Origin of the sequence: Microbacterium oleivorans (assembly GCF_023715745.1) — a bacterium.
Lineage (GTDB): Bacteria > Actinomycetota > Actinomycetes > Actinomycetales > Microbacteriaceae > Microbacterium > Microbacterium oleivorans_D.
This window is the reverse complement of record NZ_JAMBOV010000003.1, coordinates 114,120-340,780: the sequence shown is the minus strand read 5'-3', so window position 1 is coordinate 340,780 and position 226,661 is coordinate 114,120. Positions and strand designations below refer to the sequence as shown.

General features: G+C 69.5%; 221 protein-coding genes, 11 tRNA genes, 1 other RNA gene and 1 pseudogene (2 of these 234 cut by a window edge). 92 read left to right on the top strand and 142 right to left on the bottom strand.

Annotated features, from left to right (window positions below):
• Positions 1–292, bottom strand: the start of a protein-coding gene (gene pdxT, locus M3190_RS09600; RefSeq protein WP_251580735.1) for a pyridoxal 5'-phosphate synthase glutaminase subunit PdxT. 299 nt of this gene lie to the left of the window's left edge; the window shows 292 of its 591 coding nt (coding positions 1–292); it begins with the start codon at positions 290–292; its stop codon lies off the left edge, out of view.
• The gene (gene pdxS, locus M3190_RS09595) at positions 289–1,179 is read right to left on the bottom strand and encodes a pyridoxal 5'-phosphate synthase lyase subunit PdxS (protein ID WP_251580734.1); all 891 of its coding nucleotides are present in this window, start codon (positions 1,177–1,179) and stop codon (positions 289–291) included. The genes pdxT and pdxS overlap by 4 nt, the downstream gene beginning before the upstream one ends.
• Before the next feature lie 40 nt (positions 1,180–1,219).
• On the opposite strand from pdxS, the gene M3190_RS09590 reads away from it, so the two are divergent.
• Together M3190_RS09590 and pdxY are read left to right on the top strand one after the other, a co-directional pair.
• The gene (locus M3190_RS09590) at positions 1,220–2,569 is read left to right on the top strand and encodes an aminotransferase class I/II-fold pyridoxal phosphate-dependent enzyme (RefSeq protein ID WP_251580733.1); all 1,350 of its coding nucleotides are present in this window, start codon (positions 1,220–1,222) and stop codon (positions 2,567–2,569) included.
• Positions 2,566–3,417: a pyridoxal kinase PdxY gene (pdxY, locus tag M3190_RS09585; protein WP_251580732.1), complete on the top strand. Its 852-nt coding sequence runs from the start codon at positions 2,566–2,568 to the stop codon at positions 3,415–3,417. Before M3190_RS09590 ends, pdxY begins: the two co-directional genes overlap by 4 nt.
• Positions 3,418–3,438: 21 nt before the next feature.
• Here the strand turns inward: pdxY and M3190_RS09580 are convergent, their stop codons facing one another.
• Entirely contained in the window at positions 3,439–3,987 is a 549-nt protein-coding gene (locus M3190_RS09580; RefSeq protein ID WP_251580731.1) for an HIT family protein, read from the bottom strand.
• Positions 3,984–5,993, bottom strand: coding sequence for a threonine--tRNA ligase (gene thrS, locus M3190_RS09575; protein ID WP_251580730.1), 2,010 nt, complete (start codon positions 5,991–5,993; stop codon positions 3,984–3,986). Before thrS ends, M3190_RS09580 begins: the two co-directional genes overlap by 4 nt.
• Before the next feature lie 154 nt (positions 5,994–6,147).
• Here thrS and M3190_RS09570 point away from each other — a divergent pair, with 154 nt between their 5' ends.
• Positions 6,148–7,314 (top strand): SLC13 family permease, encoded by a 1,167-nt coding sequence (locus M3190_RS09570; RefSeq protein ID WP_251580729.1) that lies wholly within the window; start codon positions 6,148–6,150, stop codon positions 7,312–7,314.
• Here M3190_RS09570 and M3190_RS09565 read toward each other — a convergent pair whose 3' ends face one another.
• Positions 7,315–7,971: a DNA alkylation repair protein gene (locus M3190_RS09565; RefSeq protein ID WP_251580728.1), complete on the bottom strand. Its 657-nt coding sequence runs from the start codon at positions 7,969–7,971 to the stop codon at positions 7,315–7,317.
• A 1-nt stretch (position 7,972) separates the two neighbouring features.
• Positions 7,973–8,485, bottom strand: a complete 513-nt coding sequence (locus tag M3190_RS09560; RefSeq protein WP_251580727.1) for a glycine cleavage system protein R — start codon at positions 8,483–8,485, stop codon at positions 7,973–7,975.
• A gap of 76 nt (positions 8,486–8,561) precedes the next feature.
• On the opposite strand from M3190_RS09560, the gene M3190_RS09555 reads away from it, so the two are divergent.
• Complete coding sequence (locus M3190_RS09555) at positions 8,562–9,605, top strand: NAD(P)-dependent alcohol dehydrogenase (protein ID WP_251580726.1); 1,044 nt, start codon at positions 8,562–8,564, stop codon at positions 9,603–9,605.
• Positions 9,606–9,623: 18 nt separating this feature from the next.
• Here the strand turns inward: M3190_RS09555 and M3190_RS09550 are convergent, their stop codons facing one another.
• Positions 9,624–9,974, bottom strand: coding sequence for a YnfA family protein (locus tag M3190_RS09550; RefSeq protein WP_251580725.1), 351 nt, complete (start codon positions 9,972–9,974; stop codon positions 9,624–9,626).
• Positions 9,975–10,110: 136 nt separating this feature from the next.
• On the opposite strand from M3190_RS09550, the gene M3190_RS09545 reads away from it, so the two are divergent.
• Positions 10,111–10,425 carry a DUF7882 family protein gene (locus tag M3190_RS09545; protein WP_251580724.1) on the top strand — a complete coding sequence of 105 codons (315 nt, stop codon included), beginning with the start codon at positions 10,111–10,113 and terminating at the stop codon, positions 10,423–10,425.
• A 545-nt stretch (positions 10,426–10,970) separates the two neighbouring features.
• Positions 10,971–11,216 (top strand): hypothetical protein, encoded by a 246-nt coding sequence (locus tag M3190_RS09540; protein ID WP_251580723.1) that lies wholly within the window; start codon positions 10,971–10,973, stop codon positions 11,214–11,216.
• Between the two features lie 309 nt (positions 11,217–11,525).
• On the opposite strand, the gene M3190_RS09535 is transcribed toward M3190_RS09540, so the two are convergent.
• From M3190_RS09535 to M3190_RS09525, 3 genes are all read right to left on the bottom strand, one after another.
• A tRNA-Val gene (locus M3190_RS09535) sits at positions 11,526–11,597 on the bottom strand.
• Positions 11,598–11,622: 25 nt separating this feature from the next.
• Positions 11,623–11,696, bottom strand: a tRNA-Cys gene (locus M3190_RS09530).
• A gap of 55 nt (positions 11,697–11,751) precedes the next feature.
• Positions 11,752–11,823: transfer RNA gene (locus M3190_RS09525), tRNA-Gly, on the bottom strand.
• Between the two features lie 159 nt (positions 11,824–11,982).
• Here M3190_RS09525 and M3190_RS09520 point away from each other — a divergent pair.
• Positions 11,983–12,055, top strand: a tRNA-Val gene (locus M3190_RS09520).
• Between the two features lie 52 nt (positions 12,056–12,107).
• Here M3190_RS09520 and M3190_RS09515 read toward each other — a convergent pair.
• The 5 genes from M3190_RS09515 to zapE all read right to left on the bottom strand — a co-directional run bounded on the left by M3190_RS09515 (position 12,108) and on the right by zapE (position 17,322).
• Positions 12,108–12,860 (bottom strand): MBL fold metallo-hydrolase, encoded by a 753-nt coding sequence (locus tag M3190_RS09515; RefSeq protein ID WP_251580722.1) that lies wholly within the window; start codon positions 12,858–12,860, stop codon positions 12,108–12,110.
• Complete coding sequence (locus tag M3190_RS09510) at positions 12,857–13,303, bottom strand: DUF6098 family protein (RefSeq protein WP_251580721.1); 447 nt, start codon at positions 13,301–13,303, stop codon at positions 12,857–12,859. Before M3190_RS09510 ends, M3190_RS09515 begins: the two co-directional genes overlap by 4 nt.
• A 100-nt stretch (positions 13,304–13,403) precedes the next feature.
• On the bottom strand, positions 13,404–14,687 hold the full coding sequence (locus M3190_RS09505) for an ABC transporter substrate-binding protein (RefSeq protein ID WP_251580720.1): 1,284 nt from the start codon (positions 14,685–14,687) through the stop codon (positions 13,404–13,406).
• Between the two features lie 168 nt (positions 14,688–14,855).
• Positions 14,856–16,124 carry an ammonium transporter gene (locus M3190_RS09500; RefSeq protein WP_251580719.1) on the bottom strand — a complete coding sequence of 423 codons (1,269 nt, stop codon included), beginning with the start codon at positions 16,122–16,124 and terminating at the stop codon, positions 14,856–14,858.
• 166 nt (positions 16,125–16,290) lie between these two features.
• Positions 16,291–17,322: a cell division protein ZapE gene (gene zapE / locus M3190_RS09495; RefSeq protein WP_251580718.1), complete on the bottom strand. Its 1,032-nt coding sequence runs from the start codon at positions 17,320–17,322 to the stop codon at positions 16,291–16,293.
• 63 nt (positions 17,323–17,385) lie between these two features.
• On the opposite strand from zapE, the gene M3190_RS09490 reads away from it, so the two are divergent.
• Positions 17,386–18,090 carry a dihydrofolate reductase family protein gene (locus tag M3190_RS09490; protein WP_251580717.1) on the top strand — a complete coding sequence of 235 codons (705 nt, stop codon included), beginning with the start codon at positions 17,386–17,388 and terminating at the stop codon, positions 18,088–18,090.
• Here the strand turns inward: M3190_RS09490 and M3190_RS09485 are convergent.
• Entirely contained in the window at positions 18,062–19,282 is a 1,221-nt protein-coding gene (locus M3190_RS09485) for an alpha/beta hydrolase family protein (RefSeq protein ID WP_251580716.1), read from the bottom strand. The two genes, M3190_RS09490 and M3190_RS09485, sit on opposite strands and share 29 nt — an antisense overlap.
• Positions 19,283–19,307: 25 nt before the next feature.
• Between M3190_RS09485 and M3190_RS09480 the strand changes: the two genes are divergently transcribed.
• The 4 genes from M3190_RS09480 (at position 19,308) to M3190_RS09465 (ending at position 24,509) form a co-directional block, all read left to right on the top strand.
• Positions 19,308–19,889 (top strand): DUF3000 domain-containing protein, encoded by a 582-nt coding sequence (locus M3190_RS09480; protein ID WP_251580715.1) that lies wholly within the window; start codon positions 19,308–19,310, stop codon positions 19,887–19,889.
• Positions 19,882–21,078 carry a ribonuclease D gene (locus M3190_RS09475; protein ID WP_251580714.1) on the top strand — a complete coding sequence of 399 codons (1,197 nt, stop codon included), beginning with the start codon at positions 19,882–19,884 and terminating at the stop codon, positions 21,076–21,078. The genes M3190_RS09480 and M3190_RS09475 overlap by 8 nt, the downstream gene beginning before the upstream one ends.
• A 72-nt stretch (positions 21,079–21,150) precedes the next feature.
• Positions 21,151–22,356 (top strand): thiolase family protein, encoded by a 1,206-nt coding sequence (locus M3190_RS09470; protein WP_251580713.1) that lies wholly within the window; start codon positions 21,151–21,153, stop codon positions 22,354–22,356.
• 11 nt (positions 22,357–22,367) lie between these two features.
• Positions 22,368–24,509, top strand: coding sequence for a 3-hydroxyacyl-CoA dehydrogenase NAD-binding domain-containing protein (locus tag M3190_RS09465; protein ID WP_251580712.1), 2,142 nt, complete (start codon positions 22,368–22,370; stop codon positions 24,507–24,509).
• Positions 24,510–24,563: 54 nt separating this feature from the next.
• On the opposite strand, the gene pepN is transcribed toward M3190_RS09465, so the two are convergent.
• The 7 genes from pepN to dut all read right to left on the bottom strand — a co-directional run bounded on the left by pepN (position 24,564) and on the right by dut (position 34,663).
• Positions 24,564–27,086 carry an aminopeptidase N gene (gene pepN, locus M3190_RS09460; protein WP_251580711.1) on the bottom strand — a complete coding sequence of 841 codons (2,523 nt, stop codon included), beginning with the start codon at positions 27,084–27,086 and terminating at the stop codon, positions 24,564–24,566.
• Positions 27,087–27,114: 28 nt separating this feature from the next.
• Positions 27,115–29,082: a 1-deoxy-D-xylulose-5-phosphate synthase gene (dxs, locus tag M3190_RS09455; protein WP_251580710.1), complete on the bottom strand. Its 1,968-nt coding sequence runs from the start codon at positions 29,080–29,082 to the stop codon at positions 27,115–27,117.
• 74 nt (positions 29,083–29,156) lie between these two features.
• Positions 29,157–32,021: an aconitate hydratase gene (locus M3190_RS09450; protein WP_251580709.1), complete on the bottom strand. Its 2,865-nt coding sequence runs from the start codon at positions 32,019–32,021 to the stop codon at positions 29,157–29,159.
• Positions 32,022–32,172: 151 nt separating this feature from the next.
• Positions 32,173–32,814 carry an LON peptidase substrate-binding domain-containing protein gene (locus M3190_RS09445; RefSeq protein WP_251580708.1) on the bottom strand — a complete coding sequence of 214 codons (642 nt, stop codon included), beginning with the start codon at positions 32,812–32,814 and terminating at the stop codon, positions 32,173–32,175.
• 42 nt (positions 32,815–32,856) lie between these two features.
• Positions 32,857–33,636: a DUF3159 domain-containing protein gene (locus M3190_RS09440; protein ID WP_251580707.1), complete on the bottom strand. Its 780-nt coding sequence runs from the start codon at positions 33,634–33,636 to the stop codon at positions 32,857–32,859.
• Entirely contained in the window at positions 33,633–34,217 is a 585-nt protein-coding gene (locus tag M3190_RS09435) for a DUF3710 domain-containing protein (protein ID WP_064002126.1), read from the bottom strand. Before M3190_RS09435 ends, M3190_RS09440 begins: the two co-directional genes overlap by 4 nt.
• Positions 34,214–34,663 carry a dUTP diphosphatase gene (gene dut / locus M3190_RS09430; protein WP_251580706.1) on the bottom strand — a complete coding sequence of 150 codons (450 nt, stop codon included), beginning with the start codon at positions 34,661–34,663 and terminating at the stop codon, positions 34,214–34,216. The genes M3190_RS09435 and dut overlap by 4 nt, the downstream gene beginning before the upstream one ends.
• 12 nt (positions 34,664–34,675) lie before the next feature.
• Between dut and M3190_RS09425 the strand changes: the two genes are divergently transcribed.
• Positions 34,676–35,146, top strand: a complete 471-nt coding sequence (locus M3190_RS09425) for a DUF3093 domain-containing protein (protein ID WP_251580705.1) — start codon at positions 34,676–34,678, stop codon at positions 35,144–35,146.
• 11 nt (positions 35,147–35,157) lie between these two features.
• Here the strand turns inward: M3190_RS09425 and M3190_RS09420 are convergent, their stop codons facing one another.
• Entirely contained in the window at positions 35,158–35,451 is a 294-nt protein-coding gene (locus M3190_RS09420; RefSeq protein ID WP_018186686.1) for a DUF4193 domain-containing protein, read from the bottom strand.
• A gap of 218 nt (positions 35,452–35,669) precedes the next feature.
• Between M3190_RS09420 and sepH the strand changes: the two genes are divergently transcribed.
• Positions 35,670–36,695, top strand: a complete 1,026-nt coding sequence (gene sepH / locus M3190_RS09415; RefSeq protein ID WP_251580704.1) for a septation protein SepH — start codon at positions 35,670–35,672, stop codon at positions 36,693–36,695.
• Between the two features lie 3 nt (positions 36,696–36,698).
• On the opposite strand, the gene M3190_RS09410 is transcribed toward sepH, so the two are convergent.
• The gene (locus tag M3190_RS09410; protein WP_251580703.1) at positions 36,699–37,829 is read right to left on the bottom strand and encodes an alkaline phosphatase family protein; all 1,131 of its coding nucleotides are present in this window, start codon (positions 37,827–37,829) and stop codon (positions 36,699–36,701) included.
• Between the two features lie 86 nt (positions 37,830–37,915).
• On the opposite strand from M3190_RS09410, the gene M3190_RS09405 reads away from it, so the two are divergent.
• The 3 genes from M3190_RS09405 to M3190_RS09395 are packed head-to-tail and all read left to right on the top strand — an operon-like array spanning position 37,916 to position 41,652.
• The gene (locus M3190_RS09405) at positions 37,916–40,369 is read left to right on the top strand and encodes a DNA gyrase/topoisomerase IV subunit A (RefSeq protein ID WP_251580702.1); all 2,454 of its coding nucleotides are present in this window, start codon (positions 37,916–37,918) and stop codon (positions 40,367–40,369) included.
• A gap of 30 nt (positions 40,370–40,399) precedes the next feature.
• Positions 40,400–40,987: an SRPBCC family protein gene (locus tag M3190_RS09400; protein WP_251580701.1), complete on the top strand. Its 588-nt coding sequence runs from the start codon at positions 40,400–40,402 to the stop codon at positions 40,985–40,987.
• The gene (locus M3190_RS09395; RefSeq protein WP_251580700.1) at positions 40,984–41,652 is read left to right on the top strand and encodes a DUF4166 domain-containing protein; all 669 of its coding nucleotides are present in this window, start codon (positions 40,984–40,986) and stop codon (positions 41,650–41,652) included. The genes M3190_RS09400 and M3190_RS09395 overlap by 4 nt, the downstream gene beginning before the upstream one ends.
• A 1-nt stretch (position 41,653) precedes the next feature.
• On the opposite strand, the gene M3190_RS09390 is transcribed toward M3190_RS09395, so the two are convergent.
• Both M3190_RS09390 and M3190_RS09385 read right to left on the bottom strand, forming a co-directional pair.
• Positions 41,654–41,902, bottom strand: coding sequence for a DUF4287 domain-containing protein (locus M3190_RS09390; protein WP_251580699.1), 249 nt, complete (start codon positions 41,900–41,902; stop codon positions 41,654–41,656).
• Between the two features lie 31 nt (positions 41,903–41,933).
• Positions 41,934–44,006 carry a DNA gyrase/topoisomerase IV subunit B gene (locus tag M3190_RS09385; RefSeq protein ID WP_439958021.1) on the bottom strand — a complete coding sequence of 691 codons (2,073 nt, stop codon included), beginning with the start codon at positions 44,004–44,006 and terminating at the stop codon, positions 41,934–41,936.
• A gap of 194 nt (positions 44,007–44,200) precedes the next feature.
• Here M3190_RS09385 and M3190_RS09380 point away from each other — a divergent pair, with 194 nt between their 5' ends.
• The gene (locus M3190_RS09380) at positions 44,201–44,422 is read left to right on the top strand and encodes a DUF7455 domain-containing protein (RefSeq protein WP_018186680.1); all 222 of its coding nucleotides are present in this window, start codon (positions 44,201–44,203) and stop codon (positions 44,420–44,422) included.
• Between the two features lie 65 nt (positions 44,423–44,487).
• On the opposite strand, the gene M3190_RS09375 is transcribed toward M3190_RS09380, so the two are convergent.
• From M3190_RS09375 to M3190_RS09355, 5 genes are all read right to left on the bottom strand, one after another.
• Complete coding sequence (locus M3190_RS09375) at positions 44,488–45,501, bottom strand: sugar-transfer associated ATP-grasp domain-containing protein (RefSeq protein WP_251580698.1); 1,014 nt, start codon at positions 45,499–45,501, stop codon at positions 44,488–44,490.
• 24 nt (positions 45,502–45,525) lie between these two features.
• Positions 45,526–46,548: a sugar-transfer associated ATP-grasp domain-containing protein gene (locus M3190_RS09370; protein ID WP_251580697.1), complete on the bottom strand. Its 1,023-nt coding sequence runs from the start codon at positions 46,546–46,548 to the stop codon at positions 45,526–45,528.
• Between the two features lie 2 nt (positions 46,549–46,550).
• Entirely contained in the window at positions 46,551–47,255 is a 705-nt protein-coding gene (locus tag M3190_RS09365; RefSeq protein WP_251580696.1) for a coenzyme F420-0:L-glutamate ligase, read from the bottom strand.
• On the bottom strand, positions 47,252–48,565 hold the full coding sequence (locus M3190_RS09360; protein ID WP_251580695.1) for an RNA polymerase sigma factor: 1,314 nt from the start codon (positions 48,563–48,565) through the stop codon (positions 47,252–47,254). Before M3190_RS09360 ends, M3190_RS09365 begins: the two co-directional genes overlap by 4 nt.
• A 223-nt stretch (positions 48,566–48,788) precedes the next feature.
• Positions 48,789–49,718, bottom strand: coding sequence for a proteasome assembly chaperone family protein (locus M3190_RS09355; RefSeq protein ID WP_251580694.1), 930 nt, complete (start codon positions 49,716–49,718; stop codon positions 48,789–48,791).
• 86 nt (positions 49,719–49,804) lie between these two features.
• Between M3190_RS09355 and M3190_RS09350 the strand changes: the two genes are divergently transcribed.
• The 3 genes from M3190_RS09350 (at position 49,805) to sucB (ending at position 54,441) form a co-directional block, all read left to right on the top strand.
• Complete coding sequence (locus M3190_RS09350) at positions 49,805–51,277, top strand: leucyl aminopeptidase (RefSeq protein WP_251580693.1); 1,473 nt, start codon at positions 49,805–49,807, stop codon at positions 51,275–51,277.
• Positions 51,274–52,644, top strand: a complete 1,371-nt coding sequence (gene lpdA, locus M3190_RS09345; protein WP_251580692.1) for a dihydrolipoyl dehydrogenase — start codon at positions 51,274–51,276, stop codon at positions 52,642–52,644. Before M3190_RS09350 ends, lpdA begins: the two co-directional genes overlap by 4 nt.
• Before the next feature lie 63 nt (positions 52,645–52,707).
• Positions 52,708–54,441, top strand: a complete 1,734-nt coding sequence (sucB, locus tag M3190_RS09340; protein ID WP_251580691.1) for a 2-oxoglutarate dehydrogenase, E2 component, dihydrolipoamide succinyltransferase — start codon at positions 52,708–52,710, stop codon at positions 54,439–54,441.
• Between the two features lie 16 nt (positions 54,442–54,457).
• Here sucB and M3190_RS09335 read toward each other — a convergent pair whose 3' ends face one another.
• Positions 54,458–55,732 (bottom strand): hypothetical protein, encoded by a 1,275-nt coding sequence (locus M3190_RS09335; RefSeq protein WP_251580690.1) that lies wholly within the window; start codon positions 55,730–55,732, stop codon positions 54,458–54,460.
• A 117-nt stretch (positions 55,733–55,849) separates the two neighbouring features.
• Here M3190_RS09335 and M3190_RS09330 point away from each other — a divergent pair, with 117 nt between their 5' ends.
• A complete protein-coding gene (locus M3190_RS09330; protein ID WP_251580689.1) occupies positions 55,850–56,560 on the top strand; it encodes a DUF4191 domain-containing protein in 711 nt (236 codons plus the stop codon).
• 8 nt (positions 56,561–56,568) lie between these two features.
• Here the strand turns inward: M3190_RS09330 and M3190_RS09325 are convergent, their stop codons facing one another.
• Positions 56,569–57,027, bottom strand: coding sequence for an RDD family protein (locus M3190_RS09325; protein WP_251580688.1), 459 nt, complete (start codon positions 57,025–57,027; stop codon positions 56,569–56,571).
• Positions 57,028–57,128: 101 nt separating this feature from the next.
• Between M3190_RS09325 and glnA (M3190_RS09320) the strand changes: the two genes are divergently transcribed.
• Complete coding sequence (gene glnA, locus M3190_RS09320) at positions 57,129–58,553, top strand: type I glutamate--ammonia ligase (RefSeq protein ID WP_251580687.1); 1,425 nt, start codon at positions 57,129–57,131, stop codon at positions 58,551–58,553.
• 239 nt (positions 58,554–58,792) lie between these two features.
• Here glnA (M3190_RS09320) and M3190_RS09315 read toward each other — a convergent pair whose 3' ends face one another.
• Entirely contained in the window at positions 58,793–59,134 is a 342-nt protein-coding gene (locus M3190_RS09315) for a hypothetical protein (RefSeq protein ID WP_251580686.1), read from the bottom strand.
• 170 nt (positions 59,135–59,304) lie between these two features.
• Here M3190_RS09315 and M3190_RS09310 point away from each other — a divergent pair, with 170 nt between their 5' ends.
• The 3 genes from M3190_RS09310 to M3190_RS09300 all read left to right on the top strand — a co-directional run bounded on the left by M3190_RS09310 (position 59,305) and on the right by M3190_RS09300 (position 60,524).
• Positions 59,305–59,637, top strand: a complete 333-nt coding sequence (locus tag M3190_RS09310; protein ID WP_251580685.1) for a DUF7882 family protein — start codon at positions 59,305–59,307, stop codon at positions 59,635–59,637.
• A gap of 75 nt (positions 59,638–59,712) precedes the next feature.
• Positions 59,713–60,012, top strand: coding sequence for a hypothetical protein (locus M3190_RS09305; protein ID WP_251580684.1), 300 nt, complete (start codon positions 59,713–59,715; stop codon positions 60,010–60,012).
• Between the two features lie 227 nt (positions 60,013–60,239).
• Complete coding sequence (locus M3190_RS09300) at positions 60,240–60,524, top strand: hypothetical protein (RefSeq protein WP_251580683.1); 285 nt, start codon at positions 60,240–60,242, stop codon at positions 60,522–60,524.
• Positions 60,525–60,593: 69 nt separating this feature from the next.
• Here M3190_RS09300 and M3190_RS09295 read toward each other — a convergent pair whose 3' ends face one another.
• The 5 genes from M3190_RS09295 to M3190_RS09275 form a co-directional block, all read right to left on the bottom strand.
• A complete protein-coding gene (locus tag M3190_RS09295) occupies positions 60,594–60,857 on the bottom strand; it encodes a hypothetical protein (protein ID WP_251580682.1) in 264 nt (87 codons plus the stop codon).
• Between the two features lie 52 nt (positions 60,858–60,909).
• Entirely contained in the window at positions 60,910–61,818 is a 909-nt protein-coding gene (locus M3190_RS09290) for a DUF808 domain-containing protein (protein ID WP_251580681.1), read from the bottom strand.
• Positions 61,819–61,846: 28 nt separating this feature from the next.
• The gene (locus M3190_RS09285; RefSeq protein ID WP_251580680.1) at positions 61,847–64,828 is read right to left on the bottom strand and encodes a bifunctional [glutamine synthetase] adenylyltransferase/[glutamine synthetase]-adenylyl-L-tyrosine phosphorylase; all 2,982 of its coding nucleotides are present in this window, start codon (positions 64,826–64,828) and stop codon (positions 61,847–61,849) included.
• 4 nt (positions 64,829–64,832) lie between these two features.
• On the bottom strand, positions 64,833–66,170 hold the full coding sequence (gene glnA / locus M3190_RS09280; RefSeq protein ID WP_064002148.1) for a type I glutamate--ammonia ligase: 1,338 nt from the start codon (positions 66,168–66,170) through the stop codon (positions 64,833–64,835).
• A 77-nt stretch (positions 66,171–66,247) separates the two neighbouring features.
• Positions 66,248–66,430, bottom strand: coding sequence for an SPOR domain-containing protein (locus M3190_RS09275; protein ID WP_251580679.1), 183 nt, complete (start codon positions 66,428–66,430; stop codon positions 66,248–66,250).
• 91 nt (positions 66,431–66,521) lie between these two features.
• Between M3190_RS09275 and ppgK the strand changes: the two genes are divergently transcribed.
• A complete protein-coding gene (gene ppgK, locus M3190_RS09270) occupies positions 66,522–67,343 on the top strand; it encodes a polyphosphate--glucose phosphotransferase (RefSeq protein ID WP_251580678.1) in 822 nt (273 codons plus the stop codon).
• 18 nt (positions 67,344–67,361) lie between these two features.
• Here the strand turns inward: ppgK and rnpB are convergent.
• From rnpB to M3190_RS09255, 3 genes are all read right to left on the bottom strand, one after another.
• Positions 67,362–67,726: RNase P RNA component class A (gene rnpB, locus M3190_RS09265), an RNA gene on the bottom strand.
• A 31-nt stretch (positions 67,727–67,757) separates the two neighbouring features.
• The gene (locus tag M3190_RS09260) at positions 67,758–69,521 is read right to left on the bottom strand and encodes a bifunctional 3'-5' exonuclease/DNA polymerase (RefSeq protein WP_251580677.1); all 1,764 of its coding nucleotides are present in this window, start codon (positions 69,519–69,521) and stop codon (positions 67,758–67,760) included.
• Positions 69,479–70,210, bottom strand: coding sequence for a zinc ribbon domain-containing protein (locus tag M3190_RS09255; protein WP_251580676.1), 732 nt, complete (start codon positions 70,208–70,210; stop codon positions 69,479–69,481). The genes M3190_RS09260 and M3190_RS09255 overlap by 43 nt, the downstream gene beginning before the upstream one ends.
• Before the next feature lie 106 nt (positions 70,211–70,316).
• Between M3190_RS09255 and M3190_RS09250 the strand changes: the two genes are divergently transcribed.
• The 8 genes from M3190_RS09250 (at position 70,317) to M3190_RS09215 (ending at position 79,627) form a co-directional block, all read left to right on the top strand.
• Entirely contained in the window at positions 70,317–71,798 is a 1,482-nt protein-coding gene (locus M3190_RS09250; RefSeq protein ID WP_251580675.1) for an amino acid permease, read from the top strand.
• A gap of 45 nt (positions 71,799–71,843) precedes the next feature.
• Positions 71,844–71,916 (top strand) — tRNA-Val (locus M3190_RS09245).
• Positions 71,917–72,081: 165 nt separating this feature from the next.
• Entirely contained in the window at positions 72,082–74,808 is a 2,727-nt protein-coding gene (gene aceE, locus M3190_RS09240) for a pyruvate dehydrogenase (acetyl-transferring), homodimeric type (protein WP_251580674.1), read from the top strand.
• 8 nt (positions 74,809–74,816) lie between these two features.
• A complete protein-coding gene (locus M3190_RS09235) occupies positions 74,817–76,019 on the top strand; it encodes a PucR family transcriptional regulator (RefSeq protein ID WP_251580673.1) in 1,203 nt (400 codons plus the stop codon).
• 84 nt (positions 76,020–76,103) lie between these two features.
• Entirely contained in the window at positions 76,104–77,021 is a 918-nt protein-coding gene (locus tag M3190_RS09230; protein WP_251580672.1) for an ACP S-malonyltransferase, read from the top strand.
• Entirely contained in the window at positions 77,018–78,019 is a 1,002-nt protein-coding gene (locus M3190_RS09225) for a beta-ketoacyl-ACP synthase III (RefSeq protein WP_251580671.1), read from the top strand. The genes M3190_RS09230 and M3190_RS09225 overlap by 4 nt, the downstream gene beginning before the upstream one ends.
• A 70-nt stretch (positions 78,020–78,089) precedes the next feature.
• Positions 78,090–78,338: an acyl carrier protein gene (locus M3190_RS09220; protein ID WP_065570643.1), complete on the top strand. Its 249-nt coding sequence runs from the start codon at positions 78,090–78,092 to the stop codon at positions 78,336–78,338.
• A 50-nt stretch (positions 78,339–78,388) separates the two neighbouring features.
• Complete coding sequence (locus tag M3190_RS09215) at positions 78,389–79,627, top strand: beta-ketoacyl-[acyl-carrier-protein] synthase family protein (protein ID WP_251580670.1); 1,239 nt, start codon at positions 78,389–78,391, stop codon at positions 79,625–79,627.
• A 170-nt stretch (positions 79,628–79,797) separates the two neighbouring features.
• On the opposite strand, the gene M3190_RS09210 is transcribed toward M3190_RS09215, so the two are convergent.
• Complete coding sequence (locus M3190_RS09210; protein WP_251580669.1) at positions 79,798–80,301, bottom strand: DUF3145 domain-containing protein; 504 nt, start codon at positions 80,299–80,301, stop codon at positions 79,798–79,800.
• Between the two features lie 201 nt (positions 80,302–80,502).
• Here M3190_RS09210 and M3190_RS09205 point away from each other — a divergent pair, with 201 nt between their 5' ends.
• The 3 genes from M3190_RS09205 (at position 80,503) to M3190_RS09195 (ending at position 81,799) form a co-directional block, all read left to right on the top strand.
• The gene (locus tag M3190_RS09205) at positions 80,503–80,661 is read left to right on the top strand and encodes a hypothetical protein (RefSeq protein WP_251580668.1); all 159 of its coding nucleotides are present in this window, start codon (positions 80,503–80,505) and stop codon (positions 80,659–80,661) included.
• A gap of 173 nt (positions 80,662–80,834) precedes the next feature.
• On the top strand, positions 80,835–81,356 hold the full coding sequence (locus tag M3190_RS09200; protein WP_251580667.1) for a hypothetical protein: 522 nt from the start codon (positions 80,835–80,837) through the stop codon (positions 81,354–81,356).
• A 53-nt stretch (positions 81,357–81,409) separates the two neighbouring features.
• Positions 81,410–81,799 (top strand): hypothetical protein, encoded by a 390-nt coding sequence (locus M3190_RS09195; protein ID WP_251580666.1) that lies wholly within the window; start codon positions 81,410–81,412, stop codon positions 81,797–81,799.
• Here the strand turns inward: M3190_RS09195 and M3190_RS09190 are convergent.
• Positions 81,797–81,870, bottom strand: a tRNA-Ile gene (locus M3190_RS09190). The two genes, M3190_RS09195 and M3190_RS09190, sit on opposite strands and share 3 nt — an antisense overlap.
• 14 nt (positions 81,871–81,884) lie before the next feature.
• The gene (locus M3190_RS09185; RefSeq protein ID WP_251580665.1) at positions 81,885–82,964 is read right to left on the bottom strand and encodes a DMT family transporter; all 1,080 of its coding nucleotides are present in this window, start codon (positions 82,962–82,964) and stop codon (positions 81,885–81,887) included.
• Positions 82,965–83,005: 41 nt separating this feature from the next.
• Here M3190_RS09185 and def point away from each other — a divergent pair, with 41 nt between their 5' ends.
• The 3 genes from def to M3190_RS09170 are packed head-to-tail and all read left to right on the top strand — an operon-like array spanning position 83,006 to position 84,344.
• Complete coding sequence (def, locus tag M3190_RS09180; protein WP_251580664.1) at positions 83,006–83,572, top strand: peptide deformylase; 567 nt, start codon at positions 83,006–83,008, stop codon at positions 83,570–83,572.
• A gap of 16 nt (positions 83,573–83,588) precedes the next feature.
• Entirely contained in the window at positions 83,589–83,978 is a 390-nt protein-coding gene (locus tag M3190_RS09175) for an ester cyclase (RefSeq protein WP_251580663.1), read from the top strand.
• 57 nt (positions 83,979–84,035) lie between these two features.
• The gene (locus M3190_RS09170) at positions 84,036–84,344 is read left to right on the top strand and encodes a hypothetical protein (protein ID WP_251580662.1); all 309 of its coding nucleotides are present in this window, start codon (positions 84,036–84,038) and stop codon (positions 84,342–84,344) included.
• Positions 84,345–84,352: 8 nt separating this feature from the next.
• Here the strand turns inward: M3190_RS09170 and M3190_RS09165 are convergent, their stop codons facing one another.
• Positions 84,353–85,555, bottom strand: a complete 1,203-nt coding sequence (locus tag M3190_RS09165) for a Coenzyme F420 hydrogenase/dehydrogenase, beta subunit C-terminal domain (RefSeq protein ID WP_251580661.1) — start codon at positions 85,553–85,555, stop codon at positions 84,353–84,355.
• Positions 85,556–85,661: 106 nt separating this feature from the next.
• A complete protein-coding gene (locus tag M3190_RS09160; protein WP_251580660.1) occupies positions 85,662–86,054 on the bottom strand; it encodes a DUF4406 domain-containing protein in 393 nt (130 codons plus the stop codon).
• 45 nt (positions 86,055–86,099) lie between these two features.
• Between M3190_RS09160 and M3190_RS09155 the strand changes: the two genes are divergently transcribed.
• Positions 86,100–86,855, top strand: a complete 756-nt coding sequence (locus M3190_RS09155) for a DeoR/GlpR family DNA-binding transcription regulator (protein ID WP_251580659.1) — start codon at positions 86,100–86,102, stop codon at positions 86,853–86,855.
• A gap of 18 nt (positions 86,856–86,873) precedes the next feature.
• Here the strand turns inward: M3190_RS09155 and M3190_RS09150 are convergent, their stop codons facing one another.
• The 3 genes from M3190_RS09150 to M3190_RS09140 form a co-directional block, all read right to left on the bottom strand.
• Entirely contained in the window at positions 86,874–87,107 is a 234-nt protein-coding gene (locus tag M3190_RS09150) for a hypothetical protein (RefSeq protein WP_251580658.1), read from the bottom strand.
• Between the two features lie 123 nt (positions 87,108–87,230).
• Positions 87,231–87,306 (bottom strand) — tRNA-Asn (locus M3190_RS09145).
• Between the two features lie 61 nt (positions 87,307–87,367).
• A complete protein-coding gene (locus tag M3190_RS09140) occupies positions 87,368–88,135 on the bottom strand; it encodes an ATP-binding cassette domain-containing protein (protein WP_251580657.1) in 768 nt (255 codons plus the stop codon).
• Between the two features lie 172 nt (positions 88,136–88,307).
• On the opposite strand from M3190_RS09140, the gene M3190_RS09135 reads away from it, so the two are divergent.
• Complete coding sequence (locus tag M3190_RS09135) at positions 88,308–89,657, top strand: HNH endonuclease signature motif containing protein (RefSeq protein ID WP_251580656.1); 1,350 nt, start codon at positions 88,308–88,310, stop codon at positions 89,655–89,657.
• Between the two features lie 51 nt (positions 89,658–89,708).
• Here the strand turns inward: M3190_RS09135 and dnaG are convergent, their stop codons facing one another.
• From dnaG to dusB, 3 genes are read right to left on the bottom strand one after another with little or no spacing between them, the layout of a single operon-like run.
• Positions 89,709–91,559 carry a DNA primase gene (gene dnaG / locus M3190_RS09130; protein ID WP_251580655.1) on the bottom strand — a complete coding sequence of 617 codons (1,851 nt, stop codon included), beginning with the start codon at positions 91,557–91,559 and terminating at the stop codon, positions 89,709–89,711.
• The gene (locus M3190_RS09125; protein ID WP_251580654.1) at positions 91,559–92,956 is read right to left on the bottom strand and encodes a deoxyguanosinetriphosphate triphosphohydrolase; all 1,398 of its coding nucleotides are present in this window, start codon (positions 92,954–92,956) and stop codon (positions 91,559–91,561) included. Before M3190_RS09125 ends, dnaG begins: the two co-directional genes overlap by 1 nt.
• Positions 92,928–94,088, bottom strand: a complete 1,161-nt coding sequence (gene dusB, locus M3190_RS09120; protein ID WP_251580653.1) for a tRNA dihydrouridine synthase DusB — start codon at positions 94,086–94,088, stop codon at positions 92,928–92,930. Before dusB ends, M3190_RS09125 begins: the two co-directional genes overlap by 29 nt.
• A 63-nt stretch (positions 94,089–94,151) precedes the next feature.
• Between dusB and M3190_RS09115 the strand changes: the two genes are divergently transcribed.
• Positions 94,152–94,646, top strand: a complete 495-nt coding sequence (locus tag M3190_RS09115) for a glutathione peroxidase (protein WP_251580652.1) — start codon at positions 94,152–94,154, stop codon at positions 94,644–94,646.
• Here M3190_RS09115 and M3190_RS09110 read toward each other — a convergent pair whose 3' ends face one another.
• A complete protein-coding gene (locus tag M3190_RS09110) occupies positions 94,647–95,324 on the bottom strand; it encodes a DsbA family oxidoreductase (RefSeq protein WP_251580651.1) in 678 nt (225 codons plus the stop codon). It lies immediately after the preceding gene.
• A gap of 59 nt (positions 95,325–95,383) precedes the next feature.
• Between M3190_RS09110 and M3190_RS09105 the strand changes: the two genes are divergently transcribed.
• A complete protein-coding gene (locus tag M3190_RS09105) occupies positions 95,384–95,950 on the top strand; it encodes an AAA family ATPase (protein WP_251580650.1) in 567 nt (188 codons plus the stop codon).
• Positions 95,951–95,952: 2 nt separating this feature from the next.
• Here M3190_RS09105 and M3190_RS09100 read toward each other — a convergent pair whose 3' ends face one another.
• Positions 95,953–96,759, bottom strand: a complete 807-nt coding sequence (locus M3190_RS09100; RefSeq protein WP_251580649.1) for an isoprenyl transferase — start codon at positions 96,757–96,759, stop codon at positions 95,953–95,955.
• A complete protein-coding gene (gene recO / locus M3190_RS09095) occupies positions 96,756–97,484 on the bottom strand; it encodes a DNA repair protein RecO (RefSeq protein ID WP_251580648.1) in 729 nt (242 codons plus the stop codon). The genes M3190_RS09100 and recO overlap by 4 nt, the downstream gene beginning before the upstream one ends.
• A gap of 35 nt (positions 97,485–97,519) precedes the next feature.
• Here recO and M3190_RS09090 point away from each other — a divergent pair, with 35 nt between their 5' ends.
• Positions 97,520–98,206, top strand: a complete 687-nt coding sequence (locus tag M3190_RS09090) for a trimeric intracellular cation channel family protein (RefSeq protein WP_251580647.1) — start codon at positions 97,520–97,522, stop codon at positions 98,204–98,206.
• A 27-nt stretch (positions 98,207–98,233) separates the two neighbouring features.
• On the opposite strand, the gene leuA is transcribed toward M3190_RS09090, so the two are convergent.
• Entirely contained in the window at positions 98,234–99,994 is a 1,761-nt protein-coding gene (leuA, locus tag M3190_RS09085) for a 2-isopropylmalate synthase (protein ID WP_251580646.1), read from the bottom strand.
• A gap of 186 nt (positions 99,995–100,180) precedes the next feature.
• Between leuA and M3190_RS09080 the strand changes: the two genes are divergently transcribed.
• Positions 100,181–100,828 carry a hypothetical protein gene (locus tag M3190_RS09080; RefSeq protein WP_251580645.1) on the top strand — a complete coding sequence of 216 codons (648 nt, stop codon included), beginning with the start codon at positions 100,181–100,183 and terminating at the stop codon, positions 100,826–100,828.
• A gap of 9 nt (positions 100,829–100,837) precedes the next feature.
• Here M3190_RS09080 and M3190_RS09075 read toward each other — a convergent pair whose 3' ends face one another.
• From M3190_RS09075 to lepA, 12 genes are all read right to left on the bottom strand, one after another.
• On the bottom strand, positions 100,838–101,770 hold the full coding sequence (locus M3190_RS09075; protein ID WP_251580644.1) for a quinone oxidoreductase family protein: 933 nt from the start codon (positions 101,768–101,770) through the stop codon (positions 100,838–100,840).
• A 36-nt stretch (positions 101,771–101,806) separates the two neighbouring features.
• On the bottom strand, positions 101,807–102,697 hold the full coding sequence (gene era, locus M3190_RS09070; RefSeq protein WP_251580643.1) for a GTPase Era: 891 nt from the start codon (positions 102,695–102,697) through the stop codon (positions 101,807–101,809).
• Between the two features lie 2 nt (positions 102,698–102,699).
• Positions 102,700–104,022, bottom strand: coding sequence for a hemolysin family protein (locus M3190_RS09065; RefSeq protein ID WP_251580642.1), 1,323 nt, complete (start codon positions 104,020–104,022; stop codon positions 102,700–102,702).
• Positions 104,019–104,486, bottom strand: coding sequence for an rRNA maturation RNase YbeY (ybeY, locus tag M3190_RS09060; RefSeq protein WP_064002183.1), 468 nt, complete (start codon positions 104,484–104,486; stop codon positions 104,019–104,021). The genes M3190_RS09065 and ybeY overlap by 4 nt, the downstream gene beginning before the upstream one ends.
• Positions 104,483–105,511 carry a PhoH family protein gene (locus tag M3190_RS09055; RefSeq protein ID WP_251581253.1) on the bottom strand — a complete coding sequence of 343 codons (1,029 nt, stop codon included), beginning with the start codon at positions 105,509–105,511 and terminating at the stop codon, positions 104,483–104,485. Before M3190_RS09055 ends, ybeY begins: the two co-directional genes overlap by 4 nt.
• A 46-nt stretch (positions 105,512–105,557) precedes the next feature.
• Positions 105,558–105,905 (bottom strand): HIT domain-containing protein, encoded by a 348-nt coding sequence (locus M3190_RS09050; RefSeq protein WP_251580641.1) that lies wholly within the window; start codon positions 105,903–105,905, stop codon positions 105,558–105,560.
• Positions 105,906–105,949: 44 nt separating this feature from the next.
• A complete protein-coding gene (locus M3190_RS09045; RefSeq protein WP_251580640.1) occupies positions 105,950–106,687 on the bottom strand; it encodes a 16S rRNA (uracil(1498)-N(3))-methyltransferase in 738 nt (245 codons plus the stop codon).
• Between the two features lie 2 nt (positions 106,688–106,689).
• Positions 106,690–107,805: a molecular chaperone DnaJ gene (gene dnaJ, locus M3190_RS09040; protein WP_308222249.1), complete on the bottom strand. Its 1,116-nt coding sequence runs from the start codon at positions 107,803–107,805 to the stop codon at positions 106,690–106,692.
• A gap of 31 nt (positions 107,806–107,836) precedes the next feature.
• Positions 107,837–108,871: a heat-inducible transcriptional repressor HrcA gene (gene hrcA / locus M3190_RS09035; RefSeq protein ID WP_251580638.1), complete on the bottom strand. Its 1,035-nt coding sequence runs from the start codon at positions 108,869–108,871 to the stop codon at positions 107,837–107,839.
• Between the two features lie 70 nt (positions 108,872–108,941).
• Positions 108,942–110,159: a radical SAM family heme chaperone HemW gene (hemW, locus tag M3190_RS09030; protein WP_251580637.1), complete on the bottom strand. Its 1,218-nt coding sequence runs from the start codon at positions 110,157–110,159 to the stop codon at positions 108,942–108,944.
• Positions 110,159–110,809 (bottom strand): DUF1990 family protein, encoded by a 651-nt coding sequence (locus M3190_RS09025; protein ID WP_251580636.1) that lies wholly within the window; start codon positions 110,807–110,809, stop codon positions 110,159–110,161. Before M3190_RS09025 ends, hemW begins: the two co-directional genes overlap by 1 nt.
• Positions 110,810–110,818: 9 nt before the next feature.
• Positions 110,819–112,669, bottom strand: coding sequence for a translation elongation factor 4 (gene lepA, locus M3190_RS09020; RefSeq protein WP_251580635.1), 1,851 nt, complete (start codon positions 112,667–112,669; stop codon positions 110,819–110,821).
• A 212-nt stretch (positions 112,670–112,881) separates the two neighbouring features.
• Here lepA and M3190_RS09015 point away from each other — a divergent pair, with 212 nt between their 5' ends.
• The 3 genes from M3190_RS09015 (at position 112,882) to rpsT (ending at position 118,819) form a co-directional block, all read left to right on the top strand.
• Complete coding sequence (locus tag M3190_RS09015) at positions 112,882–117,612, top strand: ExeM/NucH family extracellular endonuclease (protein WP_251580634.1); 4,731 nt, start codon at positions 112,882–112,884, stop codon at positions 117,610–117,612.
• Positions 117,613–117,695: 83 nt separating this feature from the next.
• Positions 117,696–118,430, top strand: coding sequence for an alpha/beta fold hydrolase (locus M3190_RS09010; RefSeq protein WP_251580633.1), 735 nt, complete (start codon positions 117,696–117,698; stop codon positions 118,428–118,430).
• Positions 118,431–118,558: 128 nt separating this feature from the next.
• On the top strand, positions 118,559–118,819 hold the full coding sequence (gene rpsT / locus M3190_RS09005; RefSeq protein ID WP_036308757.1) for a 30S ribosomal protein S20: 261 nt from the start codon (positions 118,559–118,561) through the stop codon (positions 118,817–118,819).
• Positions 118,820–118,880: 61 nt separating this feature from the next.
• Here rpsT and holA read toward each other — a convergent pair whose 3' ends face one another.
• The 5 genes from holA to M3190_RS08980 all read right to left on the bottom strand — a co-directional run bounded on the left by holA (position 118,881) and on the right by M3190_RS08980 (position 126,895).
• Positions 118,881–119,915: a DNA polymerase III subunit delta gene (gene holA, locus M3190_RS09000; protein WP_251580632.1), complete on the bottom strand. Its 1,035-nt coding sequence runs from the start codon at positions 119,913–119,915 to the stop codon at positions 118,881–118,883.
• Between the two features lie 45 nt (positions 119,916–119,960).
• Positions 119,961–122,258, bottom strand: a complete 2,298-nt coding sequence (locus tag M3190_RS08995) for a ComEC/Rec2 family competence protein (protein WP_251580631.1) — start codon at positions 122,256–122,258, stop codon at positions 119,961–119,963.
• Positions 122,255–122,845 carry a ComEA family DNA-binding protein gene (locus M3190_RS08990; RefSeq protein WP_251580630.1) on the bottom strand — a complete coding sequence of 197 codons (591 nt, stop codon included), beginning with the start codon at positions 122,843–122,845 and terminating at the stop codon, positions 122,255–122,257. Before M3190_RS08990 ends, M3190_RS08995 begins: the two co-directional genes overlap by 4 nt.
• A 115-nt stretch (positions 122,846–122,960) precedes the next feature.
• Entirely contained in the window at positions 122,961–125,540 is a 2,580-nt protein-coding gene (leuS, locus tag M3190_RS08985; protein WP_251580629.1) for a leucine--tRNA ligase, read from the bottom strand.
• A gap of 68 nt (positions 125,541–125,608) precedes the next feature.
• Entirely contained in the window at positions 125,609–126,895 is a 1,287-nt protein-coding gene (locus M3190_RS08980) for an anthranilate synthase component I family protein (RefSeq protein ID WP_251580628.1), read from the bottom strand.
• 33 nt (positions 126,896–126,928) lie between these two features.
• On the opposite strand from M3190_RS08980, the gene M3190_RS08975 reads away from it, so the two are divergent.
• From M3190_RS08975 to M3190_RS08960, 4 genes are read left to right on the top strand one after another with little or no spacing between them, the layout of a single operon-like run.
• On the top strand, positions 126,929–127,606 hold the full coding sequence (locus M3190_RS08975) for a DedA family protein (RefSeq protein WP_251580627.1): 678 nt from the start codon (positions 126,929–126,931) through the stop codon (positions 127,604–127,606).
• A 4-nt stretch (positions 127,607–127,610) separates the two neighbouring features.
• A complete protein-coding gene (locus tag M3190_RS08970) occupies positions 127,611–128,657 on the top strand; it encodes an App1 family protein (protein WP_251580626.1) in 1,047 nt (348 codons plus the stop codon).
• Between the two features lie 10 nt (positions 128,658–128,667).
• The gene (locus M3190_RS08965) at positions 128,668–129,375 is read left to right on the top strand and encodes an SOS response-associated peptidase (RefSeq protein WP_251580625.1); all 708 of its coding nucleotides are present in this window, start codon (positions 128,668–128,670) and stop codon (positions 129,373–129,375) included.
• A gap of 9 nt (positions 129,376–129,384) precedes the next feature.
• Positions 129,385–130,242, top strand: a complete 858-nt coding sequence (locus M3190_RS08960; protein ID WP_251580624.1) for a 3-methyladenine DNA glycosylase — start codon at positions 129,385–129,387, stop codon at positions 130,240–130,242.
• 9 nt (positions 130,243–130,251) lie between these two features.
• Here the strand turns inward: M3190_RS08960 and nagE are convergent, their stop codons facing one another.
• Positions 130,252–132,171, bottom strand: a complete 1,920-nt coding sequence (nagE, locus tag M3190_RS08955; protein WP_251580623.1) for an N-acetylglucosamine-specific PTS transporter subunit IIBC — start codon at positions 132,169–132,171, stop codon at positions 130,252–130,254.
• Positions 132,172–132,334: 163 nt separating this feature from the next.
• Here nagE and M3190_RS08950 point away from each other — a divergent pair, with 163 nt between their 5' ends.
• Positions 132,335–132,541: a hypothetical protein gene (locus M3190_RS08950; RefSeq protein WP_251580622.1), complete on the top strand. Its 207-nt coding sequence runs from the start codon at positions 132,335–132,337 to the stop codon at positions 132,539–132,541.
• Here M3190_RS08950 and M3190_RS08945 read toward each other — a convergent pair.
• The 14 genes from M3190_RS08945 to rplU all read right to left on the bottom strand — a co-directional run bounded on the left by M3190_RS08945 (position 132,524) and on the right by rplU (position 142,301).
• Positions 132,524–133,690: a low temperature requirement protein A gene (locus M3190_RS08945; RefSeq protein WP_251580621.1), complete on the bottom strand. Its 1,167-nt coding sequence runs from the start codon at positions 133,688–133,690 to the stop codon at positions 132,524–132,526. The genes M3190_RS08950 and M3190_RS08945 overlap by 18 nt on opposite strands.
• Before the next feature lie 19 nt (positions 133,691–133,709).
• Complete coding sequence (locus M3190_RS08940; RefSeq protein WP_251580620.1) at positions 133,710–134,246, bottom strand: hypothetical protein; 537 nt, start codon at positions 134,244–134,246, stop codon at positions 133,710–133,712.
• A gap of 166 nt (positions 134,247–134,412) precedes the next feature.
• The gene (locus tag M3190_RS08935; protein WP_251580619.1) at positions 134,413–134,718 is read right to left on the bottom strand and encodes a biopolymer transporter Tol; all 306 of its coding nucleotides are present in this window, start codon (positions 134,716–134,718) and stop codon (positions 134,413–134,415) included.
• A 156-nt stretch (positions 134,719–134,874) separates the two neighbouring features.
• Complete coding sequence (locus M3190_RS08930; protein ID WP_251580618.1) at positions 134,875–135,294, bottom strand: hypothetical protein; 420 nt, start codon at positions 135,292–135,294, stop codon at positions 134,875–134,877.
• A 100-nt stretch (positions 135,295–135,394) separates the two neighbouring features.
• A tRNA-Ala gene (locus M3190_RS08925) sits at positions 135,395–135,470 on the bottom strand.
• A gap of 72 nt (positions 135,471–135,542) precedes the next feature.
• A complete protein-coding gene (rsfS, locus tag M3190_RS08920; RefSeq protein ID WP_064002207.1) occupies positions 135,543–135,920 on the bottom strand; it encodes a ribosome silencing factor in 378 nt (125 codons plus the stop codon).
• The gene (locus tag M3190_RS08915) at positions 135,920–137,134 is read right to left on the bottom strand and encodes a hypothetical protein (protein WP_251580617.1); all 1,215 of its coding nucleotides are present in this window, start codon (positions 137,132–137,134) and stop codon (positions 135,920–135,922) included. The genes rsfS and M3190_RS08915 overlap by 1 nt, the downstream gene beginning before the upstream one ends.
• On the bottom strand, positions 137,131–137,727 hold the full coding sequence (gene nadD, locus M3190_RS08910; RefSeq protein WP_251580616.1) for a nicotinate-nucleotide adenylyltransferase: 597 nt from the start codon (positions 137,725–137,727) through the stop codon (positions 137,131–137,133). Before nadD ends, M3190_RS08915 begins: the two co-directional genes overlap by 4 nt.
• 10 nt (positions 137,728–137,737) lie before the next feature.
• Positions 137,738–137,962: a hypothetical protein gene (locus M3190_RS08905; RefSeq protein ID WP_251580615.1), complete on the bottom strand. Its 225-nt coding sequence runs from the start codon at positions 137,960–137,962 to the stop codon at positions 137,738–137,740.
• A gap of 44 nt (positions 137,963–138,006) precedes the next feature.
• Positions 138,007–139,266: a glutamate-5-semialdehyde dehydrogenase gene (locus M3190_RS08900; protein ID WP_251580614.1), complete on the bottom strand. Its 1,260-nt coding sequence runs from the start codon at positions 139,264–139,266 to the stop codon at positions 138,007–138,009.
• A 43-nt stretch (positions 139,267–139,309) separates the two neighbouring features.
• The gene (gene proB, locus M3190_RS08895) at positions 139,310–140,140 is read right to left on the bottom strand and encodes a glutamate 5-kinase (protein WP_251580613.1); all 831 of its coding nucleotides are present in this window, start codon (positions 140,138–140,140) and stop codon (positions 139,310–139,312) included.
• On the bottom strand, positions 140,137–141,642 hold the full coding sequence (gene obgE, locus M3190_RS08890; RefSeq protein WP_251580612.1) for a GTPase ObgE: 1,506 nt from the start codon (positions 141,640–141,642) through the stop codon (positions 140,137–140,139). The genes proB and obgE overlap by 4 nt, the downstream gene beginning before the upstream one ends.
• A gap of 71 nt (positions 141,643–141,713) precedes the next feature.
• On the bottom strand, positions 141,714–141,971 hold the full coding sequence (gene rpmA, locus M3190_RS08885; RefSeq protein WP_251580611.1) for a 50S ribosomal protein L27: 258 nt from the start codon (positions 141,969–141,971) through the stop codon (positions 141,714–141,716).
• A gap of 21 nt (positions 141,972–141,992) precedes the next feature.
• Complete coding sequence (gene rplU, locus M3190_RS08880; RefSeq protein WP_251580610.1) at positions 141,993–142,301, bottom strand: 50S ribosomal protein L21; 309 nt, start codon at positions 142,299–142,301, stop codon at positions 141,993–141,995.
• Between the two features lie 211 nt (positions 142,302–142,512).
• Between rplU and M3190_RS08875 the strand changes: the two genes are divergently transcribed.
• Positions 142,513–142,785 carry a DUF4031 domain-containing protein gene (locus tag M3190_RS08875; RefSeq protein ID WP_251580609.1) on the top strand — a complete coding sequence of 91 codons (273 nt, stop codon included), beginning with the start codon at positions 142,513–142,515 and terminating at the stop codon, positions 142,783–142,785.
• A 9-nt stretch (positions 142,786–142,794) separates the two neighbouring features.
• On the opposite strand, the gene M3190_RS08870 is transcribed toward M3190_RS08875, so the two are convergent.
• A complete protein-coding gene (locus M3190_RS08870; RefSeq protein WP_251580608.1) occupies positions 142,795–145,149 on the bottom strand; it encodes an Rne/Rng family ribonuclease in 2,355 nt (784 codons plus the stop codon).
• Positions 145,150–145,451: 302 nt separating this feature from the next.
• Here M3190_RS08870 and M3190_RS08865 point away from each other — a divergent pair, with 302 nt between their 5' ends.
• Positions 145,452–146,057 (top strand): vitamin K epoxide reductase family protein, encoded by a 606-nt coding sequence (locus tag M3190_RS08865; protein ID WP_251580607.1) that lies wholly within the window; start codon positions 145,452–145,454, stop codon positions 146,055–146,057.
• Positions 146,058–146,106: 49 nt separating this feature from the next.
• On the opposite strand, the gene ndk is transcribed toward M3190_RS08865, so the two are convergent.
• The 4 genes from ndk to ileS are packed head-to-tail and all read right to left on the bottom strand — an operon-like array spanning position 146,107 to position 151,643.
• Positions 146,107–146,523: a nucleoside-diphosphate kinase gene (gene ndk / locus M3190_RS08860; RefSeq protein ID WP_251580606.1), complete on the bottom strand. Its 417-nt coding sequence runs from the start codon at positions 146,521–146,523 to the stop codon at positions 146,107–146,109.
• Between the two features lies 1 nt (position 146,524).
• The gene (locus M3190_RS08855; protein WP_251580605.1) at positions 146,525–146,905 is read right to left on the bottom strand and encodes a DUF4233 domain-containing protein; all 381 of its coding nucleotides are present in this window, start codon (positions 146,903–146,905) and stop codon (positions 146,525–146,527) included.
• Positions 146,906–146,916: 11 nt separating this feature from the next.
• Positions 146,917–148,269 carry a bifunctional folylpolyglutamate synthase/dihydrofolate synthase gene (locus tag M3190_RS08850; protein ID WP_251580604.1) on the bottom strand — a complete coding sequence of 451 codons (1,353 nt, stop codon included), beginning with the start codon at positions 148,267–148,269 and terminating at the stop codon, positions 146,917–146,919.
• Positions 148,266–151,643: an isoleucine--tRNA ligase gene (gene ileS, locus M3190_RS08845; protein WP_251580603.1), complete on the bottom strand. Its 3,378-nt coding sequence runs from the start codon at positions 151,641–151,643 to the stop codon at positions 148,266–148,268. Before ileS ends, M3190_RS08850 begins: the two co-directional genes overlap by 4 nt.
• 220 nt (positions 151,644–151,863) lie before the next feature.
• Between ileS and M3190_RS08840 the strand changes: the two genes are divergently transcribed.
• Together M3190_RS08840 and M3190_RS08835 are read left to right on the top strand one after the other, a co-directional pair.
• Entirely contained in the window at positions 151,864–152,520 is a 657-nt protein-coding gene (locus M3190_RS08840; protein ID WP_251580602.1) for a hypothetical protein, read from the top strand.
• 2 nt (positions 152,521–152,522) lie between these two features.
• Positions 152,523–153,035 carry a GNAT family N-acetyltransferase gene (locus tag M3190_RS08835; RefSeq protein ID WP_251580601.1) on the top strand — a complete coding sequence of 171 codons (513 nt, stop codon included), beginning with the start codon at positions 152,523–152,525 and terminating at the stop codon, positions 153,033–153,035.
• A gap of 4 nt (positions 153,036–153,039) precedes the next feature.
• On the opposite strand, the gene M3190_RS08830 is transcribed toward M3190_RS08835, so the two are convergent.
• On the bottom strand, positions 153,040–153,453 hold the full coding sequence (locus M3190_RS08830) for an OsmC family protein (protein WP_251580600.1): 414 nt from the start codon (positions 153,451–153,453) through the stop codon (positions 153,040–153,042).
• A 105-nt stretch (positions 153,454–153,558) separates the two neighbouring features.
• Between M3190_RS08830 and M3190_RS08825 the strand changes: the two genes are divergently transcribed.
• From M3190_RS08825 to M3190_RS08805, 5 genes are all read left to right on the top strand, one after another.
• Positions 153,559–154,245 (top strand): ATP-binding cassette domain-containing protein, encoded by a 687-nt coding sequence (locus M3190_RS08825; protein ID WP_251580599.1) that lies wholly within the window; start codon positions 153,559–153,561, stop codon positions 154,243–154,245.
• Positions 154,242–154,934 carry a methionine ABC transporter permease gene (locus tag M3190_RS08820; protein WP_251580598.1) on the top strand — a complete coding sequence of 231 codons (693 nt, stop codon included), beginning with the start codon at positions 154,242–154,244 and terminating at the stop codon, positions 154,932–154,934. The genes M3190_RS08825 and M3190_RS08820 overlap by 4 nt, the downstream gene beginning before the upstream one ends.
• Before the next feature lie 45 nt (positions 154,935–154,979).
• On the top strand, positions 154,980–155,789 hold the full coding sequence (locus M3190_RS08815) for a MetQ/NlpA family ABC transporter substrate-binding protein (RefSeq protein ID WP_251580597.1): 810 nt from the start codon (positions 154,980–154,982) through the stop codon (positions 155,787–155,789).
• A gap of 117 nt (positions 155,790–155,906) precedes the next feature.
• Complete coding sequence (valS, locus tag M3190_RS08810; protein ID WP_251580596.1) at positions 155,907–158,483, top strand: valine--tRNA ligase; 2,577 nt, start codon at positions 155,907–155,909, stop codon at positions 158,481–158,483.
• Between the two features lies 1 nt (position 158,484).
• Complete coding sequence (locus tag M3190_RS08805) at positions 158,485–158,733, top strand: hypothetical protein (RefSeq protein ID WP_251580595.1); 249 nt, start codon at positions 158,485–158,487, stop codon at positions 158,731–158,733.
• Positions 158,734–158,740: 7 nt separating this feature from the next.
• On the opposite strand, the gene M3190_RS08800 is transcribed toward M3190_RS08805, so the two are convergent.
• Together M3190_RS08800 and M3190_RS08795 are read right to left on the bottom strand one after the other, a co-directional pair.
• Positions 158,741–158,956 carry a hypothetical protein gene (locus M3190_RS08800; protein ID WP_251580594.1) on the bottom strand — a complete coding sequence of 72 codons (216 nt, stop codon included), beginning with the start codon at positions 158,954–158,956 and terminating at the stop codon, positions 158,741–158,743.
• Positions 158,953–159,552 carry an ArsR/SmtB family transcription factor gene (locus M3190_RS08795; RefSeq protein WP_251580593.1) on the bottom strand — a complete coding sequence of 200 codons (600 nt, stop codon included), beginning with the start codon at positions 159,550–159,552 and terminating at the stop codon, positions 158,953–158,955. Before M3190_RS08795 ends, M3190_RS08800 begins: the two co-directional genes overlap by 4 nt.
• Before the next feature lie 95 nt (positions 159,553–159,647).
• Here M3190_RS08795 and M3190_RS08790 point away from each other — a divergent pair, with 95 nt between their 5' ends.
• Entirely contained in the window at positions 159,648–161,705 is a 2,058-nt protein-coding gene (locus tag M3190_RS08790; protein ID WP_251580592.1) for a M3 family metallopeptidase, read from the top strand.
• Positions 161,706–161,711: 6 nt separating this feature from the next.
• Here the strand turns inward: M3190_RS08790 and M3190_RS08785 are convergent, their stop codons facing one another.
• From M3190_RS08785 to M3190_RS08760, 6 genes and pseudogenes are all read right to left on the bottom strand, one after another.
• Positions 161,712–162,275, bottom strand: coding sequence for a dihydrofolate reductase family protein (locus M3190_RS08785; protein WP_251580591.1), 564 nt, complete (start codon positions 162,273–162,275; stop codon positions 161,712–161,714).
• A gap of 39 nt (positions 162,276–162,314) precedes the next feature.
• Positions 162,315–163,583: an ATP-dependent Clp protease ATP-binding subunit ClpX gene (gene clpX, locus M3190_RS08780; RefSeq protein ID WP_251580590.1), complete on the bottom strand. Its 1,269-nt coding sequence runs from the start codon at positions 163,581–163,583 to the stop codon at positions 162,315–162,317.
• Positions 163,584–163,712: 129 nt separating this feature from the next.
• Complete coding sequence (locus tag M3190_RS08775; RefSeq protein ID WP_251580589.1) at positions 163,713–164,378, bottom strand: ATP-dependent Clp protease proteolytic subunit; 666 nt, start codon at positions 164,376–164,378, stop codon at positions 163,713–163,715.
• 20 nt (positions 164,379–164,398) lie between these two features.
• Positions 164,399–164,995 (bottom strand): annotated as a pseudogene (locus M3190_RS08770) (ATP-dependent Clp protease proteolytic subunit); the annotation flags it as partial.
• A gap of 153 nt (positions 164,996–165,148) precedes the next feature.
• The gene (tig, locus tag M3190_RS08765; RefSeq protein WP_251580587.1) at positions 165,149–166,675 is read right to left on the bottom strand and encodes a trigger factor; all 1,527 of its coding nucleotides are present in this window, start codon (positions 166,673–166,675) and stop codon (positions 165,149–165,151) included.
• A 68-nt stretch (positions 166,676–166,743) separates the two neighbouring features.
• A tRNA-Pro gene (locus M3190_RS08760) sits at positions 166,744–166,820 on the bottom strand.
• 94 nt (positions 166,821–166,914) lie between these two features.
• Here M3190_RS08760 and M3190_RS08755 point away from each other — a divergent pair.
• A tRNA-Gly gene (locus tag M3190_RS08755) sits at positions 166,915–166,988 on the top strand.
• A 14-nt stretch (positions 166,989–167,002) separates the two neighbouring features.
• Here M3190_RS08755 and M3190_RS08750 read toward each other — a convergent pair.
• The 8 genes from M3190_RS08750 to M3190_RS08715 all read right to left on the bottom strand — a co-directional run bounded on the left by M3190_RS08750 (position 167,003) and on the right by M3190_RS08715 (position 175,247).
• Entirely contained in the window at positions 167,003–169,462 is a 2,460-nt protein-coding gene (locus tag M3190_RS08750; protein WP_251580586.1) for a DEAD/DEAH box helicase, read from the bottom strand.
• Entirely contained in the window at positions 169,459–170,214 is a 756-nt protein-coding gene (gene tatC, locus M3190_RS08745; protein WP_251581251.1) for a twin-arginine translocase subunit TatC, read from the bottom strand. Before tatC ends, M3190_RS08750 begins: the two co-directional genes overlap by 4 nt.
• Before the next feature lie 61 nt (positions 170,215–170,275).
• On the bottom strand, positions 170,276–170,530 hold the full coding sequence (tatA, locus tag M3190_RS08740; RefSeq protein WP_251580585.1) for a Sec-independent protein translocase subunit TatA: 255 nt from the start codon (positions 170,528–170,530) through the stop codon (positions 170,276–170,278).
• 57 nt (positions 170,531–170,587) lie between these two features.
• Positions 170,588–171,547: a helix-turn-helix transcriptional regulator gene (locus tag M3190_RS08735; RefSeq protein WP_251580584.1), complete on the bottom strand. Its 960-nt coding sequence runs from the start codon at positions 171,545–171,547 to the stop codon at positions 170,588–170,590.
• Positions 171,544–172,542, bottom strand: coding sequence for a helix-turn-helix transcriptional regulator (locus M3190_RS08730; protein ID WP_251580583.1), 999 nt, complete (start codon positions 172,540–172,542; stop codon positions 171,544–171,546). The genes M3190_RS08735 and M3190_RS08730 overlap by 4 nt, the downstream gene beginning before the upstream one ends.
• A 44-nt stretch (positions 172,543–172,586) precedes the next feature.
• Positions 172,587–173,552, bottom strand: coding sequence for an FKBP-type peptidyl-prolyl cis-trans isomerase (locus M3190_RS08725; RefSeq protein WP_251580582.1), 966 nt, complete (start codon positions 173,550–173,552; stop codon positions 172,587–172,589).
• A gap of 4 nt (positions 173,553–173,556) precedes the next feature.
• On the bottom strand, positions 173,557–174,570 hold the full coding sequence (locus tag M3190_RS08720) for a tRNA (adenine-N1)-methyltransferase (protein ID WP_251580581.1): 1,014 nt from the start codon (positions 174,568–174,570) through the stop codon (positions 173,557–173,559).
• On the bottom strand, positions 174,567–175,247 hold the full coding sequence (locus M3190_RS08715; RefSeq protein ID WP_251580580.1) for an HAD family hydrolase: 681 nt from the start codon (positions 175,245–175,247) through the stop codon (positions 174,567–174,569). Before M3190_RS08715 ends, M3190_RS08720 begins: the two co-directional genes overlap by 4 nt.
• A 78-nt stretch (positions 175,248–175,325) precedes the next feature.
• On the opposite strand from M3190_RS08715, the gene M3190_RS08710 reads away from it, so the two are divergent.
• Positions 175,326–176,189: a PAC2 family protein gene (locus M3190_RS08710; RefSeq protein WP_251580579.1), complete on the top strand. Its 864-nt coding sequence runs from the start codon at positions 175,326–175,328 to the stop codon at positions 176,187–176,189.
• A gap of 6 nt (positions 176,190–176,195) precedes the next feature.
• On the opposite strand, the gene M3190_RS08705 is transcribed toward M3190_RS08710, so the two are convergent.
• The 5 genes from M3190_RS08705 to M3190_RS08685 form a co-directional block, all read right to left on the bottom strand.
• On the bottom strand, positions 176,196–177,029 hold the full coding sequence (locus tag M3190_RS08705) for an undecaprenyl-diphosphate phosphatase (protein WP_251580578.1): 834 nt from the start codon (positions 177,027–177,029) through the stop codon (positions 176,196–176,198).
• 10 nt (positions 177,030–177,039) lie between these two features.
• A complete protein-coding gene (locus M3190_RS08700; protein ID WP_251580577.1) occupies positions 177,040–178,338 on the bottom strand; it encodes a M20/M25/M40 family metallo-hydrolase in 1,299 nt (432 codons plus the stop codon).
• 86 nt (positions 178,339–178,424) lie between these two features.
• Positions 178,425–178,509, bottom strand: a tRNA-Leu gene (locus M3190_RS08695).
• Between the two features lie 91 nt (positions 178,510–178,600).
• The gene (locus tag M3190_RS08690; RefSeq protein WP_251580576.1) at positions 178,601–179,704 is read right to left on the bottom strand and encodes a VIT1/CCC1 transporter family protein; all 1,104 of its coding nucleotides are present in this window, start codon (positions 179,702–179,704) and stop codon (positions 178,601–178,603) included.
• 82 nt (positions 179,705–179,786) lie between these two features.
• Positions 179,787–181,643 (bottom strand): DEAD/DEAH box helicase, encoded by a 1,857-nt coding sequence (locus M3190_RS08685; RefSeq protein ID WP_251580575.1) that lies wholly within the window; start codon positions 181,641–181,643, stop codon positions 179,787–179,789.
• 100 nt (positions 181,644–181,743) lie between these two features.
• Here M3190_RS08685 and M3190_RS08680 point away from each other — a divergent pair, with 100 nt between their 5' ends.
• A complete protein-coding gene (locus M3190_RS08680; protein WP_251580574.1) occupies positions 181,744–182,586 on the top strand; it encodes an SGNH/GDSL hydrolase family protein in 843 nt (280 codons plus the stop codon).
• Positions 182,587–182,607: 21 nt separating this feature from the next.
• Here the strand turns inward: M3190_RS08680 and M3190_RS08675 are convergent, their stop codons facing one another.
• Positions 182,608–183,399: a TrmH family RNA methyltransferase gene (locus M3190_RS08675; RefSeq protein WP_251580573.1), complete on the bottom strand. Its 792-nt coding sequence runs from the start codon at positions 183,397–183,399 to the stop codon at positions 182,608–182,610.
• A gap of 79 nt (positions 183,400–183,478) precedes the next feature.
• On the opposite strand from M3190_RS08675, the gene M3190_RS08670 reads away from it, so the two are divergent.
• Entirely contained in the window at positions 183,479–184,324 is an 846-nt protein-coding gene (locus tag M3190_RS08670) for a Sir2 family NAD-dependent protein deacetylase (protein WP_251580572.1), read from the top strand.
• 26 nt (positions 184,325–184,350) lie between these two features.
• Positions 184,351–184,956, top strand: coding sequence for a histidine phosphatase family protein (locus M3190_RS08665; protein ID WP_251580571.1), 606 nt, complete (start codon positions 184,351–184,353; stop codon positions 184,954–184,956).
• Between the two features lie 3 nt (positions 184,957–184,959).
• Here the strand turns inward: M3190_RS08665 and M3190_RS08660 are convergent, their stop codons facing one another.
• Genes M3190_RS08660 through pdhA form a run of 4 tightly spaced genes read right to left on the bottom strand, consistent with a single transcriptional unit; the run spans position 184,960 to position 189,576 of the window.
• Positions 184,960–186,126: an acyl-CoA dehydrogenase family protein gene (locus M3190_RS08660; protein ID WP_251580570.1), complete on the bottom strand. Its 1,167-nt coding sequence runs from the start codon at positions 186,124–186,126 to the stop codon at positions 184,960–184,962.
• Complete coding sequence (locus tag M3190_RS08655; RefSeq protein WP_251580569.1) at positions 186,123–187,454, bottom strand: dihydrolipoamide acetyltransferase family protein; 1,332 nt, start codon at positions 187,452–187,454, stop codon at positions 186,123–186,125. The genes M3190_RS08660 and M3190_RS08655 overlap by 4 nt, the downstream gene beginning before the upstream one ends.
• Positions 187,451–188,458 (bottom strand): alpha-ketoacid dehydrogenase subunit beta, encoded by a 1,008-nt coding sequence (locus M3190_RS08650; RefSeq protein WP_251580568.1) that lies wholly within the window; start codon positions 188,456–188,458, stop codon positions 187,451–187,453. The genes M3190_RS08655 and M3190_RS08650 overlap by 4 nt, the downstream gene beginning before the upstream one ends.
• Positions 188,455–189,576 carry a pyruvate dehydrogenase (acetyl-transferring) E1 component subunit alpha gene (gene pdhA, locus M3190_RS08645; protein WP_251580567.1) on the bottom strand — a complete coding sequence of 374 codons (1,122 nt, stop codon included), beginning with the start codon at positions 189,574–189,576 and terminating at the stop codon, positions 188,455–188,457. The genes M3190_RS08650 and pdhA overlap by 4 nt, the downstream gene beginning before the upstream one ends.
• 177 nt (positions 189,577–189,753) lie before the next feature.
• Here pdhA and M3190_RS08640 point away from each other — a divergent pair, with 177 nt between their 5' ends.
• The gene (locus M3190_RS08640; RefSeq protein WP_251580566.1) at positions 189,754–190,227 is read left to right on the top strand and encodes an Lrp/AsnC family transcriptional regulator; all 474 of its coding nucleotides are present in this window, start codon (positions 189,754–189,756) and stop codon (positions 190,225–190,227) included.
• On the opposite strand, the gene M3190_RS08635 is transcribed toward M3190_RS08640, so the two are convergent.
• Positions 190,175–191,182: an EamA family transporter gene (locus tag M3190_RS08635; RefSeq protein WP_251580565.1), complete on the bottom strand. Its 1,008-nt coding sequence runs from the start codon at positions 191,180–191,182 to the stop codon at positions 190,175–190,177. The two genes, M3190_RS08640 and M3190_RS08635, sit on opposite strands and share 53 nt — an antisense overlap.
• A gap of 91 nt (positions 191,183–191,273) precedes the next feature.
• Here M3190_RS08635 and M3190_RS08630 point away from each other — a divergent pair, with 91 nt between their 5' ends.
• A complete protein-coding gene (locus M3190_RS08630) occupies positions 191,274–191,831 on the top strand; it encodes a CGNR zinc finger domain-containing protein (RefSeq protein ID WP_251580564.1) in 558 nt (185 codons plus the stop codon).
• Here the strand turns inward: M3190_RS08630 and M3190_RS08625 are convergent.
• Positions 191,791–192,687 (bottom strand): alpha/beta fold hydrolase, encoded by an 897-nt coding sequence (locus tag M3190_RS08625; protein WP_251580563.1) that lies wholly within the window; start codon positions 192,685–192,687, stop codon positions 191,791–191,793. The genes M3190_RS08630 and M3190_RS08625 overlap by 41 nt on opposite strands.
• A gap of 86 nt (positions 192,688–192,773) precedes the next feature.
• Between M3190_RS08625 and M3190_RS08620 the strand changes: the two genes are divergently transcribed.
• A complete protein-coding gene (locus tag M3190_RS08620; RefSeq protein ID WP_251580562.1) occupies positions 192,774–193,610 on the top strand; it encodes an exonuclease domain-containing protein in 837 nt (278 codons plus the stop codon).
• A gap of 56 nt (positions 193,611–193,666) precedes the next feature.
• Here M3190_RS08620 and M3190_RS08615 read toward each other — a convergent pair whose 3' ends face one another.
• The 3 genes from M3190_RS08615 to glgA form a co-directional block, all read right to left on the bottom strand.
• Complete coding sequence (locus M3190_RS08615; protein WP_018186539.1) at positions 193,667–193,918, bottom strand: type B 50S ribosomal protein L31; 252 nt, start codon at positions 193,916–193,918, stop codon at positions 193,667–193,669.
• An 80-nt stretch (positions 193,919–193,998) separates the two neighbouring features.
• Positions 193,999–194,784: an ABC transporter ATP-binding protein gene (locus tag M3190_RS08610; protein WP_251580561.1), complete on the bottom strand. Its 786-nt coding sequence runs from the start codon at positions 194,782–194,784 to the stop codon at positions 193,999–194,001.
• 27 nt (positions 194,785–194,811) lie between these two features.
• Complete coding sequence (gene glgA, locus M3190_RS08605; protein ID WP_251580560.1) at positions 194,812–196,005, bottom strand: glycogen synthase; 1,194 nt, start codon at positions 196,003–196,005, stop codon at positions 194,812–194,814.
• Positions 196,006–196,081: 76 nt separating this feature from the next.
• Between glgA and glgC the strand changes: the two genes are divergently transcribed.
• The 3 genes from glgC to M3190_RS08590 are packed head-to-tail and all read left to right on the top strand — an operon-like array spanning position 196,082 to position 198,726.
• Positions 196,082–197,326, top strand: coding sequence for a glucose-1-phosphate adenylyltransferase (glgC, locus tag M3190_RS08600; RefSeq protein WP_251580559.1), 1,245 nt, complete (start codon positions 196,082–196,084; stop codon positions 197,324–197,326).
• 36 nt (positions 197,327–197,362) lie between these two features.
• Positions 197,363–197,998 carry a phosphoserine phosphatase SerB gene (serB, locus tag M3190_RS08595; RefSeq protein ID WP_251580558.1) on the top strand — a complete coding sequence of 212 codons (636 nt, stop codon included), beginning with the start codon at positions 197,363–197,365 and terminating at the stop codon, positions 197,996–197,998.
• A 44-nt stretch (positions 197,999–198,042) separates the two neighbouring features.
• Positions 198,043–198,726: an alpha/beta fold hydrolase gene (locus M3190_RS08590; protein ID WP_251580557.1), complete on the top strand. Its 684-nt coding sequence runs from the start codon at positions 198,043–198,045 to the stop codon at positions 198,724–198,726.
• Positions 198,727–198,732: 6 nt separating this feature from the next.
• Here M3190_RS08590 and fabG read toward each other — a convergent pair whose 3' ends face one another.
• Positions 198,733–199,443, bottom strand: coding sequence for a 3-oxoacyl-ACP reductase FabG (fabG, locus tag M3190_RS08585; protein WP_251580556.1), 711 nt, complete (start codon positions 199,441–199,443; stop codon positions 198,733–198,735).
• Between the two features lie 92 nt (positions 199,444–199,535).
• Here fabG and M3190_RS08580 point away from each other — a divergent pair, with 92 nt between their 5' ends.
• The 4 genes from M3190_RS08580 (at position 199,536) to M3190_RS08565 (ending at position 201,453) form a co-directional block, all read left to right on the top strand.
• On the top strand, positions 199,536–200,054 hold the full coding sequence (locus tag M3190_RS08580; protein WP_251580555.1) for a DUF4190 domain-containing protein: 519 nt from the start codon (positions 199,536–199,538) through the stop codon (positions 200,052–200,054).
• Between the two features lie 108 nt (positions 200,055–200,162).
• The gene (locus M3190_RS08575) at positions 200,163–200,426 is read left to right on the top strand and encodes a DUF3099 domain-containing protein (RefSeq protein WP_251580554.1); all 264 of its coding nucleotides are present in this window, start codon (positions 200,163–200,165) and stop codon (positions 200,424–200,426) included.
• Positions 200,423–200,626, top strand: a complete 204-nt coding sequence (locus tag M3190_RS08570; protein ID WP_251580553.1) for a hypothetical protein — start codon at positions 200,423–200,425, stop codon at positions 200,624–200,626. The genes M3190_RS08575 and M3190_RS08570 overlap by 4 nt, the downstream gene beginning before the upstream one ends.
• Positions 200,623–201,453, top strand: a complete 831-nt coding sequence (locus tag M3190_RS08565; protein WP_251580552.1) for an SURF1 family cytochrome oxidase biogenesis protein — start codon at positions 200,623–200,625, stop codon at positions 201,451–201,453. Before M3190_RS08570 ends, M3190_RS08565 begins: the two co-directional genes overlap by 4 nt.
• Positions 201,454–201,474: 21 nt before the next feature.
• On the opposite strand, the gene abc-f is transcribed toward M3190_RS08565, so the two are convergent.
• Entirely contained in the window at positions 201,475–203,073 is a 1,599-nt protein-coding gene (gene abc-f, locus M3190_RS08560) for a ribosomal protection-like ABC-F family protein (RefSeq protein WP_308222251.1), read from the bottom strand.
• Positions 203,074–203,240: 167 nt separating this feature from the next.
• Between abc-f and M3190_RS08555 the strand changes: the two genes are divergently transcribed.
• The 5 genes from M3190_RS08555 to M3190_RS08535 are packed head-to-tail and all read left to right on the top strand — an operon-like array spanning position 203,241 to position 208,139.
• Positions 203,241–204,287 carry an iron-siderophore ABC transporter substrate-binding protein gene (locus tag M3190_RS08555; RefSeq protein WP_251580551.1) on the top strand — a complete coding sequence of 349 codons (1,047 nt, stop codon included), beginning with the start codon at positions 203,241–203,243 and terminating at the stop codon, positions 204,285–204,287.
• 25 nt (positions 204,288–204,312) lie between these two features.
• Entirely contained in the window at positions 204,313–205,362 is a 1,050-nt protein-coding gene (locus M3190_RS08550) for a FecCD family ABC transporter permease (protein WP_251580550.1), read from the top strand.
• Complete coding sequence (locus tag M3190_RS08545) at positions 205,359–206,408, top strand: FecCD family ABC transporter permease (protein ID WP_251580549.1); 1,050 nt, start codon at positions 205,359–205,361, stop codon at positions 206,406–206,408. The genes M3190_RS08550 and M3190_RS08545 overlap by 4 nt, the downstream gene beginning before the upstream one ends.
• Positions 206,405–207,214, top strand: coding sequence for an ABC transporter ATP-binding protein (locus M3190_RS08540; protein WP_251580548.1), 810 nt, complete (start codon positions 206,405–206,407; stop codon positions 207,212–207,214). The genes M3190_RS08545 and M3190_RS08540 overlap by 4 nt, the downstream gene beginning before the upstream one ends.
• Positions 207,215–207,233: 19 nt before the next feature.
• The gene (locus tag M3190_RS08535) at positions 207,234–208,139 is read left to right on the top strand and encodes a siderophore-interacting protein (protein WP_251580547.1); all 906 of its coding nucleotides are present in this window, start codon (positions 207,234–207,236) and stop codon (positions 208,137–208,139) included.
• Between the two features lie 61 nt (positions 208,140–208,200).
• Here M3190_RS08535 and M3190_RS08530 read toward each other — a convergent pair whose 3' ends face one another.
• The 5 genes from M3190_RS08530 to sufB are packed head-to-tail and all read right to left on the bottom strand — an operon-like array spanning position 208,201 to position 212,265.
• Positions 208,201–208,530: a metal-sulfur cluster assembly factor gene (locus tag M3190_RS08530; protein WP_064002279.1), complete on the bottom strand. Its 330-nt coding sequence runs from the start codon at positions 208,528–208,530 to the stop codon at positions 208,201–208,203.
• A 9-nt stretch (positions 208,531–208,539) separates the two neighbouring features.
• A complete protein-coding gene (gene sufC, locus M3190_RS08525; protein ID WP_251580546.1) occupies positions 208,540–209,310 on the bottom strand; it encodes a Fe-S cluster assembly ATPase SufC in 771 nt (256 codons plus the stop codon).
• Between the two features lie 14 nt (positions 209,311–209,324).
• Entirely contained in the window at positions 209,325–209,654 is a 330-nt protein-coding gene (locus tag M3190_RS08520) for a non-heme iron oxygenase ferredoxin subunit (RefSeq protein ID WP_251580545.1), read from the bottom strand.
• On the bottom strand, positions 209,651–210,847 hold the full coding sequence (gene sufD, locus M3190_RS08515) for a Fe-S cluster assembly protein SufD (protein WP_251580544.1): 1,197 nt from the start codon (positions 210,845–210,847) through the stop codon (positions 209,651–209,653). Before sufD ends, M3190_RS08520 begins: the two co-directional genes overlap by 4 nt.
• Positions 210,847–212,265 (bottom strand): Fe-S cluster assembly protein SufB, encoded by a 1,419-nt coding sequence (gene sufB / locus M3190_RS08510; RefSeq protein ID WP_251580543.1) that lies wholly within the window; start codon positions 212,263–212,265, stop codon positions 210,847–210,849. The genes sufD and sufB overlap by 1 nt, the downstream gene beginning before the upstream one ends.
• A gap of 220 nt (positions 212,266–212,485) precedes the next feature.
• Between sufB and M3190_RS08505 the strand changes: the two genes are divergently transcribed.
• Complete coding sequence (locus M3190_RS08505; protein WP_251580542.1) at positions 212,486–213,403, top strand: COX15/CtaA family protein; 918 nt, start codon at positions 212,486–212,488, stop codon at positions 213,401–213,403.
• Between the two features lie 85 nt (positions 213,404–213,488).
• Positions 213,489–213,881 carry a dinucleotide-utilizing enzyme gene (locus tag M3190_RS08500; RefSeq protein WP_251580541.1) on the top strand — a complete coding sequence of 131 codons (393 nt, stop codon included), beginning with the start codon at positions 213,489–213,491 and terminating at the stop codon, positions 213,879–213,881.
• 22 nt (positions 213,882–213,903) lie between these two features.
• Here the strand turns inward: M3190_RS08500 and M3190_RS08495 are convergent, their stop codons facing one another.
• Positions 213,904–214,830: a heme o synthase gene (locus tag M3190_RS08495; RefSeq protein ID WP_251581247.1), complete on the bottom strand. Its 927-nt coding sequence runs from the start codon at positions 214,828–214,830 to the stop codon at positions 213,904–213,906.
• Positions 214,831–215,054: 224 nt separating this feature from the next.
• Between M3190_RS08495 and tkt the strand changes: the two genes are divergently transcribed.
• From tkt to pgl, 5 genes are read left to right on the top strand one after another with little or no spacing between them, the layout of a single operon-like run.
• Complete coding sequence (gene tkt / locus M3190_RS08490) at positions 215,055–217,136, top strand: transketolase (protein WP_251580540.1); 2,082 nt, start codon at positions 215,055–215,057, stop codon at positions 217,134–217,136.
• Positions 217,133–218,245 carry a transaldolase gene (tal, locus tag M3190_RS08485; protein WP_251580539.1) on the top strand — a complete coding sequence of 371 codons (1,113 nt, stop codon included), beginning with the start codon at positions 217,133–217,135 and terminating at the stop codon, positions 218,243–218,245. Before tkt ends, tal begins: the two co-directional genes overlap by 4 nt.
• Before the next feature lie 3 nt (positions 218,246–218,248).
• Entirely contained in the window at positions 218,249–219,796 is a 1,548-nt protein-coding gene (gene zwf / locus M3190_RS08480) for a glucose-6-phosphate dehydrogenase (RefSeq protein ID WP_251580538.1), read from the top strand.
• Positions 219,793–220,725, top strand: coding sequence for a glucose-6-phosphate dehydrogenase assembly protein OpcA (locus tag M3190_RS08475; protein ID WP_251580537.1), 933 nt, complete (start codon positions 219,793–219,795; stop codon positions 220,723–220,725). Before zwf ends, M3190_RS08475 begins: the two co-directional genes overlap by 4 nt.
• Before the next feature lie 7 nt (positions 220,726–220,732).
• Positions 220,733–221,512, top strand: a complete 780-nt coding sequence (gene pgl, locus M3190_RS08470) for a 6-phosphogluconolactonase (RefSeq protein ID WP_251580536.1) — start codon at positions 220,733–220,735, stop codon at positions 221,510–221,512.
• Between the two features lie 36 nt (positions 221,513–221,548).
• Here pgl and M3190_RS08465 read toward each other — a convergent pair whose 3' ends face one another.
• From M3190_RS08465 to whiA, 7 genes are all read right to left on the bottom strand, one after another.
• Positions 221,549–221,905: an RNA polymerase-binding protein RbpA gene (locus M3190_RS08465; RefSeq protein WP_251580535.1), complete on the bottom strand. Its 357-nt coding sequence runs from the start codon at positions 221,903–221,905 to the stop codon at positions 221,549–221,551.
• On the bottom strand, positions 221,905–222,153 hold the full coding sequence (gene secG, locus M3190_RS08460; RefSeq protein WP_251580534.1) for a preprotein translocase subunit SecG: 249 nt from the start codon (positions 222,151–222,153) through the stop codon (positions 221,905–221,907). The genes M3190_RS08465 and secG overlap by 1 nt, the downstream gene beginning before the upstream one ends.
• Before the next feature lie 97 nt (positions 222,154–222,250).
• Positions 222,251–223,042: a triose-phosphate isomerase gene (tpiA, locus tag M3190_RS08455; protein ID WP_251580533.1), complete on the bottom strand. Its 792-nt coding sequence runs from the start codon at positions 223,040–223,042 to the stop codon at positions 222,251–222,253.
• Entirely contained in the window at positions 223,030–224,247 is a 1,218-nt protein-coding gene (locus M3190_RS08450; RefSeq protein ID WP_251580532.1) for a phosphoglycerate kinase, read from the bottom strand. The genes tpiA and M3190_RS08450 overlap by 13 nt, the downstream gene beginning before the upstream one ends.
• A gap of 2 nt (positions 224,248–224,249) precedes the next feature.
• Positions 224,250–225,260: a type I glyceraldehyde-3-phosphate dehydrogenase gene (gap, locus tag M3190_RS08445; protein WP_251580531.1), complete on the bottom strand. Its 1,011-nt coding sequence runs from the start codon at positions 225,258–225,260 to the stop codon at positions 224,250–224,252.
• A 136-nt stretch (positions 225,261–225,396) separates the two neighbouring features.
• Positions 225,397–226,023, bottom strand: coding sequence for a superoxide dismutase (locus M3190_RS08440; RefSeq protein ID WP_251580530.1), 627 nt, complete (start codon positions 226,021–226,023; stop codon positions 225,397–225,399).
• Between the two features lie 113 nt (positions 226,024–226,136).
• Positions 226,137–226,661, bottom strand: partial view of a DNA-binding protein WhiA gene (gene whiA / locus M3190_RS08435; RefSeq protein WP_251580529.1) — the 3' portion only. It continues 453 nt past the right edge of the window; 525 of the gene's 978 nt are visible here — the last part of the coding sequence; its start codon lies beyond the right edge, outside the window; it ends in the stop codon at positions 226,137–226,139.

Genomic DNA, 226,661 nt, shown 5'->3' with positions numbered 1-226,661 from the left:
GCCCCTCGATCCCGTCGACGAGTCGGTCGGCGAGGAGGATGAGGCCGGCACACGTGCCGAGCACCGGCATCCCTGCATCGATCGCGGATATCAACGGCTCACGCATGCCGAAGGCCCGTGAGAGCTTGTCGATCACGCTCGACTCGCCGCCGGGGAGCACGACCCCCTCGACCAGAGCGAGCTCCTCCGGCCGACGGATCGGGACGACGTCGGCGCCGAGCCCCCTGAGCACGCGGGTGTGCTCCCGCACGTCGCCCTGAAGCGCGAGGACGCCGACGCGCGGCGCGGTCACCAGCCCCGCTCGGCGAGGCGGTGGGGCGCGGCCAGGTCGGACACGTTGATCCCGACCATCGCCTCACCCAGCCCGCGCGACACGTCCGCGACCACCTTCGGGTCGTCGTAGAACGTCGTCGCCTTCACGATCGCGGCTGCCCGCTCCGCAGGATTGCCGCTCTTGAAGATGCCGGAGCCCACGAACACCCCGTCGGCGCCGAGCTGCATCATCATGGCGGCATCCGCGGGCGTCGCCACACCGCCGGCGACGAAGAGGACGACGGGCAGGGCGCCCGTCTCCGCGACCTCGGCCACGAGCTCATACGGCGCCTGCAGCTCCTTGGCCGCGACGAACAGCTCGTCCTTGGGCAGGGCCGCGAGGGCGGCGATCTCGCCGCGGATCTTGCGGATGTGCTTCATCGCCTCCGAGACGTCACCCGTGCCCGCTTCGCCCTTGGAGCGGATCATCGCAGCGCCCTCGGTGATGCGTCGCAGGGCCTCACCGAGGTTGGTCGCGCCGCAGACGAACGGAACCGTGAAGCCCCACTTGTCGATGTGGTTCACGTAATCAGCGGGCGAGAGCACTTCGGACTCGTCGATGTAGTCCACCCCGAGCTCCTGCAGCACCTGGGCCTCGACGAAATGCCCGATGCGCGCCTTCGCCATCACGGGGATCGAGACCGAGGCGATGATGTCGTCGATGAGGTCGGGGTCGCTCATGCGCGCGACACCGCCCTGGGCTCGGATGTCGGCCGGCACGCGCTCGAGCGCCATGACGGCGACGGCGCCGGCGTCCTCCGCGATCTTCGCCTGATCGGCGGTGACGACGTCCATGATGACGCCGCCCTTGAGCATCTCTGCGAGGCCGCGCTTGACGCGTGCGGTCCCCGTCGTGTTCGTTGGCATAGGCCAAAAGTTACCATGACTCGGACATAGACTCGTCCCTATGGCAGACGGTGTCCCGATCGGCGGCGAGACCGCTGCGGAGATCGCCGACAGCATCCGCGCCCTCATCGACCGGGGTGATCTCGCACCCGGGGCCGCACTCCCCTCCGTCCGCGCGCTCGCCGAGATCGTCGGCGTCAACCGCAACACGGTCGTCGCCGCCTACCGTCAGCTCGCGGCCGCAGGGGCGGTCGAGACCGCGGGGCGCGCCGGCACGCGCGTCTCGCCGCGATCCGATCCGGCGCAGGAGGGCTTCGCGGCCGACACGGTCCTGCGCGACATCGGAACAGGCAACCCGGATCCGACGCTCATCCCGGACCCCTCGCACGCCCTGTCGAGCCTCGCGGGACGCCCGGTGCTCTACGGCGAGCCGACGATCGACCCGGATCTCTACGCGTGGGCGTCGCACTGGATCGGCACGGACCTCCCGGGACGCGACGACCTTCGCCTCACCATCACCGGTGGCGCCGTCGACGCGCTCGAGCGTCTCTTCGCCGACGCGTTGACCCGTGACGACGCCGTCGGGCTCGAGGACCCCTGCTTCCTTTCCGCGCTCCGCACGGTGCGGATAGGCGGGTACCGGCCGGTCCCCATCCCCGTCGATGAGCAGGGGATGACCGTCGCGGGCCTCCGTGCGGCGCTCGAGGCCGGTGTGCGCGCTATCGTCTGCACACCCCGCGCGCAGAATCCCACCGGCGTCAGCCTCACCGCCGAGCGCGCGGCGGAGCTGCGCGCGGTACTCGAGCGGCATCCGTACGTCCTGGTGATCGAGGACGACCACTTCTCCATGCTGTCGAGGGAGCCGTACCACTCGATCATCGGACCGAGCCACCATCGATGGGCCCTGATCCGATCCGTGTCGAAGTTCCTCGGTCCCGACATGTGCCTGGCCGTCACGGCGAGCGACTCCGAGACCGCGGAACGCCTCGCCCGCCGGCTCAGTCCCGGATCCACCTGGGTGAGCCACCTGCTGCAGCGCCTCGTGCTCACGCTCGTCTCCGACGACGCCGTGTTGACGCGGGTCCAGGACGCCGCGCGTCACTACCGGTCGCGCAACGAGGCCTTCGCGGCGGAATTGTCGCGCGTCGGTCTGCCGACGACCGCCGGTGACGGGCTGAGCGTCTGGGTGCCCCTCCCCGCACCGGCGCGCGCCGTGGCGGAGCAGCTCATGCGTCGCGGCTGGCTCGCCCGTCCCGGAGACGAGTTCGTCCTCGCCGATCAGGACGCGACCCACCGGCTGCGGCTGACCGTCCACGACCTGTCCGACCTCGACCTCGCGCGCCTGGCCGCCGATGTCGCCGCCTCGGCGCGAGCGATCGCGCCCTCACCGGAAGCGAGCACCGCCCCGTGAAGATCCTCTCCATCCAGTCCGCCGTCGCCTACGGGCACGTCGGGAACTCCGCCGCCGTGTTCCCCCTGCAACGCATCGGCGTCGAGGTGTACCCCGTCTACACCGTCAACTTCTCGAACCACACCGGGTATGGCGCGTGGCGCGGCCCGCTCATCAGCCCGCAGGACGTCGCCGATGTCATCACCGGGATCGAGGAACGCGGCGCGTTCGGCGAGATCGACGCAGTCCTCTCCGGCTACCAGGGCGGCGAGGGGATCGGCGACGTCATCCTCGACGCCGTCGCGCGTGTGAAGGCCGCGAACCCCTCCGCCATCTACGCGTGCGACCCCGTGATGGGCAATGCGAAGAGCGGATGCTTCGTGGCCCCCGCCATCCCGATCCTGCTCCGCGAGCGCGTCGTCCCCGCCGCGGACCTCATCACGCCGAACCAGTTCGAGCTCGGTTTCCTCACCGGCACGGAGCCCTCCGACCTCGCGTCGACCCTCGAGTCGGTGGATGCGGCCCGGGCCATTGGTCCGTCGACCGTGCTCGTCACGAGCGTCGAGCGACCCGACCGTCCCGAGGGCACGATCGAGATGCTCGCGGTCACCGACGACGGTGCGTGGATCGTCCGCACACCCCACATCCCGATGAAGGCGAACGGCTCGGGCGACGTCACAGCGGCACTGTTCACGGCGCACTTCCGCCGGAGCGGCGACGCGGCCGACGCCCTCGCGCGGACGACGTCGAGTGTTTTCGACCTGCTGCAGCAGACCTACGACGCCGGTTCGCGCGAGCTGCAGCTCATCGAGGCCCAGGAGGCCTACGCCCACCCGCGCATGCAGTTCGAGGTCACGCAGGTCCGCTGACGAGGCAGGACGGCCGGCTCGTCAGATGACGGGCCAGCCGTCGGCCACGGCCTGCCGAACCTCGCCGAGCAACTGCGGCAGCGCCTTCGTCTTGGCGATGATCGGGAAGAAGTTCGCGTCCGTCGCCCAGCGCGGCACGACATGCTGGTGCAGGTGCTCGGCCACACCGGCGCCGGCGACCGTGCCCTGATTCATGCCGAGGTTGAACCCGTCGCACTTCGCGACCGTCCGCAGCACTCTCATCGCCACCTGGGTCAGCGCGCCGATCTCGGCGACCTCCTCCGGGGTCGCGTCGTCGTACGTCGCGAAGTGACGGTAAGGGCAGACCAGCAGGTGTCCCGAGTTGTACGGGAACAGGTTCAGAAGGACGTAGGCGGTCTCGCCGCGCGCGACGATGAGGCCTTCGTCGTCGGTCTTCGCCGGAGCAGCGCAGAACGGGCAGTCGTGCTTCAGCGGCTCGGGGCCCGCCTGGATGTACGCCATCCGATGCGGCGTCCACAGTCGCTGAAACTCGTCAGGCACGCCTGCCAGCTCGGCGGAGTCCTCGACCCGGCGGTTGTCGTCCGTCATGTCAGGTCCGCGGCGGTGTTGACGAGGGTGTGGTCCGCGATCGCCGCGACGATCTTGTCGATCGCCTCGTCGACGGGGATGCCGTTGGTCTGGGAGCCGTCGCGGAATCGGAACGAGACGGTGCCGGCCGACCGGTCCTGCTCTCCCGCGATCAGCTGCACCGGCACCTTCTGGGTGGTGTGCGTGCGGATCTTCTTCTGCATGCGGTCGTCGGAGTGGTCGACCTCGGCTCGCACGCCCCGCGCACGCAGCCGACCGACGATCTCGTCGAGGTATTCGCCGTACTGCTCGGCGACGGGGATGCCCACGACCTGCACCGGAGAGAGCCACACGGGGAACGCCCCTGCGTAGTGCTCGAGCAGGATCGCGAAGAAGCGCTCGATCGAACCGAACAGGGCCCGGTGGATCATGATCGGGCGGTGCTTCTCGCCATCCGGTCCGGTGTACTCGAGCCCGAAGCGCTCGGGCAGGTTCGGGTCGACCTGCACCGTCGACAGCTGCCAGGTGCGTCCGATCGCATCCTTCGTCTTCAGGTCGATCTTCGGGCCGTAGAAGGCCGCCTCGCCGGGAACCTCCGTCAGCTTCAGACCACTCGCGAGGGCGACGTTGCGGAGCGCATCGGTCGAGTACTGCCAGAACTCGTCGCTCCCGATCCACTTCTCCTTCTCGTCGTCACGCATCGACAGCTCGAGCTCGAATTCCTCGAGACCGAAGTCGCGGAGCATCGAGATGACGAACTCGAGGACACGGGTCGCCTCCGCCTCCAGCTGGTCGGGAGTCACGAACAGGTGCGAGTCGTCCTGGGTGAAGCCGCGCACGCGCGTGAGCCCGTGCAGGGCACCGGAGAGTTCGTTGCGATAGACGGTGCCGTTCTCGGCGAACCGGAGGGGCAGGTCCCGGTAGCTGCGCGCACGCTCCTTGTAGATGAGGATGTGCATCGGGCAGTTCATGGGCTTCAGGTAGTAGTCCTGGCCCTGCTTGGTGACGTTCCCGTCGGCATCCCTCTCCTCGTCCATGACGATCGGAGGGAACATGCCGTCCTTGTAGGTCACGAGGTGGTTCGAGGTGAGGAACAGGTCCTCCTTCGAGATGTGCGGGGTGTACACGTAGGTGTACCCGCCCTCGATGTGGCGGCGGCGCGCATGCTGCTCCATCTCACCGCGGACCACACCGCCACGGGGGTGCCAGACGCTCAGGCCCGAGCCGATCTCGTCAGGGAACGAGAAGAGGTCGAGTTCCTTGCCGAGCTTGCGGTGATCGCGCTTGGCGGCCTCCTCCAGGCGGTGCTGGTAGGCCCGCAGCTCGTCCTTCGACGGCCACGCGGTGCCGTAGATGCGCTGCAGCTGCGGGTTCTTCTCGCTGCCGCGCCAGTAGGCGCCGGCCATCCGGGTCAGATCCCATCCGTTGCCGACCATCCGCGTGTTCGGGACATGCGGTCCGCGGCAGAGATCCTTCCACGCGGTCTCGCCGTCCCGGGTGACGTTGTCGTAGATCGTGAGCTCACCCGCGCCGACTTCGACGGACGCGCCCTCGGCTGCCTCCTTCGTGCCGCCCTTGAGCCCGATGAGCTCGAGCTTGAACGGCTCGTCGGCGAACTCAGCGCGCGCCTCGTCGTCGGTGACGACACGACGGACGAAGCGCTGCCCCTCGCGAACGATGCGCTCCATCTCCTTCTTGATGGCCTTGAGGTCCTCCGGAGTGAACGGCTCCTCGACACCGAAGTCGTAGTAGAAGCCGTCGGTGACCGGCGGACCGATGCCGAGATTCGCCTGGGGGCGCACGCGCTGCACGGCCTGCGCGAGGATGTGGGCCGTCGAGTGGCGCAGGATGTTCAGCCCGTCGGGGCTCGACACGGTGACCGGCTCCACGCCCTGAAGCGTGTCCACGACCGTGGCGAGGTCCTTCAGCTCGCCGTCGACGCGCAGGGCGACGACGGAGCGGTCGGGGAACAGGGCGAAACCGTCGGCGGGGAGGGCGACGTCCGCCGGGGCGATCGGATCAGACAAGGAGGATCTCCAGAAGGTGGCTCGGATCGAGGTGACTCAGCTTCGAGCGCTGTACGCGCTCCGCCCGCTCAGGCCCGCGGCGTTCGCGTGCCGGTGATGTGGGACACCCGGCTGTTCTGCATCCTGCGAGTCTACTGGCCTGCCACGAGGGGCGATGATGGATGCCGTGAAGCTCGCTCTCGCGGGGGTCGTCCTGCTCGTGGGCGCGATCGTCGCCGCCGCCACCGGCATCCTGCCCCTCTCCGACCTCGGCACCGTCGCCGAGCGCGTCCTCCCGATCCTCGCGTTCGTCGTCGCCGTGACGGTGGTGGCCGAGCTCGCCGCCAAGGCCGGGGTGTTCGACGTGACGGCGTCCTGGCTCGCACGACTGTCCCGGGGCCGCACCGCCGTCCTGTGGCTCCTCGTCGTCGCCCTCGCGATCGTCACCACCGCTTTCCTCTCGCTCGACACGACGGCGGTGCTCCTCACCCCCGTCGTGATCGCCGTCGCCCGCGCGAACGGCCTCCCACCCCTCCCCTTCGCCCTCACCACCGTGTGGCTAGCGAACACGGCGTCCCTCCTGCTGCCGGTGTCGAATCTCACGAACCTGCTCGCCCTGGCGCGGATGCCGGGTGCCGCCGATCCGGCATCGTTCGTCCTCCTGCTGGGCCCGTCGGCGGCCGTCGCCGTCCTCGTCACCGTCGCCCTCCTGTGGGCCTTCCACCGGCGCTCGCTGGTCGGCACCTTCCCGGTCGCGCCGCCGCCACGGGTGAGCGACCGCCTGCAACTCATCGCGGCATCCGTCATCGTCGTCGCCCTGCTGCCGCTCCTGGTCAGCGGGGTCGAGCCGTGGATCCCCGCGACAGCGGCCGCGCTCGCGCTGATCGGACTGTTCGCGTGGCGCTCGCCGAAGGCGCTCGGGCTCCGACTGGTGCCGTGGTCGCTGCTCGTCTTCGCGGCGGGGTTGTTCTCGGCGGTGGCCGCCCTCGAGGCGTGGGGCTCGGGGCAGGTCGCCACGGCGGTCGCCGGTGCCGGGTCGCAGCCTTTCGACCTGCTGCGGATGTCAGGGACGGCGCTCGTGACCGCGAACGCCCTCGACAACCTGCCGGCGTACCTCCTCCTCGAATCCGCCGCCGGAACGCCGGAGCGGCTCGCGGCGCTGCTGATCGGTGTCAACGCCGGGCCGCTGATCACCCCGTGGGCGTCTCTGGCCACGCTGCTGTGGCACCAACGGCTCGTCGCCGCAGGCGTACACCTGCCGTGGCGCCGATTCGTCACATGGGGGCTCGTCGGGGCCCCGCTCGTGGTCGCCGCCGCCACGGTCCCGCTGCTGCTGCGCTGATCAGAGGTGCTTCAACGCCTCGCGGCGGCTGAGCGGGCTGAGCGCGTGCGCCGACACGTACGCCGACACCCACTCCGGGTAGGCCCGCGCGGCGTCTCGGAGGGCCCACCCGATCGCTTTCCGGATGAAGAACTCAGGGTCGTGGAGGTTCTGCTCCAGGACATCCGACAGAAGGCGGAGATCAGTCCGCTCGCGGCGACCGAGCTGACTGAGGACGGCGAGGCGTCGCAGCCACAGCTCCTCGCTCACGCACCACCCGCGTACGAGCGCCTCACCGTCACGCGGATGCTCGTCGAGGAGCTCCCGGATGCGCCCGCTCAGCTCGTCGGTGATGTCCCACCAGCGCCCCGTCCGCACCATGTGTTCGACGAGCGGCACGATCCGAAGGTCCGCGCGGGCGGGCGGGGCGGCGAGCAGCATCATGGCCGCGTACCGCTCCTCGCGATGGGATGCCGCATCCCACAGCTCCCTCGCGTCGGCGAGGACGCGCGCGGCATCGGCTTCCCCCGCGACCGCGGCGCGTGCGATCCGACGGGTCTCCGGGACGCGCACCCCGAGAAACGGGAGGGTCGACTTCATGTAGGCCTGCTGGCCGGCGGCCTGCTCCGGATCTGCGGCGGCTCGCAGCCGCGCACGGATCTCGTCGAGGTGGAGCACGTCAGGCGACGGTGAGGTCCACCTGGATCTCGCCGGCGAGCTCCTCCAGCGCGGCCGTCACCGGTGCGGCATCCGCCCCGGCCGGCACGCGGAACGCGACAATCGCCTCGAACAGCGTCCCACCCGCCATGGGCGCGTCGAGCGTGCGACTGCGGAACGTGTCGATGCTGAGCGCGTGCGCGGCGATCGCCGCCGTCACGTCGCGGACGATCCCGGGGCGGTCGTTGCCGAGAACCGTGACCTCCATCGACCGCTCGACAGGCTCCCGTGCGGCGGCGAGTCGCCCGCCGTGGACGGTGACGCGCAGCATCCCGTCGAGTCCTTCGAGCGCCGCGACGAGATCCGCTTCGCGGTCGTCGTCGATGGAGACGAGCACGATGCCGGCGAAGGCCCCTGCCAGCTCGGCGAGTTCACTGCGCTCCCAGTTGCCGCCGGAGGCCGAGACCTGCGCGGCGAGAGCGTTGACGAGACCGGGACGGTCGTCGCCGACGACAGTGAGGACGAGGTGGGCCATGGCGGGATCCTATCGCCCGGGTCGCCGGCCCGCAGGGGCCTGCCGCGGGGGGTCCGTAAGGCGTAGCGTGCCGCACATGAAGGCACTTCAATACACGCGCATAGGTTCCCACCCCGAGGTCGTCGAGATCGAGAAGCCGGTGCCCGGGCCGGGTCAGGTGTTGCTCAAGGTCACCGCAGCGGGAGTCTGTCACTCGGACGAGTTCGTGATGGGTCTCAGCGAGGAGGAGTACACCGCCGCCGGGTACCCGCTGCCGTTGACGCTCGGGCATGAGGGAGCGGGGATCGTGGAGGAACTCGGCGAGGGCGTCGAGCACCTGCAGATCGGGGACGCCGTCGCCGTCTACGGACCCTGGGGATGCGGGCGGTGCCGCAACTGTGCGCAGGGCAAGGAGAACTACTGCACGAACGCGCAGGCCGAGGGCATCATGCCTCCCGGCCTGGGAGCCCCGGGGTCGATGGCGGAGTACATGATCGTCGACAGCGCGCGTCACCTCGTGCCGCTCGGAGACCTCGACCCCGTGAGGAACGTCTCGCTGACGGACGCCGGTCTGACCCCGTATCACGCCATCAAGACCTCCTTGCCGAAGCTGGGCGCCGGCACGACCGCTGTCGTGATCGGGACGGGCGGTCTCGGCCACGTCGCGATCCAGATCCTGCGCGCGGTGTCGGCGACGACGGTCATCGCGCTGGACGTGAACGACGAGAAGCTGGCGCTGGCGCGCGAGGTCGGCGCGCACCACGCCGTCCTGAGTGACGACCGCGCAGTCGACGCCATCCGCGACCTCACCGGCGGGCTCGGCGCGAACGCGGTGTTCGACTTCGTGGGTGCGGAACCCACCATCGCCACGGCGGTCGCCGCCGCGGCCGTCGACGCCGACGTCACCATCGTCGGGATCGGCGGGGGCACGGCCCACGTCGGCTTCGGATCCATTGCGTATGACGCCGCCTTGCGAATCCCGTACTGGGGCTCGCGCAGCGAGCTGATCGAGGTGCTCGAGCTCGCCCGGTCGGGTCAGGTGTCCGTCGAGGTGCAGCGGTACTCCCTCGACGACGGCCCTGCGGCCTACGAGGCGCTCGCCGACGGAAAGGTCCGGGGACGCGCGGTCATCGTCCCCTGAGACCTCCCGGGGTCGCGGTCATCCGTCGACGGCGTCGGTCACCACCGGCGCGAAGATGATGATTGCGGCCCCGATCAGGGTGACACCCGAGCCGACGTAGTCCCAGACGGTGGGCCGGAGGCCGTCGACCACGATCCCCCAGGCGAGCGACCCGGCGACGAACACTCCCCCGTACGCCGCGAGCACGCGTCCGAAGTGCGCATCGGGTTGCAGCGCGGCTGCGAAGCCGTACGCACCCAGCGCGATGATCCCGAGCAGCGCGAGCCACCAGCCGCGGTTCTCGCGCACCGCCTGCCAGATGAGCCACGCACCGCCGATCTCAGCGACGGCGGCGAGCACGAAGAGGACGATGATCCGCGCGGTGGTCATGCCCGCATTCTCTCAGCGGGCTGTGACGACCATATGACACGTCCGGATGCTGCACAGAGAAGCTGCACACGGATGAGATGATGAGCGTGGAGACCGCAGCTCCGCCCTTTTGTACGCCTCGACCAGGGTCGGTTCCATGGGACTCCTCGCCTACAACAGCACGACGCGATTCGACATCGACGATCGCACTCTCGCTCACCTCGAAGCCGTCATCTACGCGAAGCTCCGGCGGGGTGAGGCGTTCCTCTTCACCTGGTCTCGTGCCGCGGGTGAAGGCGCAGGCCGCACGACCGTCTGGATGAACCGCGCATCGAGCCTCGCGTTCCGCCGGCGCAGCGACACCCGCATCACGCTGAACCACGCGTGGGTCGAGCGGCTCATGTCCGCCGCCAACTCCCCTGCTGGCCTCCACGAGGTACCTGAGTCGGAGACGGTCGCTGCCGCCGGCTGACCCCCAGGGGCAGGTGGTCTTTTCCCGCCATTCGGTCGGACCGCCGGCACGCGCGACCACGCGCGCAGTGGTCAAGAACGATATTTCGACACGGTCAAGGACTCAACGTTCCTTCGCCTGCGGATCGGAGAGGCCATCTCGATCACGCGGTCGATCCTCGAGGACGACCCATCACCGCCAGCCATTCAGCCTCAACACAGTTTCATGCACCCGCATTGGTCTAGCGTGTTGACTATGTCTTCGGGGGAACGACACAGGGGTTCGGTGGTCCGCACGATGGTGGATGGCGGCGACGCGACATGGGCGTCCGTTTTACACGGAACCTCCATGGATCCATCGATCCCTCTGCTCACAGCGCTTGCGATCATCGGGGTGCTGCTCATCCGCGCGGAGCGGGCCCGTCGCCGCGACTAGGCCCCGACGGGAGCAAGACGCTTCGATCCCTCCGATCCGCGCTCACAATCGTGCCCAGAGGCCGGCCGCAGGTTCTCGCTATGGATTCGCCGGGGCAGGGCTGTCACAGTAGCTGCACGAAGGGTGCTCACATGAAGACGACGCTTCTCATGCGTTCGGACGGCAGCTACAGCGGCGGCGGTTCCGCGGCGGACTATGAGGCTTGGGTGACGTACACAGACTCGCTCAAGGAAGCGGGCGTGTACGTGGCCTCAGGTCAATTCGAGGATGGAACCGGTCGTTCGATCGTGACCGACCTTGCAAGAGGTCCGGCCAGCGCCACGTCCTCGACGGACTCCGTGACCGACCACGAGGACACGGTGTCGGTTACTACCTGATCGAGTGCGCCGACGCAGACGAAGCGGCACGGCACGCGCGGCGCGCTCCCCTCTATGGAGCTGTCCAGATCCTGCCTCTCCAGGCATGGTGACCGCCATTCCCATTGACCCATTTGCGGACGGCCGAGCCGAGCGGCCCCGCAAGCGAATCGGCTTGACGTAGCCGACGCCACCGGCTTCGTTGACGTTTCGTTCCGGGGACAGCGGAGCGAACACACAATCTGCACGACGTTCCGAATCGGCCCCCGCACCCACCTTCACGGCCGCCCTCGGAAAACAAAAACCCCCGGATGACCGGGGGTTTGTCTGTGCGCGATACTGGGATCGAACCAGTGACCTCTTCCGTGTCAGGGAAGCGCGCTACCGCTGCGCCAATCGCGCCTGTGAAGGCTGTTGAGTTGTGGAGTGGAGGTGGCGACGGGATTCGAACCCGTGTGGACGGCTTTGCAGGCCGCTGCCTAGCCACTCGGCCACGCCACCGTGTGTGGTTTGACCCACGTGACGCGATCTCCCCGGAGGAAGATCCCCACACTCGAGCGGATGACGAGATTCGAACTCGCGACCCTCACCTTGGCAAGGTGATGCGCTACCACTGCGCTACATCCGCATTTCGTTCCGGATCTCTCCGGCACTCGTTAAACATTAGACGATTCCGGCGCCAGCGCAAAACCGAGCACGCCCCGCGCGTGTCACCCGAGTGGGCGTCCAGCGGTTCGGCCGGAGCCTCGGGATCCGGTATGCTCGGACATCGGCCCGAGTGTCATTCGGGCGATTGGCGCAGTTGGTAGCGCGCTTCCTTCACACGGAAGAGGTCGTCGGTTCGAGTCCGGCATCGCCCACCGAACAAGCCCCGGCAGGTCTCAGACCACCGGGGCTTCGCTCTTGTCCGGATCAGTGTGAACCGACGACCCGGGCCCGTCGAGCAGCTGAGGCGATCCCCGAGATCCACGGGTCCCCATGCCCCGTCAGCACCACGCCCGCCTCGGTCGCCTCGAGCGCGTCGAGGGAGCGCAGCGCGGTCGCTGCATCCTTCGTCGCCGCATTCGCAACGATCTGCGGACCGCGCTTGCCGGTATACGGATCCAGCGTGACGAGCGCGTCGCCCGACAGCAGGACGCCACGCGTCGCGAAGAAGAAGGCGCAGTGCCCATCGGTGTGACCAGGTGTGTGCACAACGCTGGGACGGCCAGGCACGTCCAGGACTCCGCGGGACGGAATGGACGACTCCGCCTCCACGCCGCGCACGGCCAGCGCGCCCGCCGCGGCCATACGACCGATCACAGGAAGCCCGCCGGGGTGGGTGAGGAGATACGGGATCCGAGCGACCGACGGACGATAACGGTACGGATGCCGCGCCAGCCGACGATCCCCCGGGTGAACACGCACGGGGACCCCCGTCGCCCGCAGTCCGCGGGCGAGCCCGACGTGGTCGAAGTGCGCGTGCGTGAGGAGGACGGCATCTATGTCGCGGCGTCGCAGGCCCAGATCGCCCAGGAGGGCGTCGAGGACCTTCCCCGTCGCCGGCAGTCCGGCGTCCACGAGTGTCACGCCGTCGGCATCCCGGATCAAGTAGCAGTTCGTGGCCGCCACTGTCATCCGGAAGAAGCCGGGACGATCCTCGACCCAGTGCGTCGAGGTCCTCATCCCTCCGGCCCCCGACCCGCGTCGAACTCGCCGCGGTAGCGGTCCTCCGCTTCCTGCAGCAGTTGCTCGTCGAGGATCGCGACCGCTTCGGGATCCGAAAGCAGCGGCTCACAGTCGGGACCCCGACCGGCGAACTCACCCCGCAGGATCCACGCGAAGCGGTCCGGGTTCTCGTCCTGCAGGTGCCGATACTGCGACAGCTGGCGCGCGAGCCAATCCTCGAGCGGGCGGGTCCACCACCCTTCGGCGTCCAGCGGATTGACCGAGAGTCCCGGCAATCGGAGCCCGCTCTCGGCGTCGATGCTCGTGCGCTCCGCATCCTGCCCGGGCCCTTCGGACCATCGCACGTGAAGGCCTGGGCTGGAACGCACCAGTGCGGCGAGTTCGGCCAGGCGGTGGATGACGAGCAGGGTGGAGGTGGGACGATCGGCGGCCGCGGACATGCGACGCAACGTACGGATCGGCGTGCACCGCCCGGAGGGCCTTGACATCGCCGCTCCGCGCCGTCGCCGTGTGGACGGCGCGGACCGGCGATGCAGTTCCTCAGTTGGCGAGGATCACCTCCGCCTCGGCGAAGAACTCGCTCACCGCGGCATCCACGGTCTTCGTTCCGAGACCGAGCTCCTTTCCGAGATCCCAGAACTTCTGCTCGAGGGAGCCGTAGCCCACCACGGCCGCCGGGGGCGCGTCACCGATGCGGTCCGACACGGACTCGATGTAGTCGGCGACCTGCTGGTCCGGGCCCTCGAGCGTCGCACCCTCGAGCTTGCTGGTGGATGCCGGGAACCCCAGGGTGGTGCCGAAGATCTCACCCGCTTCGGGGCTGTTGACCACGTAGTCGAGGAACAGGGCGGCGGCTTCGGGGTGCTCGGTGCGCGAGGAGATCGCCACCTGAAGACCACCCTGCCGGTACAGGTCCTTCGCACCGGGCTCCGCGGTCGGCGGGGCGACGATCGCGATGGACGACGCTCCCGAATCCGCGAGGTAGCCGCCCAGGAAATTGCTCCAACTCATCTCCGAGATCGTGCGTGTCGCCCCGAAGCCGGAGACCGGACTGATCTCCTCGAGCTGTTGCTGCGGGATGGTCACTCCGTCCCGCAGACCCGCTCCCGACTGCCAGAAGTCGCTCAACTCCTCCTCGGTGAAGCCGAGCTCGCCCTCCGGTGTGTAGAGCGATTTGCCTGCCGCGCGCAGCTGGAGCTCGAATACCTGGATGCGCTGCGTGTAATCGGTGCCACCGAACGGGTCGCCCCCTGTTTTCTCGGTGACCTCCGCAAGCCAGTCGTCGAACTCCTCGAAGCTCGAACCCGCCTCTGGAAGGTCGAGCCCCTGCGCGTCGAGCAGATCCTGGTTCACGAAGTTCGCCCACAGGCTGTACCCGGTCGGGAGCGAGTACTGCACACCGTCCAGGCGGCCCGTGCTCAGGAGCGAATCCTCGAACGTCGTGAAGTCGATCTGGTCAGCGACTTCGGCCAGGTCGAGGATCGCGCCGCTCTCGCCGTACTGACGGAGGTAGCTGTCGGAGAACTGGAAGACGTCCGGAAGACTGCCGCTCGCCGCCTCGACCTGCCGCTGCTCCCAATAGCTCGGGAAGTCCGTGAACGTCGTCTTCACCGTGATGTTCGGGTACTCCTCGTTGAACGCCGCGATGAGCTCGTTGTACCGAGCGGCACGGTCGTCGTTCCCCCACCATGCGAAGTCGAGGGACACCTTCTCGTCCGGGTCGTATTCTGCCTGCTCACCGGAGCCGGCGGAGCCGCACCCGGTCAGGATCAGGACGAACGCGGTGGCGGCGCCCCAGACTGTGGTCGTGCGGATGCGGGACATCCTCGTCCTCTCTCGTCCTCCATCGGACGCGTCGACATGCGCAGGAAAGCGCTTCCCCGCCAACCTAGGGCCGACAGCGCCCACGCGCAAGGATCGTGTCGCGACGCGACGAAGGGGGCGCCGCGGATAATCCGCGACGCCCCCTTCGGGACGATCAGATCGTCGTGATCACTCCTTGGCGTCGGCCAGGACGTAGCCCGCCTCACCGTGGACGACCGTGTCGATACCGGCGATCTCATCCTCGTTCTTGACGCGGAAGCCGATCGTCTTCTCGATCGCGAACCCGATGATGTACGCCAGAACGAACGAGTAGATCAGCACCGCGAAGGCGGCGATGGCCTGGACGATCAGCTGCGAGGCATCCCCACCCATGAACAGGCCGGTGCCGCGGGCGAAGAACCCGAGGTACAGCGTCCCGATGAGACCACCGACCAGGTGGATGCCGACCACATCGAGGGAGTCGTCGAATCCGAGCTTGAACTTCAGCTCGATCGCGAGGGCGCAGACGGCACCGGCGATGAGGCCGAGGACGATCGCCCAGATCGGGTCGAGCGATCCGCAGGCGGGGGTGATCGCGACGAGGCCCGCGACCGCACCCGACGCCGCGCCGACGGACGTCGGCTTGCCGTCCTTGATCTTCTCCACGAGAAGCCACGCGAGAAGAGCAGCGGCGGGAGCGGCGATGGTGTTCACGAAGGCCAGGGCAGCGGTGTTGTCCGCGGCGAGCTCGGAGCCCGCGTTGAAACCGAACCAGCCGAACCAGAGGAGCCCCGCGCCGAGGAGGACGAACGGCGGGTTGTGCGGGACGTGCACACCCTTCTGGAAGCCGACGCGCTTGCCCAGGACCAGAGCCAGCGCGAGAGCAGCAGCACCCGCGTTGATGTGCACAGCCGTTCCACCGGCGAAGTCGATCGCACCGACGCCGAACACGTCCTGCAGACCGTGGGTGATCCAGCCGCCGTACGCGAACGATCCGTCCTCGGCGAGGCCGAAGTTGAACACCCAGCTGGCGACCGGGAAGTAGACGACCGTGGCCCAGACGGCCGCGAAGATCATCCATGCACCGAACTTGGCGCGGTCGGCGATCGCACCGGAGACGAGGGCGACCGTGATGATCGCGAATGTGGCCTGGAAGGCGACGAACGCCAGCGGCGGGTATCCGGCGCCCTCAGCGGGCTCGAGGACGTTGGTGAGTCCGGTGGCGCCCCAGTCGATCGTCCACGGGGCCAACGTGCCCTCAGCGCCCGGGAATGCGATCGCGTAGCCGTAGAGAACCCACAGGACGCCGATGAGGCCGAGCGCACCGAACGACATCATCATCATGCTGATGACGCTCTTCGCCTTGACGAGTCCGCCGTAGAAGAACGCCAGACCGGGAGTCATCAGCAGGACTAGTGCCGCCGCGATGAGTATGAATGCGGTGTTGCCTTGATCCATCTCGAAAGGGAACCTCTCTGCAGGGACGCAGGTGTAGCGTCGGGTGTCCCCAGTGTCGACGCGCCCAGTTTCGCCGGGCGGTCCATCTGTGTTTCGTGCTGGTTACGAGCGGGTCGGGCAGGTAAACATCAGGTTTCCCGGCTCTGCGAGTGAGGCGTGATGCGCCTTATGAGTGGGTGAGAGCCACCAGGCGGGAGACGGCGCGGAGGTACTTCTTGCGGTATCCGCCGGCGAGCATGTCCTCGCGGAACACGGAATCGAGCGAAGCGCCGGTGGCGCGGATCGGGATCTGCGCGTCGTATGCGCGGTCGACGAACGCCACGAAGCGCAGGGCGGCGGACTGGTCGTCGAAGCCGACCACGTTCCGCAGACCGATGGTCCCGATCCCCTCGATGAGGCGGATGTACCGCGACGGATGCACGGAGGCGAGGTGCCGGATGAAGGCGCCGAAGTCGTCATCGGACACGAGAGCGGATGCCGCGGCATCCGTCATCGCGCTCTCGTAGGCGGCGTCGTCGAGGACGACCGCGTGACCGTCGACGGCGCGCTGCCGGTAGTCCGTGCCGTCGATCCGGATGGTCTGGAAGTGTTCGGCCATCGCATGGATCTCGCGGAGGAAGTCCTGCGCGGCGAACCGCCCCTCCCCCAGTGCGTTCGGCGGCGTGTTCGAGGTCGCGGCGAGCTTCGTGCCGGTGGGGACGAGTTCCGCGATGAGTCGCGTCATGACCATCGTGTCGCCGGGATCGTCGAGCTCGAACTCGTCGATGCACAGCAGGTCCGCGCCGCGGAAGAGTTCGACGGTCTTCTGGTAGCCGAGCGCGCCGACGAGCGCCGTGTACTCGATGAAGGAGCCGAAGTATTTCCGGCGGGCCGGCATCGCGTGGTAGATCGCCGCGAGCAGGTGGGTCTTTCCGACGCCGAAGCCGCCGTCGAGGTAGACGCCCGGCTTCATGGGCGCCTCGCGCTTGGCGCGCCGGAAGAATCCACCCCGGGCGGCAAGCGCGCGCCGGCCCGAGCTGAAGACCTCGAGCAGGTCCTTGGCCGCCTGCTGCGACGGGTACGCGTCGTCTGCACGGTAGGTCGCGAAAGTCGCCTCGTCGAACTGCGGCGGGGGCACGAGCGCGGCGACCATCTCGGCGCCGCTCACCTTCGGATCGCGTTCGCTCAGGTGCGTGGTTCCGGAGGAGGTGAGGGGCACGCGATCAGCCTAGTCGCCGCGCAGAGCCCCTTCGCTGCGCGTGCGCCGTGCGAGGATGGCCGCGTGTGGCTGACCGAGGTGGTGCCGTCGACCGGCGAACGAGTGGATGCCTCGACCCCCGAAGGACGTGCGTGGCTCGCCGAGCGCTACGCGCCCGCGGGCGAGGAGTGGGTCCGGCTGAACATGATCACCTCGCTCACGGGGTCCGCGGTCGGGCCCGACGGCACGAGTGACACGCTGACGAACCGCGCCGATCGCACCATCCTCGGCGTGATCCGCACCGGCGCCGACGCCGTCGTCGTCGGTGCCCAGACGGTGCGCGCAGAGGGATACCTCCTTCCGAGGCGCTCCCGCCTCGTGATCGTCTCGCGCTCGGGTGATCTCGACGGCCATCGCGTCGAGCCCGCCGCCGACGGCCCGGACGATCAGGTGATCCTCGTCCTCCCGACCGGCGCCGCCGCTCCTCCGCCCGTCCGCGGTGTCACGATCATGCACGTCGACCCCGAGGGTGAGCGGATGAGGGTGGACGTGATCCTCGCCGCGCTGAAGGATCGTGGCATCCGCCGAATCGTGTGCGAGGGCGGCCCTTCGCTCGCCGCACAGTTCGCCGCCGCGGACGTCATCGACGAGTACTGCGTGACCGCGGCGCCGCGCCTCGTGCCGAGTGCCGGCCCGTTCCTCCCCGTCACCCGTGCCGTCGACACGACGCCCGCGGGCGTGCTCGTCGACGAGGACGGATTCAGCTACCTGCGCCTGCGTCGCCGGTGAGCCCCTGCGCGGTCAGCCAATCTCGGATGTCCGAGGTCCACCGCTCTTCGTCGTAGTTCCAGAGCTTCGTGTGGCGAGCTCCCTCGAACTCGTCGAGCGTGACGAGGTCCGGGCGTCGATCCCGCAGAGCGCGGGACGCATCCGGCGGGACGAAGTCGTCCCCGGAACTGTGGAGGATGAGCATCGGTGCCACCAGTTCGTCGGCGCGGGTCAGGACGTCCAGCCGGCCCCACGGAATCGGATCTGCGGCCCCGGTCAGGGTGGAGGCCCATGGCCGGGTCAGCGCAGCGAGGGCCAGGCGCGTGAGCGGTCGCGGGATGCGGGTGAGGTCCGCATGATGCGTCAGTACGCGACGCCAGTCCACGACGGGTGAGTCGAGGATGACACCGACGATGAGGTCGCGATGGGCGGAGCCCACGGCCAGCTGCAGGGCGATCGCCCCGCCCATCGACCAGCCCATGAGCACGATCCGCCGGGCGCCCGCGCGGCGCGCGTACCCGATGGCGCGATCCACGTCCCGCCACTCGGTGGCTCCGAGGGCCGAACTCCCTCCGCGGCTGCGAGGCGCGTCCGCGTCGTTGCGATACGAGGTGAGGATCGAGGTGATCCCCGCGGCGTGGAGGACCGGAACGGCCCGCAGCGTCTCCGCACGCGTCGTCCCCCGGCCGTGGATGTGTACCGCCCAGACGTCGCTCGGGTCATCCGCGGGGAAGAGCCATGCGGGGCACGGACCGAGCGAGGTGGTGATCGCGACATGCTCGAACGGCAGGTGCAGTTCTGCAGGGTCGGAGAAGTACCACCCGCTGAACGTCGCCGCCGCGTCCAGGCGATCCGACGCGTCGATCTCCGTCAGCAGTTTGCGGGTGACCGTCTCGGGCCCGGCCGTCAGAACGGTCCCGAGCTTGATGTAGCTCTGGGTCCCGGTCGTGAACAGGCCGTAGCGGCCCGGCAGGGCTGTGTCGTCCGAACGCGAGAGGGTGATCGTCTGCGCTGCGACGTCGACGTCGAGGAGCGTGGTGTCCGGCACGCGAGCCGACAGTGTCACGACGCGTCGCGCGACGCGTCCGGCGAGCAGCGCGAACAGTCCTGACGCGCTCACGAAGGCCGTCGCGAGTGCGACGATGATGCTCCGTGCCGCGACCAGAGACCCCGGCCGGGCCGCGTCGGGGACGGCGCGCCTGGAAGCCTTCATGGTGCCCTCACTCTAGTCTGTCGCCGTGACCGAATCCCCGACCGGGACGCCGGAGTTCCTTGCCGTGAGTGACGCCCTTCGCGCCCTGCGCTTTCGAGAGGACTTCGTGGTGCGCGAGATCGCCGCACCGTCGTCGCTCGCCCCTGAGGCGATCGCCTTCGCGGGCGACGTGCGACCGGACGACGACGGCGAATCCCCTTTCGGGACGGGTCGCATCGTCATCCTGCACGATGAGGAGGAACCGGATGCCTGGGGCGGCGCGTGGCGCATCGTCTGCTTCGCTCAGGCCCCCCTCGAACCGGAGATCGGCACCGACCCCCTCTTGGCCGACGTAGCCTGGTCATGGCTGGTCGACGCCCTGGCCGCACGTGGAGCGACGTTCCATGCGGCATCCGGTACAGCGACCAAGACACTCTCCAAGGGTTTCGGGACGCTGGCCGCGGAGGGTGACGGCGCGCAGATCGAGCTCCGCGCATCGTGGTCCCCCGACGGCGACCCGACCAGTCATATGGACGCCTGGGGCGAGCTGGTCTGCATGTTGGCAGGGCTCCCCCCGGGCTCGGAGAACATCGCCGTGTTCGGCGGACACCGGAGTACACGTGGCTGAATACGAGGTCATCGCCGATAAGGATGCGGCGGCGGCCGCAGCGTCGCGCCTGGCGGCGGGTCACGGGCCCGTCGCGGTCGACGTCGAGCGGGCATCCGGTTTCCGGTATTCGCAGCGCGCCTACCTCATCCAGGTGTTCCGACGCGGGAGCGAGGTGTTCCTCTTCGATCCGCCCGCCATCGGCGATCTCTCCGCCCTGCAGGCGGCGATCGGTGACGAGGAGTGGGTCCTCCACGCCGCCAGCCAGGATCTGCCCTCGCTCCGCGAGGCAGGCCTCGAGCCTCCTCGCATCTTCGACACCGAACTCGCCGCACGCCTCCTGGGTCACGACCGGGTCGGTCTCGGTGCCGTCGTGGAGGACACGCTGGGGATCACCCTCGCGAAAGCGCACTCCGCGGCCGACTGGTCCACCCGCCCGCTCCCCCAGGGCTGGCTCGAGTACGCCGCTCTCGACGTGCTGCACCTCATCGACGTCCGCGACGCGCTCGCGACCGAGCTCGAGGAGCAGGGCAAGACCGCTTTCGCCGCGGAGGAGTTCGAAGCGGTCCGCACCAGAGCCCCCAAGCCGCCACGCGAGGAGCCCTGGCGTCGCCTCAGCGGACTCCACACCGTGCGCGGCCGCCGCGCGCTCGCCGTCGCCCGTGCCTTGTGGTCTGCACGCGAGGAGTTCGCCCGCGACGAAGACGTCTCCCCGGGCCGCCTCGTCCCCGACCGATCACTGGTCGCGGCCGTCATCGCGGATCCGGCCACGAAGCAGGACCTCGCTCGCGTGAAGGAGTTCACCGGACGAGCGAGCCGGAGCCAGCTCGACCGCTGGTGGGCGGCCATCGAGACCGGTCGCAGCGATCCGGCACTGCCTGCCGAGCGCGGTCCCGGTGATGGGATGCCGCCCCCTCGCGCCTGGGCTGATCGCAACCCCGCCGCGGACGCCCGGCTGAAGGCCGCGCGTCCCCTCGTGGAGGCACGCGCGGAGGAGTTGCGCATGCCGACGGAGAACCTGCTCACTCCCGACCTGCTCCGCCGCGTCGCCTGGCACCCTCCCGCGGAGATCACCGCCGAGACCATCGGCGACGCCCTGCGGGAGCTCGGTGCTCGTCCGTGGCAGATTGCACAGACCGCACAGGCGATCGCCACGGCCTTTGTTGATTCCGTGCAGGCGCCCGACGCGGCATCCGAGAGCGCTTCGTAGGTTCGACCCAACCGATTTTCGCGGTCTCGCGGCCTCCTTAGGCTGGGTGGGAACCCAATCATTGGAGGCAGTGTGGCCGAGCTTTCGGACGTCTATTTCGTCGACGGAATGCGCACCCCGTTCGGGCGTGCCGGCGAAAAGGGCATGTATTGGAACACGCGCGCCGACGACCTCGCCGTCAAGGCGACGATCGGCCTCATGGAGCGGAACCGCGACGTTCCGGCGGACCGCGTCGACGACGTCGCGATCGCCGCGACGAGCCAGACCGGAGAACAGGGCTTGACGCTCGGCCGTTCGGTCGCGATCCTCGCCGGACTCCCGCAGACGGTGCCCGGCTTCGCCATCGACCGGATGTGCGCGGGCGCGATGACGAGCGTGACGACGATGGCCGGTGCCATCGGTGTCGGGATGTACGACATCGCGCTCGCGGGCGGCGTCGAGCACATGGGGCACTATCCCATCGGGGGCAATGCCGACCCCAACCCGCGATTCGTCGCCGAGCGAATGGTCGACCCGGGCGCCCTCAACATGGGCGTGACGGCGGAGCGCATCTTCGACCGGTTCCCGCAGCTCACCAAGGAGCGCTCCGACCGGTTCGGCATGCTGAGCCAGCACAAGGCCCAGGCCGCCTACGAGGACGGCAAGTTCCAGCCCGACCTCGTCCCCGTCGTGGTGAAGGATGCCGACGGCGCCTGGGGCCTCGCGACCGAGGACGAGGGTCGTCGCCCGCAGACGACCATGGCGGACCTCGCCGCCCTCAAGACGCCGTTCCGTCCGCACGGCCGGGTGACAGCCGGCACATCCTCTCCGCTCACCGACGGCGCGACGATGTCGCTCCTCGCCGGCGGCGGCGCAGTCAAGGAGCTCGGCCTCACCCCGAAGATGCGGATGGTCTCGTTCGCCTTCGCGGGAGTGCAGCCCGAGATCATGGGCATCGGCCCCATCCCTTCGACCGAGAAGGCGCTGAAGAAGGCGGGGCTCTCGATCGACGACATCGGCCTGTTCGAGCTGAACGAGGCGTTCGCTGTGCAGGTCATCTCGCTCCTCGACCACTTCGGCATCGCCGACGACGATCCGCGGGTGAATCCCTGGGGTGGCGCGATCGCGCTCGGACACCCGCTCGCGGCATCGGGTGTCCGTCTGATGATCCAGCTGGCGGCGCACTTCGCCGAGCGTCCCGACGTGCGCTACGGGCTCACCGCCATGTGCGTGGGCCTGGGGCAGGGCGGCTCGGTGATCTGGGAGAACCCGCACTACAACGGCAAGAAGAAGAAGTGAGGCAGCCGACGATGACGAACTACGACCAGATCGACTTCTCGCCCCTGCTCGCCCTGTCGGACAGCGAGGTCGTGACGCACTCGCCCGTCCGCGACGTCACGCTCGGCAGCGGCAAGGTGCTCGCCCTCGTCACCCTCGACAACGGCCGGGACCACACTCGCCCGAACACGCTGGGACCCGCCACCCTCACCGAGCTCGGCGCAACCCTCGACACCCTGGCGACACGCGCGGCCGCCGGCGAGATCGCCGCGGTCGGCATCACCGGCAAGCAGTACATCCTCGCTGCCGGAGCGGATCTCAGCGAGGTCAGCAATGTGGGGTCGGTGGAGAACGCGCGCCTCATCGCGCAGCTCGGTCACCACGTCCTCGGCAAGCTGTCCGATCTCGGTGTGCCGTCGTTCGCATTCGTGAACGGGCTCGCCCTCGGCGGCGGGCTCGAGATCGCACTCAACTCGACGTATCGGACGGTGGATGCCTCCGCCGCGGCGATCGCACTTCCCGAGGTCTTCCTCGGCATCATCCCCGGCTGGGGTGGCGCCTACCTGCTCCCGAACCTCATCGGCATCGAGAACGCCCTCGAGGTGGTGGTCTCCAACCCGCTCAAGCAGAACCGGGTTCTCAAGCCGCAGCAGGCCTACGACCTCGGCATCATGGACGCGATCTTCCCCGCATCGAACTACCTCGAGGCGTCCCTGCGCTGGGCCGATGACGTCCTGACGGGCGCCGTCAAGGTGGAACGGAAGAACGCGCCGGGCAAGATCGAACGACTCACGAAGTGGCCCATCGCGATCAAGGTCGCACGAGGCATGCTCGAGTCCAAGATCGGGACTGTGCCCCGCTCCCCCTACGTGGCGCTCGAACTGCTCGACAAGGCCAAGAGCGGGACCAAGGCGGAGGGGTTCGCGCGTGAGGACGAGGCACTCGCCCAGCTCGTCACGGGCGATCAGTTCGCGGCATCCATGTACGCGTTCGATCTCGTGCAGAAGCGAGCGAAGCGGCCGGTCGGCGCGCCCGACAAGGCGCTCGCGAAGAGGGTGACCAAGGTGGGCATCATCGGCGCGGGCCTCATGGCGAGCCAGTTCGCGCTCCTGTTCGTCCGGAAGCTGCAGGTGCCCGTCCTCATCACCGACCTCGATCAGGCGCGTGTCGACAAGGGTGTGGCGTACATCCACGAGGAGATCGGCAAGCTCGAGTCCAAGGGGCGGCTCGACGGCGACACCGCCAACAAGCTGCGCTCCCTCGTGACCGGGACGACGGACAAGTCGCAGTACGCGGACTGCGACTTCGTCATCGAGGCCGTCTTCGAGGAGGTCGGCGTCAAGCAGGCCGTCTTCGCCGAGATCGAGGCGGTGGTGGCTGAGGACGCCATCCTCGCCACGAACACCTCGTCGCTCTCGGTCGAGGAGATCGGGGCGAAGCTCGCGCACCCCGAGCGGCTCGTCGGCTTCCACTTCTTCAACCCGGTCGCGGTCATGCCGCTCATCGAGGTCGTGAAGACGCCGACGACGTCGGATGCCGCACTGTCGACGGCCTTCGTCGTCGCCAAGGGCCTCGGCAAGAACGCCGTCCTCACGGCGGACGCCCCGGGATTCGTCGTGAACCGTCTGCTCGCCAAGGTCATGGGCGAGGCGGCGCGCGCCGTGTACGAGGGGACACCGGTGGTCGATGTCGAGAGGGCCTTCGCTCCGCTCGGGCTGCCGATGGGGCCGTTCCAGCTCATCGACCTCGTGGGCTGGAAGGTCGCCGCGCACGTGCAGGACACGATGGTCCGCGCGTTCCCCGACCGGTTCTACGCAAACGAGAACTTCCATGAGCTCGCCGCGCTGGACGAGGTCGTCGAGAAGGACAAGGGCGGCCGGGTCACCGGCTTCACCAAGGCTGCCGAGAAGGTCGCGAAGAAGGCGACCGGCTCGACGCCGACCCCCGGCGACGAGATCCTCCGCCGTGTGCAGGACGGTCTCGCGCACGAGATCAAGCTCATGCTGGACGAGGGCGTGGTGCCCGAGGTCGAGGACATCGACCTGTGTCTCATCCTGGGTGCCGGCTGGCCCTTCATCGACGGCGGAGCCACCCCGTACCTCGACCGGGAGGGCGCCAGCGACCGGGTGTTCGGCGACACGTTCCACCACCCCCCGATCCGCGGCATCGCCTGATCGAGCGCGCATGACGACGGCCCCGGGGTGCTTCCCCGGGGCCGTCGTCGGGTGTCACCGCTGCTCGAGCTCCGACTGCGCGGCGCGGACTCGCAGATCCCGTTCCAGGTGGTCGCGCTGCTCGATCACGATCCGACGCAGCGACCCCGGCGCGTCGGGATGGGCGTCGAGCCAGGCGTCGACGCGCGCCGTGTCCTCAGCGGCGGGGAACAGACCGCGCACGAGTCGCGCGGCGATCTCGATGCTCCGCGTCCGCCACACCGGCAGGATGCGGGCGAAGTAGTCGTCGTCGAACCCACCGATGAACAGCCGGCTCTCACCGGCACGGACGCCGCGGATGGTGGCATCCAGGTGATCGTTCGTCAGGGTCTCGTCGTCCCACGCCGCGAGCCACCCGTCGTGACGAACGGATGCCTCCGGGCGGGCCGCGAGGGCTGCGAGGCGCGCCGTACGGCCGGAGGAGGTGACGTCCCGAGTCGCCTCCGCCTCGATCTTCGCCGCATCGAGACGTCCCCCCGCGGCGAGACCGAAAACCCACCCCCACCGGAGCTCGGGATCCAGTGACAGACCCTCCGGCGGCGCGGCCTCGCCGTCGAGGATCGCCGTCATCCGGTCGGCGCACCCGTTCGACAGCTCGGCGGCCACACCGACGGCACGTGCCCAGATCAGCTGCGCGTCCGAGCCGGGAGCCGCGGCATCCATCGCGGTCCAGGCGGTGTCGAGCCAGGCGTCAGCGGCTGAGGCACGCACCCCGGCCGGGACGTAGTGGCGGATCGCGAAGGCCGCGTGAGCGAGGACGTCCGCGAGCAGAGCGGGGTGCGACTCGTCGGGCGCGTGCCGGGTCGCGATGGCGAGATAGGCGGATGCCGAGAGATCCCCGTCCCGGGCGGCGTTCCACAGCGCCGCCCACACGACACCGCGGGCGACGGCGTCCGGCATGGTCGACAGGCCCTCGCGGACGGCGCCCAGCGAACGATCGTCGAGCCGCACCTTCGCGTACGACCGGTCGTCGACGTTCGCCACGACCAGCGCCGTGTCGGGCAGGACGGGGGCGCTCACGAGCGTCCGCTCCTCGAACAGATCGACCGCGACATCGCCGCGCGCGACGAGGCGGCCGGCCTCGGGATCCCAGAGCCCGACACGGACGGCGTGGGGCCGCGCGACGTCCTGCGTGATCGCGAGAGGTCCTCGCTCGACCGTGAGGGTGGGCAGGCCGGTGGTCTCGAGCCAGGCCGCGCTCCACGACCGGAGATCGCGGCCCGAGGCGTCCTCCAGCGCTTCGAGCAGGTCCTCGAGCGTCGTGTTGCCGTAGGCGTGACTCGCGAAGTACCGCTGCGCACCGCGGAAGAACGCCTCCTCGCCGACGAACCCCACGAGCTGCTTCAGGACCGATGCCCCCTTCGCATACGTGATGCCGTCGAAGTTGAGCTTGGCCGCTTCGAGGTCGGGGATGTCGGCGACGATCGGATGCGTCGTCGGCAGCTGGTCCTGCACGTAGGCCCACCCCTTCCGCCGGCTCGCGAAGGTCACCCAGGCATCCGGGAACAGACCGGTCGCGACGTTCGCGTGCGTTCCCATGAAGTCGGCGAACGACTCCTTCAGCCACAGGTCGTCCCACCACCGCATGGTCACGAGGTCGCCGAACCACATGTGCGCCATCTCGTGCAGGATCGTGTTCGACCGGGCCTCGTGCTGCGCCGCGGTGGCGGCGCCCCGGAAGACGTAGGCCTCGGTGAACGTGACGAGGCCCGGGTTCTCCATCGCGCCCAGGTTGTACTCGGGCACGAAGATCTGGTCGTACTTGCCCCACGGATAGTCCTGATCGAACGCCGTCGTGAAGAAGTCGAGTCCGCGGCGGGTGATGTCGAGGATCTCCTCGCCGTCGAGATGCTCCGCGAGCGAGGCGCGACAGAGCACGCCGAGCTCGACGCTCTGCCGCTCGCCGCGCCAGACCCCGTCCACGCGGTGGTAGGGCCCCACCGCGATGGCGGTGACGTAGCTCGACAGCGGCGGCGTCGCGCGGAACGAGACCCGCACACCGCCGTCGACCTCTTCCCGGGACGTCTCCGCACCGCCGGAGAGGACGACATCGTCGCCCGCGGCGGTGACGTGGAAGGTCCACCGCGCTTTGAGGTCGGGCTGCTCGAAACACGGGTACACACGCCGGCTGTCCGCCGGCTCGTACTGTGTGTACAGGTAGACGGCGTCGTCGACCGGGTCGGTGAAGCGGTGCAGTCCCTCGCCGGAGCGGCTGTAGCGGCCGCGCGCACGGATCCGCACGACATTGCTGCCGGCGAGCCCCGTGAGCCGGATGCGGGCGCCGTCCCACTCGACCTCGCGCACCTCGCCGTTGACCTCGACCTCGTCCACCGAGAGCCCGAGGAAGTCGACCCAGGTCTCCGTGGCCGTGGCGCCGAAGCGGAGCACGCTCTGGGTGACGAAGTCCTCGCGTGCCGCGTCGATGGCCGAGCGCACGTCGAGGTCGACCTCGATCGTGTCGAGCGTGATGACGGATGCCCGCGCCGCGGCATCCTCTCGACTCAGGTTCTCATCGCCGGGATGCTGCGGTGTCTGCATCCCTCCATGCTGTCACGCAGCGACGGAGTCAGTCCGAGCCCGCGTCGGCGGGGCCGCGCAGTTCGACGTCCTGCGAGGACCACACGGCGTCATCGCTCGACTGCCGGGCGATCGGCACGCGGGTACCGAGGACCTGCGCGACCACGTCCTGCGCGATCTTCGGTGCCGTGAGCCCCGCATCCGCGAGGATCTGCTCCCGGCTGGCGTGGTCGATGAACTCGTCGGGCAGCCCGAGCTCGTCGACGGCCGTCGACACACCCGCTTCTCGCAACACCTGGCGCACACGCGTCCCCACCCCGCCGACGCGGATGCCGTCCTCGATCGTGATCACGAGCCGGTGGGACGCCGCCAGGTCGACGATCGCCGGCCGGATGGGCACAGCCCAGCGCGGATCGACCACTGTGGACCCGATGCCCTGGGCGCGCAGCCGCTCGGCGACCTCGACGGCGAGATGCGCCATGGGGCCGATCCCGACGAGCAGCACGTCCTCCGCGCCGCTGCGGTAGAGCACGTCCGTCCCGTCCTCCAGACGCTCGATCGCCTCCAGCGCGTCGGGGACGGACCCCTTCGGGAACCGCACGACCGTCGGGGCGTCCTCGACCGCGATCGCCTCGTCGAACAGCTCGCGCAGGCGTTCGCCGTCGCGCGGAGCCGCGAGGCGGATACCGGGAACCAGCTGGAGCATTGCAAGATCCCAGATGCCGTGGTGGCTCGGCCCGTCGGGGCCCGTGACGCCCGACCGATCGAGGACGAACGTGACACCCGCCTTGTGGAGGGCGACGTCCATCATGACCTGGTCGAAGGCGCGATTCATGAAGGTCGCATAGATGGCGACGACGGGGTGCAGGCCCCCGAAGGCGAGGCCGGCCGCCGACGTGACGGCGTGCTGTTCGGCGATGCCGACGTCGTAGACCCGGTCGGGGAACCGTTGGGCGAACGGCTGCAACCCCGTGGGTCGCAGCATGGCCGCGGTCATCGCGATGATGTCCTCGCGCCGGTCGCCCGCGTCGACGAGGGCGTCCGCGAAGACGTCCGTCCAGGCGACGGCATCCGAGGTTCCGATCGGCTCCCCTGTGACGGGGTCGATCTTGCCCACAGCGTGGAACTGGTCGGCCTCGTCCCGTCGCGCAGGCTCGAAGCCACGTCCCTTGTCGGTGATCGCGTGGACGATGACCGGGGCGCCGTACTCCTTCGCGAGCCGGAGCGTCTCCTCCATCGCATCGAGGTCGTGCCCGTCCACCGGGCCGAGATACTTGATGTCGAGGTTGGAGTAGAGCGCGATGTTGTTGGTGAACCGCGACAGGAATCCGTGCGTCCCGCCTCGGACGCCGCGGTAGACGGCGCGTCCGATCGGGCCGAACAGTCGCGAGACGTGCGCGGAGCTGCGGCGCAACGTCTGGTAGCTGTCCGCGGTACGGACACGGTTGAGGTAGCGGGCCATGCCGCCGATCGTCGGCGCGTACGACCGGCCGTTGTCGTTGACGACGATGACGAGGTTGCGGTCGTTGTCGTCGGAGATGTTGTTGAGCGCCTCCCACGTCATGCCGCCGGTGAGCGAGCCGTCCCCGACGACCGCGACGACGTGGCGGTCCTTGCGGCCCGTACGGGTGAGTGCCCGGGAGACGCCGTCCGCCCAGCTCAGCGAGCTCGAGGCGTGGGAGGACTCGACGACGTCGTGCGGGCTCTCCGACCGCTGCGGGTACCCGGCCAGGCCGCCGCGCGAGCGGAGCTTCGAGAAGTCCTGACGGCCCGTCAGCAGCTTGTGGACGTAGGACTGATGCCCGGTGTCGAAGATGATCGGGTCGTTCGGCGAGTCGAACACCCGGTGCAGCGCGATCGTCAGCTCGACGACGCCGAGGTTCGGTCCGAGGTGCCCGCCGGTGCGCGAGACGTTCTCGACGAGAAAGGTCCGGATCTCGTCAGCCAGGACGTGCAGCTCCTCGCTCGAGAATCGGTCGAGGTCACGCGGCCCGGTAATTCCCTCGAGAAGACTCATGTCGAGAGTCTACGTGGCGCTACGCGAGAGGACCCCGACTCCACGCGGAGCCGGGGTCCTCTTGACAACGGGCGTCAGACGAGCGAGCGCAGCACGTACTGCAGGATGCCGCCGTTGCGGTAGTAGTCCGCCTCACCGGGGGTGTCGATGCGCACGACCGCGTCGAACTCGACGGTCTCCTTGCCCTCGGGCGAGAACTCGCTGGGCTCCGCGACGACCTTGACCGTCTTCGGGGTGACACCCTCGTTCAGCTGCTCGAGGCCGGTGATCGACACGATCTCGGTCCCGTCGAGGCCGAGCGAGGCCCAGCTCTCCCCGGCGGGGAACTGGAGCGGGACGACACCCATGCCGATCAGATTCGACCGGTGGATCCGCTCGAAGCTCTCGGTGATGACCGCCTTGACGCCCAGCAGGCTCGTGCCCTTGGCCGCCCAGTCACGCGACGACCCCGAGCCGTACTCCTTGCCGCCGAAGACGACGAGCGGGGTGCCCTGCGCCTGGTAGTTCTGGCTCGCGTCGTAGATGTAGGACTGCGGGCCGCCGGGCTGCGTGAAGTCGCGCGTGAACCCGCCCTCGACGACCTTGCCGTCGTTGACCGCCGCCACGATCTCGTTCTTGAGCCGGATGTTGGCGAACGTCCCGCGAATCATGACCTCGTGGTTCCCGCGGCGCGAGCCGTAGGAGTTGAAGTCCTTCTGGGCGACGCCGTGCTCGGTGAGGTACTGCGCGGCGGGGGTGCCCGCCTTGATGTTCCCGGCCGGGCTGATGTGGTCGGTGGTGACCGAGTCGCCGAGGGTCGCCATCACGCGCGCACCCGAGATGTCGGTGACGGGGGCCGGGGTGCGCTCCATGCCGTCGAAGTACGGCGCCTTACGGACGTACGTCGAGTCCTCGTCCCATTCGAAGACGGGCCCGGTCGGCGTCGGGAGGTTCTTCCAGCGCTCGTCGCCGTCGAAGACGGTCGAGTACTGCTTGATGAACTGCTCGCGCGAGATCGAGTGGTCGATGATTTCCTGGACCTCGTCGGGCGAGGGCCAGATGTCCTTCAGGAACACGTCGTCGCCGTTCGCGTCCTTGCCGAGCGCATCGGTCTCGAAGTCGAAGTTCATCGAGCCGGCGAGGGCGTAGGCGACGACCAGCGGCGGCGACGCGAGGTAGTTCATCTTCACGTCGGGGCTGATGCGGCCCTCGAAGTTGCGGTTGCCCGAGAGGACCGCGGTGACCGCGAGGTCGTTCTCGTTGATGGCCGCCGAGACCTCGTCGATGAGCGGACCGGAGTTGCCGATGCAGATCGTGCACCCGTACCCGACGGTGTAGAAGTCGAGGGCCTCGAGCGCCTTGTCGAGGCCGGACTTCTCGTAGTAGTCGGTGACGACCTTCGAGCCCGGGCCGAGCGTGGTCTTCACCCAGGGCTTGCGCTTCAGGCCCTTGTCGGTCGCCTTCTTCGCGAGAAGGCCCGCGGCGATCATGACCGACGGGTTCGACGTGTTCGTGCACGACGTGATGGCGGCGAGTGTCACCGCGCCGTTGTCGAGCATGTAGGACTGCCCATCGGGCGTCGTGACCTTGACCGGCTTGGATGCCGCGTGGCGCGGGCCGCTCGAGATCATCGAGGGCACGTGCTCGTGCTCGTGCTGGTGCGAGACACCCTCGGCCGACACCGTCTCGTGCTCGACACCGGGAGCGGTGCCCGGGTCGGACGCCGGGAACGTCCCCTCGATCTCGACGGAGTCCTCCTCGGCGGCATCCGCGTAGTTGAGGATGTCCTTCTCGAACTGGTTCTTCGCCTCGGACAACAGGATGCGGTCCTGCGGACGCTTCGGACCGGCGATGGAGGGGACGACGGTGGAGAGGTCGAGCTCCATGAACTCGCTGAAGCTGAGGTCGCGGGCCGGGTCGTGCCAGAGCGACTGCGCCTTCGCGTAGGCCTCGACGAGGGCGACGGTCTGCTCGTCGCGGCCGGTGAGGCGCAGGTAGTCCAGCGTGACGTCGTCGACGGGGAACATCGCTGCCGTCGAGCCGAACTCGGGGCTCATGTTGCCGATCGTGGCGCGGTTGGCGAGGGGCACCTGAGCGACGCCCTCGCCGTAGAACTCGACGAACTTGCCGACGACGCCGTGCTTGCGGAGCATGTCCGTGATGGTGAGGACGACGTCGGTCGCGGTCACGCCCGCGGGGATCTCGCCGGTCAGCTTGAAGCCGACCACGCGCGGAATGAGCATCGAGACGGGCTGGCCGAGCATGGCGGCCTCGGCCTCGATCCCGCCGACGCCCCAGCCGAGCACTCCCAGACCGTTCACCATCGTGGTGTGCGAGTCGGTGCCGACGCAGGTGTCGGGGTAGGCGCGCAGAACGCCGTCGACGGTGCGGTCGTAGACCACCTTGGCGAGGTGCTCGATGTTGACCTGGTGGACGATGCCGGTGCCCGGCGGGACGACCTTGAAATCATCGAAAGCCGTCTGGCCCCAGCGGAGGAACTGGTAGCGCTCACCGTTGCGCTCGTACTCGATCTCGACGTTGCGCTCGAGGGCGTTCTCGCTGCCGAAGAGGTCGGCGATGACGGAGTGGTCGATGACCATCTCGGCCGGCGACAGCGGGTTGATCTTGTTGGGGTCGCCGCCGAGGGCCGTGACCGCCTCGCGCATGGTCGCGAGGTCGACGATGCAGGGGACACCCGTGAAGTCCTGCATCACGACGCGTGCGGGTGTGAACTGGATCTCGGTGTTCGGCTCCGCGTCGGGCTGCCAGTTGCCGAGAGCCTCGATCTGCTCCTTGGTGACGTTGGCACCGTCCTCGGTGCGCAGCAGGTTCTCGAGGAGGATCTTGAGGCTGTACGGAAGCTTCTCGTAGCCGGGAACGGTGTCGATGCGGAAGATCTCGTAGTCGGTGTCGCCGACCGTGAGTGTGCTCTTCGCACCGAAGCTGTCAACAGTGGACACGTGTGCTCTCCTTCGTCGGCGGGCGCGGCGTGAGCCGGCCCTCCCATCTTCGCCCCGCCCGGTCCCGGCGGCTAGTGAGGTCTGCCTTACCGCGGCGGGCGAAATTTATCTTGATATCAAGATACCTCACCAAGGCGCCGAACGCGTGTTCTCAGGCGTCGTCGTCATCCGTGTCGGCGGCATCCGCGGCTCGGGCGATGAGGACCGGCTCCTCGTCCAAACACATCTGTCGCAGCATCCCGATCAGTCCCTCGAGAGTGGTCGCGCCCAGCAGGCGGAAACGGTCGTACTCCCCCAGCGGTGCCATGGCGGCGAGCTGCCAGGTCGAGGCGACGGGGTCGTCGGCGAGTTCGGCATCCGGATCCCACCGAGCCTCGTCGAGGACCGACGCCAAGGTCGCGACCCGGCGGACGATGCGCTCGACCTCCCGCCGCAGCGGAAGCAGCGCGTCGTCCCACTCCAGCGGCGGTACGGGCGACAGATCGGCGATCGGATGCGGGTCGTCGTCCCCCCACCGGTCCACGGCGACGCGCTCGTCGCCCACCGCGATGACGAAGAGGTCTGCGGCCCCCGCCTCGACACGGACGATGCGCGCCATCGTCCCGAGCATGGCCCGCTCGTCGCCGCCGCCGGCTTCGAAGCCGCGCTCGATGAGGACGACGCCGAACGAAGGGTCCTCCGCGTCGAGGAGCCGGCCGATCATCGTCAAGTACCTCGGCTCGAAGACCCGCAGCGCGAGCGGCGTGTGCGGAAAGAGCACACTGCCGAGCGGGAACATCGGGACCGCGTCCATGGGCTCAGTCAACCAGCCCCTGGGCCCGAACGGGGCGGTTCCTCAGCTCTCGTCGAGCCGGGTACCGCGGGGCGGGTACAGGGCGCGCACGGCGAGCCACGTGACGGCGACCATGGGTGCGAACAACGGCAGGCCCATGATGAGCTTCAGCGTTCCCAGCGCAGCCACCTCGCCCGCCAGGTACAGCGGCAGTTGCACGGCGAGCCGGGCGTAGAACAGCGCCGCCCAGGCGATCGTGAGCCAGAAGAAGGCGCGCCGCTTGCGGCGGTCGGCGCGCCACGCGGTTCCCTCGTTCATGAGGAAGCCCACGGCCAGGCCGATGAGGGACCAGCCGATGAGCGCGGACACCAGCAGGCCCGTGCCGTACGCGGCGTTGGTGATCAGCCCGGGGACGAAATTGTCCTCGCCCCGGCCGGTGAACAGCGCCAGAGCGGCGGCGACACCGGTCGCGACCAGACCGCCGAAGGCGGCTGCCGCGGGCGACCGTTGGACGAGCCGGATGATCGTGAAGACGGCTGCGAGCCCGACCGACGCCACGAGGGAGAGCACCAGGTCCTGGCCGGTGATGGTGAAGAGGACGACGAACACGAGGCCGGGGAGGACGGACTCGGCGATCCCGCGCCAGCCGCCCATCGCCCGCCACACGACGTGCCCCGTCGTCGCATCCTCCGCCGGATCCAGGCCGGCACGCTTGGCTGCACCGCCCAGCGCCTGTCCGAGCAGTTCTGATGCCGTCGGGGAGTCGGACGCCGCCGGTGGCACCAGGTCGTGGCGCTCTGCCGAAGGGTCCTCGGCTCCGGCGCGGTCCTGCGGGGTCGTCATGCGCTGCCGGGAGAGGCGGGCATCTTCAGCGGGATGAGGTCGCGCGGCGGCATGGGCGTCGCGCCCCGCACCACCACGATCGACCGGAAGAGGTCCTCGACCTGCGCGGCGGCGTCGATGTCGCTCGCTGCGGCACCGCCGATCACTCCGCGCAGGAACCAGCGGGGGCCGTCGACGCCGACGAATCGCGCGAGACGCTTGCCCGCGGCGCCGTCGGCGCCGGCCACAGGGACCTCCGCGAGCAGTTCGGGACCGAGCGGCCCCTCGCGCTCCTCCACACGACCGCCCTGCTGACGGACCTGCTGGCGGATCTGCTCGCGGGTCTCCTCCCAGAGACCGCTCGAGCGAGGTGCCGCGAAGGGCTGGACCTGCAGCGTCGAACCGGCGTAATCGAGGCCGACGGCGACGATGCGCTTGGTCTGCTCCTCGACCTCGAGCCGGAGGTTGAGCCCCTCGCGGGGCAGCACCTTCACCCCGCCGAGATCGATGTAGGGACGGACGGGGTTGGCTTCCGCCTCGTCGAAGGGACCGTTGCTGGCACGATCGCTCGGTGCCGACTTGGGTGCGAGCTCGTCGCTCATGCGGAGTGTCCTGTCGTGTAGCCGGTGGATCCGAATCCCCCGTCACCGCGCACGCTGTCGGGAAGCGTGTCGACGGGGAGGAAGGTCGCCCGCGAGACGGGCATGACGATGAGCTGCGCGATGCGGTCGCCGGGGGCGACGTCGAAGGCCTCGGCGGCATCCGTGTTCAAGAGCGTCACCTTGATCTCGCCCCGGTAACCGGCGTCCACCGTCCCCGGGGAGTTGACCACGGTGATGCCGTGCTTGGCCGCCAACCCGCTGCGCGGCACGACGAAGGCGACGTAGCCGTCGGGCAGGGCGATGCGCACACCGGTGCCGATCAGGGCGCGCTGTCCGGGGGCGAGTCGTACCTGCTCCGTCGCGACGAGGTCGGCGCCGGCGTCGCCCGGGTGCGCGTAGACGGGAACCTGAGCCGAGATAATGGGAACGTCCACGGTATCCATCACCCCCCGAGGCTAATGCACAACATCGACCGCACCGCTCCGCCCTCCTATCGCGAGCGGCTGAGCCCGTCGTTGTGGCTTCTGGTCAGCGCTGCCGTGTGCGCGCCGATGGCCGCCGTGGCCTTCTCCCCCATCGACACGACACTCGCGCTCGTGGTCGGTCTGGCCGTCGGTGTCGGACTCGTCTCGGCCCTCATCGTCGCCGCCCCGGTCGTGTCCGTCAGCGAAGGGGAGCTGCGCGTCGGACGCGCCCACATCCCGGTGGACGAGCTCGGCGAGCCCGAGATCCTCGCCGGCGAGGCGGCCCGCTCGGCACGCGGCGGCGAACTGCGACGCGACGACTGGCACCTGCTCCGCGGCGGCATCGACGGCGTCGTCCGGGTTCCGGTCACAGACGACGACGACCCCACCGCACGCTGGGTGTTCTCGTCCCGCACACCCGAGCGGGTGGCGGCGATGATCACCCGCGCACAGCGGGGTCGCTGATATCGGGCGGCTCAGGCCGCGCACTCGGTGCAGATGGCACCGATCGAGGTCTGGTGGTCGATCTGGGTGCGGTGCTTCACCAGGAAGCACTCGACACACGTGAACTCGTCCTCCTGCGGAGGCAGGACGACGACGTCGAGGTCGACGTCGGAGAGGTCGGCACCGGGCAGTTCGAAACCGCTCGGGTTGTCGGAGTCCTCGACGTCGACCGAGCCGGACATCTTGTCCGGGACGCGTTCCTTGAGAGCCTCGATCGACTCGCTGTCGTCTTCGGTCTTGCGGGGGGCGTCGTAATCCGTGGCCATTCGGGAACGTCTCAACTTTCGGGTGTTGCAGTGGGGTGCGGCCCGTTCGGGCGGCCATAGTTTGCATCACGCACCGGTGAATCGCAAATGGGCCGCCGGGTCGCCGCCGCCTTTCGGAGGGGCCTCACCGCAAACTCGCGGCACGCCCCGGATATTCCCGTCGCGGGGCCCCCTCCGTGACACCATGGGCGCACACGCTGGATCTGGAGGACGTCCGCATGGAACAGCTCAAAGTGATCGGCACCGAGGACGGTCGCCTCATGCTCGCGACCGACGCCGGCGACCGGTTCTCGCTCGCCGTCGACGAGGCGCTGCGCACGCAATTGCGCCGCCTGCAGCGCGACGCGGAGCCCCGCCTCGCGCGCCCCAATCCCCGCGACATCCAGGCGCACATCCGGGCCGGCATGTCGGCGGAGGACGTCGCGCAGCTCCTCGGCGTCCGCGTCGAGGACGTCCAGCGCTTCGAGGGCCCCGTCCTCGCGGAGCGCGAGCACATCGTGGGCCAGGCCCTCGCCGTCACCGTCCTGATCGGAGGTGAGCTCGATCCCGGCGCGCAGCCCACCTTCGGCAACGCGGTCCGCGCGAAGCTGACCGAGGCGGGTGCCACGGGCGAGCGCTGGACGAGCTGGAAGGACCAGAACGGCTGGACCGTCAAGCTCGAGTTCACCGTCGGCGAGGTGGAGCACGACGCACGGTGGTCGTTCGACCCGCGCCGCTCGTCGCTCGCACCGCAGAACTCCGACGCGAGCCAGCTCTCCCGCCAGGGATCCCTCCCGGAGGGCCTCATCCCGCGTCTGCGCGCTCTCGACACCAGCCCGCAGAAGGACGCCACGCGGTTCGACAGCGAGTCCTTCGGTCCTCGCGGCGTCGTCACATCCGACACCTCCGCAGATCCCGCTGATGACCGGGCGGCCTCGTCCCCGGCGGTCCAGCAGGCAGCGATCAAGCGCGCTCCGGACGCTCCCGTGACGTCGGCCGAGACCGCCGATCTCCTCGAGGCGTTGCGTCGCCGACGCGGACAGCGCGAGCCGATGCCGAGCGAGCAGACCGAACAGAGGTCGTCGACCCCGGTCGCTCTCTTCGACACGTTCGAGACCACGGAGGACGCAGCTCCGGCCGACCCCGCTCCCGCAGAGCCCGAGGCGTCGCCCGAGGCACCGGCGGAGCAGACCCGCCGTCGCGGACGCACCTCGATGCCGTCCTGGGATGAGATCGTCTTCGGCGCCCGCACCGAGGACGGCTGAGCTTCAGGCGAACGTGCCCAAACGCACCAGCGGGACGACGCGTTCCTGATCGGTCAGTGAGCCGTGCTGCCCGATCATGCCCTGCGGCCTCTTGTCGCTCTCCCGGTCGTCGTAGTAGGCGACGGTGGCCCGCGCCGCGACGAGGACGTCCCCGATCCGCGGGAGCACCTCGGGGTCCACGATCTCACCGAAGAGCCCTGCAGCGACCGCTTCGTCGCGTGACACCACCCACGATCTGCCGGCCTCGGCTTCCCGCCACCGGCGCAGCACATCGGCGGCCCGCCCGTCTTCCGTGTACAGATGCAGCATCCGCGGTTCGCCGCCGACGATCCGGACGTCCGCCACGAGAGGACTGCCGTCCTGCAGGAGCAGGTGCCGGTGCCGAGGCACGTCGACGATTCCGTGGTCGGCGGTCAGCACCGCGCCGGCGTGGGAGCCGATCGCCTCGTCGAGTCGTCGGGCCGCGGCATCCACCGTCTCGAGTCCCGCCGACCACTCGTCGCTCTCCCATCCGCGGGCGTGAGCGATGGTGTCGAGCTCCGGGACGTAGGTGTACACCAGTGCCCCCGGATGCTGCAGGGCGAGGTCCGCGGAACGTTCCATCCGGTCCGCGATCGTCGGTGCGCCCACGAACTCGGCGCCGCGCTGCAGCGCACGGGTGAACCCGGTCGTGGCGTACCGCGGCGACGAGACGACGAAGCACGGCCTCCCCGCCGCCGTCTCGCGCTCGAGGATCGGAGCACTCCGCTGCCAGGTCAGCGGGTCGAGCCCGTCGCTCTCCCACCCCTTCAGCTGGTTCGGCGCCAGGTCGGTTCCCGGGACCCGAACGCGATAGCCGACCAGACCATGGCGGCCGGGTGACTCCCCCGTGAGAAGACTCGTCAGCGCCGCCGCCGTGGTCGCAGGGAAGACGGTGCGGGCGGCATCCTTCTTCGTCATCCGCCCTGCGAGGAAGCGCGCGTACCCGGCGCGGGCGGTGAGGTTCGCCCGGCCCAGTCCGTCGACCATCACGACGATCGCCGATCTGGCCGGCGTGAACCAGTCGCCACGACCCTGCAACGACGCCAGGATCTGCGGCACGACACCGGTGAGGCTCCGGGCCGACGGCGGGTCCGCGGGTAGGCTGGCAGTCATCCGGGTCAGTCTCCCACACGGTGCTCAGACGCCGTCCCGACCCCTGGCAGCATCACCGCAGCATCTCCCGAGGACCGATCGAGGCCATGGCATCGCGTACGCCCCCACCCCCGCCCGCCGCTGAACGCATCGAGGACGTCGACCTCGCCGACGAGATGCAGGGCTCGTTCCTGGAGTACGCCTACTCGGTCATCTACTCGCGCGCGCTGCCGGATGCGCGCGACGGCCTCAAGCCGGTACAGCGCCGCATCCTGTTCCAGATGTCCGAGATGGGGCTGCGGCCCGATCGCGGGCACGTGAAGAGCGCCCGCGTCGTCGGCGACGTCATGGGGAAACTCCACCCGCACGGCGACTCCGCCATCTATGACGCCCTCGTCCGCCTCGCTCAGGACTTCGCGCTGCGGGTCCCGCTCGTCGACGGCCACGGCAACTTCGGCTCACTCGACGACGGACCGGCGGCGGCGCGGTACACCGAGGTCCGACTCGCGGCATCCGCTCTCGCGCTCACGGAGAACCTCGACGAGGACGTCGTCGATTTCATCCCCAACTACGACGGACAGTTCCAGCAGCCCGAGGTGCTGTCCGCGGCCTTCCCGAACCTGCTGGTGAACGGCGCGACCGGCATCGCCGTCGGCATGGCGACGAACATGGCGCCCCACAACCTCATCGAGGTCGTGTCCGCCGCCATCCACCTGCTCGAGCACCCGGACGCCACTCTCGATGAGCTCATGGAGTTCGTGCCGGGACCCGACCTGCCCGGCGGTGGCGTCATCGTCGGACTCGACGGCATCAAAGAGGCCTACGAGACCGGGAGGGGTTCGTTCCGCACGCGGGCGAAGACGTCCATCGAGTCCCTCGGTCCGCGTCGCACCGGCATCGTCGTCACCGAACTCCCGTACATGGTCGGGCCGGAGCGCGTCATGGAGAAGATCCGCGACGCCGTCACCGCGAAGAAGCTGACCGGCATCTCCGACCTCACCGATCTGACCGATCGCAACAACGGACTGCGTCTGGTCATCGGCGTCAAGACGGGGTTCGACCCGAACGCCGTGCTCGAGCAGCTCTACCGTCTGACGCCGCTCGAGGACTCCTTCGGCATCAACAACGTCGCCCTCGTCGCCGGGCAGCCGCAGACGCTCGGGCTCAAGGACCTCCTCCGGGTGTACCTCGACCATCGCATCCAGGTCGTCACACGCCGGAGCCGGTACCGCCTGGCCCGCAAGCAGGAACGCCTGCACCTCGTGGAGGGCCTCCTCATCGCGATCCTCGACATCGACGAGGTCATCCAGGTCATCCGGACGTCGGACGACAGCGACCAGGCGCGGACGCGACTCATGGACGTCTTCGACCTGTCGCAGCCGCAGGCCGAGTACATCCTCGAGCTCCGCCTGCGCCGGCTGACGAAGTTCTCGCGCGTCGAGCTCGAGAGCGAGCGCGACACCCTGAAAGCCGACATCGCCGCGCTCGAGGAGCTGCTGGCCAGCGATGTGCTGCTGCGTCGCCAGGTCGCCGAGGAGTTGGATGCCGCGGCTGACGCCTTCGGCACGCCGCGGCGCACGCTGCTGATGAACGGCGGTCAGGTCGCGCCGCGCGGTCGCGCCGCCGCGCCCACCGACCTCCAGATCGCCGACGCGCCGTGTCGTGTCTTCCTGTCCGCGACGGGCCGCATGGTCCGCGCCGAGCTCGTGCCCGATGTGCCGGGAGGGGGCATCGTTGCTCCCGCCCGACGCTCGAAGCACGACGCCATCCGCTGCGCCGTGGATGCGACGACGCGCGGCGATCTCGGCGCGGTGACGACCGCGGGCCGCCTGGTGCGGTTCACGCCCGTCGATCTCCCCTCCGTCCCGGCGAACTCGGTGCAGCTCGCGGCGGGCACGCGCGCCGACCAGTACCTGGGCCTCAGCGCGAACGAGCACGTCGTGGCGATCGTCCCGCTCACGGGCGACGCGCCGATCGCGCTGGGCACCGCCCACGGTGTCGTGAAGCGGGTCGCCGCGACGGAGCTGCCGGCGGGCAAGCCGGACGTGGAGATCATCGCGCTCAAGCCCGGCGACACGGTTGTGGGCGCCGCTCTCGCGGCGGACGACGTCGAGCTCGTCTTCGTCGCGAGCGACGCGCAGCTGCTCCGTTTCGACGCCACCGCCGTGCGCCCGCAGGGACGCTCGGCCGGTGGCATGGCCGGAATCCGGCTCTCGGAGGGCGCCCGCGTGATCGCTTTCACCGCGGTCATCGCGACGGAGGACACCGTCGTCGCGACCGTCGCAGGCTCGACCGCCGCGCTGCCGGGCACCGACGCCGGGTCTGCCAAGGTCTCGGCCTTCAGCGAGTTCCCCGCAAAGGGACGCGCGACGGGCGGTGTGCGCGCACAGCGCTTCCTCCGCGGCGAGGACTCGCTGATGCTCGCCTGGATCGGCGGTGCACCTCGCGCCGTGGGTACCGACGGCGCCGTGCGCCAGCTGCCGGACCCCGGCGCGAAACGCGACGCGTCGGGACAGACCCTCGATGCGGTCATCGGCGCCATCGGCACCGCGGTGTCCTGAGAGCCGCAGATGCGTCGGCGCGGCATTCACGTGGAGATCGACATCGCGGCGCCCATGGAGCGCATCTGGACGCTGACGCAGGACACCGATCTGCACCCGCGATGGGACGTGCGGTTCTCGCGCATCACCCCCACCGAGACGGATGCCTCCGGAGCGAGACGGTTCACCTACGAGCGCGAGACTCCGCTCCACACCGTCCGCGGGACGGGTATCAGCCTCGGCGAGCGGCGGCGGCCCGACGGCTCCCGCACGTCAGCCCTGCGTTTCTCCACACGCGACCGGCTCTCCCCGATTCGTGGTGGCCGCGGGTACTGGCGCTACCTCCCCCTCCCCGACGGCCGCGTCCGCTTCGTCACGGGATACGACTACGACGCGGGCTGGGGACTCCTCGACATCCTCGTGCGTCCGCTCATCGGCTGGGCGACCGCGTGGAGCTTCGACCGCCTGCGCATCTGGGCCGAGACGGGAGTGCCGCCGGAGCGTTGGCCCCTTCGAACGGTCTTCGCCTGGAGCCGTTCGGACCGGCCGCGTGCGGCACGCTGCGGTCGTCGGCCGGCCGGGCGACACGCTCTCGACGGCGCACCCGCGACCCTCGCCACCCTGCGGGATCCGTCATGACCTCGCTCTTCCGCACTGCCATGGGCGACGGGTTCGACCGCCTGCACCCCCAGCTGCAGCGCCGCTTCGACATCGGTGTGACGAACGCCGAGGCCTGCGTGGGTCGCGGCGTGATGACCGAGATCAGGCGCGGGCCGTGGTGGACGGTGCCGTTCCTGCAGATCGGGCGACTCCGCAACATCCTCGTCCCGGACGTGGGATCGGATGTGCCTTTCACCATCGCGAACTATCCCTATGTCGATCCCTTCGGACGGGAGACCGTCACGTTCGTCCGTCACTACCGGGTCAGTGCAAGAGACCGCCGCTTCGACGCGACGATGGTGGCGGGTCCTCAGGGGATCGTCGACTACCTGGGCACGCATCAGCACCTCGCCGTCGACCTCGACGTGACCGCGGAGCCCGACGGGTCGTTGCTCCTGCGCAGTGGCGCGCAACGTTTCTACGAAGGCCCCATCGCCTTCCGCTTCCCGATGCTCTTCAGCGGCCGCGCGACGCTCCGGGAGCGGTTCGACGAGTCCGATGGCCGCTTCCACGTCGACCTTCGCGTCATCAACGACCGCTTCGGCTTCCTCTTCGGCTACCGCGGCTCGTTCACGTGCGAGTGGGTGCCGGCTTCCGATGCCCCGGCTCATCTCAAGCCGCGTCGGCACGAGCGGCGTCTGTGACTCAGGCCTTCAGCTTGGCCTTGACGTAGGCGACGATCGCATTGGCGTGGCCGTGACCCAGCCCGTGCTCGTCCTTGAGAAGACCGACCGCCTCCATGTGGGTCTTCGTGTCGAGCGCGTCCGCGGCGAGGTCCAACCAGTGCTGGACGGGCTGTCCGTAGGTCTTCTCGATGCTCGGGAAGTAGGACGCCGGACCCTTCGGCTTCTCGCCTGCGGCGATCACGGGCGCGTCGACACGGTGGGAGCTCATGCGCTCACGCTACTGCCGCACGACCCCATGGTCACGCGTCGATGCGCTCGCGGTCGAGACGTTCGCTCGATGTGACGATGAAGTCGCGGCGCGGCGCCACCTCCGACCCCATCAGCAGCTCGAACACCGTCGACGCCACCTCGGCGTCCTGCACACGCACCCGGCGGAGGGTCCGCCCGGCGCGGTCCATCGTGGTCGTGGCGAGCTGATCGGCGTCCATCTCGCCGAGGCCTTTGTAGCGCTGCACCGGCTCCTGCCAGCGCTTGCCCGCCTTCGTGAGCTTCGCCAGCAACGTATGGAGTTCCTGCTCGCTGTAGGTGTAGATCGTCTCGTTCGGTTTCGACCCCGGATTGATCACGACGACGCGGTGCAACGGCGGCACGGCCGCGTACACCCGGCCCTCCTCGATGAGGGGTCGCATGTACCGGAAGAACAGGGTGAGCAGCAGCGTACGGATGTGCGCGCCGTCGACGTCGGCGTCGCTCATCAGGATGATCTTGCCGTAGCGCGCCGCCTCGAGGTCGAACGAGCGACCGGAGCCCGCGCCGATCACCTGGATGATCGCCGCGCACTCGGCGTTGGACAGCATGTCGCTGATCGACGCCTTCTGGACGTTCAGGATCTTGCCGCGGATCGGCAGGAGCGCCTGGTACTCGCTGTTGCGCGCGTGCTTGGCCGTCCCGAGCGCCGAGTCACCCTCGACGATGAAGAGCTCCGACTCGGCGACGTCATTCGTCCGGCAATCGGCGAGTTTGGTCGGCAGAGAGGACGACTCGAGGGCGTTCTTCCGGCGTTGCGTCTCTTTGTGCGTACGCGCCGAGATGCGCGCCTTCATCTCGGAGACGATCTTCTCGAGCAGAAGCGCCGTCTGCGCCTTGTCGTCACGCTTGGGCGAGGCGAACTTCGCGGCCAGCTCCTTCGACACGACGGACGTCACGATGTTGCGGACGGCGGGGGTGCCCAGGATCTCCTTGGTCTGGCCCTCGAACTGCGGCTCCGGAAGACGCACGGTGAGGACCGCGGACAGGCCTGCGAGGATGTCGTCCTTCTCGATCTTGTCGTTCGCGCCCACCTTCAGCTTGCGGGCGCCTGCCTCGATCTGACCGCGGAGGGTCTTCATGAGGCCCTGCTCGAAGCCCTGCTGATGCGTGCCGCCCTTCGGCGTCGCGATGATGTTCACGAACGAGCGGGTCACCGTCTCGTACCCCGTGCCCCAACGCAGCGCGATGTCGACCTCGCACTCGCGCTGCACCTCGGTGGGCACCATCGCTCCGGAGGCCTGCAGGACGGGCACCGTCTCGGTGAACGTGCCGGTGCCGGTCAGGCGCCACGTGTCCGTGATCGGAGCGTCGGGGGCGAGGAAATCGGCGAACTCCGAGATGCCGCCGTCGAAGCGATAGCTGGTCTCGACGGTGTCCGCCGTCCGCTGGTCGACGATGACGATCTCGAGGCCGGGGACCAGGAACGCGGTCTGACGCGCGCGCTGCTCGAGCTCGCTGAGATCGAACGCTGCGTCCTTCGTGAAGATCTGCCGATCCGCCCAGTAGCGGATGCGCGTACCCGTGACACCCTTGGCCGCCTTGCCGACGACGCGCAGCTCGCTCGACTTCTCGAACGGCCGGAATCCGGACGACGGCGAATCGCCCTCGAACACACCCGGCTCACCCCGGTGGAAGGACATCGCGTACGTCTTGCCGGCGCGGTCGACTTCGACGTCGAGTCGTTCCGAGAGCGCGTTGACGACGGACGCGCCGACGCCGTGAAGACCGCCGGATGCCGCGTACGAGCCGCCACCGAACTTGCCGCCGGCGTGCAGCTTCGTGAAGACGACCTCGACACCGGTGAGACCGGTGCGCGGCTCGACGTCGACCGGGATGCCACGGGCCCGGTCACGGACCTCGACGCTCCCGTCGGCGTGCAGGATGATCTCGATGCGGTCGCCGTACCCGCCGAGGGCCTCGTCGACGGAGTTGTCGATGATCTCCCACAGGCAGTGCATGAGCCCGCGGGAGTCCGTCGATCCGATGTACATGCCGGGCCGCTTGCGCACGGCCTCGAGCCCTTCCAGGACCTGGAGATGATGGGCGGAATACTCGGCTGTCACGATCTCCCATCGTATGCGGCGCCCCCGACACGACTCCGACCGACACACACGCCGTCACGAGGTCGTCACGCACAGCGGACGCATACCGTACGCGCACAGCGAAATGTCATGCAATGGCGGCATACCGGCAACATCCGCGTGGTTGTATTGCCTGACAGTTCACCCGTCTTGAGCAGTACGAGGAGGCACCTGACATGAGCACGTCGACCACCACCGAGCCCGGAGCCGTCCTCGAACACCGCCTGACGGCGATGGATCGCTGCGACTCCTGCGGAGCCCAGGCCTACATCGCCGCCGAGGTCAACGGGAGCGAACTCCTGTTCTGCGCCCACCACGGCCGCAAGTACGAGGAGAAGCTCCGCGCCGTCGCCACCTCGTGGCACGACGAGACAGCCCGCTTGACCGAATCGGTCTGAGCCGCGGCATCCCGATCACGACGAAGGCCCCCTGCAGTGCAGGGGGCCTTCGCGTACGTCCCGGATCAGAACCCGACGGCAGCCTGGTAGACGGGGAGCAGGCCGGTGCGCACGCCCGACGCCGACGGCTTCGGCTGGAACACGCTCGAATTGTGGTTGCCCTCGATGACGACGGGGCCGTTCACGGTGATCGCGATGTCCCAGCCGACGTAGGGCGCCTCGGGTGTGCGGCGCGCGAGGGCGGCGACGAGGTCGAGGACCTCGCTGTAGAGCGGGACCTGGAACCCGACGATCGGCGTCCCCGTCGCCGGATGCTCCCGGTAGACGTTGCTGTTCTTGTCGACGCCCGGATACAGCGCGACACCCTCGTCGTCGAGCATCGTGAACATGCCGCCCGAGGCGAAGTTGTCGATCACGTCGCCGTTGCCGATGCGCAGGACGGCAGCGAGCAGGTGCACACGGTCCTCCCCGTCGAGGAACGTGATCAGGCGCACGGTGTTCACCGCGTCCGGATAGAGCGCCGACATCTCGGGGTGCTGCACGATGAACTCGTCGAGCACCGTCTGCCCCTTCGCGGTGACCTCGGCGCGGAACCGCGCCGCGTCGACGTCCGAGGTCACCTCGTGGAGCTCGATACCCCCGCCCCCGTGACCCTCGTTCGGCTTCGCCAGCACGCGTGGATGCCGCGAGAGGAAGGCAGCCAGCTGAGCGTCGTCGACGTCGCGCAGGTCGACCGTCTCGCGACCGAGCAGGTCGGCGTATTCCCGCGCGAAGCGCCGCTTGTCCTCGAGCTTCGACCGCCCCTCGGGCGTGTTGTACATCTTCGTGATGCGGAACGACTTGGGGTGCGTCATCCAGGTCTTGCGCTCGCGGGCGTTCAGGAGCCGGATATCCCACACCGCGTAGTCGCGGAAAGCCATGTCATAGCGCACGGAGCACCAGAGCATGTCGGCGATGATCACCGGCAACGGCGCCTTCGAGACCCGCTGCACGGTGCGGGCGAACTCGACGAGGTTTCCCGGCCGGAGCTTGCGGGCGCGTCGGAGGAGGTACTGCAGGCGGACACGGATGCGACGCATGACGGTCCCTTCGGTTCGGGTCGGTCAGAAGCGCATCGCGGCGCGGTAGCGGGGCAGCAGACCGCGGCGGATGCCGGAGACCGAGGGCTTCGACTGGAAGACACCGGAGTTGTGGTTGCCCTCGATGACGACGGGGCCGTCGGGGGTGATGGCGATGTCCCATCCGATGTAGGGGAATGCGGGGACACGACGAGCGAGGCGGTCGACGAGCTCGAGCACCTCGCCGTACAGCGGCACCTGGAACCCCGTGATGGGTGTTCCCGTCGCCGGGTGCTCGGCGAATGGCCGCCCCTCCTCGTCGCTGGCGGCGTGGAGAGCGCGACCGCTCTCGTCGAGCATCGTGTACATGCCGCCGTTGCTGAAGTTGTCGATGACGCCGCCGTTGCCGATCTTCAGGACGCCCGCGAGCACGTGCACCTCGCCGTCGGGGTCCAGGTAAGACACCATGCGGAGCGAGTTGACGCTTCCCGGGTAGAGGGCAGCCATGTCGGGGTGCTGCACGAGCACTTCCTCGACGAGGGTCTGCCCATCGGCGAGCAGCCGCTGACGAAACTCCTCGACGTCGTCGATGTCCACCGAATCCACCAGGGTGATCCCGTTTCCGCCGACGCCGCCCGGGTTCTTGGCGATGATGCGAGCGTGGCGATCGACGAAGGCGGCGAAGGCCGCGGCATCCGTCGTTCCCAGGTCGATCCACTCGCGACCCAGTTCGGGGCCGAAGCGGGTCGCGAACTGCAGCTTGTCGTCGAAGATCGCGCGCTGTGCGTTGTCGTTCAGCCGACGCGACAGGTGGAACGACTTCGGGTCGGTCATGTACGTCTTGCGTTCACGAGCCGTGAGGATCCGGAAGTCCCACTCCGAGTAGTTCTCGAACGTCGTCTCGTAGCGGACCGAGCACCACGCCATGTCCACCACGACCCACCACAACGGCGCCTTCGAGAGGCGCGCGGCCTGCCGCGCGAACTGCAGGACGCGCTCGGTGTCGAAGTTCGCGACGCGGCGCACGAAGAAGCGGGCACGGCGATAGAGCCTGTGGACGGCACCCACGATCAGGCCTTCGACGGACGGATGATGCCGAGCGGCGTGGACTGATGCCCCTGGCCGAGCGGGTTGTCCGAGAGGATGCGGACGAGCCGCTGCTCCCCTGCCTTGTCGAGCGTCGACCCGAGGATGTTGCCGCCGATGTCGTTGATGTCGACCACGGCGACCTCGTAGGCGCCTCCGAGGCGGTCTTTCAGACGCGCAGCCACCGCTGCCGGATCCTTCGGTCCCAGCACGACCGCCTTGTTGTAAGGCGGGATCGTGTGCGGTGTCGGACCGTCGATCGACCGGGCCTTGTCGCCGGCGATGCGGTAGAAGTCGCCGCGTCGTCCGAACAGCTTCGTGATCGCAGCGACACCGGCGGCGAAGAGGATGCGGGGCGTCCCGCATTCGCGCAGCGCCATCTCCATGGTCTCGGGCATGCCCAGACCGATGCCGTACTTCGTCTTCACGACGTACCGCGACAGGAAGCGGGCCAACGGGCGCGGCGTGATGTCGTCGACCAGGAAGGACCGGCCCTGTGTGATCGCGACGATCTTCTCCGTCACGAACAGCAGGTCACCGGGCTGCAGCTCGGGTGAGGCGTACGTCGCGACGATCTCGTCGATGTCCTCCCCCGGCATGACGACGTGCGTCCGGATCGGGATCCGGGCGAACGTTCCGCCGTCGACCGCTCGCGTGAGCTCCTTGCCCTCGTTCGCGGCGCCGCTCATTCGAGGTAGTCCCGGAGCGACTGCGACCGCGACGGGTGCCGCAGCTTCGCCATCGTCTTGGACTCGATCTGGCGGATGCGCTCGCGCGTGACGCCGAAGGTGTCGCCGATCTGGTCAAGCGTCTTCGGCTGGCCGTCGCCGAGGCCGAAGCGCATGCGGATCACGCCCGCCTCACGCTCGCTCAGGGAGTCCAGGAGCGACTCGAGCTGACGCTGCAGCATCGTGAAGCCAACCGCGTCGGCGGGCACGACCGCCTCGGTGTCCTCGATGAGGTCACCGAACTCGCTGTCGCCGTCCTCACCGAGGGGCGTGTGCAGCGAGATGGGCTCGCGACCGTACTTCTGGACCTCGATGACCTTCTCGGGAGTCATGTCGAGCTCGCGGCTGAGCTCCTCGGGGGTGGGCTCACGACCCAGGTCCTGGAGCATCTGCCGCTGCACGCGCGCCAGCTTGTTGATGACCTCGACCATGTGGACCGGGATACGGATGGTCCGCGCCTGGTCGGCCATGGCACGCGTGATGGCCTGTCGGATCCACCAGGTGGCGTAGGTCGAGAACTTGAAGCCCTTGGTGTAGTCGAACTTCTCGACGGCGCGGATGAGGCCGAGGTTGCCCTCCTGGATGAGATCCAGGAACTGCATTCCGCGACCGGTGTACCGCTTCGCCAGTGAGACCACCAGACGCAGGTTCGCGCCGAGCAGGTGGCTCTTCGCGCGCTGCCCGTCACGGGCGACCCACTGCAGGTCCAACCCGAGCTGCGACGATTTCTCGGCCGCCGTCATGTGCGAGAGCTTCTCCTCGGCGAACAGACCCGCCTCGATGCGCATCGCGAGCTCGACCTCTTCGGCCGCGTTCAGCAGCGGAACCTTGCCGATCTGCTTCAGGTAGTCCTTGACCGGGTCGGCCGTGGCGCCGGTGATCTGCGTCGAGTAGACCGGCACCTCGTCGTCGTCGGAGGAGGAGATGACGATCGCGCCGGTCGGCAGCGGCTCGGTGAACGCCGGCTTCGCCGGCTCGTCCTCGTCGTCCGGCTTATCGGCATCCTTCTTCACGTCGTCGTCCGAGGCATCGTCACCGGCGTCGGTGTCGAGCTCGGCCTCGTCGATCTCTTCCTCGTCGTCCTCGTCGTCGTCCGACTTCTTGGCGCGCGCCTTCGCCGGGGACGCCTTCGTCGCGGCCGGCTTCTTCGCCGCGGCCTTGCGAGCCGGGGCCTTCTTCGCCGTGGTGGTCGTCGCCTCAGGCTCGACCGCGTCGGCGTCGTCGATCGCCTCGACCGCTCGTGTACGGGTGGTCCTCGTGCTCGAAGTCACGTTTCGCCTTTCACCGACGGCACTCCGCCGGGTTTCGGACACTAGTAAGACCCTTGTCAAGTCCTGCGGACTCGCACGGAAGCGATTCCACGGGCCCGACAACGGGTCATTTCGTCCATTCTCTCATACGTCTCGGATGCATGAAGGACGTACCCGTGTCAACACCGAATACCTTGTGCGCATTCCCCCGCGGAATGCCGCCGGGGGGGATGAGGCGTGCGGTTCAGCCGAGGCCGGGGCGGCGGTCGTCGTCCCCGGACGGACGATTGGCGAGGAACCGTTCGAGCTCCGCGGCGAGCTCGTCCGCGGACGGCAGGTCGCCGGTGTGGATGATCGGCTGGGCCTGTGTCGACCCCGCCATGTACGCGTCGTAGCGGTTCTCGAGGTTGCCGAGCATCGCGGTGAGCTCTTCGCTGGCGGAGACCTGATCGTCGACCTTCTCGAGGTACTCGCGATTCTCCTCGCGCAGGGTGTCGCTGTCGAAGACGAGGCCCGTCGCGACCGAGACGCTGTCGAGAGCCGCGATGGCGGCGGCCGGGAAGTCCGTCTCCGCGAGGTAGTGGGGCACCAGCAGCGCGAAGCCCGACACCGACACACCCGCGTCGGAGAGCCGGTACTCGAGGAGGTGTCCCGCAGTCGACGGGACCTGCGTGCGCGGCTTCCACACGGAGTGCGCCTCGGTGAGCTCGGCGCGGTTGCCGCTCACGGTGGTCCCGAGCGGGCGCGTGTGCGGGACGGGCATCGGGATCGCGTGCACCCAGGTCACCGATCGCACCTGCAGTCCCTCGGCGAGCCCGACCACCGTGTCGACGAAGGCCTCCCAGGCGAAATCGGGCTCGTAGCCCGACAGGAGCACGAAAGGCTGACCGAGCGAATCGTGCACGAGGGCGAGGTCGAGGCGCGGCGGCTGATAGTCCTCGAGGTGGTCGCCGTTGAAGGTGATGAGGGGACGGCGGGCGCGGTAATCGAACAGCACGTCCGGATTGAAGGTGATCACGGGCTGCGGGTCGAGCTCGGTGTGCAGGTGGTCGACCACGCGCGAGACGGCGGACCCGGCATCCGTGAAGCCGGTCAACGCGACCACCAGCGGCAGACCCGCCGGCACGGGCGGCGCGGTCGTGATGCGCTCGTAGAGGGGACCAGACAGGGGCATGACTCCACTGTAGGAGCACGTCCCGAGGGCTCGGCGCGCCCACCGTCCCGCTCTGAGCGAACGCACCCGTCCATAGGATGGAGACCATGCCGTACCCCGAGCTGACCGTGTCCACCTCTTCTGCACGCGACGGCGACGCCGACGCGATCGTCCTGGTCCTCCCTCCGCTCGACGAGGCATCCGCAGTCCTCGCCGACTGGCCCGGCGTCGAGGAGGTGCTCCGCGGCGTCGGCTTCACCGGAGCCGTGGGCACGACGACGCGGGTCTTCGCACCCGCCTCCACGGACGTCCCCCTCTTCGTCGTCGGCACGGGCGCCGCCCCCTCCCCCGACGCGGTGCGGGATGCCGTCGGCGCGGCGGTCCGCACGACGACGGGTCACACGCGACTCGCCGTCGCGATCCCGTACGCCGAAAAGCACTGGCGCGCCGCCGCGGAGGGCGCCGTCCTGGGGGGATACCGCTTCGCGGGCTACAAGTCGTCCGACGCCGCGAAGGCCCGCGCGTCGCAGGTGGTCCTGCATCTCGACGCCGAGGTCGCCGACGCCGAGCTGCACGCGGTCGACGTCGTCGGCTCCGCCGTCGCCCTCGTGAAGGACCTCGTGAACATCCCCGCCGAATGGCTGGGCCCCGCTGACCTCGCCGAACGAGCCATCGAGGCGGTGGCGGGCCTCCCCGTCGACGTCGAGGTGCTCGACGAGGCGGAGCTCGAGGCGCAGGGCTACGGCGGCATCCTGGGTGTCGGCAAGGGGTCCGACCGGCCGCCGCGGCTGGTGCGCCTCAGCTACGCACCCGGAAACGCCGCCCGTCACATCGCACTGGTGGGCAAGGGCATCACGTTCGACACCGGCGGCCTGTCACTGAAGCCCCCGGCGTCCATGGTGGGTATGAAGTTCGACATGGCGGGCGCGGCGACCGCGCTCGCGGTGGTGCGGGCCGCCGCCCAGCAGGAGTTGCCGGTGGCCGTGACCGCGTGGATGTGCATCGCCGACAACATGCCCTCCGGTCGCGCGACGCGTCCCGGTGACGTGCTGCGGATGCTCGACGGCCAGACCGTCGAAGTGCTGAACACGGATGCCGAGGGTCGCCTCGTCATGGCCGATGGACTCGTCGCCGCGAGCAGAACCCACCCCGACGTCATCGTCGACATCGCGACGCTGACGGGCGCCGTCATCGTCGCCCTCGGCAACCGGCACACCGGTGTCATGGGCGACGATGCGACCGTGGCCCGCTACCTCGAGGCTGCGGCGTCGGTCGGCGAGGCGGCATGGCAGCTGCCCCTCCCCGACCACATGGAGGACGAACTCGACTCCCCCATCGCCGACCTCCGGAACGCCAAGGTCGGCGACCCGGCGGGCGGCACGATGTTCGCGGGCCTGTTCCTGCGCCGCTTCGTGGGACGCGCCGGGGAGGATGCCGACGCCCCGCGGATCCCCTGGGTGCACCTCGACATCGCCGGCAGCGGAGAGAACAAGGCGGCGCCGTTCGGCCCGACGGACAAGGGCCCCACCGCCGCGACCGTCCGGTCGCTGCTCGCCTTCCTCGAGGCGGAGACCCGATGAGCCGCCACGAATTCGACCTCGTCGTCCTCGGCGGCGGGAGCGGGGGGTACGCGGCAGCGATCCGGGCGAGCGAGCTCGGCAAGAAGGTCGCTCTCATCGAGAAGGACAAGGTGGGGGGGACCTGCCTGCACCGCGGATGCGTCCCCACGAAGGCACTGCTTCACACCGCCGAGATCGCGGATCACGTCCGTGAGGCTGCCTCGGTGGGTGTCGACGCGTCGCTGACGGGATTCGACGCGGCCCGGATGGCCGCCTACCGCGAGGGCATCGTCGCGAAGAAGTACCGCGGCCTGCAGAGTCTGCTGTCATCGCGCGGGATCACGGTCGTCACGGGCGCGGGTCTCCTGACCGCCGACCGAACCGTCGTCGTGAGCGGTGACGAGTACGCCGGCACGGACGTGGTCCTCGCCACGGGCTCGCAGACACGGTCGCTGCCCGGCATCGAGATCGGCGGTCGTGTCCTCACGAGCGAGACGGCACTGACGCTCGAGACCGTCCCGAACAGCGTCGTCGTCCTCGGCGGCGGCGTCATCGGGGTCGAGTTCGCGAGTGCCTGGCGGTCGCTGGGAACCGATGTCCTCATCGTCGAGGCGCTCGATCGGCTCCTGCCCGCGGAGGACGCGGCCTCGAGCAAGGCGCTCGAGCGCGCGTACCGCAAGCGCGGCATCCGAGCGGCCCTGTCGACGCGTTGCGAGGGTGTCGAGCAGCGCGAGGACGGCGTCGCCGTCACGCTGTCTGACGGACAGGTGGTGCAGGCGGACTACGTCCTCGTCGCCGTCGGCCGGGGTCCCGTCACGGACGGGCTCGGGCTGGACGAAGCGGGCGTCCGCCGCGACCGCGGTTTCGTGGTCGTCGACGACCACCTGCAGACGTCGGCCGCCCACGTCTGGGCTGTCGGCGACATCGTGCCCGGACTTCAGCTCGCCCACCGCAGCTTCCAGCAGGGGATCTTCGTGGCGGAGCAGATCGCCGGGCTCACACCGGTGGCCGTGCCGGAATCGACCATCCCGCGTGTCGCCTACTCGCACCCGGAAGTCGCCTCGGTGGGCCTCACCGAGGCCCAGGCACGCGAGGCGCACGGCGATCGTGTCGCGACGTACGAGTTCAACCTCGCGGGCAATGCGAAGAGCGAGATCCTGGGCACCGCGGGGTTCGCGAAGATCGTCCGCGTGGTCGACGGTCCCGTCATCGGCGTGCACCTCGTCGGCGACCGCGTCGGCGAACTCATCACCGAGGGGCAGCTCGCGATCGGGTGGGAAGCACATCCGGAGGACATCGCTCCGTTCGTCCACGCGCACCCCACGCAGAGCGAAGCCCTCGGCGAGGCGTTCCTCGCCCTCGCGGGCAAGCCCCTCCATACCATCTGACCCCGTCGCACGGGCGACACTAAGCTAGACAGCACATCGCACTTTCTTGAAGGAGACACAGTCATGAGCACATCCGTGGTCCTCCCCGCGCTCGGTGAGAGCGTCACTGAGGGAACGGTCACCCGCTGGCTCAAGAAGGTCGGTGATTCCGTCCAGGCCGATGAGGGTCTCCTGGAGATCTCGACCGACAAGGTCGACACCGAGATCCCCTCGCCGGTGAGCGGCGTGATCGAGGAGATCCTCGTCCAGGAGGACGAGACCGTCGAGATCGGCGCCGTCCTCGCGAAGATCGGTGACGGCTCGTCCGCGCCGTCCGAGTCCGCGCCGGAGCAGTCGGCACCCGCAGAGGAGCCCGCTCCGGAGCCCGCAGCGGAGGAGTCGACACCGTCGGAGCCCGCCGCTCAGGAAGCCCCCGCGGAGTCCGCGCCGGCACCCGCCGCATCCGGCGACGCGAAGGACGTCGTTCTCCCCGAACTCGGCGAGAGCGTCACGGAAGGCACCGTCACCCGTTGGCTGAAGCAGGTCGGTGACGACGTCGCCGTCGACGAGCCGCTCCTCGAGATCTCGACCGACAAGGTCGACACCGAGATCCCCTCGCCGATCGCCGGCACCCTGACCGAGATCCTGGTCCAGGAGGACGAGACCGTCGAGGTCGGTGCCGTCCTGGCCCGCGTCGGCTCCGGTGCCGCTGCGGCTCCCGCCCCCGCCGCTGAGGAGCCCCAGGCCGAGCAGCCGCAGACCGAGGCACCCAAGGCCGAGCAGGCGAAGGCCGAAGAGCCCAAGGCCGAGGAGCCGAAGGCCGAGCAGCCCAAGGCCGAGGAGCCGAAGGCTGAAGAGCCCAAGGTCGAGCAGCCCGCACCTGCCGCCGAGAGTGCCTCCGACGAGGACGGCGTCACCTACGTGACCCCCCTGGTCCGCAAGCTCGCCCAGCAGCACGGCGTCGACCTCTCGTCGGTCCGCGGCAGCGGTGTCGGCGGACGCATCCGCAAGGAGGACGTGCTGAAGGCCGCCGAGGCGCCCAAGGCCGAGGCTGCACCCGCACCGGCGCCGGCCGCTGCGCCCGCACCGCTCGAGGTCTCGCCGCTGCGCGGGACGACGCAGGCCATGTCGCGTCTGCGCAAGGTGCTCGCCAGCCGCGCCGTCGAGTCGATGCAGCAGACCGCTCAGCTCACCACGGTCGTGGAGGTGGACGTCACGAAGCTCGCGAACTACCGCGACTCCGTGAAGAACTCGTTCCTCGAGAAGACCGGCGACAAGCTGTCGTTCCTGCCGTTCTTCGCGCTGGCGGCCGCGGAGGCCCTCAAGGCGTTCCCGATCATCAACGCGACCGTCGACGGCGACCAGATCGTCTACCCGGCGAGTGAGAACGTCTCGATCGCGGTCGACACCGAGCGGGGTCTCCTGACCCCCGTCCTGCGCGACGCCGGCGACAAGGACATCGCCCAGATCGCTCACGAGATCGCCGATCTCGCCGACCGCACCCGCAACAACAAGCTGAAGCCGGACGAGCTCGCCGGCGGTACGTTCACGCTGACCAACACCGGTTCGCGTGGCGCACTGTTCGACACGCCGGTGGTCTTCCTGCCGCAGTCGGCCATCCTCGGCACGGGTGTCGTCGTGAAGCGCCCCGGCGTCGTGACGGTCGACGGCAAGGAAGCGATCAGCGTCCGCTCGTACGTCTACCTGGCGCTGTCCTACGACCACCGCGTCATCGACGGCGCCGACGCCGCCCGCTTCCTCGGCGCAGTGAAGGCCCGTCTCGAGGCCGCGCAGTTCGAGGGTCAGCTCGGCGCCTGACACTCCCCCACAGGGATCATGGCTGGTCCGCGAGGTCGTACACCTCGCGGACCAGCCATCGCTTTTCCACCCGCACCATGACGAGCACCTGGGTCACCTCCGGCGCGACGATCCGCACCGCTGCCGCGCCGCCGTACTCGTCGACGACCTCGACGGCGTAGTCCGCGTCGGCCGCTGCGATCGATCCTGCTGCGGCAGGATCCTCCCACCACTGGGCACGGCATGGCCGGTCATCGCACCGCGCGAGGTTACCCAGCAGCATCCGCGCCGCATCGACGATCTCCTGCGGTCCTTCGTCCTCGGACCCTGCATCCGGCTGTGCGACCTCGACCGCCGGTGTCTCAGCAGCGGATGCCGACGCCCGCGGCGGCGCCGTGTGTCCGACGGATCCCGTGATGGCTGCGGCCGGTCCGTCTGCGTCACCCGAGGGCCAGAGCACCCCGACGACGATCACGACGGTCGCCACCGCGGCGGCCACCACGACGGCTCGGCGCCGACCCGACGCGGACGCACGACCCTGCCGTCCGTCGGCCGGTCCCTTACGCCGGGGCCGGTCGACAACCGAGCCCCACGCTCGGCTGATCCTGTCGGCGACCCCCGCGTCGACGAACCGAGCGAGCAGGTCGTTCACGAAACCGCTGACACCGCGGCTGCCGACTGGCGGCGCGGTGACCCGCTCGCGGCGCTGCGGCACGACCTGCTCCGGCGAACGCTCCGTCGGAATCGGTTCCGGATCGGCCGCTGCGAAGAGCGCGTTCTCGATCGCCTCGCCGTCCACCCGCAGCAGCCGCGGATCGTCGATCGCATCAGCGGCGCTGTCGAGTGCGCGCCGCAGCGCGTGGTCCTGGGCATCGGCGGTTCTGAGCATCGCGATCGTGTCTTCGCGCCAGCCCACCGTGCCGGTCAGGGCGAGGACGGGTCTGCCGTCCGCGGTCACCCACCAGCATCCCGCTGTCGCGCGCAGCTTGTCCGCCTCGGCGGCGCCGCGCAGAGCGCTCACGGCCAGCGTGACGAGTGCGCCCGGCGCGACGTCGCCGGCACCCAGCACCTCGCGGAGCCGAGCAGGACAGTGAGGAAGGAGGACGACGGGGCCGTCCGGCGTCGCTGCGGCATCCAGCGGCGTCAGGAGGTGTTCGGCACCGTCGGTCGCCCACGCGGGTGAGTTCGAGAAGACATCGGCATCGACCCAGACGGTGGGCGGGTTGCCGGCGCGCAGCACCCCGGCGAACGGGGCGTCCGTCGCCGTCACCTCGCGCAATGCCGGCGGGACAGCCAGAGCAATGGGATCCATCCGCCTACTCTCGGCGGGTTCGCGCCGACGTCAGCGCACACGCGGCGGGTGGTGGAAAGCGGCCGAGCGGCGATGACGTGTGAAGAAGTCGCCGGGTCGCGAAGGTAGGCTGAGCACATGGCATCCCGCAGTACCGCACCTGAGAAGCGCCCCGGTTTCTTCTCGCAGATCCGCTCGCTCTACACCTTCACCCGGAGCGAGTTCAGGTGGCTGCCGTGGGCTCTCATCGGCGCTCTGCTCGTGGGTGTCCTGCTGGGCGTGGGCATCGGGTTCCTCATCCCGCCCGTGCAGATCTGGAGCGTCATCCTCTGGGGCGTCAGCGGCGTGCTCCTGGGCATCCTCTTCGCGATGATCCTGCTCACGCGACTTTCCACACGGGTCATGTACAAGAAGCTCGACGGGATGCCGGGTGCCACGGGCCACATCCTCTCCACCGGCCTCGGCCGCAGCTGGGTCACGTCGGACATGCCCGTCGGCGTCAACCCGCGCACACAGGATGCCGTCTATCGCGCCGTCGGGCGCGGCGGCGTCGTCATCATCGGCGAGGGCGCGCGCGGCCGCCTGACGCGTCTCGTGAACGACGAGAAGAAGAAGGTCGCCCGGGTCGCCTCCGGCGTCAACATCGAGGTGCTCTACGTCGGCGACGGCGATGACGACGTCCACATCTCGAAGCTCGCCAAGACGATCAAGTCGCTGCCCAAAACGGTCGACCGCGCGACGCTCGCCGCCGTCGTCAAGCGCATCGACTCGGTGTCTCAGTCGGTGACGTCGTTGCCGATCCCGAAGGGCATCGACCCGACGCGTGCGCGCGCTCCGCGACCCCGGTAGGACCGCGGTCAGCTTCTGACGAGGACCGTTCCGACGGCCTTGTCGTGGAGTCCGCGCTGATCGGCGTCCCAGATGACCGCCGGCACGACGACCAGCAGCAACGCAGTGCGGACGATGGGTCGCCAGAGGCCCGGCCACCCACCGCGGACGAGCTCGACCCGCATCCCGAGGATTCGGTGTCCCGGGCTTCCGCCGATGGTCGGGATGAAGACGATCTGCAGAGCGGCGAACACGATCATCGGCGCGAAGAGGGTCCAGCCCGCCTGCTCGGGAAGCGCGAACTGGTCGTACCCGAAGAACGCGGTCGCCAGGATCGTCGCCGCGGCGTAGTCGATGAACAGGGCCCCGATACGGCGACCGGGACGGCCGATGCTGCCGCGGCCGGTGGCGGGGCGGCCCAGCCGCTCGCCGGGATAGTCGGGCAGAGTCGATGACACGGTCTCAGCGTAATCCGGGGCACGTAACATCCCCGAAACATCGGGGACACTGCCGGGCAACTGCGTCCCGATAGGTTCGAGGGGCGCCTGATCCGACAGGCGACGACATCGCACCCGATCTTGGAGACTCCATGTTCAAAGATTCTTCCGAGGTGCTCGCGTTCATCAAGGACGAGGACGTCAAGTTCCTCGACATCCGTTTCACGGATCTTCCTGGTGTGCAGCAGCACTTCAACATCCCGGCCTCGACCGTTGACGAGGAGTTCTTCACGGTCGGCCAGCTCTTCGACGGCTCCTCGATCCGCGGCTTCGCGAACATCCACGAGTCGGACATGCAGCTGATCCCGGATGTCACCACCGCCTACCTGGACCCGTTCCGCGAGGCGAAGACGCTGATCATGGTCTTCGACATCTACAACCCGCGCACCGGCGAGATCTACGCCAAGGACCCGCGCCAGGTCGCAAAGAAGGCCGAGAAGTTCCTCGCGTCGACCGGCATCGCCGACACCGCGTTCTTCGCCCCCGAGGCCGAGTTCTACATCTTCGACGACGTCCGCTACGACGTGAAGCAGAACCAGAGCTTCTACTTCGTCGACTCCGAGGAAGGCGCCTGGAACACCGGTCGCGTCGAAGAGGGCGGCAACCTCGCCAACAAGACCCCGTACAAGGGCGGCTACTTCCCCGTCTCCCCCGTCGACAAGCAGGCCGACCTGCGCGACGACATCTCGCTCAAGCTCATCGAGGCCGGCCTCAAGCTCGAGCGTGCGCACCACGAGGTGGGCACCGGCGGCCAGGCGGAGATCAACTACCGCTTCGACACCATGGTCCACGCGGCGGACGACATCCTGAAGTTCAAGTACATCGTCAAGAACACCGCCGAGGAGTGGGGCAAGGTCGCGACCTTCATGCCCAAGCCGCTCTTCGGTGACAACGGCTCCGGCATGCACACCCACCAGTCGCTGTGGAACGGCGGCGAGCCGCTCTTCTACGACGAGAAGGGCTACGGCGGGCTCTCGGACATCGCCCGCTGGTACATCGGCGGCATCCTGGCCCACGCTCCGGCGGTGCTGGCCTTCACCAACCCGACCCTCAACAGCTACCACCGCCTGGTGAAGGGCTTCGAGGCTCCGGTCAACCTGGTGTACTCGGCGGGTAACCGCTCGGCCGCCATCCGCATCCCGATCACCGGCTCGAACCCCAAGGCCAAGCGCATCGAGTTCCGCGCGCCGGATGCCTCGGGCAACCCGTACCTCGCGTTCGCCGCGCAGCTGATGGCCGGCATCGACGGCATCATCAACCGCATCGAGCCCCACGAGCCCGTCGACAAGGACCTCTACGAGCTCCCGCCCGAGGAGGCCAAGGGCATCCCGCAGGTGCCGAACTCGCTGCTTGACTCGCTCGAGGCGCTGCGCGCGGACCACGAGTTCCTGACCCGGGGCAACGTCTTCACGCCCGAGCTCATCGAGACGTGGATCGAGTACAAGATCGAGAACGAGATCCAGCCGCTGGCCCAGCGCCCGCACCCCTTCGAGTACGAGCTCTACTTCGGCGTGTAATCAGATCACGCGGGATTCCGGGACGTCGTCCGCAGAATCCCAGAGAGAGCCCGTCAGCGTCCGCGCTGGCGGGCTCTTCTCGTCCCCTGCCGAGTGAGGGACGAGGAGCGCTGATTCGAGGATCACCGCCCGTCTCGGATCAACCCTTGCTGGGGGGAGGCGCTGATGTCGGCGGCGAACTCACCCGGCGGGCTGCGCCACGTGCCCGAACCTGCGGCGAACGATCTGCTCGACGAGGCTTAGCCGTCGGCCCTAGCCAGGTGCTCGGCGGACTTCATCTCCAAGAAGTCGCAGAGTCGCGCGACCATCTGCAGCTCAGCGGCCATCGTGTGCACCTGAGAGCTGCTCATGATCGCCTCGTGGTCGCGCGGTTCGAAATGGACCCGCCACCGGGAATCGCCGTCACGGATCGGTTCGATGTGGACGCTGGTCGTGCCTCCACCGAGGGGAAACACGATCAGGCCGATGTCCGTATCCTCTTCGCCGACCAGCGGTACGACACGAACGAGGCCACCCAGGGAGACAGACGCCTGGTACTCCGTCAGCCAGCTCTCCAGCACAGCGATACGGCGGTACGGCATCGGGATATCCGTTCTTGCTGTCGAGCGCACAGAGGAAGCAGTTCACCTCGAACGCTACCATCAGCGAGACGGGACGCATGCTGCAGGCATCGTCACATCAAGACCGCCGATGCGTCGTACGATGAACCAACGGCGGGTCACCCGCCACTCGGCTTCCCGAAAGGCTGGATATGGGTCACCTCATCTACGGGGTCGCGCCCGCCATCAACATCGACGACTGGACCTTGCATCACCTGCGATCGGTCATCGTCACGAAGTTGCGCCGCGACGAGAGCTTCGTGTTCAGTTGGGGCGACGAGCCCACCGTGCACGGCGACGACGCCACGGGCGGCGCAGCCACCGGCCAATACGGGAGCGTGTGGATCTCGAAGGCGAGTTCTCTCTACTTCAGCTTCGAGCGCCCGCTCGACCGTCCGCTCAACCGGCGCTGGTTGACGGAGTTGGCCGAGCTGGCCGCGAGCTCGGGCGGACTGCGCCCGGTCGACGAACCCGCCGACGATTGACGCCTCCAGGGACGCGCCACATCCGCTCTTGTCAAGAGCGATCGGGAGCCGGAGCCGTGGGGCTACGATCCCGCAATGAGTGAGCCGCACTCGCTGTTCCGCATCGTCATCCGGGTGAATGACGAGCGCTTCGAGCTCGCCCAGGACGACACCGTCCAGGGCTTGACCGGGCGGGTCCTCAGCGCCGTGCGAGCGGGCGGCGACTTCATCGAACTGATCCTTCCCGATGGCACGGCGATCCACGTCCTGATCACCGCCGCATCTCAGGTCGTCGTGACCACTGAAGCCGTCAGTCACGGCCCGGCGGACCCGTCCGCTTACGAGGCGGGCTTCGAGTTCGACCCGGACCTCCACCTGGGGCTGGATCAGTACTGAGCCACCGACACGAGCGATCAGTCCACCGACAGCCGCCGAGCGGGAACGTGAAGTCGAAGTCGGCACCGGCGTGCAGCCGAACGGATCGCCGGCCGGCTCCGATGCCGGCATCTCGCCGCGTGAAGAAGAACTTCGGCTCGGTGCCCGTCGTCGTGCAGTTGTAGGGACATTCCGCCAGCTCGTCAATGCCCACCGTCACGAGCAGCCCGGATCGCTACCGTGCGCTCATGGGCGCGAAGAAGACGATGATCCGGTCGACGATCTCCATCGACGAGGCCACCTTCCCTCTCGCGCAAGGCGACATCGTCGACGAACTCAGCCTGCGTATCGAGGATGCTCTCCATGCGGGAGGCGGATTCGTCCGATTCACCGTCGTCGGCAATCGCGAGGTCCGCGTTCTCATCACTGCGCACAGTCGCGTCTCCGTCGCCAGCGAGCCGGTGCTCTTCGACGAGCGAGACGACGGTGACCTCGAACGACCATTCGGCGCGCACTACGACGACTACTCCTGACGCCGGAGAGCGCGAGCCGCGAGGCTCAGCCCTGCTTCGGTCCGAAGCCGGGCGGCAGGCGGCGATACGTCAGAATCCGGGCAGATTGATGTCCTTTGGGTCGACGTCGACCTCACCGACGTCGTCGGGTCCGCCGGTGCCCGGGGCGACCTGGACCTGGTCCTCGTCGATGTCGCCCGAGACCTCGTCCGAGAGGTGCTCGTCCTGCTTCTGCTGCGTCTCGGTCTCACTGCCAGGGCTGTAGGCCGTGTCGTGATCGATCTGGTCGTCCTGCGAGTGTGCCGTGTCGGTGGCCTCGGTGGGTTCGCCCGTCGGGGTGTTCTGATCGCTCATCATGCCTGGACGCTACGCGTCCGCATCGCGTCGAGCCTGCCCCTTGACAGGCTCAGTGGTCGGTCGCGGGCCGCTTCTCGCCGTCCACGCGGTGGCCGCCACGAAGCCGACCGATGAGCACGACCACCCCGACGATCAGCAAACCGAGCAGGAGACCCGCGATCGCGGAGACCAGCGTCTCGCCGATCCAGACCACAACGGGACCGGCGACCTCGAGCAAGTGCTCGACACCGTGAAGCAGGTCGGTGGTCCAGTGCCAGCCGACCTTGCCCACATTCTCGAGGACCAAGTGTCCGCCGACCCACAGCATCGCGACCGTTCCCAGGATGCTGATCCCCCGGAACACCGCCGGCATCGATCGCACGATGCGGGCACCGTTGTGACGGACCCGTCTGACCGGGCTCTTGGCCATCCTGAGGCCGATGTCGTCGATCTTGACCAGAAGGGCCACCGCCCCGTAGACGAGCAGGGTCATCATGAACCCGATGACAGCCAGGATGGCGAGGGTCTGCCAGATGCCGAGTCCCTCGTCGAGGCTGTCGAGCGAGATGAGCATGATCTCGCTCGACAGGATGAGGTCGGTGCGCACCGCGCCGAGGACGAGCTTCTTCTCGTCACGCTCCGCCTCCTCCTCCGCATGGAGGTGGAAACCGAACCACTCGAGCACCTTCTCCGCACCCTCGAAGCAGAGGAACGCCCCGCCGAGGATCAGGAGGAAAGGAAGCACCCCCGGAGCGAATGCCGTCAGCACGAGCGCGATCGGGATGATGATGAGGAACTTGTTGACGAGCGAACCCAGCGCGATCTTGCCGACGATCGGCAGCTCGCGTGCGGGCGTCACCCCCTGCACGTACTGCGGCGTCACGGCGGCGTCGTCGATGACGACGCCGGCTGTCTTGGAGGACGCCTTCAGGGCGGCGCTCAGGATGTCGTCGACGACGGCCAGCAGTCCAACGGACATGGGGTGAAGCCTTTCGGTCGGTCGGCGCTCAGCCGTAGAAGAGATTCTCGAAGGCGCGACGGGCACGGCGCGCGGTCCGCAACCAATCCTCCTCCACCTGGGTGGCCGAGCGCGGCTCGTACTCGAGGAGTCGTCCGATCCCGTCGAGTTTGCCACGGTCGCTGGGCAGGACGTCACTCGTCTGCCCCGACAGGAGAGTGTTCGCCGATCGGAGCCGGCTCGCGAGCCACCATGCCGCAGCGAGCCGCTCCGCTGCGGCATCCGGAACCAATCCGGCGCCCTCAGCGGCCGCCAGCGCCGCCGTGGTGGACGTCGTCCGAAGTCCTTCGACCTGCGCGCCGTGCTGCAGCTGCAGCAACTGGACGAGCCACTCGACGTCGCTCAACCCGCCCGGGCCGAGCTTGAGGTGACGCGACCGGTCCACGCCCTGCGGCAGACGCTCGTTCTCCACGCGGGCCTTGATGCGTTTGATCTCGCGCAGCCCCTGGGGATCCGGGTCGAGCGGATACCGCAGGTCATCGGCCAGCGCCATGAACCTCGCGATCAGTTTGACGCTGCCGGCGACGCCGCGCGCGCGGAGCAGCGCCTGCGCCTCCCACGAGAGCGACCAGCGCCGGTAGTACTCCGCATAGGCGTCGATCGACCGCGCCATGGGACCGTTCCGGCCCTCGGGACGGAGCCCGGCGTCGAGGTCGAACGGCGCCCGGTGATCTTCGGAGTGCGTGCGCAGGCCCTGCACGATCTTCAGCGCCAGCTCATGCGCGCGCTGCGCCGGCACCCCATTCGGGTCGTAGACGTACATGACGTCCGCATCGGATCCGAACCCGAGCTCACCGCCGCCGAAACGCCCCATCGCGATCACCGCGAAGTCGAGCGCGTCATCCTCGGGCGGGACCACCTCGCGCCAGACCGCGCGAAGAGTCGCCTGTATCGTCACCTCGCTGATCGAGGTCAGCCCCTCCGCCAGTTCGGCGATCGTGAGCTCTCCCAGCAGCGCACCGAGAGCGAGGCGGAGCAGCTCGCGGCGTCGCAACGCCCGCACCGAGCGCATCGCGTCGCCGATCGACTCATGGCGCGCCTGGATGGCCCGCGCCTCCTGCTGCAGGGCGAACCCCGATCGCGGACGCAGCTGCTCCGACGAGTCCAGCCATGCGACCGCCTCAGGGATCCATTCCATGAGATCCGCGGCGTACCGTGAACCGGACAACACGTGCGTCAGCCGCTCGGCCGCTCCCGACGAATCGCGGAGCATGCGCAGGAACCAGGGCGTGTCGCCCAGGCGCTCACTGATCCGACGGAACGACACCATGCCGTAGTCCGGGTCCACACCGTCGGCGAACCAGCGGATCATCACCGGCATGAGGTGCCGCTGGATCGTCGCCTTACGGCTCAGGCCGCTCGTCAGCGCCCCGATGTGACGGAGGGTTCCCGCCGGGTCGCGGAAGCCGATGGCGGCGAGACGATCGTGAGCCTGCGCAGACGAGAGCGCCCCCTGCTCGTCCGCCGGCAGTGCCGCGACAGCCGACAGGAGCGGGCGGTAGAAGAGGCGGATGTGGATCTCTCGCACCTGCATCTTGATGCGCTCCCACACGGCACTGATGCCGGAGGCGTCCGTCGCGAGGCCGCTCGCCCGGGCCAGGACCCGCAGCTCGTCATCCGTGGTCGGCATGAGGTGCGTGCGCTGGAGACGCCGCAGCTGCAGGCGGTGCTCCATCACGCGCAGGGTGCGGTAGTGCTGTCCGAAGGCGGCGGCATCCGTCCGCCCGATGTAGCCCTCGCCGACGAGCGCGACCAGGGCGCCCAGGGTGCTCTGCTGACGGATGCCCTCGTCCGCCAGACCGTGGACGAGTTGCAGCAGCTGCACCGTGAACTCGATGTCGCGGATGCCGCCCGGTCCGAGCTTCAGCTGACGGGAGACCTCGTCGGCGGGGATCTGCTCCGTCACCCGCTCGCGCATCCGCTGGACGCTGTCGACGAAGTTCTCTCGCGCGCTGCTCGTCCAGACCTGCGGCTGCACGGCGGCGCGGTACTGCTCCCCGAGCTCCAGGTCCCCCGCGAGCGGGCGGGCTTTGAGGAGGGCCTGGAACTCCCAGCTCTTGGCCCACCGCGCGTAGTACGACAGGTGCGAGTCGAGCGTGCGCACGAGAGCACCCTGCTTGCCCTCGGGACGGAGATTGGGGTCGACCTCCCACAGGGGCGGTTCGATCTCGACGTCCGAGATGCCGCGCATCGTGAGGGTGGCGAGGCGGGTAGCGATGTCGATGGCGCGTCCCTCCGCGAGCTCGGCCCCCTGGGCGACTCCCCCCACGAAGATGACGTCGACGTCGCTGACGTAGTTCAGCTCGCGCGCGCCGGTCTTCCCCATCCCGATGACCGCCAGGCGTGTGGCCGCCACCTGCTCGCGCGGGAACATCGCCACAGCTGCCCGCGTGCGCGCGGCGCAGAGCGAGGCATCCAGGGCGGCTCCCGCCGCATCGGCGAGGGCGGCTGCGACCTCGGGGAGCACCTCGGTGGCATCGTCTGCCGCGAGGTCGTAGGCCGCGATGAGGGCGACGATCCGGCGGTAGCGGACGCGCAGGGCGACCCACGCCGACTCATCGGATGCCGCCGCGAACCCGTCGGCATCCGCTCCTACTGCGTCGAGAAGACTCTCGCGCATGCTCTGCGGCGACGGCAGCATGTTCCCGGCGCCGACGAGGTGGATGAGCTCCTCGGGATGGCGGAGGAAGAAGTCCGCGAAACCGGAGGACGCCCCCAGAAGCGACCACAGGACGGTGCTCGCATCCGTCAGGGCGGAGCGGACCGCTCCCGCGTCGCGCCGACCGATCCGTACGCAGGACTGCACCGCCCCGTCGGGGTCGGCCGCGCGCCGGGCACCCTCGACGAGTTCGTCACGATCCACACCCGTGAGGGAGCTCAGTTCATCCAGCGCGTCGGACGACGCTTCGAGGTCGGAGAAGCCCGCACGGGCCAGGTCGGTGAGGGCGGCCCGTCGCTCGGTGGAGGCCATCGCCTCAGAGCATCTCGAGGTTCTTCTGCAGCTCGAAGGGCGTCACCTGCGACCGGTACTCCTGCCACTCGCGACGCTTGTTCAGAAGCACGTAGTTGAAGACCTGCTCGCCGAGGGTCTCGGCGACGAGCTCGGACTCCTCCATGTACTCGAGGGCGTGATCGAGGCTCGACGGAAGCGGTCCGTAGCCGAGAGCGCGGCGCTCGGCATCCGTCAACGACCACACGTTGTCCTCGGCCTCGGGCGGCAGCTCGTACTCCTCCTCGATGCCCTTGAGGCCGGCGGCGAGCATCAGCGCGTACGCCAGGTAAGGGTTCGCGGCGGAGTCGAGCGCTCGGTACTCGACGCGGGTCGACTGCCCCTTGTTGGGCTTGTACATCGGCACGCGGACCAGCGCGGAGCGGTTGTTGTGGCCCCAGCAGATGAAGCTGGGCGCCTCATCGCCACCCCAGAGCCGCTTGTACGAGTTCACGAACTGGTTCGTGACGGCGGAGATCTCGTTGGCGTGACGCAGCAGACCTGCGATGAATTGACGGCCCGTCTTGGAGAGCTGGTACTGCGCACCCTCCTCGTAGAACGCGTTCATGTCGCCCTCGAAGAGCGACATGTGCGTGTGCATCCCACTGCCCGGCTTGCCGCTGAGGGGCTTGGGCATGAACGTCGCATACACGCCCTGCTCGATCGCCACCTCCTTGACGACTGTGCGGAACGTCATGATGTTGTCGGCCGTCGCGAGCGCGTCGGCGTACCGGAGGTCGATCTCGTTCTGGCCCGGGCCGCCCTCGTGGTGGCTGAACTCCACCGAGATGCCGAGGTCCTCGAGCATCCGCACCGAGCGACGGCGGAAGTCGTGCGCCGTCCCGCCGGGGACGTTGTCGAAGTAGCCGGCGGAGTCCACCGGCTCCGGACCCTCGGGACCGAAGGACGACGACTTCAGCAGGTAGAACTCGATCTCGGGGTGCGTGTAGAACGTGAAGCCCGCGTCGCCCGCCTTCGCGAGGGCCCGCTTCAGCACGTTGCGGGGATCGGCGACGGCCGGCTGACCGTCCGGCGTCGTGATGTCGCAGAACATGCGCGCCGTGGGGTCGATCTCACCGCGCCACGGCAGGGTCTGGAACGTGGACGGATCGGGGTGGGCCAGCAGGTCGGACTCGTACGAGCGGGTCAGACCCTCGATCGCGGAGCCGTCGAACCCGAGGCCCTCGGCGAATGCGCCCTCCACCTCCGCGGGGGCGATGGCGACCGACTTGAGGGTTCCGGTCACGTCCGTGAACCACAGCCGGATGAACTTGACCCCCCGCTCCTCGATCGTCCTCAGAACGAAGTCACGCTGCTTGTCCATCGCATCCTTCCCGGTGCCGAGCCGACTGCCAGACTATCGGTCTCCCGCCGCGCTGCACTCACGCGACGCGACCCCACTCACCCGTTTTCGGCCGCGTCCTCCTCCGCCCACGCCCGGGATCGTTCGCGCATGATCTCGGGCGCGCGCGCCGCCTCCTCAGCGGTGTCGAACGGGCCGGCACGGTCGACGGCCGGAGCCTCGAACCCCCGCTGCACCTCGCCCGTCTTCAGGTTGTACCAGTACTTGTCGGCGTCGCTCATGGGTCCTCCTTGGCCTCGTCTGCTTCATCCTACGAACGCCGCGGCCGGCATCCTACGAATCCGTCTCCGCGGTCGCAGTAGGCTCGGTGGCATGACTGGGACCGCCACCACCGCCGTCGGCATCGACATCGGAGGGACGGGCATCAAGGGTGCCCTCGTCGACCTCTCGCAAGGAACCCTCCTCACCGACCGGATCAAGGTCCCGACGCCGAAGGGTGCGGAACCCGACGACGTGCTCACCGCCGTCCGCGAGGTGCTCGAGAAGCTCGAGGTGACGGACGCCGACGTCCCACTCGGCGTCGCCTTCCCCGCGATCGTGAAGAACGGCCGCACCCTGTCCGCGGCCAACGTCGCGCACACATGGATCGACTTCGAGGCGGAGGCGTTCTTCGAGAAGGGCCTCGGCCGCCAGATCCACTTCGCGAACGACGCGGACGTCGCCGGCGTCGCCGAGATGCGCTACGGCGCAGCGAAGGACCGGAACGGTCTCGTCCTGCTCACGACCCTCGGCACCGGCATCGGCACGGCGATGATCTACAAGGGTGTGCTGGTGCCCAACACCGAGCTCGGTCACCTCCACCGTCCGGGGCACAAGAAGGACTTCGAGCACTACACGGCCTACTCCGCGATGGAGCGCGAAGAGCTGTCGTGGGATGCCTGGGCCGACCGACTGCAGCAGTACTACAGTCACCTCGAGTTCCTCTTCACCCCCGACCTCTTCGTCGTGGGCGGCGGTGTCTCCAAGCACGCCGACAAGTTCCTGCCGCTGCTCGACCTGAAGACCGAGATCGTCCCCGCCGTGCACCGCAACAACGCGGGCATCATCGGCGCGGCGGCGCTCGCTCTCGCGGGCGAGCGCGACGACGTCCCCGCCGACCAGGGCGGCGACCTCGCGGACACCACCGCCCGCTGAGGCGTCTCCACAAGAGGGCGAATGGGCCGGCCTGTACGCCGGGTTCTGTCCGGGGATCCTCGCGGACCCCGTGGACGGTCATCTCTCTCGGCGACACGTTGCCGTGCCGCTCCAGCGGTCTACCCGGGGACTCGGCGGGCCGCGTCGACATCCCCTGTCTGACCTTGCTCCGGGCGAGGTTTACCGTGCGGGTCGTGTCACCACGACCCCGGTGGTCTCTTACACCACCCTTTCACCCTTACCCCGGTCGGAACCGGGGCGGTCTGCTCTCTGTGGCACTGTCTCGCGGATCACTCCGGGTGGGTGTTACCCACCGCCCTGCCCTGTGGAGCCCGGACGTTCCTCGGTGCGCCTGCGCGCCACGCGACCGTCCAGCCGACCCATTCGCGGCCTCGAGTCTATCCGGACGCAGCATCACTCCTTCGCGGCGTCGACACGCACCTGCAGGTCGAGGCGGAAGTCCAGCGGGATGTCGCCGAAGAGGAGCCGCGTGGCCGCGTCCGCGGCGAGGGAGACCGCCTCGGCCGCTTGCGCCGCCTGCGCGGCGGGCGTGTGGACGATCACCTCGTCGTGCAGGAAGAACGCCAGATGTGCCTGGCGGGCGTGGAGCGGGCCCGACCGCGGCGCGGCATCCACGTCGTCGACGAGCGGCAACGCCGCCAGCCGGGCGCGCAGGTCCCCCAGCCACGCCAACGCCCACTCGGCCGCCGTGCCCTGCACGACGAAGTTGCGGGTGAATCGCCCGCGGTCGCGGGCGGCGCGTCGCGCGCGGGTGCGGTCGGCCTCGGTCGCGTCGGGATCGCCCGCCCGCCCCTGCAGTGCGCGCCACCCGGGAGAGGGCGGCGGACTCGAGCGACCCAGCCACGTCGTGACGACACCGCCTTCCTCGCCGACCCTGGCGGCGTCGTCGACGAGTCCCATGGCCCGCGGGTAGGCCCGACGCAACGCCGGCACGAGCCGGCCACTGTCGCCCGTCGTCGCGCCGTACATCGCCCCGAGCAGCGCGAACTTCGCCTCCGACCGGGTGCTCACGACCCCGCGGGAGACGATGCCCTCGTAGAGGTCGCTGCCGCGGGCGCTCTCGGCGAGGGCGGCATCCCGCGACATCGCCGCGAGCACCCGCGGTTCGAGCTGTGCGACGTCGGCGACGACGAGCGACCAGCCGGGGTCCGCCCGCACCGCAGGACGCAGCTGACGCGGCAGCTGCAGCGCGCCACCGCCGGAGGAGGCCCATCGGCCCGTGACGACGCCGCCGGGCACATAGACCGGACGGAACCGCCCGTCGGGCGCCCACTCGTCGCGCCAGGCCCACCCGTTGGCGGTGAACATGCGCATGAGCCGCTTGTACTCGAGCAGGGGCGCGATGACGGGGTGGTCGTACTCGCGCAGCTCCCACTTGCTCGTCGACGTCGCGGCGACCCCCACGCGATGGAGTGCGCGCAGCAGCTTGGGCTGCGAGTCGAGACTGACACCCGGATCGCCCAGCAGCTCCCGGATCTCGGCGCCCAGGCCCTCGATGCGAGCCGGCTGTCGTCCGCCGGGATCGCGTGCGCCCAGCATCCCCGTCAGGATCACGTCGTGCACCTCGCCGTCCCACGGCACCCCTGCTGCGTGCATCTCGGTGGCGACGAGCGCGCCGGCCGACTCGGCGGCCACCAGCAGGCGCAGCCCCGCCGCGCTCCCGGCGACGACCTCACGCTGTCGGATGAACTCCGCGACCGCCGAGTCGACGTCGTGCGGCACTTCGCGGATGCCGGGGTCGATCTCGAAGAGCGCGCTCGGACCGTCGTCGACGACGGATGCCGCGGCATCCCACTCCGTCGCGGAACGAAGCCCCTCCGCGCCGACCGAACGGGCGCTGTCGCGCAGGATCGCGTGCGACAGTCGCAGGTCGTGGCAACGGGCTACCCGAACCCCCTCGGCCAGGAGCGCCGGGTACCAGGCGGTCGTGTCGCTCCACACCCAGCGGGTCGTGTCGTCGGCCCGCCGCACCCGAGCGGCGAGAGCCACGCGATCGAGGACCGCGGGCTCGCCGCGGGTGCCGTCGGCGGTCACCGGGACGACGGCGACGCCGTCGCCGGACGTGCCCACGACGATCCAGGGGACGGCGTCCCCCGCGGGAGCACCCGGATCGGTCAGAGCCCGGAATCCTCGCCGCGCACCAGGATGCAACCGCACTCGGGGCACGTGACGACGTCGTCCTCGGCTGCGGCGCGCACGACGTTCAGGTCGGTCCCGGACAGGACCATGCGGCATCCCCCGCAGGTCCGATGCTGCAGCAGCCCCGCGCCGACGCCGCGTGCGGCGAGGCGGTCGTACATGCCGACCAGGTCCGCAGGAAGAGACGCGGCGATGGCGGCGCGGTCCCGGCTGGCGGCCTCGAACCGAGCGGTCGCCTCCGCGACGACGTCCTTCGCCTCGGTGCTCAGCCGAGCACCCTCCGCGTTGACCGACGCGATCAGCGCCTCCTGCTCGGCGACGGCGGCCTCCGCCTCCTCGAGGCGTTCCATCACCTCGAGCTCGGCGTCCTCGAGGTCGGACTTCCTTCTGGCCAGTGAAGCGATCTCGTGCTCGAGCCCCTGCGCGTCCTTCGCGCTCGACGTCGAGGCGAGACGCTCGTTGTCGCGCGCGGTGCGGGCATCGACGACGGCGACGTCGGACTGGATGCGGGCGAGTTCCGTCTTCGCGTCGTCGCGCGCGCCGAGGCGCCGCGTCAGTTCGGTCGAGTGCGTCGCGCGCTCGGCCAGCAGCTCCTTCACGCGGGCCGCCTGCGCGGGGTTGCGACGAGCGTGGTCGGCCTGCTGCGCGGCGAGATCCGCATCGGCGAGATCGAGGAGGCGGCGCTGGTCGGCAAAGCTGGCTTTCACGCCCTCCAACCTACCCTCGCCGTACGCGCCGACGGGGCGTCGCCTTCAGTGGCGATGGCGTGACGCACTAGCATGACGTGCCGGAATCGTGCGGGAGGAGATCAGCATGAGCATGCTGCGCACCAAGACGGTCGAGCAGTCGATCGCCGACACGGAGGAGCCGGAGTTCCGGCTCAAGAAGTCGCTCTCGGCGCTCGACCTGACGGTCTTCGGCGTCGGTGTCGTCATCGGTGCGGGCATCTTCACCCTCACGGGGCGGGCGGCGCACGAGGTCGCCGGACCCGCGATCGTCATCAGCTTCGTCGTCGCCGCCATCGCGTGCGGTCTGGCCGCGATGTGCTACGCCGAATTCGCGTCGACCGTCCCGGTCTCCGGCTCGGCCTACACCTTCTCGTACGCGTCGCTCGGCGAACTGTTCGCGTGGATCATCGGCTGGGACCTGATCCTCGAGATGTTCCTCGGCGCGAGTGTCGTCGCGCAGGGATGGAGCGCGTACCTCGGCTCGCTGATGGAGCAGCTCGGCGCCGCGATCCCCGCCGCCATCGGATACGGCGGGACGGTCGACGTGATGGCCATGCTGCTCGTGGTCATTTTGGGCGTGCTCATCACCGTCGGCATCCGTGAATCGCTTCGGGTGAACCTCGTCCTCGTGGCGGTCAAGCTCTTCATCGTCCTGTTCGTGATCATCGCCGGTCTCATGTTCGTGAACCCGGCGAACTACTCCCCGTTCATCCCGGATGCCGCGCCGCGCGAGACGGCGTCGGGTCTGACGCAGCCGCTCCTCCAGTTCTTCTCCGGCATCGAGCCGACCGCCTTCGGCGTGGGGGGCATCTTCGCCGGCGCCGCTCTCGTGTTCTTCGCGTACATCGGCTTCGACGTCGTCGCGACGACGGCGGAGGAGACCAAGCGTCCCCAGCGCGACCTGCCGATCGGCATCATCGCCTCGCTCGTGATCTGCACGATCCTCTACGGCGCCGTCGCGCTGGTCGTCACCGGCATGGTCCCCTACCAGGACCTCGACCCGGCCGCGGCTCTCGCGAACGCGTTCGCCTTCCACGGCCAGACCTGGATGGCGACGGTCATCTCGGCCGGCGCCGTCGCCGGCCTGACCACCGTCGTCCTGACGCTCATGATCGGCGCGACGCGCATCATCTTCGCCATGTCGCGAGATGCCCTCCTCCCCCGGGGTCTCGCCAAGGTGCACCCCCGCTTCCGCACCCCGTGGGTCATCTCGGTGATCGTGACGGTCATCGTCGCTGTGGTCGCCGGGCTCACACCCGTCGGCGTTCTGGAGGAGATGGTCAACATCGGCACGCTGTCGGCGTTCGTGCTCGTCTCCGTCGGCGTCATCGTGCTGCGCCGCCGCCGCCCCGATCTGCCGCGCGGCTTCCGGGTTCCCCTCAACCCGTGGCTGCCCGCGCTCTCCGCCGCCGTCTGCATCTACCTGATGCTGAACCTCACGGTCGAGACCTGGCTGCGGTTCCTCATCTGGCTCGCCCTCGGGTTCGTCATCTACTTCGCCTACTCGCGTCGACACTCGCGGCTGGCGCCGGGCGGCGACCTCCACACGGAACCCGCGGCGCGGTGACCGCGCACCGGGTCGGGGGCGCACGCCCGTAGACTCGGTGCCTCAGGGCCTTTAGCTCAGCTGGTAGAGCGCCACGTTTACACCGTGGATGTCGTCGGTTCGATCCCGGCAGGGCCCACTCCCGGCATCCGTCCTGGCCTGCCTCATCGAGCCGTCCCGAGCGGCGAACACCGTCGAGCGGAATGGGTAGGCTGAGGACAAGCGAGTTGTGCGCGGCGAACAAGCGCGCCCTCGCTCGAACCCTCCTTCCTGGCACGATCTGCCAGGCGACGAAAGGCCTCTTGTGACTGTCAACGATCAGGATCCGTACTCGCAGGGCCCGCAGGACAGCGACCCGGAAGAGACGTCGGAGTGGCAGGAATCCCTGCGGCAGCTCGTCGACGCCCGAGGCGCGAGTCGCGGCCGCGAGATCATGCTGAGCCTGCTGCAGAGCTCGCGTGAACTGCACCTGAATGTCCCGCAGGTCCCGACCACGGACTACATCAACACCATCCCCGTCGACAGCGAGCCCGAGTTCCCGGGTGACGAAGAGGTCGAGCGTCGCTACCGTCGCTGGATCCGCTGGAACGCCGCCCTGACGGTGCACCGTGCGCAGCGTCCCGGCATCGGTGTCGGCGGCCACATCTCCACGTACGCCTCCTCGGCAGCGCTGTACGAGGTCGGTTTCAACCACTTCTTCCGCGGCCCGGATCACTCCAGCGGCGGCGACCAGGTCTTCTTCCAGGGCCACGCCTCCCCCGGCATGTACGCCCGTTCGTTCCTCGAGGGCGGACTCACGAGCCAGCAGCTCGACGGCTTCCGCCAGGAGGCATCCGCGGCTCCGAACGGCCTTCCCTCCTACCCCCACCCGCGCCTCATGCCGGACTACTGGCAGTTCCCGACCGTCTCGATGGGTCTCGGACCGATCAACGCCATCTACCAGGCGATGACGAACAAGTACCTCACCAACCGTGGGATCAAGGACCTCTCCGACTCGCACGTCTGGGCCTTCCTCGGCGACGGCGAGATGGACGAGGTCGAGAGCCGCGGTCAGCTGCAGGTCGCGGCGAACGAGGGACTCGACAACCTCACCTTCGTCGTCAACTGCAACCTGCAGCGCCTCGACGGCCCGGTCCGCGGCAACGGCAAGATCGTCCAGGAGCTGGAGAGCTTCTTCCGCGGCGCCGGCTGGAACGTCATCAAGGTCGTCTGGGGCCGCGAGTGGGACGACCTGCTCTCCCGCGACGCCGACGGCGCCCTGCTGAACCTCATGAACAGCACGCCGGATGGCGACTTCCAGACGTACAAGGCCGAGAGCGGTGCCTACGTACGTGAGCACTTCTTCGGGCGCGACGAGCGCGCCGCCGCCCTCGTCAAGGACTACTCCGACGAGCAGATCTGGAACCTCAAGCGCGGTGGGCACGATTACCGCAAGGTCTTCGCGGCGTACAAGGCCGCCGTCGAGCACAAGGGGCAGCCGACCGTCATCCTCGCGAAGACGGTCAAGGGATACGGCCTGGGGCCGCACTTCGAGGGTCGCAACGCGACCCACCAGATGAAGAAGATGACCCTCGACGACCTCAAGCTGTTCCGCGATCAGATGCACATCCCGCTCACGGACGCGCAGCTCGAGGAGAACCCCTACGAGCCGCCGTACTACCACCCGGGTGCGGACGACGAGACCATCGAGTACATGGTCGAACGCCGTCGCACGCTCGGCGGCACGCTCCCGCAGCGTCGCAGCAAGTACACGTCGCTCAGCCTTCCCGACGACAGCGTCTACGCGCTGCCGAAGAAGGGCTCGGGGACGCAGGAGGTCGCCACGACCATGGCGTTCGTCCGACTGCTGAAGGATCTGCTGCGCACGAAGGACTTCGGCCACCGCATCGTGCCGATCATCCCCGACGAGGCGCGCACGTTCGGCATGGACGCGTACTTCCCGACCGCGAAGATCTACAACCCGAACGGGCAGAACTACACGTCCGTCGACCGCGAGCTGCTCCTGGCCTACAAGGAGAGCCCGCAGGGCCAGATCATGCACGTCGGCATCAACGAGGCCGGCGCCCTCGCCGCCTTCACGGGTGTCGGCACGTCCTACGCGACGCACGGCGAGCCGCTCATCCCGGTGTACGTCTTCTACTCGATGTTCGGCTTCCAGCGCACGGGCGACGCCCAGTGGGCGGCGGGCGACCAGATGGCGCGCGGCTTCATCATCGGCGCGACGGCCGGTCGGACGACGCTGACCGGTGAGGGCCTCCAGCACGCCGACGGCCACTCGCACCTGCTGGCGTCGACCAACCCGGCGACGGTCTCCTACGATCCCGCCTACGGCTACGAGATCGCGCACATCGTGCAGTCGGGCCTCGAGCGCATGTACGGCGGGGAGCACGAAGACCCGAACGTCATGTACTACATCACCGTCTACAACGAGCCGATCGTGCAGCCGAAGGAGCCGGAGGACGTCGACGTGGACGGCATCGTCCGCGGCATCCACCGCGTCGCCACCGGCTCGGGTGAGGGCCACCGCGCCCAGATCCTCGCCTCCGGCGTCGGTCTGCCGTGGGCGCTCGAGGCGCAGGAGCTGCTGCAGAAGGACTGGGGCGTGAGCGCCGACGTCTGGTCGGTCACGAGCTGGACCGAGCTGCGCCGGGACGGCCTCGCCGCCGACGAGCACAACTTCCTGCACCCGACTGAGGAGGCCAAGACGGCCTACGTCACCGAGAAGCTCCGCGACTCGGAGGGCCCGATCGTGGCGGTCAGCGACTTCATGCACGCGGTGCAGGACCAGATCCGCCAGTGGATCCCGCGTCGCTACGCCACGCTCGGCGCTGACGGCTTCGGATTCTCGGACACCCGCGCAGCCGCACGACGCCAGTTCAAGATCGACGGCCCGTCGATCGTCGTGCGCACCCTGCAGGCACTCGCCGAGGACGGTGTCGTCGACCGCGGCCTGTCGGCTCAGGCGATCGAGAAGTACCGTCTGCACGACGTCAACGCCGGCACCTCCGGCAACGCGGGCGGCGAAGCCTGACCCGCACGATGACCGAACGGCCGACCGCCCAGGAGAAGGCGGAGACACTGGCGTGGCTCCGTCGGATCTCGGGTGATCTCGCGACCACCACGCTGCGCAGGCTCGAAGAGTCCCTGCCGTGGTACGCCGAGATGCCCCCCGGGCGGCGGTCGGCCGTCGGCCTCGTCGCGCAGTCCGGCATCTCGTCATTCGTCGAGTGGTATGACAACCCGAATTCGACGCCGTGGATCGCGGCCGACGTCTTCGCGTCCGCGCCGCGCGAGCTGCTGCGGAGCATCAGCCTCACGCAGACTCTCCAGCTCATCAAGGTGACGGTCGAGACGACCGAAGAACGCGTCGCCGGACGCGGGAACGGGCTCCGCGAAAGCATCCTCCTGTATTCGCGAGAGGTCGCCTTCGCCGCCGCCGACGTCTACGCCCGCGCGGCCGAGGCTCGTGGACTCTGGGACGCACGTCTCGAAGCCCTCGTCGTCGACTCGATCCTCACGGGAGAGGCCGACGAGGAACTGCCCAGTCGCATCGCCGCCCTCGGCTGGCACGGTCACGGCGAGGTCGCGGTCCTCGTCGGCACGACGCCGCCGCAGCTCGACGTGGACCAGGTGCGCCGCACGGCGCGCAAGCTCGGTGTCGACGTCCTCATCGGCGTGCAGGGGTCCCGTCTCGTGCTGGTGATCGGACGAGCCGATCAGGCGGGACGGGACGATGCCGAGGAGCTCCCCTTCCCCGAAATCGCCACCCGGCTCGAGCCGGGCTTCGGCAGCGGTCACCTCGTGCTCGGCCCGACCGCGCCTGCCCTGCTCGATGCGGGTCTCAGCGCCCGGGCCGCGCTCGCGGGTTTCGCGGTGGCGAAGTCGTGGCGCCACGCCCCCCGCCCCGTCGAGGCCGACGACCTGCTCCCCGAGAGGGCGCTCGCCGGTGACCCGCTCGCGAAGGCGACCCTCATCGAGAAGATCTACCGGCCGCTGCAGGCGCACTCCACCGACCTCGTGACGACGCTCTGGAGCTATCTCGACAACGGGCGCTCCCTCGAAGCGACGGCCCGCGAGCTCTTCGTGCATCCCAACACGGTCCGCTACCGCCTGAAGCGGGTCTCGGACGTCATCGGGTGGGATGCGACCGGTCCCCGGGAGGCGCTCATCCTCCAGACGGCGCTCATCCTCGGGTCGATCGGCGCCGAAGTGACCCGCCGACGCCCCACGCGCCGCGCCTGACCTGTACGACACGAACAAACGAATCGCACTTTCTTGTGCGCCGACCGACAGCACGTCCGACCCGAACTTGCAAGGATGGAAACCGTGATCATCGCCGTCTTCCCGGGCCAGGGTTCGCAGACCCCCGGGTTCCTCGCCCCGTGGCTCGAAACCGAAGGCACCCGCGAACTGCTCGAGCAGTACTCCGCGTACGCCGGGGTCGACCTCGTCGCCGCGGGGACCGAATGGGATGCCGACCGTATCCGCGACACCAAAGTGGCCCAGCCGCTCATCGTCGCAGCCAGCCTCCTCTCATGGCGCTCCCTCATCGCCGCCGGCCACCGCCCCGACGGTGTCGCCGGCCACTCGGTCGGCGAGATCGCGGCGCTCGTCGCGTCGGGAGTGCTCTCCGAGGAGGACGGCATGCGTCTGGTCGGCATCCGCGGGCGCGCAATGGCCGAGGCCGCTGCACTCGAGGAGACGGGCATGAGCGCCGTCGTCGGCGGAGACGAGTCGGCCGTGCTCGGGCGCCTCGAGGAGCTCGACCTCACGCCGGCGAACTACAACGGCGGCGGTCAGATCGTCGCCGCCGGTGCGCTCCCCGCCCTCGCCGAACTCGGCGCCGACGCACCGCGCGGAAGCCGTGTGATCCCCCTGCAGGTCGCCGGCGCGTTCCACACGCGGTACATGGCCCCCGCCGTCGAGACGCTCCGCTCCGCTGCAGCCGACGTGGCGGCATCCGATCCCTCCCTCACGCTCTGGAGCAACCGCGACGGGGGCACCGTCTCGGATGGGCGCGCAGCGCTCGACCTCCTGGTCGCACAGGTCGCGAACCCCGTCCGGTGGGATCTGTGCATGTCCTCCTTCGCGGCGAACGGTGTCGCGGGCATCATCGAGCTGGCCCCGGCGGGGACACTCGTCGGACTCGCCAAGCGCGGACTGCGCGGCGTACCGTCTGTTGCGGTGAAGACGCCCGAGGACCTCGCCGCAGCGAACGCCCTCCTGACCGGAGAGAACGCATGACCCCCCAGCTGATCCAGCCGACCGGTGCCGCCCACACCCGCATCTACGCCTACGGCGCCGCGCGCGGCGAGAACGCGGTCCCGAACGAGGACCTCATCGGTCCGATCGACTCGAGCGACGAGTGGATCCGCCAGCGCACCGGTATCGTCACCCGCGTCCGGGCCGAGGCGGACACGACGGCGATCGATCTCGCCGCGGATGCCGCCGCCGAGGCCATCGAGCGCTCGGGCGTCCCCGCCGACGAGATCGACGCGGTCATCGTCGCGACGATCTCGAACCCCAAGCAGACTCCGTCGGTGTCGGCGATCGTCGCCGACCGCGTCGGCGCCAACCCCGCAGCCGCGTACGACCTGAACGCAGCCTGCGCGGGCTTCGCCTACGGCGTCGCGCAGGCGGACGCCCTCATCCGCGCAGGGGCCGCCCACTACGCGGTCGTCATCGGCACCGAGAAGCTCAGCGACATCGTCGATCCGAGCGACCGCTCGATCTCGTTCCTCCTCGGTGACGGAGCGGGCGCCGTCGTCGTCGGCCCGAGCGAGACCCCGGGCATCGGTCCGACGATCTGGGGCTCGGACGGATCCAAGGCGGATGCCGTGGGCATGAACCACACGCTGACCGAGTTCCGTGACGGTGCCGCGCCGTGGCCCACGCTGCGCCAGGAAGGCCCGACCGTCTTCCGCTGGGCGGTCTGGGAGATGGTCAAGGTCGCGCGTCAGGCCATCGAGGCGGCGGGCATCACCCCCGACGACCTGGCCGCCTTCGTGCCGCACCAGGCGAACATGCGCATCATCGACGAGTTCGCGAAGCAGCTGAAGCTCCCCGAATCCGTCGTCATCGGCCGCGACATCGAGACCACGGGCAACACGTCGGCGGCATCCATCCCGCTGGCGACGCATCGTCTGCTCGAGGAGCACCCGGAGCTCAGCGGCGGTCTCGCCCTGCAGATCGGTTTCGGCGCCGGACTCGTGTTCGGCGCACAGGTCGTCGTCCTCCCATGACGGCGACTCTCCCCCACCTAAACTGACTACCGGCCCGGCTGGGCCCGATACCCACAGAAGGAGCAATCCCATGGCATTCACCAACGACGAGGTCCTCGCCGGCCTGGCCGAACTCATCACCGACGAGACCGGCATCTCGGCCGACGAGGTCGCGCTGGAGAAGTCGTTCACGGACGACCTCGACATCGACTCCATCTCGATGATGACGATCGTCGTCAACGCCGAGGAGAAGTTCGGCGTCACGATCCCCGACGACGAGGTCAAGAACCTCAAGACCGTCGGCGACGCCGTCACCTACATCTCGTCCAACCAGGCCTGATCCGCGCGTCCGGTGGGGGTCCGCCCCCACCGGAGCAGCACGAGGGAACCATGAGCAACAAGCGAATCTTCGTCACCGGCATCGGTGCGACCTCCCCCATCGGCGGTACCGCCGGCGAGAGCTGGGACGCCCTCCTCGCCGGTGAATCAGGTACCCGCACGCTCGAGCACGAGTGGGTCGAGCAGTACCAGCTGCCCGTCACCTTCGCCGCAGAGGCGAAGGTGCGCCCGGAGACCGTCCTGGAGCGCCCGGTCGCCAAGCGCCTCGACCCGTCGTCGCAGCTGGCGATGGTCGCGGCCAAGGAAGCGTGGGAGGACGCCGGCTCGCCCGAGGTCGACCCCGAGCGTCTGGGCGTCGAGTTCGCCACCGGCATCGGCGGCGTGTGGACGCTGCTCGACGCATGGGACACCCTGCGTGAGAAGGGCCCGCGCCGCGTCATGCCCATGACGGTGCCCATGCTCATGCCCAATGCCGCGGCGGGCAACCTGTCCCTGCACTTCGGTGCCCGCGCCTACGCCCGCACGTTCGCGAGCGCATGCGCCTCGAGCACCGAGTCGATCGTCAACGCCCTCGAGCACATGCGCGCCGGCCTCGCCGACGTCGTCATCGCAGGTGGCACCGAATCGGCGATCCACCCCATCACGATCGCGTCGTTCGCCTCGATGCAGGCGCTCTCGCGACGCAACGACTCCCCCGCAACAGCCTCCCGTCCCGGCAGCATCGACCGTGACGGCTTCGTCATGGGCGAGGGCGCCGCGGTCCTCATCCTCGAGACCGAGGAGCACGCGAAGGCGCGCGGTGCCAAGATCTACGCCGAGCTCGTCGGCGGTGGCGTCACGGCGGATTCGTACCACATCACGGCCAACGACCCGGAGGGCACCGGCGCCGCGCGTGCGGTGCGGCTCGCGCTGGAGATGGCGGATGCCGCGCCCGCCGACGTCACGCACGTCAACGCGCATGCGACCTCGACCCCCGTCGGCGACCCCAACGAGTACGTCGCTCTGAAGTCGGTCTTCGGTGACCGCGTGGACGAGATGCCGGTGTCGGCCACGAAGGCGTCCACCGGCCACCTTCTGGGCGGCACGGGAGCCCTCGAGGCGATGTTCACGGTCCTCGCGCTGCGCGACCGTGTGGCTCCGCCGACCATCAACATCACCGAGCCCGACCCGGCCGTGCCGTTCCGTCTCTCGGGCGACGCCGTGCCGCTCGGCGACGGTGATCAGCTGGCCATCAGCAACTCGTTCGGATTCGGCGGCCACAACGCCGTCGTCGCGTTCCGCTCGGTCTGACTCCGACCACGACAGACGCCCCCGGGAAGCCACCGGGGGCGTCTGTCGTCTCGCTCAGGCGGGGCCGAGGCCGCCCCGGTCTCCGGGAAGCCGTCCGCAGCCGGTCGAGGCTCTCCTGCCCCGCCTGGCATCCTCTCCGATCGTGAAGTGTCCTGACACCCCCGACCGTCTCAGCCGACCTTGTGCAGCCACACGACCGGAGCGTCGTCGCTCGCGTGCCGGAACGGTTCGAGTTCGTCATCCCATGCAACCCCGAGCGCGACGTCCAGCTCCCGCTGCAGCTCGGCGATGTCTCCCGCCGCGATCTCCATCGCGTACCGGAGGCGATCCTCGCCGATGACGACATTGCCCGCCGTATCCGTCTGCGCATAGTGGATGCCGAGGCTCGGCGTGTGGAGCCAGCGGCCGCCGTCGCTGCGAGGCGTCGGATCCTCGCTCACCTCGTAACGCAGGTGCTCCCACCCACGCATGGCGGTGGCGAGGGCGGCGCCGGTGCCGGCGGGTCCCTCCCAGTAGAACTCCGCGCGCCGGCTGCCGTCGAGGACGGGCTGGTCCGCCCACTCGAAGTTGACGGCATGACCGAGGGCGCGTCCGGCCGCCCACTCCAAGTGGGGGCACAGCGCGCGTGGCGCGGAGTGGATGAAGATCACTCCGCGCGCCTGAGGTGTGGCCATCGATCTCTCCGTTTCGTTCAGGTACGTCTTCCCCTACGACCTGATGGAGAGTGCTGGCCGGATATCCGGTTGTGCCGCCATTATCGCCCACGACGAGCTCGAATCACAACCGTGTAACACTCACGAGTTGCGTCGCCCGTCAAGCCCGTACGCGGATCGGGGCACCGGCGAGAGGGTGAGACCTTGGACGGAAGGAACACCATGAGCGACAACACTCCCCACCACCGCGACGCCGAGGACGCGCACGCCGACGACGCGCCGCCCACGGATGCGGCGAGCGACGAAGTCAAAGCTGACGCGGCGCGCGCCGGTGAAGGCGAGTCGGAGCAAGACGACACGGCGTCCACGCAGATGTCTTGATCAGCGCGATCGGGCGCGCCCTCGCGCGCGTGTTCACAGTTCTCCAGCACCTGCGCCGTCCTCGCCCGATCCATTCGCGAGGGCTTCCGCTCTCGGGGTCCGTGCACTGGCTTCCACGAACGTCACCTTCAGGCATCCGGTGGATCGACGATGCGGCGCCGGGTGAACGTCAGATGCTGACGGCCCGGTTCTCGCGATCCCTCGGGCTTCCCGCGCCGTTCCCCGACGTCCTCGGACTGGCGCTTCGGGTGGAGACGCCGGAGGGGACTGCCGACCTCGAATTCGCATCGACGGGCTCCGGTGTCCCCCTTCGCTTCGCCCTGCTTCTGCGCGTGTGCCCGTCGCCCGGCGTCTACGGCACGCTCCTGCCGTACGAGGGCGCGCGGGGCTCGATGGTGCTACGGGCCCGTTCACTGAGTCCTCGTCTGCCCGCCGACCGGACGGGTCTCCAGGCCGCGCTGCGCGCGGCGTCGTGGTGGCTCGAGCTCTCACACGCGACGCCGCGAGGGCCCTGGCATCCGTTCGCGCTGGTGGAGCTGCGGAGTGTCGACGCCCCCGACGAGATGAGGGCGGATGCAGGCCGACGCCTCATTCCCGGCGCCCGGATGCCGCGTTGGGTACACGGCCTGCGGCAGCCCTCGTACGACGCCGTCCAGCGCGGAGCCGCAGGGCCGACGCCCCGGTACCACCGCTGAGCGGCACCGGGAAGATGTTGACGGCGCGCGTCGCCGGGCGCTGTCCTTGACGCATGTCCACGGGCGACGTGTTCCCCGCTGTGTACCTGGCGGAGATCATCAATGAGCGCGACGCAGCGCGCCGTGGCGCAGCCATCGAACGCTTGATCCACCCCGACATCTGCCACGTGAGCTTCGACCGTCCGGTGTACGGTCGTGCGGCGTTCGAACGCCGGGTGGCGGCCATGGTGGCGTCCCTGACGCCGGGTATGAAGGCCTCTCTCCGCGATGCACCCCGCGTCGAGAGGGACACCGCCTTCTTCCGATGGCAGCTGAGCGAAGACGGTAACCGCCCCGTCGCGACGGGGGGTGCGTTCGTCGTCCTCACAGCCGGGGTGGCCACCTGGTTCTACGCGACCCTCGACCGGATGGACTTCGAGCCGATCGAGTCGCGGCATCGGTAGGGCGGGTGGGACTTGAACCCACGATCGTCGGGTTATGAGCCCGCTGCCTTGACCAGCTTGGCCACCGCCCCCTGTGGGAACGAGCCTATCGTTTCGGCCGTTCCTCGTCCTTCACGGGTGGGTCCGGCCAGACCTTCGAGACGGTCTCCGTGAGGCGGATGGATCCCGTCGTGGGCTTCTTCCCGTCGGTGAACTCGCTGCTGCCGCGCGCGATCGGGATCTCCTGGCTGTCGCTGATCACCTGCGGGTGATAGCGAGCGAGCTGGAAGACGCCGATGATCGCAAGTGCTCCTGCGATGGCGAAACCGATGTACGCCCAGAACGGCGCCCCGCGAGCCTCGTCCAGGACGGCGAGTCCGATGACGATCGCGACGATCGGGTCGATGACGGTGAGCCCCGCGATGACGAGGTCGGGTGGGCCCGACGAGTAGGCGGTCTGGACGAAGTACGCGCCCATGGCGGTGCCGGCGAGCAGCGCGACGATGCAGAGGACCGTGAGCCACTCGAAGTCGCCGTTCGAGATGCGGTTGATGACGACCTTCGCCAAGGTCGCGACGAAGCCGTAGACGATGCCTGCGGCCACGATGTAGAACAGCGCCCGCATCCGCTTGCGCAGCGTGACCCACAGCACGCTCAGCACGACGACGACGCCGAGGAGGATCCAGAGGACCGTGAGCAGCTGCGGGTCGCTGATCGGTCGTTCCGTCGCGTACAGTGCCGCGACCGTCACGAAGATGAAGATGCCGCCCACGCACAGCGCGATCGAGGTGATCGAACGGCGGGTCGGCTTGTGTCCGCTGACTCTCGCGTTGAGGAGCGTGGTGATGACGAGAGAGATCGCCCCGATCGGCTGGACGAGGATGAGCGGCGCGAACGAGAGCGCGGCGAGCTGGCAGAGGATCGCGAGCCCGAGCATGACGGTCCCGAGGACCCACGACGGCCGACGCAGGAGCCGCAGCAGCTGACCGCCGGTCAGGCCGGAGACACCCGCCTGCGCCGTCAGCCGCTCGACTTTCTGGACACCCCGGTGCTGGTACTGCGCCCCGAACGACATGAACACGGCGCCGATCACAGCGAGCGGGATGCCGATGAGGATGGCCGGGTTCCCGAAGACGCCGACGAGCTCGTCGGTGAGGTCGTCGATCGGCGTCCCGGGGAGAATCACGCCTCGACGATACCGGGCCGGGGCCTCGTTAGGCTTCTGACGTGGCCGTACTTCCGATTCGCATCATGGGCGATCCCGTCCTCCATTCCGTCGCCGCTCCCGTCGACGAGGTGACCGACGACATCCGCACGCTCGTGGCAGACATGTTCGAGACGATGGACACGGCGCCCGGGGTCGGACTGGCTGCTCCGCAGGTCGGTGTGGGTCTGCGGATCTACACGTACTCGTACCAGGACGACGAGGGTCAGCCGTGGCGCGGAGTCCTCATCAACCCGGAGCTCTGGATGAGCCCACCCGAACCCGGCTCCCCCGATCCCGACGACGAGTCGGAGGGCTGCCTCTCCTTCCCCGGCGAGCGGTTCCCGCTGCGTCGCGCCGACGCCGTGCTCGTGACCGGCACCGACCTCGAGGGGGCGCCCGTCGAGATCCGCGTCGACGGGTGGCGCGCGCGCATCATGCAGCACGAGTTCGACCACCTCAACGGCATCCTCTACATCGACCGCCTGTCGGACTCGGACTGGAAGACGACGCAGAAGATCGCCCGCAAGCGCGGGTGGGGCAAGCCAGGGCACAGCTGGATGCCGGGCGTCGACGACCTCGACGCCTGATCGGCGCCTTTCTCACGTGGAGCCCTGGGAACTGCACGCGTGGTTCGACGAGTTCGTCGACACGTGCAACAGGCATGACCTCGCCGCGGTTCGGGAGCTCCTGGACCCGGGGGTCCGGCGCGCGCATCTCCCCGCCGGCGCCGACGCGTGGATCGACGATCTCGCGGACCTTTTCCACGGATTCCCCGACTGGCGGTGGAAGATCATCCAGGTCGTCGCGGAGGACGGGCGCATCGCTGCGCACCTGCGCGCCGGGGGCACGCACACCGGGGTGTGGCGCGGCATCGCCCCCACCCGCCGGCACCTCAACGTCGCCGAGTTCGTGTTCCTCCGCGTCGACGCGGACCGTGTCGTCGCCATGAGCGGTTCCGGCGACGCGGAGATGCGGGATCAACTCAACGTCTGAGCGGATGTCCGCGGTCCTCCGTACGCTCTCGATGTCGGCCGGAGAGAGGGATGCCGGTTGGGTTCGAACAGGCGCTACGCGGCGAGCATCGACGCCCGCATGGACGACCGCATCCTGCACCGGGTCGCCTCTGGCGGCCGTCTGCAATCGCTGTCGAGCGAGGAGCTGGAACTCGACCGCAGACCGGTCACGACCGATCCTCGCCCACGACGCGTGCGGGTGTGGGTGCGCTTCGGAGCGGAGCCTGTGCTCGTCGATGCGGACCTGTGCATGTGGACCGACCGGGCGGCGGCGATCCGGTTCCGGATCGGAGACGACGAGCGTCGGTGCTGGGTCTGGGCGGGCGCGGTGCTCGACGAGGGGTGAGGCGCACGTCAGCCGCGGTGCGCTGCCCGTCGGGCGCGACCCCACGTGCCTCGGGCGGCCTGGAGGTTCCGTCGCGGGTTCCGCACTGCGAGCACGAGGCCGCGATATCCCCGGAACCGCGGCACGCGGAACCCGGCGAGAAGCCGGCCGAGAGAGCGTCCCACCTGCACGCGACGGCGCTCGGACTGCAGCGGCTGCACGCGTGCGACGTCGTCCAGATCGATCGGTGACAGTGCCAGGACACCCGCCGAGACCGCTCGTTCGATGAGGGCAGCGCCGCGACTCGTGCGGGCGATGACGACGGACGACCCCTCACCCTCGTCGAACGTCGGGAAGCCCCGTTCATCGGTGGCCCAGTAGTCGCCCACGGCGATGTCCGCGTGCTCGCCCGTGCCGTCGGGGCAGATCTTGCAGCGGGACTGGAGCTGCCGACCGAGGTGGTGGCCCCAGGACTCGTTGTAGTCCTCCGACCCGCTGCTCGGGCCCGTGAAGGCGAACCGCCCCGGCCACCCCTCGCCTCGATAGCGCAGGGACGTGATCCGATCGGGATCACCGCCCAGTTTTCGGATCAGGCTTTCGGTCGCGTGCTGACTCGGGGTGCCCGCACAGAAGAACGACAGCAGGATCGGGTCGCCGGCGGAGGTGGCGTCGAGGTACTGCCGCAGCCCGGCCACCTCGCACGGCTTGCCGACCAGCGCGCCGCCGTTCCATGAGGACGGCACGCTGACGGGGGCGTAGCGCGACCCGGCGGCACGCAGAGCCTCTTCACGGGTCGTGATCGTGACCGGGACGGTCCGGCTCGGCCGGGCAGCGTCCTGGGCGGCGCCGACGACGGTCGGGCTGTCGCCGGACTCGCCGATGAAGGCGACCAGGGCCGTCAGGACGCCCCCGCTGCTGCCCGCGCGGCGAACTGCGGGGTCGGCTGCGTGACCCTCCCAGGCGCGCATCACCCGACCGAAGAGCCAGTGCGTCGCCGCCTCGGCGGCGGGCGCACGAAGGATCACCCCGGGGCAGGATGCCCGGAACGTGCGGGTCTCCTCCTGGGCGGCGTCATCAGCGCTCGGGGTGACGGTCGGTCGCATGAAGCCGTCTGCGGAGAGCCCCATCGACACACGATCGGACACGAGCGCGCACACCCCGCATCCCGTGCAGTTGTCGTTGCGGACGACCGCATCGACGGCCTCGGCGAGAAGATCCCTGTTCGCGCGCACGCGATCCCCGTTTCCTTCGGTCGGCCCCGCTCCTCAGAGCCCCCAGAGGGTCGACGTCCCGACCTGTCTATCAGAAACTGCTGACAGGCGTCGCGTGGTCGGTCGTTCAGATCGCGACGGTCACCGCGGGGATCTCCTCGAGTGACGAGTAGACCGGGATGCCGCGCTGCCGAGCGATCGCCACGTCCTGGTCGGCACCCCTGGACTCGCCGGGAAGCCGCAGCACGGCATCGCAGTGCTGCAGCAGGCGCTCTGCGGTCGGATACATGACCTGCTCCGCGAGCGGGTCGAGCGGCCCGCTTGCGCCGGCGCTGCGGAGCACGGGGAGTGCCACCCACTCCCCGATCATCGGGACGTGCCCGGCGCGGAAGATGGGCCAGGCGGCCTCCTCCAACCGCTCGAGGTTGCGTCGCATCAGTTCGGGGTCGCCACCGGTTCCCGAGGCGTAGGGTCCCGCGATGAGGATGAGAAGGGGGCGTGGATCGTCGTTCGTCGTCATGACGCTAGAATAGACACAAACGTGCACAAACGTGAAGGATCATGAATGCTTGCTGCAGCCCGGAAGCAGTTGCTGCTCGATCGACTCCGCGCGGACGGACGCATCGTCGCGAAGGAGCTCGCTGCAGAACTGGGGCTTTCCGAAGACAGCATCCGCCGCGATCTCCGTGAGCTGGATGCCGCGGGGCTCGCCGTCCGCGTGTACGGCGGAGCGCTGCCGGCATCACCCGCGGTAGCGGACTACGGCGTGCGCGAGAGCGTGGCCACCGACAGCAAGACGCGGGTCGCTCGGCGAGCGGCACAGTTGATCGAACCAGGCAGCACCGTCATCCTCGACGGCGGGACCACCGCGCTCGCGACGGTGCGCGCGCTCGATCCGGAACGGGAGTGCACGATCATCACGCACAGCCCGACCGTCGCTGCGGCCCTGCTGAACCATGTCGCGGAGGTCATCATCCTGGGGGGCCGGCTCTTCAAGCACTCGGCCGTGGCGTCGGGGGCGGCCGCCGTCGAAGCGGCGATGACCGTGTCCGCCGACAGATTCCTGCTGGGAGTGACGGGCATTCACGAGGACGTCGGCCTCACGACGGGCGACCCCGACGAGGCGGCGATGAAGCGAACCCTGGCCAGCCGGGCGGCCGAGACCTTCGTCTTGGGCAGCGCCGAGAAGATCGGCGCTGCCTCGCGCTACCGGGTGTTGACCTGGGATGCGGTCGACGGGGTCGTGGTCGACGCAGAGGACACCGCCGGCTCCACGACATTGGCGAGCCTCGAGGAGCGCGGCGTCACCGTTCTGCGGTGAGGCGTAGACGTCCGGGCATCACTCGCGGGAGCGCGCCTGACGCCGGAAGCGGGCCTCTCTCGCGGCGACGTGAACGCCCAACCCCGTGATTCCGAGCACGAGCGCTGCGAACAGGGCGAAGAACGCGACGTCGTACCCGGCGCCGTACTGGAACGCCGCCCAGAACAGCAGGACGACGGACGCGGCCAGCACGATCATGCCCGCGCGCTCACCCCAGCCCCAGGCCGCCCATCCCCCGTTGACGCTGTTCATGCGTACAGCATGGACTCGCGGAGCCTTCGGGACACGCAAACCCTGAGCGAACGGATGCGGCGGCCACCGGCATCCGCTGTCGACAAAACGGAAACCCCCGGCCGGACCGGGGGTTTCGATGAGTGGCTCCCCGGCTTGGACTCGAACCAAGAACCTATCGGTTAACAGCCGATTGCTCTGCCAATTGAGCTACCGAGGATCAGTCACCCGTCACCGGGCAACCACACAATCGTAGCAAAGCCCGAGGGGTGCTCGTGACATCAGCCCCCGATGCGTGTCGCCTCGTCCGGGGTCCACAGCACCTCGTCCAGGCTGCGACCGACCCCGATGGGGTGGCCCGCTCGCAGGACGAGCACCTGCGCTGCGAGGTCCGCGACCAGCTCGCGCTCATTGGTGACCACGAGTAGGGCCATCCCGTTGTCGACTCTGCGCATCAGTGCATCCAGCACGGCGGGACGGACGTCGACGTCGAGGTTGGCGTACGGCTCATCCGCGATCAACACGGCGGGATCGAGGACAAGGCTGCGAGCGATCGCGACACGCTGACGCATGCCGGAGCTGAGCTCGTACGGGTATTTCTCCGATGCGCCGATCGGCAGCTGCAGCTCGTCCAGGAGCGCGGCGACGCGGAGGGCGAGCGCACGCTCGTTGACCTTGCGATCGCGTGCCGTGATGGGCTCGGCGACGATCTCTGAAATGGTGTGTCGCGCTGGCAGTGCGGAGTTGGCACCCTGCGGCAGGTGGCCGGTGCGGTACGTGAGGACGCGGCGGGCGCGGCCGCGTGCGCGGAGCGAGATACCGGCGGTCTCGCCCACTCCCCCGACGATCCGCAGGTCGCGGTGCTCCGCTCCCGCGAGGCAGGAGGCCAGGCTCGACTTGCCGGCACCCGTCGCCCCCATGACCGCGACGACCTCACCGGGCTTCACGTTCAGGGATACGCCGTCGACGACGCGGGTGTCCGCCGAGGCGCGTGCGATCGACAGGTCGGAGCAGAAGATCGCGGCATCCGGTTCGATCACTCGAGGCATGCGTCCCATCCTCATCGGTCACGGGGATGTGCGCCAGTCGGAGAGGCCGCCATGCCGTGCTTGCGGCGATGAACCACGGATGAGGGATTTCTCATTCTCGAGGTGTGCACAACGGGTGTTCTCGACCGTCTTTTTGGGGGCGGATGTCGGCGGCCAGTGGCAGAGTGCAGGTATGACAAACGCGACGGAAACCCCCGATGGCGGGGACTATCTCGCCACGTTGGCGGGCATCGTCGCGAACGTGGACTCCGTCGCTCGGCGGATCGCAGCGGCGAAAATCGAGGAACTGCGGGTGCTGGCTGCGGCGGGGCGGTTGGCGGAGGCGCAGGTCGCGCAGCGCAACGCCCGCGTGCAGGTGCACGACATGGCCCTCCGGTCGATCGCGGCGGAAGTCGGTGGGGTGATGCGGGTCACCGACCGGACCGTGCAACGACGCATCGGAGAAGCGCGCACGCTCATCGAAGGGTTCCCCGCGACGGTCGAGGCGTGGGAGCAGGGACGGATCGTGCGGGGGCACGCGTTCTTGATCGTCGAGACCGGGACGTCGCTGCCGGCGGAGATGTGGGCAGAGTTCGAAGCTGTCGCGATCACCCGGTGCGAACAGGACACCCCCAACCGGGTGCGCGGCGAGCTCGAGATCCTCGCACACCGGATGCACCCCCGGTCGTTCGCGGAACGACACGAGGAAGCCGCCGCCGGGCGCTGCGTGCAGCTCGTGCCCGGACGGGACGGGATGAGCGACCTGATCGCCACACTCCCGACCGTGATCGCCGAGGGGATCCACGACCGGCTCACGCAGCAAGCGCGAGCGATCATCCACACCCGCGACGAGCGCGCCACTGCCAGTGCCTGCGCCGACGCCGCCGCCGTGATCGCGACCGACACCCGCTCCACCGACCAGGTCCGCGCCGACGTGTTCGCCGACCTCCTCCTCTCCGGGACTCCGGCGCTCGACGACACACGTGATACGACCGCGGGGCCCCTCGGCGCGATCCGCGCACGCGTGCAGATCCTCGTCCCCGCGGCGACGTTGACGGGTGAGGATGACGGGCCGTGTGATCTCACGGGCCGCTCCCCCATCGACGCCGGCGCCGCGCGACAACTGGCCGGGAACACTCACATCTGGGAGCGGCTGTTCCACGACCCGGTCACCGGGGTCACGATCGCCACCGACTCGTACCGAGTGCCGTCGGGTATGCGCCGGTTCCTGCAAGCCCGCGACCAGCACTGCCGGTTCCCCGGATGCCGCACCGCCGCGATCCGCTGCGAGATCGACCACACCCACGACCACGCCCTCGGCGGGAAGACAGAGCTCGGGAACCTCGCGCACCTGTGTCAACGGCACCACTCGATGAAGCAGTTCACCGCCTGGCGGGTCCGACAACTCACAAGTGGCGTCCTGGAATGGACCTCACCCCTCGGCAGAACCTACAGAGAAGACGCACCCACCCCGGCCGTCGCCTTCACCCCTGCCGCACCACCACCACCACCGCCCGCCGTGACAGAACCTGCACCCTTCTGACGACGACTCCGGTCGTGAGTCGATCGCGGGGCGCCGCGATCCCACTCCGGACTAGACGAGCTCCGCCAAGGCCCGTCGCCGCTGATCGAGATCGCGCAGAGCCACGCGGACTGAGCGACCTTCCTCGGAGTCGGCCGGCACACGCTGCACCGCACCGAGCAGCTCCGCCTTCTCCCGATCCATCGCCCTCAGCCGCAGCCGTCGGCAGAGCGCACGTGCCGACGTCGTCGCCTCCGCCTCCGTGAGCGCCGGGAAGGATGCGGTGAGCAATTCGGCCGCGAGCCCGCGATACGGCTCGCGCGTGGCATCCACCGCGGCCGTCGACCACCCGACACGTGAGCGGTCCGGCTGGGCGGCGACCGCCTGACGGACTGCATCCAGAGCGGGATGCTCCATCGGGATCTGCAGGGCGGCATCCACCTCGTCGGCGTCGATGACGTGCCCGTACTGCAGCACACCCATCAGCGCGTCGCGCTCCAGCGTCACACTCGCCGTCCGCGGCAGACTCGCCACCGTCACGCGCAGCGAAGGCGACGCGACCTCCGTCGCCTCGACGCGGGACGGCTCGGACTCCCGCGGTCCACGCGGGCCGCGCGCCGCGCGCTCGACCGCCGGCGTCACCTCGCCCAGGTCCATTCCGAGCTTGCGCGCGAGCACTCGCGTGTACCCCGGCCGCAGCGAAGAGTCCCGGATCTCCGCGACGATCGGTGCTGCGGCGCGCAGCGCGCCGACCCGCCCCTCGACGCTGCCGAGATCGAACCCGGCCAGCTTCTGGTCGATGACGAACTCGAACATCGGCGCCTTCGCATCCATCAGCGCGCGCACAGCGCCGTCGCCGCGGTTGAGCCGCAAGTCGCACGGGTCGAGCCCGTCGGGAGCCACCGCCACGTACGTCTGGGCCGCGAACCTCTTCTCCTCCGAGAACGCGCGCAGCGCCGCCTTCTGACCCGCGGCATCCGGATCGAAGGTGAAGATCACCTCGCCCGCCGCACTGTCATCGCCCATCACCCGCCGCAGCACGGTGATGTGGTCCGAGCCGAAGGCCGTGCCACAGGTCGCGATCGCCGTCGTCACGCCCGCCAGGTGACACGCCATGACATCCGTGTAGCCCTCCACCACGACGACGCGGTGCGAGCGCGAGACGTCCTTCTTCGCGAGATCGAGGCCGTACAGGACCTGCGCCTTCTTGTAGATCGGCGTCTCGGGTGTGTTCAGGTACTTCGGGCCCTGATCGTCCTCGTACAGCTTCCGGGCACCGAACCCGATCGTCTGACCCGTCAGATCCCGGATCGGCCAGACCACCCGTCCACGGAACCGGTCGTACACACCGCGCTGGCCCTGCGACACCAACCCAGCCGTCGCCAGCTCCTCGTCGGTGAAACCCTGCGCGCGCAAGGCGTCCCGCATGTTGTTCCAGCCCTTCGGCGCGTAACCGACACCGAAGTGCGCGGCCGCGCCGGCATCGAATCCCCGTTCGCCGAGGAACCGGCGGCCCGCATCCGCTTCCGCCGTCGCGAGCTGCGCGCGGAAGTACTCCGCCGCGGCGGTGTTCGCCTGGTACAGCCGCGTCCGTCCGCCGGTCTCGGGAGCGGCCCCGCCGTCCTCGTAGTGCAGCTGATACCCGATACGACCCGCGAGACGCTCAACCGCTTCCGTGAAGGACAGGTGATCCATCGCCCGCAGGAACGAGTAGACGTCGCCCGACTCGCCGCATCCGAAGCAGTGGTAGTACCCCGCCTGCGGGCGCACGTTGAAGCTCGGGCTCCGCTCGTCATGGAACGGGCAGAGTCCCTTGAGGGAGCCCACTCCCGCCGACTTCAGAGCGACCCTCTCGCCCACGATGTCGGCGATGTTCGTCCGGGCCTTCACCTCGTCGACGTCGGACTGACGGATGCGGGCCATCACAGACCTTCGATCGGCTCAGGCAGGGCGAAGCTCGCGTTGGCGACGACACGCGACCCCGCCGGCCACAGACCCAGCTCCCGCAGGTCGACCGGGCCGACCAGGGCGGAGTGCCACTCGATCGCGAAGCGGTCGGTGAGCGTCGCCACCTGGTCGACGACGACCCGCTTGCGCTCGGCATCCGTCGACGCGGCCGCGAAGTCCACCGCGTGCACGCGGTCCAGGTGCTCCGGCCGCTCGAGCAACGCGGATGCCAACCGCTTCAGCACGCGACGCTGCTCTTTGTAGAGCCCCTTGCGACCGTCGATCGACACGACGAACGCGCCGATCGTGCCCTTCAGCACCGCCATCTCGGCCTCGATCACCCGCGGGACGATCATCCGACCCCGGTAACGGGTGAGCGCGGGGGTGTCGTAGTGCTCCCGCGTCGCGGCCGTCGCCGCGCGCGCGAACCGCCCGATGAAGTCGGACGTGAGGTTCTTCAACCGGGCCACCGACGCGCGTGTGCCATCGAAGTCGGTCATCCACTCCGGCAGGCGCACGAGACGGTAGAGCGCGTCGGCGAGCTCATCCCGGCTGAAGCCGAGACCGACCCACGACTGGATCGCGGTCAGCAGCGCCTCGCGCTCGCGGGCGTCCGCGAGCCGGCGCGGATCGAGGTAGCCGTTGAGGACCGCGTCCTCGAAGTCGTGCACCGAGTACGCGATGTCGTCGGAGAGGTCCATGACCTCGGCCTCGATACAGCGGACCCGACCGGGCGCACCCTGCCGCATCCACCGGAAGATCGCCTCATCCTCCGCGTAGACGCCGAACTTCTGCCGACCGCCGGGATCGGGGATCGCGTGGTCCGCCGTCCACGGGTACTTGCACGTCGCGTCGAGACTGGCCCGCGTCAGGTTCAGACCGAAGCTCTGACCGTCGTCGTCGACCACCTTCGGCTCGAGACGCGCGAGGATCCGCAGCGACTGCGCGTTGCCCTCGAACCCTCCGATGTCCTCGGCCCATTCGTTGAGCGCCCGCTCGCCGTTGTGCCCGAAGGGCGGATGCCCGAGGTCGTGACTCAGGCACGCCGTGTCGACGACGTCGGGCGAGAGCTCCAGCGCGATCGCGAGCTCACGTCCCACCTGCGCGACCTCGAGCGAGTGCGTGAGGCGATTGCGGGCGAAGTCGTCGGGACTCGCGGGGCTGAGTACCTGCGTCTTCGCCGCGAGACGCCGGAACCCCGCGGAATGAAGCACTCGGGCGCGGTCGCGGGCGAACCCGTCGCGGAGGGAGCGGTGGCGCTCGGGGTGGAACCGCTCGGCGTCGTGGTCGTCGTATCCCGACGGTCGTCCCGCGGCGACCCCTACGCTCGCGCCCACCACCGACTCAGCCGCCACTGGTGTCGAGCTCCGCATCGGCGAGCGCTGTGGATGCCGCCTGCCCGATCTCGCGCGAGTCCAGCCAGCCCTCGGGCAGAGCCGGGCGCTTCGGCGTGCCCGCACGCCCGCGCTGACCCTCGGCGGCCGCACCCGGGTAGGGCGCATCGAGGTCGAGCGTGGCGAGCAGCTCGTCGATCTCGACGAGGCTCGACACCGTCGCCAGCCGCGCCCGGAGGTCGCCGCCCACGGGGTACCCCTTGAAGTACCACGCGACGTGCTTGCGTATGTCTCGGCAGCCGCGGTCCTCATCCTCGAAGAACTCGACCAGAAGCTCGGCGTGCCGACGGAACGCCGCGGCGACGAACCCGAGGGTCGCATCGACGGGCGGGGCGCCATGACCGGTGCCGAGCTCGCGCGCGAGGTCACCGAAGAGCCAGGGGCGGCCGAGGCATCCGCGGCCGACGACGACACCGTCGCAACCGGTCTCTGTCATCATGCGGCGCGCGTCGTCGGCCGACCAGATGTCGCCGTTGCCGAGGACGGGGACGCCGGTCACCGTCTCCTTCAGCTTCGCGATGGCCGACCAGTCGGCGTGCCCCGAGTAGAACTCCGACGCTGTCCGCGCGTGCAGCGCGACGGCGGCGACACCGGCGCCTTCGGCGATGCGACCCGCCTCGAGGTACGTCAGGTGGTCCGAGTCGATGCCCTTGCGCATCTTCACGGTCAACGGGATGTCGCCCGCGGCCTTCGCGGCGCGCTCGACGATCTCGCGGAAGAGCTCCGTCTTCCACGGCAGCGCCGCACCGCCACCCTTGCGGGTCACCTTGGGCACCGGACATCCGAAGTTCAGGTCGACGTGGTCCGCGTGGTCCTCGTCGACGATGATCCGCACGGCCGCCTCGACAGTCGCCGGATCGACACCGTAGAGCTGGATCGACCGAGGAGTCTCGGACTCGTGGTGACGGATGAGACGCATCGTCGTGGCGTTGCGCTCGACGAGCGCGCGCGTCGTGATCATCTCGCTCACGTAGAGACCTGCTCCGTACTCGCGGCAGAGGCGACGGAAGGCGGTGTTCGTGATCCCCGCCATGGGCGCGAGGACGACGGGCGCGTCGAGGGCGATCGGCCCGATACGCAGGGGCGCGGGAGGAGCGAGGGTCGAGGACATATCCTTCCCATTCTCCCAGACGGCGAGCGCTCGCGGCAGCGATGCGCGTCCTATCGTGGAGACATGACCGACGCCCCCTCCCTGCGCGAGATCCCGTTCACGACCGCTGACGGCAAGGAGGCGACACTGAGCGACTTCGGCGACAAGGCGTTCCTCATCGTGAACGTCGCGTCCAAGTGCGGCCTCGCCCCGCAGTACGAGCAGCTCGAGGAGCTGCAGAAGACGTACGGCGACCGGGGTCTTCAGGTCGTCGGCTTCCCGTGCAACCAGTTCATGGGGCAGGAGCCCGGGTCCATGGAGGAGATCCTGGACTACTGCGCGGTCAACTGGGGCATCACCTTCCCCATCATGGACAAGATCCGCGTGAACGGCTCACACGCGGCCCCGCTGTACAAGGCGCTGAAGAAGACTCCGAACGCGGAGCGCGCGAAGGGCCCCGTCATGTGGAACTTCGAGAAGTTCCTCGTGACACGGGACGGCGAGCTTCACCGGTTCCGCCCGCAGACCAAGCCGAACGAGCCCGAGGTGATCGCTGCGATCGAGGGCGCCCTCGCCTGATCAGCTCGCTGCGGTCGCCTGTGCGCGCTCGGCCCAGACCTGACGCGCGATCTGCGCGAACGCCTCGGCGGGCTGGGCGCCGCTGACCCCGTACTTGCCGTCGATGACGAAGAACGGCACACCCTGGATGCCGTAGGCCTGCGCCTGCGCCTGGTCTGCCCGCACCGCCTCGAGATGGCGTCCCGACTCGAGGGCGTCGCGTGCGGCATCCCGGTCCAGGCCCGCCTCGACGGCGAGCTCGACGAGGTCGTCGATGCGGCCCACATGACGACCCTCGGTGAAGTACGCGGACATGAGCCGCTCGGTCATCTCCTTCTGCCGTCCCTGCTCCTTGGCGAAGTGGAGCAGCTCGTGCGCCTTCACCGTGTTGGTGTGCTTCAGGAGATCGAAGCGGTACTCGAGACCCGCCTCGGCGGCGACGCCGGTCACGCGGTCGAGCATCGGCTTCACCTGCTCGGGCGCCATGCCCTTGTGCTGCGACAGGAACTCGACCTCGTTCCCGTCGAAGTCGACGGGCGTGTCCGGGGACAGCTCGTACGAGTGGAAGGTCACCTCCACGCGCGGGGCGTCGGCGTCATCCGCCGTCGCGGCGAGACCCTTCTCCAGGTTGCGCTTGCCGATGTAGCACCAGGGGCAGGCGATGTCGCTCCACACGTCGATCTTGATGGCATCCGTCACATCCGGTGCAACAGCTCGGGCGCTCGCATCTATTCCCGTGCCCGTCCTACGCTGGTCCGATGCTCTCCGCCGGCGACCCTCTCCCGCACACGCCTCGCCGCGTCGTGATCGCCGGCACGACGGGGGTGGGCAAGTCGACCCTGGCAGCCCGTCTCGCCGCTCTCTGGTCGTTGGAGTACACCGAGCTCGACTCCCTCTTCCACGGATCGGGCTGGACGCCCCGACCCGAGTTCCTCGATGACGTGCGCCGGGTCGCGGCGAGCGAGCGGTGGGTGTCGGAGTGGAACTACTTCGGCGTGGGCGGCGGCCAGCTCCTCGGCGAGCGCGCCGACCTCGCCGTGTGGCTCGACCTGCCCCGTCGCGTCGCGCGGACCCGACTGCTGCGACGCACGGTGCGGCGCAGCGTCCTGCGTCAGCCCCTGTGGAACGGCAACGTCGAACCGCCGCTGTGGACGGTGTTCCGCGACCGGGACCACATCCTGCGCTGGGAGATGCGCACGCACGGCACCTGGAAGGAACGGATGCCGCGGGTCGCCGCCGAGTACGACCTGCCGGTCGTGCACCTCCGGCACCCCCGTGAGGTCGATCGTTGGCTCGCGGGACCCGCGGCCGACGCGGCCCGCTGAGCTCAGGAGGTCGTCGGCGCGTCCTTGGCCCCGCCGAAGCGGCGGTCCCTGGAGAGGAACAGCTCGATCGCGCCCCACAGATCGGTGCGGGAGAAGTCCGGCCACAGCGTGTCGAGGAACACCATCTCGGCGTAGGCCGCCTCCCAGAGCAGGAAGTTCGACGTCCGCTGCTCACCGCTCGACCGCACGAAGAGGTCGACGTCGGGCATGTCCGGCACGTACAGGTGACGCCGCAGCGTCTTCTCGGTGATGGCCGACGGCTTGAGGCGTCCCCGGGCGATCTCCTCACCCATCGCACGCATCGCGTCGATGATCTCGAGGCGCCCGCCGTAGTTGATGCACATGGTGAGCGTCAGCCCGGTGTTGTTCCGCGTGAGTTCTTCGGCGTACTGCAGCTCCTTGATCACGGAGCCCCACAGGCGCGGCTTCCGACCCGCCCAGCGGATGCGCACGTCCCACTCGTTGAGCTGGTCCCGACGGCGGTGCAGCACGTCCCGGTTGTAGCCCATGAGGAAGCGCACCTCCTCGGGCGAGCGCGCCCAGTTCTCGGTCGAGAAGGCGTACACGCTGAGGTGCTTCACCCCGGCTTGGATCGCGCCGGCGACGACATCGAGCAGCACCTCCTCCCCCGCACGATGCCCCTCGATGCGGGTCAGGCCGCGGCGGTTGGCCCACCGGCCGTTGCCGTCCATCACGATCGCGACGTGCGCGGGCACTGCGCCCTTGGGGAACTCGGGCGGATACAGGCCGGTCCAGTCGAGCGGTCGGTAGGGCACCGCGTCGCGATGCGTGTACGGCTTGGGACTCACCGAGGCGCCTCCAGGTGGGACAGGGAACGGATGCCGCGCTCGGTGTGCCACTGCGCGTAGGCGGCGATCAGGCCGGACGATGCCGCCGTGGCGCCGGGAGACGCGGCATCCACCACGTCCCACTCCCCCGCCAGCAGTGCACGCAGCAGACCACCGGTCTCGGCGCTCACGCGCGGCGACCCCGCCGGGGCGCAGGCGGAACAGACGATGCCGCCGAGCTGCGCGACGAACCACTCGTGCGGGCCTGGCGCGCCGCACCGGGCGCACTCCTGCAGCGACGGCGCCCATCCCGAGAGCGACATGACACGCAGGAGGTACGAGTCGAGCACGGCGCGCGGCGCGTGATCCCCTCGGGCGAGGGCACGGAGGCCACCGACCAGGAGCAGGTACTGCTGCGGTGTCGTCTCCGCCTCGTTCAGGCGGTCCGCGGTCTCGGACATGGCGGATGCCGCGGTGTAGCGGTCGTAATCCGTCGCGATGTCTGCGCCGTAGGCGCCCAGGGACTCCGCCTGCTGCACGATGTCGAGCGAGCGTCCCTTGTACATCTGGACGTCGGCGACCATGAACGGCTCGAGCCGGGCGCCGAACTTCGAGGACGTCCGGCGCACCCCCTTCGCGACGGCGCGCACCTTGCCGTGACGACGGCTCAGCATCGTCAGGATGCGGTCCGCCTCTCCCAGCTTGTGGGTGCGAAGGACCACGACTTCGTCGCGGTAAGTGGGCACCCCTCGATTATCCCGTGACCGGGCACAATGAAGGCGTGACCGAGCCGCAGTTCCTCATCCCCCTCTGGGCCGATCTGACCGCCGTCGGGCTCGGCGGCGTGCAGGGTGCCCTGTTCGCCTCGGGGTTTCAGGGACAGCGCCGGCTCGACCTGCTCGGGGTCGCGATCATCGGCGTCGTCATGGGGCTCGGCGGCGGCATGATCCGCGATCTGCTCCTGAACACGACGCCCGTCGCGCTCCAGAGCGACGGCTACCTCATCACCGTGACCGTCGCGGCGCTGGTCGGGATGCTGCTTGCGAACCTCTTCCAGCGCCTCAACGCCGTCATCGTCGCCCTCGACGCGGTCGCGATCGGCATGTTCGGCGCACTGGGCACCACCAAGGCGCTGGCGCTCGGCCTGCCCCTCATCCCGTCGGTGTTCGTCGGGGCGTGCGCGGCCGTCGGCGGCGGTCTGCTCCGCGACGTGTTCATGGGCCTGCCCGTCGCGATGATGCACGTCGGCTCGCTCTACGCCGTCGCCGCGGCGGTCGGGTGCGCCGTCCTGGCCGTGCTCGATCTCCTCGGTGTCTCGGCGGTGCCCGCCGCGATCACCTGCATCGCGGTCACCGCCGTCATCCGGGTCCTCGCCGTCGCGTTCGACATCTCCCTGCCGGAGCAGCGTGCGCTCTACCGGCGCAAGGTCGCCGTCGAGACCTCGACGATCCCGATCATCAGACCGTGACAAGGTCCCGACGGCGGCCGCGCGGACTCAGACGCTCGCGAGTTCGCCCTCGGAGACCCGGCTGCGGATGGCGCGGTTGACGGCCGAGACGACGGCCTTCAGGCTCGCGGTGGAGATGTCGCCGTCGATGCCGACACCCCAGAGGCGCTGATCGCCCACCTGCAGCTCGACGTACGCCGCCGCGTGGGCGTCACCGCCGGCGCCCAGGGTGTGCTCGACGTAGTCGTACAGGGAGATGTCGAACCCGCGCTCGCTCAGCACCTTGAGGAACGCCGCGATGGGACCGTTGCCCGCCCCGGTCGCCGCGACGCGGTCGTCCCCGTCGCGAAGGGTCACCTCGAGCGCGACCTCGCCGGACATGTCGCTCTGCGTGCGGGTCGACAGCAGTTCGAAGCGACCCCACTTCTCGTCGGCTGATGCGGCGGGCAGGTACTCGTCGGAGAAGATCGACCAGATCTGACCGCTCGAGACCTCGCCGCCCTCGGCATCCGTCTTCGCCTGGACCACACCGGAGAACTCGATCTGCAGCTTGCGCGGCAGGTCGAGCGCGTGGTCCGTCTTCAGGAGATACGCGACACCGCCCTTGCCCGACTGCGAGTTGACGCGGATGACCGCCTCGTACGACCGGCCGAGGTCCTTCGGGTCGATGGGTAGGTACGGGACGGCCCACTCGATCTCGTCGACCGAGACGCCCGCGGTCTGCGCGCGGGCCTCCATCGCCTCGAAGCCCTTCTTGATCGCGTCCTGGTGCGATCCGCTGAAGGCGGTGAAGACCAGATCTCCCGCCCACGGGCTGCGCTCGGGCACGGGCAGCTGGTTGCAGTACTCCGCGGTGCGCTTGACGTGGTCGATGTCGCTGAAGTCGATCTGCGGGTCGATCCCCTGCGTGAGCAGGTTGATCCCCAGAGCGACCAGGTCGACGTTCCCGGTGCGCTCGCCGTTGCCGAAGAGGCACCCTTCGATCCGGTCGGCGCCCGCCATGTATCCCAGCTCCGCCGCAGCGATCGCGGTGCCGCGGTCGTTGTGGGGATGCAGCGACAGGATGACGTTCTCGCGGTGGGCCAGGTGGCGGCTCATCCACTCGATCGAGTCGGCGTAGACGTTCGGGGTCGCCATCTCGACGGTGGCCGGGAGGTTGATGATGACTTTGCGCTCGGGGGTCGGTTCGAAGACCTCGATGACCTGGTTGCAGACGTCCACGGCGAACTCGAGCTCGGTGCCGGTGTAGCTCTCGGGCGAGTACTCGTAGTAGACGGTCGTCTCGGGAATCGTCTTCTCGTACTCGCGGCAGAGCCGAGCACCCTCGAGGGCGATGTCGATGATGCCCTGCTTGTCGGTGCGGAAGACGACCTCGCGCTGCAGCACGCTCGTCGAGTTGTAGAGGTGCACGATCGCCTGCTTGGCACCCGCGATCGACTCATAGGTGCGCTTGATGAGGTGGTCACGGGCCTGCGTCAGCACCTGGATCGTGACGTCCTCGGGGATGAGGTCCTCTTCGATCAGCTGCCGGACGAAGTCGAAATCGGTCTGACTCGCGCTCGGGAAACCGACCTCGATCTCCTTGTACCCCATGCTCACGAGCAGCTCGAACATGATCCGCTTGCGTTCGGGGCTCATCGGGTCGATGAGGGCCTGGTTTCCGTCGCGCAGGTCGACGGCGCACCAGCGGGGCGCGACCTCGATGCGTCTGCTCGGCCACGTCCGGTCGGGCAGATCGACACGGATCTGCTCGTGGAACGGGCGGTACTTATGGATCGGGGCGCCCGAGGGCTTCTGGGTGTTTCGCATGATGGGTGCTTCTTCTCTCGTCACTGGTGCGGACCCACGACAACCTCCGCGACGAGTTGGTCCTAGATCGAGGACTCGTCGCGGCGACGAAGAAGGAGGCCGCAGAAGCGCATACCGACACGTTACACCCCGATCCCAGACCGACGGCATCCGAGACGGATGCCGCATCCGCGACACTCCCCGGGCATGACCATCCGTCGCTCCGGCTTTTCCGTGCTCGCAGGCTCCGCGCTGCTCGCGGGCGCCGCTCTGCTCCTCACCTCCTGCGCACCGGGCGCAGCGGATGCCGGTGCGGACTCAGCGCCGCCCGGATCGGCTCTGGCCGCCCTCACGCCGGAGCCCCCGACCGGTGAGGTGCTCGGCCAGGGGACGGTCCTCGACGACGGGTCCTCGGCGAAGCTCTGCCTCGGCGCGGTCGCCGAGTCCGCCCCGCCGCAGTGCGCCGGCATCCCCCTCGCCGGATGGTCCTGGGAGGGCGTGGCCGACGCCGCCGTCATGTCGGGGTCGACGTGGGGCACGTACGCGGTGTGGGGCACCTACGACGGCGACACGCTCACTGTGACGCGGGCACCGGTCCCCCTCGCCCTCTTCGACGCGATGCCCCTCCCCGACCCGACACGGGGTGAACCCGGGACGGCCACCGCCGCCGACATCGACACCGTCCAGTCGATCGTCCCCGACGCGATCGGCGCCGCCTACCTCGGATCGTACGACCAGGACGGCTGGATCCACGTCGACGTGATCTGGGACGACGGCACGTGGCAGCGTGCGGCCGATCAGGACTTCGGCGCCGGGAAGGTCATCGTGCGATCGGCACTGCGACTCGTCGAGTGAGGCGCTGGCTCAGGGGATGAGCGCGAGCTTTCCGCCCGGGTGGCCCGTCATGAGGTACTCCGCGGCACTGCGCGCCTCGTTCAACGGGTACGTCCGTGCAACGGGAACCTCGAGCAGGCCCTGTGCGGCCAGATCGACCAGCGGACCGCGGACACCGTCGCGGAAGACCGCGCTGGCCCTCATCATCCCGCCGATCGCCACGATGCCATCGGGCTCCACGCGGTCGGGCCGGACGATCGTGATGATCCGCTGGCGGTCCGCCACGAGTTCGAAGGACGCCTCCAGCGCCTCGTCCGTGCCGACGCCGTCGAGCGCTGCCACGAAGGGCGCGCCCGAAGCCGCCTCTCTCGCTCTCTCGACGAGGCCCTCGCCGTACTCGATGGCCACGCCTCCGTAGCGCCGGACGACGTCGAGGTTGGCGGGTCCCGCCGTCCCGACGACGCGCACCCCGCGCGTCCGCGCTTGCTGCAGGAAGCTGACCCCGACCGCACCGGATGCCGCGTGGAACAGGACGAGGTCGCCCTCGCGCGCACCGCTGCGGTCGAGAAGCTCCGCCGCCGTGGCCCCCGCGAGCAGCAGATTCGCCGCCTCGGGATGTGTCAGGGTCCACGGCTTGTGGAACGCCTTCTCGGCGGGGATCGTCAGCTCGGTCGCATACCCGCCGCTCACGCGGAACGCCAGGACCTCGTCTCCCACCCGGGCCGCGCCGGAACCGATCGCTGTATCCGGACCGATCGCCGTGATCTCGCCCGACACCTCGTAGCCCAGCGGGACGGGGAAGGACGCCCCCGGTCGCGCCGAATGCTTGACGTCGGCGGGATTCATCCCCGCGGCGTGGATGCGGATCGTCACCTCACCCGGGCCGGGCGCCGGCACCTCGACGTCCCGCAGCTCCCACTCGCCGATACCACCGGGACCCGTCGCGAACCATGCCTGAGCCATGCGTCGTCCTTCCTGTCTCGCCGGCGCCCCCGCCGGTCAGAATCCGAGGCGCCCCAGTTGCTTGGGGTCGCGCTGCCATTCCTTGGCCACCCGCACGTGCAGCGACAGATACACCCGCCCGCCGACCAGCGGCTCGATCCCCGCGCGGGAGCGAGCGCCCACGTCGGCGAGGCGTGAGCCCTTGCGGCCGATGATGATCGCCTTCTGGCTGTCGCGCTCGACGACGATGTTCGCGTAGACATCGGTGAGGTCGCTGTCTTCGCGGGGACTGACGTCCTCGACCGTGACGGCGATGGAGTGCGGCAGCTCGTCGCGGACGCCGTCCAGTGCCGCCTCGCGGATGATCTCGGCGATCCGGTCCTCGAGGCTCTCGTCGGTGACGACGCCCTCGGGATAGAGCGCGGGCCCCTCGGGCATGAGTTTGAGCAGTTCGTCGGCGAGGACGTCGAGTTGCTCGTCCGTCACGGCGGACAGCGGGATCACGGCGTCCCAGTCCTCGCGCAGCGAATCGACCTCCATGAGCCGCTCGGTGATCTCCTCGCGGGAGGCGATGTCGACCTTCGTGACGATGGCCACCTTCTTGGCGCGCCCGTACCCATCGAGGGACGCCGCGATGCGGCGGTCGCCGGGACCGACCTTCTCGGTCGCCGGCACGAGGAAGCCGATCGCGTCGACGTCGCCGAGCACCTGTTCGACGAGGTCGTTGAGGCGTTGACCGAGCAGGGTGCGCGGCTTGTGGATGCCGGGGGTGTCCACGATCACGAGCTGCCCCGTCGGGCGGTTGAGGATGCCGCGGATCGCCTTGCGGGTCGTCTGCGGTTTGTCGCTGGTGATCGCCACCTTCTCGCCGACGAGCGCGTTGGTCAGGGTGGACTTGCCGACGTTGGGGCGCCCCACGAACGTCACGAAGCCGGAACGGCTGGTCATGGTCACTCCGATCCCCGCGAGACGCGGACCTCTCCGGTGGTGGGCGAGAAGGCGCTCTCGGCGGCGTCGAGACTCTCGGAGCGTTCGACGAAGACGGTCGCGAGGCCGCGGCCCCGGCCGAGCGAGGTCCCGCCCGTGAGGACCAGACCGCTGTGCTCGACACGGGCGCCGGGCACGGGGACGCTGCCGAGTGCCTTGCCGAACAGGCCGCCGATCGAATCGACGTCGTCGTCCTCGAGCTCGATGCCGAACAGGTCGCCGACCTCGTCGAGGCCGAGACGGGTCGACACGCGGAACCGACCGTCGCCGAGGTCCGTGACCTCGCGGGTCCGCAGGTCGTACTCGTCGGAGATCTCCCCCACGAGCTCCTCGATCAGGTCCTCGAGCGTGACGAGGCCCGAGACGCCGCCGTACTCGTCGACGACGAGGCACACGTGCACGGCCTCGCGCTTCATCTGCTGGAGGAGCGTCTCTGCGCGCATGGATTCGGGGACGAAGACGGCCGGGCGTGCGATCTGCGCGACCGGCACTCCGCGCCACGCGGTCTCGTCCCGGTAGGCGAACTGCACGAGGTCCTTCAGATAGACGACACCGGTGATGTCGTCAGCCTCACCGTCGGCGATCGGGATGCGGGAGACGCCCTTGTCGAGGAAGAGCGTCATCGCCTGCTGCGTCGTGGCCGCGGCATCCATCGTCACCATGTCGGTGCGCGGCACCATGACGGCGCGCACGAAGCGGTCGGTGAAGTCGAACACCGAGTGGATGAGGTCGCGGTCGTCGGCCTCGATGAGGTCCTGCGACGCGGCCTCGTCGACCATGCTGAGCAGCTGCTCCTCGGAGGCGAACGAGGCGCCTCGGTGGATGCCGGGCGTCAGTCGGTCGCCCACGAGGACGAGCAGGTGCGCGAGCGGGCCCAGCACGATGCGCGCGCCGCGGATCAGCGGGGCGCAGAACCGGAGGAAACCCTTCGCGTGCTGGCGCCCCACCGCGCGCGGTGAGGCGCCGACGAGCACGAACGACGCGATCGTCATCAGCACGACGGCGGCGAGCATCGCCCACCAGATGTTGTCGAAGATCAGCGTCAGCGCGACCGTCACGAGGACCGCGGCGGCCGTCTCGACGAGGATGCGGATGAACACGACGGCGGTGCGGTGCGCGTCGGGGTCGGCCGCGATGCGTCGCAGCGCCGTTCCCGACCGGGCCTCGTCGGCGAGGTCGGCGAGATCGGCACGACCGGTCACATCGAGAGCTGCCTCGAGCGAGGCCATGAGACCGCCGAGCGCGACGAGGAGTCCGGCGGCGACGAGGAGGAGGACCTCGGTCATGCGCGTCGGCGGCGCTCGCTCGAGTGGAACGCGCCGATGAGCTCCTTCTGGAGCCCGAACATCTCGCGCTCCTCCTCGGGCTCGGCATGGTCGAAACCGAGCAGGTGCAGCAGGCCGTGCGTCGTCAGGAGGATGAGCTCGTCCATCGTGGAGTGCTTCGCCGCCTGCGCCTGGGTCTCGGCCACCTGCGGGCAGAGCACGATGTCGCCGAGCAGGCCGGGAGGCGTGGGCGCCTCCTCCGTGCCCGGGCGCAGCTCGTCCATCGGGAAGCTGAGCACGTCGGTCGGCCCCGGCTCGTCCATCCACTGCACGTGCAGGGCCTCCATCGCGCCCTCGTCGACGAGGAGGATCGCGACGTCCGCGTCGGGGCTCACGTGGAGCTCGGCGAAGTTGTGCTCGGTCAGGCGCAGCAGGACGGTCTCATCGACCTCGACGCCGGACTCGTTGGTGATCTCGATGGTCATGATCGTCCTCGTTTGGGCTGGCGGTCACGGGGGCCGGCGGGGCGCAGGCCGGCTCGGCGCTCCGCGCGGTTCGCGAACTCGCTCGCCTCGTCGCGCTCGCGGCGCGCGGCGAGCTTCTCCTCGTCGTACGCGCTGTAGGCGTCGACGATGCGACCCACCAGGGTGTGGCGCACGACGTCGTCGCTCGTCAGCCGCGCGAAGTGGATGTCGTCGATGTCCTTGAGCACCCGGGTGACCAGGCGCAGACCCGATGCACCCTGGGGCAGGTCGACCTGCGTGATGTCACCGGTCACGACCATGCGCGTCCCGAACCCGAGACGCGTGAGGAACATCTTCATCTGCTCGGGCGTCGTGTTCTGCGCCTCGTCGAGCACGACGAACGAGTCGTTGAGCGTACGTCCGCGCATGTAGGCCAGCGGCGCGACCTCGATGGTGCCCGACGCCATGAGCTTCGGGACGAGCTCAGGGTCCATCATCTCGTTGAGCGCGTCGTAGAGCGGCCGCAGGTAGGGGTCGATCTTGTCGGTCAACGTTCCCGGCAGGAATCCGAGGCGCTCGCCCGCCTCGACGGCGGGACGGGTCAGGATGATGCGGCTGACCTCCTTGCGCTGCAGCGCCTGCACGGCCTTCGCCATCGCGAGATAGGTCTTGCCGGTACCCGCGGGGCCGATGCCGAACACGATCGTGTTCTCCTCGATCGCGTCGACGTACTCCTTCTGACCGAGCGTCTTCGGGCGGATGACCTTGCCGCGCGAGGAGAGGATCGCCTCGCCCAGCACCTCGGAGGGACGCATCCCGCCGTTGTCTCGGAGGATGCGGTTCGACTGGGTGACGTCGCTCGGGTCGAGGCCCTGCCCGGCACGGGCCATGCCGATCAGCTCGTCGACGAGCTCGCGGGCGCGGGCGACGGCGCCGGTCTCACCCGTGAGGGTGATCTCGTTGCCCCGGACGTGGACCTGCACATCGGGGTGCTCGTGCTCGACGGTGCGCAGCAGCCGGTCCTGGGGACCCAGCAGCTGCACCATCGCGACGCCGTCCGCATAAATGCGGTCGACGGTGGGTTCGGTGCTGTCAGCCACCGAGGCTCCCTTCGCTGAGCCCGCCGCCCAGCACGTGGGCGTGGACGTGGAAGACGGTCTGGCCCGCTCCCGGACCGGTGTTGAAGATCAGGCGGAAGTCGCCGTCGGCATGCTCCGCCGCGATGCTGTTCGCGAGCCCCACGAGCTCGGCGAGGAGGGCGGGGTCGCCCGCCGCGAGCTCGACGACGTCGCGGTAGCGCTCGCTCTTGGGGATGACGAGCAGGTGCACGGGGGCCTGGGGGGCGATGTCGCGGATCGCGAACGCGTTCTCGGTCTCCGCGATGATCTCGGAGGGGATCTCACCCCGGAGGATGCGGGTGAACACCGACGGCTCGCTCATCCCTTCAGTCTAGTCAGCGGCTCCCGGCGTCGGCCGGTGCCGACTCACCAGCGACCGAGTGCCCGGTTGACCAGCGCAAGCGCCGCGGGACCGGCTGTCGAGGTGCGCAGCACCGTGTCACCGAGCCGTACGAGCGCGGCACCCGCGCCCTGGAGGAGGTCGAGCTCCTCCAGGGCGATGCCGCCCTCGGGTCCCACGACGAGGAGCACGTCCCGGATGTCGGACGCGTCGAGCTCGACGCCCGAGAGCGCAGCGGATGCCGTCGGCTCGAGCACCAGCATCCGTGCAGACTCCGCCTGGGCGACGAGCTGCCGCGTCGTGACAGGATCGGCGACCTCGGGCAGCCACGGGCGGTGCGCCTGCTTCGCCGCCTCGCGGGCGATGGACTCCCAGCGCGCGACGCCCTTCGCGACCTTCGCGCCCTCCCAGCGCGAGACGGATCGCCCGGCCTGCCAGGGAAGGATCGCATCGACGCCCAGCTCGGTCGCCGCCTGCACGGCGAGCTCGTCACGGTCGCCCTTCGCGAGCGCCTGCACGAGCACCGTGCGGGGCGACGGCTGCGGATGCTCGGCGCGTTCCACGACCTCGACCACGACCTCCTTCGGGGCGACCGAGGTGACCGTCCCGGTGAGCCAGAGGCCACGGCCGTCGCCGACGGTCACGCCCTCGCCGACCCGGATGCGACGCACGGCGGCGGCGTGGTGGGCCTCGGCCCCGGTCAGCCGCACGACATCGCCCGGGCGGGCAGCACCGGCATCCTCCGTGAGGAAGTGCAGGGCCACGGTCAGCGCTTGAACTTGCCGCGGAGCTTCGAGAACAGCCCGGGGTGGAACTCGGCGAGGTGCGGCGGCGCGGGCCGCATGCGCTTCGCGAGCTCCTGTACGAGTGCACGCGACTTCGGGTCGAGGTGGGAGGGCGTCACGACCTGCACCGCGACCCGGAGGTCGCCACGCTGCTCACCGCGCAGGGGCGTGATGCCGCGACCGCGGATCGTGAGCTCGTCGCCGGCCTGCACGCCCTGACGGATCTCGAGGTCGACGGGGCCGTCGAGCGAGTCGATCGTGACGCCGGTGCCCAGGATCGCGTCGATCATCGACACCTCGAGGGTCGCGAGCAGGTCGTCGCCGTCGCGGCTGAACACGTCGTGCGGCGCGACGGTGACCTCGAGGTACAGGTCGCCGTTCGGGCCGCCCGCGGGACCGACCTCGCCCGAGCCGGGCAGCTGCAGCCGGAGCCCCGTCTCGACGCCCGCGGGGATGTCGATCGACACGGTGCGGCGGGCGCGGACACGACCCTGCCCCTGGCAGGTGGAGCAGGGGTAGGGGATGGTCGTGCCGTACCCCTGACAGGTCGTGCAGGGCTGCGACGTGACGACGTTGCCGAGGAGGCTCCGAACCGTCCGCTGAATCTGCCCGGAACCGTGGCAGATGTCGCACGTGACGGGCTGCGTGCCCGGCTGGCAGCAGGAGCCCTGGCAGGTCTCGCACAGGACCGCGGTGTCGACCTCGATGTCGCGGTGGACACCGAACACGACGTCGCCGAGGGTGAGGTCGACGCGAACGAGCGCATCCTGACCGCGCTCGCGACGCGATCGCGGACGACCCGCTCGGGTCCCGCCGCCGCCTCCGCCGAAGAACGTCTCGAAGATGTCGCTGAAACCGCCGAAGCCGGCACCGGCGCCGCCGAAGGCACCCGCGTCGCCGCCCAGGTCGTAGCGCTGGCGCTGGTCCGGATCGCTCAGGACGTCGTACGCGTGCGTGACGAGCTTGAAGCGCTCCGCCGCATCCTCACCCGGGTTGACGTCGGGGTGGAGCTGGCGGGCCAGTCGGCGGTACGCCTTCTTGATCTCGTCCGGGCTCGCGTCGCGCGCGACACCCAGGACCTCGTAGTGGTCAGCCACAATCACCTCTCCGGCCCGGAGGCCGATTCGTTCAGCGCGACTTCTCGTCTTCTTCGAGCAGACGCGTCAGATAGTGCGCGACGGCACGGACCGCCGCGAGATTGGTGGGATAGTCCATGCGGGTCGGCCCCAGGACGCCGACGCGTGCCTGCGAACCGCCGGCGTCGTAGTCCCCCGCGACGACGGATGCCTCGGCGAGCCCGAACGGCTCGTTCTCGCGGCCGATGCTGGTCGCCAGACCACGGTCGTCCGCGACCATCTCGCCCATGAGGCGGAGGAGCGTGACCTGCTCCTCGATCGCCTCGAGCAGAGGATAGATGCTGCCGCGGAAGTCGGCCTCCCGACGTGCGAGGGTCGCCGACCCGGCCATGACCATGCGGTCCGAGCGGAACTCGTCCAGTTCCTCGCCGATCGCTCGCAACACGATCCGACGGTTCTCCTCACGCGGCGCAGGGGCCTCGTCCTCCAGGGTGCGGGCGATGGCCGCGGCACCGTCGCGGACGCTCTTGCCGGTCAGCAGCGCGGCCATCGCGAGCTTGAGCTGCTGCGCCTCCTCGGCGGTGGGCTCGGTTGCGAGGAAAGTCACCCGCTGCGAGACGCGTCCGGTGTCGGTCACGACGATGATGACGACACGGGTCCCGCCGAGGTGCACGACCTCGACGTGCGACACGTTGGCTCGGGCGAAGGAGGGGTACTGCACGATCGCGACCTGGCCGGTGAGGCGCGTGAGCGTGCGCACGGTGCGCACCAGGAGGTCGTCGAGGTCGCCGGTGTCCTCGAGGAAGGCGCCGATCGCGGACCGCTGCGCGGACGTCAACGGGCGCACGTCGGCGAGGTGATCGACGAAGACCCGGTAGCCCTTGTCCGTCGGCACACGGCCCGACGAGGTGTGCGGGGCGGTGATGAGCTCCTCGTCCTCGAGCAGCGCCATGTCGTTGCGGATCGTGGCGGCGGACACCCCGAACTGGTGGCGATCGACGATCGCCTTGCTCCCGACGGGCTCGCGCGTGTCGACGTAGTCCTGCACGATCGCACGCAACACCTGCAGACCGCGTTCCGAGACCATCACCCCTCCTCCGCTGGCACTCTCGATCTTGGAGTGCCAATTCTACCGCGCGTGAAGCGATCTGCTCGGATCACGCGGTGAGCGCGCGGACGACCGCATCGGCCAGGAGCCTCCCCCGCCGGGTCAGCACGATCGTGCCGCGCACGGCGGCGGCGCCCTCGACGAGTCCGTCGGCGATGAGGGATGCCACGTTCCGCCGTCCCGCGACCGTCGCCTCGTCCACCGCGACGCCGTCGGCGATGCGCGAGCGCAGCAGGATGTCCTCGAGGCGGCGGGCCTCGGCATCCGGTCGCTCCCGTCCCGCGGCCGGGGACTGCCCGGCGGCCAGACGCTGCGCGTAGGCCGCGGGATGCTTCACGTTCCACCACCGCAGCCCGCCGATGTGGCTGTGCGCGCCGGGGCCGTAGCCCCACCAATCCTGACCCCGCCAGTACGAGAGGTTGTGCCGCGACCGCTGGGCGCGGCTCGTGGACCAGTTCGAGACCTCGTACCATTCGTAGCCGGCCGCGGCGAGCAGCTCGTCGGCCAGCTCGTACATGTCGGCCTGCAGGTCGTCGTCGGGTGCGACCACCTCGCCGCGACGGATCTGACGCTCGAGTTTCGTGCCGTCCTCCACGATGAGCGCATAGGCCGAGACGTGGTCGGGCGCGAGCGCCGTCGCCGTCTCGAGCGAGGCGTGCCAGTCCTCGAGCGACTCCCCCGGCGCGCCGTAGATGAGGTCCAGGCTCACGGCGAGCCCGGCGCGCCGTGCCGCGGCGACGGCCGTCGCGATGTTCGCCGGGTCGTGCGTCCGGTCGAGGGCGGCCAGGACGTGCGGGACGGCGGACTGCATGCCGACCGAGAGACGCGTGACGCCCGCCACCGCGAGCGTCCGAGCCACGGCATCCGTCATCGTGTCGGGGTTCGCCTCGACCGTCACCTCCGCACCCTCGGCCAACCCGAAGGTGTCGCGGACGCCGTCGAGCATCCGCGCCAGATCACCCGGCGGCAGGAGCGTCGGGGTGCCTCCGCCGAAGAACACCGTCTGCGCGGGGCGGAGCGGCCCGCGGTCGCCGAGGACGCGGCGGGAGATCTCGATCTCGCGCAGGACCTCGTCGGCGTACGCGTCCTGGCGGGCACCGCGCAGTTCGGTGGCGGTGTACGTGTTGAAGTCGCAGTAGCCGCAGCGGACGCGGCAGAACGGGACGTGCAGGTAGACGCCGAAGTCGACGTCGTCCGAGACGGTCACGTCGGCGGGGAGAGCGCCGTCGGCCGGTGCGGGATCGCCGAGGGGAAGAGCGGACCCCATCAGGAGCCGGTGGCGTACATGGGCGACATCGCCTGCAGGTACCCCTGGAACAGCGCGCGCCGGCGTCGCCTCACGAGCGGGCGCCAGACGCGGTACAAGAGACCGGTCGGCTTGTCGAAGGCGCGGACCGTGAACCAGACCTCGTCGTCGTCGCGCCACTCGAGGAGGAAGGACTCCTCGCCGCTGACGACCGAGCCGCCGACCGTGCCGAGGGAGAACCCGACGCGTCGAGGCTCGTCGACGACGGAGATCACGCGGAGCTCGGCATCCGCCCGCATCCCGCCGACCCGGCCGCGCAGGTGCACCGTCGTCCCCGCACCGGCGAAGGGCACACCATCGGCGTCGAACCGCTGCTCGTCGTCGAGGCGGCTGGGCTGGACGGCGTTGCCGTCCGCGTCGAAGCCGACACCGGAGTACATGGGACCGGATGCCGGGCGCACGTCGCTCACCTGGAGGCCGGCCCCACGCTGGGCACCCCATCCGAGCAGCGACTCGCTCGAGGTGACGAAGCGGCTCTCACCGCTGCCGAGGCGCCAGGACGCCTCCGCCGGGGTCGTGCCCTTCGGCGGATAGCCCATCAGATCCGGTGCCTGCGTCGCCCCGACGGCGGCGTAGTCGACGGTCCCTGCCTGGAAACTCCCGCGGCGCATCGTGTCAGCCTACTTCTTGTCCTTGCCCTCGACGTCTCCCGACAGCGCGGCGATGAACGCCTCCTGGGGGACCTCGACGCGGCCGACCATCTTCATGCGCTTCTTGCCCTCCTTCTGCTTCTCGAGGAGTTTGCGCTTACGGGTGATGTCACCGCCGTAGCACTTGGCGAGCACGTCCTTGCGGATCGCGCGGATGTTCTCGCGGGCGATGATGCGCGCACCGATCGCGGCCTGGATGGGCACTTCGAACTGTTGGCGCGGGATGAGCTTGCGCAGCCGCTCGGTCATCATCGTCCCGTACGCGTACGCCTTCTCGCGATGGACGATCGAGCTGAACGCGTCGACCTTCTCGCCCTGCAGGAGGATGTCGACCTTCACGAGGTCCGCCGTCTGCGAGCCGGCCGGCTCGTAGTCGAGGCTCGCGTACCCCTGGGTCTTGGACTTCAGGTGGTCGAAGAAGTCGAAGACGATCTCGCCGAGGGGCATGTTGTAGCGCAGCTCGACGCGGTCCTCGCTGAGGTAATCCATGCCCAGCAGCGTTCCGCGACGCGACTGGCAGAGCTCCATGACGGTACCCACGTAGTCCTTCGGCAGCAGGATGCCGACCTTCACGACCGGCTCGGAGACCTCCGCCACCCGGCCGTCGGGGTACTCGGACGGGTTGGTGACCGTGACGGTCTCGCCAGTGTCGGTCATGACCTCGTAGGTGACCGACGGCGCGGTCGTGATGAGGTCGAGCCCGAACTCGCGGGCGAGACGTTCGGTGATGATCTCGAGGTGCAGCAGGCCGAGGAATCCGCACCGGAAGCCGAAGCCAAGGGCGACGGAGGTCTCGGGCTCGTACTGCAGCGAGGCATCCGACAGCTTGAGCTTGTCGAGCGCCTCACGCAGCTCGGCGTAGTCGCTGCCGTCGATCGGGTAGATGCCCGAGAAGACCATGGGCTTGGGATCGGTGTATCCCGCGAGCGCCTCGGATGCGGGCTTCCGGTGGTTCGTGATCGTGTCGCCGACCTTGGACTGGCGGACGTCCTTCACACCGGTGATCAGGTAGCCGACCTCGCCGACGCTGAGCCCCTTCGTGGGCACCGGTTCCGGGCTCGACACTCCGATCTCGAGGAGGTCGTGCGCCGCCTTCGACGACATCATCTGAATGCGCTCGCGCGGCTCGAGCTTGCCGTCGACCATGCGGACGTACGTGACCACTCCGCGGTACGCGTCGTACACCGAGTCGAAGATCATGGCCCGCGCGGGAGCGTCGGCGTCACCGACCGGAGCCGGGATGCGCTCGACGATGCGGTCGAGCAGCGCCTCGACGCCCATGCCGGTTTTGCCGCTGACCTTGAGCACGTCGGCCGGGTCGCCGCCGATGAGGTTCGCGAGTTCGGCGGCGTACTTGTCGGGGTCCGCGGCGGGGAGGTCGATCTTGTTGAGGACAGGGATGATCTCGAGATCGTTCTCGAGGGCGAGGTAGAGGTTGGCGAGGGTCTGCGCCTCGATGCCCTGTGCCGCGTCGACAAGGAGGATCGCTCCCTCGCAGGCGGCGAGGGAGCGGCTGACCTCGTAGGTGAAGTCCACGTGCCCGGGCGTGTCGATCATGTTGAGCGCGAATGTGCCGTCGGCGGTGGCCCACGGCATCCGGACCGCCTGGCTCTTGATCGTGATGCCGCGCTCGCGCTCGATGTCCATCCGGTCGAGGTACTGCGCCCGCATGTCGCGGTCGGCGACCACGCCGGTGATCTGCAGCATGCGATCGGCCAGGGTGGACTTGCCGTGGTCGATGTGAGCGATGATGCAGAAGTTGCGGAGCTGCGCGGGCGGCGTGGCCGCGGGCTGCAGGGGCTGAAGGGCGCGGGGTGACATGACCAGGCGAGTCTACCGGCGCGGGGCCGGGCGCCAGCCCCGACGATCGGGCACCATAACCCGCCGCGGCGGCGACACGCTAGCGGCCCGCCGCATGAGAAAGAGTTAACCGATCTGACACTTGCGGGGCCGCGAAACCGACCGAATGCTCAATGTGGCGGTCGGTTCCTGCGCGATAAGCCCCGCGCCCGTGCCGCTTCGGGAGATCCCACGTGTCGAACCCACCCGTTCCTGCGCACGCGTCACCGTCCTTCCTCCGCCGCACCGGCGCCCTGCTCACGGTCACCGCCGTGACGGCTGCCGGTCTGACCCTCGTGCCGAGTGCGGCGAACGCCGCCGTGTCGGCCGACTCGCCCCTCGTGATCTCCGAGGTCTACGGCGGTGGCGGCAACAGCGGCGCCGCCTTCAACCGCGACTTCGTGGAGCTCGCCAACACCGGCGACGCGGCGATCGACCTGAGCGGCTTCAGCGTGCAGTACGCCTCCGCGACGGGAGCCACGTGGCAGGTCACGAAGCTCGGCGACATCGACCTCCCTGCGGGCGAGAACCTCCTCGTCGGACAGGCGCTGGGCAGCAACACCTCGCTCCCCGCCTTCGAGGCGGACGTCGAGGGCACGATCGCCATGAGCGGCAGCGGCGCGAAGGTCGCCCTCGTCTCCAGCGAGACGGCCCTCACAGGCGGCACCGGCATCGCCGATCTCGAGCAGGTCGTCGACCTCGTCGGCTGGGGCAGCACCGCCACGGCTTTCGCTGGCTCCGCGCCCGCTCCCGGCACGTCGAATGCGACGAGCGTCTCGCGCGACGAGGACGCCACGAACACGGCTGACAACGCGGCGGACTTCACCGCCGGCACACCGACGCCCACGGGTCTCGGCGCCGATGTCGATCCCGAGCCGGAGCCCGACCCCGAGCCGCAGGCGGCGACGATCGCCGAGATCCAGGGCACGACGGATGCGTCCCCGCTGGCCGGCCGCACCGTCACCACCACCGGCGTGGTCAGTGCGCACTACCCCACCGGCGGCTACAACGGCTACGTCATCCAGACCCCCGGTACGGGTGGTGCACTGGATCTCGAGACGCACACCGCGTCGGACGCCGTCTTCGTCTACGCTCCGGGCGCCGTCCGCGAGGTCGCGCTCGGCGACACGGTCACGGTCACCGGTGTCGTGTCGGAGTACAACGGGCTCACCGAGATCACGGTCGAGCCGGGCGACGCCCGGGTGATCGAGGACGCGGAGGCGCCGACGCCGGCGACCGTCGCGTGGCCGACCACCGCCGCGCAGCGCGAGTCGCTCGAGTCGATGCTGATCTCCCCGCAGGGCGAGTTCACCGTCAGCGACACCTACAGCACCAACCGCTTCGGCGAGGTCGGCTTGGCCGCCGGCGACGCACCGCTGCGCCAGCCCACCGACGCCGCCCGACCCGGGAGCGACGAGGCGGCAGCCGTCGCCGCCGACAACGCCGCCCGGGGTGTGCGCCTCGACGACGGCGCGGGTCTCGACTACACATCGGCCGCCAACCAGGCGCTGACCCCCGCCTACGTCTCGCTCACCGAGCCGGTCACGGTCGGCGCGGGCGTCACCTTCTCGGCGCCGCTCATCGTGGACTACCGCAACGACACCTGGAAGCTGAATCCGACCGAGCCGGTCATCGGCGACGGGACGGGCGCCGATGACGTCGTCTTCGAGAACGTCCGCACCGACGCACCCGAGGAGGTCGGCGGGGATCTGTCGATCGCCTCGTTCAACGTCCTGAACTACTTCACGACGCTCGGCACCGACTCGGCGACCTGCGAGGCCTACTCCGACCGGTTCGGCGACGGCGTGACGGTGCGCGACGGCTGCGCTCAGCGCGGCGCGTGGGACGCCGTCGACCTCGAGCGCCAGCAGGACAAGCTCATCGAGGCCATCACGTCCGTGGATGCCGCCGTCGTCGGTCTCATGGAGATCGAGAACTCCGCGGCGCTGGGCGAAGACGCGGACGAGGCGACATCGACGCTCGTGGCCGCACTCAACGCCGACGCGGGTGCCGGCACGTGGGCGTTCGTCCCGTCGTCGGAGGATCTGCCCCCGGCATCCGAGCAGGACGTCATCACGAACGCGATCATCTACCAGCCGGAGCTCGTCTCCCCCGTCGGCGCCGCGCGCGCCCTCGGTGACCAGAGCGCCGACGGCGAAGCGTTCGGCAACGCGCGCGAGCCGATCGCGCAGGTGTTCGAGCCCGCCGCGGGAGGCGACCCGTTCCTGTTCGTCGTCAACCACTTCAAGTCCAAGGGCTCCGCGGGTCCGTGGCCAGGCGACGCCGACACGGGCGACGGTCAGGGATCCTCGAACGAGTCGCGGGTCCGTCAGGCGACCGCACTGCGCGACTGGGTCGCGGAGATCCAGGGCGACGTGGACGCCGTGGCACTCGCAGGCGACTTCAACTCGTACAGCCAGGAGGACCCGCTGCAGGTGCTCTACGAGGCCGGCTACGCCGACGCCGAGCAGGCGTTCGACGTCGACTCGTCGTCCTACAGCTTCTCGGGGCTCTCGGGCTCGCTCGACCACATCCTCCTGAACAAGGCGGCACTGGCCCGCTCGACCGGCGCCGACATCTGGAACATCAATTCGGGCGAGTCGATCGCGTTGGAGTACAGCCGCTTCCGCACCCACGGCACCGAGTTCTACTCGGCCGACCCGTTCCGCTCGAGCGACCACGACCCGGTCATCGTCGGCATGGACGCGGACGCCGCCCCCGTGCAGCTCACCCTGCTGGGCATCAACGACTTCCACGGGCGCATCGACACCAACACGGTCGCCTTCGCCGGGACGGTCGAAGAGCTCCGGAAGGCAGCGTCGGGACCGACCCTGTTCCTGTCGGCCGGCGACAACATCGGCGCCTCCCTGTTCGCCTCGTCGGTGTCCCAGGATCAGCCGACGATCGACGTGCTGAACGCCATGGGGCTGCAGGCCAGCGCCGTCGGCAACCACGAGTTCGACCGCGGCTTCGCCGACCTCTCCGGGCGAGTGTCGGACGCGTTCGACGCTCCCCAGCTCGGAGCGAACGTCTACGAGAAGGGCACGACGACGCCGGCACTCGACGAGTACGCACTGCTGGAGGCCGACGGTCTCACGGTCGGCGTCATCGGCGCTGTGACCGAGGAGACACCCACGCTCGTCACCCCCACGGGCATCGAGTCCGTCGACTTCGGCGACCCGGTCGAGGCGGTCAACCGCGTCGCCGCGCAGCTGACCGACGGCGACCCGTCCAACGGTGAGGCCGACGTCATCGTGGCGCTCTACCACGAGGGCGCCGGGGCCGGCACCCCGGACGGCGCGACCCTCGAAGAGGAGGTCGCCGCGGGCGGCGCCTTCGGGGCGATCATCGAGGACACCTCGGCCGAGGTCGATGCGATCTTCACGGGCCACACGCACAAGGAGTACGCGTGGTCGGCGCCGATCCCCGGCACGGACCGCACACGCCCCGTCGTGCAGACCGGGTCGTACGGCGCGAAGATCGGTGAGATCACGCTGACGGTAGACGCCGCGACCGGCGAGGTCTCGGCGCACACCGAGCGCAATGTCACCCGTACGACCACGCCCGCCGCCGACCTCGTCGCCGCCTACCCGCGGGTGGCGGAGGTCGACCGGATCACGAAGGCCGCGCTCGCGAACGCGGCCGCCATCGGCAACACCGAGGTCGGTCAGGTGTCCGGCGACATCACGACCGCCTACAGCGGTGGCTCCTACCTCGACGGCGTGTACACCGGCGGCTCTCGCGACAACCGTGCCGCCGAGTCGACCCTCGGCAACACGGTCGCCAACATGCTGCGCGACAGCCTCGCCGACCTGCCGAACGGCGCCGTCATCGGCGTCACCAACCCCGGCGGTCTGCGCGCCGATCTGTTCGACACACAGGCGGAGTTCGGTGCCAACGCGGTGCCGGGGCTCGCGGACGGCTCGATCTCGTTCAGCCAGGCCAACGCCGTGCTGCCGTTCAACAACACGCTCGCACTCGTCACCCTGACGGGCGAGGAGTTCACGACGATGCTCGAGCAGCAATGGCAGCGGGATGCCGCGGGCAACGTCCCCGCGCGTCCGTACCTGCAGCTCGGGCTCTCGGACAACGTGTCGTACACCTACGACCCGGCGCTGCCGGAGGGTGAGCGCATCACGTCGGTGACGGTCGACGGGGCTCCGATCGACCCGGCCGGGACCTACCGCATCGGGACGTTCTCGTTCCTCGCAGCCGGTGGCGACAACTTCCGCGCCTTCACCGAGGGCGACGACTACGTCGACACGGGCCTGCTCGACTATGAGGCCTGGGTGGACTATCTCGCCGAGGGCTCGCCTGTGGCCCCCTCGTTCGCCAAGCACGGTGTGCACGTCTCGGGCGTTCCCGAGACGGTCGCCGCAGGCGACACGGTGTCGTTCCAGGTGGCCGGACTCGACCTCACCAGCAAGGGCGCCCCCGCCAACACGGAGATCTCGGTGAGTCTCGGCGACCAGGTGCTCGGCACGGCGCCGGTGTCGGAGGGCGCGGCATCCGTCAGCGTCACCCTGCCTGCCGGAACGCCCGCGGGCGCTGCGCAGCTGACCGTGACCGCCGCCCCGAGCGGGACCGTGTCGCAGGTTCCCGTGACCGTCGAGGAAGCGGCCGAGCCCGCCGCGACGACGAAGACACGTTTGGTGGCCGTCCCTCCGGTGCACATCAACCGGTTCCTGCCGACGACGCTCGTCGCGATCGTCACCCAGGAGGGAGGCCGTGCCGAGGGCGTCGTGGAGTTCCGCGAGGGCGACACGGTGATCGCGACGGCGGAGGTCAGCCGAGGCACCGCGACGACGACGCTCGGTCGACTGTCGCGCGGGACCCACATCTACACGGCAACCTTCGTCCCCGACGATCCGACGGTCGCCCAGGGTTCCGAGAGCAAGCCGGTGAAGGTCCGCGTCCTGTTCTGATGGGACGCAGCCGGAACGGGGGCGGGTCCTGTGGAGCCGCCCCCGTTCCGCGTCCGCTGGCCGATGATTCGTAGGCTGGGGGCATGACGCCTCAGGTGGTGTTCGTCCACGGCATCCGCACCTCCGCGACCATGTGGCGCGCTCAACTCGCGCACCTGTCCGCGCTCGGCGTCGGCGCCACCGCGGTGGATCTACCTGGTCACGGCACTCGCATAAGCGAGACCTTCACGCTGGACGGTGCGTTCGAGACGATCGACGCCGCAGTGACGGATGCGGCGACCCGTGGACCCGTGCTCCTCGTCGCCCACTCGATGGGCGGGCTCGTCTCGATCGAGTACATGGGCAGGGAGCAGCCGCCGCCGGTCGGCGCGTTCATCGCCGCGGGCTGCACGTCGATCCCGCGCGGCGCGGGTCTCGCGCTGTATCGGACGCTGGCTCGAGGTTTCGACCGGCTCCCCAGGCGCGGTCAGCCCCTCACCGACATCGTGCTCGACCGGACGCTCCCGCCCGAGACCCGTGCGGACTTCGGCGCCGGCGGCTACGCGTACGACGCCCAGGACGTCGCCCTGCGGAGCCTGTCGGTGCTCGACCTCGTCACGTCGCTGAAACGGATCTCGGTGCCGATGTGGTTCGTCAACGGGCAGTGGGATCAGCTGCGGCTCAACGAACGCCTGTTCACGAGACTCACGCCCGAGGCCGAGCTCATCGTCGTGCCCCGGACATCCCATCTCGTCACCGCCATGCGGCCCCGCGTGTTCAACGCGATCGTCGACCTTGCCCTGGCGACAATGGCGCGCGAGCGGTCGACTTCGGGATGAGGCGCTCACCTGATAGAATCGGTTTTTGGCTTGCGTGTGGGTTCCTCCCTCACACGACCGCTGCGTGACAGCCCTCTTCTGTCGCCGGCACTTCCAACCGATAACTCCGAACGAAAGATACGTCGAACGTGGCGAACATCAAGTCGCAGATCAAGCGCAACAAGACCAACGAGAAGGCTCGCGAGCGCAACAAGGCCGTGAAGAGCGAGCTGCGGACCGTCGTCCGTCAGACCCGTGCGGCCATCTCGGCCGGCGACAAGGCTGCTGCCGAGAAGGCGCTGCTCAAGGCCACCAAGAAGCTCGACAAGGCCGTCAGCAAGGGCGTCATCCACGAGAACCAGGCGGCCAACCGCAAGTCCTCGATCGCCAAGCAGGTCGCCGCTCTCTGAGCCGCAACGTGTGACGAAGGCCCGTCCCCCTGGGGGCGGGCCTTCGTCGTTACCGGCGAGCTCAGGCGCCGTACGGCGCGCGGGTCGCGACGACGGTGACGAGGCGCTCCACCGCGAACACGGCATCACGGGACGCGCCCTTCACCTCGGCATCCGCGCGGGCGGCCGCCTGGATCGCGACACCCAGAGACGACTCGGTCCAGCCGGCGAGGTCGCGGCGGGCCCGGTCGACCTGCCAGTCCTTCATGCCGATGCGCGCGGCGAGGGCACCGGAGGGCTCGCGCGAACCGGCGACGCGCGCCATGGTGCGCAGTTTCGAGGCGATGGCCGCGACCATCGGGACCGGGTCGGCGCCCGAGGCGAGGGCGTGTCGGAGGGTGATCAGGGCGTCGCCATAACGCCCGGCGATCGCGGTGTCCGCAACGGCGAAGGCGGTCGTCTCGACGCGGCCGCCGTAGTAGCGCGTGACGATCTGCTCGGTGATGTCACCGTCGACGTCGGAGATCAGCTGCTGGCAGGCCGCGGCGAGCTCGGTGAGGTCGTCGGAGAACGCCGAGACGAGCGCGCGGAGGGCGGGCGGGGCGATCCGACGCTTCGCGGCCTGGAACTCCCCCGCGGCGAAGTCGAAGCGGTCGGAGTCGCGCTTGACGGCGGGGCAGGCGATCTCGATACCGCCGCCGACGCCGGATCGGAGGGTGTCGAGGAGCTTCTTGCCGCGGACGCTGGCACCCGTGTGACGCAGCACGATCGTCGCACCGTCCTGGGGTGCCTCGAGGTAGCGGATCGCCTCGGCGAGGAATGCGTCGGAGCATTTCTCCACGCCCGACACGCGGACGAGTCGCGGTTCGCCGAACAGCGACGGCGACGACACCGCCAGCAGAGTGCCGGGGGCGTAGTCGTCCGCGCGGATGTCGGTGACCTCGAGGCTCGGATCCTCGGCGCGCAGGTAATCACGGATGCCGGCGGTCGCCCGTTCCGCACAGACCTCCTCGGGCCCCGAGACGAGCACGACGGGCGCCGGCTGTGGCGCGCGCCACGAGATCTGCGGGATCGTCGACTTCGTCGTCTTCGCGGCGGGACGACGGGGGCTCGGCATGGGATCCAGCCTACCGAGGGCGGCGGACGGTGACGGGCGCCCCCGTCATCCTTCTCGTGAGCGCCAGAGGCGAAGGCCGTCATCGTCGCGCCAGAGGACGAGGTCCCCGGAGGTGTCGGTGCGCGCGACGGTGGCGCGCTCCTCCTCGAGGAGATCGAGGATCTCCGCGCGGGGGTGCCCATAGGGGTTCTCCCCCACGGTGACCAGCGCGATGCTCGGGCTGAGCCTGCGATAGAGCTCTCCGTCCTGGTCGGCACTGCCGTGGTGAGCGACCTTCACGACGGCGTAACCGCGGTCGACGGCTCCCGTCGCGACGAGCGAGCGCTGCGCCTGCGCGGAGAGGTCGCCGAGGAAGACGGCGTCGGGGACGCGGCATCCGGTGACGTCGACGATGACACTCGCGTCGTTGCCGGCGGGATAGACGGCGTCGTCCGGCTTCGGCCAGAGCGACCGCCACCGGCACTCCCCCAGCTCGCCGCCCTGACCGGCCGACACCTGTTGCGTCCGAGCGCCGGCGGAGGCGAGCCGTGCGACCACGTCGGCGGCGTCGGCGTCGGGGACGGGACCGTGCAGGACGAGATCCGCCCGCCCCGCGACGGCGTCGGCACCACCACGGTGGTCCAGATCGAAGTGGGTCAGCACGAGGATGTCGATGCGGTCGATCGCGAACCGGTCCAGGCACGCCGTCAGCGCAGCCGGCTCGGGTCCAGCGTCGATGAGCATGACCGCGTCGGCGGAGCGCACGAGGACGGCATCTCCCTGACCGACCTCGCAGGCGGCGATGGCCCAGTCGGTGGGCACCCGCGTGCGGTCGAGCAAGGTCCGGACAGGGCCGGAGGCGGCGACGACGAGGACTGCCGCGGCCAATGTCCACGCCGCCGCTCGGCGCAGCCGGTGCCGGCGCGCCGCGATCGCCGAACCGATCGCGGCGCCGGTGATCGCCAGCGCAAGCAGGCCGGGCAGCCCCTCGAGCCACGGGAGGGATGCCCCCGGCAGCCGGGCGGCGAGGTCCGCCGTGCCCGCGATCCACGCGGCCGGCAACCACGCGAGCGCGGACAGTCCTTGCGCCAGGACGGGCACCGGCAGGGCGAGGCACGCCAGCAGTCCGAGCACCGTCGCCACAGGTGCTGCCGGTCCCGCGAGCAGATTCGCGAGCACGCCCACCAGCGGCACGGTCGGCTCGATGAGCACGAGCAGCGGACCACACGCCAATTGCGCGGCGAGGGGCACCGACAGCGCGAGGGCGGCGGGCGACGGCATCCATCTGGACAGGCCGTCGGCGAGAGGGCCGGCGAAGAGCAGGAGCGATCCCGTGGCGACCGCGGACAGGGCGAAGCCGAGCGACGCCGCGAGCCACGGATCGAGGATGAGGAGCAGACAGACGGATGCCGCGAGCACCGACACACCCGCACCGATGCGTCCGAGCAGCAGACCGAGCATCGCGATCGCCGCCATCGCGCCCGCCCGGACGACGCTCGGTTCCGGCGACACGAGGACGACGAAGGCGACCAGGGTTCCGAGCCCGGCGGCGACGCGGATGCCGCGTCTCGCCCTGCACAGGGCAGCGATACCGAAGGCGATACCGACGACGAGCGCGCAGTTCGCCCCGGAGACCGCGGTGAGGTGAGACAGCGAGGACGCTGTCATCCGTTGGTCGAGCTCGTCGGTGACGGCGGACGTGTCGCCGACGGCCAACCCCGGCACGAGCCCGGCACCGGGGTCGGGTAGTCCCTCGATCGCGGCCACGAGTCCTGTCCGCAGACTCGCAGCGACGGCGAGGGGCCCCTCCGGCGCTCGCTCGATCGCGAGCTCGGACGCCTCGACCACGAGCACGGCGCGGTCGGTCGCATCGGCGCGGAACGCCGTCCCGAGCGCCGTCGCACGCGCACCCAGATCGAGCCCGGGTGGACGGTCGGATGCGCGGACCAGCACGGGTGCCGAGAGCGCCAGGGTCTCGTCGCCGATGGTCACCGATCGCGTGATCGCGTCGAAGCGGAAACCGGTCGCGGAGCGCTCGACCTTCCCGACGACGTCGACCTCGAAGGCGACGCTGCGGCCGCCGTCGATCCTCAGATCGGCCGCCGCGTCCCTGGCCGGCTGGACGACGGCGACGTGGGATGCGGCGGCCCCCGCGACCGCCATCGAGACCGCGATGAGGGTCAGCAGGGTCGGTCGCGCGCGACGCACCGCGGCAACCAGCAGCGAGACCGCTGCGAGCCAGAGGACGACGGCGGACGCCGCCGCCTGCTGCGGGAAGGCGATCGCCGCGCCGGCGCCCGCCCACGCCGTGACGGCCACGGGGAGCAGGCGGAGATCGCGACGACGGGCGGTCCGGATGCTCACACGGTCACCAGGTCGCGGAGTGAGGCCAGCATCTTCTCGCCGATCCCGGGGACGGCCATGAGGTCGTCCACGCTCGTGAACCGACCGTTGGCCTCGCGCCAGTCGAGGATGCGCTGCGCGATCGCCGGTCCGATCCGCGGCAGGGTGTCGAGCGCGGCGAGGTCGGCGGTGTTGAGGTTCACGCGGCCGTCGCCCTCGGGCGCTGCCGGAGCCGCGGCATCCGTGCCCTCGGCGCCTTCGGCGGGGACGACGAGCTGCTCGCCGTCGCTGACCGGTCGCGCGAGGTTGACCGCCTCGCGCGACGCCTGGGCGGTGAAACCGCCCGCCGCGGCGACGGCGTCGACGACGCGCGCACCCTGGTCGAGTCGGTACAGCCCCGGGTCAGCGACCTCTCCCGACACGTGCACGTAGACGGTCGCCGGGGCCACCGTCTCCGAGGCGACGTCCGGGACCGTCTCGATCGCCGCGTCGGCGCCGGTGCGGACGATGCCGATCGCGATCGTGACCGCGGCGACGGCGACGACCAGGGTGACCGCCGCGCCGATCCCCAATCGGCGACGCGAGCCCGGCACCGTCTGCGCACCCATGACCCCGATCCTCCGACCGGGCGCGAGCCACAGCGCCCGCGCCCCGGCATCCGTGGAAGACCTGGGTCACCGGGCCGGAGGTGGAGGAGACGCCGCGGTCAGCCCGCGGCGTAACTCACGCGACGGTGAAGCTGACGACCTTCGGTGCACGCACGACCGCGCGGGTGATCTGCTTGTCGCCGATCGCGCGACGCACCTTCTCGTCCGCGAGCGCGAGCTGCTCGAGCTCCTCGCCCGAGACCTTCGCCGAGACAGAGAGGGTGCCGCGCACCTTGCCGTTGATCTGGACTACCGCCGTCACGGACTCCTCGACGAGCAGCGTCGGGTCGGCCTGACGCCAGGGGACGACGCCGACGAACGGCTCGTACCCGAGGATCTCCCACATCTCCTCGGCCGTGTGCGGCGCGAACAAGTCGAGGATCATCGCGACGGCCTCGGCCGCCTCGCGGACCGCGGGGTCGGCGGCACCGGCGCCCGAATCGATCGTCTTGCGCGTCGCGTTCACGAGCTCCATCAGACGCGCGACGACGACGTTGAACTTCGACTGCTCGACGAGACCGACCACATCCGCCCACAGGCGGTGCGTGACGCGGCGGAGCGCGGTGTCACCGTCGGCCCACACGACATCGGTCGGACTCGCGACGTCCGCGGCGACGCGCAGGGCGCGCGCCAGGAACTTCTGGGCACCCGTCGTCGAGACGTCCTCCCAGTTGATGTCGTCCTCGACCGGTCCGGCGAAGGCGATCGCGACGCGGACGGCATCCGCTCCGGGGTCCTCCATGCTCGAGGCGAACTCGACCAGGTTGCCCTTCGACTTCGACATCTTCGAGCCGTCGAGGAGCACCATCCCCTGGTTGATGAGGCTCGTGAAGGGTTCGGTGAAGTCGACGAGGCCCATGTCGAAGAGGACCTTCGTGATGAAGCGCGCGTACAGCAGGTGCAGGATCGCGTGCTCGACACCGCCGATGTAGGAGTCGACGGGAGCCCACTTGGATGCCTCGGCCGTCGGGAACGGCTCGGTCGCCCCATTCGGGGCCAGGAAGCGGAGGAAGTACCACGAGCTGTCGACGAAGGTGTCCATCGTGTCGGGGTCGCGGAGTGCCGGCTCACCGGTCTCGGGGTCGACCGTCGACATCCACTCGGTCGCGCCGCCCAGCGGCGACGTGCCCTTCGGCTTCAGGTCCAGGCCCTTCGCATCGGGCAGCACGACGGGCAGCTGCTCGTCGGGAACAGGGACGATCCGGCCGTCCTCGGTGTGGATCATCGGGATGGGGGTTCCCCAGAAGCGCTGACGCGAGATCAGCCAGTCACGCAGGCGGTACGTCTTCGCGGCGCGACCGGTGCCGGCTGCGGTGAGCTCCTCGATGGCACGCGCGATCGCGTTGCGCTTGGACAGACCGTTGAGCGAGCCCGAGTTGATGAGGCGTCCGTCTCCCGTCAGCGCGGTCCCCGTGCGAGCGGGATCGATCGATTCCAGGTCATCCCCGACGGGCACGCCGTCCTCGTCGACCTCGATGACCGGGATGGCACCGGTGACCGGCGCCGTCGTGTCGACGACGACCTTCACGGGCAGGTCGAAGGCGCGCGCGAAATCGAGGTCGCGCTGGTCGTGGGCGGGCACCGCCATGACGGCACCGTGACCGTAGTCGGCCAGGACATAGTCCGCGGCCCAGATCGGCAGGCGCTCGCCGTTGATCGGGTTGATGGCGAAGCGGTCGAGGGCCACACCCGTCTTGGGACGGTCGGCGGTCTGCCGCTCGATCTCACTCGTCTTCTGCACGGTCTCCAGGTAGTCCTGGAACCGCATCCGCACGTCCGGCGACGACCCCGCGGCCAGCTCGGCGGCCAGGTCGGAGTCCGGCGCGACGACCATGAAGGTGGCGCCGTGCAGGGTGTCGGGGCGCGTGGAGAACACCGTGATCTTCTCGTCGCGTCCCTCGATCTCGAAGTCGATGTCGGCGCCGATGGACCGGCCGATCCAGTTGCGCTGCATCTGCAGCACCTTGTGCGGCCAGAACCCCTCGAGCTGGTTGAGGTCGTCCAGAAGACGGTCGGCGTACTCCGTGATCTTGAAGTACCACTGCGTCAGCTTCTTTTTAACGACCTCGTAGCCGCACCGCTCGCAATGGCCATCGACGACCTGCTCGTTCGCGAGCACCGTCTGGTCGTTCGGGCACCAGTTGACGGCGCTCTGCTTGCGGTACGCGAGGCCGCGCTCGTAGAGACGCTGGAACAGCCACTGGTTCCAGCGGTAGTACTCGGGGTCGCTCGTGTGGAGCACGCGGCTCCAGTCGTAGGACGACCCGAACGCGCGGAAACTCGTCTTGTGCTGGGCGATGTTGTTGTACGTCCACTCGCGCGGGTCGGAACCGGCGCCACCCTTGATGGCGGCGTTCTCGGCCGGGAGGCCGAACGAGTCCCACCCGATCGGGTTCAGGACGTTGTAGCCGCGGTGCCGCCAGAAGCGGGCCACCGCGTCGACGTACGCGTAGTTCTCCGCGTGACCCATGTGCAGGTCGCCCGACGGGTACGGGAACATGCCGAGCACGTACTTGCGCGGACGTGTGTCCTCGTCACCGCCGGCCTTGAACGGGTCGGCCTCCGCCCAGCGGGTCTGCCACTTGGTCTGAATGGCGCGGGGGTCGAAGCTCGTCTGCTCGGGAGTCGATGCGTCGTGGGAGGTGCTGGTGGACACGGTGAACCAATCGTGCAAAGTCGGGAGGGCGCGCGAAAGCGCCTTTTCAGCCTAGCGGACCGGGACTTTCACCAGCCCGGGGGCAGCTCCGCGCCCAGAGCGGCGAGCGGTGCGCGGGCCTTGATGCCGACCTCCGCGACCTCGTCCGCGGCGACGGAGCCCCACGTGATCCCGCCGCCGGCGCCGACGTACGCCCCCTGCGGATGGACCACGATCGAGCGGATGACCATCGCGAGATCGAGACCCCCGTCATCCCCCACCCACCCGAAGCAGCCCGCGAACACCCCTCGCGGCGCCCCCTCGAGGCGATGGAGGATCTGCATCGCCGAGAGCTTCGGCGCTCCCGTCATGCTGCCGGCGGGGAATGCGGCCTCCCACAGCTCGCCGACGGTCGTGCCGGCTCGCAGCCTTCCCGCGACGGTGCTCACGAGCTGGTGCACCGCAGGGTACGACTCCACGTCGAGCAGTCGTTCCGCGGCCACCGAGCCCGCGTCGCACACGCGCTGGAGGTCGTTGCGCATGAGGTCGACGATCATGACGTTCTCGGCCTGCTCCTTCTCACTGCCGCGCAACTCGGCGGCGAGGGCCGCGTCGCGCGGCGGGTCCGCGGAGCGCGGGCGCGTCCCCTTGATGGGGCGGGTGCGGACGATGCCGTCCTCGACGGCGAGGAACTGCTCCGGTGAGGCGCTCGCCAGCGCCCATCCTCCGCTCCGGATGAAGCCGCCGTGGTGGGCCGGCGTCGCCGCCCGTAGTCGCAGGTACGCGCGGACAGGATCCACGGATGCCGACGTCTCGAAGCGCGTCGTCAGACACAGCTGATATGCGCGCCCCTCACGGATCTCCTCTCGACACTGCTCGATCAGAGCTGCGTACTCCGACGGCTCGTGCCGCGCCGTCACCGCGACGCTCGGCGCGGGATCCGGCACAGAGGTCGCTCGCCACTCGGTCGCCTCGATCTCGTCCATGAAAGCGGTCAGCTGCTCCTGGGCAGCGAACACGACGACGCGACGTGCCGCGTGGTCGAACCCCAGCATCCGCTCGACGCGCAGCCAGAGCTCCCCCGGCCCCTGATCGACCGAGGCCGGCGACCCCGCCCGGGCGGCCGCGTCGTCGTATCCGGCCCAGCCCACCCAGCCGCCGCGGAACGGACCCGCGGAGCGGTCGCCGCCACCCGCCGCCACGACATCGCGCGGAGCCGACGAGCGGATGCCGCTGCCCACCCAGCTCCATCCCTCCGACGCGTCGGGGCCGGCGTCGAGCCAGAAGACGTCGTCCGCGGGGGCGAACAGGCCCAGGAAGACGACGGCGGGATCCACCCATCCCGCAAGGGTGCGGGAGGCCAGGTCGCTCGACATCCCTTCAGGGTAGACGGCGGATAATCTGAGGTCGTGAACGAGATCCTGGACTGGCTGCTCGGCACCGTCCAGGCTGTCGACCCGGTCGTGCGGACGATCGTCGCCGGAGTCGCGATGATGCTCGAGACGAGTGTTCTCGTGGGGCTCGTCGTACCGGGCGACTCGATCGTCATCGTCGCCGGCACCGCCGTGGACACCTTCCCGGAGGGCGCGTGGCTCGTTGCGGCGGTCCTCGTCGGTGCGCTCCTCGGTGAGAGCATCGGTTTCGCCCTGGGCCGCTGGCTGGGTCCCCGCATCCGCTTCTCGCGTGTCGGCCGACTCATCGGCGAACGCAACTGGGTCCGTGCCGAGCTGTACCTGCGCCGGCGAGGCGGACCGGCCATCTTCCTGTCGCGCTTCCTGCCTGTCCTCCACTCCCTCGTGCCCCTCACGGTCGGGATGAGCGGGTTCGCCTACCGTCGCTTCCTCGCCTGGACCATCCCCGCCTGCACCCTCTGGTCGGTCTCCTACGTCGCGGTCGCCGCCGCAGCGGCCGAGGGATATCGCGAGCTCTCCGACAACCTGCACTACGCGGGGTACGTCTTCGTCGGCGTGATCGCTGCGTTCCTCGTCCTCGTCTACGTCGTCAAGCGGGTCATCAGCGCGCGCGAGGCGCGCCACCTCGCCGACGAGGATTCCGCGGGGGTCGACGCCGACGACGTGAAAGACTGAACCGATGGCTTCCCCTGCTTCGCCCCCGATGAAGGTGCTCTGGCTCGCGCGCTTGGAGTACAGGTTCCACGCCTGGCGTGAGAGGCGCGCCCGGGCCCACGGACGGACGGCGACCGTGGCCGCCTTCCCGGGGTACGGCAGCACCGAATGGGTGCGTGTGCTCGGCAGGGTCCTCATCCCGCCGAAGGCGAAGAAGCGCGAGCGCGGCGACTACGCGGGCGTGCGTGGATGGCGCAGTTTCGCGTCCGTTCCGGTCGCGCACGCGACGGTCACCGTGGTCGTGAACGGTGTGCCGCACGAGGTGACCGCCGACCGCGGCGGCGTGGTCGATGCGGTGCTGCCTGCCACCCTCGCCCCCGGATGGCAGAACGTCACGATGAGCGTCGAGGACGCCGAGCCCGTCGAGGCGCGCGTGTTCGTGGTCGGCGACGACATCCGCTTCGGGATCATCTCCGACGTCGACGACACCGTCATGGTCACGGCGCTCCCCCGGCCGTTCATCGCCGCCTGGAACTCGTTCGTCCTCAACGAACATGCTCGGCAGCCGGTGCCCGGGATGGCGGTCCTCCTCGAGCGGCTGGCACGCGAGAACCCTGGCGCGCCCGTCATGTATCTCTCCACGGGAGCCTGGAACGTCGCCCCGACCCTCGCCCGCTTCCAGCGGCGGCACCTCTTCCCGATGGGCGCCATGCTCCTCACCGACTGGGGTCCGACCCACGACCGCTGGTTCCGCAGCGGCAAGCTGCACAAGCAGGAGAGCCTCCGCCGGCTGGCGGAAGAGTTCCCGGACATCGACTGGCTCCTCATCGGCGACGACGGTCAGCACGACGACGAGATCTACACGCAGTTCACGATCCAGCATCCGGATCAGGTCGCCGCCGTCGCGATACGTCGGCTGACGCCCGCAGAGGCCGTCCTCGCCGGTGGCCGCACCGCCGTCGACGACCACAGCGCCGCCGGAGTGCCCTGGGTGACCGGCGACGACGGCGCCGAACTGCTCGACCGACTGACGGACGTCGACATCGTCCGCGATGTCCCTCCCTCCTCCTAGGCTGTCAGCCATGTGTGGTCGCTTCGTCGTCGCGAACGTCGCCTCCGAGCTCGTCGGCGTCCTGCGCGTCGACGTCGAGAGCGACGATCTGCCCGCGCCGTCCTACAACATCGCCCCGACCTCGCAGGTCGCGATCGTGCTCGACTCCGCGAAGACCGACCCGCCGACCCGGCGTCTCGAGCCGGCGCGGTGGGGGCTCGTCCCGTCGTGGGCGAAGGACGTGAAGGTGGGTGCCCGTGCCTTCAACGCCCGCTCCGAGGAGATCGAGGACAAGCCGATGTTCCGGCAGGCCCTCATCAAGCGGCGCGCCATCGTCCCGGCGACGGGCTATTACGAGTGGCAGACGACCGACGAGGGCAAGACGCCGTACTTCATCCACCCCGCCGACGGCTCACCGCTCCTGTTCGCCGGGCTGTACGAATGGTGGAAGGACCCCGCCAAGGCCGACGACGATCCCAGCCGGTGGCTGCTGTCGTTCACCATCCTCACCCGCGAGGCGATCGATCCGCTCGGATCCATTCATGATCGGATGCCGCTGTTCCTCGACGCCGACTTCGCCGACGCATGGCTCGACACCGAAGTCGACAACGTCGGTGACCTGCTGGATGCCGCGATCGACGCCGCGCCGCAGGTGGTCGCGGGGCTGACCGACCACGTCGTCTCGAGCGCCGTCGGGAACGTCCGCAACGACTCACCCGACCTCATCGAGCCCGTCTGACCGTCGATCATGACGACCCTCACCGCGACCGTCCTGGATCGGTCGGAGTGGACCGAGCGGATGCAGGCCCACACCGCCCGCGCGGACGCGCTCACCGCCGCCCGGCGGCGGCGCGCTGCGCGCGGTGAGACGCATCCCGTCGACGACTTCCTGTACACCTACTACTCCTACAAGCCGGCGCTTCTCCGTCGATGGCACCCGGGCCGGGACGTCGCTCTCGACGACGCGACCGATGCACCACACGGCGCGTGGCGGTGGTACCGGTCCGAGGCCGGTGTGGTCGGCGCGGATGCCGAGGCGTTCCTCATCGAGAAGCGTCCGCTCGTGCGCGCGATCCGCGGCATCCTCGCCGGTGCCCTCGGCCGCACGGGATCGTATGGCTGCTTCGGCATGCATGAATGGGCGATGGTGTACCGAGACCGTGAGACGCGGCATCCGGTCCCGCTCCGACTCGGCGCCGCGGGGACGGACGCCGTCGTCGAGGCGCACGACGTCCGCTGCACGCACATCGACGCGTTCCGGTTCTTCACACCCGACGCGGTCCCCCGCAACCGCTTCGCGCCGACACGCGAGACACAAGCGGCCATGGAGCAGCCGGGCTGCCTGCACGCCGGCATGGATCTCTACAAGTGGGCGGTGAAGCTGGGGCCTCTCGCCCCGGGTGAGCTCCTGCTCGACGCCTTCGAGCTCGCCCGCGACATCCGCGAACTCGACATGCGCGCGTCGCCTTACGACCTCGAGGCATGGGGGTACGCTCCGGTCCCCGTCGAATCGCCGGAGGGGAAGGCGCAGTACGTCGCCGCGCAGCGCGCATTCACGACGCGGGCACAGCCGATCCGCGCGGCGCTGCTGGCACGGATCGGCTGACCCCGCATCTCACCCGAGCTCGATGCGCGCCTGCGGGTTGTTCAGAACGACGATCGGCGTGATCGGGGAATGGCCCGCGGCCAAGATCTTCGCCCGATCGAAGCGGATCAGTCCGTCACCGGTGGCGACCCGCTGGCCGGCGGAGACGAGCGTCTCGAATCCGTCGCCCTTCATCGCGACGGTGTCGATGCCGACATGGATCAGCAGTTCGGTCCCGTCGTCGAGTCGCAGCCCGATCGCGTGGCCCGTCGGAAAGACGCTTTCGACGGTGCCGTCGGCCGGCGCGGCGATGACATCGCCGGTGGGATCGATCGCCGCCCCCGGGCCCATCGTGCCGTCGGCGAACATCTCGTCGGGCACCTCCGTCAGCAAGAGCACGCGCCCCGCAACAGGTCGGCGAAGTCGCACGATGTCCGGCGCCTGCGTCGCCTGCGCGACGGTCGCGCCCGTCGACGAGAGCGGTGCCGCAGACGCAGCGCGGCCCGCGATGACGTCCTCCATCGCGTCCTTCACGAACTGCACGTTGAGTCCGTAGACGACCTGAACGGAATGACCGCCCGGCTTGATCGTGCCCGCCGCTCCGGCGCGCTTGAGGGCGGCCTCATCGACGCGCGCGACGTCGGCGATCTCCATGCGCAGGCGTGTCGCGCAGTTGTCGAGCTCGACGATGTTCTCGCGTCCGCCGAGAGCGTCGACGAAGCGTTCCGCCGTCGAATGGAAGTCGCCGCGAGGCGCGGCATCCGTCGCCTCGTCGTCGAGGGCGTCGTCGTCCTCGCGTCCGGGGGTCTTGAGATCGAACCGACGGATGATCCACCGGAAGACGAGGAAGTAGATCACGAACCAGACGGGTCCCATGATCAGGATGATCCAGGGGTTCTCGGCCAGCGGGTTCGCCCACCCGAGAACCAGATCGATGAAGCCGCCCGAGAATCCGAAACCCATGCGCACCGGCAGAATCGCCGAGACGAAAAGAGAGATGCCCATGAAGACCGCGTGGATGAGGTACAGCCACGGGGCGAGGAACATGAACGAGAACTCGAGGGGCTCGGTGACACCGACGAAGAAGGACGAGATGGCTCCCGAGAGCAGGATGCCGGCGGCCACCTTGCGTCGTGTCGTCTTGGCTGTCACGTACATCGCGAGCGCGGCGCCGGGGAGGCCGAACATCATGACGGGGAAGAAGCCCGTCATGTACTGCCCGGTGACGCCGTAGACGCCGTCTCCCGCGGAACCCTGCAGGAAGTTGTTGAGGTCGTTGATGCCCGCCACGTCGAACCAGAACACGGAATTCAACGCGTGGTGCAACCCCAAGGGGATGAGCAGTCGGTTGAAGAATCCGTAGATGCCGGCGCCGACGGGACCGAGAGTCACGATCCACTCCCCGAAGCCCACCAGGCCGCCGTAGACGAACGGCCAGACGAACATGAGCACGATCGCGAGGATCAGTGACAACCCGGCGGTGACGATCGCAACCGAGCGCTTGCCGGAGAAGAACGACAGCGCATCCGGCAGCTTGGTGTCCTTGAAGCGGTTGTAGCACCAGGCGCCGATCAGCCCGCAGATGATGCCGACGAAGACGTTCTGCACCTTCGTGAAGGCCGGATCGACGTCGTCGACGGCGGCGCCGGTCAGCGCCCCGATCGTCGCCGGGCTCAGCATCGTCGTGACAGTCAGCCACGACACCAGCCCAGCGAGGGCGGAGGTGCCGTCGGACCTCTTCGCCATGCCGATCGACACGCCGACGGCGAACAGCAGCGCGAGGTTGTCGAGGAGGGCGCCGCCGGCCGCACTCAGGAACGCGGAGCCGACGTTGTCCGCGCCGCCGTTGGCGTTCTTGATCCAGTAGCCGATGCCGGACAGGATCGCCGCGACGGGCAGCACCGCCACCGGCAGCATCAGCGATCGGCCGAGCCTCTGGAAGAACTTCATCCGTCTCTCCGTTCCCGGCTCCCGGGGGGGGGTGGAGCCGAGCACGAGGTTACTCAGGGTCGGCGCCGGACGGCAGAGGGCACGCGGTCGAGGTCGGGGCCGCCGTCAACCCCTCGACGTTCGTGGGGGCGCTCGCGAGACTGGCAGGGTCGAAAGGATCATCGTGAGCGCTTACAGCACGTCCCACTCCCCCGAGCTCGACCGTTTCGTCGGTGGAGAGCAGGAGGGCCTCCCGCCCGCGCCGGAGGGCGCGCCCGATCCGTCCGACGCCGTCGCGCCCGATGACCGTTTCCACGCGCCGGAGGACGGCGATCTCACGGTCGACACGGTCGTGTCGGAGGAGGACCCGGACTCAGCCGACGAACCCTGATCGAGCCTGCTCGGTCATGGCGGGTGTGCGCCACACCAGGACGGCGACGACGAGGGCGAGGATCACGGCGGTCAGGGCGATCGGCACGGGGATGATCGGGTCGATCAGCACCAACAGCGCGCCGACCGGCACGACGGCGTTCACGACGCGATCAGCGTAGGGCCGGATCGCCAGCACCCAGATCACCCACACGAAGACCGCGATGGGCACGGTGTAGGTGAAAGCAGCCCACGGCGCCTGGAGTTCGCTGTGCCCGGTGAGGACGTCGATCTCGACCTCGATGCCGGCGGAGAAGGCGCCTGCGGCGGCGAACACGAAGTAGTGGCCGTAGCCGTAGACGAGGCTGTTCCGCAGCCGTCCGATCGCGTGGTGGTGCGGCGGCCAGAAGTAGATCCACCACAGCGCCGCGGTGACGACGAGTGTCAGGACGGAGACGCCGATCAGAGGCGCCAGCGCCTCATCGTCGTGCAGGGCTTCGAGGATGGCATTGGCTGAGGCGAGCAGGCTCTCACCGAGCAGGATCAGCGTGAACAGTCCGTACCGCTCGGTGATGTGGTGGGGATGCCACGGCGTGTTCCCCCGGGTCTCCGCGACCACCGGGACGGCGAGCTCCGCCAGAATCAGACCGATGATCGCGAAACGGAAGACACCCTCCGGCAGCGCGAGCGCGGCGACCCACAGGGCCTGCACAACGGTGATCCCACCGGCGTAGAAGAGGGTCGCCCGGCGCGCGGGGCCGGCTCTCCGGGATGCACGCAACCACTGCACCACCATCGCCAACCGCATGACGACGTAGCCCGCCGTGACGATGCGGAAGTCGCCGTCCACGAACGCAGGCTCGACGCCCGCCGCCAGGACGAGGACACCGCCCATCTGCAGGATCGTGAGCACGCGGTAGAGCCAGTCGTCGGTGTCGAAGGATGTCGCGAACCACGTAAAGTTCATCCACGCCCACCAGATGCTGAAGAACACGGAGGCGTAGCTGAGCACACCGTCGAGGACGTGATCCTCCGAGAGTGCGTGGTGGAGCTGGACGGCTGAGATGCTCACGGCGACGACGAACACGAGGTCGAAGAACAGCTCGAGAGAGGATGCGGCGCGCCCCTGCTCGTGCGGATCGCGAGGCCGCATCGGGACGAGTCGCAACATCGGCCCTCCGGTCCCCGCCCTAAGTGCCATCGACGAACTGATTCACGAGACGGTCCATCTCATCCCCGCATTCCTGTTCTTCATCGGCTGGGCACATGACGATGCCGGCTGGCAACGTGTCCAGGTAGGTCGTGTTCCCGATCCGGTAGGTGACCTGGATGCCGCGTCGCACAGACCGTTCCGTGAGTGCACCGCGGTACCCTATGAGGATCTGATAATGCCCGGACCCCGCTGGGATGCGGGCCCCTGCCGCCTCGAACGTCTCACCATCAAGTCCCTCCATCGGCGGATACTCGTCGAACGACTGCCAGGTGCCGTTTCTCCCCAGTGGTCCGGACAGCAGGGTGCCGATCACCGTCACCTCGTCGGAGTCGCCGACGGAACGGATCGACTCGATGACGACGTCGGCGTCGTCGGGCGCGGCGAACGTATCGAATCCGTCGGTGAACTCCATCTCCGGTCCGTCCACCACGTACACGTAGGCGTGCGGGCTCTCGGCGACATCCTGGAAGAGAGGACCGACCGGCGGGTTTGTGCACGCGGACAGGAGCGCCACCGTGCACACGGATGCCGGGACGGATGCCGACAATCGCCGGCGGCCCATCGCGTCACTCTTTCGGTGCGATTCCCGCATAGCCGCCCCTCCGTTCGAGATCGTAGCGAACACCCCCGCAGCAGGTGGGCGGCACGACCCGACAGGTGACACGGTGTCCACCGATCCGTCAGTTCTCGAGGTCCTCCAGCTCAGCGAGCGCCTGCTCCGCTCGGCGCAGACGCTCGTCCTCCGGCTCGTCCCACCAGTACGGACCCCGCTCCCCGAGCCCATGCTTGGCGAGGTCGACTCGCCGGCGGGCCGCCGATGTTGCATCGGGATCGCCCTGTGCGCGGCGCACCGCTGATCGGCCTCGCCCGAGATGGGAGGTCAGCGCCGCCACGAGATCCGCGGGCAAGGCCGGATCGGTGCGCCGCCATCGACGTCCGTTGACGACGAGCCAGCGTTCGTCGCCGGGAGGTGTCTCATCCGCCATCGGCATCCTTTCCGGTCGGGGTCGGCGAACCGCGGTGGCTGCTGCGCCTGACCGGGGCGACTGCGCAGAGCAAAAGCTGGGCGGCCGGTGCCGCCGTTGCCGAGAGAGGAGAACGCCCATTGAGACACCGCTCCTGGTGCGGCGAGCGATCCGGTGTCACGGGTGCTCACGCCGGAGCGCACGGCCGAAAGCGCGGACGACGAGCCAGAAGGTGAGAGTACCGACGAGCGCCACCGCAGCAACGAAGATCGCAACGGTGCCCCAGTTGCCGAAAAAGCCGGCGACGGCGAGACCGACACTGGCCGGGACGAGATTCGCGAGGAATGCAGCAGTCAACGGTGCGGAATCGCCGTCACCCTTATCCGCGAGCACGAGCACGAGCACGATGATGAAGGCGACCAACCCACCGGCGGAGTGCATCGCAAAGAAGTACCCGATGAGCTCCCCGTTCGTCGCGAAAGGGTTGAGCTCCGGCTGCGGGATCCAAACGGCTCCGATCGCCGCGAGAGCGGACAGTATGAGGACCGCGGCGAACAGAGCCAGGATCATCTTTATCTGGGTCGACGTGCGCTCCACGGGTTCCTCCTGCGGCCGGTGCCGTGCGCTCACCATCTCATGCCCAGGGGGGACGCGCACCTTTCCGCGAAACACAAAAACCCCGGTGAACCGGGGTGTTTGGTGGACCTGAGGGGACTCGAACCCCTGACCCCCTGCATGCCATGCAGGTGCGCTACCAGCTGCGCCACAGGCCCTTGGTCGCCGCTCGCGGCAACTCATTCAGCTTACTACACGCCGAGGAGTGCTCTGAACATGAGGCGACGTCGTCACTCGCTCGGGGTCGGCTCCGCGATCGTGACGGGGATGATCGGGCAGTCCTTCCACAGGCGCTCGAGCCCGTAGAAGACGCGCTCCTCCTCGTGGAAGACGTGCACGACGAGGTCGCCGAAGTCCAGCAGCACCCAGCGCGACTCGTCGCGCCCCTCACGCCGCAGCCGCTTCTGGCCGGCCTCGAGCATCTTGTCCTCGACCTCGTCCGCGATGGCGGCGACGTTGCGCTCGCTGTTTCCGGTCACGAGGAGGAAGGCGTCGATCAGTGGAAGGGGGCCGGAGACGTCGAAGGCGACGAGATCCGTACCGCCCTTGCTGTCGGCCGCGGCGGCGGCGACCTGGACGAGTTCGTGTGTGTGCTCTGCAGCGACCATCAGAAGTTTCCGTTCACAAGGATGAGGACGAGCACCGTTGCGATCGCGAGCCCGAGGGCGCCGGCGCAGATCGCGAGGGTCATCATGAGGCGGCTGCCCTTTTCGGGCGCCGGGGGGCGGATGATCTCATCCGCACTCTTGATCGTACTGATCGCCGCGGAGGCGGCGATCGGGGTCGGTGAGGATGCCGCAGGGAGTTCCCCGTCCATGAGGGCGGCGTCCGCGTCCTTGCCGTCCGACACACCCGGCGCAGCCCCGGTGGAGCCGAACGTGTCGGGCAACTGATAGCTGCCCGTGATGATGAGCTCGCCCGTGCCGAGGATAGGAACGGACAGGGAGCCGGTGTCCGGCGTCTGCGAGAGGATGAGAGCGTTCGGCGCCGAGGCCGAGCCGCTGCCTCCGCGGGTCAGGAGATGATCGAACGACGGGGGCAGGTCGACGTGGGCCGCCCCGTCCTCGAGCAGCTGCGCGCCGAGATCGGGCGCGACGACGCGCGCAGGCTCCTTTTCCTCCTCATCCGCAGCGGACCGCTCCTGTTGAGCACCGTCGGGCTCGCTCTCGACCGAGTCCTCGGCATCCGTGTCGACCTGCGCCTCGACGGGTTCCTCCCCCTCGGGGGACCCTGTTCCAGTCACGGGCCCGTCGTCGTGGGCCGGGGGTTCCGTCTCGAGACCCGGCTCCGAGTCGGAGCCTTGAGGCTCTTCCTCCACCTGCTCGACCGCATCGTCGACGGCCTCGCCGTCGGCGGGCTCGTCCGCTGCGACGGGCTCTTCGACCGGCTCATCGACCTCGGATTCGCCGGCATCCGCGGGGTGGCCTTCCGCCTCTTCCGCGTCGCCCGCGTCCTCGGTTGCGGCCGCGGGCACCAGCTCCACCTCGGGCTCCGTGCTCTCGACCTCGCCGGTGTCCGCCGGAACGACGTCCAGCGTCCCGGTGCGGAGCTTCTCGAGCAGGCGGGCCTGCCGCCGAGTGACCGGCTGCGCGTCCGGGTCCAGATCGGACAGATCGTCGAGCGCGATCGGCGTGCGCTCGGGCGCGACCTCGGCCTCGTGCGCGGCGGCGGCCTCGGCTGCCTCCTCTGCGGCGGCGTCCGACATCTCGGCATCCGCCTGCGCCTGCTCGGGCGTGATGATCGGCGTCGATGCCGTGTTGCGCAACTCGCGCAGCTGGCGCCGGGTGAGCGGCGGAGTGCTCGGCTGGTCAGGTGTACTCATGCCTTGCTCCGATACAGGTGATGCTTCGCAATGTATTGGACGACGCCATCCGGGACGAGGTACCAGACGGGGTGTCCACGGCTCACGCGGGCGCGGCAGTCGGTGGAGGAGATCGACAGGGCGGGGATCTCGAGTTTGCTGACGTCCTCAGCCGGGAGCCCATCCACGCTCAGCGTGTGTCCCGGGCGAGACACCGCGACGAAGTGTGCGAGCTCCCACAGCTCCGAGACGTCGCGCCAACCCAGGATCTGCGCGATGGCGTCCGCTCCGGTGATGAAGAACAGGTCCGCATCCGGCCGCTGCGCCTTGAGGTCGCGCAGGGTGTCGATCGTGTACGTCGCCCCCGTCCGGTCGACATCCACGCGACTCACCGTGAACATCGGGTTGGATGCCGTCGCGATGACGGTCATCAGGTAGCGGTGTTCCGCGGAGGAGACACCAGACTTCTGCCACGGCTGACCGGTCGGGACGAAGATCACCTCGTCAAGATCGAACGACTGTGCGACCTCGCTCGCCGCCACGAGGTGGCCGTGATGGATCGGGTCGAACGTGCCGCCCATCACACCGATTCGCGGTGCGCGCGTGGTTGCCATCGACACGGCGTCAGTGGTGGCCGTGGCCCGCCTGCTGCACGGGGTTCTTCGCGGCGTACGCCTCGGCCTTGTGAGCGTGGCGGTTGGCCACGTTGCGGTACGACACCGACACGAGCGCCAGCAGCATGAACAGCACGAAGGCGACCACGCCGTACACGAAGGTCGTGGCCATGACGTTGCCGCCGTGGTGCTCGGCCTCCGCCGCAGCGGAAACGATGGTCGTCACGAGGTTCATTCGGGCTCCGTTCGAGGGGTCGGGTGCAGCAACAGTTTAGGCGGTCAGGACCGGATCTGCCCGGCGCCCCGCGCCAGCCACTTCGTGGTCGTCAGTTCCGGCAGCCCCATCGGTCCGCGCGCATGGAGCTTCTGCGTCGAGATCCCGACCTCGGCGCCGAAACCGAACTCGCCGCCGTCGGTGAACCGCGTCGAGGCGTTGACCATGACGACAGCCGCATCCACCTCTGCGAGGAACCGCGCGGCGACGGCATCATCCGTCGTGATGATCGACTCGGTGTGCTGCGTCGAGTACCGGCGGATGTGCGCGAGCGCGTCGTCGAGGTCCTCGACCACGCGCACCGAGATGTCGAGGCTCATGTGCTCGGTCGCCCAGTCGTCCTCGGTGGCGGGGACCACACCGGAGACCAGGGAGGCCGTCGCCTCGTCGCCGTGCACCGTGACGCCCTGCGCCTGCAGTGCGGCCACGACGGTCGGCACGAGTCGCTTCGCGGCGCTGCGGTGAACGAGGAGCGTCTCGACTGCGTTGCAGACGCTGGGGCGCTGCACCTTCGCGTTGACGGCGATGTCGGTCGCCCAGTCGAGCGGAGCCGACTCGTCGAGCACGATGTGCACGACACCCGCACCGGTCTCGATGACGGGCACCGTGGACTCCGTGACGACGGTCTCGATCAGCTGCGCGCTGCCGCGCGGGACGAGAACGTCCACGAGGCCGCGAGCCCGCATGAGCGCGCGGGCGCCCTCGCGACCGAAGTCGTCGACGGTCTGGATGGCGTCGGGATCGACGCCCGCCTCGGCGAGGGCGCCGCGCATGACGGAGATCAGCGCGGCGTTCGAGGACTGCGCCGCACTCCCGCCGCGCAGCACGACGGCGTTGCCCGAGCGCAGCGCGAGGGCGGCGATGTCGACGGTCACGTTGGGGCGGGCTTCGTAGATGGAACCGATCACCCCGAACGGGACCGAGACCTTCTGCAGGTGGAGCCCGTTGGGCAGACGGCGCTCGTCGAGGACGCGGCCGACCGGGTCGGGGAGGTCGGCGACGTCGCGCACGGCCGCGGCGAGAGCACGCACCCTCTGGTCGTCGAGCGTCAACCGGTCGAGCAGCCCCGTCGACAGCCCGTCCGCACGACCGCGCGCCAGGTCGTCGGCGTTGGCGGCGACGATGGGCGCGACATTCGCCTCGATCGCGCCGGCGATCGAGCGCAGGAGCTCTGCCTTCGCGGCATCCGTCAACAGACCCACGGATCGGGACGCGGTGCGTGCCGCGTGCATGCGTTCCTGGGGTGTGGTCGCGGTGATCGTCATCCGCCAAGTCTAGAGCGGACGGATGCCGAGGCTCCCCTCCGTGTCAGGCGTCGGGGACCCGCACCGAACCCGTGATCGAGGGCGCGGCGGGCTCCGGGTTCGGAGCGAACCAGGTGCCCACCTCATCGCCCCGGAGCGCGGCGTGGACCAGGTCGGCGCTCGTCACGAGCACGGCGATCCCCGCCGTGGAAGCGAGTCGGGCTGCCGACACCTTGGTGGCCGCTCCGCCCGTGCCGACGCTGTTCACGACGACCGAGCCGAACTGGTAGCCGGCGAGGTCGTCACCGAACGCGACGTTGCGGATGGGAAGGGCGCCGGGCTCGTCCGGCGGCCTCGTGTACAGCGTCTCGATGTCGCTCAGCAGCACGAGCGCGTCGGCTCCGATCAACTGCGCGACGAGAGCCGCGAGACGGTCGTTGTCGCCGAAGCGGATCTCGTGCGTCGCGACCGTGTCGTTCTCGTTGACGATGGGCAGGATGCGGAGGCCGAGCAGTCGCTCCATCGCGCGTCGCGCGTTCGAACGGTGGGTCGGGTTCTCGAGGTCACCGGCTGTCAGCAGGACCTGACCCGCGACGATCTCGAACGGGCGCAGCGCCTCCTGGTACCGGTAGATCAGGACGTTCTGCCCGACCGCGGCCGCGGCCTGCTGCGTGGCGAGGTCACTCGGACGGGCATCGAGCAGCAGGAACGGCATCCCGGTGGCGATGGCACCGGACGAGACCAGCACGACCTCGGTCCCCCGTGCGTGGGCCTCCGCGAGGGCGTCGACGATCGGACCGATCTTGCCCGCGTTCTCGCCGCTGATCGACGACGAACCCACCTTGACGACGACACGTCGTGCGCCGGCGATCCCGCCGCGGTCCTGCAGGGTCACGACGCGTCCTCGTCCTCCCCGCGCACCGCGAGACGCTCGGACTCGAGCTCCGCACGGGCCTCGGCCTTCGCGTCCATCCGCTCGTGGTATCGGTCACGGCGCTGCGACGTGGTGCGTCGCGGATTGAGGTCGAGACGCGGGTCCGTGCCGCGGGGCGCGGTCATCAGCTCGGCCGCGGAGCTGAGCGAGGGGTGCCAGTCGAAGACGATGCCGTCGCCGGGTCCGATGACGACCGTCGAACCGGCCTGCGCTCCGGCGCGGAACAGCTCGTCCTCGACACCCAGCTTCTCGAGTCGGTCCGCCAGGAAGCCGACCGCTTCCTCGTTCTGGAAGTCGGTCTGCTGCACCCACCGGACCGGCTTCTCGCCCAGGATCCGGTAGATGTTCCCGTACGTGCCTCCCTCGACGCGGATCTCGAAATCCTTCGTCGCACCCTTGGGTCGGATGACGACACGCTCCGGCACGGGCGCTGCCGCGAGCGCCGCCCGGTGCTCCTCGACGATCTCACCCAGCGCGAACGTGAGCTGACGCAGACCGTCGCGACTGACCGTCGAGATGTCGAAGACGCGGAAACCGCGTGCCTCGAGGTCGGGCCGGACGAGGTCGGCGAGGTCCTTGGCCTCGGGGACGTCGAGCTTGTTGAGCGCGACGAGCTGCGGACGCTCGAGGAGCGGCACCTGCCCTTCGGGCACGGGGTAGGCCGCGAGCTCCGCGAGGATCACGTCGAGGTCGCTGATGGGGTCGCGCCCCGGTTCGAGGGTCGCGCAGTCGAGGACATGCACGAGAGCCGTGCAGCGTTCGACGTGGCGCAGGAACTCGAGCCCCAGGCCCTTCCCCTCGCTCGCGCCCTCGATGAGGCCCGGGACGTCGGCCACCGTGTAGCGCGCGTCGCCGGCCTGCACGACCCCGAGATTCGGGTGAAGAGTCGTGAACGGGTAGTCGGCGATCTTGGGACGGGCCGCGGAGATCGCCGCGATCAGGCTGGACTTGCCGGCGGACGGGAACCCGACGAGCGCGACGTCTGCGACCGTCTTGAGCTCGAGGTGGACGTCCCCCTCCCACCCAGGGGTTCCGAGGAGCGCGAAGCCGGGAGCCTTGCGCTTCGGATTCGCGAGAGCCGCGTTGCCGAGACCGCCCTGCCCACCCGGTGCCACCACGAAGCGGATGCCGGGAGTCGCCATGTCGATGAGCGTCTCGCCGTCATCGTCCTTGACGACCGTGCCCACCGGGACAGACAGTTCGAGGTCCTCGCCGGCGGCGCCCGAGCGGTTGTCACCCATGCCGAACCCGCCGTTGCCCGCAGAGCGGTGCGGCGAGTGGTGATACGACAGGAGCGTCGTCACCTGGGGGTCCGAGACGAGGACGATGTCCCCGCCGTGCCCGCCGTTGCCGCCGTCGGGGCCGGCGAGCGGTTTGAACTTCTCGCGGCGGACGGAGACACAGCCGTTGCCGCCCTTGCCCGCGCGCAGATGCAGCGTCACGCGGTCGACGAACGTCACCATGCGATGTCTCCTATCGGGGGAAAAGATGAGGGGCGGGCCGTAGCCCGCCCCTCATGAAGGAATGCGTCCGATTACTCGGGGACCGACACGATGTTGACGACCTTGCGGCCGCCCTTCGTGCCGAACTCGACCGCGCCCGCGGCCAGCGCGAACAGCGTGTCGTCGCCACCGCGGCCGACACCGGCGCCCGGGTGGAAGTGGGTGCCGCGCTGACGGACGATGATCTCGCCGGCGAGGACCTGCTGGCCGCCGAAACGCTTCACGCCGAGGCGCTGTGCGTTGGAGTCACGACCGTTACGGGTGGAGCTTGCGCCCTTTTTGTGTGCCATCTCTCGTGTCCTCTCGGCTTCTTACTTGATGCCGGTGATCTTGACGCGCGTGAGGTCCTGGCGGTGGCCCTGGCGCTTCTTGTAGCCGGTCTTGTTCTTGAACTTCTGGATGACGATCTTCGGGCCGCGCTCCTCGCCGAGGACCTCGGCGGTGACCGTGACCTTGGCGAGCTTGTCGGCGTCGGTCGTCACGGCGTCGCCGTCGACGAACAGGACGGCGGGGAGCTCGATCTTGTCGCCGACCTTCGCCGCCTGACGGTCGAGGACGACGATGGTGCCGACCTGGACCTTCTCCTGACGGCCACCGGCGCGCACAACTGCGTAAACCACTTCACACCTTGTTTCTTCTGTGGAGCGCTCGGCTCCGATTGTCTGATGAGACTGGAAGTCGTGGTGCGGAAGCCAGGCTCTGCGTCGCAACTGCCTGCGACACGTGACGCACCAAGGAACCAGGATACCCGATCGCCGCAGCGAGGGCAAAAGCACGGCTCGGCGCGCCGCGGCCGATCCCCGCCGCTCCGGCCGGTCATATGATCGGCGGATGGCCATCCTCGTCGACTCCGCGATGTGGCCGGCGCACGGTCGCCTGTGGGCCCACATGGTCTCGGACAGCGATCTCGACGAGCTCCACGCTTTCGCGGCGGCCCACGGCATCCCGCCCCGTGCCTTCGACCGCGACCACTACGACGTGCCCGAGGACGCGCTCGAGCGGCTCGTGGCGGGCGGCGCACAGCGGGTCAGCGCGCATGAGCTGGTGCGGCGACTCATCACCTCGGGGCTGCGTGTCACCGCCCGCGAACGCCGGGGACGGTGACGCGCGCCGTCAGTCCTCGGTCGGGGTCTGAACGGGTGTGCCGGTCAGCGCCGCCGTCGTGACACGACGACGCGCGCGTCCCTGACCGGGCGCCTTCGGTTCGGGCAGCGCCTCCAGCACCGAGTCGAGCAGGCGATCGGCGTCGGTCTTGGGAGCCTCCGCCTTCTTACGGCGCGGGCGCTTGGCGCGCTCGGGCCGCTCGGCGACGGGCTCCTCCACGGCGGCGGCAGCGGGCTCCTCGTGCGGCTGAATGGTGGATGCCGCGATCTGCGCGAGCGCCGACTTCACGCCCTCCGTGATGACGTGCGTGTGGCCGGGAGCTGCGGCGGCGTTTCCGCCGCCCTGGCTCTGCGAGGCTCCGCCGTTCTGACGCGGTCGACGGCTGTTGCCGTTCCCGTTCCCGTTGCCGCCGTTCGAGGACCCGCGGTGCTTGACCACGGGGTCGTGGTGCACGATGACGCCGCGGCCGGCGCAGACCTCGCACGGCTCGCTGAAGGTCTCGAGAAGCCCCAGACCGATCTTCTTGCGGGTCATCTGCACGAGACCGAGCGAGGTCACCTCGGCGACCTGGTGCTTCGTCCGGTCACGGCTCAAGCACTCGACGAGCCTGCGCAGGACGAGATCGCGGTTGGACTCGAGCACCATGTCGATGAAGTCGACGACGATGATCCCGCCGATGTCGCGCAGCCGCAGCTGGCGGACGATCTCCTCCGCGGCCTCGAGGTTGTTCTTGGTGACCGTCTCCTCGAGGTTGCCGCCCGTGCCGACGAACTTGCCGGTGTTGACGTCGACGACCGTCATCGCCTCGGTGCGGTCGATGACGAGCGACCCGCCCGACGGCAGCCACACCTTGCGGTCCAGGGCCTTCTCGATCTGCTCCGTCACGCGGAAGACGTCGAATGGGTCCTGCTCGCCCTCGTACTTCTCGATGCGCTCGAGGAGGTCGGGCGCGACACCTGTCAGGTAGGACGTGATGGTCTGGTAGGCCTCATCGCCCTGGATGAGCATCTTCCGGAAGTCCTCGTTGAAGACGTCGCGGACGATCTTGACGAGGAGGTCGGGCTCGGAGTGCAGGAGCGCGGGCGCCTGGCCCGTCTGAGCCTGCGTGCTGATGTGCTCCCACTGCGAGGTGAGTCGCTGCACGTCGCGGGTGAGCTGCTCCTCGGTCGCGCCCTCCGCCGCGGTGCGGACGATGACGCCCGAGGACTCCGGGAGGACCTCCTTGAGGATCTTCTTCAGCCGCGCGCGCTCGGTGTCGGGAAGCTTGCGGGAGATGCCGTTCATCGCTCCGCCGGGAACGTAGACGAGGTACCGACCGGGCAGCGAGATCTGGCTCGTCAGTCGCGCACCCTTGTGGCCGACGGGGTCCTTCGTGACCTGCACGAGAACACGGTCGCCCGACTTGAGGGCGAGCTCGATCCGGCGGGGCTGATTGCCGGTCTCGACGGCATCCCAGTCCACCTCACCGGAGTAGAGCACGGCGTTGCGTCCGCGGCCGATGTCGACGAAGGCGGCCTCCATGCTGGGAAGGACGTTCTGCACGCGGCCGAGGTAGACGTTCCCGATCAGCGACGCGTCCTGGTTTCGGGCGACATAGTGCTCGACGAGGACGTTGTCCTCGAGCACACCGATCTGGATGCGGCCGCCGCGCGAACGGACGATCATGTCGCGGTCGACCGACTCGCGACGCGCGAGGAACTCGGCCTCGGTCACCACGGCGCGACGACGGCCCGCCTCGCGGCCGTCGCGACGACGCTGCTTCTTGGCCTCCAGCCGCGTGGAGCCCTTGATGCGCTGCGGCTCGGTGATGACCTCGACGACTCGGCGGCGCGGCGCGGGCTCGTCGTTCTGGTCGGCGCTGTTACCGCCCCCACCGCGCCGACGGTTGCGGCGACGTGATCCGCCGGATGCCTCACTGCCGGCGTCATCGCGGTCGTCACGGTCATCGCGCGGCAACGGCGGGAGGGCGGCGACCTCAGGCGCGTAGAAGTGGAGCGCCGTCGAGACGGCGGAGACGAACTGCTCCGGCAGCAGGCCGAGGCTCACCGCGGTCGGAACCGCCGGCGCCGCGGGCTCCTCAGGCTGCGCCTCGGGCGTCGCCGTGTCGGCGTCCGCCCCGAGCTCCTCAGGCTGCGCATCGGGCGTCGCCGTGTCGGCGTCCGCCGCGGGCTCCTCAGGCTGTGTCTCCGGCGTCACCGTCGCGGCGTCCTGGGCCGGCGCGTCCTGTCCCTGCTCGGGAGCGGACTCCCCCGCGGTCGGCGCACCGGACTCGGCGGCCTGTTCGAGCTGCGCGTCGGTGGCGCCGGGCGTCAGCTCTCCCTCGGTCGCGTCGGATGCTGTCGTGTCGTTCGTCTCATCTGCCATCTCTGGCTTACTCCCAGCCGACGGCCCCGCGTGCCGTCCGGCGAAAATCGGGCGGCTCCGCTCCGGTCCCGGAGGTGTGCCGCGAACTCATCTGGTCTGCAGCCGATCCCCGCACACTCGGCGGGGTGATGCTGCGCGGGCGTCGATCGCCCGAAGTCTTCTGGTGACATCCTGGCGGCGCGGCCGCGGGGACGTCGACCCCCATTATCCCACTTCCCGGCCCGGAGCCGTGACCGACGCCCTCGGATATGCACGGCCGGTGCCTCAGAGTGCTGATCAGAGGCGGTGCGATAATCGCCGGCATGGCCGCCCCGACCCGCAACTCCCGCCCCACCGTCTTCGCCCTGTGGCTGATCTTCGCGGGTGTCGTGGGGTGGTTCGCCGCCTTCGAGCTCACGACGGAACGCTTCAAGATCCTCGCGAACCCCGGGACGGCGGCATCCTGCGACATCAGCCTTCTGGTGCAGTGCGGAAAGAACCTGGAGTCCGCGCAGGGGTCGGTGTTCGGGTTCCCCAACCCGATCCTCGGCCTCACCGGGTGGGTGGCGCCGATCGTCGTCGGTGCGGCCCTGCTGGCGGGGGCGCGATTCGCCCGCTGGTTCTGGCTGCTGTTCGGCGTCGGCGTGACGGCGGCGTTCGCCTTCGTCCTCTGGCTCATCTCGCAGAGCATCTTCGTGCTGGCGACCCTCTGCCCCTGGTGCATGGTCACCTGGTCGGTGACGATCCCGACGTTCTTCGCCGTGATGGTGCACCTCGTGCGCGTCGGCGCACTCCCGGCATCCGCTGCGGCCCGCAGGCGTGCCGACGCGCTCATGGCGTGGACGCCGCTCATGGCGATCGTCGCCTTCGCGGTCATCGGGGTGATCGCGCAGGTGCAGTTGGACTGGATCTCGGAGTTCACCCGCTGAGACGACGATGCGCCCGCCCCGGACGGGGACGGGCGCACTCGCGTCGGGCTCAGTCGAACCAGATGGCGAGCTCGCGGTCCGCGGATTCGACGCTGTCGCTGCCGTGAACCAGGTTCTGCTGGACGGCGAGGCCCCAGTCCCGGCCGAAGTCGCCGCGGATGGTGCCCGGAGCCGCGGTGGTGGGGTCGGTGGTGCCCGCCAGAGAACGGAAGCCCTCGATGACGCGGTTGCCGGCGAGGCGGATCGCGACCGACGGGCCGGACATCATGAACTCGAGCAGCGGCTCGTAGAACGGCTTGCCGGCGTGCTCGGCGTAGTGCTGCTCGAGACGCTCGCGGTCGGGCTCCACGAGGCGGATGTCGACGAGGGCGTACCCCTTCGCCTCGATGCGGGCCAGGATCGCGCCGGTGAGGCCACGGGCGACCCCGTCGGGCTTCACGAGGACGAGCGTCTGTTCGGTGGCCATGTCAGTCTCCGTTCTTCTCCGCCTCGGCGGCGAGTGAGGCGTTGCGCGCGTCGAGCGCGCCGCCCTTGATGGTGCCATAGACGTACAACGCACCGAAAACGGCCGCCGCGATGAGGAGCGCTGGCACGAGGAACGCCCCGAGTGCGATGACGACCTGCAGGGCACCACCGGCGACGACGGCCCAGCGATAGCGGGTGACGCCGGCCAGGGCGATCATGAGGATGCCGAGGACGACACCGCCGACGATGCCCCACCACGGTTCGATCCCCTGGGGCAGTGCCCGCAGCCCGTAGACCGCGAGGCCGGCCAGGAACGCGACGATCGACTCGAAGCCGAGGATGACCGACAGGAGCGATTCCCGGGCGCCGCGCTGCCGTCGCACGCGTGGCCTGCTCACGACTCGTACCCCGACTTCCAGTCCTCGGCCTCGGCGAGGACGACGGCCTCTCCGGCGAGCACGACGCTGCCGGCGATCACGACGGCGCGACGATCGGATGCCGCAGCCCACGCGCGCGCCGCCTCGGCGGCCTCGGCGAGGTCGCGGTGCACCGTCACGGGTGTCCCGCTCTGCTCGACGAGGTCGGCGACGGCATCCGGCTCCTCCGCGCGGTCCGACTCGGGCGCCGTCGCGAACACATGCGCGACGGCGGGGGCGAGGGTGCCGACGATGCCGGCGACGTCCTTGTCGGCGAAAGCGCCGAGGACGAGACCCCACTCATCGAAGTCGAACGACTCCCCGAGGGCGGCGACCAGTGACCGGGCGCCGTGCGGGTTGTGGGCGCTGTCGACGAGCACCGTGGGGGCGACCCCCACGAGCTGGAGTCGACCGGGCGACGTCGCGGCGCCGAGGCCGTCGGCGAGCACGTCCGGCGCGATGGGCTGCGTGCCGCCGCCGATCAGCGACTCGACCGCCGCGATCGCCAGGGCGGCGTTGCGTCCCTGGTGCGCGCCGTACAGCGGCAGGTAGAGCTCGTCGTAGGTGGCGGCGAGACCGCGGACCGTCAGGAGCTGGCCGCCGACCGCGAGCTTCTGATCGAGAAGCCCGAACTGGTCGCCGTCGACGGCGAGGCTCGCACCCTGGGCGCGCGCGGCGGCGGTGAGGACGGAGAGCGCAGCCGGCTGCTGGGCGGCCGAGACGACGGTCGCGCTGGGCTTGATGATCCCCGCCTTCACGGTTGCGATCTCCGCGATCGTCTCGCCGAGCTTGTCGGCGTGGTCGATGTCGATCGGTGCGAACACAGCGACGTCGCCGTCGGCGGTGTTCGTCGAGTCCCACGCCCCACCCATGCCGACCTCGATCACCGCGACGTCGACCGGCGCATCGGCGAACGAGACGAACGCGAGCACCGTGAGCAGCTCGAAGAACGTGAGCGGCGGCTCGCCCTTGCCCGCGAGCTCATCGTCGACGAACGCGACGATGGGCGCGACGTCATCCCAGGCGTCGGCGACGGCGGCATCGGCGATGGGCTCCCCGTCGATCATGATGCGCTCGGTGAACCGTTCCAGGTGCGGGCTGGTGAACAGGCCGGTGCGCAGGCCGTGGGCTCGCACGATCGACTCAGCGATACGACTCGTCGAGGTCTTGCCGTTCGTCCCCGTCACATGGATGACGCGATAGGTGCGCTGCGGGTCGCCCAGCAGCTCGAGGGCACGACGGGTGCGCTCGACGCGAGGCTCGACCCACCGTTCGCCCTGCCGTTGCAGGAGAGCCGCGTACACGGCATCCGCTCGTGTGCGGTCGCTCATGAGGTCGCTCCGATCCGTCGCACGCCGATCGTGAAGGCGCCGGCGTTCGCGTACGTGCCGGCCGGGACGGATGCCGTGTGCTCGGGCGCCGAGCGCAGGGCCTCGCCGCGCAGGGTGCTCCCGTCGGCGGTGGCGACGAGGTCGGCGACCGACAGGGTCTCCCCCGCGACGTCGGCGACCGCGAACGCGGACGCGACGGCCTCGGCGTCGGCGGTGTCGTCGAACGTGAGCTGCAGCGCGATGCGGTCGCTCACCTCGAACCCCGCGGCCTTGCGGGCGTCCTGCACGGCGCGGATGACGTCGCGCGCGAGGCCCTCGGCCTCGAGCTCGGGCGTCGTCGTGGTGTCGAGCAGCACGAACCCGCCGCGCGGGAGGAGCGCGATCGCGGTGCCCTCCGCGACGCCGCCCGCCTCGAGCGTGAGGTCGTACTCTCCCGGTTCGAGGGCGATGCCGTCGACGACGACCACGCCGTCGGTCTCGGTCCACAGGCCCGCCTTGGCGCCCTTGATGACGTGCTGCACCTGCTTGCCCAGGCGCGGCCCCGCGGCGCGCGCGTTGACGGCGAGCCGCTGGCTGATGCCGTACTGCTCCGCGAGTCCGTCGGTGAGCTCGACGACCTGGACGCCCTTGACGTTGAGCTCGTCGCGGACGATGTCCTCGAACTGCGCGAGCGCGTCGGCACCTGCGACGGCGACCGTCAGCGATGCGAGCGGCAGGCGCACGCGCTTGCCCTCCTTCTTGCGCAGCGCGTTGGCGACCGACGAGACCTCGCGGACGGTGTCCATGGCCTCGCGGATGTCGGATGCCGGGGCGAACCGCTCGGCGTCGGGCCAGTCCTCCAGATGCACGCTGCGCCCGCCCGTCAGGCCCTGCCACACGCGTTCGGAGACGAGCGGGATGAGCGGCGCCGCAACGCGCGTGAGCGTCTCGAGCACCGTGTAGAGCGTGTCGAACGCCTCGGTCGTGGCCGGGTCGGCGGCATCCACCCCCACCCAGAACCGGTCGCGCGAGCGCCGGATGTACCAGTTCGTGAGCGCCTCGGCGAATTCGCGCAGCTTGGCGGCGGCCATCGTCGAATCCAGCGCTTCGAGGTCGGCGGCCACGTCGCGGACGAGGTCGCCGGTCAGAGCGAGGATGTGACGGTCGAGGACGTTCGTGGAGTCGGTGCGCCAGACCGCCTCATACCCTTCGCCGTCCGGTCCGCCGGCGGCGTTCGCATACGTCGAGAAGAAGTACCAGGCGTTCCACAGCGGCAGCAGGAACTCGCGGACGCCGGAGCGGATGCCCTCCTCGGTGACGACGAGGTTGCCGCCGCGGAGGACGGACGAGCTCATGAGGAACCAGCGCATCGCGTCGGAGCCGTCACGGTCGAAGACCTCGCTGACGTCGGGGTAGTTCCGGAGCGACTTCGACATCTTCTGCCCGTCGCTGCCCAGGACGATGCCGTGGCAGGCGACCCCCGAGAACGCGGGACGGTCGAACAGGGCACCGGAGAGCACGTGCATGACGTAGAACCAGCCGCGCGTCTGTCCGATGTACTCCACGATGAAGTCCGCGGGAGCGTGCTCGTCGAACCACTCGCGGTTCTCGAACGGGTAGTGCACCTGCGCGTACGGCATCGAGCCGGAGTCGAACCAGACATCGAAGACGTCCTCGATGCGGCGCATCGTGGATTTCCCGGTCGGGTCGTCCGGGTTCGGACGGGTCAGGTCGTCGATGAACGGGCGGTGCAGGTCGACCTCGCCCGCCTCGTTGACCGGCAGCCGGCCGAAGTCACGCTCGAGGTCGGCGAGCGAGCCGTAGACGTCGACGCGCGGGTACTCGGGGTCGTCGCTCTTCCACACCGGGATCGGCGATCCCCAGAACCGGTTGCGGCTGATCGACCAGTCGCGCGCGCCCTCGAGCCACTTGCCGAACTGACCGTGCTTGACGTTCTCGGGCGCCCAGGTGATCTGCTCGTTGAGTTCGACGAGGCGGTCCTTGATCGAGGTGACCCGCACGAACCAGCTCGAGACGGCCTTGTAGATGAGGGGGTTCCGGCAGCGCCAGCAGTGCGGGTACGAGTGCTCGTACGACGCCTCGCGGAGCAGGCGCCCCTCGGCGTTGAGCAGGCGGATGAGGGGACGGTTGGCGTCCATCCACAGCTCGCCGGCGACATCGGTCACCTGCGGCAGGAAGCGGCCGCCGTCGTCGAGGCTCATGATGAGCGGGATGCCGGCGGCCCCCGTCACCCGCTGGTCGTCCTCACCGTAGGCCGGGGCCTGGTGGACGATGCCGGTGCCGTCGGTCGTGGTGACGTAGTCGTCGACGAGGATGCGCCAGGCGTTCTGCGTGCCCCAGGTCTCCTCGTCGGCGTAATAGTCGAAGAGCCGGTCGTAGGCGACGTCGGCGAGTTCGGCGCCGCGGACCGTCTGGTCGACCGCGTCCCGGGCCTCCTCCGCCGAGGCGTAGCCGAGGTCCTTCGCGTAGTTCCCCAGCAGGTCGGCAGCCAGGAGATAGCGGTGCGACTGCCCTTCGATCGCGTCCTCGTGGACGTCCGCTGCGCCGGCGGGACCGCCGGGCACGACGACGTACTCGATGTCGGGGCCGACAGCGAGCGCGAGGTTGGTGGGCAGGGTCCACGGCGTCGTCGTCCACGCCAGGGCGCGGACGGCGGTGAGGCCGAGCGCCTCGGCCTTCGCCCCGACGAGCGGGAAGGTCACCGTGACGGACGGGTCCTGCCGCATCTTGTAGACGTCGTCGTCCATGCGCAGCTCGTGGTTGGACAGCGGCGTCTCGTCGCGCCAGCAATAGGGCAGGACACGGTGGCCCTCGTAGGCGAGGTTCTTGTCGTAGAGCTCCTTGAAGGCCCACAGCACCGACTCCATGTAGCCGGTGTCGAGCGTCTTGTAGCCGCGCTCGAAGTCGACCCATCGGGCCTGGCGGGTGACGTAGTCCTCCCACTCCCGGGTGTACTCGAGGACGGAGGAGCGTGCCTTCGCGTTGAAGGCGGCGATCCCCATCTCCTCGATCTCGCTCTTCTCCGTGATCCCGAGCTGCTTCATCGCCTCGAGCTCAGCCGGAAGGCCGTGCGTGTCCCAGCCGAAGACGCGGTCGACCTTCTTGCCGCGCATCGTCTGGAAGCGCGGGAAGAGGTCCTTGGCGTAGCCGGTGAGGAGGTGCCCGTAGTGCGGCAGGCCGTTGGCGAACGGCGGGCCGTCGTAGAAGACCCATTCGTCCGCGCCGTCGCGCTGGGCGATCGACGCGCGGAATGTGTCGTCCTGCTCCCAGAAGGCGAGGACGTCGCGTTCGAGATCGGGGAAGCGCGGACTCGGGACGACGGCCGCGGGCGCGTCGGCGGCCGGGCCGAAGGCGGAAGGTCGGGGGTAGGTCATGTCACTCCTGCAGGTCTGCTCCTGCGAGGACGATCCGGAGACCGCGGTACCACCCCGCTTGGCGCTGCCCGGATCCGGGTGCACCCACTCACCTGCGGCGATGACGGGCCTGCCCCGCTCGGTTCTACTGGGCGGCGGACCGCTGTTCTTCCGAGAGCTCCCCGGTGATGGCCGGATCGGTGCTGATGACTCGATCATACCGTCGGCATAGCCTGGCGTCATGGCCCGCACCCGCATCCGTCCCGAGCCTCCCCGCATCCCGGATCCCGATCTTCCCACCGAGTTCTCCCCCGCCGCGCTCCGCCGGTCGGGTGAGGCTTTCGAGGCGCGTATCGATCTCGAGCCGGGAACGACGGATGCCGCGCACGCCCGCATCAGCGAGAGTGTCGTCGCCCCGGCATCCGTCGAGTCGGTGGATCTGACCGGCGCGATCATCGCCGACGTGGTGTTCGAGGGCGTGTCCGCCGCTGAGCTGATCGCCCGCGACGGCACCTGGCGGACCGTCGTCATCCGCGGAGGCCGCATCGGGACGCTCGACCTGTCGCGTGCCCGCTGCGACGGCATCCTGCTGGACGCAGTCAGGGTCGACTACCTGACGGCCGGCGGCGCGACCCTGCGCGACGTCGACATCAGCGGATGCCGCATCGGCACCCTCGACGTCCCGGGCGCCCGTGTCGAACGCCTGCGGATGGCGGATACCGCCATCGACGAGATGGACCTGCGCGAGTGGCAGGCGAGCGACGTCGATCTGCGGGGCGCTGAGGTCCTCTCGTTCACGGATGTCCGGATGCTGCGCGGCGCCACCCTCACCGAGACGCAGGTGACCTCGCACGCGCGGGCGTTCGCGGCATCCCTCGGCGTCGACGTCCGGGGCTGACGATGCAGGTGCGCACCGAACGCCTCATTCTCCGGCCGATGACGCCCGACGACCTTCCCGCGCTCCGACGGATCCTGGCCGATCCGGTGGCGATGGAGGCGTACGAAGGAGCCTTCACCGAGGCCGAGACGCGGCAGTGGCTCGAGCGCAACCTCCGCCGTTATGAGGAAGACGGTTTCGGTCTGTGGGCGGTGGATCTCGCCGACGACCCGGGCGTCCTCATCGGCCAGTGCGGCATCACTCGTCAGCGCATCGAGGACGACGAGGTCCTCGAGGTCGGCTACCTCTTCCGCCGATCGCACTGGCATCGCGGCTACGCGACCGAGGCGGCGAGTGCGAGCCGCGACTGGGCCTTCCGCGAACGGGATGCCGCGTCGGTGTGGGCCAAGATCCGGGACACCAACATCGCCTCGATGAACGTCGCGATCCGCCTGGGGATGACGGTGCGACGGCGGTTCACCGTCCGCTACCGAGGTGTCGACATGCCGCACCTCGGATTCGCCGTCGACCGCTGAGGCGTCAGCCCGCCCAGCCCTCGGCGCGGAGGGCGACCGTCGCCGCCCCCTGCAGGAGGCGGGAGATCGGGCAGCGGTCATGTGCCGCGGTCAGGAGGTCCTCCGTCTCGGCGATCGTGCGTCCCTCGGCCGAGACGAACGCGGTCACGTGGAACTCGTAGCCGCCCCGGCTGGGTGAGTCCTGCAGTTCGACCTCCACGCGGACCCGTGTGCGGTGCGACTTCTTCACGATGGCCTGCAGAGTCGCGTCCAGGCACGTCGCCCACGCGAGGGCGAGGAGCTGCTCGGGGTTGCTGCGGGAGAGATCGGCATCCGGACTCAACGGATTCGTGACGGGAACAGTCATGCCGCCCACCACGCGGCTGACACCTGTCCCGCCGTCGTCGTTGATCGCCTCGGTCCGGTACCTGGTGGTCATGTCAGAACTATAATTGGACTTCATCCAACAACGGCCTGAGGTCCTATCGTGCTGCCCGCAAACCCCGTCTCGCTCTCACGCGCGGGCGTGGTGTACCCCGGTGGCGTGACCGGACTGAGCGATGTGGATCTCACGGTCCGGGCCGGGGAGATCCTCGGTGTGATCGGTGAGAGCGGTGCGGGCAAGAGCACGCTCCTCGGTCTGCTCACCGGGGAGGTCATGACGACGGAGGGTGTCGTCACGGTGCTCGACCAGGACGTCCGTGGACTCGATCGCCCGGGTCTGCGTCGACTGCGCCGCGAGATCGGCGTGGTGTTCCAGGGCGTTCACCTGCTGTCCAACCGCACCGTCCGGCAGAACGTCGAGGTCGCCCTCAGCCTTCACCCGCGGCGTGAGCGCTCCCCCGGGACCGTCGATGAGGTGCTCCGGTTCGTAGGACTCGACCACCGAGCGGATGCCTATCCCGCGCAGCTCAGCGGCGGGCAGCGCCAGCGGGTCGGGATCGCCCGGGCGCTGGTCACGCGCCCGCGCCTCCTCCTGTGCGACGAGCCGACGTCGGCCCTGGACTCGGGGACGGCGGCCGAGGTCCTCGACCTCCTCCGCAACGCGCGCGACCGCTTCGGCACCACCGTCGTCATCGTGACGCACGACCTCGAGGTCGTGCGCGATGTGTGCGAGCGCGTGGCCTTGTTCGATGCGGGAAGGCTCGTCGAGGTGCTGACGGTGACACCGGCGGTGCGACGCGAGCGCGAGACCTACCTCGATCGCGCGCGGCGGGAGCTGGGCGCATGACCGAGCCGCAGGACATCCTCGCCTCCCTCGGCGCGTCGCTCGCCGAGCGCGGCGACGACCTCGTCGAAGCGCTCGGTGAGACGGCCTACATGCTCGGTGTCTCCCTCGCCGCAGCCGTGCTGATCGGTCTCCCCCTCGGCGCCGCCGTGTACCTGACGCGACCCGGCGGCATCCGCCCGCAACGCGTCGTGTGGACCGTCGCGAACGTCCTGATCAACGTCATCCGGTCCTTCCCGTTCCTGCTGCTGGTGGTCTTCCTCGTACCCACGACCCGGGCGATCTACGGCACGACCTTCGGCACGCCGGCTGCGACCTTCTCGCTCTGCGTCGTCGCGGTCGCCGTCTACGGCCGCCTGGTGGAGCAGATCCTCCGCGAGGTGAGCCCCGGCATCCCCCGGGTCGCGCAGACCCTCGGGGCGACGGTTCCGCAGACCGTGTGGCGCTTCCTACTGCCCGAGGCCCTGCCGGGCCTCGTGTACGCGCTGACCTCGGCGAGCATCAGTCTGCTCTCCTACTCGACCGTCCTCGGTGTCGTCGGCGGCGGCGGGATCGGCGACTTCGCGCTGCGCTACGGCTACCAGGAGTACGACGACGTGCTCATGTACTTCACGATCCTCGTCATCCTCGCCATCGTCCTCGTGATCCAGGCAGTCGGGCAGCGGATCTCGGTCCGCCTCGACCACCGCTGAGCCTCTGCCACCACCGGCATCCACCCCATCCCACAAGGAGCACCCATGTCCCCGAGCCGCCTCACCCTCGCCGCAGCATCCACCGCCGCCGCGGTCGCCCTCCTGGCCGGCTGCGCCTCCCCCGCCCCGACGGGCGGCGACGAGGTGCAGACGATCCGCGTCGGTGCCGTCACCTCCCCGATGACCGACATCGTGGAGGCCGCGGCCGACGAGATCGAGGACGGCTACGAGGTCCAGCTGGTCGAGGTCGCCGATTACGTCACGATCAACAAGATGCTCGCCGCCGGCGACATCGACGCGAACTTCTCACAGCACGAGCCCTACATGCAGGAGTTCAACGCTGCGAACGACGCGGACCTCACCGCCGTGCAGCCGATCTACAACTTCACGATCGCCTTCTACTCCAAGACGATTGACGACATCGCCGATCTTCCGCAGGGCGCGACCGTCGCGATCCCCAACGACGCGTCGAACACCGGCCGCGCCCTGAAGATGCTGGCGGATGCCGACATCATCACGCTGGCCGAGGGCGTCGACCCCTACGAGGCCACCGTCGACGACATCGCCGAGAACCCGAAGGACCTGACGTTCCTCGAGCTGCAGATCAATCAGCTCAACACGGCGTACGACGAGGCGGATCTCGTCTTCCAGTGGCCGTCGCACATCGCGGCGCTCGGCCTCACCCCGCAGGACGACGGCCTGCTCACCGAGCTCGACGACCGCTTCGCACTGCAGCTCGTCGTCCCCGAGGAGGACGCGGATGCCCCCTCCACCGAGGCGCTCATCGACGCGTTCACGAGCGACCCGGTGCGGGAGATCATCGACGGCAACGCCACCATCGAGGCGGCGTTCTGACGAGCTGACGCGGGCTGCGGCGCCATGCGGCGTCACAGCCCCGGCGGTAGACTGGCGCGACACCCACACTCAGGCACGCTCACACAGTGCCGCACATATCGCTCGAGGAGCACCACCATGACGAACGCGCACATACCCGACAAGCCCGCCCTGGAAGGCCTCGAGCAGAAGTGGGATGCCGCGTGGTCCGACGCCGGCACGTACCTGTTCGACCGCGACGCGGCCAAGGCCAAGGGACGCGCGGGCGTCTTCTCGATCGACACTCCTCCCCCGACGGCATCCGGCTCGCTCCACATCGGGCATGTGTTCAGCTACACGCACACCGACGTGAAGGTGCGCTACGAGCGCATGCGGGGCAAGACCGTGTTCTACCCGATGGGATGGGACGACAACGGGCTTCCCACCGAACGCCGCGTGCAGAACTACTACGGTGTGCGCTGCGACACCTCGCTCCCCTACGACCCCGATTTCACGCCGCCCTTCCGCGGTGACGCGAAGAGCCTGAAGCCGGCCGACCAGGTGCCGATCAGCCGTCGCAACTTCATCGAGCTCTGCGAGGAGCTGACGCTCGAGGACGAGAAGCAGTTCGAGGACCTGTTCCGCAAGCTCGGCCTGTCGGTGGACTGGACGCAGACGTACCGCACCATCTCGGACGACACCATCCGCACGAGTCAGCTCGCGTTCCTGCGGAATCTTAAGCGCGGCGAGGCCTACCAGGCCATGGCGCCGACTCTGTGGGACATCGATTTCCGCTCGGCGATCGCCCAGGCCGAGCTCGAGGACCGCGACCAGCAGGCCGCGTATCACCGAGTCGCGTTCCACAAGTCCGACGGCTCGGGCGACATCCACATCGAGACGACACGTCCCGAGCTTCTCCCCGCGTGCGTGGCCCTCGTCGCGAACCCGGACGACGAGCGCTACCAGCCCTACTTCGGATCCACCGTGCGCACGCCGCTGTTCGACGTCGAGGTGCCCGTGCTCGCCCACCCGCTCGCGGTCAAGGACAAGGGCACCGGCATCGCCATGATCTGCACCTTCGGCGACGTGACCGACATCATCTGGTGGCGCGAGCTCGACCTGCCGAACCGCACGATCCTCGGCCGCGACGGCCGGATCATCGACGAGGCCCCCGACGTGCTCGAGACGGATGCCGCCACGGCGGCGTACGCGGAACTCGCCGGCAAGACCGTGTTCAGTGCCAAGAAGCGCATCGTCGAGCTGCTGCAGGAGTCCGGCGAGCTGCTCGAGGTGTCGAAGCCGTTCACCCACCCCGTGAAGTTCTACGAGAAGGGTGACCGTCCCCTCGAGATCGTCTCGACGCGCCAGTGGTACCTCCGCAACGGCGCGCGGGATGCGGACCTTCGCGAGAAGCTCATCGAGATGGGTCGCAGCATGGGCTGGCACCCCGACTTCATGCGGGTGCGGTACGAGAACTGGACGAACGGGCTCAACGGCGACTGGCTCGTCTCGCGCCAGCGCTTCTTCGGCGTGCCGATCCCGGTCTGGTACGCGCTCGATGAGAACGGGGAGCGCGACTACGACCGCGTGCTGACCCCCGACCTCGCACGCCTGCCGATCGACCCCACCACCGACGTGCCCGACGGCTACACCGAGGAGCAGCGCGGTGTGCCCGGCGGCTTCGACGCCGAGCGCGACATCTTCGACACCTGGGCGACCTCGTCGCTCACGCCGCAGCTCGCCGGCGGGTGGCAGCGCGACGAGGAGCTCTGGAACCTCGTCGCGCCGTTCGACGTGCGACCGCAGGGTCAGGACATCATCCGCACGTGGCTCTTCTCGACCATGGTCCGTTCGGTGCTCGAGGACGGCCGCGCGCCGTGGACGGATGCCGCGATCTCGGGCTTCATCGTCGACCCCGACCGCAAGAAGATGTCGAAGTCGAAGGGCAACGTCGTGACCCCGGCGGACATCCTCGACGCCCACGGCACGGACGCCGTCCGCTACTGGGCGGCCTCCAGCCGCCTAGGCGCCGACGCGGCGTTCGACCCGCAGAACCCGACGCAGGTGAAGATCGGTCGGCGCCTGGCGATCAAGGTGCTCAACGCCGCGAAGTTCGTGCTGTCCTTCCCGGTTCCCGAGTATGCGCGCATCACCCACGCGCTGGACGCGTCGATGCTGGCCACCCTCGACCAGGTGGTGCGCGACGCGACGAAGGCCTTCGACGACTTCGACCACGCCCGGGCGCTCGAGATCACGGAGGCGTTCTTCTGGACGTTCTGCGACGACTACCTCGAGCTCGTGAAGGAGCGGGCGTACAATCAGGCCGACGCCGGTCAGGCCTCGGCTGCGCTCGCGTTGCGCATGGCCCTGTCGACGCTCCTGCGCCTGCTCGCCCCGGTGCTGTCGTTCGCCGCCGAGGAGGCGTGGTCCTGGTTCGAGGAGGGTTCCGTGCACACGGCCGAATGGCCCGCACCGCTCGGCATCGAGGGCGACCCGGTCGTGCTGCGCACCGTCGGTGAAGCGCTCATCGGTGTGCGCCGCGCGAAGACGGAGGCCAAGGCCTCGCAGAAGACGCCCGTGGAGTCGCTCACGATCACGGGACCGGATGCCGCCCTCGACGCCATCCGTTCGGCCGAGGGCGACCTCGCCGCCGTGGGCCGAATCGCGCAGGTTTCCTACGCGGCCGGCGACACCGTGTCGGTCGGCGACATCGTCCTCACCCCTCAGGAGGCCTGACATGCAGCTCGGTACCCGATGGACCAGCGGCGAACAGCCGCCGACCGCCGTCCCCGAGATCCTGCGCGAGCAGATCGCGGCCGTCGACGCCGCCGTCGACCAGGATCCGCTCGGTCAACCCCGTCCCCGGTGGACGCTGACCTGGCTTGAGGGACGCCCGGTCGCGGAGCTCGAGACGGGCATCGTCGTGCACGTCGACCGCGAGGGTGAGGTCGTCGTCGGCCACCTCGACGACGACGGCATGGCCTGACGGACGCTCAGGCGCGCGGGTGACGCGCGAGGTGCGCGGCGACGTCGACGCGCGTGCGCTCGGCGTGCTCGTCGGCCGCTGACTGCGCCAGGGCCTGTTCGGCGCGGCGCATCATCCGCGTTGCGACGCCGCGCTGCACCGACGCGGAGGCGGCCAGGAGGAGCGCCTCGAGCCGGGTCGGACGACCGGCGACGTCCAGTACCGGAATGGTGATCGTGGTCATCGTCCGTCTCCGTCCTCGGGAAGTGCGAACACGTCCACCCGGACGGTGAACGGTGAGCGGTCGGGATCCTCCTCGTGCCCGCGAGCGCCGGCGACGACCTCGGAGACGACGGCCGAAAGGCGGTCGATCAGGTCCTTCGCCTGCGCGCGCGTGAGGTGGATGTTGGCGGTCGAGATCATGGTGGAGTCGTCGTGCTCGTCCGGCGAGGCGATGCCCTCGCTGACGTGCCGCATCAGCTGCTGGTGACGGCGCCCGAGAAACTCGTTCATGATGAGCTGGGTCGCCGAACGCACCGCGGGCGACGTGAGCGCCTCGGGGCTGTCGAACGACACCGACTTGTCGGCGCGCTCCCACCAGCGCTCGCGGGCCGACCCGCGGTCCGGGATCTCGCGGATGAGATCCTGCTTCGCCAGCGCACGAAGGTGGTAGCTCGTCGCGCCCGACGACTCCCCCGTCCGCTCGGCGAGCGAGCTCGCGGTCTGCGGCCCGTACTGGGACAGGATGTCGAAGAGCTGCACGCGCAGCGGGTGCGCCAGCGCTCGGAGAGCGCCGGCATCCAGCTTGCGCCCTTCTCTGACGTCCTCGGATCCGCTCATAATGCAAAGATATCTTTGCAAGTAGAAGTTTGCAAGCATTTCTTTGCAGAAGGACCTTTGCGGTCTGAGAACGGCCCGAGCCGTACGCTGGGACGATGACGGATGCCGCTGCCAACCCGCTTCTCTCGCCCTCCCCCCTCGCATTCGAGCTGCCGGACTATCCCCGCATCCGCCCGGAGCACTACCTCCCCGCCTTCCGCGAGGCGTTCGCCGCTCACCGCGCCGAGGTCGAAGCGATCGCGACCTCGACCGAGACGCCGACGTTCCAGAACACGCTCGTCGCCCTCGAGCGCTCGGGCGAGCTGCTGGGGCGCGTGGCGCGCACGTTCTACACGGTCAGCTCCGCCGACGCGACGGCCGACATCCAGGAGATCGACGAGAGGCTCGCTCCTCTGATGTCCGCGCACCAGGATGCCGTGACGCTCGACGCCGGTCTCTACGCTCGGGTCGCGGCCGTCCACGCGCAGCTCGACGACCTCGGGCTCGACGGGGAGGACCGCTATCTCGTCGAGCGCACGTACCGCGAGATGACGAACGCCGGGGCCGGCCTCGATGTGGCTGACAAGACCGTGCTCACCGAGCTCAACCAGCAGCTGTCCGTGCTGACGACCACCTTCGAGAAGAATCTCCTCGCCGACACCAACGACCTCGCTGTGGTCTTCGAGGACGCCGCAGAACTGCACGGCCTCACCGACGGCGAGTTGTCCGCCGCAGCCCGGAACGCAGCCGATCGCGGCCTCGACGGGAAGTTCGTGGTGACGCTGACGCTCTTCACGGGGCATCCCTATCTGTCGTCGCTCACCTCCCGGGCCAGCCGCGAGAAACTCATGACCGCCTCGCGCTCGCGTGGCCGTCGAGGGAACGAGAACGACAACCGCGCGGTCCTGACCGAGATCGTCCGTCTCCGCGCCGAGCGCGCCCGCGTGCTCGGGTACGACTCGCACGCGGCGTACGTCACCGCCGACGAGACGGCAGGCTCGCCCGAGGCGGTCCACGCGCTGTTGCGCCGCCTCGCCGTCCCGGCCGCGGAGAACGCGCGTCAGGAGCAGGCGGCCCTTCAGGACATCATCGACGGCGACGGCGACGGGTTCCCGCTCGCGGCCCACGACTGGGCGTTCTACACCGAGCGCGTCCGCGCCGCGCTCTACGACCTCGACCGGACGGCCCTGCGCCCGTGGTTCGAGGCGGAGCGGGTGCTCGTCGACGGCGTCTTCCGTGCGGCGACGGACCTCTACGGCATCACCTTCACGGAGCGCCCGGACCTGCCTGCGTATCACCCCGAGGCGCGCGTGTTCGAGGTGCGGAACGAGGACGGCTCACACCTCGGGCTCTACATCCTCGACCTCTACACGCGCGACTCCAAGCGCGGCGGAGCGTGGATGAACTCGATCCAGTCGCAGTCGGCCCTGCGCGGCACGGCTCCGATCGTCGTGAACAACCTCAACGTGCCGCAGCCCGCGCCCGGCAGCCCGACCCTCCTGACGCTCGACGAGGTCACCACGCTCTTCCACGAGTTCGGCCATGCGCTGCACGGACTGTTCGCAACGGTCACTTACCCGCACTTCGCCGGCACCGCCGTGTTCCGCGACTTCGTCGAGTTCCCCAGCCAGGTCAACGAGATGTGGATCTTCTGGCCGGAGATCCTCGCCGCCTATGCCCGTCACATCGACACCGACGAGCCGCTGCCCGAAGAGGTCGTGGCGAAGTTGCGGGAGTCGGAGGCCTTCAACCAGGGATTCGCCACGAGCGAGTATCTGGCGGCTTCGTGGCTCGACCAGGCGTGGCACAGCCTCGACGTCGAGGACACGGCGTCCGAGATCGACGTCGACGCCTTCGAGGCGACCGCCCTCGCCGACATCGGCCTCGACAACCCGGCCGTGCCGACCCGGTACTCGTCCACGTATTTCGCGCACGTCTTCTCGGGTGGATACAGCGCCGGCTACTACTCCTACATCTGGAGCGAGGTCCTCGACGCCGACACGGTGGAATGGTTCCGCGAGAACGGCGGGCTGACGCGCGCGAACGGCGACCGGTTCCGTGAGCGTCTGCTCGGGGTCGGTGGCTCGAAGGATCCGTTGGAGGCCTACCGCGACTTCCGCGGACGCGATGCGCGGATCGAGCCGCTGCTCGAGCGCCGTGGTCTCACCGGCTGAGCGGAGTCACTCGCTCGTCGGCCGGACGCTGTAGATCAGCCGCGCGAACTGTCCGACCGCCTCGGCCGATACGAGCCGCAGGCGGTCGGATTCGACACGGCGCGGCAGCAGGGGCGCACCTCCGGCCAGGAAGACGGGCGCCACCGAGACGGCGATCTCGTCGAGCGCGCCGATGTCGAGGAACTGGCCCGCGAGATCTCCCCCGCCCACGATCCACACATCGCCGTCACCGGCCGCGGCACGGATCTCCGGCAGGGCGGATGCGACATCCCCCTGCACGAAGCGGATGTCGGCGCCCGCAGGCTTCGGCAGTTCTCGGGTGGTGAAGACGAACGTGGGGCGGTCTCCGTGGAACTCCGCCCAGCGATCGGGGTGCGCCAGGATGTCGGACTCAGCGAGCACCCACTCGTAGGTCGTCGCGCCTTCGACGAGCACCGTAGCGCCGGAGGGCAGCAAGGAGTCGTCCGGCGTCTGACCGTTCTCGACCGCGAACAGCCATGAGAGCGAGTTGGTCTCGTCGGCGATGAACCCGTTGGCTGACGTGGCGGTGTCGAAGAGGATGCGTCCCATGCCGGGCACGCTACTCGCCGCTTACGACATCGGCGCGTGTCAGGCGCTCTTGCGCTTCTGACGCAGCACCAAGGTGGGCGGCGCGCCGTCCTCGACGGCGGCACGGGTGACGACCACCTTGTCGACGTCCTCTGCGGAGGGGATCTCGAACATGATCGGCCCGAGCACGTCCTCGAGGATCGCGCGCAGGCCACGGGCACCCGTCTTGCGCGCGACGGCGAGGTCGGCGACGGCGCGGAGCGCGTCATCCTCGAACTCGAGCTCGACACCGTCCAGCTCGAACATGCGCTGGTACTGCTTCACGAAGGCGTTCTTGGGTCCGGTCAGGATCTCGATGAGCGCCGTCTGGTCGAGCGGGGACACCGTCGTCACGACGGGGAGGCGGCCGATGAACTCGGGAATCAGACCGAACTTGTGCAGGTCCTCGGGCAGGACGTCGCGGAACACGTCCTGCTCCTGCTCCTTGTCCTGCAGCGGGGCACCGAAGCCGACACCGTGCTTGCCGACGCGCGACGAGATGATGTCCTCGAGACCCGCGAAGGCACCGGCCACGATGAACAGGACGTTCGTCGTGTCGATCTGGATGAACTCCTGGTGCGGGTGCTTGCGGCCGCCCTGCGGCGGGACCGAGGCGACGGTGCCCTCGAGAATCTTCAGCAGCGCCTGCTGGACGCCCTCGCCGGAGACGTCGCGCGTGATCGAGGGGTTCTCCGCCTTGCGGGCGATCTTGTCGACCTCGTCGATGTAGATGATGCCCGTCTCGGCGCGCTTGACGTCGAAGTCCGCCGCCTGCAGGAGCTTCAGCAGGATGTTCTCGACGTCCTCGCCGACGTAGCCGGCCTCGGTGAGAGCCGTCGCATCCGCCACGGCGAACGGGACGTTGAGGCGCTTCGCGAGCGTCTGCGCGAGGTAGGTCTTGCCGCATCCGGTCGGTCCCAGCAGCAGGATGTTGCTCTTGGCGATCTCGACCTCGTCGGCCCGCTGCTCGGCGGACTGGATCGTGCTGCGGGCACGGACGCGCTTGTAGTGGTTGTAGACGGCGACCGACAGCGCGCGTTTCGCGGGGTCCTGCCCGACGACGTACTCCTCGAGGAAGCTGAAGATCTCCCGCGGCTTGGGGAGATCGAAGTCCTTGACCTCGCCGTCACCGGACTCGGCCATGCGCTCTTCGATGATCTCGTTGCAGAGTTCGACGCACTCGTCGCAGATGTAGACGCCGGGACCGGCGATCAGCTGCTGGACCTGCTTCTGGCTTTTGCCGCAGAAGGAACACTTGAACAGGTCGGCGCTCTCACCGATGCGTGCCATGGTGTCCCCCTCAGGATTTCGTGCCGGTGGAGATGAGCCTAATCGCAGATCCGGGCACGGGGCGGATTGCGACACGAGTGTGGACGACGACGCCCCGCCGACGGATCGGCGGGGCGTCGTGTGCGGGCGTCACGCCGTGATGGCGGCCGGGGTGCGCTTGCGCGAGGTCAGCACCTGGTCGACGATGCCGTACTCCAGGGCCTCCTGTGCAGACAGGATCTTGTCGCGATCGATGTCCTTGTTCACCTGCTCGACGGAGCGGTTCGTGTGCCGTGCCATCGTCTCCTCGAGCCAGGTGCGCATACGGAGGATCTCCGCCGCCTGGATCTCGATGTCCGACGCCTGACCGTGACCGGACTCGCCGACGGCGGGCTGGTGCATGAGGATGCGGGCGTTCGGCAGCGCGAGACGCTTGCCGGTGGCACCTGCGGCCAGGAGCACGGATGCCGCCGAAGCAGCCTGCCCGAGGACGACCGTCGACACCTGGGGCGAGATGTACTGCATGGTGTCGTAGATCGCCGTCATGGCGGTGAACGAGCCACCGGGCGAGTTGATGTACATGATGATGTCGCGGTCGGGGTCCATGGACTCCAGGACCAGCAGCTGCGCCATGACATCGTCGGCGGACGCGTCGTCGACCTGGACGCCGAGGAAGATGACGCGATCCTCGAACAGCTTGTTGTACGGGTCCTGACGCTTGTAGCCGTAGGCGGTGCGCTCTTCGAACTGCGGCAGGATGTAGCGGCTCGAGGGCATCGCGACGCCCTGCGGGCGACCGAAAGTGGGGGTGTTCATTCTCTTCGTCCTCCGGTCGTTCAGTTCTCGGTCCCGCCGCCGCCGGTGACGTCGGCGGCGTGTTCGCGGATGTGGTCGACGAAGCCGTACTCGAGGGCCTCCTCGGCCGTGAACCAGCGGTCGCGGTCGCCGTCGGCGTTGATCTGCTCGACGGACTTGCCGGTCTGGGCGGAGGTGATCTCCGCGAGCCGGTTCTTCATCGAGATGATCAGCTGCGCCTGGGTCTGGATGTCGCTGGCCGTACCGCCGAAACCACCGTGGGGCTGGTGCAGGAGCACGCGGGCGTTGGGCGTGATGTAGCGCTTGCCCTTGGTGCCGCTCGTCAGCAGGAGCTGGCCCATGGAGGCGGCCATCCCGATGCCCACGGTGACGATGTCGTTCGGAACGAACTGCATCGTGTCGTAGATCGCCATGCCGGCGGTGATCGACCCGCCGGGCGAGTTGATGTAGAGGTAGATGTCCTTCTCGGAATCCTCGGCCGCGAGCAGCAGGATCTTGGCGCAGATCTCGTTCGCGTTCTCGTCGCGCACCTCGGAACCGAGCCAGATGATTCGGTCCTTCAGCAGCCGGTCGAAGACACTGGTCGCCATAAGGGGTTCAGCCATGGATGCTCTCCTGGATTCGTGTTCGTGCTTCGAATCTAGTGGCGTGCTCCGAGCGCCTCGCCCGTGTTCGCCGTGGGCATACCGGCGTGGGCATCCGTCGTTCTCGGCGTCCGGAAACGCCGAAGGACGGCGGGGCCGTGAGGCACCCGCCGCCCTTCGAAACGGTCACTCGCTGTCGGCGGCCTTCTTGGTCGCGCGCTTGGCCGGAGCCTTCTTCGCGGGAGCCTCGGCGGACTCCGCGTCGGCCTTCTTGGCGGCGGGCTTCTTCGCGGAAGCCTTCTTGGCGGCCGGCTTCTCGTCCGCAGCCTCGTCGGCATCCGCCTTCTTCGCCGCGGGCTTCTTCGCGGGAGCCTTCTTCGCGGGCGCCTTCTCGGCGGCCGGCTTCTCGTCCGCGGCCTCGTCGGCGGTCTCGTCCTCCTCCGCGGCGAAGCCGGCCAGGTCGACCTTCTTGCCGTTGGTGTCGACGACGTTGACCTTGCCGAGCGCGATCGCGAGCGCCTTGTTGCGCGCGACCTCACCGACCATGAGGGGGATCTGGTTTCCCTCCTGCAGCGCGTTGACGAAGTCCTGCGGCGACATGCCGTACTGCGCCGACGACTGGATGAGGTACTGCGTGAGCTCCTCCTGGGAGACCTGCACCTCGTGCTTCTCGGCGATCTTGTCGAGGATCATCTGGGTGCGGAACTGCTTCTCGCTGGCCTCGGTGACCTCGGCGCGGTGCACGTCGTCCTCGAGACGGCCCTCACCCTCGAGGTGGGCGTGGACCTCGTCCTCGACGAGCTTCGCCGGCACGGGGATGTCGGCCTTCTCGATGAGGGCCTCGACGAGCTTGTCGCGCGCGGCGGAGCCCTGCGTGAACACGGCCTGCTCCGAGACGCGCTCGACGAGGCTCTCGCGGAGCTCGGCGATGGTGTCGAACTCGGAGGCGACCTGTGCGAAGTCGTCATCGGCCTCGGGCAGCTCGCGCTCCTTGACGGCCTTGACGGTCACGGCGACCTCGGCCTCTTCACCGGCGTGGTCGCCGCCGACGAGCTTCGAACGGAACGTGGTGTCCTCACCAGCGGTGAGGGACTCGACGGCCTCGTCGATGCCCTCGAGGAGCTCGCCGGAGCCGACCTCGTAGGAGACGCCCTCCGCGCGGTCGATCTCGTTGCCCTCGATGGTGGCGACGAGGTCCAGCTCGACGAAGTCGCCGGCCTTGGCCGGACGGTCGACCGTGACGAGCGTGCCGAAACGGCTGCGCAGCTTTTCGAGCTCGGCGTCGACCGCGGCCTCATCGGTCTCGACGGCGTCGACCTCGATGGTGATGTCGTCGTAGGAGGGCAGCTCGAACTCGGGGCGGACGTCCACCTCGACCTCGACCTTGAGGTCGCCGGAGAAGTCCTTCGTGCTCGGCCACTCGACGATCTCGGCGGCCGGGCGGCCGACGATGCGGACCTCGTTCGCGGTGACGGCTTCGCGGTAGAACGCGTCGAGGCCCTCGCTCACGGCGTGCTCGAGCACGGCCTCACGGCCGATGCGCTGGTCGATGATCGGCGCCGGGACCTTGCCCTTGCGGAAGCCGGGGATCTGCACGTCCTGCGCGATGTGCTCGTACGCGTGGGAGATGCTCGGCTTGAGCTCCTCCGGGGTGACCGTGATGTGGAGCTTCACCCGGGTGGGGGTGAGCTGCTCGACGGTGCTGGTGACCATGCCTGTCGTTCTCCTTGTCCGGCCGCGCACGCGCGCGTCCGTTCGGTGATCTGGGTTCGTGGGGCCGTTGGTCGGGGCGACAGGATTTGAACCTGCGGCCTCCCGCTCCCAAAGCGGGCGCTCTACCAAGCTGAGCTACGCCCCGGGCGCGCACGCTGGCGAGCGCCGAAAAACGGCCGTTGGTCAGTCTAGCCGACCATGTCGGGTACACTCGTCGAGGCGCTCATCGCAGCGCCGACGGGGATGTAGCTCAATGGTAGAGCCTCAGTCTTCCAAACTGATTACGCGGGTTCGATTCCCGTCATCCCCTCCACGAGACGCCTCGCGTCACACCGAGCTGTAGGCCACGATGCCGCGCCGCACGGCGTCCAGCGCCTTCCGTGCGGTCGTCGCGACACCGGCATCCGCCACGATCGACAACTGGTCGAGCAGGTCGATCGTCTGCTTCGCCCAGCGGACGAAGTCGCCCGCCGCCATGTCGGCCTCGGTGAGGACGACCTCCAGCGAGGCACCGCGGGCCCACGAGTTCATCGCCTGCGCGAGACCTGTCGCGATCGCCTCCGTGCCGGGCAGGTGGTGCTCCTGCTCGAGGTCGTCGAGTCGGCTCCAGAGGTCCTGCGTCTTGGTGAGAGCCTCACGGAAAGGCCCGCGGGGCAGCCGGTACTCCCCCGCCTCGTCGCGGCGCGGCTCGTAGACGAGGCAGCACGCGAGGGCTGCGAGCCCGGCGGGGTCGAGGTCCCGCCACAGTCCGCGGCGCAGCGACTCCGCCACCAGGAGATCCCGCTCACCGTAGATGCGGCGCATCGTGCGGCCGGCCGCCGTCAGGGATGCGGCGCCGTCGTCCAGCGTGACGTAGTCGAGCTCGGCGAGCACGTCGATGATGCGGTCGAAGATCCGCGCGACGGTGCCGGTGCGGGTCTCGATGTCACGGCGCGTCCGGTCGGTGCGCCGGCGGAGCTTCCAGTACCGCTCCGCCCAACGCGCGTGATCCTCGCGATCCGGGCAGCTGTGACAGGGGTGCCGCTGCATCCGACGTCGCAGCGACTGGATCTCGTTCTGCCGTTGCTGGCGGATGCGGGCCGGCGCCGTCCGGTCCGCCCGGTTGAGCTTCTCGGCGTCGCTGAGATCGCGACGGATGCCGGAGTACTCGGCGAAGTCGCCGAGCTCGCACGTCATCGCCTTCTCGTATCCGGCGAGGGATGCCTCGGCCTCCTTCACCTGACGGGCGAGGCCCACGACGGCGCGATCGGCCTGGAACTGCGCGAACGAGGATTCGAGGATCTCCCGCGCGCGCGGACGTCCGAACTGGTCGATGAGGTTGACCGCCATGTTGTACGTCGGGCGGAAGCTCGAGTTGAGCGGGTACGTGCGGCGGGACGCCAGCGCCGCCACCGCCTGCGGGTCGAGCGACTCGGTCCACTGCACGACCGCATGGCCCTCGACGTCGATGCCGCGCCGTCCCGCGCGACCGGTCAGCTGCGTGTACTCCCCCGAGGTGATCGCGACACGCGCCTCGCCGTTGAACTTCTCGAGCTTCTCGAGCACGACCGTGCGGGCGGGCATGTTGATCCCGAGCGCCAGCGTCTCGGTCGCGAAGACGACCTTCACGAGCTTGCGCTGGAAGAGCTCCTCGACGACCTCCTTGAAGGCGGGCAGGAGCCCCGCGTGGTGGGACGCGATGCCGCGCTCGAGGTTGTCGCGCCACTCCCAGTACCCGAGCACACCCAGGTCCTCGTCCTGCAACGGGCGCATGCGCTCGTCGATGATCCAGCGGATCTCGTCGCGCTCGGCGGTGTCCGTCAGTCGCACTCCCGCGCGGCGCACCTGCTGCACCGCGGCGTCGCAGCCGACCCGGCTGAAGATGAAGAAGATCGCCGGCAGCAGATTCGACCGGCCGAGGAGCTCGACGACCTGCGGGCGGTCCATCCGCTCGATCCGCATCGCGGTCGACGGCCGGAGCGGCCGCTTACCGCCACGATGCGGGCGACGCCTCTCCTGGTCACCGCGCGAGCGGTACTCCATCGCCCGACGGTTGTTCTCGTAGAGCGCGCCTTTGGGCGAGCGGATGCGGGTGAGCTCCTGGTTCACCTGGGCGGTCGCCACCCCGGCGCGGTCGTCGAACAGCGGCAGGAGGTCTCCGCGCACGAGGACGTGCTGTTCCAGTGGGACCGGGCGGGTCTCGGAGACGATCACCGCGGTGTCGCCGCGGACCGTGTCGAGCCAATCGCCGAACTCCTCCGCATTGGAGACGGTCGCCGACAGCGAGACCAGCCGCACGGCGGGCGGCAGGTGGAGGATGACCTCTTCCCACACCGGACCCCGGAACCGGTCGGCGAGGTAGTGCACCTCGTCCATGACGACGTAGCGCAGTCCGCGCAGCGCCGGCGAGTCGGCGTACAGCATGTTCCGGAGCACCTCGGTGGTCATGACGACCACGCGGGCGTTCCCGTTGATGTTGGTGTCGCCGGTGAGAAGCCCCACCTCGCCCTCGCCGTAAACCTCCTGCAGCTCGCGGAACTTCTGGTTCGACAGCGCCTTCATCGGCGTCGTGTAGAAGGCCTTGTCGCCCGGCTCGCGCATCGCGAGGTGGATCGCGAACTCGCCGACGATGGTCTTGCCCGCACCGGTGGGGGCGGCGACGAGCACACTCCGCCCCTCCTCGAGCGCGTGACAGCCCTCGATCTGGAACGGGTCGAGCTCGAACCGCTGCAACGCGGCGAAGGAGGCGGAGATCGGATGCCGGCGCGAGGCCTGCGCGCGTGCGTAGCGCGCCGAGGGGTCCGTCATGCGGCCCGACCGAGGAGCGCCTGGTCGCGCTTGCGCTTTCGGCGATCGAAGAGCATCGACAGGCCCGCGGCGGCGAAGAAGAGGACCGTGAGGATCCCGGCGAGGATGAGCATGCTGACGACGTCGGCGGCAGGCGTCGCGGCGCCGGCGAACACCGTTGCGATGACGATGGCGACGCGCCAGCCCTTGATGATCTCGCGGCCTGTCATGACGCCGGCGAGGTTCAGCGCCACGAGGAACACGGGTGTGACGTACGCGACGCCCACGACGAGGAGGAGCTTGAAGACGAAGTCGTAGTAGTACTTCGCGTCATAGAAGTTGGAGGCACCGACGGGTGTGAAGCCGGCCATCAGCTCGACGAGATGCGGAAGGATCAGCCAACCCGTGAAGGTCCCTGCGAAGAAGAGCGGCACCGCGGCGGCGACGAACCCGATGGTGTAGCGGACTTCCTTCCGCGTCAGCCCGGGCATGAGGAAGGCCCAGATCTGCCACAGCCAGACGGGCGCCGAGATGAGCAGGCCGACGGCGAAGGAGATGCGGATGCGGAGGTCGAAGGCGGATGTCACGGTCGCGAACATGAGGGTGACGGCATCCTCGTCGCCGCGACGCTCGGCGACGATGCGGATGGGCTCCGTCATCGCCCAGATGATCCCGTCGGTCAGGATGAACGAGACGATCATGCCCGCGACGAGCGCCGCGGCGGCGATCAGCAGCCGTTTGCGGAACTCGCGCAGATGGTCGCCGAGCGACATCCGCTTGTCCCGGTAGGGGGCGTCGTCTCGCGCGGCGTCCCGATCGGTCGTCGTCACCGAATCAGGGCGTGGGGCCCTGCGATGGGCCCTGCGCCGGTGGCGGCGTCAGCCCGGTGACGGAGGAAGGAGCCTGCGGGGGCTGGTGGGTCGGCGTCTCGGCCGGCCCGTCCTCCTCCTTCATCGCCTTCATCTCGCCCTTGAAGACACGCGCCGACTGACCGACGCTCTTCGCCAGCGCCGGCAGTTTCGCCGCACCGAACAGAAGAAGGATCACCGCCAGAACGACGATGAGATGCCAGCCCTGCAGACCGCCCATGAAAGCTCCTCGGGGTTGAAGTGGTTCCAGTCTAACCGCCGGTGGCGCGGGCGGCCCTCAGGAGTACTGGGCGAGCCCCGCCTCCGCCCAGGCCCGGGCTGCCTCGCGCGCGGTGGCCGGCGAAAGGATCTCGACATCCCCGCCGAGGCGGGCGGCGAGCCGCTTCAGGCTGCGCTCGTCGCCCACGCGCAGACTCACCGTGCGCTGGTCGCCCTTGCCTCGGACCGCCGCTCGCGCAGCGAACTCGCCGAGCAGCGGGACGACGTCCTTGCGGCAGCGGAGTTCGACGATCACATCGGTGTCGGACGGCTCGAACAGACCGGGCAGCGCGTCCGAGCCGTGCGTGCTCGGGATGTCGGTGAGCACCACGTCGGAGACCCGGTCGAGGTGGAAGGTACGCACGGCCTCCCGCAGATGGCACCACCCCTGCAGGTACCACTGCCCGTCGGCGATGTGGACCTTCACGGGGTCGACCGTGCGCGTCGTGACAGGGGCGTCCGGTGCGCGGTACGCGAACGACACCGCGACACCGCGCTGGACGGCATCGGCCACCGTCGTCCGGACGTCGTCGACCACGGGGGTCGCGACGATGACCTCCGCCGGCGCACTGGCGGCACCGGCGGCGAGTTTGGCGAGCAGCCCCTGCACGACGCCGCTGTCACCCACGCCGGGAAGGCTCGCCGCGAGCTGGAGTCCGGCCAGCAGCGCGGCCGCCTCACGAGCCGTCAACCGGGGCGTGCGCTCGAGCGCCACCGCGTTGGTGATCGAGATGGTGTCCTGCTCGTCGAGCAGATCCCAGTCGATGTCGAACAGGTCGTTCGCCATCTGCCAGAAGCCGCCGTCACCGGGGAGGCCGATCACCGTCAGCTTCTCGACCATCGACCGCATCTCGTCCGGCACGACATCGAAGTCCCTCGCGGCATCCTCGACCGTGACCTCGCCCTTCGAGATCAGATACGGCACGAGCTGCAGGATCAGGGACGCGCGGTCGGTGGCGACCAGCGGCTGCGCGCTCATCCGGCGACCCCCGCGTGGAGATCGGCTGCCCGCCGCAGGCGCGCCACGACCAGCTCCGCCAGCTCAGTGGGCTCGATCACGCGGACCTCGGGGCCGTAGGAGGCGAGCTCATCGGCGAAGATCTGTGCATCGACGTAGGGCACCCGGCATCCGCTCGCGTCGGCCGAGACCGCGCGACGGTTCAGTCGCAGCGCGGCTTCGGTGCCCGGCTCCACCTGGACGAGGGCGCGCTGTCGCTCCGCGACGGCCTCGAGCCCCGCGATCGCCTTGTCGCCGGCACCGTCGCGCAGGGACAGGTCGAAGGACGTGCGGGTCACGACGACGTCCGACGAGATGCGCGACAGGAGGAAGGTGCGCTCGGCGTCCTGTAGGAGGTCGAAGCCGTACACGTGCCATCGACCCTCGTACTCGACGAGCGCCCACGGCTGCACGCGACGTCGGTGAGCGGCATCCGACCCGCCCTTGATGTAGTCGAACTCGACGACCCGGCCCTGCTCGATCGCGCGCTGCAGCGGAGTGAACGACGGCTCACGCAGACTGATGCGCGGCGCGTACCCGATGATGGGGGCGTCGACGTCGATGCCGAGCGCCTGGATCTTGCGGAGGCCGCTGCGCGCCGAGACCGACATCGAGCTCTCGCCCCACACGCCGCCGGCCAGATTCAGCACGGCGATCTCCGCCGGCGTGAAGTCGATGTCGACCGGCAGCGAGTACTCCGCGGTCGGGATCCGATAGCGCGCTTCCCGGAGGTCATCCGGATCGGCGTAGTCGCCGATCGTCTCGATGGGGACGCCGAGTGAACGCAGGCTGTCCTTGTCGCGTTCGAACATCTTCTCGAGTGCGTCCTTCGACGCACCGGCCGCGCCCTGCTCGCGATAGCCGGAGACGGACGACAGGATCGTGTCCTTCGTCAGCCCCTGCTCCGTGGCGAGCAACGCGACGACGAGGTTGACGAGACGCTCCTCGGGCGCGCTGCGGATCGGATCGGTGGGCACACGGCAATCCTAGGCGCGGGACCGCTCGATGGCCCCGCGCAGGCTCACTGTGTCGAGGTCGTGGCGTCGTCGCTCGTGTCGATCCCGAGGATGTCGATCACGAAGACGAGAGTCGAGTTCGCGGGCACCGCGCCCGAGGCCTGATCACCGTAGGCCTGGTCCGGCGGGATGACCGCCAGCACCTGCGAACCCACGGTCTGACCCTCCAGCGCCTTCTGGAAGCCGGGGACGACACCGTCGAGCGACAGCGTCGTCGGGGACCCCTTCTCCCACGTGGAATCGAACACCTCTCCGGTGTTCCAGAGCACGCCGGTGTAGTTGACGCGCGGCGTCGAGTCGGCCGTGAGCTTCTCGCCCTCGCCCTTCTTCAGGGTCTTGATGATGAGGTCGTCCGGCGCGACCGCATCCGGGACGATGATGCCCGGGGTGCCGTCGGGGGCGAGGACGACGGTGGGGATGTTGCTGCCGTCGACGTACTGCGGCACACCGTTCGCCGCCGGGAGGAAGACGGTGTTGACGTCGATGACGACGACCGCAGCCTCCGACTCGGACAGGCCGATCTGGCTCACGAGGTCCGGGCTCAGATCCTTGGCGGGGATGGCCGACACGATGCGCGAACCGGGACGCGCGCAGTCGAGGACGTCCAGGATGGTCGGGAAGGTCTGCTCGAGCACGCTCACCTGGACCACGCGTGTGGGAGCCGACAGGACCTGCTGCCCGGTCGCGCCGTCCAGGAGGGTGATGCCGAGCTGTACGTCCTGCGTGCTCGTGGTGATCGGGGTGCCCGATCCCGTCGCGACGTCCGTGAAGGAGGTGCGGGTGACGTAGACCGGATCGGTCGTGGTCGCCGTCGGCGCCGGCTCGGCATCCGTGACGTTCACGAGGTCGAGCGACGAGGCCGGGACGGTGACGCGCTCGCAGCCGCTGTCGGCGGGGCCTGTGGGGGCGCAGCCCACGAGGGCCAGGGCGGTCAGGCCGATAACGGCCACGGCAGCGGGGATCTGACGCATTCGATCAGTCTACGGTCTCGCCGGAGCGGTCCTCGGCAGCCTGTCGGGCCCCCTCCACGGCACGCTGCGCGTCGCGCACGCGCTTGCGGAGGTTCTTGTCCGTGATCTCGCGATCGCCGACCGCACCGGGGGTCCAGGCCTCGACGTCCGCGTCGGCGTAGGACGGCTTCTTCAATGCGCGCTTGCGCACATCCGGGGGCATCGCACCGGGGGCGAGGCGACGGGCGGTGAGCAGGAAGCCGGTGTGGGCGACCATCCGGTGGTCGGGTCGCACGGCGAGTCCCTCGACGTGCCATCCGCGCACCATCGTCTCGGTCGCCTCGGGCTCGGTGAACAGCCCCGAGTGGCGGATGTACTCCGCGACGCGGCTGAGCTGCGTCGCCGTCGCGATGTAGCAGAGCACGACGCCGCCGGGCGTGAGCGCCTCGGCGACGACATCGATGCACTCCCACGGCGCGAGCATGTCGAGGACGACGCGGTCGACGGTCCCGGGTTCGGCGACCTGGGGCAGCTCCTCCGCGAGATCTCCGACGACGACGCGCCACGCGTCCGGATAGTGGCCGAGGAAGGTCTCCACGTTGGCCTCGGCCACGTCGGAGAACTCCTCACGGCGCTCGAACGACAGCAAGCGGCCGGAGGGGCCGATCGCGCGCAGCAGCCACAGCGACAGCGCTCCCGACCCGACGCCCGCCTCCACGACGGTGGCGCCGGGGAAGATGTCGGCGGAGGCGAGGATCTGCGCGGCATCCTTCGGGTAGACGATCGCGGCGCCGCGCGGCATCGACATGACGAAGTCGCGCAGGAGCGGACGCAGCGCCAGGTATTCGTGGCCGCCGCTGTTCACGACGACCGAGCCGTCGGGCTGGCCGATGATCGACTCGTGGCGCAGCACGCCGTGATGGGTGTGGAGCTCGCCGCCCTCCCGGAGCGTGACGGTGTGCATGCGACCCTTGGGACCGGTCAGCTGCACACGGTCCCCCAGCCGGAACGGGCCGCTCGGGCGCAGGTCGTCGCTCACGCGTCCACCCCCCGACGGACGCGCTCGAGCACATCGGCGACATCCGCGACCGTCCGCCCGTCGAGGGTCGGCCACAGCTCGTGCGCGCCGACGCCGTCGAGAGGGACCATGTGCGGGATGCCGACGGTCACCGTCCCGGCAGCGACCGCGGACGTCGTGCCGGTGACGGAGTCCTCGAAGGCGACCGTGTCCGCCGGGTCGACGCCCAGGGCGGCGCACGCCTGCAGATACGGGGCGGGGTGCGGCTTCGGGTGGGTGACCTCGTCACCGCCGATCACGACGTCGAAGGCGTCGAAGTCGATGAGCTCCGTGATCACCTTCGCCATCCGACTCATGGACATCGTCACCAGTGCCGTCGGGACGCCCGACTCCCGCAAGGCTCGGAGCAGTTCACGGGCGCCGGGGCGGAAGGGCACTCCGTCCTCCCGCAGCCGGCGCATGACCTCATCGGTCAGGTGGGCGACGATCTCGTCGACCTCGAGGCGGACACCGGCGGCCTGCAGGACACGCGCGGCGTCCGCGAGCCCCATGCCCACCATCGCCAGGCCATCCTCATGCGTCCAGGTGCCGCCGAAGCGCTCGACGAGCGGGGTCTCGGCGGCCATCCAGTAGGGCTCGGTGTCGACGAGGGTGCCGTCCATGTCCCAGAGGACCGCGGCGGGAAGGGGGGAAGTCACCGGTCAATGCTATGCGAGGGGTTCCGCCCGCCCCGCGGCGGTCGGCGTATCGTGGGGGTACCGACAGAGAGGACGTCCGTGCAGGGACTGGGACAGCGGGTGCTCGTGATCGCCGTCGACGGCTGGAACGACGCCGGAGAGGCCGCGACTGCTGCGGTCGCGCAGCTGCGCTCGTCGGGCACGTACGAGAAGGCCTTCGGTGTCGATCCGGAGCTGTACTTCGACTATCAGTACACCCGACCGCAGATGCAGATCGATGCCGACGGCGCCCGCCGCCTGGTCTGGCCGGAGGCGACGCTCTGGCGCCCGATCGCGCCGCGCGAAGACGGACCCGACCTGTGGCTGCTCACCGGCACCGAGCCCGCACGCGCCTGGCAGGCGTTCGCGGCCGAGGTCGTCGACGCGGCACTGCGGGAGGACATCACGGGGATCGTCGCCCTCGGCTCGATGATGAGCGACGTCCCTCACACCCGCCCCATCTCGGTCTTCGCCGGTTCCGAGAACGAGGAGCTCCGCTCCACGCTGGGGCTCGAGCGGTCCACCTACGAAGGCCCGGTGGGCATCCTGTCGGCCCTTGCCGCGGCCGGTGACGCAGCCGGCATCCCCTCCGCCGGTCTCTGGGCGAGCATCCCGCACTACGTCGGCGGCCACACGCCGTCCCCCAAAGCGACGCTCGCACTGCTGGACAAGGTCGAGGAGATCACCGGCGCGACGATCTCGCGTGGCACGCTGCCGGCCGATGCGCTCGCATGGGAGGCGTCCATCGACGCGGCGGCGGCGGACGACGAGGAGATGACGGAGTACATCCGCCAGCTCGAGACCACACGTGACGCGTGGGACTCCCCTGAGGCGTCGGGCGACGCCATCGCGCAGGAGTTCGAGCGCTACCTGCGCCGCCGGGGCGACGGACCGCGCGGGCCGAAGGACGACCCCCGCCGCTGACCCGGCTCAGTACGCCTGCAGCACCCCGGTGGCGAGCAGGATGATCAGGACGACGCCCAGCACGACGCGGTAGAGCACGAACGGCAGGAAGCTGCCGCGCTTCAGGTAGCGCATGAGGTACGCGATGACCGCGAGACCGACGCCGAACGACACGACCGTCGCGACACCCGTCTCGACGAGGGTGAACGGGGACTCTCCCGGTTCGCGGATTGCCTGGAGCAGCTCGTACAGGCCGCTGCCGAAGACAGCCGGCACCGCAAGGAGGAACGCGACCTCCGCAGCCGCGGGCCGCGTGTAGCCGAGAGCGAGACCGGCCGTCGTGGTCGCACCGGAACGCGAGACACCGGGGATGAGCGCGAGGGCCTGCGCGAAGCCGAGGGCGAGGCCGTGCCCCATCGTCAGGTCCTTCTCGGTGCGCACGCGCGTGCCCAGAGCGTCGGCGGCGCCGAGGATGAGCCCGAACACGATGAGGACCACAGCGACGAGCCAGAGGTTGCGGAACGTGTCGCGGATCACGTCCTGGAACAGGAAGCCGAGCACACCGATCGGGATCGTGCCGATGATGACGATCCATCCCATGCGGGCGTCCGGATCGGTGCGCGGCACCGCACCGGTCAGCGACTTCGCCCACGCGGCGATGATCCGCGTGATGCGGCTCCAGAAGTACACGAGCACCGCCAGCTCGGTGCCGATCTGCGTGATGGCGGTGAAGGTCGCACCCGGATCCTCGGCCGACGGCAGGAATTCGCCCACGATGCGCAGGTGAGCACTCGACGAGATCGGCAGGAACTCCGTCAGTCCCTGGACGATGCCCAGGATGATGGCCTCGAGGATCGACATGCGCGGCCTTTCAGTACGAGCGGATCAGGTCGGTGAGCACCCGCTGCCCGAAGACCAGCGCATCGATCGGAACGCGCTCATCGACACCGTGGAACATCCCCGTGAAGTCGAGATCGGTGGGCAGCCGCAGCGGTGCGAACCCGAACCCGGCGATGCCGAGCTCGGCGAGGGCCTTGTTGTCGGTCCCTCCACCCATAAGGTACGGGATGACCGGGATCCCGGGATCATGCCGGCCCAGCGCGCCGACCATCGCATCCACGAGATCGCCGGCGAAGGGGACTTCGAGGCCGATGTCGCGGTGGACGACCTCGATGCGGATGTCGTCGCCGACGATGCGCTGCACCTGCGCGAGCACCTGATCCTCGTGTCCCGGGAGGGTGCGGATGTCGATCGCGGCCGTCGCGGCATCCGGAATCACGTTGTGCTTGTACCCGGCGGTCAGTCCGGTGGGGTTCGTGGTGGTCCGGAAGGTGGAGCGCAGGAAGGCGGATGCCGCGCCCGCCGTGTCGGCGACGGCGTCGGGGTCGTCGGCCAGGGTCCCCGACAGGTCGGCGAGCGAGCCGACGAGTTGCCGGGTCGTCGAGGTGAGCTCGATCGGCCACCCGGTGCGGCCGAGGGCGGAGACCGCCTCGGCCAGACGCGTGACGGCGTTGTCGGGGTGGTGCCGACTGCCGTGCCCCGCCTGACCGGTCGCATGCAGCCGGATCCAGATCAGCGCCTTCTCGCCCACCTGCAGCAGGTAGGCGCGCTCATCGCCCACCGCGATCGAGTAGCCGCCGACCTCGCTGATCGCCTCGGTCGCGCCGGCGAACCACTCCGCTCGATCGCGGACCACGAGCTGCGATCCCTCGACGCCGCCGTTCTCCTCGTCGGCGAAGAAGGTCAGGATGAGGTCTCGTTCGGGCTGCTCCCCCGCCCGCAGCAGGTCGCCCACGGAGGTCAGGATCATGGCGTCCATGTCCTTCATGTCGACGGCGCCACGACCCCACAGCATCCCGTCCTTGACGACACCCTCGAAGGGATCGACGCTCCAGTCGTCCGCGACGGCCGGGACGACGTCGAGGTGCCCGTGGAGGATGAGGGCGGGCTTGTCGGGGTCACGCCCCGGCACCCGTGCCGTGACGTTCGTCCGACGCGGGACCGGCTCGTAGTACTCCGGGGTCAGGCCGAGCGACTCGAGGTGGGCACCGACGTACTCGGCCGCCTCGCGCTCGCCCTTCGCGCGACCTTCGCCGTAGTTCGTCGTGTCGAAACGGATCAGATCGCGCGCGACGCGCGCAACCTCGGGCAGATCGTCGGGAGCGGTCATGCCGCCCACGCTACCCGTTCGATCCGGCGTCACCGCCGACCGCGGAGACGAGAAATGGGCCCCTCTCGGGACCCATTTCGACTCTGTGCGCGAGGGGGGACTTGAACCCCCACGCCCTATTCGGGCACTAGCACCTCAAGCTAGCGCGTCTACCTATTCCGCCACCCGCGCAGAGTTTTTCCCGTCGTTTCCTCGGGGATTTCGGTTTCGCAACCGAGGATCGACAGTAGCACGTTCTGACCGCTGTCGATAATCGGCGCGGCTACGCCGCGGAGACGCCGAACAGCAGTCCCAGCAGGTAGGTGATCGCCGCCGCCCCGAAGCCGATGGCGAGCTGCCGCAGGCCGCGACGCAGCGGCGGCGCACCCGACAGCAGGCCGACGGTGGCACCGGTGAGCAGGAGAGCGAGCCCGACGAGCGCGAGCGCGAGGACGACAGCGGAGAGTCCGGAGAGACCGAAGATCCAGGGCAGCACCGGGATGACGGCACCGGAGGCGAAGAACGCGAAACTGGATGCCGCGGCGCCGAACGCCGAGCCGACGGACTCGAGGTCGGCGGGCGGCTCGGCCGCACGTCGGTACGGTACGGCTCGATCGCTGGCCTGGGCGGTCGCGATCACCTTGCGGGCGCGCGCCAGGGCGTCGTCCTCGTCGAGTCCGCGCGTCCGGTACACGAGGGCGAGTTCGTTCGCATCGAGGTCGAGGTCGGGCAGGACGTGGTCGGTGTCGTTGTTCGGGTGTGTCGCCTCGATCAGCTCGCGCTGAGAGCGCACCGAGACGAACTCGCCGGCCGCCATCGACAGAGCGCCGGCGAGCAGACCCGCGATGCCGCTGAAGAGGACGAACTGCGGTGCGACGCCGGTCGCCCCGATGCCCATGACGAGGGCGAGGTTGGACACCAGGCCGTCGTTCGCGCCGAACACCGCGGCCCGGAAGGTGCCCGACAGGCGCATCCGGCCGCGGGCGGCGAGACCACGGACGACCTCGCCGTGGATCTTCTCATCGGCGCGCATCGCGGGGGTGGCGTGCGGGTCATCGTCATAGGGCGACCGGTTCTCTGCGTTCTGGGCGAGCGCCAGGACGAAGATCGAGCCGAACCTGCGGGCCATGCCGGCGAGCATCCGCGTGCGGAGCGACGCGCGCGGCAGCCGTGACGGCTCGCCCCCCAGCAGCTCCAGCCAGTGCGCCTCATGACGCCCTTCGGCGTCGGCCAGCGCCGTGAGGATCTCGCGCTCCTCCCCCGACCTCCGCGCGGCGAGCTCGCGGTACACGCGCGCCTCGGCGCGTTCATCGGCGAGGTAGGAGGCCCACCGCCGACGATCGCGAGGAGTGGCGTCGGGCAGGGGCGTCGCGTTCGTCGTGCTCATGTCCCTTTCACGGTAGCCAGCACACGCGTCGTCCACCGCCGGAAGGCCGGAACTGCCAGCATTTCGGGGATCCGAAGGGGGGTCAGGAGTGCACGCGTCGCCGCAGGACGTCGATGCGCGCCTGCAGTTGGGCGACGGTCGCCCGCGCCACCTCGGGCCCGCCGCACACGCGACGCAGCTCGGCGTGGACGGCGCCGTGGGGTTCGCCGCTCTGTCGGGCATACAGCCCCACGAGGCTGTTCAGCAGCTGCCGTTGTTCGCGGAGCGTGCGGTGCAGGGCCGGCGGCAGCGTGTTCTCGGCCTCGCCGGTCGCCTCGCCCCTCACCTTCTCCTGGGCCTCACGGGCATGACGGTGGCGCGTCTGTCGCGACTGCCGCTGCATGAGGAGCTCGTGCACGTGCTCGGGTTCGAGAAGCCCGGGGATCCCGAGGAACTCCTCCTCCTCGAGCGTGCCGGGGACGGCGAGCTGCCCGAACTCCTTGCCGTCGTACAGCACACGGTCGAAGTGGGCCGTGGACCCCAGTGCCTGGTAGCTGCCCTCCTCGAGGAGTGCGTCCGAGGCCTTGTCGTCGCGCTCGGCCTCCTCCAGCAGCGAGTCCTCGAGACCGTCGTCGTCGGACTCCTCACGGTCGAGCGCGTGGTCGCGCTCACGCTCCATCTCGTTCGCGAGGGCCAGCAGCTGCGGGACGTTCGGGAGGAAGACGGATGCCGCTTCACCCCGGCGGCGAGCGCGCACGAAGCGACCGATGGCCTGGGCGAAGAAGAGCGGCGTCGAGGCGCTCGTCGCGTACACGCCGACGGCCAGACGCGGCACGTCGACACCCTCGGACACCATCCGCACCGCGACCATCCACCGCGTCGTCGACTGCGAGAAGGTCTCGATGCGGCCCGATGCGGCCTTGTCGTCGGAGAGCACCACGGTGGTGGGCTCCCCCGTGATGTCGCGCAGGATCGCGGCGTATGCCCTCGCCGCCGTCTGGTCGGTGGCGATGACGAGGCCCCCGGCATCCGGAACGTCCTGTCGGACCTCGCTCAGCCGCCGGTCGGCGGAGCGCAGGACGGCCGAGATCCACTCCCCCTCGGGATTCAGGGCGGTCCGCCACGCCTGCGCGTTGATGTCCTTCGTGTTGTCCTGGCCGAGGTGCGCCTCGTACTCGTCTCCCGCCTTGGTCCGCCACTTCATCTGACCGGCGTAGACGTGGAACAGCACGGGACGGACGACGCCATCGGCGAGCGCGCGACCGTAGCCGTAGTTGTAGTCGGTCCGCGAGATGCGGATCCCCTTGTCGTTCGGGTGGTACTCGACGAACGGGATGGGTGCCGTGTCGCTGCGGAACGGAGTGCCCGACAGCAGCAGACGTCGGGTCGCGCGGCCGTAGGCCTCGCGGAGGGCGTCGCCCCAGCTCAGCGCGTCACCGCCGTGATGCACCTCGTCGAGGATGACGAGGGACCGCGAGTCGAGCACGAGACGCTCGTGCACCGACGCCTTGACGGCGACCTGGGCGTAGGTCACGGCGACACCGTGGTATTGCCGCGCCGGCGAGTAGTGCCTGTTGCTGAAACGAGGGTCGAGGCGGATGGAGACGCGGGCCGCGGCATCCGCCCACTGCGTCTTCAGGTGCTCGGTCGGCGCGACCACGATGATGCGGTCGATCACCTGCCGCCGCAGCAGCTCGCTCGCCAGTCGGAGGGCGAACGTGGTCTTGCCGGCGCCCGGTGTCGCGGCGGCGAGGAAGTCCCGTGGTCCGCGGCCCACGCCGTCGGGGCCGTCCGCCTCGAAGTACTGCTCGAGGGCCTCGGCCTGCCAGGCGCGCAGGTTCTGTGCCGTTCCCCACGGCGCGCGCTGCGGGAAGGCGGGCGAGAGGTGCTCGGCGGCGAAACTCCCGAAGTGAGGCTCCTGCGAAGCCGCCCCCTCTTCGTTCGTCGTCTCGCTCGTCACGTCGATCCACCCTAATCCTCCGGCGGACATCGGGTCCTCTCCCGGACGACGGCGCTCCTGGCCGCGGAGGTCGGACGGGTAGCCTCGAAGCGGAGGTGCCATGCGCGACATCGACTCGGGGCCCGACGCGAACCGTTCGCCCTACGTCCCCAACCCGAGCACCCATCCCTGGCGACGGATGGTGTCCATCGGCGACTCGTTCACCGAGGGGATCGGCGACCCCTATCCCGATCGTCCCGGCGAGCACCGGGGGTGGGCGGATCGGGTCGCAGCGGTCCTGGCGTCGCAGGTCGACGACTTCGCCTACGCGAACCTCGCCATCCGGGGCAGGCTGATCCGCCAGATCGTCGACGATCAGATCGAACCGGCGCTGGCCCTCAAGCCGGACCTCATCACGCTGTCCGCGGGTGGCAACGACGTCATCCGGCCGCAGGGCGACCCCGACGCCGTCGCGGAGCTGTTCGAGGATGCCGTCGCCCGGCTGTCCTCGCAGGGCGCGACGCTCCTCGTCTTCACGGCGATCGACACCGAGTTCACGCCGGTCTTCCGCGGCATCCGCGGGCGGGTGGCGATCTACAACGAGAACATCCGCGCGATCGCGGACCGTTACGACTGCATCGTGGCCGACCAGTGGGCGCTCAAAGAAGTGCAGGACATGCGGTTCTTCGACGACGACCGGCTGCACTACAACACACTCGGCCACCACGAGGTCGCCCGCATGGTGCTGCGCGTCCTGAACGTCCCGAACGACCTGCAGCCGATGGCGCCGGAGGCGGTTCCCCCCACGACATGGCGAGCCGCACGCGCGAACGACCTGGTGTGGGCACGCGAGTACCTCGTGCCGTGGGTGCTGCGGCGACTGCGACACCAGTCGTCCGGCGACAACATCACGGCCAAGCGGCCAGATGCGCTGCCCTTCTCGCCGGGGGCGCCGACGGACTGACCCGTCCCAGCGCGCGGATCCTCAGCGCAGCGCCCAGAGCGCGACGGCGGCCGCCGAGGCGACGTTGAGCGAATCGACGCCGCCGGACATCGGGATCGTCACCACGGTGTCCGCTGCGGCGAGCGCGGCGGCCGACAGGCCGTCACCCTCGGACCCCATCAGGACGGCGAGTCGCTCCGGGCGCGCCGTGGCGAATGCGTCGAGAGCGACGGCGTCCTCCGACAGCGCGAGCGCCGCGACGTGGATGCCGGAAGCCGAGAACAGCGCCGCCGCAGCATCCCACTCGGGCAGGCGCGCCCACGGCACCTGGAAGACGGTCCCCATGCTCACCCGGACGCTCCGGCGATACAGGGGGTCGCCGCAGCGCGGAGTGACGAGGACGGCGTCTGCACCGAGCGCGGCGGCGGCGCGAAAGGCGGCACCGACGTTCGTGTGGTCGACGATGTCCTCCAGGACGACCACCGTCCGCGCCCCTTCCAGGAGGGCGGCCGGGTTCGGGAGCGCGGGGCGCTGCATCGCGGCGAGCGCACCCCGGTGGACGGCGAATCCCGTGAGGGCCTCGGCGACGGAGTCGGGGACGACGTAGACCGGGGCGTCGCCGGCGAGCGGGCGCGCGTCATCCAGCCACTTCTCCTGCACCAGCACGGACCGAGGCCGGTGACCGGCCGCGACGGCCCGCCCGATCACCTTCGCCGACTCGGCGATGTACAGACCGTCGGCGGGCTCGGTGACGCGCCGCAGCGCCGTGTCGGTCAGATCGCGATAGTCCGACAGGCGCGGATCGGCGGGATCGTCGATCCGGATCGTCGTCATAGTGCCATGCTGTCACGCTCGTCCCTCACGTGATCCTCGTGAAACCGCGACGGCGTAGGCTCGGTGAGGGAGGAGGGTCATGAGCGTGCTGGACCTGGATGCCGCGACGAGCGACGCCGTGGAACGTGCAGTCGACGCGCTCGCCGGCCGGCGCGTCGCGGTCCTCACCGGTGCGGGAGTGTCCACCGATTCCGGCATCCCGGACTACCGCGGCAAGGGCGCTCCCGTGCGCACGCCGATGACCGCCCAGGAGTTCCTGGCCGACGACGCCTCCCGGCGACGGTACTGGGTGGGCAGTCACCTCGGCTGGCGGACGTTCGCCGCGGCGTCGCCGAACGACGGCCACCGTGCTCTCGCCGAGCTGGAGCGGTCCGGCGTCGCGACGGGCGTCATCACCCAGAACGTCGACGGCCTGCACCTGCGTGCCGGCAACCGACGGGTGGTCGAACTGCACGGCACGATGCGGCGGGTGAGCTGTCTGCACTGCGGCCAGGTCTTCGACCGCCGCGACCTCGCCGAACGCATCGACCGGGACAACCCGTGGATCACTGTTCCCGACAGCGTGGAGCTGGGGCCCGACGGCGACGTCCTGCCGGGGCGCAGCGACGGGTTCGTGGTGCCCGACTGCTCGGTGTGCGGTGGGATGCTGAAGCCCGAGGTCGTCTTCTTCGGCGAGTACATCCCGCTCGAGAAGTTCCGCGAGGCCGAGCAGCTGGTGCGGGCGAGCAGCGCCCTGCTGATCGCCGGATCGTCGCTGGTGGTGAACTCCGGCATCCGCCTCCTCGACCGCGCCCGGCGTCGAAAGCTCCCCGTCGTCATCGTCAACCGCGGACAGACCCGCGGCGACGCGCGCGCGACGGTCAAGATCGACGCCGGCACCTCCGAGGTGCTCACGGCCCTCGCCCGGTCGCTCACAGCACCCTGACACCGCGTCGCACGTAGGCTCGACGGGTGACGAATCTCACCCTCGTGCGCCACGGCGAGACCGACTGGAACCGCGCCCGTCGCATCCAGGGCTCGACGGACATCCCCCTCAACGACACCGGTCGGATCCAGGCGCGCGCCGCCGCCCATGATCTCGCCGAGCGCGTGTCGCGCGCGAACACGACCGTCGTGGTCTCGAGCGACCTGTCCCGCGCGCACGAGACCGCCCGCATCATCGCCGCGGAGCTGGGTCTGGCGGAGCCGACCACCCACATCGGGCTGCGCGAGCGCTCGTACGGCGAGGCCGAGGGAGTGACCGACACGGAGTTCGCCGAACGCTGGGGCCCGTGGGACACCGCCGTCGTGCCGGGCGCCGAATCTCGCGACGCCCTCGCGACCCGGGCGCTCGCCGCGCTGCACGAGGTCGTCGAGGATGCCCAGCGGGCGAGCGACCCGCACACCCCCGACCTCATCGTCGTCGCCCACGGCGCGCTCATCCGTGCCGTCATGGAACACGTGACGGACGGCGTTCACCCCGGCCGGGGCCGCAAGATCCTCAACGGCTCGGCGCACAGCTTCCGCGTCGAGCCCGAGGGTCTCACCCTGCTCGAGACCTCCGCCGTCCCCGTCTGAGGGTCAGGCGAGCCCGAGTGATCGGGCGATCAGGAGCAGCTGCACCTCGGTCGTCCCCTCCCCCACCTCGAGGATCTTCGAGTCGCGGAAGTGGCGGGCGACGGGGTACTCGTTGATGAAGCCGTTGCCGCCGAAGATCTGGGTCGCCTCGCGCGCGTTGTCCATCGCCGCGTCGCTCGAGGTGAGCTTGGCGATGGCCGCCTCGGTCTTGAACGGCAGCCCCGCGTCGCGCAGGCGTGCCGCATGCAGCCAGGCCAGCCGTGAGACGTGCACGCGCTGCTGCATGCGCGCGAGCATGAACTGGATGCTCTGCCTGCTGCCCAGAGACTCCCCGAACACGACCCGGCTCTTCGCGTAGTCGACCGCCGCCTCGAGGCATCCCTCCGCGGCACCCGTCGCGAGGGCGGCGATCGCGATGCGGCCCTCGTCGAGGATGTGGAGGAAGTTCGCGAATCCGCGGCCGCGCTGACCCAGGAGGTTCGCCTCCGGCACGCGCGCACCCACGAACGAGAGCGGATGCGTGTCGCTGGCATGCCAGCCGACCTTGTCGTACGCGGGGCCGACGGTGAACCCGGGGGTACCCGACGGCACGATGATCGTCGAGATCTCCCGCGCCGCGGCGCCGGGCTCGCTCGTGACCGCTGTCACCGTGACGAATCGCGTGATCGACGTTCCGGAGTTCGTGATGAACTGCTTCGCGCCGTCGATCACCCACTCGCCGTTCTCCGGGCGCGCCGTCGTGCGGGTGGCCCCGGCATCCGACCCCGCCTCCGGCTCGGTCAGACCGAATCCCGCGAGCGCACGCCCCGCGAGCAGGTCGGGCAGATGCTCGTCCCGCTGCGCGTCCGTGCCGAACCGGAAGACCGGCATGGCACCGAGACTGACGCCCGCCTCGAGGGTGATCGCGATCGACTGGTCGACACGCGCGAGGGCCTCGATGGCGAGACCGAGCGTGACGTAGTCGCCGCCCTGTCCGCCCACCTCTTCGGGGAACGGCAGGCCGAACAGTCCCATGTCCCCCATCTGGGCCACCACGTCCATCGGCAGTGTCTTCGTGCGGTCGGCCTCGTACGACGCCGGTGCGACGACCTCGTCGGCGAAGGAGCGGACGAGCCCCGCAAGCTCGACCTGCTCCTCGCTGAGGCCGTATCCCGACAGCGGCAGACTCATGCGAACACCATCGCCCGAGCCGGGTCGCGCAGGACGTCGCCCACGTCGGTGAGGAACCGTGCCGCCTCGGCGCCGTCCACGAGCCGGTGGTCGAACGACAGGCTCAGCGTCATCACCTCGCGCAGCGCGACGCCGCCCTCGTACTCCCACGGCCGCCGCTGCACCGCGCCGAGACCGAGGATCCCTGCCTCGCCGGGAACCAGGATCGGCGTCCCCGCGTCGACGCCGAACACGCCGTAATTGGTGATCGAGAACGTGCCGCCCGCGAGATCGGACGGTCTCGCCTTCCCGGCGCGCGCCGTGTCGGCCAGGGCGCGGATCGCGTCGGACAGGTCGAGGAGCGACATCCCGCCCGCGTCCTTGACGGAGGGGACGACGAGCCCGCGGTCGGTCGCTGCGGCGATTCCGAGGTTGACCTTCCCGAAGCGGACGATCTCCCCCGCGTCGTCGTCCCATGTCGCGTTCAGTTCCGGCGTGCGTCGCAGCGCGAGGCAGACCGCCTTCGCCGCGACCGCCATGATGCCGACGCGGTGGTCGGCGTAGCGGACGTCGGCGCGCAGGCGCGCGACGAAGGCGACGGATGCCGTGACGTCGACGGTGAGGAACGTCGCCGCGTGCGGGGCGGTGAAGGCGGAGCGCACCATCGCGTCGGCCGTGTGCTTGCGCACCCCGCGGATCGGGATGCGCAGGTCGGTCGCGTCGACCTGCGCGCCGGCGGCCGGCGTCGACGCGAGGGCCGGAGCGGGTGCCGCAGCCGTGCGGGCGGCGTACGCCTCGACGTCGTCCCGGGTGATGATCCCGTCCACGCCGCTCGCCGCCAGCAGATCGAGGTCGACACCGAGGTCGCGCGCGAGCTTGCGCACGGGCGGCGTGGACCGCGGTCGCTCGCGAGGCTCGCGCTCGGGGATGCTGGGGTCGATGGCGTCGTGCGGCGCCGCTTCGCGGACGGCCAGGTCCACGGCATCCCCGCCCGACCCGACGCGGGCGCGCCGCTGCGGCCGGGCGCTGCTGCGGGGTGCCGCGCCGTACCCGACGAGGTTGGGCTCGCGCTTCTGCTCCGGCTCGGGCGCGTCGCCATCGGCATCCGTCCCTGCGACCTCGAAGGAGATGAGCACCTCCCCCACGGGGACGACATCTCCCTCGGCGTGGCGCAGGGAGGCGACGGTCCCGACGAACGGCGACGGGAGCTCGACGACGGCCTTGGCCGTCTCGACCTCGGCGATCGTCTGATTCAGGGTGACCTCGTCCCCGGCGGCGACGTGCCACTGGACGATCTCGGCCTCGACGAGGCCCTCGCCGAGATCGGGAAGGCGGAAGTCGGTGATCACGCGGTCACCTCCGGCATCCCGGCTCGGCCCATGACGCGATCGACGGCATCGAGGAGGCGGTCGAGGTCCGGCAGGTGATGCTGCTCGAGTTTCGCCGGCGGGTAGGGCACATCGTGCCCGGTCACCCGCAGCGGCGGTGCTTCGAGGTAGTGGAAGCACTTCTCCGTGATGCTCGCGATGACCTCCGCCGCGACGCCCGCCTCACGGGACGCCTCGTGCGTGACGACGACGCGACCGGTGCGGCGCACCGACGCGGCGACCGTCCCGTAGTCGACAGGCGACAGCGAGCGCAGATCGATCACCTCGAGCGACACACCCTCGTCCTCGGCGGCGAGCGCGGCATCCATCGCCGTCATGACCTGTGCGCCGTAGGTGACGACGGTGACATCGCTCCCTTCGCGGACGACGCGCGCGAGCCCGAGCGGCGGCGCGTCGGCGATGTCGCCGTCCAGGTCGACCTCGCCCTTCGTGTGGTACAGCCGCTTGGGCTCGAAGAAGACGACCGGATCGTCGCTCGCGATCGCCTGCCGCAGCATCGTGTAGGCGTCCTGCGGATTCGACACCGCCACGACGCGGAGACCCGCTGTGTGGACGAAGTACGCCTCGGGCGACTCGGAGTGATGCTCGGCGGCACCGACGCCGCCCGCCCACGGGATGCGGATCGTGAGCGGCATCTTGACGCGTCCCTGCGTGCGGTAGTGCAGCTTGGCGACCTGGCTCACGATCTGGTCGAAGGCCGGGTAGACGAAGCCGTCGAACTGGATCTCGACGATCGGTCGGAACCCGCGGAAGGCGAGACCGACGGCCGTCCCGACGATCCCCGACTCCGCCAGCGGGGTGTCGACGACACGCCGCGGTCCGAACTCCGACTGCAGCCCGTCCGTGATGCGGAAGACGCCACCGAGCCGGCCGATGTCCTCGCCCATGACCAGCACGCGGTCGTCGTCGGTCATGGCGCGACGCATCGCCGCGTTCAGGGCCTTGCCCATCGTCAGCTCGGTCATCGTGCGCCGCCCTCGGCGAAGCCGTCGAGGTAGGCGGCGAACCCGGTGCGCTGTTCCTCGATCCCGCGGTGCGGTTCGGCGTACACGTGGTCGAACACCCGCAGAGGCTCGGGCGCGGCGGCCCCCACGACGGCGCTCCGCATGGCCGCCGTGAAGCGATCGGCATCCGCCGTCAGCTGCTCGGCGAAAGCGTCGTCGAATGCGCTCAGCGAGCGCAGGTAGGACTCGACCCGGGTGAGCGGATCCCGTGCGCGCCAGTACGCGACCTCGTCCGCGTCCCGGTACCGGGTGGGGTCGTCGGACGTCGTGTGCGGTCCGACGCGGTATGTGACGGCCTCGAGATAGGCGGGTCCGCGTCCGCTGCGAGCATGGTCGGCGGCCCAGCGCATGGCCGCGATGCACGCGAGGACGTCGTTGCCGTCCACCCTGAGGCTCGGGATGCCGAAGCCCGGCGCGCGGCCGGCGATCGGTGTCCGCGACTGCAGCCCGACCGGTTCGGAGATCGCCCACTGGTTGTTGGAGCAGACGAAGACGACGGGCACGCCGAAGGCGGCGCCGAAGACCATCGCCTCGTTCACATCGCCCTGGCTGGTCGCGCCGTCGCCGAAGTAGGCGACCGCGACCTGATCGCCGCCGTCGCGCTGGATGCCCATCGCATAGCCGACGGCGTGGAGGCTCTGGGCGCCGATGATGATCTGCGGATTCGCGACGTGGACGTCGAACGGGTCCCAGCTCGCGTGCTCGGCGCCGTGCCAGACCATGACGAAGTCGCGCGGCTGCACACCGCGCACGACCTCGATGCCGATCTCCCGGTAGCTCGGGAAGAGGAAGTCGTCGTCGTGACAGGCCCAGGCGGTGCCGACCTGCACGGCTTCCTGGCCCTGCGCCGGCGCCCACAGCCCCAGGTGTCCCTGACGCTGCAGCGCGACACCCTCGGCGTCGAGTCGGCGCGCCAGGAACATGTCGCGATAGACCTGGCGCAGCATCGCGGCGTCGACGTCCGCGGCCCACCGGTCCAGCCGCTCGTCGCGCACGCGGCGGCCCTCGTGATCGAGAAGACGGGCCACGTCTTCGGTGTCGCTCGCCACGGCCGCGGCGGGGGTCAGAGTATCGGTCATCGTCGTCCCTCTCTGATCGCGGTCGCGCGTCTTGTGGACGGATGACCGGCGCAGAACACCGGCTTCGTCGCCGGATGCTGCGAGAGTACGTCGACATCGCACCTCGCTCAAGCATTGCGTGCAACATTGAGCAGGATGCGTAAAGGGTGTGACGGCTCCCTGCTATGGTGTGGCACTATGAGCGCCCTCGACCACGTGGATCTCGAGCTGCTGAACGCCCTCGCCGAGGACCACCGTGCCACCGTGGTCGCCCTCGCGGAGCGCCTCGGGCTCTCCCGCAACACCGTGCAGGCCCGCATGGCCAAACTCGAGCGTTCGGGGGTGTTCCTCTCCTTCGAGCGAGCGATGTCGCCCGCCGCGCTCGGCTACACGATCGAGGCGATCCTGCACGTCCAGGTGCGTCAGGCCGACCTGCCGCGGATCACCGAAGAGCTCCAGGAGATCCCCGAGGTCGTGCAGTGTCATGGACTCAGCGGCCCGGTGGACCTCCTGGTGCGTGTCGCCGCCCGCGATACCCAGCACCTGTTCGACATCGACGCCCGCATCCTCGCCATCGACGGCGTCGAACGCACCGAGACCTCCCTCGCCATGGGCGAGGTCATCGGATACCGGGTCCGACCTCTCCTGGCAGCGGCTCGGCGGGGGAACTGACATCGGCGGGCGCGCGCTCCTCCAGACGGACGAGGACCACGCCCGCCAGGATGAGCGCGCCGCCGACGAACTGGACCGCAGCCGGCGCCTCGCCGAGCAGCAGCCACGCGAAGCTCAGCGCGAACAGGACCTCGGAGAGCCCGACGAACGACGCGAGCCGCGACCCGATCTTCGGCACCGCCATGACGCCGAGGGCGTAGCCGGTCGCCGTGCAGACCCCGACGAGGAGCAGCGGGATCAGCGGCGCCACGCGCACCCCGAGCAGATCGACCGGCTCCGCCGACACGGCCAGGGGCAGGATGCCGACGCCCGCCAGGACCAGGATCGTCACCGTCCCGATGAGCAGGCCGCCGGCGGCGAGGGCGAGCGGCGGCAGGTCGTCGCCGGTCCGTTCGCTCATCACGAAGTAGACGCACGCACAGACCGCTGCCAGGAGGGCGAAGACCGTTCCCAGCAGGTCGAAGCGGGCCCCGGCGATGTCCACGACGAGCACCAGACCCGCCATCGCCACGACCGAGCCGATGAGAACGGTGCGGGACGGCGCACGACGCGTCCGCGCCCAGACGAAGAGCACCAGCATGACGGGAGCGAGGTACTGGATGAGCAGGGCGACGCCCACCGGCATCCGCTGCAGGGCCGAGAAGTAGAAGATCTGGCAGCCGACGACGGGGATCAGCCCGAAGGCGACGAGCGAGACCCCGTGCCGACGGAGGAAGTCGGGTCGCCGACGGAGCGTGTGGACGAGCGCCGGCGAGAGCACGAGTCCCGCGACACCCATCCGGATCGCGAGCACCGCCGCGAGCGACCAGCCGCCCTCGAGCAGCGGCTTGGCGATGGGCCCGCTGATCGAGAACGTCAGGGCACTCGTCACGGCGAGGATCAGACCCGTCGACGGCACCCGCCGCGCCGAGGTGTGCCGGTCGGTGGCAAGCCGGGCAGGTGCCGTGTGCGTCATCGGTGTCCCTCGAGGATGAGTCCGGTTCGTCATGACCTAAGCGTCACTACACTGGTGACAGTAGCGATCCCCCGCGTCAGGAGTCAACACCATGTTCATTCGTGACACCGAGCTCTCGCTGCGCGCCGCGACCGCGCTCGTGAACTCCCTCCCCGAGATCGACGGTGACGGCGTCGATCGACTCGCGACCCTCGAGGACATGGGGGCCTTCCTGAGGGAGTTCCCCTACAGCGGCGTGATCCGCCGCGACGATGTCGAGCTCTCGGAGCTGCGGGGTGCACGCACGCGACTGCGGATGCTCTGGACGGGTGACCGCGTGGCGGCGGTCCCCATCGTCAACGCCATGCTGCGCGAGGGGAAGGCTCTGCCCCAGCTCGTCATCCACGATGCGTACGACTGGCACATCCATGCGACCGACGACGCGGCCCCGCTCGCGACCCGCATCACCGTCGAGGTCGCGATGGCGTTCGTCGATGTCATCCGCTCCGACGAATTCGACCGCGTCCGGGTCTGCTCCGCCGACGACTGCAAGGCCGTCTACATCGACTACTCGAAGAACGGGTCCAAGCGCTACTGCGACACCGGCAACTGCGGCAACCGCATGAACGTCATGGCGTATCGCCGGCGGAAGGCCGAAGAAAGCGCGTGACGGCGGATGCCGCGGCCTGCGGCGTCTCGTAGTGGATGAGGTGCCCCACACCGGGGATCACCACGAGTTCCGCATCCCGGAAGAGCTTCTGCAGCGCGTACTGCGCGGGCATCGGAGTGATGTCGTCGTTCTCGGCCGCGATGAGCAGCGTGGGGACCGTGATCCGAGGTGCTGCGGCCCGGACGTCGTTCGACACCGAGGTCACGAACGCTTCGCGCAGGGTGTCCCGGTCGGCGAAGCGCGAGAAGTACGTGTCGTGCTGATCATGGATGAACGTGCGCAGGGCCTTGTCCCGCGTCTTGGCCATCGCGATGCTCATCACGCGGACGATGACCGGATTGCGCAGCAGGGCGTCTCCGATCCGGCGCGGCAGTCGCGCCCCCGCCCAGTAGTAGAAGATCGCCAGTCGCGTGAGGATGCCGCGGGGGCCCTCGAGCGCGGGGGCGCCGATCGGGTTGACGAGGATCAGACGGGGTGTCGGGAGTCCTCGTGCGACGGCGGCCGACGCGACGATGGACCCGAACGAGTGGCCGAGGACGACGGCCCCCGGCGCGGCCACCGCGGCGAATGCCGTCAGCCAGTCGGCGTAGCCGTCCAGGTCATGCCGACCCGGCAGGGCAGGCGTCTCGCCGAACCCCGGCAGGTCAGGTGAGACGACCCGCACACCGTCGAGGAACGCGACCACAGGCTCGAGCCCGTGGTGCTCCCCCCGGAAGCCGTGGACGGCGAGGATCGTCGTGTCCGCGTCATCCGGACCGTAGGCCCAGTAGGCCGTCGATACGCCGGCGACGGCGACCTCGTGACGCTCGACGGGGATTGCCCGCAGTCGGTGGGCGTACGGGCTCGCGGCGGTCACCCGAAGAGTCTACGAGCGCGTGCGCGCCTCCGCGTCGGCGGCGCGTCGTCCGGGTCGATGTCCGCGCCCGACCGTAGCGTCGGAGCATGGGCGCCTGGCACGACACTCCGCTGTGGGATGACGACACGTGGGGTGAGGCGCCCGCGCCCTCCGCCGACGCATCCCCCGCGGTCGCCGCTGAGCCCGCACTCGTCGTCCTCGAGCCCGCGACTGACGATGCGCTCGCCCCGCCGATCATCGCAGTGGGCCCGTGTGCGGGACCGCTCGGCGTGTTCGATCTCGAGACCACCGGGGTGGACGTCCGCTCCGACCGCATCGTGACGGCGCACGTCGGTGTCCTTGACGCATCGGGCAGCGTGATCGATTCACGCACGTGGCTGGCTGACCCCGGTGTCGCGATCCCCGCCGGCGCGACCGCCGTCCATGGGATCACCACGGAGCGAGCCCGCGCCGAGGGGCGTCCGGCCGCGGAGGTCGTCGCCGAGGTCACCGCGTCGCTGCGCGACCTGTTCGCGGCCGGCATCCCGGTGGTCGCCTACAACGCCCCGTTCGACTTCTCCCTCCTCAAATACGAGGGTCTTCGCCACGGCGTCGCCCCCATCGAGGCACCGTCCCCGGTCATCGACCCGCTCGTCGTCGACAAGACCTACGACAGGTACCGGCGCGGCAAGCGGACGCTGGAGGTCGTCGCCGCCCACTACGCCGTCGTGCTGGAAGGCGCGCATGACGCCGCCGCCGATGCGATCGCGGCGGGGCGCGTCGCCCAGGCCATCGCCGCGCGGTTCGATCTCGAGGTCTCGGCGGACGAGCTGCACACCCAGCAGATCTCGTGGGCGCGCGCGCAGGCCGAGAGTCTGAGCGAGTACTTCGTCCGCATCGGGCGGATCGATGCGGACGTCGACGGCAGCTGGCCCATCCGCTGAGCCCGCGTCGGAGACGACGAAGGCCCCGCCGGAGCGGGGCCTTCGAGGGTGGCTGCTTACTTGCTGCCGAAGTTCTTGAAGCGCTGGTTGAACTTCTCGACGCGACCGGCCGAGTCCATGATGCGCTGCTTGCCCGTGTAGAACGGGTGCGAAGCCGACGAGATCTCGACGTCGATGACCGGGTAGGTCTCGCCGTCCAGCTCGATCGTCTTGTCGCTGGAGACCGTCGAACGGGTCAGGAAGGTCTCGCCGGAGCCGAGGTCGCGGAACACGACGGCGCGGTACTCGGGGTGGATGTCAGTCTTCATTGGGTTCCTCACGAAGTGCCCTGGATTTTGCCAGGTGCGGGTGGAAGTCTGCGGCGCGAGTGCGCCAACGCGAGAGTCTATCAGGATGCCGCGCGAGCGGCGAACCGGCCATCCTCGGCGGTGAGCGTGATCGGCATGCCGAAGGTCGCGGTCAGGTTCTCGGCCGTCAGGGTCTCGGCGATCGGCCCCTGTGCGACCGCTGCCCCGTCCCGCAGCAGCAGGACGTGCGTGAAGCCGACGGGGATCTCCTCGACGTGGTGGGTGACCATGATCATGGCCGGCGTCGACTCCTCCTGCGCGTATCCGCCGAGGAGCGACAGCAACTCCTCGCGGGCGCCGAGGTCGAGGCTCGCCGTGGGCTCGTCGAGCAGCAGGAGCTCGGGGTCCGTCATGACGGCGCGGGCGATCTGCACACGTTTCTGCTCACCGTCCGACAGCGTGCCGAACGTGCGGTCGGCGAGGTCCGCGAGGCCCCACTCCCCCAGCACACGACGCGCGCGGCGCTCGTCGATCGCCTCGTAGTCCTCCCGCCAGCGACCCAGCACCGAGTACGCGGCGGTCAGGACGACGTCGAGCACGGATTCGTCCTGCGGAACGCGCTTGGCCATCGCGGACGACGCGAAGCCGATCCGGGGGCGGAGGTCGAAGACGTCCGTGCGCCCGAGGCGCTCGTCGAGGATGGTCACGGCGCCGGAGGTCGGGTGGACGAGTGTCGCGGCGAGCTGCAGCACCGTGGTCTTCCCAGCGCCGTTGGGGCCGAGGACGACCCAGCGCTGGTCGGACTCGACCGTCCAGTCGATCCCGTCGACGATGTTGCGGGCGTTGCGGCGGACGACGACGTCGGCGAGTTCGAGGACCTGAGGCATGGCCCCAGCCTATCGAGGGTCGAGGCGCTACCGAGCGGCCGCCACGACCTCCCGGTACAGGGCGGCCGTCTCGTCGGCGATCGCCTCCCAGCTGAAGGCGGATGCCGCCCGCTCGCGACCGGCGCTGCCGTAGGCGCGCGCCCTCTCCGGGTCGGAGACGACCTCCGTGAGCGTCGCGGCGAGGTCGGCGACGAACTTCTCCGGATCGACCGGTGTCCCCGTCCCGTCCTCGGCCTGCTCGATCTCGACGAGGCGTCCGGTCTCGCCGTCGATGACGACCTCGGGGATGCCGCCGGTGGCGGTGCCGACGACGGCCGCGCCGCACGCCATGGCCTCGAGGTTGACGATGCCGAGCGGCTCGTAGATCGACGGGCACACGAAGGTCGTCGCAGAGGTGAGGATCGCGCACAGGTCCGGGCGCGGCAGGAACTCCTCGATCCAGACGACACCCTCGCGGGTGCGCTGGAGCTGCTGCACGAGGCCCTGGACCTCGGCCATGATCTCAGGCGTGTCGGGCGCCCCGGCGCAGAGGATCAGCTGCACCTCGGGCGGCAGGAGCTCCGCCGCGCGCAGGAAGTACGGAAGGCCCTTCTGCCGCGTGATGCGCCCCACGAACACGACGGACGGTCGTGCCGGATCGATTCCCCACCGCGACAGGAGGTCCGGGTCCTCTCGCGGCTGCCAGGCGTCGACGTCGATGCCGTTGTAGATGACGCGCACCTTGGCGGGGTCGAGGGAAGGGTAGCTGCGGAGGATGTCGCGCCGCATCCCGTCGCTCACGGCGACGACGGCGGCGGCGTTCTCGTAGGCGGTCTTCTCGACGTAGCTCGACAGCGCGTAACCGCCGCCCAGCTGCTCGGCCTTCCAGGGACGCAGCGGTTCGAGCGAGTGCGCGGTCACGACGTGCGGCACCCCGTGCAGCATCGAGGCGAGGAAGCCGGCGTAGTTGGCGTACCAGGTGTGGCTGTGCACGACATCCGCTCCCGCGACGTCGCCGACGATCTCCAGGTCCGTCCCGAGCGTCTGCAGCGCGGGATTGGCGCCCGACAGACCCGTCGGGGCCGCGTACGAGGTCGTGTCGGCCTCGTCACGCTCCGCGCCGAACGCGCGCACCTGGACCTCCATCCGGGAGCGCAGCGCCTTGACGAGCTCGGTCACGTGGACACCGGCTCCGCCGTAGATCTCGGGCGGGTATTCCTTCGTGACGATGTCGACGCGCATGGACCGAACTCTAGGGCACCGGGACACGGCGTCACAGTCCTGGTCGGACCCTCCGAAAGGCACATAGTGTGAGCACATGGCAGCATCCCCGAAGGTCCTCGGTATCGTCCTCGCCGGTGGCGAGGGCAAGCGACTCATGCCGCTCACCCAGGACCGCGCGAAACCCGCCGTTCCCTTCGGCGGGCAGTACCGGTTGATCGACTTCGCGATCTCGAACCTCATCAACTCCGAGCTGCGCCAGATCGTGGTCCTCACGCAGTACAAGTCGCACAGTCTGGACCGTCACGTGTCGCAGACGTGGCGGATGTCCGCCCTGCTGGGCGCCTACGTGACCTCCGTCCCCGCACAGCAGCGGCTTGGCAAGCGGTGGTTCTCGGGGTCCGCCGACGCGATCCTGCAATCCCTCAACCTCATCCACGACGAGAAGCCCGACATCGTCGCCGTCATCGGTGCCGACCACGTCTACCGCATGGACTTCCAGCAGATGATCGACGCGCACATCGCCTCCGGTGCCCGCGCCTCGGTGGCCGGCATCCGTCAGCCCATCTCGCTGGCCAACCAGTTCGGCGTGATCGATGTGGATCCCACCGACGGCGTCACGATCCGCGACTTCCTCGAGAAGCCGCAGAATCCCACCGGGCTTCCGGACAGCCCGGGCGAAGTCCTCGCCTCGATGGGCAACTACGTCTTCGACACCGATGCCCTCATCGAGGCCGTCGAGGCCGACGGCGAGCTGCCGACCTCGAACCACGACATGGGCGGCGACATCATCCCCTACTTCGTGTCCCGCGGCGAGGCGGCGGTCTACGACTTCCAGCGCAACGACGTCCCCGGATCCACCGATCGCGACCGCGACTACTGGCGGGATGTGGGCACGATCGACTCGTTCTTCGACGCGCACATGGACCTCATCTCGGCGCTGCCGGTGTTCAACCTGTACAACATGGACTGGCCCATCCGCTCGCAGTCGGTGAACTCGCCGCCCGCGAAGTTCGTCCGCGACGGCATGGGACGGATCGGTAACGCCATCGACTCGATCGTGTCGCTGGGCTGCGTGCTCTCGGGCACCCACCTCGAGCGCAGCGTGCTGGGCCCCTGGACGCTCTCGGGCGGCGGCGCGACGATCACCGACTCGGTCCTGTTCGACCACGTGAGCGTCGGCGCCGGGGCGCGTGTGCACCGCGCGATCCTCGACAAGAACGTCGTGATCGAGCCGGGCGCCACCGTCGGAGTCGACCGCGAGCTCGACCTGTCGCGCGGGTTCACCGTCACCGACAGCGGGCTCACGGTCGTGGGGAAGAACATCCGCATCACCGCCTGAGCGCGCCGCGGGCGACGGAGCCGATAGCGTTGTCGGGTGCCTGATGCCCGGTTCCTCGTCGTGTTCGACGCCGATTCCACGATCATCCGCAACGAGGTCATCGAGCTGATCGCGGACGAGGCGGGCCGCGGCGCGGAGGTCGCCGCCGCGACGGAGGCCGCCATGCGCGGCGAGGTGGACTTCGCGTCGAGTCTGCGCTCCCGCGTCAGTGAACTCGCAGGCGTCCCGGTCGCCTCCTTCGAGCGCGTCCTGTCCCGGATCGAGCCGACTCCCGGCGTCCGCGAACTCATCGCCGCGATCCACCAGCGCGGGGGCATCGCTGCGGTGGTCTCGGGAGGATTCCACGAGATCCTCGATACCGTCGCTCCTTCGCTCGGCGTCGACGTCTGGCGGGCCAACCGGCTGGTGTCCGCGGACGGCGTCCTGACCGGTGTCGTCGACGGTCCGATCGTGGACGCGGCGGGCAAAGCGGAGGCCCTGCGGGAGTGGGCGCTGTCCGCCGGCGTCAACCTCTCGGCGACCATCGCCGTCGGCGACGGGGCCAACGACCTCCTGATGATGGATGCCGCCGGTTTGGGGATCGCCTTCAACGCGAAGCCGGCGGTTCGCCGCCGTGCCGACCTCGTCGTGGACCCGGTCGATCTCGGCGAGCTCATCCCGCTCCTGCCCTGAGACAGCCCCGACGGGATGTCGGCGACCGCGAGTAGCGTGCGGGCATGGACATCATCCTCATCCCCGGACTCTGGTTGACCGCGTCATCGTGGGACGACGTCGTCCCTGCCCTGCGGCAAGCGGGGCACCTGCCGCATCCGCTCACGATGCCCGGGGTGGGCGTCGCTGATTCCGATGCCCGCCTCTCCGACTGGGTCGACGCGGTCGTCGACGAGATCGACCGCGTCGACGGCCCCGTCGTGCTCGTGGGTCACAGCGGCGGCGGGAACGTCGCGTGGGGCGCCGCCGAGCGCCGCGCCGACCGGGTGAGCCGCGTCGTGTTCGTCGACACGACGCCTCCCCCGCCCGGAGCGGACATCTCGGAGTTCCCTCTCGTGGACGGCGTCATCCCCTTCCCGGGGTGGGACTTCTTCGACGAGGAGGACGTCGCGGACCTCGACGACGCGACGCGTCGGCGCACCGCGCCGCTCACGGCGTCCGTCCCCGCGAGGGTGCCGACCGACGCACTCGCGCTCGAGGGCACCGACCGGCACCGCATACCGGTCACGATGCTCATGGGATCGATGGACGAGGCGACATTCCGCCAGGTCGTGACGCAGTGGGGCGCGTTCGCCGCCGAGTTCGCCGCGATCGAGGATGCCGAGGTCGTCCGGATCGGTACCGGGCACTGGCCGCAGTTCTCGGCCCCGGCGGAACTGGCGCGACGGATCATCGACGCCGTGCGCTGACGCCGGTCAGTGCCCCATGCCGAGACCGCCGTCGACGGGGATGACGGCACCGGAGATGTAGGCGGCGTCCTCGGACGCCAGCCACACCACGGCGGCGGCGACCTCATCGGCGGCGCCGAAGCGTGCGGCGGGGATGTTCTTCTTGTACTCGGCCTGGGTGTCCTCGGGCAGCGCCGCCGTCATGTCCGTCTCGATGAAGCCGGGGGCGACCACGTTGGCCGTGATGCCGCGTGATCCCAGCTCGCGCGTGAGCGACCGGGCGAAGCCGACCAGCGCGCTCTTCGAGGAGGAGTAGTTGATCTGTCCGGCCGAGCCGTAGAGGCCGACCACCGAGGAGATGAGGATGACGCGGCCCCACTTGGCCCGCAGCATCCCTTTCGCGGCGCGCTTGACGACCCGGAAGGCACCGCCGAGGTTGGTCGAGACGACGGTGTCGAAATCGTCCTCGGTCATCCGCAGGAGCAGGGTGTCCTTCGTGATGCCTGCGTTCGCGACGACGACGCCCACGGGCCCGAGCTGCTGCTCGACCTCGGTGTACGCCGCGTCGAGCGAGGCCGCATCGGTGACGTCGGCGCGGACGGTCAGCGTCCCCTCGGGTCCCTCGCCCGACCGTGCCGTGACGGCCACGGTGTAGCCTTCCGAGACGAATCGTTCGGCGATCGCGCGGCCGATGCCGCGGTTGCCTCCGGTGACGAGGACGACGCGCTCGTGGGACATGCTTCTCCTTGCTCCGAGCCGGGTGAACCGCACCAGCCTAGCGGCGTGTACGGCGGGTAGGCTGGGGGTCAACCCGCCTGAAGGAGACGGACGTGACCGACGCCACGAACACCCCGCCGCAGCCCTCCGACGTGCCGCCGGCACCGCCCGCGCCGAGCGATGCCTACCCGCCCGCACCGCCGTACTCGCCGCCGTCGGCTCAGGCCCAGCCCGCCTTCGGCGAGCAGCAGCCGGGCTACCCCCAGCCCTACGCACAGCCGTCGTACGGCCAGCAGTTCGGTCAGCCCGCCTATGGACAGCAGCCCTACGGTCAAGCGGCCTACGGCTACGCGCCGGCGCGGCCCAACAACGTCCTTGCGATCATCTCGCTCGTCGCGTCGATCGCGGGCCTGACGCTCGTCCCCTTCATCGGCTCGATCGCAGGTGTCATCACCGGACACATGTCTCTCAAGCAGCTCAAGACCTCCGGCGAGAACGGCCGCGGCATGGCCCTTGCCGGCACGATCATCGGATGGATCGGATCGGGATTCTGGCTGCTCCTCATCCTGATCTGGGTGATCGCCGCGATCGCCTTCGCCGCCGCCGTCCCATCGATGGTCCAGTACTCCTAGGAGCCCCCCACGTCCCGCCGCACCAAGCACGACGCCGCGCAGTCGGCGACTTCCCTCGCCACGGCGCCGGAAGTCGACGCCCGCTCGCGCACCCGCCGCTACGTCATCATGATGACGGTGCGTGTCGCCTGCTTCATCCTCATGGTGACGGTCACCCCGTACGGCTGGCAGACCTGGATCTTCGCCGCCGGCGCTGCCGTGCTGCCCTACCTCGCGGTGGTGGTGGCGAACGTGGGCAACGGCGACGAGGTCGTCGTGGCCGAGCGACCCTCGCGCGAGATCGATGCGGGGCCGACGGCAGCCACGACTCCGACGGAGCCCGACGACAAGGTGATCAGGATCCAGGAGAGCCCGCCCCGGGAGGAGCGATGAACAGCCCGCAGTGCTCGCGCGCGGGATGCCGTGCCGACGCGCAGTGGCAGGTCGTCTGGCGGAACCCCCGCATCCATTCCGCGGACCGTCGCAAGGTGTGGACGGCCTGCGCCGACCACGTCGGATTCCTGCGCGACTACCTGGCCTCGCGCAGCTTCCCCGTCGAGGTCTTCGCGCTCGACACCGCCGACGCGTCGTGAACCGCGAGACCGCGCTGCGCTGGAGCGGCTACGTCGCGATGGCCGTCGTCTTCGCCATCGCCTGCGCGTTCCTGTCGAACTGGCAGTTCTCGCGGAACGCGGAACGGGATGCCGAGCTCACGCTCGTCGCCGACAACTACGCACGCCAGCCGGTCGCCCTGGCGGACCTCATCCCGCTCGGGCAGGGCTTCGTCCCCACCGATGAGTGGCGACCCGTCGAGATCCGCGGGCAGTATCTGACGGATCAGACCCTGTTGGTGCGCAACCGTCCGCACGGCGGCACGAGCGCCTTCGAGGTGCTGGTGCCGTTCCGTGCGGACGACGGCCGCGTCGTCCTCGTCAACCGCGGCTGGGTGCCGCCCGGCGACAACCGTCCCGAACCGGACGCCGTCCCCGCGCCCCCGACGGGTGAGGTCACTGTGACCGGTCGCCTGCAAGCGGGCGAGCGGCCGGTGCGCGAAGGACGCTCCGCGCCCGAGGGCCAGGTCGCCACGATCGATCTCGCCCTGATCGCGCAGATGACCGGGCAGACGGGTGAGATGCTCGACTCCGCCTACGTCCTCATGGCGCAGGAGACGCCGGCACCGGCCGAACGTCCGCAGGCACTCGAGGATCCGTCGTCGGATCCCGGTCCCTACCTCTCCTACGCGATCCAGTGGATCCTCTTCGCCGTCATGGGGTTCGCCTTCATCTGGTACATGATCCGCACCGAGATCCGGCATCGTCGCGAGGATGATCGGGACGGCGGGCGCGCGACATCGCGGAGACCGCCGCGCCGCCGCGACCGCGACATGGAGGCCGAGGACGAGCTCCTCGACGCGCGCTGATCCGCGAGGACCGGAGGGCCGTCAGGCCAGCGTGATGAGGTCGATGTAGTCGCGTCCCCAGATGTCCTCGACACCGTCGGGGAGGATCAGCACACGCTCCGGGTTCAACGCCTCGACAGCGCCCTCGTCATGCGAGACGAGGACGACCGCGCCCTCGTAGTGCGCCAGCGCCCCGAGGATCTCTTCACGGGATGCGGGGTCGAGGTTGTTGGTCGGCTCGTCGAGCAGCAGCATGTTCGCCGACGACACGACGAGCGTCGCCAACGACAGTCGCGTCTTCTCGCCGCCCGAGAGGACGCCGGCCGGCTTGAGCACGTCGTCGCCCGTGAACAGGAACGACCCCAGGACCTTGCGCGCCTCGGTGGCGGTGATGTCCGGCGCCGCCGACATCATGTTGTCCAGGACGGAACGGCTGACGTCGAGGTTCTCGTGCTCCTGCGCGTAGTAGCCGATCTTGAGCCCGTGGCCGGGCTCGATGATCCCGGTGTCCGCCTTGTCGACGCCGGCGAGGATGCGCAAGAGGGTCGTCTTGCCGGCGCCGTTGAGCCCCAGCACCACGACGCGGGATCCTCGGTCGATCGCGAGGTCGACACCCGCGAAGATCTCCAGCGAACCGTAGGACTTCGAGAGATTCTTGGCCATGAGCGGCGTCTTGCCGCAGGGCGCGGGCTTGGGGAAGCGCAGCTTCGCGACGCGGTCCTCCTGCCGGACGTCGTCGAGACCGGCGAGCAGCTTCTCGGCGCGGGCCACCATCTGGTGCGCCGCGGCGGCCTTGCTCGCCTTCGCACCGAAGCGCGCCGCCTGCTGCTGGAGGGCCGTCGCCTTCTTCTCGGCGTTGGCGCGCTCCTTGCGACGGCGCTCCTCGTCTGCGGCGCGCTGACGCAGATAGTTCTTCCAGTTCATGTTGTAGACGTCGATGACCTGTCGCATCGCGTCGAGGTAGAACACACGGTTGACGGTCTCGCCCACGAGGTCGATGTCGTGGCTGATGACGATCAGTCCGCCCTTGTACCCCTTCAGGAACTCGCGCAGCCACACGACGCTGTCGGCGTCGAGGTGGTTGGTCGGCTCGTCGAGGATCATCGTCTGCGCGTCGGAGAAGAGGATGCGGGCGAGCTCGATGCGGCGTCGCTGGCCACCCGAGAGCGTCTTCAACGGCTGGTCGAGAATGCGGTCGGGCAGCGAGAGGTTGTGGGCGATGGACGCCGCCTCCGCCTCGGCCGCGTACCCGCCGAGGGCTTCGAAGCGCTCGGTGAGCGAGGCGTACTTGCGCATCGCCCGGTCGGCGGTCGCGGCATCCGTCGACGCCATCTGCTCGGCGGTCTCCCGCATGCCGATGACGAGCGAACCGAGACCGCGGGCGTCGAGGATGCGGGTCCGAGCGAGCATCTCGGGATCACCGGAGCGGGGATCCTGCGGGAGGTAGCCGAGCTCGCCGCTGCGGTCGACCTTGCCCTCGGCGGGGAGCAGGTCGCCGGCGAGGACCTTCGTCAGGGTCGTCTTCCCCGCGCCGTTGCGGCCGACGAGACCGATCTTGTCGCCCGGTGAGACGCGGAAGGCGACGTCGGACATGAGGGTGCGCGCACCGACGCGGATCTCGAGATCGTGCACGGCGAGCACAGCAGACGTCCGTTCTTCCTGGGGAGGCGGCCGAGTGGCCAAACCCCCAGTATACGGCGCGGAGCGACGACCACCGGGCCCCGTCCCGGGAGCGTTCCCGGTTTCCACTCGCCCGGCGAATCGTTGTAAGGTTAGGCGACCCTAATCACCTCTCCCAGGAGACCTCTGTGCCTCGCATCCGCACTGCGCTCGTCCTCGCCGCAGCATCCGCCCTCCTCCTCACCGGCTGCGCCACCACGGCCGCCGCCCCCGCCGGCTCCACGTCTTCCGACGGCGCCGCTGCGGCAGACGACGCCTTCCCCGTGACGATCACCCACGCGTTCGGTGAGACCACGATCGAGAGCAAGCCGGAGCGTGTCGCGACGGTGTCCTGGGCGAACCAGGAGGCCGCGCTCGCCCTGGGCGTCGTCCCCGTCGGCATGCCGGCCGTCACGTGGGGCGACGACGACGGCGACGGCATCCTCCCCTGGGTCGAGGACAAGCTCGAGGAGATGGGGGCCGACACCCCCGTGCTCTTCGACGAGGCGGACGGCTTCGACTACGAGGCGATCGCCGACACGGCGCCTGATGTCATCCTCGCCGCCTACTCGGGGATGAACCAGGAGGAGTACGACACGCTGAGCAAGATCGCGCCTGTCGTCGCCTACCCCGACGTCGCGTGGGGCACCACCTGGCAGGAGCTCACCGAGATCAACGGAACGGCTCTCGGAATGAAGGATGAGGCCGAGACCCTCGTCGACGACCTCACCACCCAGCTGGGCGAGCTCACCGCCGCACAGCCCGACATCGCGGGCAAGAGCGTGATGTTCAGCTCCTTCGACGCGACCAACCTCGCCGAGATCGGCTTCTACTCCCTCGAGGACCCGCGCCAGCTGTTCCTGCAGGACCTCGGCATGGAGCCCGCGTCGACGGTCGTCGAGCAGTCCGAGGACACCGACCAGTTCTGGATCACCAACAGCACCGAGGAGATCGAGCGCTTCAGCGACCTCGACGTGCTGGTGACCTACGGCGACGACACCACCCTCGCCACGATGCAGGCCGACCCGCTGCTGTCGCGGATCCCCGCGGTAGCCGACGGTTCCGTCGTCGTCCTCCCGCTCGCCAACGCGCCGCTCTCCGCCGCCGCGAACCCGAGCCCGCTGTCGATCCCGGCCTCGCTGACGGCCGACTACGTCGACCTCATCGGCGAGGCCGCTGCCAAGGTCTCCGACTGATCCGGACCGGCTCGCCGCTCTCACCATGACCGCTCTCGCTCCCGCGCCCGCCGCCGCCACGACCGCGTCCCTCCGACGCCGGTCGGGGCGGCGGCGGGTGCTGTGGGTGCTGGTCCTGGTGATCGCGGTCGCGGTCATCTGCGTCCTGTCGGTCACCTTCGGTAACCGGACGGTGGACGCGTCGCAGATCATCGCGGGACTCACCGGGGATCTGACGACGACGGATGCCGCCGCCGTGGCACGCCGGGTGCCGCGCACCATCCTGGCCCTGCTGGTCGGCGCGTCGCTCGCCGTCGCGGGCACCGTCATGCAGGGCGTCACCCGCAACCCGTTGGCCGATCCGCAGATCCTCGGGATCAACGGTGGGGCATCCCTCGCCGTCGTCACGGGCCTGGCGTTCTTCGGGGTGACGAGCGCCTTCGGGTACATCTGGCTCGCCATGCTCGGCGCGGCATTGGCAGCGTTGTTCGTCTACACCATCGGGTCGCTGGGCCGTGGCGGCGCGAGCCCCCTCAAGCTCGCTCTGGCGGGAGCCGCCACGGCGGTGGCGGTCACGTCGCTCATCAGCGCGATCCTGCTTCCCCGCATCGACGTGATGAGCGTCTTCCGGTTCTGGCAGATCGGCGGCGTGGGCGGCGCGACGACGCAGAACATCCTGCTCGTGCTCCCATTCCTGGCGGTCGGCATGGTCATCTGCATCGCCTCCGCTGCCGCGCTGAACGCCCTTGCGCTCGGCGACGACCTCGCGACCGGCCTCGGGCAGAAGGTCCGGACGGCGCGCCTGCTGTCGGCGCTCGGCGCCGTGATCCTCTGCGGCGCGGCGACGGCCGTCGCCGGCCCGATCGGGTTCGTGGGACTGATCGTGCCGCACGTGTGCCGCCTGCTCGTCGGCCCCGACCACCGGTGGCTGCTCCCCGTCTCGGCCCTCGTCGGCGCCGGACTCCTCACGGTCGCGGACGTCGTCGGTCGCGTCATCGCACGACCGCAGGAGGTCGAAGTCGGCGTCGTGACCGCGCTGATCGGCGCCCCGTTCTTCATCGCCATCGTCCGCCGACAGAAGAGGCGCGCGCTGTGACCGCCCTCGCGCCCGCTCAGACGACGCTCTCCGCCGTGAGCGCCGGTCGGGCCCGGCGTGCGCGCCGGCGGATCCTGGTGACCGGCGGTCTCCTCGTCGCCGTGCTCGCGACGTACCTCATCTCACTCATGGTCGGCCAGACCTTCTACACGCCCGCGGAGGTCTGGGCGGTGATGACGGGACAGACCGTCCCCGGCGCGTCCTTCACCGTCGGCGAGCTGCGGTTGCCCCGGTCGACGGTCGCCCTTCTGACGGGTCTCTGCTTCGGCATGGGCGGCGCCGTCTTCCAGACACTGCTGCGCAACCCGCTGGCCAGCCCCGACATCATCGGGATCAACGCGGGCGCGAGCGCGGCGGCCGTCGTGGGCATCGTCTTCCTCTCGCTCTCGGGCACGGCCGTCTCGGTCCTCGCCACCGTCGCGGCCGTCGCGACGGCGCTGACGATCTACCTCCTGGCGTTCAAGGACGGCGGTTCCGGGGCGCGTTTCATCCTGATCGGCATCGGCGTGGCGGCCATCTTCAACAGCGTCGTCGCCTATGTGCTCTCCCGCGCGGCGGAGTGGGATCTGCAGGCGGCGATGCGGTGGATCACCGGGAGCCTGAACAGCGCCTCGTGGAACGAGGTCCTCCCGCTGTCGGTGGCGATGATCGTCGTCGTGCCGATCGTGCTCTGGCTCACCCGCGACCTCGAACTGATGAGGCTCGGGGACGATGCGGCATCGGCCCTGGGCGTGCCGGTCGAGAGGCGGCGCATCCTGCTCATCGTCGGCGCCGTCGTGCTCCTCGCGTTCGCGACGGCCGCCGTCGGTCCCATCTCCTTCGTGGCCTTCCTTTCCGGACCGATCGCCGCACGGATGCTCGGACCGGTGGGTTCGCCGGTGCTGGTCGCCGGCTTGTTCGGCTCGTTCCTCGTGCTCGTCGCCGACCTCGCCGGGCAGTACCTGCTCGGGATGCGTCTGCCGGTCGGCGTCGTGACCGGCGTCCTCGGTGCGCCGTACCTCATCTTCCTTCTCATCCGCAGCAGCCGCTCGGGAGGCTCCCTATGACCGCGGACCGCACCCTCCACGCCTCCGGTGTGAAGCTCGCCTACGGCGACCGCCTCATCGTCGACGACCTCGACCTCGTCGTCCCGCCCGGTCGGATCACGGCGATCGTCGGGGCGAACGCGTGCGGGAAGTCCACCCTGCTCAAGTCCATGGCGCGACTTCTGACGCCCCGCGCCGGCCAGGTGCTCCTGGACGGCAAGGACATCCACAAGCTGCCGACGAGGCAGGTGGCGCGTGAGCTCGGACTCCTCCCCCAATCCCCCATCGCGCCGGAGGGGATCGCCGTCTCCGATCTCGTCGGTCGCGGACGGACCCCGCACCACGGCCCGTTGTCGCGGTGGAGCCGCGCGGATGACGAGGCCGTCGCGGCCGCCCTGGACGCGACGGACACCGCCGCCCTGGCGGACCGCGCGGTGGACGAACTCTCGGGCGGCCAACGGCAGCGGGTCTGGATCGCCATGGCACTGGCACAGCAGACCGACGTGCTCCTCCTCGACGAACCGACGACGTTCCTGGACGTCAGCCACCAGGTCGACGTCCTCGACCTGCTGACCGATCTGAACCGGCGCTCCGGGACCACGATCGTGATGGTCCTGCATGACCTCAACCTCGCGGCGCGGTACGCCGATCACCTCGTCGCGATGGCCGGTGGGCGTCTCTTCGCCGCCGGAGACCCGGGCGAGATCCTGACCGCCGAGACCGTCAAGGACGTCTTCGGCATGGACAGCCGCGTCATCCCCGACCCGCTCACCGGACGCCCGATGGTCCTCCCCATCGGTCGCCACCACGTCCCCGCCGGCGTCTGACCGCACGAAAGCCGAGACCATGTCCCTCAGCACGATGAACTTCTTCCGCGCCCCCGTCGCGGCGGTCACCGACCTGACGCCCAGCTTCCGCCGGTTCACGTTCCGCGACGACGCGCTGGGCGCGTACGGCGACCCCGGCTTCGATCAGCGGGTCAAGATCATGTTCCCGACGCCGACCGCGTCGTTGGAATCGATGCCGACGGATGCCGACTGGTACGACCGCTGGCGTGCCATGCCCGAGGCGGAGCGCCCGGTCATGCGGACGTACACGACGCGGGCGGTGCGCGGCGCCGTTCGCGAGGTCGACATCGACATGGTCGCGCACGATGTGCTCGGTCCGGCATCCGCTTGGATCGCCGACGCCGAGGTCGGGGACGAGGTGCTGATCCTGGCTCCCACCACCGAGCACAGCGGTGTCAGCTACGGCATCGACTTTGTACCGCCGGCCAAGACGGACGCGATCCTGCTCGCCGGGGATGAGACCGCCGCCCCGGCGATCGCGCGGATCCTCGAGCAGCTCCCCGCCGATGCGCGCGGTGTCGTCGTGCTCGAGCTCCCCCACCCGAGCGACGCGGCCTATGTGCCCTCGCACCCCGGCTTCGAGCTGATCATCGAGGCTCGGGGCGGCGAGGACCGCCGGCACACGCACCTCATCTCCGCCGTCGCCGACGTCGCGCGGCGCCTCGCTCCGGGCGGGATCGGAGCCGAGGTCGAGGAGATCGACGTCGACCACGACATCCTGTGGGAGGTCCCGCGCACCGCCAAGGGAGGGGCGGCCCTCAAGAGCGCCCCCCTTTACGCCTGGCTCGCGGGCGAGGCATCCGCCATCAAGGCACTCCGCCGACACCTCGTGAGCGAAGTCGGCGTCGACCGTCGGGCCGTCGCGTTCATGGGCTATTGGCGTCTCGGCCGCTCGGAGAACTGACCCCCGGGCACGCGAAAGGGGCGGTGCGACGTGGTCGCACCGCCCCTTTCGCGGATTCGGGTCAGATCGAGAAGCCGAGCGCGCGCATCATGTCGCGACCGTCGTCCGTGATCCGCTCAGGACCCCACGGCGGCATCCACACCCAGTTGATCCGGAACCGGTCGACGACGCCGTCGAGCGCCTGTCCGGTCTGCTCCTCGAGCACATCGGTGAGCGGGCAGCCCGCGGAGGTCAGGGTCATGTGGATGACGAGGGCGTCGTTCTCGTCGTCCCAGCCGAGGTCGTAGATGAGGCCGAGGTCGACGACATTGACCCCCAGCTCGGGGTCCATGACGTCCTTGAGCGCCTCGGTGACCTCGTCGTACTTCTCGGGTGCGAGCGTCTCGGTCATGCGACGATCCTAGGCCTGCTCGCCGCCGACCGGGGCGAGGAAACGGTCGTAACCCTCGTCCTCCAGTCGTGCTGCGAGCTCCGGGCCGCCCTCTTCCGCGACGCGACCGTTCACGAGCACGTGGACGAAGTCGGGCTGGATGTAACGGAGGATGCGGGTGTAGTGCGTGATGAGCAGCACACCCATGTCGCTCTGCTCCTTGGCGCGGTTGACGCCCTCGGAGACGATCTTGAGCGCGTCGACGTCGAGGCCGGAGTCGGTCTCGTCGAGGACGGCGAGCTTCGGCTTCAGGAGCTCGAGCTGGAGGATCTCGTGACGCTTCTTCTCACCGCCGGAGAAGCCCTCGTTCACGTTGCGGGCCGCGAACTTCGGGTCCATCCGCAGGTTCTGCATCGCCTGCTTGACGTCCTTGGTCCACGCGCGGATCGACGGCGCCTCGCCGTCGACGGCCGTCTTTGCGGTGCGGAGGAAGTTGGTGACGGTCACACCGGGGATCTCGACGGGGTACTGCATCGCGAGGAACAGTCCCGCACGGGCGCGCTCGTCGACGGACATCGCGAGGACGTCTTCGCCGTCGAGCGTGATGGTGCCGCCGGTGACGGTGTACTTCGGGTGACCGGCGATCGTGTACGCGAGTGTCGACTTGCCGGAGCCGTTCGGGCCCATGATGGCGTGCGTCTCACCGGTGCGGACGGTGAGCGTCATACCGTTGAGGATCGGGGTCTCGCCGGCTTCCGTCTCGACCGTCACATGGAGGTCGCGGATCTCGAGGACAGACATGTCAGCTTCTTTCTTCAGTTCACGGCTTTGGTCACGGCGGGATCGATGAGGATGTCGTCCCCGTCGATCGTGACCTCGTAGACGGGCACCGGCTCGTACGCCGGCAGATTCAGGGGGCGCCCGGTGCGCAGCGAGAAGGCGGATCCGTGGGCCCAGCACTCGAGCGTCTCGCCCTCGACGAAACCGTCGGCGAGCGAGATGTCGCCGTGGGTGCAGGTGTCGCCGATCGCGTGGACCTCGCCCTCCCCGTCGAGCACGACGGCGATCGCGACGCCGTCGATCTCGACCCGCACGGCCGTGTCCTGCGTCAGGTCGCTCAGCTGCAGCACCTTCTGCGCGGTCACGCGTCACTCCCGCCGGCCAGCTCCGCCTCGATGGCGGAGATGAACTCGTCCTCGAGTGAGGGGATGCCGATCTTCTGCACGATCTCAGCGAGGAAGCCGAGGACGACCAGGCGCCGTGCCTGCTCCTCGTCGATCCCGCGGGCCTGCAGATAGAACAGCTGCTCGTCGTCGAAGCGACCGGTCGCGCTCGCGTGACCGGCGCCGACGATGTCGCCGGTCTCGATCTCGAGGTTCGGGATGGAGTCGGCGCGGGCCCCGTCGGTGAGGACGAGATTGCGGTTCGCCTCGTACGAGTCGGTGCCGACCGCATCCGGTCCGATGAGGACGTCGCCGATCCACACGGTGCGTGCCGAGGCGCCCTGCAGCGCGCTCTTGTAGAGCACGTCTCCGTTGGTGTGGGCGCCCTTGTGGTGCAGGTAGACCTGGCTCTCGAGGTGCTGGCCGGCGTCGGCGAACGACAGCCCGTACAGGCGTCCCTGAGAACCTGCTCCGGCGAGTTCGACGGAGGGGTTCACGCGCACGAGACCGCCGCCGAGGCTCACGACGATGTGCGTGAGGGAGGCGTCGCGGTCGACGCGGGCCTGGTGCGCCGCGAGGTGCACGGCGTCGTCGTCCCAGCGCTGAACCGACACGACGGTGAGGGCGGCGCCGTCGCGCACGATGATCTCGACGTTCTGCGCCTGCGACGCCGATCCCTCGTGACGGAGGACGACGGTTCCGCGGGAGTTCGGCTGCGCCTCGATGACCACGTGCGCGTGCGCGACGCCACCGCGACCGGTGAGGGTGACGACGACCGGCTCGTCGAGCTCGGTGTCGGCGGGGATGCGGATGAGCGGAGCTTCGGGCTCCTGCGACCACGCGATCGCACTGACGACGTCCTCCGGCCGGAAGACCTCGCCTCGGGGCGCCTCGTCCTTCTGCAGGCGGCGATGCGCCACGGCGTCCGGTCCGGACACCTCGACGCCGATGACGTCGTGAGGAGCCTCCTCGTCCGCGAGCAGAGGTGCGAGCCGGTCGAGAGGCGTGTGCTTCCAGTTGACCTCGCGGCCGGTGGGCGTGCCGAAGTCGGCGGGGTCGAACGACCACGGCCGCTCCGACCGGGTCTGCACGGGGACCGTGTGCTCGGTCAGCGTCGCCGCAGGGTCGATGTGGCCCTTCGCAGCGGATGCGGGGGCCTGAGTCGCTGTCGTCATCAGCCGACGGATCCTTCCATGCCCATCTCGATGAGCTTGTTCAGCTCGAGGGCGTACTCCATGGGCAGCTCGCGGGCGATCGGCTCGATGAAGCCGCGCACGATCATCGCCATCGCCTCGTCCTCGGGGAGGCCGCGGCTCATGAGGTAGAACAGCTGCTCCTCGCTGACCTTCGAGACGGTCGCCTCGTGGCCGAGCTGGACATCGTCGACGCGGATGTCGATGGCGGGATACGTGTCCGACCGCGAGATCGTGTCGACCAGGAGCGCGTCGCAGCGGACCGTGTTGGCCGAGTGGTGCGCGTTGGCGTCGACGCGGACCTCGCCGCGGTACCCCGCGCGACCTCCGCCGCGGGCGATCGACTTCGACACGATCGACGACTGCGTGTGCGGCGCCATGTGGATCATCTTCGCGCCGGCGTCCTGGTGCTGACCGGGACCGGCGAAGGCGACGGACAGCGTCTCACCCTTGGCGTGCTCGCCCATCAGGTAGATGGAGGGGTACTTCATCGTCACCTTGGAGCCGATGTTGCCGTCGACCCACTCCATGGTCGCGCCCTCGTGGGCCACGGCACGCTTCGTGACGAGGTTGTAGACGTTGTTCGACCAGTTCTGGATCGTCGTGTAGCGCACGCGGGCGTTCTTCTTGACGATGATCTCGACGACGGCCGAGTGCAGCGAGTCGCTCTTGTAGATCGGAGCGGTGCAGCCCTCGATGTAGTGGACGTAGCTGTCCTCGTCCGCGATGATCAGGGTCCGCTCGAACTGGCCCATGTTCTCCGTGTTGATACGGAAGTAGGCCTGCAGCGGGATCTCGACGTGGACGCCCTTGGGGACGTACACGAACGAGCCGCCCGACCACACGGCGGTGTTCAGCGCCGCGAACTTGTTGTCACCGGCGGGGATGACGGTGCCGAAGTACTCCTCGAAGAACTCCGGGTGGTCGCGCAGCGCCGTGTCGGTGTCCATGAAGATGACGCCCTGCTGCTCCAGGTCCTCGCGGATCTGGTGGTAGACGACCTCCGACTCGTACTGAGCGGCGACGCCGGCGACGAGGCGCTGACGCTCCGCTTCGGGGATGCCGAGCTTCTCGTACGTGTTGCGGATCTCCTCGGGGAGGTCCTCCCACGTCTGCGCCTGCTTCTCGGTGGAGCGCACGAAGTACTTGATGTTGTCGAAGTCGATGCCGGAGAGGTCCGCACCCCACGTCGGCATGGGCTTGCGCCCGAACAGCTGGTAGCCCTTCAGACGGGTCTTCAGCATCCACTCGGGCTCGCTCTTCAACGAGGAGATGCCGCGGACGACGTCCTCGTTGATTCCGCGTTGGGCGACGGCACCGGCGGCATCCGCATCGTGCCAGCCGAACTCGTACACCCCCAGCCCTTCGAGCTCGGGACGGTCGATGAGCACATCCGACATGACTTTCCTCCTCACGGGCGGCAACGGTGTCATCCGTTCCGGCATTCCCTCCCGCGAGAGGAGTGCACGAGGGGGATGCCGCTGCTGGCCGCTCTGACGACGCAATACCGCGCCTAGAATCGTTGTGCGGGCTGCGATGGGGATCGCGCTCGCCGACAGCTTCATTCTACAGGCACGGCCATCCCCCGCGGCGTGCCGGCCCGCGCCCGGAGGCGACCCCATGCTGATCACCGCGTCGACACCGACCGCGCCGCCCGCGACCCGGGTCTCGCGCCTGCTCCAGGTCGTCGCGTGGCTCTCCTTCCTCGCTGAGACCCTCATCATCGGCACCGGCGGCGCCGTGCGTCTCACCGGATCCGGTCTCGGCTGCCCGACCTGGCCGACCTGCACCCCCGACTCGCTCGTCGCGACCCCCGAGATGGGGATCCACGGCGTCATCGAGTTCGGCAACCGCACGCTGACCGGGCTCGTCGGCATCCTCGCGCTCCTCGTCGTGGTCCTCGTCTGGCGGATGCGGCGGACGCGCCGCGACCTCTTCGTGCTGGCGCTCATCGTGCTGGGCGGCGTCGTCGCACAGGCCATCGTGGGCGGCGTCACCGTCCTCACCGGGCTGAACCCCTTCATCGTGGGATTCCACTACGTCGTGTCGCTCGTCCTCGTGTGCGTGTGCGCCGCGTTCCTCGTCCGCCTGGATGAGCCCGCCGGCGCGCGCGTCCGCGCCGTGCCTGCGTGGTATGCCCGGCTGGCCCACCTGACGACCGGCGTGCTGGCGCTCACGATCGGGTTCGGCGTGCTCACGACCGGCGCCGGCCCGCACTCCGGCGACGCCGACGCCGGCCGCAACGGCTTCAACGCCGAGATCCTCGAGCACGTGCACGCCTGGCCCGGTTACGCCCTGCTCGCCCTCACGGTGACCCTCGCCGCGGTGGCCTGGCGTCAGGGCCTCCGGCCGCGCACGTGGGTGACCGTCTTGCTCGCGGCCGAAGCCGTGCAGATCGCCGTCGGCCTCTATCAGGCGCGCAACGGACTGCCCGAGCTCGCCGTCGGCGTCCACATGGTGCTCGCCGCCCTCACCGCCGCAGCGATGACGGTCGTCATCCTGCGCCTGAAGGCGCCGGCGCACACCGAAATCTCATAGGCGGCGCATCGCTTCCCTCAGGGTCCGCCGGGAACAGTGGCCCGGGTCGTCCGAGACCGGACGACCTCGACCCTGAGGAGATTCGATGAACACCCGCCCCCGCCTGACCCGCAGCATCCCGTTCTGGCTGCTCGTGGCCGGCTCGCTCGCATCCGGAGCCGCCGGCGGCGTCGTCCTCATGGACAAGCTCGCGAAGATGGAGACGGCCCTGACCGCGGGCACCGCGACCGGGGTGGACGTCTACGTCGGCCAGATCTGGGCGGTCCTCGGCGCGATCCTCGTCGGCGTCGGCGCCATCGGTCTGCTGCTGGCGTTCACGCTCGGAGCGCTCCGCGCATTCGCCGTGGCGCCGCGCGCCGCCACGGCCGACGAGCGGGACGAGCTCGCGACGCAGGCCGCGGAGGACGCTCCGGCACCCGCCGCGGAGGACACGTCCGACGAGACGGCACAGCCGGTCCTCGACGGCGCCGGACGCTGATCGCGTCGATCGGCCCGCTGCGTCAGAAGGGCAGCAGCGGGTCGATCGCGATCGCGACGAACAGCAGCGTCAGGTACGTGATGGAGGCGTGGAACACACGCATCGGACGGACCTTCTCGCCACGGACCGCGCGTGCGTAGAGGACGTGCGACTCGTAGATGAACCATCCGCCCAGCACCAGAGCGGACGCCGTGTACACGAGTCCCATCGGTGCGACGGGGATCAGCAGCAGTGAGCTCGCGACCGTCGCCCACGCGTACAGGATGACCTGCAGCCCCACCTGTGTGCCGTTGCGGGTCGCTCCCAGCATCGGGACGTCGACCTCGGCGTAGTCGCCCTTGTACTTCATCGAGAGCGGCCAGTAGTGCGGCGGCGTCCAGAGGAAGACGAGCAGGAAGAGGATGAAGGGCGTCCACGTCAGGGACTCGGTGACGGCCGACCACCCGATGATGACGGGGAAGCAGCCGGCGATCCCGCCCCACACGATGTTCTGCTCGGTGCGGCGCTTGAGCAGCATCGTGTAGACGACCACGTAGAAGAAGATGGCGCCGGCGCTGAGAGCGGCAGCCACCCAGTTGGTGAACACCCAGAGCCAGACCGTCGAGGCGATCGCGAGCGTCCACGAGAAGACGAGCGCACCGCGCGGTGTGACCTCGCCCGTCACGAGCGGACGGTTCTCGGTCCTCTTCATGTGCGCGTCGATGTCGCGATCGAGGTACATGTTGAAGGATGCCGCGGACCCCGCGCTCATGGCGCCGCCGACGACGGTGGCGAGGATGAGCCAGAGGTCGGGCAGCCCGTTCGCCGCGAGGAACATGACCGGGATGGTCGTCACCAGCAGCAGTTCCAGGACGCGAGGCTTCGTCAGCTGGACGTAGGCGCGGAGGGTGCGGCCGAACGACTGTCGAGCGGGCGCGGTAACGCGCGCGCCGGTGTCCGTGAGTGCCATCGCCCCTGCCGTGTAGATCGTCGGCACGAGTCTACGCCATGACCTGCGACCGGTTCCCTCCGCCGGGGCGTGCACCGCTTCGCTCAGAGCGCACGTCACACAGCGTCGACGCGGCCTCGGCGGCACGCTCGGGTCGATATGCTGAAAATCCCGGCGTCGGGTATCCCCTCTTCTCCTTCTGATCAGCGGACGCTCGCGCGGAATCACCGACGAAAGGCCTTCAGGTGTCAGAGCTGGTTTGGGACGAGATCGATCGGCGCGCGGTGGACACGGCGCGCGTACTGGCGGCGGACGCCGTCGAGAAGGTCGGCAACGGCCATCCCGGCACGGCCATGAGTCTCGCGCCCGCGGCCTACCTGCTGTACCAGCGGGTGCTCCGCCACGACCCGACCGACACCCACTGGCTCGGACGCGACCGTTTCATCCTCTCGGCCGGCCACTCCTCGCTGACGCAGTACGTCCAGCTCTACCTCGGGGGCTTCGGACTCGAGCTCGATGACCTGAAGTCGCTGCGAACCTGGGGATCGCTCACCCCAGGCCACCCCGAGTACGGCCACACCAAGGGTGTCGAGATCACAACCGGTCCGCTCGGTCAGGGCCTCGCGTCGGCCGTCGGATTCGCGTACGCCGCTCGCTACGAGCGCGGCCTGTTCGACCCCGAGGCCGAGGCGGGCACATCCCCGTTCGATCACCATGTGTTCGTCATCGCCGGCGACGGCGACCTGCAGGAGGGTGTGACAGCCGAAGCCGGCTCGCTCGCCGGCCACCAGCAGCTCGGCAACCTCATCGCCATCTACGACTCCAACCAGATCTCGATCGAGGACGACACGAACGTCGCCTTCACCGAGGACGTGCAGAAGCGCTACGAGGCCTACGGCTGGCAGGTCCAGACCGTCGACTGGAAGAAGACGGGCGAATACGTCGAGGACGTGGCGGCCCTGCACGCGGCGATCGAGGCAGCCAAGGCCGAGACCGCCAAGCCCTCGCTCATCATCCTGAAGACGATCATCGGGTGGCCGGCCCCGGGCAAGCAGAACACCGGCAAGATCCACGGCTCCGCCCTCGGCGCCGACGAGCTGGCTGCCACGAAGAAGGTCCTGGGCTTCGACCCGGAGCAGAGCTTCGTCGTCGCCGACGACGTGATCGCCCACACGCGCTCGCTCGCCGAGCGGGCGGCCACCGAGCGCGCGGCCTGGCAGGAGTCCTTCGACGCCTGGGCCGCCGCGAACCCCGAGCGCAAGGCGCTGCTCGACCGTCTCGAGGCCGCGACGCTCCCCGACGGCATCGCCGAGGCCCTCCCCGCCTTCGAGCCCGGCAAGGACGTCTCCACCCGTGCCGCCTCGGGCCTCGTCATCAACGCGCTCGCCGCCGAGCTCCCCGAGCTGTGGGGCGGTTCCGCCGACCTCGCGGAGTCGAACCTGACCACGATCAAGGACGCGAAGAGCTTCATCCCGGCAGAGTGGTCGACCCACGAGTGGTCGGGCGACCCGTACGGCCGTGTGCTGCACTTCGGCATCCGAGAGCACGCGATGGGGGCCATCGTCAACGGCATCAAGCTGCACGGCCCCACGCGTCCCTTCGGCGGCACGTTCCTGATCTTCAGCGACTACATGCGCCCCGCGGTGCGCCTCGCCGCGCTCATGAACATCCCCTCGGTGTTCGTGTGGACGCACGACTCCGTCGCCCTCGGTGAAGACGGTCCGACGCACCAGCCGATCGAACAGCTCGCGACCCTGCGACTCATCCCGAACTTCACGGTCGTGCGTCCGGCGGACGCCAACGAGACCGCCGCGGCATGGCTGGAGATCCTGCGCCGCCAGGACGGACCGACCGGCATCGCGCTCACTCGGCAGAACATCGCCGTCTTCCCGCGCGGCGAGAACGGCTTCGCCACGACCGACGGGGTCGCCAAGGGCGCGTACACGCTCCTCGACGCGCCGGAGGGCGAACCCGACGTGATCCTCATCGCGACCGGCTCTGAGGTCCAGCTGGCGGTCGCCGCCCGCGAGACGCTCGCTGCGGAGGGCATCGGCGCCCGCGTCGTGTCCGCCCCGAGCCTCGAGTGGTTCGCGGAGCAGGATGCCGCCTACCGCGAGTCCGTTCTGCCGGCAGCCGTGAAGGCGCGCGTCTCCGTGGAGGCCGGCGCGACCGGGCTGTGGCGCGGTGTCGTCGGCGACACCGGCCGCACGGTCGGCATCGACCACTTCGGCGCCTCCGCCGACTACAAGACCCTGTTCGAGAAGTTCGGCGTCACCGCCGATGCGGTCGTCGAGGCGGCCCGCGCAACCGTCAAGGAGAACGCATGAGCACCCCCACTGAGGACCTTTCCGGCGCCGGCGTCAGCATCTGGCTCGACGACCTCTCGCGATCGCGGATCGACACCGGCAACCTCGCGCAGCTGATCGAGACGCGGGACGTCGTCGGGGTCACCACGAACCCCTCGATCTTCCAGGCGGCGATCGGCAACACGGAGGACGACTCCTACGACGCTCCGCTCCAGGCGCTTGCGGCCCAGGGCGCCGACGTCGACACGGCGATCTTCGAGATCACCACGACCGACGTGCGCGACGCGGCCGACATCTTCCGCCCCGTCTTCGACCGGACGAACGGCGTCGACGGTCGGGTCTCGATCGAGGTCTCCCCCGATCTCGCGCACGACACCGACGCCACGGTGGCGCAGGCGAAGGAGCTGTGGGCGAAGGTCGACCGACCGAATACGCTCATCAAGATCCCCGCCACGCTCGCAGGGCTCCCGGCGATCAGCGCGGTCCTCGCGGAGGGCATCTCGGTCAACGTCACGCTGATCTTCAGCCTCGAGCGCTACGCGGCGGTCATCGACGCCTACCTCGACGGTGTGCGACGCGCGAAGGAGAACGGTCACGACATCGCGACGATCCACTCGGTGGCGTCGTTCTTCGTCTCGCGTGTGGACACCGAGGTCGACAAGCGCCTCGACGCGATCGGCTCGAGCGCCGCGGCCTCCCTGAAGGGCAAAGCGGGCATCGCCAACGCCCGCCTCGCCTACGAGCTCTTCGAGGAGCGGTTCGCCGAGCCGGCCGCCCTCGAGCTCATCGCAGCGGGCGCCAATGTCCAGCGGCCCCTGTGGGCGTCGACCGGCGTCAAGGACCCGGCCCTCCCCGACACCCTGTACGTGACCGAGCTGGTCGCTCCCGGCACCGTCAACACGATGCCCGAGAAGACCCTCGAGGCGACGTTCGACCACGCGACGATCACGGGCGACACCGTCACCGGCTCCTACGAGGATGCCCATCGGGTCTTCGACGAGCTCGCGGACGCGGGCGTCGACCTGACCGATGTCACGCAGGTGCTCGAGGACGAAGGCGTCGAGAAGTTCATCGTCTCGTGGCACGACCTGCAGAGCACCGTCCGCACGGCGCTCGACGGCGCACGCTGACCGATGGCCGTCGACATCTCGCGGGGAAGCAATCCGCTCCGCGACCCCGATGATCGCCGCCTGAACCGCATCGCGGGCCCGAGTGCCCTCGTGATCTTCGGCGTGACCGGAGACCTGTCGCGCAAGAAGCTCATGCCGGCCGTGTACGACCTCGCCAATCGGGGTCTGCTGCCTCCCGGGTTCGCGCTCGTCGGCTTCGCGCGACGCGACTGGGAGGACCAGGACTTCGCGCAGGTCGTGTATGACGCGGTGCGTCAGCACGCACGGACCCCCTTCCGCGAGGAGACCTGGAACCAGCTCCTGCAGGGGATCCGGTTCGTGCAGGGCACGTTCGACGACGCGGCATCCTTCGCCCGTCTCCGCGAGACCGTCGAGAAGCTCGACACCGAGCGCGGAACGATGGGCAACCACGCGTTCTACCTGTCCATCCCGCCGAAGGACTTCCCCGTCGTCGCGCGTCAGCTCCGCGATTCCGGTCTGGTGGACGAGAACGCCGACGGCGACACGTGGCGCCGCGTGGTCATCGAGAAGCCGTTCGGCAGCGACCTGCAGACCGCCCGGGAGCTGAACGAGGCCCTCGAGGTCGCGTTCCCCGCCGATGCGATCTTCCGGATCGACCACTACCTCGGCAAGGAGACGGTCCAGAATATCTTGGCCCTGCGCTTCGCCAATGAGCTGTACGAGCCGCTCTGGAACGCCAACTACGTCGACCACGTGCAGATCACGATGGCCGAGGACATCGGCGTCGGTGGCCGCGCGGGGTACTACGACGGGATCGGTGCAGCGCGCGACGTCATCCAGAACCACCTCTTGCAACTCCTCGCGCTGACCGCGATGGAGGAGCCCATCTCGCTCGACGCCGAACACCTGCGCGCCGAGAAGGAGAAGGTCCTCGCTGCGGTCAAGCTCCCCGATGACCTGTCCACGGCGACCGCCCGCGGACAGTACGCCGGCGGATGGCAGGGTGGTGAGGAGGTCACCGGCTTCCTCGACGAGGACGGGATGGACCCGCAGTCGCGGACCGAGACCTACGCCGCCATCAAGCTCGAGATCGCGACCCGTCGGTGGAACGGGGTGCCGTTCTACCTCCGCACCGGCAAGCGCCTGGGTCGTCGCGTGACCGAGATCGCCGTCGTCTTCAAGCACACGCCGCCGCTGCTGTTCCTGCGCTCGCAGGCGCTGCAGCTCGGGCAGAACGCCCTCGTCATCCGCATCCAGCCCGATGAGGGCGTCACCCTGCGCTTCGGCTCGAAAGTGCCGGGCGCGGGGAACGAGGTGCGCGACGTCACGATGGACTTCGGCTACGGACACGCCTTCACCGAGTCGAGTCCCGAGGCCTACGAACGCCTCATCCTCGATGTGCTCCTGGGCGACCCGCCACTGTTCCCCCGCCACGAGGAGGTCGAGCTCTCCTGGCGCATCCTCGATCCCGTCGAGGAGTTCTGGGCGGAGCAGGACGAGCCACTCGAGCAGTACTCCCCCGGATCCTGGGGTCCCCCGTCCGCCGATGAGCTCCTGGCCCGCGATGGCCGCGTCTGGAGGCGCCCATGATCGTCGATCTGCCCGACACCACCGTCTCCACGATCGCGAAGAAGCTCGTGAGCGTGCGCGAGGAGGGCGGCGCTGTCGCGCTCGGACGTGTCCTGACCCTCGTCATCGTCTCCACCGGGGGCTTCGATGAGGAGGCGATCGACGCCGCGAACGCCGCATCGCGCGAGCACCCGATGCGGGTCATCGTCCTGGTCGTGCAGCCCGACGCCCCGACCGGTCTCGACGCGCAGATCCGTGTCGGCGGCGACGCCGGTGCGAGCGAGGTCGTCGTGCTGCGTGCCCGCGGGGCCGCCGCCGACAACCAGGAGAGTCTCGTCAACGGCCTCCTTCTCCCCGACGCACCCGTCGTCGCATGGTGGCCCGATGACCCGCCCGCCGACCCCGCGCACTCACCGATCGGTCGTATGGCGCAGCGTCGCATCACGGATGCCTCGACGAAGCCGTTCGCGAAGGACCGCCTGGCGCAGCTCGGCTCCGTCTACGCCCCTGGTGACACGGACCTCGCCTGGACCCGACTGACGCACTGGCGGGAGCAGCTCGCCGCTGTCCTCGACCAGCCTCCCTACGAGCCGGTCACGGCGGTGACCGTCGTCGGCGCGGGCAGCTCTCCCTCCACCGGTCTGCTGGCCGCGTGGTTGCGGATGAAGCTCGATGTCTCCGTCGACTGGCACTACACGGATGAGCACGAATGGGCTCACGGCATCCGCTCGGTCACGCTCTCGCGGGACTCCGGCGACATCGTCCTCGAACGCTCGAACGCGACCGACGCGACCCTCACCCAGCCGGGACAGCCGACGCACGACATCGTGCTGCCGCGACGGTCGCTGCGCGAGTGCCTCGCGGAGGAGCTGCGCCGTCTGGATCCCGACCTCTTGTATGGTCGAGTCATCACCGAAGGGTGGGAGCTCCTCGACCCTCCCACGAGGTAGGAGTCGCATGTCGGAGTTCCGCGCGGAGAAGCGCGTCGTCGTCCGTCCGGACGCGCAGACGTTGGCCCGCGGGGTCGCGAAGCGTTTCTTCCAGCGGGTATCCTCCCGCGCAGCCGAGGGCAAGACGACCCACATCCTCCTGACCGGCGGCAATGCCGGCACGGCCGTGCTGCACGCCGCCGGTGAGAGCGATCGGCGTCACGAGGTCGACTGGTCGAGGGTGCACTTCTGGTGGGGGGACGAGCGCTTCGTCCCGGCCGGCGATCCGGACCGGAACGAGAGGGCCGCACGCGCGGCGTTCCTCGACCACATCGACGTGCCCGCCGCCAACATTCATCCGATCGCCGCCTCCGACGCGGGTCGCAGCCATGACGACGCGGCCGCCGACTACTCGGCAGAGCTCGCCGCCCACGCTGCGGAGGATCAGCCCTGGCCGCGGTTCACGCTGGCGTTCCTGGGCGTGGGTCCCGACGGGCACATCGCCTCGCTCTTCCCGGATCGCAGCGAGATCGCCGACACCGAGCACACGGTGCTCCCGGTGCGCCACTCCCCTGTCCCGCCCTCCGACCGCATCACCCTGACCCGGAAGGTGATCAACTCGTCGCGACGGGTGTGGCTCGTCCTCCCTGGCACCGACAAGGCCTCCGCACTGGGCTTGGCTCTGGCCGGCGCGAGCTACCACTCGGTGCCTGCGGCCGGTGCCAAGGGTCGCAAGCAGACGGTGTTCTTCGTCGACGAGGCCGCGGCGCAGGGAGTGCCGGAAGAACTGATCGACCCCGAGTTCTGAGCGAACCCGGGGTCGAATCGTCGTGTGGCGCGGCGATCAGTCCTGACCGCGCCGCTCTCGAAGCTGCTTGAGCGCGTCGTCCAGGATGGACTCGGCCTCTTCGTCGCTGCGCCGCTCCTTCACGTAGGCGAGGTGCGTCTTGTAGGGCTCGGTCTTCGCCAGTGCGGGCGGGTTCGCCTTGTCGCGCCCCGCCGGAAGACCGGAGTGCGGCGAATCGATCGTCTCGGGGATCTCCTCCTCCGAGATGCCGGCTGCGAAGTAGCGCACCGTCTCGTTGCCGAGCGCATCCCAGTACGAGACGGCCACGCGGTCGGCGTGGTGTCCGTGGTCCTGCTCCCCCATCGGCCCGGCACCGACGCGGGTGCCTCGGATCGCGTTGCCCCCGGTCGCCATCAGATGCTCTGGAACTTGGTGATGAGGCCGAGCGCGACGATGGCGACGAACCAGATGAGCGCGAGCACGACGGTGAAGCGGTTGAGGTTGCGCTCGGCGAGGCCCGAGGACCCCATGGCCGAGCTCATGCCGCCGCCGAACATGTCGGAGAGGCCGCCGCCGCGTCCTTTGTGCAGAAGGATCAGGAGCGTGAGCAGGAGGCTGGTGAGTCCCAGCAGCACCTGCAGCACAAGCTGGAGGATGTCCACAGTCGTTGAAAGCCTTTCGGGTCGCCGAGTCGCTCAGCGCTCGGACGAGTATACCGGCTGAACGGTGCGACGCCGCGAGGCGCCGCACCGTTCACGATCACACGCCGACGTGCTTCTGATACCTGATGATGGCGGCGAACTCGTCCGCCAGGAGGCTCGCGCCCCCGACGAGGGCGCCGTCCACATCCGGCTCTCGCATGAAGCTCGCGATGTTGCCTGACTTCACCGATCCGCCGTAGAGGATGCGGGTGCGCTCCCCCGCAGAATCCCCGAGGCTCTCGGAGATCACGGTGCGAAGCGCGGCGCACACCTCCTGCGCCTGCTCGGGCGAGGCCACCTGGCCGGTGCCGATGGCCCAGACCGGCTCGTAGGCGACCACGACGTCCGCGTCCGAGGGCACACCCTCGAGCGCCGCGCGCAGCTGCGCCACCGAGACCGCCGTCGGGCCGGACTCCTCGCGCTGCTCGAGCGTCTCACCGACGCAGACGACCGGGACGAGTCCGTGCCGCAGGGCCGCCTGGACCTTCGCGGCGACGACCTCGTCGGTCTCGCCGTGGTACTCCCGTCGCTCGGAGTGACCGATGATGACGTAGTCGACGTCCAGCTTCTTGAGGAAGGCGCCGGAGACCTCACCGGTGTACGCGCCGGAGTCCTTCGTCGACACGTCCTGCGCGCCGAGGGCGAACGGGATCTTGTCGGCGTCGATGAGCGTCTGCACCGTCCGGATGTCGGTGAACGGCGGGAAGACCGCGACCTCCACCGAATCCGTCTCGTGAGCGGCATCCTTCAGCGTCCAGTGCAGCTTCTGGACGAAGGCGACCGCCTGCAGGTGGTCGAGGTTCATCTTCCAGTTGCCGGCGATGAGCGGCTTGCGGGTCACGCTTCCCATCCGAGGATCTCCAATCCGGGCAGCTTCTTTCCCTCGAGGAACTCGAGGCTGGCTCCACCGCCGGTGGAGATGTGGCCGAACGCGTCGTCGTCGAAGCCGAGCTGACGCACGGCGGCCGCCGAATCGCCGCCACCGACGACGGACAGACCATCGACCTCCGTGAGCGCCTGCGCGACGGTCTTCGTCCCTGCAGCGAACGCCTCCATCTCGAACACACCCATCGGGCCGTTCCAGAACACGGTCTTCGCGCCGCGGATCGCCTCGGCGAACAGCTCCGCCGTCTTCGGCCCGATGTCGAGGCCCATGCCGTCTTCGCCGAAGGGGGTGTCCTCCAGTGCGTCGGCGGACGCCACGACGTGTTCCGCATCGGCTGCGAAAGCGGCGGCCATCACGGCATCGACGGGGAGCACCAGTTCGACCCCGCGTTCGCGAGCGGTCTCCATGTACCCGCGGACCGTGTCGAGCTGGTCCACTTCGAGAAGGCTCTTGCCGACCTTGTGGCCCTGGGCCGCGAGGAAGGTGAAGAGCATCCCGCCGCCGACGAGGATCTTGTCCACGCGCGGCAGGAGGTGCTCGATCACGCCCAGCTTGTCGCTGACCTTCGAACCGCCGAGCACGACGGCGTAGGGACGCTCCGGACGCTCGGTGAGGCGGTCGAGGACGTCGACCTCCTTCTCGATGAGCAGACCCGCAGCGGAGGGCAGCAGCTCGGCGAGGTCGTAGACGGAGGCCTGCTTGCGGTGCACGACACCGAACCCGTCCGACACGAGCGCATCGCCGAGCGACGCGAGCTCCTCGGCGAAGGCCCGGCGGGCGGTCTCGTCCTTCGCGGTCTCCCCCGCATTGAAGCGGAGGTTCTCGAGGACGGCGACCTGCCCGTCGGCGAGGTTCGCGACGGTGTCACGTGCCGAGTCGCCGACTGTGTCGGTCGCGAACGCGACGTCCTGGCCGAGGAGCTCGGACAGTCGCGTCGCGACGGGGGCGAGGCTGTACTTCGCGTCCGGAGCGCCGTCGGGCCGGCCGAGGTGGGAGACCGCGATGACGCGGGCGCCCTGCTCGATCAGCGCCGACAGCGTCGGCAGAGCCGCACGCACGCGGCCATCGTCCGTGATGACGCCGTCCTTCAGGGGGACGTTGAAGTCGACACGGACGATGACGCGCTTGCCTGCGAGCGAACCCAGCGAATCGAGGGTGCGCAGAGCCATCGTCAGAGCTTGCTGGCGACGAGCTCGGTGAGGTCGACGAGACGGTTCGAGTAGCCCCACTCGTTGTCGTACCAGGACGAGATCTTGACGAGGTTGCCCGACACATTGGTCTGGCCGGCGTCGAAGACCGAGGAGTGCGGGTCGAGCTGGATGTCGCTCGAGACGATCGCGTCGGTGTTGTACTTCAGGTAGCCGACGAGCTCGCCTTCGGCCGCAGCCTTCTCGAACGCGGCGTTGATGACCTCGGCGGTCAGTCCCTCGGTCGGGGTGACGACCGTCAGGTCGACGATCGAGCCGGTGGGGACGGGGACGCGGTACGACGAACCGCTCAGCTTGCCGTTGAGCTCGGGCAGGACGAGGCCGATGGCCTTGGCGGCACCGGTCGCGGCGGGGACGATGTTGATCGCGGCCGCGCGCGCGCGGTGCAGGTCGCCGTGGGGGCCGTCCTGCAGGTTCTGGTCGGCGGTGTAGGCGTGGGCGGTCATCATGAAGCCGCGCTCGATGCCGAAGTTGTCGTTGAAGACCTTGGCGATCGGGGCGAGGCAGTTGGTGGTGCAGGAAGCGTTCGAGATGACGTGCATGGTCTCGGAGTCGTAGGCGCCGTCGTTGACGCCCATGACGAAGGTGCCGTCGACGTCGGTGCCGGGCGCCGAGATGATGACCTTCTTCGCGCCACCCTCGATGTGCTTCTTGGCGTCGGCTGCCTTGGTGAAGCGGCCGGTCGACTCGATGACGATGTCAACGCCGAGCTCGCCCCAGGGGAGGTTGGCGGGGTCGCGCTCTTCGAAGACCTTGATGGTCTTGCCGTTGACGGTGATCGAGTCCTCGGTGTACGAGACCTCGGCGTCCAGGCGACCTCCGACCGAGTCGTACTTGAGGAGATGAGCGAGGCTCTTGTTGTCGGTGAGGTCGTTCACCGCCACGATCTCCAGGTCAGCTCCCTGCGCGAGCGCCGCGCGGAGGAAGTTGCGTCCGATGCGGCCGAAGCCGTTGATGCCGATCTTGACAGACACGTTGTCTCCCGTTTTTCTTCGCGCACGCCCCATGACGGGGTCGACCCGCGATGTGCTGGAAATGAGAGAGGATGCCGGGGCTCAGCCCCCGTTGCCGGGAGGATCCCGGCATCCTCACCTGTGAACGACCCTACTACTAGAGCAGGCCCGCCGTCTTGTCGCGGGCGGCGTCGAGACGCTGTGCGACGTTCTGCCAGTTGGCGATGTTCCACGCGGCCTTCACATAGTCGGCCTTGACGTTCAGGTAGTCGAGGTAGAAGGCGTGCTCCCACATGTCGAGCTGGAAGATCGGGATGGTGCCCTGCGCCGTGTTGGACTGCTGGTCGAACAGCTGCTGGATGATCAGCTGCTGACCGATCGGGTCCCAGCTGAGGACGGCCCATCCGGAGCCCTGGATGCCGGTGGCAGCCGCCGTGAAGTGAGCCTGGAACTTGTCGAAGCCGCCGAAGAACTCGTCGATCGCCGCGCGCAGCTCGCCCTCGGGCTCGCCGCCGCCGCCCTGCGAGGCGGGAGCCAGGTTGGTCCAGAAGATGGAGTGGTTGACGTGTCCGCCGAGGTTGAACGCGAGGTCCTTCTCGAGCTTGTTCACGTTCGCGAGGTTGCCGGTCTCCCGTGCCTCCGCGAGCTGCTCGAGGGCGGTGTTCGCTCCGGTGACGTACGTCTGGTGGTGCTTCGAGTGGTGAAGCTCCATGATCTTGCCGCTGATGCTCGGCTCGAGCGCGGAGTAGTCGTACGGGAGCTCAGGCAGCGTGTACTTCGCCATGTCCTCTTCCTTCTGTCGGTGCCGCGCACGCGGCGCGGCCGGTCGGATTCATCCTATTGAGGCCCAACCCGCCGGACACCCGGTTGCTTCCCGCGAAGAGGGGATGTACCCCGTCAGTCCTCCAGACCGGCCGGGACGGCGGATTCGGTGTCGGGGATGCCGTCCTGCGCGGCCTTCTTGTCGGCCATGGCCAGCAGTCGACGGATGCGGCCGGCGACGGCATCCTTCGTCAGCGGAGGGTCGGCGTGGTGACCGAGTTCGTCGAGGCTGGCGTCGCGGTGGGCGAGTCGGAGGTCCCCCGCCTGCTTGAGGTGCGGGGGCACGGTGTCACCGAGGATCTCGAGCGCACGCTCGACCCGTGCACAGGCGGCGACGGCCGCCTGTGCGGACCGGCGGAGGTTGGCGTCGTCGAAGTTCACGAGACGGTTAACGCCGGCGCGGACCTCGCGGCGCTGACGCATCTCCTCCCACGCGGCGGCGGTCTTCTGGGCTCCCATCATCAGGAGCGTCGCGCGGATCGCCTCGCCGTCGCGGACGACGACGCGGGGCACGCCGCGGACCTCCCGCGCCTTGGCGGCGATGCCGAGCCGGTGCGCCGCACCGACGAGGGCCATGGCCGCCTCCCCCGATGGGCAGGA

Coding starts and splice junctions, on each gene's coding strand:
- pdxS (WP_251580734.1), bottom strand. CDS start 1,179: ATGCCAACGAACACGACGGGGACCGCACGCGTCAAGCGCGGCCTCGCA.
- M3190_RS09590 (WP_251580733.1), top strand. CDS start 1,220: ATGGCAGACGGTGTCCCGATCGGCGGCGAGACCGCTGCGGAGATCGCC.
- M3190_RS09580 (WP_251580731.1), bottom strand. CDS start 3,987: ATGACGGACGACAACCGCCGGGTCGAGGACTCCGCCGAGCTGGCAGGC.
- M3190_RS09570 (WP_251580729.1), top strand. CDS start 6,148: ATGATGGATGCCGTGAAGCTCGCTCTCGCGGGGGTCGTCCTGCTCGTG.
- M3190_RS09560 (WP_251580727.1), bottom strand. CDS start 8,485: ATGGCCCACCTCGTCCTCACTGTCGTCGGCGACGACCGTCCCGGTCTC.
- M3190_RS09555 (WP_251580726.1), top strand. CDS start 8,562: ATGAAGGCACTTCAATACACGCGCATAGGTTCCCACCCCGAGGTCGTC.
- M3190_RS09550 (WP_251580725.1), bottom strand. CDS start 9,974: ATGACCACCGCGCGGATCATCGTCCTCTTCGTGCTCGCCGCCGTCGCT.
- M3190_RS09545 (WP_251580724.1), top strand. CDS start 10,111: ATGGGACTCCTCGCCTACAACAGCACGACGCGATTCGACATCGACGAT.
- M3190_RS09540 (WP_251580723.1), top strand. CDS start 10,971: ATGAAGACGACGCTTCTCATGCGTTCGGACGGCAGCTACAGCGGCGGC.
- M3190_RS09515 (WP_251580722.1), bottom strand. CDS start 12,860: ATGAGGACCTCGACGCACTGGGTCGAGGATCGTCCCGGCTTCTTCCGG.
- M3190_RS09510 (WP_251580721.1), bottom strand. CDS start 13,303: ATGTCCGCGGCCGCCGATCGTCCCACCTCCACCCTGCTCGTCATCCAC.
- M3190_RS09505 (WP_251580720.1), bottom strand. CDS start 14,687: ATGTCCCGCATCCGCACGACCACAGTCTGGGGCGCCGCCACCGCGTTC.
- M3190_RS09500 (WP_251580719.1), bottom strand. CDS start 16,124: ATGGATCAAGGCAACACCGCATTCATACTCATCGCGGCGGCACTAGTC.
- M3190_RS09485 (WP_251580716.1), bottom strand. CDS start 19,282: ATGAAGGCTTCCAGGCGCGCCGTCCCCGACGCGGCCCGGCCGGGGTCT.
- M3190_RS09465 (WP_251580712.1), top strand. CDS start 22,368: ATGACGAACTACGACCAGATCGACTTCTCGCCCCTGCTCGCCCTGTCG.
- pepN (WP_251580711.1), bottom strand. CDS start 27,086: ATGCAGACACCGCAGCATCCCGGCGATGAGAACCTGAGTCGAGAGGAT.
- dxs (WP_251580710.1), bottom strand. CDS start 29,082: ATGAGTCTTCTCGAGGGAATTACCGGGCCGCGTGACCTCGACCGATTC.
- M3190_RS09445 (WP_251580708.1), bottom strand. CDS start 32,814: ATGGACGCGGTCCCGATGTTCCCGCTCGGCAGTGTGCTCTTTCCGCAC.
- M3190_RS09440 (WP_251580707.1), bottom strand. CDS start 33,636: ATGACGACCCCGCAGGACCGCGCCGGAGCCGAGGACCCTTCGGCAGAG.
- M3190_RS09435 (WP_064002126.1), bottom strand. CDS start 34,217: ATGAGCGACGAGCTCGCACCCAAGTCGGCACCGAGCGATCGTGCCAGC.
- M3190_RS09425 (WP_251580705.1), top strand. CDS start 34,676: ATGCACAACATCGACCGCACCGCTCCGCCCTCCTATCGCGAGCGGCTG.
- M3190_RS09420 (WP_018186686.1), bottom strand. CDS start 35,451: ATGGCCACGGATTACGACGCCCCCCGCAAGACCGAAGACGACAGCGAG.
- sepH (WP_251580704.1), top strand. CDS start 35,670: ATGGAACAGCTCAAAGTGATCGGCACCGAGGACGGTCGCCTCATGCTC.
- M3190_RS09410 (WP_251580703.1), bottom strand. CDS start 37,829: ATGACTGCCAGCCTACCCGCGGACCCGCCGTCGGCCCGGAGCCTCACC.
- M3190_RS09405 (WP_251580702.1), top strand. CDS start 37,916: ATGGCATCGCGTACGCCCCCACCCCCGCCCGCCGCTGAACGCATCGAG.
- M3190_RS09395 (WP_251580700.1), top strand. CDS start 40,984: ATGACCTCGCTCTTCCGCACTGCCATGGGCGACGGGTTCGACCGCCTG.
- M3190_RS09390 (WP_251580699.1), bottom strand. CDS start 41,902: ATGAGCTCCCACCGTGTCGACGCGCCCGTGATCGCCGCAGGCGAGAAG.
- M3190_RS09380 (WP_018186680.1), top strand. CDS start 44,201: ATGAGCACGTCGACCACCACCGAGCCCGGAGCCGTCCTCGAACACCGC.
- M3190_RS09375 (WP_251580698.1), bottom strand. CDS start 45,501: ATGCGTCGCATCCGTGTCCGCCTGCAGTACCTCCTCCGACGCGCCCGC.
- M3190_RS09365 (WP_251580696.1), bottom strand. CDS start 47,255: ATGAGCGGCGCCGCGAACGAGGGCAAGGAGCTCACGCGAGCGGTCGAC.
- M3190_RS09355 (WP_251580694.1), bottom strand. CDS start 49,718: ATGCCCCTGTCTGGTCCCCTCTACGAGCGCATCACGACCGCGCCGCCC.
- M3190_RS09350 (WP_251580693.1), top strand. CDS start 49,805: ATGCCGTACCCCGAGCTGACCGTGTCCACCTCTTCTGCACGCGACGGC.
- lpdA (WP_251580692.1), top strand. CDS start 51,274: ATGAGCCGCCACGAATTCGACCTCGTCGTCCTCGGCGGCGGGAGCGGG.
- sucB (WP_251580691.1), top strand. CDS start 52,708: ATGAGCACATCCGTGGTCCTCCCCGCGCTCGGTGAGAGCGTCACTGAG.
- M3190_RS09335 (WP_251580690.1), bottom strand. CDS start 55,732: ATGGATCCCATTGCTCTGGCTGTCCCGCCGGCATTGCGCGAGGTGACG.
- M3190_RS09330 (WP_251580689.1), top strand. CDS start 55,850: ATGGCATCCCGCAGTACCGCACCTGAGAAGCGCCCCGGTTTCTTCTCG.
- M3190_RS09325 (WP_251580688.1), bottom strand. CDS start 57,027: ATGTTACGTGCCCCGGATTACGCTGAGACCGTGTCATCGACTCTGCCC.
- glnA (WP_251580687.1), top strand. CDS start 57,129: ATGTTCAAAGATTCTTCCGAGGTGCTCGCGTTCATCAAGGACGAGGAC.
- M3190_RS09315 (WP_251580686.1), bottom strand. CDS start 59,134: ATGCCGTACCGCCGTATCGCTGTGCTGGAGAGCTGGCTGACGGAGTAC.
- M3190_RS09310 (WP_251580685.1), top strand. CDS start 59,305: ATGGGTCACCTCATCTACGGGGTCGCGCCCGCCATCAACATCGACGAC.
- M3190_RS09305 (WP_251580684.1), top strand. CDS start 59,713: ATGAGTGAGCCGCACTCGCTGTTCCGCATCGTCATCCGGGTGAATGAC.
- M3190_RS09300 (WP_251580683.1), top strand. CDS start 60,240: ATGGGCGCGAAGAAGACGATGATCCGGTCGACGATCTCCATCGACGAG.
- M3190_RS09295 (WP_251580682.1), bottom strand. CDS start 60,857: ATGAGCGATCAGAACACCCCGACGGGCGAACCCACCGAGGCCACCGAC.
- M3190_RS09290 (WP_251580681.1), bottom strand. CDS start 61,818: ATGTCCGTTGGACTGCTGGCCGTCGTCGACGACATCCTGAGCGCCGCC.
- M3190_RS09285 (WP_251580680.1), bottom strand. CDS start 64,828: ATGGCCTCCACCGAGCGACGGGCCGCCCTCACCGACCTGGCCCGTGCG.
- glnA (WP_064002148.1), bottom strand. CDS start 66,170: ATGGACAAGCAGCGTGACTTCGTTCTGAGGACGATCGAGGAGCGGGGG.
- M3190_RS09275 (WP_251580679.1), bottom strand. CDS start 66,430: ATGAGCGACGCCGACAAGTACTGGTACAACCTGAAGACGGGCGAGGTG.
- ppgK (WP_251580678.1), top strand. CDS start 66,522: ATGACTGGGACCGCCACCACCGCCGTCGGCATCGACATCGGAGGGACG.
- M3190_RS09250 (WP_251580675.1), top strand. CDS start 70,317: ATGAGCATGCTGCGCACCAAGACGGTCGAGCAGTCGATCGCCGACACG.
- M3190_RS09235 (WP_251580673.1), top strand. CDS start 74,817: ATGACCGAACGGCCGACCGCCCAGGAGAAGGCGGAGACACTGGCGTGG.
- M3190_RS09225 (WP_251580671.1), top strand. CDS start 77,018: ATGACCCCCCAGCTGATCCAGCCGACCGGTGCCGCCCACACCCGCATC.
- M3190_RS09220 (WP_065570643.1), top strand. CDS start 78,090: ATGGCATTCACCAACGACGAGGTCCTCGCCGGCCTGGCCGAACTCATC.
- M3190_RS09215 (WP_251580670.1), top strand. CDS start 78,389: ATGAGCAACAAGCGAATCTTCGTCACCGGCATCGGTGCGACCTCCCCC.
- M3190_RS09210 (WP_251580669.1), bottom strand. CDS start 80,301: ATGGCCACACCTCAGGCGCGCGGAGTGATCTTCATCCACTCCGCGCCA.
- M3190_RS09205 (WP_251580668.1), top strand. CDS start 80,503: ATGAGCGACAACACTCCCCACCACCGCGACGCCGAGGACGCGCACGCC.
- M3190_RS09200 (WP_251580667.1), top strand. CDS start 80,835: ATGCTGACGGCCCGGTTCTCGCGATCCCTCGGGCTTCCCGCGCCGTTC.
- M3190_RS09195 (WP_251580666.1), top strand. CDS start 81,410: ATGTCCACGGGCGACGTGTTCCCCGCTGTGTACCTGGCGGAGATCATC.
- M3190_RS09160 (WP_251580660.1), bottom strand. CDS start 86,054: ATGACGACGAACGACGATCCACGCCCCCTTCTCATCCTCATCGCGGGA.
- M3190_RS09155 (WP_251580659.1), top strand. CDS start 86,100: ATGCTTGCTGCAGCCCGGAAGCAGTTGCTGCTCGATCGACTCCGCGCG.
- M3190_RS09150 (WP_251580658.1), bottom strand. CDS start 87,107: ATGAACAGCGTCAACGGGGGATGGGCGGCCTGGGGCTGGGGTGAGCGC.
- M3190_RS09140 (WP_251580657.1), bottom strand. CDS start 88,135: ATGCCTCGAGTGATCGAACCGGATGCCGCGATCTTCTGCTCCGACCTG.
- M3190_RS09135 (WP_251580656.1), top strand. CDS start 88,308: ATGACAAACGCGACGGAAACCCCCGATGGCGGGGACTATCTCGCCACG.
- dnaG (WP_251580655.1), bottom strand. CDS start 91,559: ATGGCCCGCATCCGTCAGTCCGACGTCGACGAGGTGAAGGCCCGGACG.
- M3190_RS09125 (WP_251580654.1), bottom strand. CDS start 92,956: ATGCGGAGCTCGACACCAGTGGCGGCTGAGTCGGTGGTGGGCGCGAGC.
- dusB (WP_251580653.1), bottom strand. CDS start 94,088: ATGTCCTCGACCCTCGCTCCTCCCGCGCCCCTGCGTATCGGGCCGATC.
- M3190_RS09115 (WP_251580652.1), top strand. CDS start 94,152: ATGACCGACGCCCCCTCCCTGCGCGAGATCCCGTTCACGACCGCTGAC.
- M3190_RS09105 (WP_251580650.1), top strand. CDS start 95,384: ATGCTCTCCGCCGGCGACCCTCTCCCGCACACGCCTCGCCGCGTCGTG.
- leuA (WP_251580646.1), bottom strand. CDS start 99,994: ATGCGAAACACCCAGAAGCCCTCGGGCGCCCCGATCCATAAGTACCGC.
- M3190_RS09080 (WP_251580645.1), top strand. CDS start 100,181: ATGACCATCCGTCGCTCCGGCTTTTCCGTGCTCGCAGGCTCCGCGCTG.
- M3190_RS09075 (WP_251580644.1), bottom strand. CDS start 101,770: ATGGCTCAGGCATGGTTCGCGACGGGTCCCGGTGGTATCGGCGAGTGG.
- era (WP_251580643.1), bottom strand. CDS start 102,697: ATGACCAGCCGTTCCGGCTTCGTGACGTTCGTGGGGCGCCCCAACGTC.
- M3190_RS09065 (WP_251580642.1), bottom strand. CDS start 104,022: ATGACCGAGGTCCTCCTCCTCGTCGCCGCCGGACTCCTCGTCGCGCTC.
- ybeY (WP_064002183.1), bottom strand. CDS start 104,486: ATGACCATCGAGATCACCAACGAGTCCGGCGTCGAGGTCGATGAGACC.
- M3190_RS09055 (WP_251581253.1), bottom strand. CDS start 105,511: ATGGTGCAGCTGCTGGGTCCCCAGGACCGGCTGCTGCGCACCGTCGAG.
- M3190_RS09050 (WP_251580641.1), bottom strand. CDS start 105,905: ATGAGCGAGCCGTCGGTGTTCACCCGCATCCTCCGGGGTGAGATCCCC.
- hrcA (WP_251580638.1), bottom strand. CDS start 108,871: ATGGTCTCGGAACGCGGTCTGCAGGTGTTGCGTGCGATCGTGCAGGAC.
- hemW (WP_251580637.1), bottom strand. CDS start 110,159: ATGGGGTCCGCTCTTCCCCTCGGCGATCCCGCACCGGCCGACGGCGCT.
- M3190_RS09025 (WP_251580636.1), bottom strand. CDS start 110,809: ATGCGCCGCGGGAGTTTCCAGGCAGGGACCGTCGACTACGCCGCCGTC.
- lepA (WP_251580635.1), bottom strand. CDS start 112,669: ATGTCACCCCGCGCCCTTCAGCCCCTGCAGCCCGCGGCCACGCCGCCC.
- M3190_RS09010 (WP_251580633.1), top strand. CDS start 117,696: ATGACGCCTCAGGTGGTGTTCGTCCACGGCATCCGCACCTCCGCGACC.
- holA (WP_251580632.1), bottom strand. CDS start 119,915: ATGCCGAGCCCCCGTCGTCCCGCCGCGAAGACGACGAAGTCGACGATC.
- M3190_RS08990 (WP_251580630.1), bottom strand. CDS start 122,845: ATGGGTGCGCAGACGGTGCCGGGCTCGCGTCGCCGATTGGGGATCGGC.
- M3190_RS08980 (WP_251580628.1), bottom strand. CDS start 126,895: ATGTCGAGCGACCTGGCCTCCCGCACCCTTGCGGGATGGGTGGATCCC.
- M3190_RS08970 (WP_251580626.1), top strand. CDS start 127,611: ATGGCTTCCCCTGCTTCGCCCCCGATGAAGGTGCTCTGGCTCGCGCGC.
- M3190_RS08965 (WP_251580625.1), top strand. CDS start 128,668: ATGTGTGGTCGCTTCGTCGTCGCGAACGTCGCCTCCGAGCTCGTCGGC.
- M3190_RS08960 (WP_251580624.1), top strand. CDS start 129,385: ATGACGACCCTCACCGCGACCGTCCTGGATCGGTCGGAGTGGACCGAG.
- nagE (WP_251580623.1), bottom strand. CDS start 132,171: ATGAAGTTCTTCCAGAGGCTCGGCCGATCGCTGATGCTGCCGGTGGCG.
- M3190_RS08945 (WP_251580621.1), bottom strand. CDS start 133,690: ATGTTGCGACTCGTCCCGATGCGGCCTCGCGATCCGCACGAGCAGGGG.
- M3190_RS08935 (WP_251580619.1), bottom strand. CDS start 134,718: ATGGCGGATGAGACACCTCCCGGCGACGAACGCTGGCTCGTCGTCAAC.
- rsfS (WP_064002207.1), bottom strand. CDS start 135,920: ATGGTCGCTGCAGAGCACACACACGAACTCGTCCAGGTCGCCGCCGCC.
- M3190_RS08915 (WP_251580617.1), bottom strand. CDS start 137,134: ATGAGTACACCTGACCAGCCGAGCACTCCGCCGCTCACCCGGCGCCAG.
- nadD (WP_251580616.1), bottom strand. CDS start 137,727: ATGGCAACCACGCGCGCACCGCGAATCGGTGTGATGGGCGGCACGTTC.
- M3190_RS08905 (WP_251580615.1), bottom strand. CDS start 137,962: ATGAACCTCGTGACGACCATCGTTTCCGCTGCGGCGGAGGCCGAGCAC.
- M3190_RS08900 (WP_251580614.1), bottom strand. CDS start 139,266: ATGACGATCACCGCGACCACACCCCAGGAACGCATGCACGCGGCACGC.
- obgE (WP_251580612.1), bottom strand. CDS start 141,642: ATGGTGACGTTCGTCGACCGCGTGACGCTGCATCTGCGCGCGGGCAAG.
- rpmA (WP_251580611.1), bottom strand. CDS start 141,971: ATGGCACACAAAAAGGGCGCAAGCTCCACCCGTAACGGTCGTGACTCC.
- M3190_RS08875 (WP_251580609.1), top strand. CDS start 142,513: ATGGCCATCCTCGTCGACTCCGCGATGTGGCCGGCGCACGGTCGCCTG.
- M3190_RS08870 (WP_251580608.1), bottom strand. CDS start 145,149: ATGGCAGATGAGACGAACGACACGACAGCATCCGACGCGACCGAGGGA.
- M3190_RS08865 (WP_251580607.1), top strand. CDS start 145,452: ATGGCCGCCCCGACCCGCAACTCCCGCCCCACCGTCTTCGCCCTGTGG.
- ndk (WP_251580606.1), bottom strand. CDS start 146,523: ATGGCCACCGAACAGACGCTCGTCCTCGTGAAGCCCGACGGGGTCGCC.
- M3190_RS08850 (WP_251580604.1), bottom strand. CDS start 148,269: ATGAGCGACCGCACACGAGCGGATGCCGTGTACGCGGCTCTCCTGCAA.
- ileS (WP_251580603.1), bottom strand. CDS start 151,643: ATGACCTACCCCCGACCTTCCGCCTTCGGCCCGGCCGCCGACGCGCCC.
- M3190_RS08840 (WP_251580602.1), top strand. CDS start 151,864: ATGGCCCGCACCCGCATCCGTCCCGAGCCTCCCCGCATCCCGGATCCC.
- M3190_RS08835 (WP_251580601.1), top strand. CDS start 152,523: ATGCAGGTGCGCACCGAACGCCTCATTCTCCGGCCGATGACGCCCGAC.
- M3190_RS08830 (WP_251580600.1), bottom strand. CDS start 153,453: ATGACCACCAGGTACCGGACCGAGGCGATCAACGACGACGGCGGGACA.
- M3190_RS08820 (WP_251580598.1), top strand. CDS start 154,242: ATGACCGAGCCGCAGGACATCCTCGCCTCCCTCGGCGCGTCGCTCGCC.
- M3190_RS08815 (WP_251580597.1), top strand. CDS start 154,980: ATGTCCCCGAGCCGCCTCACCCTCGCCGCAGCATCCACCGCCGCCGCG.
- valS (WP_251580596.1), top strand. CDS start 155,907: ATGACGAACGCGCACATACCCGACAAGCCCGCCCTGGAAGGCCTCGAG.
- M3190_RS08805 (WP_251580595.1), top strand. CDS start 158,485: ATGCAGCTCGGTACCCGATGGACCAGCGGCGAACAGCCGCCGACCGCC.
- M3190_RS08800 (WP_251580594.1), bottom strand. CDS start 158,956: ATGACCACGATCACCATTCCGGTACTGGACGTCGCCGGTCGTCCGACC.
- M3190_RS08795 (WP_251580593.1), bottom strand. CDS start 159,552: ATGAGCGGATCCGAGGACGTCAGAGAAGGGCGCAAGCTGGATGCCGGC.
- M3190_RS08790 (WP_251580592.1), top strand. CDS start 159,648: ATGACGGATGCCGCTGCCAACCCGCTTCTCTCGCCCTCCCCCCTCGCA.
- M3190_RS08785 (WP_251580591.1), bottom strand. CDS start 162,275: ATGGGACGCATCCTCTTCGACACCGCCACGTCAGCCAACGGGTTCATC.
- clpX (WP_251580590.1), bottom strand. CDS start 163,583: ATGGCACGCATCGGTGAGAGCGCCGACCTGTTCAAGTGTTCCTTCTGC.
- M3190_RS08775 (WP_251580589.1), bottom strand. CDS start 164,378: ATGAACACCCCCACTTTCGGTCGCCCGCAGGGCGTCGCGATGCCCTCG.
- tig (WP_251580587.1), bottom strand. CDS start 166,675: ATGGTCACCAGCACCGTCGAGCAGCTCACCCCCACCCGGGTGAAGCTC.
- M3190_RS08750 (WP_251580586.1), bottom strand. CDS start 169,462: ATGACGGACCCCTCGGCGCGCTACGCACGCGCGCAGGCCTCGCGCCGG.
- tatC (WP_251581251.1), bottom strand. CDS start 170,214: ATGTCGCTCGGCGACCATCTGCGCGAGTTCCGCAAACGGCTGCTGATC.
- tatA (WP_251580585.1), bottom strand. CDS start 170,530: ATGGGCGGTCTGCAGGGCTGGCATCTCATCGTCGTTCTGGCGGTGATC.
- M3190_RS08735 (WP_251580584.1), bottom strand. CDS start 171,547: ATGAGCGCGCAGCCGCTGGTCGCCACCGACCGCGCGTCCCTGATCCTG.
- M3190_RS08725 (WP_251580582.1), bottom strand. CDS start 173,552: ATGCGTCAGATCCCCGCTGCCGTGGCCGTTATCGGCCTGACCGCCCTG.
- M3190_RS08705 (WP_251580578.1), bottom strand. CDS start 177,029: ATGTCGATCCTCGAGGCCATCATCCTGGGCATCGTCCAGGGACTGACG.
- M3190_RS08700 (WP_251580577.1), bottom strand. CDS start 178,338: ATGACCGCTCCCGACGATCTGCCCGAGGTTGCGCGCGTCGCGCGCGAT.
- M3190_RS08690 (WP_251580576.1), bottom strand. CDS start 179,704: ATGAGCACGACGAACGCGACGCCCCTGCCCGACGCCACTCCTCGCGAT.
- M3190_RS08680 (WP_251580574.1), top strand. CDS start 181,744: ATGCGCGACATCGACTCGGGGCCCGACGCGAACCGTTCGCCCTACGTC.
- M3190_RS08675 (WP_251580573.1), bottom strand. CDS start 183,399: ATGACGACGATCCGGATCGACGATCCCGCCGATCCGCGCCTGTCGGAC.
- M3190_RS08670 (WP_251580572.1), top strand. CDS start 183,479: ATGAGCGTGCTGGACCTGGATGCCGCGACGAGCGACGCCGTGGAACGT.
- M3190_RS08660 (WP_251580570.1), bottom strand. CDS start 186,126: ATGAGTCTGCCGCTGTCGGGATACGGCCTCAGCGAGGAGCAGGTCGAG.
- M3190_RS08650 (WP_251580568.1), bottom strand. CDS start 188,458: ATGACCGAGCTGACGATGGGCAAGGCCCTGAACGCGGCGATGCGTCGC.
- pdhA (WP_251580567.1), bottom strand. CDS start 189,576: ATGACCGATACTCTGACCCCCGCCGCGGCCGTGGCGAGCGACACCGAA.
- M3190_RS08640 (WP_251580566.1), top strand. CDS start 189,754: ATGAGCGCCCTCGACCACGTGGATCTCGAGCTGCTGAACGCCCTCGCC.
- M3190_RS08635 (WP_251580565.1), bottom strand. CDS start 191,182: ATGACGCACACGGCACCTGCCCGGCTTGCCACCGACCGGCACACCTCG.
- M3190_RS08630 (WP_251580564.1), top strand. CDS start 191,274: ATGTTCATTCGTGACACCGAGCTCTCGCTGCGCGCCGCGACCGCGCTC.
- M3190_RS08620 (WP_251580562.1), top strand. CDS start 192,774: ATGGGCGCCTGGCACGACACTCCGCTGTGGGATGACGACACGTGGGGT.
- M3190_RS08615 (WP_018186539.1), bottom strand. CDS start 193,918: ATGAAGACTGACATCCACCCCGAGTACCGCGCCGTCGTGTTCCGCGAC.
- M3190_RS08610 (WP_251580561.1), bottom strand. CDS start 194,784: ATGCCTCAGGTCCTCGAACTCGCCGACGTCGTCGTCCGCCGCAACGCC.
- glgA (WP_251580560.1), bottom strand. CDS start 196,005: ATGCGCGTCGACATCGTCACGAAGGAATACCCGCCCGAGATCTACGGC.
- glgC (WP_251580559.1), top strand. CDS start 196,082: ATGGCAGCATCCCCGAAGGTCCTCGGTATCGTCCTCGCCGGTGGCGAG.
- M3190_RS08590 (WP_251580557.1), top strand. CDS start 198,043: ATGGACATCATCCTCATCCCCGGACTCTGGTTGACCGCGTCATCGTGG.
- fabG (WP_251580556.1), bottom strand. CDS start 199,443: ATGTCCCACGAGCGCGTCGTCCTCGTCACCGGAGGCAACCGCGGCATC.
- M3190_RS08575 (WP_251580554.1), top strand. CDS start 200,163: ATGATGACGGTGCGTGTCGCCTGCTTCATCCTCATGGTGACGGTCACC.
- M3190_RS08570 (WP_251580553.1), top strand. CDS start 200,423: ATGAACAGCCCGCAGTGCTCGCGCGCGGGATGCCGTGCCGACGCGCAG.
- M3190_RS08550 (WP_251580550.1), top strand. CDS start 204,313: ATGACCGCTCTCGCTCCCGCGCCCGCCGCCGCCACGACCGCGTCCCTC.
- M3190_RS08540 (WP_251580548.1), top strand. CDS start 206,405: ATGACCGCGGACCGCACCCTCCACGCCTCCGGTGTGAAGCTCGCCTAC.
- M3190_RS08535 (WP_251580547.1), top strand. CDS start 207,234: ATGTCCCTCAGCACGATGAACTTCTTCCGCGCCCCCGTCGCGGCGGTC.
- M3190_RS08530 (WP_064002279.1), bottom strand. CDS start 208,530: ATGACCGAGACGCTCGCACCCGAGAAGTACGACGAGGTCACCGAGGCG.
- sufC (WP_251580546.1), bottom strand. CDS start 209,310: ATGTCTGTCCTCGAGATCCGCGACCTCCATGTGACGGTCGAGACGGAA.
- sufD (WP_251580544.1), bottom strand. CDS start 210,847: ATGACGACAGCGACTCAGGCCCCCGCATCCGCTGCGAAGGGCCACATC.
- sufB (WP_251580543.1), bottom strand. CDS start 212,265: ATGTCGGATGTGCTCATCGACCGTCCCGAGCTCGAAGGGCTGGGGGTG.
- M3190_RS08505 (WP_251580542.1), top strand. CDS start 212,486: ATGCTGATCACCGCGTCGACACCGACCGCGCCGCCCGCGACCCGGGTC.
- M3190_RS08500 (WP_251580541.1), top strand. CDS start 213,489: ATGAACACCCGCCCCCGCCTGACCCGCAGCATCCCGTTCTGGCTGCTC.
- M3190_RS08495 (WP_251581247.1), bottom strand. CDS start 214,830: ATGGCACTCACGGACACCGGCGCGCGCGTTACCGCGCCCGCTCGACAG.
- tal (WP_251580539.1), top strand. CDS start 217,133: ATGAGCACCCCCACTGAGGACCTTTCCGGCGCCGGCGTCAGCATCTGG.
- zwf (WP_251580538.1), top strand. CDS start 218,249: ATGGCCGTCGACATCTCGCGGGGAAGCAATCCGCTCCGCGACCCCGAT.
- M3190_RS08475 (WP_251580537.1), top strand. CDS start 219,793: ATGATCGTCGATCTGCCCGACACCACCGTCTCCACGATCGCGAAGAAG.
- pgl (WP_251580536.1), top strand. CDS start 220,733: ATGTCGGAGTTCCGCGCGGAGAAGCGCGTCGTCGTCCGTCCGGACGCG.
- M3190_RS08465 (WP_251580535.1), bottom strand. CDS start 221,905: ATGGCGACCGGGGGCAACGCGATCCGAGGCACCCGCGTCGGTGCCGGG.
- tpiA (WP_251580533.1), bottom strand. CDS start 223,042: ATGGGAAGCGTGACCCGCAAGCCGCTCATCGCCGGCAACTGGAAGATG.
- M3190_RS08450 (WP_251580532.1), bottom strand. CDS start 224,247: ATGGCTCTGCGCACCCTCGATTCGCTGGGTTCGCTCGCAGGCAAGCGC.
- M3190_RS08440 (WP_251580530.1), bottom strand. CDS start 226,023: ATGGCGAAGTACACGCTGCCTGAGCTCCCGTACGACTACTCCGCGCTC.